Raw genomic sequence first — 230,686 nt, forward strand, 5'->3', positions numbered from 1 at the left:
GGACTGCTCACCGACGAAGAGAGGGAAGCCAGCGCATGAGTTCCCTGATCGATGCGGACGAGATCAGCCACGAAGTCGACCTCGTATGGCTGGAAGACGTCGACCAGCTCGACTACGTGCGCCAGAGCCTGGACCGGCTGCCCACCCGCAAGGGCAAGCCCGCCTACCACCGAGACGGCCGCATGATCGGCTACGCCATCCTCGGCCCCGACGCCAAAGCCTCCCGCGCCTCTGGCACATTCCGCCGCCGCGTCTTCTGGGTCCTGCCCCACGACCGCGACACCGAGCCCGACGGCCTCTACGCAAAGAGCGCCCCCGCCGAAGCCGTCGACCCGCGCACCCTCAAACCCCGCGTCAAGGGCTACAAGACCGAACGCTCCGAAGGCGGCCCGCCATCACTCGCCATGCAGGAACTCGGCATACAGCTCCCGCTGTAGCGCCCGGCCGGGACCGCTACGCCCTGCCCCAAGTCCTGACGCGGATCTCGCGCGGCAGCAGTTCGCGGGCCAGGCTGCTGCGGGTCATCGAGCGCAGGGCCGCCGTGCTCACTGCGTATGCGATGGGCTTCGGTGACGAGGTCCTCGCCACCGCCATCCTCGACCGACTCCTGCACCACTGCGACGTCATCTCAATGAGCGGTGTGCATCGTGAAGTCGCAGGTCACGGGTCTGGTGTGAATGGCGAGTTGGGTACTCGTGCCGGTCGGCGGCCGATGACCATGGCGTAGATCATCGGGCGGGTCCGGCTCCGGCAGGATGCCGGGTTCGGCTGCGCCCACGACCGGCCCCCGCCTACGATCCGTCAGCAGGTCGACACGCTGTGAGAGCGCGGGAGGGTGCGGGGATGCAGGAGCGGCAGTGGATCACGGCCCGCCGGAGCGAACTGGACGCTCTCGCCGAGGAGTTGGCCAAGCAGCTTCAGGAGGTCCAGGTCGAGCGGGATGAACTGGCGATCGCGGAGCGGGTGTTGAACCGCCTGGCCGAGCAGGCCCAGGCCGATGCCGGGGCTGTCGCTCCGGTGTCGGTGAAGGTGGCCGGGCGGGCGGTCCTGCTCATCCCGCACCGCAGCGACGCGGCCGACGAGAGCGCGCTGCCCGGCGACTACCGCAAGATCCTGGCGATCGTGCGGGAGGCCGACGGCCCGGTGCAGGTCAGGGCGGTCGGCGAGCGGCTGGGCCTGGACGCCTCGGTGCGCGGCAAGCTGGAGCCTCTGCGGGCAAAGATGACCAAGCTCGCCGACCGCGGCTGGCTGCACAAACGCCCTGACGGGCAGTTCACCGCACGCCCATAACTGTGCGGGGCGGGGGCGTAACTGACGGCTCTTCGACGGCAGTTGAGTTTGGTGTGAAGAAAAACAACAGTTCCGTCGAGGGCCCTGACGGCCTCGTCTACACTGCCCGCCTGCCGCTGTCGAGTGCCACTCTGAACTGGCTCGCCGACCTGATACGCGGCCACCTCAAGAAGATCGGCTCCAGGTGGCGCGCCCTGCCCGCAGGGAAGATCGCCACCATCGTGCTGGCAGTGCTGCGCTGTGACCAGCGGCCCGGCGACCTGGCCGGCGGCAACGGAGTACACCGCACCACCGTTACCCGGTGGGTCCGCGAGGTCATCGGCTTGCTCGCCGCCCGCGCCCCACGCCTGGACCGGGCCCTGAAGAAGATCGTCCGAATGGGTGGCGGCATGGTACTGCTGGACGGATCGGTGGTCCGCACCCGGCGCAGAACCGGGAAGGAGAACCGGAAGAACTACTCCGGCAAGAACAAGTGCCACGGCCTGCTCGTGATCGCCCTCACCGAGGACCGGGGCCGGCTGCTGTGGATCTCGGCGGCCCGCCCAGGGCGCACCTCGGAGATCACCGCCTGCCGGCACGACCAGCTCACCCGGAAACTGCGGGAAGTCGGGCTCGGCGCCATCGCCGACCTGGGATTCGTCGGCCTCGACGACGGCGGCCCCGACGCCGAACCGGCGGTGATCACCGGCTACAAGGCCGCCCGGAACCGGCCCCTGACGCGAGGCCAGAAGCTGTCCAACACGGCACTGGCGGCCGTCCGGGCACCCGTCGAGCACGGCTTTGCCCACCTCAAGAACTGGCGCGTCCTCGGCAAGGTGCGCACCGACCCCTCCTGGGCGACCTCCCTGGTCAGGGCCTTGCTGGTCCTCACGAACCGCGAAGTCGCCCGATGACCGACGATCTTCACCAAAGTCACCTGCCAGCGACCAGCACGAGCATCCCGATGCCCCCGCACACCAGCCCTGTGACCAGCAACTTCAGCTTGCGCACCTCCCAATCAAGGGCAACAGCTACCGCCTCAAGAACCGCCTCCAGGCTATCGACCGGAAAACCGACGTAGCTCGAGCGGTTGACCGTCTCGCCGAAGTTTGGCTGCTGCCTGAGCCGTCAAGCGGCTTCAGGCTGTCACTGGAGCACGGAGGCCGCATCGTCGCTCTGGGCCTGGTAGACGGTCACAATCGAGGCGACAGCGTCGACTTCGATCGGTCCGGTGATCCTCAACCAGACCAGTTCGGGCAGGTCATCGGAGCGGTCGAGTCGGTCGACGGCCTCGGCAGGCCAGGGCGACGGCAGCTTCGGCAGGTGGATCAGGGAGATCCCGTCGATGAAGATGGGGGCCAGTTCGGGTTCCCATGGGCGGACCGAGTAGAGATTGGACAGCGAGATCACTACGTCGGGTTTCCGCGGCCCCTCGCGCAGCCACACGTCCAGCGTGTTCTCCTTGCGGTCCTCGTTGGACTCGTTCAACGAGATGCGCTCGATGAAGTAGCTAATGCAGGATTCCAGCCGCCGTGCCGCATTCAGGCATCGGTTCTTGAAGGCGTCGGGTGCCCCGTGTTCGTCGACCACGGCACGAGACTACGGTGAGTGGAATGGTCCGCAGGAGCACTCTTCAGACACCTGACCGATGAACTCACCACCTGCGGGCAGCCCAGGCCGAACTGTGCGATGCCAACGCCGGTCACACTTCGTTGAGACGCGTCAGTGGTGCACACAAGTCCGTACGCACTGGAGCACACAGATCAGTACGCGGACACGATGACCATGCGATCAAGCAGGATGGGCAATATTGGCGCGAACGGAAGCCAGCCCCTTGAAGACCTCGTGCAGTGGAACGGTGAGCTCTCCAAACTCATCAGAGAAGCCCGGCACGGCGAACCGACATCGGCTGTCACCTTTCGTCGTGGCCACGCAGTGGCTGCCGCGGAAAAAGCCACCCCTTGGTCTCGTCTCGACCTCCGAGCTGTTCGAACCCGTCACTCGTGAACTCTGCCAACGACGGCTACGCATCCTGGCTTCGTTCACTTCAAGCAGCAGCGTTTGTCCATCCGTTTGGGTGGCGGTGGGCAGTCGGCAGGGCCGTGGATGCTCCACGAGAAATGACGTCAGTTCCCGTGCTTGAGCCCGCAGAGCGAAGTAGCGAGGGTTGTGGCTCGTTGGAGGGGATGTGAGAGAAGAGAGGACGTGCCTGGGCAGGTGGGGTGATCGGTCCGCGAGTCTTGATCGCTACCGAGCCTGCTGATTAGCTGGCCTGCATGACTGAGTTAGGACCCGTCGCCTGGCCACCTGCCCCGATCAAGAGTGAGAGGCTCGTGCTTCGTGAGCCCGAGGCCCGCGACCGTGCGGCGGTCATCGAGTTGTTCACCTCGCCCGAGGTGGGCACCTATATCGGCGGCCCCAGACAACGCGACGAGTTCGAGCGTGCGGTGCCCGAGACACCCAAGCGACGCCCTGGCCTCTTCGTGGTCGATCTCGACGGGGCGATGATCGGGATCGTCACGCTTGAGCGGCGCGACCCGGAGCATCCGGTTCACGTCCGTCTCGGGGCCTCGGAGGTCGAACTCGGCTACATGTTTCTGCCGCAGGCGTGGGGACACGGGTATGCCGCGGAGGCGTGCGCGGCGGCACTCGACTGGTGCGCCGGAGCGCTGCCCGGCGAGGCGGTGGTGCTCACCACCCAGACCGCCAACGAACGCTCGATGCGCCTCGCGGCGAAGCTGGGGTTCACCGAGGTGCAACGGTATGAGGATTGGGGCGCCGAGCAGTGGTTCGGCATGTGGTCCCCGGTCGCGTTGTCCGGCTGAGGTCGTGTTCGGCAGTGTCCGCACTCATCGCGATGAAGCCGGGTCGGCGCGAGGAGGTCAAGCGGGGTTCAAAGATGGGGTGGGACGGCGCGCCGCCCAGCTTCTCGTCGGCGGCCTCGACCAGCTTGTTCACTAGCCCTTCATGGCGGCCTCGGTGCCCAGGGCGATCAGCATGTGCGACTTGCCGGTGCCGGAGTCTCCGATCAGGCAGAGCGGCTGCCCCTTCTTGATCCACTCGCAGCTGGCAAGTGTGTTGATGGTGGCCGCGTCGATGTTGGGGTTGGCGTCGAAGTCGAAGGTCCGCAGCGACTTCTCCCGCGGGAAGCCCGCTGCCTTGATCCGCCGTTCTGAAAGGCGGCGGGCCCGGTCGTCGCACTCGGCCATCAGCAGCTCGGCGAGGAAGCCGCGATAGGTCAGCTGGTCCTTCGCCGCCCGGGCGGCGATGTCGGCGAGCTCCTTGCGGATCGACGGCAGCCGCAGCAGACGGCAGGCGGTGTCGATGGCGGTGGTGGCGGCCTGCTCGGTCAAGCCTCGCTGGCGTGGCAGGGTCACTGGGCTTCGTCCTCTCGGTGGGCGCCGCCGTCGGCGCGACGGCGGCGGAGCAGCTGGTCATAGGGGGTCACCGAGGGCAGCGGCCTGGTGACCGGCGGAAGGTGGGCCGGCTTCCACTCGTGCAGAGCCGAGATCCTTGCCCACGCCTCCGACATCGGCCGGAGCCAAGCCGCCAAAGCTGTTGGCTGAGCGGCGCGGTCGGCGCTGGCAGTGGGACCGGGCACCTGCATGACCGACGCAGTGTGGGACTGAAACACCCCGGACCTTGCCCACAGAAGAGCGGGACTGCCTACACATCGCTGGGACCGGACACGAGTGTGTCGGCGGGATGCGGTAGAAGCCAGATGTCGGCAGCTTGCTGGCTTGGGTTAAGGAAGTAGGGTAAATAATCGGGTTAAGTCCTGCTAGTGTTCAGGTGGAGGAGGTGTGTATGGCAACCAGTGAGGAAGAGTTGTTCGCGTCGGTGGACGCGCTGCTTGAGGAGGAGCCGCAGCTTCCGCCCCCTGCGGAGCGTGCGCGGCTGCGTGAGGCCGCGGGCATCACTCAGGCCCGCCTGGCGGTCGCGATGAAGACGTCGACGCAGAGCATCAAGAACTGGGAGAACGGCCGGAGCGAGCCGAAGGAGCCGCGTCTGTCGGCGTACCGGCGGCTGCTGGACGGCTGGGCGGCGAAGCATTCCGCGCCGGGCGCCGCTCCCGCCCCCGCACCCGCCCCGGCTGCCGATCCCCACTCAGAGACGGTTCCCAAGACGTCCACCAGCCCGACCGCACCGGCGGCGCCCGCGACGCAGTCCGTCGCGCAGGTGGATGTGTCCGCTATGCCGGTCGCGCCGGAGAGTCCGGCCGCCCGCCCTGCAACATCGTCGCGTCGCCCGGCGAAGAAGACCGCCGGACCCGGCCTGGACCCGCGGTTCCCGCACGGTCCGCTCGCAGTGCTGGACGGTGACGGCTCCGCCTACGGAGTCGACGGGATCGTGCTGGACTGTCCCGTGCGCACGGTCCCGGAGTTGGTGGAGTGGACGCTGAAAGAGTCCGGCCTCGGTGCCGCGAAACTGCACCGCAACGGCAAGGACTCCGACCCGCTGATCGTCCTCACCGCCGCGGCCGCCGTGAAGCTCGGACTGCCCGAGCGCCTGGAGGGCCACGAGCAGCGCCGCTCCCTGCGCCTGCCCGCCGACCACCCCATCATCAAGCAGGTGGCGAAGGCGAAGTGGCAGCTCACCCAGCGCGGGTTCGGCCCCTGGGCGCGGATCTACCGCAAGGCCCAGGGCCGCGAGCGGCAGTGCGTGCAGCTGGCGGTGCTGTCCTGGGATGCCCTCGATGAGCGGTCCTGGCCCGGCGTTGCGGACATGGAGCCAGCCGACATCGCCCGCGTCCTGGGCGTCTACGCGACCCGGGTGATCACCCCGCGCGGCTCCACGGCTGTCTCCGGGCTCGAGCTGATGACGGCGCTGCGCCCGCCCACGAGGGCGGTGCAGGACCGTGCGACAGGGAACTGGGTGTCCGGCCACAATCCCGGCAGTCTCGGGACGGAGCCCATGGACCCGGCCCCGCCGGAGGCCACCGCCGAGCACCCGGTCGTTGTGAACTCCGGCTGGACGGGGGGCTTCCTGAACGAGGAGGCCTACCAGTGGGTGCGCGACGTCGACCTGCTCAGCGATGAGGAGTGCACGCTGCCGTACGCGGTCGGCCTGGACCTCAACACCGCGTTCCTCGCCGCCGCGGCCCGCCTGGTCGTCGGCCTGTCCGCCCCCGACCACTTCCACGCCCCCGCCTTCAACCCGAAGATCCCCGGCTCCTGGCTGGTCGACCTCTCCCACATCGAGCTCGACCCGCGCCTGCCCTCACCGTTCACCCCAGACGGCACCCGGCCGACAGGGCCGGCCTGGTACCAGACGCACACCGTCGCCTACGCCCAGGAGCTCGGCTGCAACGTCCACCCCCTCGAGGCGTACTTGCGTCGGGAGAGCGGCGCGTACCTGGACCCGTGGCACGACCGCCTGAAGACCGCGTACGTCGACACCCTCGCCGACCTCGGCGTCACCAAAGACTTGGACGACCATCAGTTCCTCGCGGCGATGGAGCGGCACAAGCAGACCGACCCGGCCATGGCCGCCGTCCTGGCCGCCATCAAGGCGACGGTGAAGGGCGGCGTCGGCAAGCTGCGCGAGCGTCCGCAGGGCAAGTCCTACAAGCAGGGGGAGCGGTGGCCGGCGCTGGAACGCCCGACCTGGCGCCCCGACATCCGCGCCGCCGTCATCTCCAAGGCGCGGGTCAACATGCACCGCAAGCTCACCAACATGGCCAGGATGACGGGCCTGTTCCCGCTCGCGGTGCTGTCCGACTGCGTCGTCTACCCCAGCCCGGGGGAGAGCCCGCTCGACTTCCTGCCCTATGCGGCCTCGGGCAAGCCGCAGCCCGGCGGGTTCCGCCTCGGGCCCACGCCGGGCCTGGCGAAGCTGGAGGGCGTCCAGACGATGCTGTGGGCGGTCGACCTGATGGAGCAGGGCCTCAACCCGGCCCGTCACATCAAGGGCGGCGACGCCGTCCTGGACGAAGGAGAGTAGCGCCGTGGCGGGAGAGATCGGAGACGCCATCGAGCGCGCCGACCGCGAGGCGTTCACCCAGGAGCCGCCCAGGACGCTGAAGGGCCGGATCGGCTTCCTGATCCGGCAGTTGGGCAGTGCGAAGGCCGTGGCGGCGGAGATCGGTGTCACCGCCGACTCCGTCAACCGCTACCGACGCGGCGCCCGCAAGCACCCACCACCCGAGATCGCGGCGAAGGTCGACGAGGCGGTGCGCCAGCGCTGGCAGCCCCGGGTCCGCAAGCGCCGCCGCCGGCAGGCCGCCACCGCCACCGGCGTCACGGTCGAGACGAGGGCCCGCTTCGGCTACACCGCACCCGTCGGCACGACCGACGACGGCCGCTTCCGCCGCCTCACCGTCCACCTCCCCCCGCCCTACGCACAGCGCCTCTTCGACGCCCGCGACCAAGGCGCCGGCGACCAGGAAATGCGCGCGATCATCGCCGAAGGCTTCAAGGACATCTACTTCCAGGACGGCGGAGTGCGCGCCAGTAGCCTCAGCGACGTCGAGATCAACGACATCGACTACCTCGACCTGGACTACTGAGGCCGCCGACGGAAAGCGATCTGACCATCCCCGCTTGAGCCAAAGCGCGATAGTTGCCACATAGGCAGGCCTGTCGTCACCTTCGAGGTTGGGGGCCGGGCTCGGGGGTGTCGGGCGACTCCATGGTGGTGGGTCGGCTTCCGCCGCAGCAGGCCACCACTACTGTCGCCGTGGAGTTCAGGAAGATCGTGAACCAGGATGACCTGTCTACCGCGTCGATGGATCCGGTACGAAGCGGCTCTTCCCCGGCTCGAAGAAGGATGTCGACACTTTCGGCCAGGCCATCGATCGTGTGGCCACGCTTCAAGGAGTGGCGCATTCGGCCCCGGAAGACGCCCGCGTGCCGGTTGGCCGGGACCAGGCCGTCCCAGACGACGAAGTCAGCCCGGGCAATCAAGGCGTTACGTGCAGGCCCGCATGCCGGAGTCTGTTCGCGGAGCATGGCGATGAGGTCGTCGCGCGTCACAATGCGACCCGGTGACAGGAAGACCGGCGATCGGCTGTGTGTGACAACTCCAGTGCCTCTCTGGTGACAATCCGGCTGCTCCGGCCTGGTTCCTTCGCACCCTATTCGGTGCGGTCGGTGACAGCTGCCGAGCCTCGGCACACCGCTTCCGCGGCTTCTCGTCGCGCGTACCGTGGCGGGAGGACCTGCCAGGAGGTGCCGATGAGCGCGCAGCCCGAACAAGCCCCCGCCCCGCCGGCCCCGGCCGCCGCCGCCCAGCTGCTCGCACAGCTGCGCGCCGACCGCCGCGCCGAAATGTGGGTGCCGGCCTTCGAGCGGGACTGGGCCAAGGCCCTGGAGGACTCCCGCCACAGCTACAGCCTCACCCCGCTGCACGACGTCGTGCGCACCTGGCAACTGCGCGTCGCTGCGGCCCCGGCCGTCGATGCCTACATGGACTCCGGCCGGGACGAGTCAGGCTTCGTGGACCTGGACGACGTCCTCGGCGCCCGCCGGTGACCGATCGCCGTGGACGGTGCGCCTGTCCCCGCAGACCGCGAAGGTGCTCACCGAGCTTCCCGCGCCCGCCAAGGAGATGGTCCGCGACGTCCTGGACATCGCCGTGCGTTCCCCGTGGGGCTGGCCCCAGTGGAATGCTGGCGACCCGGAAGGCGAGGACGTCAGCGCCGCCTCCATCGGACAGCTGTCCGTCGTCTACGTGATCAACCGGCTGACCCGGAGCCTGTCCGTCCTGGATGTCGTCTGGATCGGGTAGCCGCCCGTGAGCACGCCCCGACCGACCCCGGCGATGCTGCGGGCGGTCGGCCTGACGGAACAGGGCCTCAACCCCACCCGCCGCATGCCGGTGCGCCGGACGTGGACCGAGCATCCTTGACTGCGGGCTACTCAGGACGATCTAGGTACTCGCGCCCAAGCGGAGCGCGGGACCCGCTGCCTAGCATCCGGCCATGAGTTCCGTTGAGCAGACAGCCGGGTCGAGCGAACAGCTGACGGTGCGGCAGCAGGAGCGGGGTGCGACATCGTTTGTGCTGGGCGCTGCCGCTGTCGCGATGATGATGTGCCCGTTTCTGCCTGCCTGGGTCCCGAACGGGGTCCGCTTCTTTCCCGTGTACTTCATCGTGCCCGCGGGGATCGGCGCGGTCGTCTGCGGCCTTGTCGCGCTGCGCAGGGCGCGGGGCCAGGAGGAGGCGGCGCCCTCCTGGGCGCGGGTGGGAGTCGCACTCGGCGGGACGGCGGTTGTGCTGTCGCTGGCCGTGATCGTCTGGGCGATCTGGGCGCTGAACCAGGCCTACCAGTAGAGGCCGAGTACGCAGCCCGGGAATGGGTGGGCTGTACCTACGGCAGGCCGGGGCCGCAGGCATTGTCCTGCCGTGTCCTGCCAACGGTCTGTGACGTTGCCCTGATTATGGACGGCTACGAACACCTTGACCTCGATGAGATCGACTTCGCGCCCATGGAGCACGGCACCGAACGGCTGCGCCTGCTGACCCTGGACGAGGCGTACGAGCTGATCAGGGTGCTGCGCACAGCCGCCGAGGAAGGCGGGGCGGCCGCGCAGGACGCGGACCGCCTGGCGCGCGAGATCGGCGCACGCATCCCGTCGAAGAGCTGACGGGATGCCGGTCGCGGCCGGCACAGATTTTGACCCCTGGGCGCGGTAGCCGTCCCACTTTGGCTCCGCGGCCCAGCCGGGCGGCAGGGCGGGGTCGACGGTCAGGGCGATCAGCATGGGCTGGGCCAGCATCGTCGCGGTGACGGGCGCGGTCGTGCCCGTCAGTGCGTAGTACGCCCGCGCGGCCGAGAGGTTCTCGTCCCACCCGGTCTCCGCGGCATTCACACCATGCCCAGCTCGTCCAGGTGCGCCGCCCGCTTCGTCGCCATTCCCTGGCCTGCAGGGCCCGTCGCTGGCTCTGGGGCGGTGCTGGTGGGCGGCTGTTCGGAGACTGGGAACAGACGGTGGGGCGTGGGCGGTATTAGGCGTCCGTTTCAGCACCGATCTCGTGCCGTTGTTGAGCTGGCATGCGGGATGCAGGAGGGGATGGGAGCGGCAGGCGCAGTGCGCAGGCAACGCTGAGGAGGGCTACTGCGGCCACGCCGAGGGTGATGATTGCGGGACTGGTGTGGCTGAGGAGGGCGCCGGCTCCTGCCGCGCCGCCGACTGAGCCGAAGTTGTAGCCGGAGTTGATCCACGAGTTGGCTTCGGTCTGGCGGTGGGAGAGGAGCTGGTCCACGAGCAGGTAGGCGATGACGAACAGGGGGGTCATGGCCAGGCCTGCTGCGGGGACGGCAATCCATCGCAGAGGTGTGTGGATGGATGCGCCGACGACGGCGGCGGTGGCCGTCAGGACGATTCCTGCGATGACGTAGTGGTGGCGCAGGGGGGAGGTCCAGGTGCGTTTGCCGTAGAGGTAGCCGCCGATGACCCCGCCCAGGGAGAAACCGGCCAGTAGGTAGCCGGCGGAGGAGATGTGGCCCGCGTCGGCTTCAGCGGCGGGCAGGAGCACTCCGAGGCTGCCGCCTACCAGACCGAGTGCTGCGATAGGGGCCACGATTCCCAGGCCTGCTGTTGTGCGGATGAGGGAGGTGGTTCGCTGCGAACGCCCGGTTGCCGGATGGGCGTCGGCGGTGGTGGTGGGCGAGGACGCGGGGTCGGGGCGTCCCAGGTGCAGCAGCACGAGGGACAGCAGGGGGATGACGCCGCCGAGCATGATGCACGCGCGGGCAGGCACGACGGAGAGGGCAGCCGTGATCAGGATGGGGGAGAAGAGGAAGGTGATCTCCTCCACGATGGAGTCCAGGGCGTGGACCTGCTGAAGATCCTGCTTGTCGGGCAGTAGGCGTGACCACCGGGTGCGCAGGGTCGCGTTGATGGGTGGCATCACGGGGCCGGCCGCGGTGAGAAGGGCGATGGGCAGCCAGGGTGTTGCCTGGCCGACGCTGAGTGCGGCGGCGGTGATGAGGAGTGCGTAGGCCAGCGCGCCTGCGGTGAGGGTACGCGGGCCGTACCGGTCGAACATGCGGCCGCGCCAGGGGCCCAGCAAGGACATGGACAGCATGAAGCCGGCTGTGGCGAGGCCGGAGTAGGTGAATCCGTAGGGGTCGGCGAACGCTACGACCGTGCTGAACGGAATGATCCCGCAGCCCAGCCGGACGGACACACCGGCCAGGAGGTTGGCAGGGATCCGCGGGGTGCGGACGATCGCGATATAGCCGCGGGAAGAGGACGTCACGCCGTCACCACCTCTTCGTCATGCCGCGTTTCCCAGCCTTGGGCGAGGACGGCACGGGTGGTCTCGGCGTCCACGTCTGCACCGCCCCAGATCGCAGCTGTTCTCAAAGCGTGCGCGAGCGTAGCTGGCTCAGAGACGGCAGCGATCTGGACGCCTTCGATGGTCAACCGCCGCTGCTTGTCGACGCGCACGGCGATCCGTCCGGCGATGCGCCCCGCCGCCAGGACCGGCATGCCGAAATATCCGCACTGGCGCTTGACGGCGGGCTTGTACGCCTCCAGCAGGTAGTCGACGTCGAAGAGCTGCCGCATCCGGGGCCGGTGCCACAACAGGGAGTCGAAAGGCGAGAGAGGGAGGGGCGTGTTCTCCATCTCGGCGCTGGGCGCATCCAGGGCCGGTGCCCAGGCCCAGGCCTGCTCGCGCCAGCCGTCCACCTCCACGGGTACACAGGACGGGGACGCGGTCAGCGCGGTGTGCACCGACTTCGCCGCAAGGCGGAAGTAGTCGGCGACGTCGCTGGTGGTGGCGACGCCTTGCGCCTTGAGGGCACGTTCGCTCAAGTACTGCAGGCTGTTGTGTTCATCTGGTTCGTCCTCGAGCAAGGTGGCGGGCAGTGCCGCGGAGGCTGGCTCGTAGACACGCTTCCAGCCTCGTCGACGCACGCACACGATTTCGCCCGTTGCCAAGAGCCATTCCGCAGCCCACTTGTGTGGGGAGCTGCGGTCCCACCCAGTGCCTTGGGCGCCACCCAGGTCGCTGATGGTCGCAGCGCCCAGGTCCTCGACGCGCTTTCGTACATCTGCGCATGCGGCGGGGTCGACGGCGGGTCCGTTCCAGCCGTGTTCGGCCAGTCGCCGGCGCCGGAAGGCGAAGTGGGGCCAGAGGCTGAGCGGTACGAGACTGGCCGCATGGGCCCAGTATTCGAAGTAGTCCGGTGGCCGATGGTGGTCGACGAAGGCAGCGGCGTCGTTGAATTCGGCACCCCGCGCCAGGAGGACGAGTTCGTGGGAGCGGCGCACGACATTGATGGAATCGATCTGGATGCAGCCAAGACGATCGAGGATCTGCTGCGCGGTGGTGGCGCGAGCATGAGCGCCGCGGTCCAGGCCCTGGGCTGTGATGCCCAGTTCGCGGACGCGGGCGGGGGAGAGTCGGACGGTCACATGCCACCTTCGGTCGAAACCGCATCTTGGGCCGCATCCGGAGCCGGGGTGCTCTCGCCGGGCGACATCCACCGGCAACGGCCACACTCTCGCCCACCGGAACAGCATGGTGAAAGCGGAGGCCTCTCGATTCCACTTCGTTCCGCTGATCTGGTACGGGTTCTCGCGTGCCTCGCACCGCCAGTCCCGGAAGTCATCCAGGTCCTGTCGGGTAGCCGCCCGCCACTCGACACCCCGTGACGACAGGAACTCCAAGAGGATTCGCAAATCCGTCGCGTAGTTCCGCTTGGTCTCACGCTCCAGACGCCGAAAGGGGCTTGACCGGACAAAGTCCAGCAGACCGGCGTCGACCCTTCCTTCCGGCCGTACAAACACTGGATCTCCGGGCCGCAGCCCGATCGTTGCCACCGCTTTCGGTAGGTCTCCGGCGCCGAGGATTCCGTCCGCCGGCAGGGGCCCCCACCGGTCCGGATCAGGTACCGAACTACGTGCCACGTGCTCAACCTCAACCTCCCCTGATGCTTGAACACGCTCAAGCATCAGGGAAGCTGTGAAGTCGAGGCGACCCTCGCGGAAGACGACGAGCTCGGCATCGAGCACCAGGTCCTCGGTCACCTCGGCGGCCGCCGAGGCGATCTCTGGAAATGAGGGTGTTCTGTATCGGGTGACTTGTTGTTGCTTGAGCCATTGACGGGCCGCGGCACGATCCTTGGTTGACCTTCACCTTGGGGGAGGCCACAGCATCAGTGGGGCCGGGTGATGCGCTCGGCATGAGGAGGAGCGAGCATGGGGTTGCTGACCATCGGGGCGTTTGCGAAGGCGTCCCGGCTGTCGCCGAAGGCGCTGCGTCTTTACGACGAGCTCGGCCTGCTGACCCCTGCACGCGTCGACCCGGTGACCGGATACCGCCTCTACGCACCGGACCAGTTGGACCAAGCCCGCCTGGTCGCCTGGCTCCGGCGCTTGGGCATGCCGCTGGCCCGCATTCAGCATGTCTGCGGGCTGGATGCGGGCCCGGCGGGCCAAGAGGTCCGCGCGTTCTGGGCCCAGGTCGAGGCTGACACTGCCGCACGGCGGGACCTGGCCACCTTCCTCATCGACCACCTGTCACGGAAGGACCCCGCCATGTCCCCGACCGCCAAGTCCCTCGGAATCCGTTACGCCGCTCTGTCCGACAAGGGTCTCGTCCGCGAGAGCAACCAGGACACCGCGTACGCGGGATCCCGGCTCCTCGCTGTCGCCGACGGCTGCGGAAGCCAAGGAGCCCCTGCCAGCGCAGCCGCCATTGACGCGCGAAACCGACAGCATCCCAGCCGGCAACCTCCTCAACGTCCTCGAAGACGTCATCGAACAGGCTAAGCAGGCCGTGCACGACGTCGCCGGGACGGGGTCTGCATCCGAAGGCACCGGCACGACTCTCACCGCGATGCTCTGGACCGGATCACAGCTGGCCCTCGTCCACATCGGCGACTCCCGCGTCTACCTACTGCGCGGCGGAGAGCTGTTCCAGATCACCCACGACCACACCATGGTCCAGTCGATGGTCGACGAAGGACGCCTCAGCCCGGAAGAAGCCGCCTCCCACCCCCAACGGTCGCTCTTGGTGCGGGCCCTGGGCCCAGGAGCCGACGCCAACCCCGACATGCGCCTCCACGACGCCCAGGGGGAAGACCGATATCTGCTGTGCTCCGACGGCCTGTCGACTGTCGTGCCGACCCAAGAGATCCACCGAGTACTCTCCGAGATCAGTGAGCCCGAGCAGGCCGTCCGCGAACTCATCGCCCTCGCCAACGCCTCCGGCGGCCCCGATAACGTCAGCTGCGTAGTCGCCGACCTCATGGAGCTCCAGCAGTAGGAGCGAGCGGCATGCACTTCGACTTGCACCAGATCCGCTCTCAGGAACTCATCCGCGAAGCTGACGAGTACCGACTCGCCCGACAAGCGAGGTCAAGCTGGCTCCCCAGACCAGGGCAACCAGAACATTGCGACCTGCCCCCCCGGCGCCTGCTGTCTTGGCTCCGCGGCTGAACATCACGCTGTCTGTGGTGAGCGGGACGCCGCCCACCACCTGTCCCACTCAATCTCAGCAGCGCAGGTCATCTCTTTGGCCTGTTGCCATCTCTACCACTTCCACCTCCCTGGTGGCCTGCACGTCTTCACAGCGGGTGACAGCTGCAGCAACAGAAGAAAGTTGAGAGAGAAACGGCGTCATGTCGGCGCCGCGCGGCGGGAGCGCAGCAGGACGCGGCCGTCTGCGTAGCGGGCGAGCTGGGCGCGGTAGCCGTCCCACTTCGGCTCTGCGGCCCAGCCGGGCGGCAGGGCGGGGTCGGAGGTCGGGGCGGTCAGCATCGGCTGGGGCAGGTGCCACGTCACCGGAGATCTCTTCCACCAGGGGCTGCGGCGTTCGGGTGTACTCCGGGACGGTCCGGCACGCGGTGCCGGGCGTGCTGAGCAGTCAGGCGCGGGTGCTGGTGAATCGGGCGGTCGGTCCCCAGCCTTTCTGCACGGTGCCATGCACCACTGGCAGAGAGGGCTGCCGCCGTGGCCGTACTTGTGTGTCTTGCGCTGGCATGCGGCGCAGGGGCCGACCTGGCTGCCCAGGCAGACGAACGGCCTACGTGTGGAACAACGACCACGACAGGGCCACCCCTGCGCAACGACCACGGCCGCTTCATCGACGACCAGTCCTGGGGCCACCGCCGCGGCGGCCACCCGACCCCTTGCGGGTGAATCACCCCGATTGTCGGCCGCGGAACATAAGGGGGCTTCGCTTCGCCCTTCAGCGGGTGGTGGCTGATCCCGTCGCAGATGACGGCGCTGGGCCTGTTCGTGGCGCTCGCCGACCGGCTGCGGAGGCCGGGTGACGGCCCAACTGGCCCGGAGCGGGCGAAGTGTTCCTCGAGGGCGGTCTGGCGTCGCAGTAGGACCAGGGAATTGTTCCGGCCAGGGACGCAGGCGTCCATGGACCCACGTCGAGCGACGCTTGTGCAGGGCGAAAGAGCGACGCCCCCTGCCGCGGTGGCCCTGTCCGATGAACGCTGCTCTTCCGGTTTGCGGGCGGTCCCCAGCTGCACCGTGTCCATTTTGAGCAAGATCATCCGGCGTATTGTTCAGCCTTGATCGCATTTACCCCGCCGCACAGTCGATCTGCGCGATTCCCCCGACCGATGGCCCCTCGAAGCGGCCTATCTGAGCCTGGAGGCGGCTACCCCCGGGCACCCGGCCCCGGACACCCCGACCGCTGTCCTCGACCGTCTGCCCGCGGACGAGGCACTGAACAGCCACGACCGCATCCTGCTCCGCGGCGACGCCGGCTCCGGCAAGACGACGCTGGTGCAGTGGCTGGCTGTCGCTACCGCCCGCGACGGGGACCGCGTCCCTTACGTCCTCCCCCTGCGCACCCTGGTCCGTACCGGCTCCCTGCCGTCCCCCGCTGAGTTCCTGACCGCGCTGGGCTGCCCCCTGAGCCCCCCCGGACGGCTGGGCGGAGCGAGTCCTGGCCGACGGCCGGGGACTGCTCCTCGTCGACGGCCTCGACGAGATCCAGACCGCAGACCGTCACCGCACCCGCGACTGGCTCCTTGCCCTCATCCACTCCTACCCCGGCAACCGCTGGCTGCTGACCTCCCGCCCTACCGCCGTACGCCCCGACTGGCTGAGCAGCGAAGACTTCCGCGAGCTGGTTCTCGCCCCGATGCAGCGCCTTGAGGTCACCACCTTCGTCCGGCGCTGGCACCGAGCGGCCCAGGCGCGCGAGTACGAGGGGCAGCTCCTGGACGCTCTGCGCAGCAAACGCGACCTCGCGCGCATCGCGACCAACCCTCTCATGTGCGGTCTGATCTGCGCGCTTCACCGCGAGCGCCGCGGTTACCTCCCCACCGGCCGCAAGGAGGTGTACGACGCAGCCCTCTCGATGCTGCTCGCCCGCCGTGACCGGGAGCGGGGCATGGCCGCAGTGGACGGCGGGGAACTCGGCGAGGAAGCCCAGCTGGAGATCCTTCAGCGGTTGGCCTACGCCATGGTCCTCAGCGGCCGCGCCGAGATGAGCGTCGGCACGGCTGAAGGGATCGTCGAGCGGTGCCTTCCCGTACTCGCCACCACGTCGGGCCGGCTCGACGCATCGACGCTGCTCCGCACCCTGCTCCTGCGCAGCGGCCTACTGCGCCAGCCCGCCGAAGGCGTGGTCGACTTCGTGCACCGCACTTTTCAGGACTATCTGGGCGCCCGCTACGCGATCGAGGAGGGACATCTCGATGTCCTCGTCGGCCATGCGGACGACGCCCAGTGGGAGGACGTCGTTCGCATGGCCGTGGGGCACGCCCGGCCCCGCGAACGAGGCCTGCTGCTACGGCAGTTGCTGGCACGCGACGTACCACGGCTGACCCTGCTGGCGCTGGCCTGCCTGGAGCACGCGGCAGCGCTGGATCCGACGGTACGCCTGGAAGTGGAGGAGCGTGCGGCCGCACTGATCCCGCCGCGAACGACGCGGGAGGCACTCGCCCTGGCCGGAGCCGGACCGTTGGTTCTGGAATTGCTGCCAGGACCCGAGGGACTGACCGCACTCGAAGCCCGCTGCGTCACGGTCACCGCCTCCGTCCTGGGCACAGCCGAACCCGTCGGCGCCATCGGTGTACTGCGCCGCTACCGTGACCATCCGGCGCTGGCCGTACGGCGTCAGCTCGCCGGCTCCTGGAGCCGCTTCGACGCGGGGGAGTATGCCACCGAGGTGCTCGACCACTTGACCCGGGACCGACTGTTCGTGGTCTGCGAGTCGGCCGAGCAGCGGGCCGCGCTCCGGCTGATGCGTCCGTGGCGGAGCGTGGCGTTCCGTGGCTCCCTCGCCCTGCACGAGATGGCCGACGCCGTCGTCGAGCCTGCGGCGGTCAACACCCTTTCTCTGGAGCGAAATGCGGCTCTGACAAGTCTGGAGAAGCTGTCGGCGTTCCCATCCCTGGTCGGACTGTGGATCGTGGAGTGCCCCGCGGTGCACGGCCTGGAGCCGCTGTCGGAACTGACAGTCACCGACCTCGCAGTGTTCACCCCGATCGCCGACCTCACCGGACTGGACGGACTGCACTCGCTCGATCATCTGTCGATCGGCCAGCGGCTCAACGGCGCCGCCCTTCCGGACGCACTGCCCACCGAGGCCCGGCTGGAGTACCTCTACCTGGGGCACAACAGCACGTCCGCCACGGGACTGCGCGGACTGTCGCAGTGGCCTGGGCTCGAAGCGCTCTGCCTCAGCTCCTTGAGTACGGCGCTGACCGCGGCCGACTGGCGTGAGATCGCCGAACATCCGGCGCTCACCAGCCTCTCCTTGTATGGACCGCTCCCCTTTCCTGAGTATCTGGTGCCGGAATTGCCCGGTATCGAGGACCTTCGAGTCCCGGCGAGCTACGGCGACCACGTTCTCCAGACGCTCGCCGCCCGGATGCCCCGGCTGCGTAGGGTCCTGATCAGATCGGACGGAATGCATCTGGACCCTGACGACCTCGCACGCCATGCCGAGCTGTTTCCAGGCGCGCAGATTAAGTACGACCGCGGCTGAACCCCGGCCATGCGGAAGGGCTCCCGCGTGCGCGTTCATTACAGTCCCCCATCATCGGCAGGTACGGCCGATGGCGGGCGGTGCAGGAGCGGTGCGCGATCGGGAATCGCCGTGCGCCGCGCGGGGACGGGCCGGTGGGTGACGCCGGTGTCGCGCGCGAAGCGGTTGGCTTCGAGTGCGGAGCCGGTCGTCTTGTGCAGCCAGAACACGTACGCCACGGAGGCGATCTGGTCGTCGGTCAGGTGCAGGACCCACCGCTTCACCCGGTGGTCGCAGCACGCGGTGCGGACCTCGTCGGTGAGACCGTCGGCGAGCGGCCGCCGCAGGCGCGCGCCGAGGCTGACGGCCTGCCACAGAGCGGCCATCTGGGACAGACACAGCTCGACCCGCCGGCGCTCCGGTCCGGGACCGCCGGCGGGTGCAGTGTGCCGGGGGCGGGAGGCGGCGTAGAGGAGGAGGTCGTGACCGTCGGGTGCCAGGCGGGCCGCCCACCTCACAGGGCGGCCCTCCCATGCCGAGAGCGCTGCGCGTTCCTCCCGGTCGGCGAGTTCGATGAGGCCGCGGTCGGCGAGGTTGAGCACACGCTGCTTCACGGGCACCAGCACCGCATCCACCGCCCAGCCGTGCTCCGCCCCGCAGCGGCGAGCCTCCACGGTCCTCAGCAGGTCGAGGGTCTTGTCGTCGGCGGCCATCGTTTCCTCCCGCGCATGCCCGTCCTGGTATGGCTCAACCGGCGCCGGAGCGCCGGCGTCACGGCCGGCCGGCGGCTGGGCTGTTACTCACTTTCGGGTGACGCCCGGCCCGGGGGCGGGGCGGCGCACCCGGGTGAGCGGTGAACTCCCGCAAGGGCCCGCAACCTGCCGGGGCGTCAACATTGTGCATGCGAGGCATAAATGGACGATGCATTTAAGAGTCACAGGAATGCGGGTAATAGGTAACACAGGTCGTGTTTCCTCCCCAACTGCCGCGCGGGTTGGACAGAGTGTGGGTGCGCGGCCGGTCCGGCCGCCACCCGCACACCGCACCTACTTTCCGAAGCGACCGAGACGGCCGCTTCTGGGAAGGTGCCCGCACCATCAGGGGGACTCCTTGACCGCTTCTGTCACCGCCCGCCGTCTGGCCGCCGCCGCACTCTCCGCCGGCGCCCTCGTCTCCGTGGCGGCGCTGCCCGCGACCGCAGCCGACCACGCCCGCCCGCACCACCCGCAGGTGGAGATCTCGGACGTGCAGTACGACTCCCCGGGCCGCGACGACCGCACCAACCGCTCGCTGAACAAGGAGTGGGTGGAGCTGACGAACACCACCCGCTACGCGGTCAACCTGGACGGCTGGACCCTGAGGGACGAGTCCGGCCACACATACACCTTCGACCACTACCGTCTGGCGGGCCGTGCCACGGTCCGGATCCACACCGGCGAGGGGCGTGACACCCGCGCCGACCTCTACCAGGACCGCCGCGCGTATGTGTGGAACAACGACCACGACACTGCGACCCTGCGCAACGACCACGGCCGCTTCGTCGACGACGAGTCCTGGGGCCACCGTCGCGGCGGCCGCCACTGACCCGCACACCGGCCCGCAGGAGCCGCGCGGCGGCTCGGCAGACCTGACCCGGGCGGCGTGCCCACCCTCTCCAAGGGCGGGCACGCCGCCCGGCGTCATGCGCCGGCCACGGTCACTGCGGTACCTGCTCGTAGCTGACCGTGGTGTCAGGGCAGGCCTCCGCCAGGCGGGTCAGTGCGTCGCGCTCGGCAGGGTCGGCGGGCAACTGCCAGCGCAGCTTGGTCGCCACCCACGCCCCGCCGTACTCACACCGGTAGCCCTCGACGGGCAGCCAGTCCGCGGGGTCCTTGTCGCTCTTGGAGCGGTTGGAGCTGCCCGAGACCGCGATCAGCGACGCCGGGGCCCCCTGATCGTTCGCGTACGCCTCGCGCCGGGCGGCCGTCCAGGCGGATGCCCCGGAGTCCCAGGCTTCGGCGAGGGGGACCATGTGGTCGACGTCGAGTGAGGATGCCGCGGTCACCCACACGTGGTCGTATTCGGAGAACCAGCGTCCGCCTGACAGCGCGCACCTTGCTCCGGTCTCAGGGGCGAGTTTGGCCTCGGACAGGATGACCTCTTTGCGGGTGTCGCATCCGTCGGTGGGGTTGAGGCCCTTGTTCCAGTGTTTGAACAGGTCCCGGCTGTAGCCGTCCCGGCTCTCGGGAGCCTCGCCGATCCACTCCAGGGCCTGGAACAGCGGCACATCCTGCGCGGCCGCAGGCGCCGAGGCCACGAAAGCCGGACCTACGGCAGCAAGTGATGGCTGGGCAGTCGTTGCAGCGGAGGCCGGGGCGGTCAGGGGCAGCACCGAGAGGGCGAGCACGGCGGCGACGCGGGGCAGTTTCTTGATCACACCCCGGGTTGTAGCGGCCAGCCCCTTAGGAGCAGCAGGGCGGGGAAGAGCGCTTCACCCGGGCGGGTGCAGGAGTTCACCTGGAGAAACGCCACAGCAGGCGTGCAAGGCGGTCCCCAACCAGGCGCCCTGCAGGGTGGGACCAGCGAAGAAGCCGGCCACGATGAAGACCGCGGCGCGCGGGCCACGCAGCGCCTGACGCACCCGTATTTCCGGACGGCGGGGAAGCTGGCACCAGGGCTCCCGCCCCGTGTTTCCCCCGAGCCGGGACGGGAGCCCGCCCAGTGCACGGCGCGGGGCCGCCGGGGCCGGCTGTGTTGTGAAGGGCGTGGTTGTGGAGGGGACAGTGTCCCCGTGCCTCACCTATTGCCTGCGGGGGCGATCGCGGTGTCGGTGTACGAAGCGCCCAGGGCGGTGCTCGGTACAAGGCAACGCCCCCAGAAAGGGGGCTGCTGCCGTGGCCGTACTTGTGCGTCTTGCTCTGTCAGACGGCGCAGGAGCCGGTCTGGGTTGTCCAGCAGGTGAGGGCGGGGCGAGGGCGGCGGGCTGTTTGGTGGTGTCAGCGCTGTTGGGCGATGGGGTTGGCTTGGGCCCTGCTGTTGGTGTCCGTGAGGGTGGTGACGTGTTCGGGGGTGGCGTGGAGGTAGGTGATGGCTGCCTCGCTGGCGGGTGTGGTCCATCGGTGGGTGCCGTTGGTGCGGTTGATGGCGTGGAGCCGTCCGTCTCTTCCGCCGGCGTACACGGTGTTTCCTACGACTTGGGGGTCTGCGGTGATGTAGTCGCCTGTGGGGGCGGCCCAGACGCGGGCGCCGGTTGTGGCGTCGAAGGCGTAAAGGTGCTTGTCGAGGCCCGTCGCGTAGACGTGATCGCGGTCGATGGCGGGTGTCTTCCGGGTGAGATCGGTGGGTGCCGACCAGCGGGGGGTGCCGGTGGCGGCGTCCAGCGCGTAGAGGCGTCCGTTGTAGTCGGTGAAGTAGATCAACCCGTTCGCTGCCTGCAGGCTCGTCAGCGGGTTGGGGTACGGGCCGGCGGTCTGCCACAACTGGCGGCCGGTGACGGCGTTGAAACTGCGGATGCGGCCTTCGGTGTCGCAGGCGGCCATGATTGCGGTGCCAGTTGATACTGCTGTCTCAGCTGTTTGGTCTGCCTTCCACTGTGAGATGCCGCTGAGGCAGTCGACACCTTGTGTTTCTATGTCGCTGCTCATCAGGCAGGTGGCACCGATTTCCGTAAGGAATTCACTTCCGGTGTGCCAGAGCACGGTGCCGGTACGCGTGCTGAGCGCGGCTGTCACCCGCTCCGTCGACCCCGCCCAGATGACGACGTACAGGACATCGGATGTCCTGCTCAGCGTGGCGCTGACTACGCCGAAAAGATCGGGGTCGGCGCTTGTGGGCCGCAGGTTCGACAGATTTCGTTCCCACTTGAAGGATCCGGTGCTGCTGTCGCGGGCCTGGACGACGGCGTCTTGAGTGGGGTAGACGGCGTGATCGTCTGCGGCCATTGGCCCCGCAATGTCGACGACGGGGGACGGTTCCCGCCATCGCGTGGTGCCGGTGGCGATGTCCACCGCTTGGATCGTGTCGGAGTCCTGGAGGAAGAAGGTGTCACTGGTGACCGCGTCGAGGTCGATGCCGTAGGGGAAGGACGCTGTCCACCGGACGGGCGGGACGTGCTCGGCAGCTGTGACGGGATGTCTTGCCGCATGCCTCTCTTGTGAGGCAGGCGGTGTGCGGGGCGGGGGTGCTGCGGTCGTGGCGGTCAGGGCGAGCAGCAGGACAGTGGCAGCGGCATGCAGCCGGCGGTCTCGCAGAGCGCGGACGCTCCGCTGCGTCCAGGGCATGCGTCCGCGCTCCACACCGTCCGTTGAGGCGCCATCCCCGCTGCCCGGCAACGTCTCAGGAGCGCTGGCCGGCCTGCCGGGGGTGGGTCGGGCTCGTCTGCCGGTCAGCCGCCTCGTTGGCGAAGCCGCCACGGGAGAAGGGGGCGCGGCGGTCGCCGTCGCGGATTCGGCTACTGCCCGCCCATGCGCGGGAGCATCGTCTCCTGGCGACTCCAGCTTGGACTGATGGCTGGTCGGGGCATTGTCTGGGTTGTCCAGACCTGGGGCTTGGACAACCCAGACCGCGCCTTCGATCACGGTCGCGGACTCGTCGTCCGGAGCCTCCGGCGCTTGAATCCCCAGACGTCGGCGTACGCCCGCGAGCTGCTTGTGGCGTGCCGTCCGCCGGTTGTCGACCGTTTCCAGGAGCGCTTCGTACTCCCACTGCTGAGGCTGCTGATGAACCGCGGTGGTGCGCGGATCACCGCCCGACGCGTCATCGCGGGCGGTGTCGTGCTGGTCGGCGCCGGAAGGGGCGTTCTGGTTGAGGGCGTGAAGAGCGCGCCGGTAGCTCTGCGCCTGACGGCGGACGTCGGCGAGGAGTACCTCGGCGGACGCACGGTCGTGGAACGCCAGTTCCAGCCGTACCTCGGCCTGCGCGAGCGTCCTGGTGAACGCCTCCAAGTCTCGCTGCACCGCCGCAACCGACCGGGCCTGCCCCAGCGCCTTGTCCCGCTCCGCCTCCAGCTGCGCGCAGCGCTCCTCGAGCGAGGTGATCGTCGCTTCGAGTACGCGAACGGTGCTCTGGTTGTCCAGCAGCGCTTGCTGGACCTCGATGTGGCCGCGCCGTGCATCGTCCAGGCGGATCTGCAGCTCACGCACCGACAGACCCGCCCCGCCAGAGGCGACGGCACGGTCCTTCGCCGCGGCCGCGGATGCAGCCGCACGAAACAGCTCACGGCCGCGTTCCAACTCCCCGGCCTGCCGGCTCGGTTCGGTGATCAGGCAGGTGACCACCTTGCGCAGCAGGGGCAGGGGGATCGGCTTGCGGCCGTTGCGGAATTCTCCCCATGTGGCGCGCTGGTAGGTGTTGAACTCAGCGACCAGCTGATCCAGGGTCCTGCCCGCGGTGATCTGTCGCAGCCAGGCTGCCAGGGCATCTCCCTGCGGACTGACTCCGGCGAGCGGCCCCTCTCGCCGCCCGACCCGCGGCTTCGGCTGCTGACCGTCGGGCATCCCCCACGTCCTCCCGCTTCTCGTCCAGGCGCGTCCACCTCCTAAACGCCCGCCCACCTGCCCAGGCGCCCCAACCCCGTCGTGGACAACGATCCTTGCCCCCAGGCTGGTGCTCCACCCTCACACACCCCGCACCAAGGCAGTCCCCCATGCACACATCGCAACAGAACCGCCTGATCCCGACCACTTGCCGCCCGCTATCGACCAACCTGACCGGGATCACGCAGTCCGGCGTTGGGCCACCACTGCACCCTCAGATACCCCACCGTCAGCTGAAGAACGTCGAACGGCAGATTGCGCTATCCGCCGCCCGAGGCCGTCCGGTCAGCCGTTCGCCGGCCGGCGGCCCGTCAGCTCGTAGCACCTGTGGCCTGACAGGCCATCTTTCGCTCTCACCGACCAACACAGGGGGATCCACTTCCGTGTCCACGCTGGCGCTGCTCGTCGTCCTGCTGCTCGGCCTTGTCGGCCTCCTCGTCATGGGCGCCCTTGTCTATGTCGCCCGTCGACACCCGGCCTGGGTGCAGCCGCTACTTGTCGGGCTCGCGGGAGTGACGGCCCTGGCCGCGCTGATCACCCCGGTGGTCGCCCGCTGAGGCCTTGTCTCCAGGCGTGTGCGCAATGTCTGAGCAACGCGCTGACCTGCGGTGGTCGGGCTTGTGGTCGGGGTCCCGGCCCACCGTGGTCGGGCCTGTGGTCGGGGCCATTGCGCAGGCCTCGGGAGCAATTGCGCAGACCACCAAGCGCTGCGCAATCGCCTGCTGCGCACCGCCTATTGCTCCCTCCCGGTGCGAGCAGCTCGATCGCCGCCCCGGGGCGGCCCGCCGCGAGCTGCGCCCGCGCGGCCCTCACCGCGCACGCCGGCTCTGACAGGGTCACGGGCCGCTTTGACCGCCCAGCGAACAAGACGGCATGGCGCACGATCCACACCCCATGCTCCGTGGCAGTCTGCGGGCCAGCAGCATGACTTGGAGCCGGAGGTACACCGCTCGTGGCGGCGAACATCAACCCCACCGTCAGGAGACGCCGTCTGGGAGCCGAGCTCCGTCGGCTCCGCCAGGCCAGTGGGCTGAAGGGCACGGAAGTGGCCGAGCTCCTCATGGTCTCCCAGCCCAAGATCAGCCACCTGGAGAACGGCCGCCGCACCATCAGCCCCCGCGACGTACGCGACCTGTGCGCGATCTACGGAGTGACGGACCCGCAGGTCATCGACTCACTGATGGAGATGGCCAGGGAATCCGGACAGCAGGGCTGGTGGCACGCCTACGGCGACATCCCGCAGAGCGTCTACATCGCCCTGGAGACGGACGCCACCTCCCTCCGCACCTACGAGCCCATGGCGATCCCCGGACTGCTGCAGACACCCGCCTACGCCCACGCGGTCATCTGGGAAACGATCCCCCTGCTCACCGTCGAAGGGGCTCGCACGCGTCTCAAGGTGCGGCTGCGCCGCCAGCACCGGATCTACGACCTGGCCCGCCCGCTGCACCTGCGGGTCGTCCTGGACGAAACGGCACTGCGGCGCGCCGTCGGCAGCCCCGACATCATGCGCGAACAACTGGAACACCTGAACGCCCTCGGCGCCGAGCCGCACATCACCGTGCAGATCCTCCCCTACACCGCAGGCGCTCACCCGGGCCTGTCGGGGCAGTTCTCCGTCCTGCATTCTGCCGGCAGCTCCGCAGCGGTGGTCTATCTGGAACGGTTCACCAGCGACCTCTACCTGGACAATCCATCCGACGTGGAGCACTACAGCGTGCTGCACGACTACCTCCGGGCCCAGGCCCTCGATCCTGACCGCAGCCGCGACTTCATCACCGACGTCACCAAGACATTCATCGACGCGGCGGGGCACCCCTACCCGCAGGAGAGCGATTCACCCGGCTCAGGATCCAAACGCTGTGGCCTCGGCGTCGACTGAACGTCCCTGCTCCCCAGTGCCGTGCCGAGGCCCTCAGGGCTACCGCAGGACGGGAGCCCGAGCCGCGGCGCTGCACTGCACCCTGCGACAGGTCCGCGCCGGTGGGCTTGGAGTGAGTCCGACCTCGACTGTGCGCGGTGTGACCGCCGCGCCGCGCACGGCACCCGTTGGCGCCCCGGCCCGCCTACACCACGCGACTGCGTTCGCCCTTTCGGACAGCCACGTCGCAGGCCCGGGGCCCGCCGTCCTTCAGCACCGTCATAATGGGGTCATGGCTGCCAGCGCTCAACCATCAGCGTCGCGGACACCGGATCCGACCGGTATGTACGCCGAGGACCTTGCGCTGTACCGGGAGAAGTTCCGGCGGCGATTGCCGGCCTCGCTCGAGGAATTGCGGGGTCCCAAGCATGGGGACGTGGCACTGCCGTTGCATGTGGCGTGGTCCGGCATGACCGTCTACAACCTGGACAAGCCGCGCCAGCGCATGGGCCTGTACCGCACGGTGCTGCACGAGGGCCTTGGCGAAGACGTCTCGCGCTACCTCAACAAGGACCTACTCGTACAGATGTGGCCGATCCTGCGCACCCTCGTCGGCCGCACTGTGCGCGCCGTGTGGGAGGACGCTTTCCCCCAGCTGGCTGCCAGGGCTCGAGCAACCGCGTGACAGACATGCCGGAGCTGCACGCAAGGCTCCTGGCGGATGTGATCGCCCTCGGCGCCCCGTACCCCCTGGTCCTAACCGGCGGGTACGCCGTACGGGCACACCGGCTCGTCGACCGCCCCAGCCAGGACCTCGACGTCGCCACCGAGAACCCCGCTCCGATGACTGACATCGCCATTGCCCTTCGCGATGGGCTGCAAGCACGAGGCTGGCACGTGCAGTCGCTGGAGACCGCTCCGCTGTCGGCCCGCTTCACCGTCACCGACCCCGCCACAGGCGAAGAGTGCGAGGTCGACGTCCTCAAGGAGATCTTCTGGCGTCCCGTCGCACAGAGCCGCTACGGCCCCGTCCTTGCGGAGGAGGACGTGATCGGCACCAAAGTCCGTGCGCTCGGCGACCGCGGTGCCCCTCGTGACCTGATCGACGTATTCGCGGCCTCCCGGCGCTGGAACACCGCAGAGCTCGAAGAATTCGGCCGACGCCACGCCCGGGGGCGCTTCGACCGCGAGGACCTCCAGGCCAACCTTGCGGGTGCCGACTGGACCGACGACGAGGCATTCGCCGCGTATGGCCTCGACCCGACCACCATCACCGCCCTGCGCCGCTGGGCAGTGGCATGGGCCGACGACCTCGCAGCCCGCATCCTCGAGGAAGTCGACGATCCGGACCTCGACTAGAGCCTGCCCGGGCGATCTTGTTGGGTGATTTCTAATGGCCGAGAGAGCCGATGAAGCGGTCCAGCCGTGAGACGACTTGCCGCAATACGTCAACGGATCCCGTGGCGTCGCGGCAGACGAGGCAGCCCGGATGAAGGCGGTACGCCGCTACGGCATCCTCGACACCCGGCCCGGCGGGGCATTCGACCGCATCGCCGCGATGGCCGCACGACTGTTCCAGCTGCCGTGGCAAGCGTGATGGTCGTGGAGGAGGGCCGGATCTGGTTCGAGGCTGCCTACGGACTGGACGGCGTCAGCGAGATCAGCCGCGAACAGAGTGGTGCGGTACGGGTCAGGCTGCTTGCGTGACCGTGGGCCACACGCTCGCGGTGCCCTCAGGCCGGGGTGGTCCGGCACCCTCCTGACAATGGCAGGCGACGCGCCGCACGGCCCTGCCAGGAGCAGGCTGGGAGGCGGGACCAGCGCTCCGATTGTCGTACACCAGCCCTCGCGCACCGGTGGTCGGAGTGTCACCGTGCACTCGCACGGTCGGGACGAGATCCTCGGCACCGCCTACAGCGATCACGACCTGGTGGTGTTCCTCGAAGCCGCGGGCATCGACGGTCCCGAGGGCGTGCTGGACGATCCACGCTGGGTGGAATGGCGTGGAGGCGGACCACACGAGTGGAGGGCGCCCTGAAAAGCTGCGTCAGAACTGGTGATTTGTGGCGTTTTATGGCTGGTGCTGGGCGGCGGGTCCGGGCAGCTCGCACTGCGGCAGGTGGACCGCTTCTACACTGGACCGAGCCGCTTGGCACCCTCACCCAGGCCCGGGCAAATCCGTCGACTGACCTCTTCCCGGACGATGGGAGGCGATGCCGGCTTGCCAGGACGGCCTTCCGCTATTGCGGTGCGATGGCTTTGAGCCAGTCCTCGGCGGTGAGGACGTCTGCCCACTGCGGGAACAGCTTTTCGGTGAGCATCGTGTGTACCTCGGGGTCGGTGTCGAGGCAGGCGTCCGCCAGGACGGTGAGGTCGAAGTCCAGGTCGATGGCGTGCCACAGGGTGGACAGCACTACAGCGCTGGTGGCGATGCCGGTGAGAACAAGGCTGTCGATATCGCGAGCCCTGAGTACCAAGTCGAGGTCGCTGCCCGAGAACGCGCTCCCTCGTCTCTTGGTCACCACGACGTCGCCCTGCTGGGGGGCGACGTCGTCATGGATCTCGGTGCCAGGGGCGCCCTCGGTGAACAGGCCGGCCCGCACGACGTTTGTCATCACCCTGTTGCGAGGGCTGACTCCTGGATCGCCCGGCCGTAACCCCATCACCACGTAGATCACGGGGATGCCTGCAGCCCGGGCACCGTCGATCGCGCTGCGCAAGCGGGGCAGATATCCGGAACCGTCGTCGGCGATGGCCACAACGTCCCGTTGGACGTCCATCACCAGAAGCGCACTGTTTGCCATGCTCGCCGTCCCTTCTCTGTGGAAGAACAGGAGCAAGTCGGGCATGCCGAGCACGGAAAGGAATCGAAGCCGCCCTGTGGGAAGGTGATCCGCTCCGTCGGCCCACGCCTGGAAGCCCGCTATGGCGAAGGCGAGGTGAAGCTGCCCGGTCGCGCGACGGCATACCGGCGGCTCGAGGAGCTGGAGCGGCGGCGGCTCAAGCGGCGCAGCCTCCCGTGTGGGCACATCCTCGGCGGAGGCCACGTACAACCGCCGCCGCGGCAGCAAGGCTGGTTGGCCTGCCCGCTCTGCTGCGGCCGGCGGCAGGAACAGATCCGCAAGCTGGAACAGGACCTGGACGGCGAGCTCCTGGTCCGCGGCGGAGTCAAACACCCCATGCAGCTCACCAGCCTCGGCAAGAAGGTCGTGGCCGCCGCGGCTCCTACCGACCAGAGCGGTGACCTCCACGGACCACGCCACAAGCCGAAGGCCCTCGCCTCGCCCGAGCCGCGACAGCCCGCGGGCATGAGCAACGGTGAATCTGGGCGCCTCCTGCGCGCGCCGCGAGGAATCTGGATCATGGGAGGGGGTGTTCTTCGCCCGCGTCGAGGAGCTCGGTCACCAGCCGACGGGCGTACGCGGCGTCGAGTCCGGCCGGGCGGAAGAGGATGCGGTACATCATGGGGGCGACCACGCGGTCCATCGCCGTCTCGACGTCGGGAGTGTTCTCCTCGCGGCCGATCGCGCGGGCGAGCATGACGTCGACCTGTTCGGCCGCGTAGGCCGAGCACTGACCGGCGTAGCTGCCGTCCGGGTCTCCGAGCAGAGCGTCACGGATGTAGGCGCGGCCGGAGGGGGACGACATCTCGTCAAGGAACTGTTCGGCCCAGGCCGTCAGGTCGGACAGCAGGTCACCGTGGTCCTCCGGCGCAGTGTCGGGCCGCAGGCGCTCCACCGCGACGTCCGACAGCAGCTCCTGAAGGTCGCCCCAGCGGCGGTAGATCGTCGAGGGGGTGACTCCGGCGCGCTGGGCGACCAGCGGGACGGTCACCGCATCGCGGCCCCGCTCCGACAGGATGTCGCGGACAGCGGTGTGCACCGAAGCCTGGACCCGTGCACTGCGCCCGCCGGGGCGCACCATCGGCTTACGACTCATGACTCCACCTTAAAGCACAGTTCTTGCGTTTAGGAGGAGCGTGCCGGCTCGACGGCCGCGCCAGGGCCCCCTCGCTGCGGGCATCCGGTCCTGATCCCGACCGGAGCCGAACGGCATAGGGGCCGGTCCGGAACCGTCCGGCCCGCAGGCCGCTCTCAGGCGGCCGGCGCGAGCGATCGGGCGGGCTGCGTCCGCTCGTAGGCGTGGCCCACCCGCAGCAGCTGCCGCTCGCCGAAGGGTCGCCCGAGCAGCTGCATGCCGATCGGCATGCCTGCCGTGTCGTGGCCCACCGGGACGGACAGGGCGGGCACTCCGGTGATGTTGGCCGGGGAGGACAGACGCACGTAGGCGTCGGAGACGGCCTCGGTCGAGCTGTCGGACCAGGTGACGCTCTCCTGGCCGGTCTTCACCGCGGTCATCGGGACCGCCGGGGCGGCGATCACGTCGACCTTCTCCAGAATGCGGGCCCATTCTTCCTGCATGAGCGTCCGGGAGCGCTGGGCACGCAGATAGTCGCCCGCGCCCATCAGCTCACCGGCCTCCAGGAGGATGCGGACGTCCGCCCCGTACAGCTCGGGGACGGTACGCAGCGTGCCCTCGTGGTAGGCGGTGGCCTCCGGCACCATCAGCCCCCACTGGGTGGCCTGGATGTACCGGGTCATCGGGATGTCGATCTCGACGAGATGGGCGCCGAGCGTCTCCAGCTGCGCGATGCCCCGGCGGACGGCGGTCTCCACCTCCGCGTCGACATGGTCGAAGTAGTAGTTGCGCGGTACCCCGACGCGCACGCCCGCCAGGTCCGGCTCCCGTTCCGGCCGGTGGTCGACGGCGGGGGCGTCCAGCGAGGCGGGGTCACACGGGTCGTGTCCGGCGAGGACGTTCAGGACCAGGGCCGCGTCCTCGACGGTGCGGGTGACCGGGCCGACGTGGTCCAGCGACCAGGACAGCGATGTGACGCCGTGGCGCGGCACCAGCCCGTAGGTCGGCTTGAGGCCGACGACCCCGTTCAGCGCGGCGGGAACCCGGATCGACCCGCCGGTGTCGGTGCCGAGGGCGAAGGTCGCCGCCCCGGCCGCCACTGCGACGGCGGACCCGCCGCTGGAGCCTCCCGCGACCCGGCCGCGGTCCCAGGCGTTGGCGGTCTGCGGGGTGGTCAGGCCGTAGGCGAACTCGTGGGTGTGGGTCTTGCCGACCAGGACGGAGCCTGCGGTCCGCAGCCGGGCGGCGACCGTGCTGTCGGCGGCGGCGCGGTGGCCGGCCCGGACCCGGGAACTGGCGCTGGTGGGCGAACCGGCGACGTCGATCAGGTCCTTGAGCCCGGCCGGGACGCCGTGCAGCGATCCCCGGAACATGCCGCGGGCCGCTTCCTGCTCGGCCTCCCGCGCCGCGCCGCGGGCCTGCTCAGCGGTGACCGCGACGTACGCCTCGACGTGCGGGTCCACCTGGTCGATGCGTTCGAGGACCGAGTCCACCAGCTCGACGGGGGACAGCCGGCGGGCCCGGATCTGCTGCGCGGCGTCGGCGAGGGTCAGCTCATACGGCTGCATCGTGCTTCTCCTTTCCGGCGCGGTAGGCGCCGGCGGGCGGGGTGTCCCCGAAGTCCAGCTCACGCAGGACCGAGACGACGGAGTGGATGTGGTTGGCGGTGGCGGCGACTGCGGCGTGGCGGTCATCGGGCAGCGGAAGTCCGGCACGGGCGGCCCAGCGGGCGGCCTCGGGCGGCGTGAGTTCAACGGAGGGCACGGGTTTCTCCTGATCAGGGGGCGTGGCAACGAAGCACCCCGCACTAAAAGCCAACAATTTGCGTTAACCCGACCATAGGTCCTACGGTCGGGTTAACGCAAATTCATTGCATTTACGGAAGGAGTCCCATGCCCGGCGTCATGTCCGACGCACCCGCGCACGTCGCCCATCGGGCCGCCCGCGCCCGTACGAAGAGGCGCACGGCTTCTTTCGCCCTCGACGTGTCGATACTCGCGGCCCTCCTGGCCGCGTCCAGCGCTCCGACCCCGCTCTACCCTCTCTACCAGGACCAGTGGGGCCTCTCCGCGCTCGCCCTCACCGTGGTCTTCAGCGCGTACGCCCTGGCCCTGTTGCTGGCCCTGCTCACCACCGGAGCGCTCTCCGACCACCTGGGGCGACGCCCCGTCCTGGCAGGCGCCCTGCTCATGGCGGCCGCCTCCATGGTCCTCCTGGCCTCAGCGGACGGCGCGGGCTCCCTGACCATCGCCCGGGTCCTGCAAGGAGCGGCCACCGGCGCGGCCACCAGCGCCGCGGGCGCGGCGCTCCTCGACCTGGAGAACCCCCGGCGCCCGGGCCGGTCCGCCCTGGCCAACAGCGTCACCCCTGTCGCCGGTATGGCCACCGGCGTGCTCGTTTCCACCCTGCTCGTCCGTTTCGCCCCCGCCCCCACCGTCACCGTCTACGTACTGCTGGCGGCGTTGTTCCTCACCCAGGCGATCGCGGCCACCTTCACCACGGAGACGGCCCACCGCCGCGTGGGAGCGCTGCGGTCGCTGCGCCCGCGGGCTGGCGTCCCGCCCCCGGTCCGCCGCACCCTGCTGGCCGCGGGCGCAGCTGTCGGCACCGTCTGGGCGCTGGGCGGCTTCTACTCCTCCCTCGGCCCGGCCCTCGTAGGCCTGGTGGCCCCCGACGCCCCGCAAGCAGCCCGTGGCATGGTCTTCTTCACCCTCAGTGCCACCGCCGCGCTCACCGTATGGGCGCTGCGGCGCAGGCCGCCCCGCGCCACGGCGATCGGCGGCTGCCTGTCCGTCCTGCCCGCCGCGGCCCTGACCCTGAGCGGTCTGCACGGCGCCGGGCTGCCCGCGGTCTACGGCGGCGCGGTACTGGCCGGCATCGCCTTCGGCGCTGTTTCCCAGGGGGCGCTGCGTATGCTCCTCGCCTCGCTCGACGAGCGGGACCGCGCCGCGACACTGGCCGCCTACTACATCCTCAGCTACCTCTCCATGAGCCTGCCCGCCGTCGCCGCGGGCGCCGCCACCCAGCACTACGGACTGGGGGCCACCTCACACGCCTACGCCATCACCGCCGCTCTCCTCGCTCTGGCGGCCCTGGCGGCACTCACCGCGTCACGACACGGGGCGGCCCGCCCCGAAGCCGACCGCTCCCACTGAAGAGAACAACCGACCGCTCCCACTGAAGAGAACCAAAGGAAACGACACACCATGCACACCTCCCCCGCCGCCACCCCCGTCCCCTCCTGGACCGTGGGCGGCGTCACCGTCCACCGCATCGACGAAGTCGCCCTGCCGCCCGCGACCGGACCCTGGCTGCTGCCCGACGCCACCCCTGAGATGGTGACCGCCCAGGACTGGCTGCACCCCCACTTCGCCGGCCAGGACGGGATTCTGCACATCGACAGCCACAGCTTCGCGTTCGTCGTGAACGGGCTGCGCGTTGTCGTCGACACCGGCATCGGCAACGGCAAGGAGCGGGCCAACCCGGCCTGGCACGACCTGCGGACCGACTTCCTGGAGCACCTCACCGGCGCCGGTTTCCCCCCGGACTCCGTCGACCTGGTGATCCTCACTCACCTGCACGCCGATCACGTCGGCTGGAACACACGGCAGGTGAACGGCGAATGGGTCCCCACCTTCCCCAACGCCCGCTACCTCACCTCCCGCGCCGAGCGGGAGTTCTGGGCCACGTACGACATGGAGGAGCCTCGCGAACAGATGTTCCGCGACTCCGTGATCCCGGTCGAACAGGCGGGTCTGCTGAGCACGGTCGACGTCCCGCACGAGGGGGCCGAGATCTCCCCCGGCCTGCGCTTGATCCCGACACCCGGCCACACCCCCGGCCACGTCGCCGTGGAACTGACCAGCCAGGGTGAGACGGCGCTGATCTCCGGCGACTGCGTCCACCACCCCGTCCAGCTCGCCCACCCCGTCATCGGCGCCTGCGTCGACATCGACCCGCGGCAGTCCGAGGCCACCCGCCGCGAACTGCTCGGCTCCCTCGCCGGCACGGACACCCTCCTCCTCGGCACCCACTTCGCACCGCCCACCGCCGGCCGCGTGGTCGCCCATGGGGACGCCTACCGGTTGGATCCCGTCCCCGCTTCCTGATGCCGTTGCCACGCCGTCTCGGTCACCGCAGGTATGGCCCAGCCCCTCGGACCCCACCAGGGCCGCTCCTCTCGAATTCGCCGCCGAGGTCGAACACGCCAGGGACAAGTACGCGAAGGGCGTCTACGTACGGGGGATAGCCGGCTCGAGTCGATGGGTTTCCCGCGCTGCAGTCGTATCTGGCGGGGATCGAATCGGCCGACGCTGACCTGCAGCCTCAAAGGGACAAGATCGTGAGACAGCGAGAAGTGTCCCCTGAATGAGACATACAGAAAACCTGCAGACCACTACAGCGGAACGGGACATCCCGATTGCGGGCCTACAACGCGCTGGACACGGTCCAGCTCTACAAGCACATCGTGGTGGCCGACGCGCTGTACACCTTGGAGATGACCACCGAGGTGTGCGAGAAGCTCGGGCTGGCGACCGTGCCCCGGGAGGTGACGCCGGGCCTGCGCCCGGTGATGGAGATAGCCGGGGTCGACCAGGAACTCATCGACTGGTCCTCCACCCGCCGCCGGCGGATCGAGGACGTCCTCGAGGGCATCACCGGTCATCTGCCCGGCGTGCGAGCCCGCCACGGTATGACGTGGTGGGCGGCGCAGGAGACCCGCCCGGAGAAGAAGACCCCGCGCCCGCTAAACCAGCTGCTCGCGTGGTGGCGTGTCTCCGCGCTCCTGCAGTTCGGGCAGCGGATGGTCGACGGGCTGCTTCAGCGGTGCCAGGCGGCCGGTGCGGCGATCCGGGCCCGGGTGGGGCCATTGGTGGACACCGCGCTCGCCACCGACGTCGCCGCGGTCGTCTTCACCGTGCGCGGGGTCTTCTCCCGCCGCCACGTCCTGGCCGAAGCGCGACGGCATCTGTTGGAGACCCTGCGCGGCCGTGCCTACGTGCACGGGTTCACCGCGGCCGCGAGGTGGCGGTGTCAGTGGGTGGTGAGCATGCCCTTTCGGAGCTGGGCGAGGGTGCGTGACAGCAGCCGGGAGACGTGCATCTGGGAGACGCCGAGCCGTTCGCCGATCTGCGCCTGGGTGAGTTCCTCCACGAACCGCCAGTGCAGGATCATGCGCGCGCGCTCGTCGAGGTCGGCGATCATCGGGGCGAGTGCGTGGAAGTCCTCGACCAGTTCCAGCGCGCCGTCGTCGTTGCCGATGAAGTCGGCCAGGGCCGTCTCGCCGTCCTCGCCGTTGCCGATGGCGGCGTCCAGGGAGGAGGAGCGGTAGCCGTTGGAGGCCAGACGCGCCTCGATGACTTCCTTTTCCTCGAGGTTCATCAGCTGGGCCAGCTCTGCCACGGTCGGTGTGCGGCCCAGGCGGCTGCTGAGTTCCTCGGTGGCGCGCGCCAGTTGGACGCGGGCCTCCTGCAGGCGGCGCGGAACGTGCACGGCCCAGGTGGTGTCACGGAAGAACCGCTTGATCTCTCCCACGATGTAGGGGATCGAGAAGGAGGTGAACTCCACCTCGCGGGACAGCTCGAAACGGTCGATGGCCTTGATCAGACCGATCACGCCGACCTGGACGATGTCCTCCATCTCCTCCGGGTTCCGGCTGCGGAAACGGGAGGCCGCGTAGCGGACCAGGGAGATGTTCATCTCGATCAACGTGTTGCGCGCGTACTGGTACTCCGGCGTGCCCTCCTCCAGCCGGTCCAGCTGCTGGAAGAACAGGCGGGTGAGCTCACGCGCGTCCTTCGGAGCGACCTTCGACGGGTCGGCCACCTCCGGCAGTTCAGCGCACTTCACATCCGCCGTCGCCACTGCCGTATCCGTAACCATGCGTCCCTCCCCTGCCGGCCCTGCCGACACCGGCCCACCTCGACTCGCCATTGCCGCGCCTACCCCGTCCCCCCATCTTCATGCCTACTCCTTCCGTGATACCGACGGCCCCGGGCCCGCGAGGTGCCGAAGCGGGACTCGATCGACTGCGGCGAGCGGATCCAGCCGAGCCGCGTTATCCAATCGAACTCAACTCTGCGCACATCGAGTCGCGCGGCGTCCTGCCCCGGACCGAGCGGGGCGCCGCGCGACCAGGTCCGCAGGTCCTCGCGGCGGCAGACCTGGTTGACCTGGCCAGGGGCAACGTCCCGTCGGAGTTCGTGCTCAGGCCGTGAGCAGCTTGTGGTCCGGACCACGAAGGCCGTCACGTTCGCCTTTTTCGCCGATCACTGCGTCCGGTTGCGGTCGGTGGTTTGGCGGGCGTTCCACGATGCCGGTGCGCACTACGAAGCTCGCTGTCGGATCGGGTGCCCCGGCGCGTTCGGTAGGGTTCCGGCGTGCTGGCTGTCTGGTCGGTGCCTTCCTGGGGGGATGAGCGAGACGAGGGACATGCCGGAACAAGCGATCCTGCCTGTGATAGCACCCAGCGGGCCTTTGGCCGTGTCGGTCGAGGCGGCGCGGATGGCGGCGGTGCGCCGTTACGACATTCTCGACACTCCGCCGGACGGCGCCTACGACAGAGTCGCGGCGCTGGCGGCACGGTTGTTCGAGGTGCCGGTGGCGACGGTGACGATCGTGGACGAGGACCGGATCTGGTTCAAGGCCGCGCACGGCCTGGAAGGCGTCAGCGAGATCGGCCGCGATCCGGGCCTGTGCGCCTCCGCGGTGCTCACCGATGACACCACCGTCATCCCCGACACTCTGCTGGACCCGGTCGCCTGCTCCAACCCGCTGGTCGCCGGCCCGATGGGCGTGCGGTTCTACGCCGCCGCTCCGATCATCACCGCCGACGGGTACCGGCTGGGCACGGTCAACGTCCTTGACACCCGTCCTCGCGAGATCAGCGAGGCCGATGCCTCCACCCTCGGGGACCTGGCCGCAGTGGTGCGTGACCAGCTGGAACTGCGACTATCGGCGTTGCACGTGATACGCGCCGAGCAGGAGAAGCGTCAGGCCGAGGAAGAGGCCCGGCAGCGTGCGGAGCGGGACAAGGCGGCCATCGCCGCGTTTGCCTCCACCCTGCAGCGCACCCTGGTCCCTCCCGCGCTGCCCGCGGTACCCGGGCTTGAACTGGCCTGCCACTACAAAACCGCCTCCCCGCAGGAAGTGGGCGGCGACTTCTACGACGTCTTCCCCATCGCCGGAGGCCGGTGGGCGTTCTTCCTGGGCGATGTGTGCGGCAAGGGCGCCGAAGCCGCCTCGGTCACCTCACTGACCCGCTACACGCTACGGGCCGCAGCCCTCGTCGACGCGGACCCCACGGCCGCGCTCAAAGCCCTGAACACCGCGCTGCTGCTCGACGCGGCGGTCGGCACCCGCTTCTGCACCGCCGTCTTCGGCCTGCTCGATCCGGCCCGGGACGGCGGTTTCACGGTCACGCTGGCCACCGGCGGTCACCCACCCGCCTACCACCTCAGCCCCGACGAGGGCGGCGGTGTACGGGTCGAGGCGGCCCGCGCCAAGGGCGGCATGCTGGTCGGCGCGTTCGCCGAAGCCGCCTTCGCCTCACGCACCCTGCACCTGGCACCCGGCGAGGGACTGCTGCTGTACACCGACGGGCTGACCGAGGCCCGCACCGCCGATGGCCACATGCTCGCCGACACGGGCCTTACCGACTTCCTTGCCCAGCGATCGGCACCGGTCAGGGCCGGCGCCCTGATCGACGACACCGTCGCGCTGCTGGACACACTCCCCGACACCGAACGCGACGACGTGGCGCTGCTGGCCCTGTCCGTCCCCACCGCGGACGCCGCTCCCGCCGGCATCACCACCACCGCTCACAGCGCCGCCGCCCCGACCGCACCCGCCGACGCCTCCGTCGGGCAGGAGATCCGACGCCCATGACCGACGCATTCCACATCGACGTCCCGCACACCGACGGTGCCCTGGCCGTGATCGCCCTGTCCGGCGAGTTCGACATCGCCGCCGCACCCGCCGTGCGGGCCCGCGCCCTGGAACTCATCGCCACCGGACACACAGACCTGGTCGCCGACCTCTCGGGTGTCACGTTCTGCGACTCCTCAGGGCTGGGATCCCTCGTCGGCATCTGGCGCTGCGCCAAGGACGCCGACGGCTCCCTGACCCTGGCGGCCATCCCCGACCGGCTGGGCCGCCTGCTCAGCGTCACCGGGATGGACACCTTCCTGCCCGCCTACTCCAGCGCCGACGCCGCGCTCGCCGCCCGCCAAGGCAATCGCACCACCGCCTGAACACCCTCGCTCGCAGGAGTGGCATCAGCGGGCTTGCCTGGCACAGCCCAGCCCTACAGCTAGGTTCTGTCTCCTTGGTCATCGTCGTGCCCAAATGAGAATGGCGGCGAGGTGGAGTGCGGCCTGGTAGGCGATGGCGAGTGGCTTCGTTCACGTGAAGTAGCAGCGTTTGGTCAGCGGTTTGGGCAGCAGTTGACGATCTTGCACGGACGATTCTCCCCCCACTGCCCCGGCCGCATACTCTCGGGCAGGCGTGCGAACAAGATGCCTCTGCCATGTATGCCGGGATCGGGGGTAGGTGCGCGCGTGAAACGGGGAATGAGAGTGAGGCCAGTTGCGATCCCACGCCGACAACGACGGCTGTACCGGCGCGGAGGAGTACCTGCTGCGGGCCGGCTACGCCCTGGACGGAGAAGACGGCTGCATCGCCGACGCCCGCCACCACGCCGTCGCCTTCCTCGACCAGGCCCACATCGCCTACCGCCTGTCCGTGCCCGCCCGCGCGAGGGACCTCACCCAGCTGGTCGTCAGCGAGCTGGTCACCAACGCCCTCAAGTACGCTCCCGGCCCCGTTCTGATGGAACTGCGCATCAACGCCCGCGCCGTGGACGTCGTCGTGTGGGACAGCGATCCCGCCGTGCCCGCAGCCCGGGCCGCCGATCCCGACCGGATCGGCCAGCACGGCCTGGAGATCGTCAAGGCCGTCACCGAGGCCCTCTTCGTCGAGCAGCAGCCGGTCGGCAAACGCATCACGGCCCGCATCGCCCTGACCGACACCTAGCAAAGGCACCGCCCGCCGCTGATAAGCAGTCCCCCCGGCGGATCCAGCCGGGCGTGGATCTGCACGGAGTGGCCCACGTCGTCGATGTCTCGCAGCACGATCCAGTGGCTGCAGCCACTGACCCGACAGCTCTGGCCGAAGCAGCTGCTCATGCGTCGTCGGCCAGGCCAATACAGCGTGCTGTAGCTATTAGACGCCCGGTTGCCTCAGGAGGGGAGGGCGGCCTGGAGGGTGGCATACATCGGCACGATGTCGTCCAGGCCGACGAGGTGCAGGAGCCGCTGCACGGACGCGGAAACGTTGGCCAGGCGGAGCCAGCCGTCGCTGTCCCGCGCGGCACGGTGGGCGTAGACGAGGAAAGAGATGCCGCTGCAGTCCATGAACGTGACCTGTTCGAAGTCGATGACCGTGCAGGGTGCGCATTTCTCGCCTGCGCCGCTGTCGAACGCCCAGCCCACGAAGGCCACGCTGCTGTAGTCGATGTCCCCGCTCAGCGTCAGGACGTGCACACCGGCAGGAGTGGTGTGCTGGGCGACGGCCAGGGGGGATACATCCATGGGACCACCTCGTTCGTCCTCCGCAGATCCATGCAACGGAGTCGGTGTCCTCCCCCACGCAACCGCATGAGCGGTTGCAGCGTCAACAAAATCCGGGTTCGTATACCGCGCCGCTCCATGAAGGCGCGGGGCCGGTGACGAGGGAAGTGAGGCCCGCACCGTGCGGGGGCTCGTTCCCCGTTGATCAAGGATGAGAAGCCGGTAAGAGCTGACGGTGCAGCACCTGCTGGGTGGCCGGGCGGGCAGCACGGTGGCCGACAGCGCCCGCGGCCGAAAGCACCCGTGCAATCCGGCTGGTGGTCGAAGCGGCCGTCGACCGCGTCCCCCCGACGCGTCCGGCCCCGCCGTCATCGGCCCACGAACATCACCTGCCGGAGATCACTACAAGGCGGGATTATGCCGCCGACGCGGGGGTGCTTCGGCAGGGCTGCGGGTCGGCGTCGGCTTGTCCTCCCCGCCGACGCGGGGGTGCTTCGGCCTTCTCCGTGGTGCCAGACGTTCCTTCACGTCCGTGGAGGCCCTGGTGAGCGAAAGCCGGCCCCCGCCGACCACGCCCGGCAGCAGCTGGAGCCCGCGGCCGCCGACGCGGTCCGCGCGTACGCGGCCAGGACCCGTGAGAACGCCGACCAGTTCGCCGCCGTCCTCGAGGACATCGCGGCCAACGGGCTGCCCTCGGTGGAGGACTGCACGCCGTGGGAGGAGCTCCGCGAGGCCCACCTCGCCCGGCTCGCTGCCCAGCGCCCTGCCGTCGCCTGATGGCCCCGCAGCACGGCCCCCGCCGCGCCCGTATCGCCTTCTCCGACTCCGCCGCGAAGCAGCTGGAGAACATCACCAGCGAGGCGGAGATCCACGCCCTGGACCGCGCCCTGGTCGTCATCTCCGTCGACCCGGACGCCGGCGAGCCGCTCCCCGGCGACACCGCCGGCCCCCAGCTGCGCCAGTACGCCGACGAAGTCGAGTCCGTCCGGGTTCTGTACTTCGTCACGGCGCTGCGCACCGTCGTGGTCGTCGCGTACATCGAGGTCTAGCCGCCGAAGGAGCCCAAGGCGACATCAACCAGCTCACCGTCGGCCGACAGCTCACCGGGCTCCGCCAGGTGCTGGACTGCCCCGAGCTCGCCAAGCTCATCGAGGGCTGGCGACCGCTGCGACCCAGCACGGTCACCGAATCCGGGACCACGTTCATGTTGAGCCCTTGAGCGAGTCACCCGCCTGGGCGGTGTGGCGGGCCGGTTTCACCGCAGAGATCAGCAGGATGAGCGCTGGGGCAGGGAATCGCGGCGGCCTTCCCGATCCCCGCGATCACCCCGGCCACCGGCACCTCACGCACCCGGCCCGAGCTCGGTGCATTCTTCCACCCGCTGCTTGAGGCCGGTGTTGAACGCGGCGTACCCGTCCCTTTTGGGTGTTCTGAGGAAGGGTCGGATCAGGGTGACCAGGGCGCCGGAGAATTCCTCGTGGTTGGTCAGGCGGGTGGTGCCGTCGTGGTTGGGGGAAAGGACGAAGGAGTGCTGGCCGTGGAACAGCTGCTTGATGCCGAGCGTGCCGACCCACCGCAGTTCCTGGCCAGGCGTCGCGACGGTGACCGTGGGCCTGAAGGTCATGCCCGGCATGCGCATCGTGAGCCGGTTTCCCACTTGAGCGGTTCCCTCGGCTGCGGAGAAGGTGCTCCACTCGCCGTAGGCGGCGAAGTCGGTGAGGACGTCCCACACCGCTTGCGGGGTGGCGTCGATGTCAGTAACGGCGGTGAGGACCGGCTTCATGGTGGTTTCCACTTCTGACTGGTGCGGGCGGGAGGGGCGGGGTTCGGCGAGCGGGTGGTCCACCGGTGCTCGGTGGGGCCGGGGACTGGCGTGGAGCGCAGTCCACGTCGGTCAGAGCGTCACGCCCGGCGCGGCCCTGCGGGAGGGGGCGCTGTTGGTGCTGGTGGCCGTGGTCTCCTGCAGGCCGTGGTCGATGAAGTCGATCATCCAGGTGAAGCTGTCGTCGATGTCGGTGGCGAACTGGAACCCGCCGGCTGCTTCCAGGGATGCGTATCCGTGCAGGACGGTGCGCAGCATCCGCAGCGCGTGGATCTGCTGGTCGGGGTCGATCCGGTAGCCGTGGAGCATGGCGGCCCAGGAGTCGACCACCCGGTTGAGGGCGTCGATGAGGGGGTCGTCGGGTCCGGTCGGGCGGGCGGCGTTGGCTGCGGCGTATCGGCCGTGGTGGTCCTTGACGAACGTTCGCATCGCCTGTGCGCCGCGGGCCAGGGCTTCGGTTCCGGACCGGCCCTGGATGGCGTCGCGGATGGCGTCGGCGCACTGGTTCATGGCCAGGATGGCGATCCGGTGGGCGAGGTCGGTCTGGCCGGTGACGTGCTTGTACAGCGAGGGGGTCTTGACCCCGAGCCGTTCGGCGACCAGGCCCATGCCGAGCTGGTCGAACCCGACCTCGTCGACCAGGGCGGCGGCGGCTTCGGTGACCGTCGCGGCGGTGAGTCCGGCCCTAGGCACGGGAGGCCGTCTTGGTCAGGAACGGCAGGGCCAGCGCGAGGACCTGGTCGGGGGTCTGGGCGTGCGGGTAGTGGCCGGCGCCGTCGATTACGGCCAGCTCGCCGAGGCCGGCGGGCAGGTCGGCGATGATCTTCTCCCCTTCGGCGCGGGGGTCGGCCCAGTCGGGGTCGAGGCTGCCTTCGACGATCAGGACCGGGCAGGTGACGTGGGCGAGCTGGGTGCCGGCGTCGGTGGGCTTGGACTTGCACATGTCCTGCAGGGCCTTCATCCGGCCGGGCTCACTCAGCGTGGTCTCAATGCGGGCCAGTTCGCTGTTCCAGTCGGCGGGCTTGGCCGGGTAGGCCACGTCGAGGTACTTCTTCCAGTCCGCCAGGCGTCCCCGGACGATGACCTGCGCCATCCGCGTGTACCCGGTCCGGAAGCGCTTGACCCGGATCAGCCCGCCCAGGTCGACCGGCTGCGCACGGGTGAACGGAGCCAGCTCGATCACTCCGCTGATCACGTCGGGCGCAGTGGCGGCCGCGATGGTCGCGGCGCCGCCGCTGATCGACTGCCCGATGATCACGGCCGGGCCGCCGAGGTGACGCACGACGGCGACCAGATCTCCGGCGATGTCGGTGCGGCTGTAACCGTCCCAGCCGAGGCTGGACTCACCGCACCCGCGGATGTCGACGTTCGCGACCCGGTAACCGGCGGCCACCAGGCCGGGAACGAGGAAGCGGTAGGAGTGCCGGCTGTCGCCGATACCGTGCGCCAGCACGACCAGGGGACCCTCCCCGGTCACGTCGAAGGCGATGGTGTTCTTGCCGATTCTCATGTGCTCGGTCATGCCGTCCTCCAAATGGCTAATGTGATTAGCTATAGACTAGTCACGTTAGCTACGAGGGTCAACACCACACCCAGCCGCGCTCGATGGGGGCTGGGCGTTACCTCGTCGTTGGACCGTCCCGTTCCCAGATCGTCGGGGAGGCGGACACCGCCGAGGAAGCCGTTGCTCTGGTCGTCGGTGGTCTGCCATCAGGCTGCGGCCCTGCGAGCCGGATCGGCTTCCTGATCCGCCAGTTGGGCAGTGCGAAGGCCGTGGCGGCGGAGATCGGTGTCACCGCCGACTCCGTCAACCGCTACCGGCGCGGCGCCCGCAAGCACCCACCACCCGAGATCGCGGCGAAGGTCGACGAGGCGGTGCGCCAGCGCTGGCAGCCCCGGGTCCGCAAGCGCCGCCGCCGGCAGGCCGCCACCGCCACCGGCGTCACGGTCGAGACGAGGGCCCGCTTCGGCTACACCGCACCCGTCGGAACGACCGATGACGGCCGCTTCCGCCGCCTCACCGTCCACCTCCCCCCGGCCTACGCACAGCGCCTCTTCGACGCCCGCGACGCCGGCGCGGGCGATCAGGAGATGCGCGCGATCATCGCCGAAGGCTTCAAGGACATCTACTTCCAGGACGGAGGGGTGCGTGCCCGGGGTCTCAGCGACGTCGAGATCAACGACATCGACTACCTCGACCTGGACTACTGATCACGCCGGACAGAAGGTGATCTGCCCATCTGTGTGGGCCGAAGCGCGACAGTTGTCACATGGGCAGACTTGTTGTCATCGCGATCACTGGTTCAGCCCAGGGTGATCCGAGCCATGACCGGCAGGTGGTCGCTACGAGTAGCGGGCAGGGTGCGGATGTGGTCGACGGTCGCTGAGCGGGCCATGACCTGGTCGATGCGGGCCATGGGGAAGGCGGCGGGAAAGCTGAACGCGAAGCCCTGCTCCGCTGTGTTCATCCGTGAGGTCAGGGGGGCCAACCCACGGTCGTCGACGGTGCCGTTCAGATCGCCGAGCAGGAGGGCCGTTTTCAGCTTCTCGGCGGCGATGGCCTTGCCCAGCAGGCCGGCGCTCTCGTCGCGCCGGGAGGAGGCAAGGCCGCTCGCCCGGATGCGGACCGAGGGCAGGTGCGCGACGAACGCCGCGATATCGCCGTGCGGCGTGTGGACCACAGTCCGCAGCCCACGACTCCAGGTCTCTGCGATTCCTTGCGGTTTGATGTCCACCACCCGGGCACCGGTCAGCGGGTGCTTCGACCAGAGTCCGACGGTGCCCCGGACGGCGTGGTACGGGTAGTTCGGGGCGAAGGTCTTCTCATACACCGCCAGCGCCGGGGGCACCAGTTCCTCCAACGCGATGAGGTCGGGCTCGGCGTCAGCCAGGGCGCGGGCCGTGCCCGCCGGGTCGGTGTTCTCGTCGCTGACGTTGTGCTGCACGACGACCAGGTCGTGCGGGCCAGGCTCCGCCCCGGGCAGGAGCAGCCCGCCGAAGAGGTGCGTCCAGGCCGCCACCGGCAGCAACAGCGCCATCAGCGCGGTCGCTGAACGGCGCAACAAGGCCAGGACGAGCAGCACCGCGACCGCCAGGCCGAGCCATGCAAGGAACGATTCCAGCAGACTGCCCAGGCGGCCGGCGCAGTTGGGCACCGCCCGGTGGAAGGCCGTAAGCCCGGCCGTCAGCACCGCGAGCACGGCGGGCACCCGCCCCTCTCGCCAGGCCGGCCGGCACCGTGGGTCGCGTTTCGTGCTCCCGCCGGCAGCCCACGGCCCAGATCGACGCCGTGTCCACCGGGCCACTGCTGCCTTCCCCTCCACCATGGCTTCCCGTCTGCTTGACCTTGCTGCCCAAGACGGGTCACCAGGTAAATCAGTTCCGGCAGTTCCGCTCCCGCCGCACCGGCACCGCTTGGGCGGCGGCGAGCGCCGGCCGATGCGACTGTGCAGCCAATCGGATCGGAACGGCGCCCGGCCGGCGACAACGCCTCTGCTCCCTGCGCTGATGGTGACAAACAGCCTGCTGATCCGGTGACAGCCACTGTGCCTCGTCGCCGCAGCACGCCAGGTCAGCCGCGCTCGTTGGTGACAACCAGCGTGCTTTGGCGCACTGTGACTGAGTGCTTCAGTTGGCGAGTGGATCGTTGGCTGGCGGACTGAGCGCTGCCTGTCGATGACAGCGGTGAGGCGGAAGCTCCCTGGACCGAGGCCGAGAGGCCGGAATTGATGTTCCGTATGCCTGAGCTACCCCGACCTGCTGATGAGGACGACCTGCTCCGGCGGCTTGTCGCATGGGCGGAGCACACTGCGCATGGTCGGCTTGCGCTGGCGGCCACGGACAGGGCGATGGAGCGTGCCGTCGAGACTTTCGGGCTGCCTCTGCCTGCGCTGCTCCGCCGCCTGTACGGAGAGATCGCGGACGGAGGATTCGGGCCGGGGCACGGGTTGCTGCCGCTCTTCAATGTCGGGTTCGGAGCCGTCGACGGCTATCCGGCACGCATCAGCTCTCGGTCTGGTGGGCGGCCATGGTGGCCGCGCGGCGTGCTGCCGGTTCTTCACTGGGGATCCGGGCAGTACGCCGCTGTGGACTGCACCAGCCCGCAGGTCCTGGTCTTGCACTATTCCCCCGGCTCAGCCGGGGCGGATGACACCTGGCTGGTGGAGTCCGAGAGTCTGGCCGAGTGGCTGGAGTCGTGGATGGACGGCACACCATGGCAGCGGAGCGGTGCACCCTCCAGCTGCACCGTCGCCGGCCCGATCTTGTGGGAGGCCCTCGCGGCCCGCCTCGGTACAGCCGATTGAGCAGTGTCACATCCCTCTGAGCCGAGCATCCGGTCACTCAACTTCGCACTCCACTTGAACCGGGATATCGACGCCGTGACCGCCGGACTCACCCTGCACTGGAGCTCCGGCGGCACCGAAGGCGCCGTAAACCGCATCAAGAAGATCAAGAGGCAGCTCTACGGACGGGCCGGATTCGAACTGCTCCGCAAGATGATCCTGCTGCAATAGCCTCCGAGGCCGTCAGGCAGCATGAGCCTGGCTCCCCGTCGCGCCACATGCGTGGCCGGGAACACGGCGGCCCGGAAGGGCCGGCGAGCGGTACCGAAGTGAACGACGGAGGCAAAACATGAAGACAGACGCGGACATGGATTCGCTCCGCTGGGCGGTGGCCTGGATGTGCGTCACCTTTACCCGCGGCCTGAGCCCCGAGGAGGTCTTCACCCGGTACGGGGCCGACCCGGGCCAGGCCCGCCTGCTCGACTGGGACACAGCCTCGGACCTGGTGTCGGGCGACTCCGGTGACGGAATGGTCTCGCTGCTGCGGTCCGGGAGGATCGATGAATGGGCCTTCTGCGTCGAGGAGGAAGGTGGCATCGGCTTCGGGGAAAAATCGCTCACGGAGCTGTCTCGCGGCACTGAGACATACAGCCTGGCGACGACCGACGGAATCGATGTCTTCCAGTACTGGCGTGACGGCGAATGCGTCGAGTACTTCGAGCCAGGCATGGAGCACACCCGGTCCGAACCGTTCGGCCCCTGGTGGGATCGGGTGGAAGCAGCGCTCACCGCGCACGAAGGAAAGGATGCCGGGATGGCACCTGTGGTGGCCCTCGTGCTGGACCACCTCGGCATCACCCTGGACGACGCCACCCTCGCCGGACCCTGGCCCAGCCTGACGCTCACCGAGGACGACGCGCCGTCGGGGCCACTGGGCGACACCTACGCGGGCGAGGGACCGGTTCCACCCGGGACTGTCGAGATCTTGTAAGACCCCACAACATCGATGGTCTTGAAACTCAAGCGTCAGTGGTCACCGTCCGCGTTCGCTCCCCAAGATCTGTGCCAGAACCCCAAACTCGTGAACAAAGCCACCGTGTACTTCATCGTGCCCGCGGGGATCGGTGCGGTCGTCTCGGGCCTTGTCGCGCTGCGCAGGGCGCGGGGCCAGGAGGAGGCGACTCCCTCACGGGCGCGGGCGGGAGTCGCACTCGGTGGAACTGCGCATCAGCACCCGTGCCGTGGACGTGATCGTGTGGGACAGCGACCCCACCGTCCCCGCGGCCCGGGCCGCCGACCCCGACCGGATCGGCCAACACGGCCTGGAGATCGTCAAAGCTGTCGCCCAGGACCTCGTCGTCGAACAGCAGCCGGTCGGCAAACGCATTACCGCCCGCATCCCCCTGCCCGACAACCCGGCAGCGACCCCGCCGCCCTCAGCCTGACGGGCGGCCGGCCCCCGGCAGGCGCTGTGCGATGGTGCCGAGCTCCTTTGAGCCGGAGGGCGAGTAGCGCCCAGCCGTACTTCGTCAGCCGGATGATTTGCTCAGCAGGGCCCGCGCCTTGCGCTCGACGAGTACAGGGACGAAGTCGCGTACGCGCCGGCCGGTGAACGACGCGTGAGCCTTGGCTACGGCAGCCTGGACCTCGGCCTGGCTGTGTGTCGCGCTGAAGAGGTTGGTCAGGCGCTCCACCACTGCGGAGATGGCGTCGTCCTCGCGTGCTTTGTCTGCCACTGTGCCACCTGCCTGGAGGAGTGCTCCTCAGCCCCCGCTGAGGTTCTCGCGGATACGCACCGCGCTTTGGTGATCATTGCATTCTGTTCGCGGAGCGTCGCCGGGAACCGGCCATGCCTGGTGGGCCTGGAGGGCGAGGCTGACGAGGGTCATGAGCAGGTGCATGTCCGCTTCGCCGTCAAGGCGCAGTGTCAGCCATTGCGAGCCGGGCACCAGCCGGATCGCGGCGGACCGGGTGAACTGTTCTTCGAAGCGCCGTATAGAGCGGGCTGTGAGGTACAGGTCGACGTCGCTGCCGGAATGGAAATGAGCGATCTCGCCCTGGGGTGAACGCAGTGCCCGGCCGGTGCCGCAGCTTGGCTCGGTCTCGGTGAGGTCGTCCCAGGCAGAGAGTTGCGTGAGGGCGCGCGCAGCCAACGTCATGCATCCATCATGGCCAGCTCACTGAGCCTTCACCAGAAGATGAGGAATCCGTAACCGGGCCGCATCGCACGAATGTCCGGATATCGACTCGGTGCCTGCCCGGAGCATGGGGCCGGCCGACCGGGATGCACCGTGCTGCGGAATGCGCCGCCCGCCCGCCGGGCGGGTCAAGGCGGCGTGGCACACGGGGCTGTCCTGCGGCCACGCGAGTGCTGGGGTGTATGCAGGAGGTGTGGACTCCAGCCGACAATCGGGGCATGTGATCCCGTCGTGGACCGCGTCGAGCCGTCGGCTTGTCCTGCCTCTTGCCTTGATCGCAGTCGTCACCGTTGTGGACATTCTTGCCCCTCCCGAGGTCCACCTCGGCCCCTTCCTGGTGGCGGCGCCCGCGATCACGGCGTCGTTCGCCGGCCCGCGTGTGACGGCCCTGGTCGGCGCGATCGCCGTCCTCGCGCAGGTCACGGTCGCTGTCACCCGCACCAGCCTCACGGACCTCAACCACACCCTCCAGATCCTCGCCCTGACCTTGATCTCCGTACTGGCGACTCTTTTCGCCTTCCGGCGCGAGCGCCACGTGAAACAGCTGATCCAACTTCGCTCGGTGGCGCAGGCGGCGCAGGAGGTCGTGCTGCGGCCCCTTCCGCGCCGGATCGGTCCTCTGCGTCTGGCTTCCGTCTACTTGGCCGCGGAAGCCGAGGCGCAGATCGGCGGAGACCTGTATGCCACGGCCCGCACCGCGCACGGCACCCGTGTCCTCATCGGCGACGTACGCGGCAAGGGGCTGGAGGCGATCGGTGATGCCGCCCGGCTCCTGGGTGCCTTCCGGGCCGCAGCGCACCGGCAGCCCGAACTGCCCGCTCTGATGGCCTTCCTCGAGGACGCCGTCTCCTCGGACCTCGACACGCCGGGTGACTGGACCGACGGTATGGAGGAGCTGGAGGCGTTCACCACCGCGGCCGTCCTGGACATTCCCGACCACGCCACAGCCGTCTCCATGATCAACTGCGGGCACCCGCCGCCACTGCTGTGGACCCGCGGCAACGTCCACGAGATGCAAGTTTGCCAGCCTGCCCCACCACTGGGGCTGACCGGACACATGGAGAGCCCCTTCACCGTCCAGGACTTCACCGTTGCCGACGCAGACATCATCCTGCTCTACACGGACGGGGTCATCGAAGCCCGCAACGGCAAGGGCGACTTCTATCCGCTGGCCGAACGGCTTGCCGCATGGTCAGGGCAGGGACCGGATGACCTTCTCCGCTACCTGTGCAGCGATCTGCTGGCCCACGCGGGCCAAAACCTCGGCGACGACGCAGCCCTCGTCGCCATCGAACGCGCAGGCCCCACGCCCGCCGTACCGCACACACCCCCGAGCTCGACCGGCTCGGCACGCTCAAAGGCAAGCCAGCGGAGATCCTCTACCTCCACCTCATGATCGACAACCACACGGCGGCATCGACATGGGCCGTGCCTGCGCCCAGAGGTGCGAGGTGGGGCCGGAGAAGAAGCTTGCGCAGGGCATGGTCGAGGCCCAGGAGTCGGAGGTACAGCTGAATGACCGACCTGCTGAAGGAACGCAGCGCGGTTATCCGGCGATGACCGCCGGACGGTCGGACGTCGCCCGCCACCGGCGTCCGACCGCTTGCACAGCACCACGTGTGATGACGGTGTGCCTGCAGGTATCAGGTGCTCTTGGGCTCCCAGTGCAGGTCAGCGCAGGTCTGCGATGTTCAGGCATGTCTGGCACGTGGTTGAGCGCGGTCGGGTAGGTGGCCTGCCGTCGCAGTACATCAGGTCAGGAGGGTGGTGAAGACGCTGGCTACGGTGGCGGCGAGTGTGATGACCGCTGCGAAGGTGACGGCGGCGCGGGTGAGGGCGGCGGGGTAGGTGGCGCCGTCCATGCGGGCGAGTTTGCCCGCGCTGGCGGCGGCCAGCAGCGCGACGACGATCACGAGTGCGGTGGCGAGGAGGACGACGGCGACGGTCACGACAGACTCCTGTTACACGATGGAGTGTTGACGTGGTCGACGGTCGTAGAAGTGGTGTGCGCCGGGGTTCGCCGGGACGAAGATGAACACCGGCGAACACATCACGGCCCGGGGACGAGCACGTGCGCGACGAGCAGAACGGCCACAATCCGGCACTCACCGAATTGCGCAGGAGACTGGATGACGGACTGGCCCGCATGCGGCTGAACAAGACGCTGCTGGCCGGCCGGGCGGGGCTGGGGCGAACGACCGTGTCGGAGGCCTTCCAGGCCGACCGGCCGGTGCCCTCGGCGCAGACCGTGGCGGCGCTGGCCCGCGCGCTCGATCTGCCGGTCCAGGAGTTACTGGCGCTGCACCGGGACGCGGCCCGGGGAGGGGGCGGTGAACGGCCGGGGCCCGGCAGGTTGATCGAGGAGTGGGAGCCGCACGATCTGGAGGTCCATCCGGCCGGGCACAGCAAGGTCGTTGACGGCTCGGATGCGCCCGGGGTACGGGTGCTGTCGGGGTATGTGCGGCGCGACCATGACCGGGTGATGGCCGAGGCGGTGCGGGATGTGGTGGCCGGCCGCAGCCGGATGGTGGTCCTGGTGGGCACCTCGTCGACCGGGAAGACCCGGGCGTGCTGGGAGGCGGTCCAGCCGCTCGCGGACCGGGGTTGGCGGCTTTGGCATCCCTTCGACCCGACCCGGGCCGAGGCCGCCCTGGAGGACCTACACCAAGTCCAACCGCGCACCGTCGTCTGGCTGAACGAGGCCCAGCACTACGTCGGGAACCGGGCGGTCGGTGAGCAGATCGCAGCGTCCGTGCACCACCTGCTGGTCACCCCGGAGCGCGGGCCGGTCCTCGTGCTGGGCACGCTCTGGCCCGAATACGCCCACCAATACACGACCCTGCCCGCGCCGGGCGGGGACGATCCGCACAGCCGGGTAAGGGAACTGCTCGCTGGCCGCACCCTGACCATCCCGGATTCCTTCGACGCCCCAGCCCTGGCCGCGGCAGCCGCCCTCGCCGAGGGCGGCGACCGGCTGCTGGCCGACACCCTCACCCGCGCCCACACCGACGGGCGCATCACCCAGGACCTGGCTGGTGCCCCCGAACTCCTCACCCCCAGCACGCAAGCCCGGCCGCCAAAGCTCTGCTGGAAACAGCGATGGACGCACGCCGCCTCGGCGTCGGCCTGCACCTCCCGCAGGCCTTCCTCACCGACGCCGCGATCGACTACCTCAGCCAGACCGACTACGACCAGCTCACCGAGGACTGGGCCGAAACCGCCTTCTCCGAACTCGCCAGACAGGTCCACGGCAAACAAGCCCCACTGCGCCGCACCACCCCCCGACCCCCACGACGCCCACCCACCCCCTCCACAACCTCAGCCCCGCCCTCCCCACAGCAGGCGGGACCGGTGTTCCGGCTCGCCGACTACCTCGAACAACACGGCCGCACCACCCGTAGGCGGCTGTGCCCGCCCGCCTCCTTCTGGCATGCCGCCCACGCCTGCCTCACCCATCCGGACGACCTGGCCAACCTCACCCGCGCAGCCCAGGTCCGGCAACGCCTGCAGTGGGCCCACCACCTCCGCCACCGAGCTGCCGAGACCGGCGACACCTTCGCCCTGCTCCACCTGGCCGTGATGCGGGAGGAGGCCGGGGACCGGGAGGGCGCCGAAATCCTGGACGCTCCCAGACCAATCAGACGAAACAAGAAATCACCCAGGCCGGCGCCTTCCTCGCTCAGCTCGCCGACAGAGGCCGCACCATCGAACACTGCCAGCAGGCTGACCTCGACGCCTGGCACTCGGAGAAGCCGGCCACCCGTCGCCCGGCCCAGACGTTCCTGCGCTGGTGCATAAAGACGGGCCGGATGCCCCGCCTCGCCCTGCCACCCCAGGTCGTCAACCAGGACCAAACACCCCTGCACCAGCACCACCGACTCGCCGTTCTCCGGCGGGTCCTCAACGACGACTCCGTGCCCCTACGGGCCCGGATCGCCGCCGCACTCGTTCTCCTCTACGCGCAACCCGTCACCCGCATCGTCCGCCTCACTGCCAACGACGTCATCGACGACGGGACCACCGTCACCGTCCGGCTGGGAGACCCACCCTCCCCACTTCCAGAGCCCGTCGCTGACCTCATGCGGGCATACGTCCAGTCCTGCCAGCATCTGCCCTATGCCAGCAGCAGGAGCTCACAGTGGCTCTTCCCCGGACGCCAGCCCGGCCAGCCGATGAACCCGGTCAGCCTTCAAGTGCACTTGCGCGAGATCGGCGTCCAGCCGCAGCGCGGCAGGACCTCCGCAATCCGACAGCTGGTCCTCCAAGCCCCGGCTCCCGTCATCGCGAAGGCCCTCGGTTACCACGACAAGACAGCCACTCGCCTGGTCACCGAAGCTGGAGGAACCTGGAGCCGATATGCTCCCGGCGACCACACACGGTGATTTGCGCCTGAGCTCGGTTCGCCGCTCCACACGGTTGCGAGATCAGTCGTCTGGCGGAAACTCCTGGTCCAGAAGCTGTAGTACCTCCTGCTGCCGCCTATGAAATCCGGGCAGCAGGGGCTGCACGAGGGCGAGATGCTCCGTAATCGACAAGCCCCGGTGAGCGGGCGGCTGCGCCGGGTGATTCCGATCAAGGGCCTTGTTCATCGAAGCACAGAACAGGTACGCCGTTCCCATGGCCTTCGAGTCGAAAACGATCTGTCCGACCGCCACTGAATCGACCGGACCACATACGCCTTCGACCAAGGCGCCCAGCACATCAACGGCGACCGCCGGATCACCGTCCGGGTCCCACCGAGCATGCATGAGCGCAGCGCGCATGCCCTCAGCCAACTCCGAAGCTGACGGCTCCGCCAGATCGCTCGCCATCCCCGCATCGTCCCAGCCTGGCTCGCGGAAAACCACCCTGAATCAGCTACTCGCCGTGACCGAAGTCGTGGATGCCCAGCGAATACACGACACCTCAACATGCGAGCCCACCAGTCCCAAGGCCGAGGGCGGGGCGGCGCATCCCGGCTTTCGCGTTTGGGTAGTGATTGCTCATGGTCTCTGTGTCGTCTGGAGGTGTTCTGGAAGGGACAGAAAATCCATTCCGGCTCCTCAGGCAGTGATTTCGATGAACACGACCACGATCTCGCGCCGGCAGCAGTGTCCCGAGCGGCAAGCGGCCCGCACCGGTGAGCACGTGTTCGGTCTGCTTCTGGAGCACGGGCCTCTCGCTCCCGCCTCAGCCCGTCATGAGGCCCGCCCTGTTCTGGCCGCGTGGGGACTGGACGACGACCAGATCTACGAAACCCTCCTGGTCATCTCCGAGCTTGTTACCAACGCTGTCTCCCACGCACTGCCTCCCGTTGTGCTGCACCTGCGCGCCTCCACCGAAGGCTCCGGACCCGTTGAAGTCCATGTCAGCGACGGCGGCCCCGAGACCGCCCCGGACAACTGGGCCGCCGCCCGGCCCGCCGACGAACACGGCCGCGGCGACATGATCGTCTCTGCCCTCACAAGCCAGGCCGGATCCGGACTCGAAAGCGAAGGTCTCATCGACCACTGGGCGAGCTTCGGCGCGGCCTGACTACGCGCGCCTGCCGACGATCTTCCAGAGCGCGTCCGCGATATCGCACAGCTCCAGCAGCGGGCCGGCGTCCCGTAGAACCAGAACGCATCTGCGCTGCCATTTCTCCCTACCAACCACGGATCAGCGCATGACTTCAGCCCGTCTGCCCAGCAACCTGGAGCCCGGCTTGCGCCGATGCCCCGGAGGCATCTCGTGAGCGGGTCGATGTCGCAGCGAACCGTCTGGCAGCTGTCTTCGTGCGCTTCGTCATATGCGGAGGCGGGTGGGTAGCACCCAGCGGTGCGCTGATCCTGATGGACGGCAGCCTCCCCCTGGTGGTGGCCAGACGTTGCGTGCAGAAGGCGTGCGCGACGGAGACGAGGGTGACGTGGTGGTGCCATCCGTTCCAGGTGCGGCCCTCGAAGTGGGCAAGTCCCAGGGCCTGTTTCGTTGCGCGCGAACGGCTCGAACACCTCCGCCGCGAACGCCTCCAACTCACCACGCACCACAGCAATCTCGTCCGGAGTCACACACCCTCAACGCCACACCACACCCCAAGGACACGCACCACAACAACCGACCTGACCAGGCACTACTAGGCCCGCCGCAGGAATGACAGCCTTGCACAGGGGAGGGCGCGAACCCATGGGTGTTCGCCTTTCTGATCGTGCGCTTCAGGCGCGGGTCAGGGCGGTGTCCGCGGGGGGTTGCCCAGGAAGAAGGCCCTGGGCAACCGCTGCTGCTGATGGTGCCGGTGTTCGCTCGTGCAGCGGGAGCACCGGGGGGATCGCGACCTTCTCGGTGAGGAAGAGGTGTGTGACGATGCGCTCCGCCGCGTTTCCGTCGTCGTACTGGACGAACCGGCGGCGGAAGACCGCGCGGAGCTCAGCTGCCGCCGGGCCGTTCCAGGCGCCCGAGCGGAAGGTCTCGATCAGCTCGTCCTCGGTGGTCGCCGTCGCTCCCGGGGTCTCGCCCGGGTTGTCCGAGAGAACGTCGAAGTACACGCCGCGCGCCTTGCGGTAGACCTCCCAGTCGTCCGCGTAGGTGATGATCGGGCGGTCGAGGCACGCGTAGTCGAACATGATGGAGAAGTAGTCGGTGATCAACGCGTCGGCCGCCAGGCAGGATCCTCCACGACCGGATACCTCGACACGTCCTTGATCAGGCCGCGCTCCTGGAGCGCGGCCAGGCGGGGGTCGTTCCGTAGAAGTAGTGGGTGCGTACGAGCGGGACATAGTCGGGGCCGAGTTCACGGCAGAACCGCTCCAGGACGACGCGGGGGACGTATCCCTTCTGGTGTCAGCTATGCACGGTTGGGGTCGTTCACATGTGTGCCGCCATGGGCTCCGGTGCTGTCTCCTGGTGGGGCTGTGCTGGCGTGCTGCTCCGGCTGCGGTAGAGGAAGGCCGTGATGACGGCGCCGAGAGCGAAGATGCAGGCGGACCACCAGAAGGCGGTGGTGAAGCTGTGCAGTTGGGCTTGGGCGAGCGCGTCGGCGCTGGGGGTGTGGTCTGCCAGGTAGGCAGTCGCGGCGCTGGCGGCGAGAGTGTTGAGCAGGGCCGTACCGATGGAGCCGCCGACCTGCTGCATGGTGTTGACGGTGGCGGAGGCCGCGCCGATGTCAGTGGGGGCGACACCGGCGGTGGCGATGCCGAGGGCGGGCGGCACGACGTGGCCGAGGCCGAGGCCGATGATCAGCAAGGGCGGCAGGACGTGGCTGGCGTAGGGGGTGTCGAGGCCGATTCCGGTGAGCCAGGCCAGGCCGGCGGCTGCGAGCAGCATGCCGGCTGGGACGGCGATGCGGGGTCCGAGCCGCCGGACGGTGAGGTTGGTGGAGATCTGTGCGGACACGATGAGTGAGCCGATCATCGGGAGGAAGGCGACGCCGGTGCTCACCGGGCTGTAGCCGAGCGTGATCTGAAGGTAGTAGGTGAGGAACAGGAAGATCCCGAACATGCCGCTCGCGGCGACCAGAACGGCGGTGAAGGAGGCGGCGCGGTCGCGGTCGCGCAGGATGCGCAGGGGAAGGAGCGGGTTGGCCGACCGGGTCTGCCAGAAGGCGAATGCGGCGATCAGTGCCGCTCCGGCGGGCAGGAGGCCCCAGGTCGCCGCGGAGTCCCAGCCGTTGGACTCGGCCTTGGACAAGCCGTAGACCAGGCAGAACAGTCCTGCGGAGACCAGGGCCGTGCCGGGCAGGTCGAGAATGGGCTTGGCCCCGCGCTCAGTGCGGTGGAGGTTCAGGGCGCCTCCGACCAGGGCGAGTGCTGCGAAGGCCAGGTTTACGTACAGGGTCCAGCGCCAGCTCAGGTGCTCGGTGAGCAGACCGCCGAGCAGAAGCCCGATCGCGCCGCCGGTGCCCGCGATGGCGCCGAAGACGCCCAGCGCCTTGGCACGTTCCTTGCCCTCGGTGAAGGTGACGTTCAGCAGGGTGAGGGCCGAGGGGGACAGGATCGCCCCGAAGACGCCCTGCAGGGCGCGCCCTACGATCAGCAGCTCGAAGTTCCCGGCGGCGCCCGCCAAGGCGGAAGCAACCGCGAAGCCGGTGACTCCGACGAGGAAGACGCGCTTGTGTCCGAACAGGTCCGCCAGGCGTCCGCCGACGAGGAGCAGGCTGCCGAAGGCCAGGGAGTAGGCGGTCACCACCCACTGCCGGTCGGAGTCAGAGAAGCCGAGATCGTGCTGGGCGGAGGGCAGGGCGATGTTCACGATCGTGGCGTCGAGGACGACCATCAGCTGGGCGACGCCAATGACGGCCAGCACCCACCAGCGGCGGCGGTCCAAGGGGAGTGCCTCGGCGGAGCGGGGCGGTCGGACAGACATATGGAGGAACTCCTGCTCAGGAGGCGGAGGGAAGTGGCGCACGGTGCTGGCCGGCACGCAGAATCGGCGTCGTCGGCGGCAGCCCTCTAGAATGAATTCACCAGGTGCTGATATTTAATTCTGCACGTGGTGAATTGCTGTGTCAAACCCATGCCAGGAGGCTCGCCATGACCCCACCCACCCGGCTCGGACGCCGCCCGGGAGAAACCGGCACCCGCGAGACAATCCTGGAAGTGGCGCGCCGCAAGTTCGCCGAACTCGGCTACGACCGGACGACGATGCGGAGCGTGGCGGTCGAGGCCGAGGTCGACGCAGCCCTGGTCTCCCACTTCTTCGGCTCCAAGCAGCAGTTGTTCGCCGCAGCAGCGCCCCTGCCGTTCGACCCGGAGACCGTGCTGGCCGAGCTGCTCGGCGGCCCAAGAGAGACCATCGGCCGGCGGCTGGCAGTCCACGTTCTGGGAACCGTCGACACCACGGACGGACGGCTGAAGATCACGGGGCTGATCCGTGCGGCGGCCTCCGAGGAGGCGGCCGCCAGGGTGCTGCGCGAGCGGGTCACCCAGGCCATGCTCGTTCCCCTTACCGAGGGGCTGAACGTGCCCCAGGCCCGGTTGCGCGCCGCCCTGGCCGCATCACAGGCGGTCGGACTGATCATGGCTCGCGATGTGATCGGCCTGGAGGTACTGGCCGAGACCGAGACCGAGATCCTGGCCGGAGCGGTCGGCCATGTACTCCAGCACTACCTCACCGGGCCCCTGGTCCTCTGACCCGTCACGACAACTGCGCCGGAGCTGTCATGTACACGGACCACGTAGCCCACCCAGTACACCAGCCGGGCCTTCGCCGACGCCTGCCGCAAGGCCGGCGTCCGTCAGTCGATGAACGCGATCGGAGCCGCTGATCGAACCCGATCGGCACGAACGGTACGGACGGCAGATCGAGATCAGCGCGTTACCTTCCGTAGCCCACGTGGTGGGTGGGTCGTACACCTGCAGTCCTCGCTGACAGTGGACCCCGGTGGCGGGGGAGGATGATCGGATGCCTTCGGAGGGGAAGGCACTGGTGAGCGCCGCGGGTGGGGTGAGGGCCAGGAAACGTGGCTGGTCCCCGCGTGGTCGGTGCGCTGCTCTCGGGGACCGTTCGGTGGTACCGCTTGGGTAGCCTGCTGTCTCCTGGACCTCGGAACATGCACAAAGACGATGAGGTGGTGTGGCATGGGCTCGTCGTCATGGGGTGCCGAGCTACTGAGTGGGCTTAAGCCGTTGTCCCGGGTGGTGCTGTTCGTGTGCCTGTGCGCTCTCGCGCTGCCGTTGTGGTTCGCCGCGCAGAACACTTATCGGTTCATCGACGGGCACCGCACGAACACGGAAGGATACGTGCACTGCGAGTCGGGCGGCCCATGTCGCGGCGCGTGGCGTCTGCCTGCAGGGCAGCGTGGGACCGGTGAGATCCGCGGTCTCTCCTTCGCTGCCGATGAAGAGTTTCTGACGGACATACCGCTGTTCGCGGGCCAGGACTGGGCTGTCGCCGACCGCTCTGACCTGCTTGTACGCGCAGCTTGGGAATTCGTCAGCACGGGGATCGGCACGGCTCTCGTCTTGTGGATCGCCTGGAACAGGTCCTACAGCAGCGGTTGGCGCGATGAGGTGAAATAGTCCTGACTTTCGGGACCGAGCGGTGAGTTGAACATTCGGTCAGGCGGAGGCACATCGCTGTGAGTCGTGTTCCGCGAGGCTTCGCCTGGCCGGCCAGGTACAGCTCCCTACCAGGGTAAATGGGGCGGCGGGACGATCTGCTGGCCCGCAGCCGTTTCCGCGTCGTCGCCGTCAGAAGTGGATGTCAAAGGCTCCGGACCATGATCGGGCCGGGGCCGCTCCCGTGTGCTCTCGGCAGGATTCGAACGCCGCTGGCGGAGATCTTCGGCAGTGACTGGCGGGGTGGGCCTGGGGCGTGGGCCGCCGTCGCCCTCGTCGCCTTACCCCCGTGGCTGGCCCTCGCCCGCCGTCCCGCCGAGCGCATCGCGGATATCGGCACCGGCACCGGCACCGGCACACCGAGCTCGCCACCCGGTCCCGGCATTCGCATGCCCGCAGTCCGATCGCCTGGTCACTCGCCGTCTACTTCGGACTCCAGGCCACAGGCAGGGAGGGTGTGCGATGCCGACGCTGATAGCTCCGCTGTTCACGGCATCGGCAGCACTCATGCTGACAATCCTGCCGACCACGGCGCAGGCAGCCGGAACAGAGGACGGCGCTGCGCTGGTGGCGGCCGAGAACGAGATCATCGACGAGCTCGCCCCCCTGGGCTGGCCGGACCAGGACTCGGAGAACTTCTACCCCGGAGCGGCTGGCCATGCCGATGCCGACGCCGCATCCGTGATCTGGGGTACACGCGGGAACGCGCGTTCCTACCAAGGCGAGGCCAAATGCGCCCAGTTCCTCACTGCCTCCACCAAGCACGCCTACACGTGGGCCACGGACACCTGGTTCACCAACGGCACCGGCTTCCGCAGCCCCTCCTCCGAGCAGTACTACGAAGCCTTCACGGACACTGCCGCCGGTGGTGCGCTGGAGGACATGAGTGACCACATCACCCGTCCTTCCGCTCAGCGGGTCCAGGATCTCCATGCGGGCTCCATCATCGCTGTGAAGTACCTGGACGGATCGGAGGGCGGAGCGACCGGCCACATGATGATGGTGGAGTCGATCGCGCCGTTCGAGCGCGATGGCAACCGCGCCACTCAGGAGTACGCCGTCACCGTGGCCGACAGCACGTCCAATCCACACGGCGTGGCGTTCTCTTCCAAGACATCGCCGCACTGGGCGTTCCGTGACACCCGCGTCGAGGGCTCTCCGGGACTCACCACGAAGGAGCGGAGCGGCGCCGGCCGCGGCACCATCTTCATCCAGGCCGACGCGACGACCAGCAGGCCGACCGGCTACTGGTGGGGCAGGAACGAGACCGCATTCAACACGGTCGCCAACCGGCCGATGGTCTTCGTGGACGTCACCCGCTGATACAGCCTCTGCCGAACGGCAGCCCTGTAGGTGCACGCTGACATGACTCAAACGGTCCCGTGAGCTGGAAGGGGCTCTTCGAGCATCGCGGATTTGCTGGCCACGTGCGTGCGCTGGAACGGGTCGACGACACCGATGAGATCGATCTGGTCGTGAGGGTCCTCGCCGATCCGGAGCAGACGATCCGCCGTCTTCCAGCACGTTGGAGCGCTGAGCCTTCGACTTTCACCTCGGACCGGCCTACGAGCCGTGGGCAGCGTCGATGACCCAGACGACGAGTCGTTACCCGTTCCTGACCCAGCCGTACAAGAAGGGGCGCTGTTCCGAGCCATCAACCTCGGCTTGCTCTGGCACCCGGACGCCCGGCTCGAGTCATCCGACTGGCTCCGACGCAAGACCGCTTGCGCGTCGAACACGCTGGCCCTCGCGATTCTGGCCGAGCACGGTCGCGCCAAGAAGGTCCGTAACACCGCCCGGACAAGCGCAAAGCACCCCGGTTCCCGCTGGACCGAGATAGAAGGCGCGCCGTCGGGCGCGTGGGATATCTTCTTCCCCGGCCGGGGCTGTCCGATCAGTCGTCGCCCGCCGGTGCCTTCGCCAGAGTGACGGCGGCACGGATGGCATGGCCGAGGTCGATCCTCGAGCGCTCCCGGTCATGATGGACCTCGTACTGGATGACGAGGCCGTCCATCATCGCCACGGTCAGGCGTGCCAGTTCCGTCAGATCGATCCCGAGGGGCCGGCGTTTGGGCTCCTGGTCGAGGGCGCTCTGGAAGGCTTCCTGAGCGGTCCTCGAGTAGCGCGTGTACTGCCATTCTGCGAGCCGTTCGAGACCCGGGGTCCGGCGGCAATAGATGGTGAGTTCGTACTGCATGAGCTGCAGTCCGTCGTCGCCCACGGCATAGGCCCAGAAGGCGTGCAGCCCGTCGTGGATCGCCGCGTCGAGTCCTTTTGCGGGGTCGACGGCGTCGCGCAGCACCTGCTCGATCTGATTGGTGATCTCGCCCACGACGGCGGTGAGCAGTTCGTTCTTGTCGCGGAAGGCGTAGTGCACTGCCCCTTGAGGTGCCCCTGCGTACTCGGCGATGCGCCTTGTGGTGGCCCGGTCGAGCCCCTCCCGGGACATGACCTCGATCGCCGCTTTCACGAACTGCTCACGACGTGCTTCGACACTCATGCGGGCCAGCGGAATCGCACCTCCTCAGTAAAGGGCGGGGAAAGTCGCTCCGCGCCCCTTGACGTGTTCCTACTACCCTATTTCACTTGGGCAACTGACTTGGTCAACTAACCAACAAGGGGTTTTCATGATCGAGAACGAAGCTGACGTCGTAGTCGTCGGGGCGGGTCTTGCAGGGCTCTCGGCAGCCCGGGTGCTGGCAGAGGCAGGCCAGGACATCGTGGTGCTGGAGGCTCGTGACCGTGTCGGCGGGCGTACCTGTTCGGTCATCGAGGAGGACGGCAGGCTCGTCGAGTACGGCGGACAGTGGGTAGGCCCCACCCAGGACCGGATGCTGGAGCTGATCGAGCAGTTCGGGCTCGATACGTTCACCCAGTACGCCGACGGCGACAACCTGCAGCTCGTCGACGGCAAGCTGCTGCGCTACCACGGAGCCGTTCCGACCGGTGATCCGCTCATCGCCGCCGACCTGATGGACGCCATGGTGGACCTCACATCCGCCGCCCTGGAGGTGGACACGGCAGAACCGTGGAGGCACCCGCGAGCTACCGAACTGGACGGCCTCACCGTCGAATCATGGATTCGGCAGCAGCCGTACTGCGAAGGCGCCAAGGTGTGGCTGCGTGCCATGACACGTGCGCTGTTCCCGGCCGAGCCCGGGGAGATCTCCCTCCTGCACGCGCTCTTCTACATCAGCTCGGGCGGTGGCCTGGAGAAGATGATCGGCACCATCAACAGTGCCCAGGAGACCCGGATAACCCACGGGTCCATGCAGGTTTCCGAGCGACTGGCCGAACTGCTCGGCGACAGCATCCGGCTCGGCTGCCCCGTCAGTCGCATCGAGTACACGGACAGCGGCGTCACCGTCCACCACGACGGCGGCATCACACGCGCCCGCCGTGCGGTCGTGGCACTGGCCCCGACCCTCGCCGGACGCATCCGCTACAGCCCACCCATGCCTGGCCTGCGCGACCAGCTCACCCAGCGCATATTCATGGGCTCCTCCGTCAAGATAAGCGTCGCCTACGCGACGCCGTTCTGGCGTGAGGACGGCCTCAGCGGTCACATGATGGGCGACAACACCCTGGTCCAGGTCACCTTCGACCAGACACATCCTGACCGCCCCGAGGGTGTACTCGTCTGCTTCGTTGACTCCAACTCGGCCCGTCGAGCCCTTGCGATGACCGCTGAAGAACGTCGCGCCCACGTCATCGAGGACCTTGTGACCTACTTCGGCGAGAAGGCCCGCCACCCCGTCAACGTCCACGAGAAGCTGTGGATGGAGGAGGAGTGGTCGCGCGGCTGCTACACCGGGATCCTGTCCCCAGGCACCTGGTCCACCCTTGGCCAGGTCCTGCGCACTCCCGTCGGACCCATCCACTGGGCCGGTACGGAGTACGCCACCGTCTGGAGCGGGTACATGGACGGGGCGGTGCGCTCGGGCGAGACGACAGCAGCGGCGATCCTGGCCGAGGCCGGCCGATGAGCGCGGCGCAGAGCGTTGACGCAGCGGAGCTCCACGAAGCCCTCGTCGACTACGCGAAGAAGGCCAACCAGAGCCCGAGGGTGGCGAAGACACTGGCCGCCTGGTCGTGCCGTATCCACATCGAGGCGACCGACCAGCCGGACGCCCTTTTCACCTTCGTCATCGACAAAGGGCACACCTCGCCCGCGGTCCGCGGCGCTGAGGGCGTGCCGGACCTGGTCGTGCGCGGCAACAGCATGGACCTCGCCGAGATCTTTTGGGGAGACGCCAACCCCGTCTCCAACTACATGCAGGGAGCCATCCGGACACAGGGCAGGGCGGACGACGTCATGCGCCTGGACGCGATGGCCATGTTCATCTTCCTCGGCCAGTGACCCCGGAGTCATCATGAGCGAACCACCCGTCCTCAGCCGCGCGTTGGGGCTCGGAGGGGCATCGGCCATCTCCACAGGTTTGGCCTTCGCCGCCATCAACTTCCTGGGTATCGCACAGCTCCTCACGTACATCAGCGGTCCGCTCTCATGGATCGCGATCCTGGGCGCCGCTGTCCTCATGCTCGGAGTCAGGGCACTGTTCTCCGAACTCAACGGGATGCATCCCAGTGCCGCGGGTATCCGGCTCTGGATGGCACGGGCCATGAACGACCGCCTCGCCCTCATCATCACGCTGACGTACATGACCGCGATCGTGCTGGTCATCGCTGCGGACGCCTACATCATCGGCGAGGCCATGGCGTACGCCTTCCACAGCGGCCCTCTGGTCACGATCGGTTATGTGGCCCTGCTGCTCGCCGTCGCCACTTGGCTCAACCTGCGTGGCATCAAACTCGCGGGCGCCGCCGAAAAAATCGTCACCACCGTCGTGGTGCTGGTCACCGTCGGCGTGGGCGTCATCGCGATCGCCAGCCCCGGCCATGTGTCACACCCGGGGGCGGGCACCCACAGTTCCCCGCTGCAGGCCCTGGTCCTCGGGATCTTCGTCTACACCGGCTTCGAATGGGTCACCACCAACGCCGAGGAGGTCACCAAGCCGAAGGCCGTACCGCGCGCGATGTTGGTCTCCGTACTGGTGCTGGCCGCCAGTCAGGCCGTATTCGCCGTGGCCATGGGCGCCACCCTCGACAACGCGTCGCTGGGTAGCGCCTACCCCCAACTCCTCGCCGCGCAGCAGGCGATGGGCCACGCCGGCATGCTGGTAATGCTCGCCGTCACCGCACTGACCGCCGTCAACACCTTCAACGGCGGCTTCGTAACCCTCTCCCGATTCATCTACGCAGTCGCCCGCGAAGGCAAGCTGCCCCGCCCTCTCACCCGGCTCAACGACCGGGCGGTGCCCGCCCTGCCAGTCTGTCTCCTCGGGGGCAGTTCGCTGGTCCTGGCGGTCGTGGTCGCTCTCACCGGGTCCTTCACCGTCATGGTCTCGGTCTGCGCGGCCCTGGAAATGATGATCTACGCGGTGGCGGGCTTCGTGGTCTGGCGACTGCGCCGCAGCGAACCTGACACCGACCGGCCCTTCCGCGTGCGGGGCGGCGCCCCTCTCGCGCTCGTCTTCACCGTCCTGTTCGGACTGCTCGGCTTGCTTGCCTCTGTGAGTGTCGGCGAGCGCATCCTCCCGATCCCCCTCGCTGTCGTGCTCGGCTGCGCCGCACTGGTCACGGTCTACGTCTTCACCGTCGTGCCGCGCCTCGAACGCCGGGAGGCCGAGGAACTCGCCGCCCGGCGTGCCGCCCGGGCCGTCGCACGCGCTCAGCGCAACACGTCGTCCGCCTCTGAAGGAGCCGCCTCGTGAGCACATCCCACACGCGGGTCTTCGTACCCGACGCCGACGCGACGAGGGTGTCGCTCGGCCAGCACGAGCGAGCAGCGAATAGTTCCGAAGAGCTCAGACGAGTTGCTTGTGCATGACGATGCAGGGTCGCCCGCGCTGGATGTCGGCGCGGCGGTCGCACTCCTCCCAGCCCAGGGAATTCCAGAAGGCCAGAGAGGTCGGGGTGGCCTCCAGGACGGCTAGCCGGATTCCGTCCCGGCCGTCGTCACGAAATCGGTCCTCGATGAGGCAGGCCAGCCGTCGGCCGACACCTTGGCGGTGAAGGCTGCCGTGCACGAGCAGCAGCCCAATCCAGGGATAGCCGTCCGCAGGATGCTGTTCAAGCACGCACACCAGGCCAACAAGCTGGCCTTGCCCGTCTCGGGCGACCAGGACCTCGCAGCTGTCGCTGCTGGCCTCTTCATACAGGTCTGCTTGAACCCGGTCGGGCTCTATGCACTCGGGATCGTATTCGCCGGCGGCGCGGCAGTATGTCGGGTTGCTCTCATAGAGGTCGACGACCTCGCGCATCTCGTCCGGGGAGAATCCGAGCGGGGAAAGAGACAACGTCACCTCAGCGGAGGCGCCGCCGAGCTGGCGTACCTCGGCGAGCGTGGCGACCTCGGTCCCTAGCGGTGCGTCGATCTGCGATGACGTACAACGCTTGGTGGTGTGTTCAGGGAGGTGGTCCATGCGTACCTTCCGTACGGGACAAGGAGAACCCTTGCCGGGCGGCTGACAAGGTGAGGTGATCGGAGGTGACGAGCGGGGTGGGTGCCGATGGTGGGCTCCGCGGGTGTGAGTCAGGTCGCCCAGTTGGGCAGAGGGGGGGCGATGGTGCCGTGGTCAGTGAGCAGTCCACGGGCTGCTGCGGGGCATACAGGTGGCCGTGTCAACCAGCTTCCTCGCGGGGTCGACACGACCACCTGTTCGTTCGTGACGGTCCCGTCCCCACGGAGGCCGTCACGTAACCGGGGGCCCAGCCACCGCTCATGGCGGGGCCCTCGGAACCCAGGGCGTCAGACCGGAGAAAGACGACGCTCCTCGTCCGGATCTCCTGGCGCGATGCTTTCTGAGGCGGAACCCAGCTTCTCGCGGAGCCTCTCGCCTTCCACATCCATGTTGGGGAGCAGTCGATCCAGCCAGCGGGGCAGCCACCAGGCTTTGTGCCCGAGCAGGGCAAGGACTGCCGGAACAATCGCCATCCGGACCACGAATGCGTCCACGAACACCGCGATCGCCAGCCCGAAGCCGATCATCTTGATCATCGGCTCACTCGAGCCGATGAATCCGGAGAAGACCGCGATCATGATCACTGCGGCTGCGGTAACAACCCGAGCTCCGTGCTGGAAGCCAGTGACGACCGCTGCCCCCGGCTGTTCTCCGCCGACATACGACTCACGCATGCGTGATACCAGGAAGACCTCGTAGTCCATGGCAAGCCCGAAGACCACGCCGATCATGAAGATCGGCATCATCGACATGATCGGGCCTGTCTGCTCAACGCCGAACAGGGAGCCCAGCCAGCCCCATTGGAAGACCGCAACGACTGCACCGAGCGCTGCCACTACAGAAAGCAGGAAACCGAGAGCGGCCTTCAGGGGGACGAGTACCGACCGGAAGACCAGCATCAGGAGCAGGAACGCAAGGCCCACGACCAGCGTCAGGTACGGCAGCAGTGCGTCGTTCATGCGCTGCGAGAAGTCAACGTTCATCGCTGTCGCGCCGGTGACGAAGACATTGCCGGCGGTGGTGTCCCGGATGGAGTGCACCAGTCTTTCGGTGGCGACCGAGGAAGGCCGGTACTTGGGGATGACGGTGATCATCGCGGTGTCGCCGGCCTCGTTGACCGTCACCGGGGTGACCGAGGCAACGCCGTCCAGGCCCTGGAGCGTTTCGCGGGTGTGAGACGCGGCGTCTGTGTCCCCGTCGACGACCACCAGCAGGGGGCCGTTGTATCCCGGACCGAAGCTCTCGGACATTAGATCGTAGGCTTTGCGCTGAGTGGTGCTGACCGGCTGGGAGCCGTCATCCGGAAGGCCCACCTTCAGGGACGCGGCGGGGATGGCGATGATGCCGAGGCTGATCAGGCCCACGACCAACACAGTGGCCGGGCGACGCAGCACGAAGCGCGCCCACCGAACGCCGCCGTTGGGCTTTCCTGCGGGCCTGCTTGCCTTGCGGGGCGAGACCCGCCTGCCGGCGAAGCCGAGCAGGGCAGGAATCGCCGTCAGGGCAATGAGGACGGCGATGACCACCGTGCCGGCGGCGGCGAAGCCCATCTTCGTCAGCATAGGAACGTTGACGACTGCCAGTCCCACCAGGGCAATCACCACAGTCAGGCCCGCGAAGACGACGGCGGAGCCGGCCGTGCCGACGGCCCGGCCAACTGCCTCCTCGCGGTCGTGGCCCTCTGTGAGCTCGGCCCGGTAACGCGAGACGATGAAGAGTGCGTAGTCGATGCCGACCGCGAGCCCGATCATCATCGCCAACGTAGAGGTGGTGGAGCCGAGGTCAAAGGTGCTCGCCAGTGCGGTGATGGTGGAGATGCCGATGCCGACCCCGAAGATCGCGGTCAGCAGGGGCAGTCCAGCGGCGACCAGTGACCCAAGAGTGATGATCAGGACCACGGCAGCGATGACTACGCCGATCACTTCGCCGATGCCGGGCTCCGGCGCAGCCTGCAGAGCCGTTCCGCCTACTTCGACCGTCAGACCGCTCTTGCGAGCGTCAGAGGCAACGTCATCAAGTGACTTGAGTGTCGCGTCTGTCAGAGACCCCGGCGGTTTGTTGTAGGTGACGGAGACGAAGGCGGTTGACCCGTTCGGCGATACGCTCTTTCCCTCATACGGATCAGTGATGGCCGCCACCTGGTCCGACTTCGACCTCAGCTCTTTCACGAGGTTCCTGACCGTCGCCTTGGGGGCAGCGTCAGACACTTTCTCCGACGCAGGAGCTTTCAGGACGATCTGCGCCACGGCACCATCGGGGCTGCTCCCGGGAAACCGCGTTTCGACAAGCCCGACAGCCTTTTGGGCTTCTGTTCCTGGAAGAGAGAAGGAGGACGTGACGTTGCTGGAAGCCACGCTTGCGCCCACCGCGGCACAGGCGAGCAGCGCCACCCAGATTGCGGCGACGAGACGGCGGCGCCGGAAGGCGGCCCTGGACAGCAGGTAGAGGAACGTAGCCACGGAGGCTCCCGGTCGGATTGTGGGGACTGTCGAAGACGCGCCGTGGTGATGGCGTCCGCAGACGTGGTGCGAGCGGAACGCGGAGACCATCCATGTACACGTCCTCTTGCTACTTACGGTGGGCTGGTAGCGATGTGAGCACCTGAGTAAACGGTGCTCACTCTTCCGCGAAAGTCGTGCCGGCAGCCTCACCGCTACCCGTCTTGGGGGTGCCTTCGCAGGAGTCGGCAGGGGAGCGGGATGATTTCGCGCCGCGGCCTGACATCGCCGAATCCCCGCGGTCCCGAGTCGGTGACCTGGGCTGTGGTGCAGGCGATGCTCGGCTTCACCTCCGAGACGAGGCGGTTGCGTTTCGCACACAGCCCCTGGCGAGGGACAGCCTGCCGATCGCCGTCGCGTCGATGGCGAAGTCCGACGAGTGCGAGACCCTACCCGCATCCTCGCCGCCACGGAGCCGGCGCCCCTGGCTGACCGTCCCGGTGGTCGCCGACCGGCGACCAGAGCCTGGACGCCGGTGTGGTGGGCAATCACCGGCCTGGATGACTGATCGTCGGCTCGACAGTGGCGGAGGGCGCACGGCGGGGACGGGTGACGAGTTCTCCGCCGCAGTGAGGACATGTGTCCTGCATCGCGTCGCTGCAGGACACGCAGAATGTGCACTCGTACGAGCAGATGCGGGCGGACGTGGTCTGTATCAGAAGCGGACCTCCACATCGTTCGCAGCGGTCGCGCATTTCCAAGGGCATGGCTCTCCTGGTTGGTTGGGGAAAGACCGCTGCCGGGCGGGCAACGGACAGCATGCGGCACACCTGGCGGACCAAGACCGCTCCCAGCGAGGTGGCCTCTCAGACTCGGCCAGATCACTGGACGAACTTGGATCGACAGAGCGGCCGGCGGCTTACGCACATGCCCTTCTGGGCTCATCCGCCTCAGCGGCACCGGCGATCTACGCGCCCAGTCGCCGTACACCTGTGCTCGTCGGTTCCCACGGCTTGGTCTGTGGCCTGGGTGAATGAACGTTAGGGTTTGTTCAGTCCGATTTCGGCTTGGTGTAGTGATGTCATGGGTGATGCATGGAGGGCAAGGCGCGTCCCGAAGCGACCGCTGAGCAGGCGTTGTACGAGATGGACCGCCTGATCGCGCTGGCGCAGTTCGGACAGCAGGACATCGCCGGACGGCTCGGACTCAACGTCACCGACCTGACCTGTCTCGGGTTCGTGATCGAGGCGTCCTTGGCCGGTGAGCCCCTGGGCGCGAGCGACCTCGCCGCGCGAGCCCGGTTGAGCACAGGTGCCGTCACCGGGGTGCTCAACCGGTTGGAAAAGTCTCGCTTCATCCGCAGGGAGAGCGACCTGACGGACCGTCGACGAGTCTGGGTCGTGATGGACGAGTCGGCCCAGGCACGTATCCTCGAGGTCTACGGCCCCTTCTACGAGCGCCTGCGCCTTCTGGTCTCCGACTTCACCCGCGACGAGGTCGCCGTACTGGCGGACTGGTTTGCCAAGGCCAGGACGGCGATGCAAAAGAGTCTGGACGACATGCGCGACGCCGCCCGGGCCGAGGGCCCGTCACCCGCACAGGACTGAGTGTCCGGGCGGGCTCAGTGCTCGCCCCCACTCTCGTTCCGTACCGCTGAAGCCCCTGCCGGCACAGCTGACCGGATGGGGAAGCTCCCTTGAGAGGTGCGAGCGGACGGAAGCGGCGTGCTCCAGGACGCGGCGGCGCCGCGGCGGGTGCCCGTTCGTCCGGCGATGCGGCAGCCGAGGCAGTTGGGATGCCCCTGGGCGGCTTCGTGGTCTCTGGCGCGCCAGTTCTGTTCACGGACTGGCCGGGGCCCGCTCGGTTTACCCCAGCCGCTCAGATGTAGCACCCAGGTCACCAGCCCGGCGACGGTGATGACCCCCGTGCCGAGCGCAAGACCCGGCGCCGAGCCCCTCGTCATGGCGACTCCCGCGACACAGCAGCCGATCACCGTGATGGCGGTGCCGGTCCATCCGGCGACGGTGTGGCCCAGGTCGTGCGTTCCGTGCAGACCGCTCATGAGTCTCCTCGAAGCGAGCGAGAAGATTTATCTCGCGAGCTAAAATATTTGGCGCCATCTTAAGACCGCTGAAGGGGGAGGGCAAACCAGGGGCAGGGGCGCGGGCGGCTTCTCGTGGCGAGGCGGCATACGCGGGCCCGACGCGCTCACGTCCTCAGATCCCTCCGGCGCAGGGACACCAGTCCCGCCGCGGTCAGTCCCGTCGCGATCCCGGTGAGAAGGAGGACCGGTGCCCAGGCCATGGTGCCGCCCGGCAGCTTCGACACGTGGCCGAAGGGGGAGAGGCCCAGGACGACCTGGGGCAGGTCCAGGGCAGGGCCGATCCAGCCGAGGAGGAGGGCGAGGCCGGCCGCGGCCCAGGCGCCGGGCGCGAGCCGAGAGGAGAGGCCGTACAGGAGGACCGCGAGGCCGCCGAGTGTCCAGACCGCCGGGACCTGGACGAGGCAGGCACCGAGGATGGGGCCGAGGTCCGATCCGTGGCCGAGGCCCAGGCCGAGCCCGCCGAGCAGCATGATGAGGACCGCGCCGCCGAAGGCGATGACAAGGTGTCCGCCGGCCCAGCGCAGCCGGCCGACGGCGGCGAGCAGGGGTTCGGCGCGCTGCGAGGTCTCCTCTGCGTGCAGCCGGAGTACGGAGGAGACGATGTAGAGGGCGGCGACCAGGCCCAGCATGTTCACCATGGCGGCGAGGAACGCGTCGGTGATCCCGCTCTGGCCACCCATCCGCTCGATGATCTCGCGGGTCCTGGCGTTGTCGCCGACCAGGTCGGCCGCCCCCTTGGTGATGCCGCCGAACGCGCCGCCCGCGGCGAGGAAGCCGAGGCTCCAGCCGAGCACCGCGCCGCGTTGCAGCCGCCACGCCAGTGCTCCGGCCGCGCCGAGGCGGCCGGTCGCGGGCCCCGGCCGGCTGGGCAGGAAGCTCATGCCGACGTCCCTGCGTCCGGCGAGTGCATAGGCGGCGGCGCCCTGTGCGGCGATGGCCGCGACGAACAGCGCGAGGACCCACCAGCGTTCGTTCGCGAAGGCACGGATGTTCTCCAGCCAGCCGATCGGGGAGATCCAGGTCAGCACCGACGAGCCGTCGTCGCTCGCCGCGTCGCCCGCCGCCCTGAGGACGAACGCTGCGCCGAGCAGTGCGCCGGTCAGCCCCTTGGCGAGCCGCGCGCTCTCCGTGAACTGGGCGACGAGGGCCGCCATGGTCGCGAAGACCATTCCGACCCCGCCGACGGTCAGTCCGAGCGCCAGGGCACCGGCGCCGCCCTGACCGGCGAGGCCAGCCGCGACGAGCAGAGCCAGGGCGCCGTTCGCGACGAGTGCCGCGAGCAGGGCCGCGGTCAGCGGGGCGCGCCGCCCGACCATCGCGGCGGAGACGAGTTCCTGCCGTCCGCTCTCCTCCTCGTCGCGGGTGTGCCGGACCACGATGATCAGGCTCATCACAGCGGCGAGCACGCCGGCGAAACCGCCGATGCGCCAGGCGGTGAGCCCGCCGAGCGAGTCGCTGAACACCGGCCCGTAGGTGGCGCGCAGGGAGCTGTTGGTGAGCATCTGCCGTGCCACGTCAGCGCGTTCAGCGGGGGTGGCGTAGACGCTCTTGAGCGAGCCCGGCAGGGAGAGCACCAGCAGTCCGGTCACGCCGATCCACAGCGGCATGGTCATGCGGCCGCGACGCAGGGCGAACCGCAGCAAGGTGCCGGTGCCGGCCAGTGGGCGCGTACCGCCGCCGCGGACGGTGAAGGTGCCGGCGGTCGTGGTGGTCATCGGGCCGCCGCCTCTTCGGACATGGCCCGGAGGGCGGCGTCCTGGTCCTCGCCTTCGTCCTCGTCCCGGTAGTGCTGCAGGAACAGCTCCTCCAGGGTAGGCGGAGCCGAGGTCAGAGACCGTACGCCGGAGTCGGCCAGCGAGCGCAGTACGGCGTTCAGGTGTTCGGTGTCGACCTGGAGCCTGACCCGGCTCCGAACGCCGTCGGGCAGGGCGCCGGCGTCCTGTACGTCGAGGCCGTGGACTCCGGGCAGGGTCGCCAACGCGCCCGGTCCACCGCTGAGTTCGGCGGTGACGCTGGTACGGGTCAGGTGGCGCAGGTCGGCGAGGGAGCCGCTCTCGACGGTCCGGCCCTTGCGGATGATGCTGACGCGGTCGCAGAGTTCCTCGACCTCGCTCAGGATGTGCGAGGACAGCAGAACGGTGCGGCCCCGGTCGCGCTCCTCCCGGACGCACCGCCGGAAGACCTCTTCCATCAGCGGGTCCAGGCCCGAGGTCGGCTCGTCGAGGATCAGCACGTCGACGTCCGAGGCGAAGGCGGCGATGAGGGCGACCTTCTGGCGGTTGCCCTTCGAGTAGGTGCGCCCCTTCTTGGTGGGGTCGAGTTCGAAGTGCTCGATGAGGTCGGCGCGCCGGGCAGGGTTGAGCCCGCCGGTTCGCCGCCTCTCGGCTCGCCCGCCGCGGGTGCGGCCTGCGGCGTGCAGCCGCCCGTAGAGGTCGATGACCTCACCGCCGGTGAGGTTGCGCCACAGGGTGACGTCGCCGGGGACGTAGGCGATCCGGCCGTGCAGTTCGACCGCGTCGGCCCATGGGTCCATGCCGAGCATCCGTGCCGCGCCTGAGTCGGCGCGTAGCAGGCCGAGCAGGACCCGGATGGTGGTGGACTTCCCGGATCCGTTCGGGCCGAGGAAGCCGTGCACCTCACCGGCCTCAACCTCCAGGTCGAGGCCGTTCAACGCGTGCGTCCTGCCGAACCTCTTCTGTAGTCCGGAGACGCTGATTACCTTCGTCATGTTTCAGACACTACGCTTACTTCAGAAATTTGTGAAGTTAAGGAAGGGTATGAACCGCGTTACACTCGACGATGAGGCATGAGCAGGGGAGATGATCGACAGATGGCGGAAGCGACCACGGTGGAGCGGGATCCGGAGCCGGTCTCGCAGTTCGTGGAGGGATTCGCGGCGCAGCTCGTCGAGGCGGGGATGCAGCGGATGCCCGCGCGGGTGTTCGCGGCGCTACTGGCCTCCGACTCTGCCGCGATGACCTCGGCGGAACTCGGTGAACAGCTCCGGGTCAGCCCGGCCGCCGTCTCCGGTGCGGTGCGCTATCTCGCGCAGCAGCACATGGTCTCGCGCGAGCGGGAACCCGGCTCGCGGCGCGAGCGGTATCGCGTGCACAGCGACCAGTGGTACGAGGCCCTGACCAGCCGCGACGCGGTGCTCAAGCGCTGGGAGACCGCCCTGCGCGCCGGCGTCGACAGCCTTGGTCCCGCTACCCCGGCCGGGCGCCGGCTCTCTGAGACCCTGGCGTTCTTCGAGTTCATCGACGGCGAGATCGCCGCGATGATGGAACGCTGGCGCACCCACCGCGAAACACTCCACGGCGACGACTGACAGCGCCCGGCGCCTCTGCGACGCCCTCGACGCGGCAACGGTCCAACACCGCATGCAGGTGGGGGGGCTTGGGCTGCGAGGGATGTCGATGCCCTCGTGCAGGTAGCGGCAGCCGGTCGCCTGGGACACCCCGGCGCCCCGGGCGAGGCAGGCACACAGCCTCGCTCACCGAACCAGCGCAGCACCAGCACCGCCTGACGGAACGGGCCCAGCGCCCGCGCCCCCTTCGGGGTTCATCCGTCGACGGTGCACGGCCAACAACCGGGCCAGGTACTCCACGACGTGACGCGGGACGTCGAGTGTGGCGATGTAGGTGTCCAACGTGAAGCCTCTGGTGGTTACGGCAATGATCTTGTGGTGAGGTCTGCCCTACCAGGGGCTCTACGTGCGTCTGCGGTCGGGTGCAGTCCGTCCGACTCACCTTCGCCAGACGGTGGTTCACACCGTTCGCACAGGTCGCTTCGCTGAGAGAACGTCACTGGCCGGCCCGTTCTTCCCAGGGCGCGGCGGACCAGCCGGCTAACGCGCCACGCGGTAACGGAGGTAGACGACTCTCGAGCGGAAGGTGCGGAACTCGACGAGTTCGACATCCACCCGGCGCTCATGCCGGGGGAAGATACGGAATGCCGCCGCCGACCAGCACCGGGTAGACCCTGGCCCGGTACTCCTCGATCAGACCCGACGCGGCCGCCTCGGCGGCGAGAGCCGCGCTGGCGATCGCGATGTCGCCCTCACCCGGCTCGGCTCGCAACCGCTCGATCTCCTCCGCCAGGCCGCCGGAAGCCAGGCGGGCATTGCCCTGTACCGCCGACAGCATGGTGAAAGAACACCACCTTCGGGAGCGCCTTCCAGATCGCGGTCCACTTCAGCATCGAGTCGTCGAGGGATGGATTCTGGTCGACGGTCCCCCAGTACAGCATCGTCTCGTAGAGCCGTCGTCCCAGCAGGTGGACGACGACCTCTCGCACCTCGTCGGTGGCGAAGCGGAAGACCTCCTCGTTGGGCGTCGTCCAGTCGAAGCCGTCGTCCGGCCCGACGATGTAGCCGTCCAATGAGACGCCCATCGAATAGGTCACGCCGCGCATCAGAAGCCCTCCTCGGTGACGGGTTCGACAGTTACGACCGCCGGACGTCGCAGGACTGATCGCGGCTCGCGAGATCCCCTGGGTCGAGTCACCTCACGAGATCGTTTGAGGAAACCTTCACGGCAGTCGCAGATATGCGCCGGCCCGTCCCTCACCTGTTTCCGGGGCCGTCAGTCAGCGGCAAGTCGACGATCAGAGGCCGTTGTTCCGGGCAAAGGCGACCTGGTGACCAGGGCGAAGACTCATCCGGCGATGGTCGGGGCGTCGACATGACCTCTATGATGACGACCTTCCAGGACGCCCGGCAACGTGGGCTCGGGCGGTGAACACCGCAGCCCGGCACCAGGTAGGTACCCGTTACTCATTTAAACTGCTGAGTCCCTTGCGACCCTAACGGTAAGCCTGGTTAGTACTCCAGCTGTACATCGTGATCTTGCTGGTGGGGCATGACTGAGTGCGCTTGTTGGCCACCGAGGGCCTCAGTTGGCCGATGTGCGTGTTGTGCCGAGAGGCCTGGGGCGTCGGACCATTCCTGAGTCCGTCGGGACCGCGGCAGTGGGCCCCGCAGCCCAGGTGTCGGTGGCTGCACGTACGGTCTGCGCATGACTGATCAGTGGTGGGTGGGCGTGCGGCAGCGGGTCGAGGCGGCGGGTGCAGGGCCTTCCGGCAGCAAGGTGTTCGGGGCATTGGGGCACAGGTGGATCGTGGAGGACCCGCTTACCCAAGGCGAGCTTGCCGAACTCGAGGCTCAGACGGGCGTGCGGCTGCCAGAGGAGTACCGGAGCTTCCTGCTCGACGTCGGTGCGGGCGGCGCCGGCCCCGCGTACGGCCTGTTCCCGGTTCGGCGCGTGCAAGGCCGCTGGCGTTGGGAAGGCGACGGCGCGGACCTGGCGGACCTGGCGGACCTGTCGAGGCTTGCCGAGCCGTTTCCCGACCAGGGCCCGGACCCGAAGCTGCTCGAGGACCTTCTTGCCCAACGCCCCGAGGAAGAGGACTTCGACGACATCGAGGACTTCGATGACGCCATCGAGGCGTGGGACGAGCGGTGGGAGGTCATCATGTTCGCCCCGGAACGCACGGTGGGCAGCGCCCAGACCGTCCTCAGACACCTGCGCACAAGGTGACGGCGATACACCGCCTGGCCGACGACGAGGTCGCTGCGAAGGTCGCGACAGACGTGCTGCGCCGTCCGGAGGTCGCGGCCAGAGTGGTCGCGGACGACACCGCCCGGCACATGGTCAACAAAGCGCAGACCACGCAACACAGGACCGAAGTTGTCCACGACCTCATCGACGACGACACGGTGGCGGCCCAAGTCGCCTCCGACATGCTGCGCCGTCTCGAAGTCGCGGCCAGGGTGATCGCCGCCGACACCGCCCGGCACGCGGTCAATCGGGCCCAGACCGACCGCTCCCGGCAGCAGGCGGACGCCTTCCGCAGGAAAACCCCCGCCGGACAGGCGGTGAAGAAGATCGAGCGGACACAGGAGTAGGCCAGAGCAGGTGCATGCGTGAGGCCGCGTCATCCGCCCGTCCTCCTGACAGGTGAACCGCACGGTCTCGATCTTCCGTCCCCCGAACGAATCGGTCGCCGTGGCCGCGTCCTGGTTCTTCTGGGTGACCGTCATACACAAGTGTGTGCTGGTCACCGGCGCTCCGTCCCAGACGGTTTGCAGGACTTGTTCGTCAGACGCCGCGCACGGGAGGTCAGTGCGGGATCCGGCCCAGTGGCTCTTCCCCGGCCAGGAACTCGTTCCCCGGAGCGGGCTGCGGAGCCCAAGCGCACGGCGATGCTCACCCTGGTGATGCGCCATCTTGAGGCGAAGGCGATCGACGAGGCGCTGGACCTGTCCTCGGTGCTGATGGCGACGAGGCTGATCAGCAGTGCGAAGCGGCGAGGAACAAGGAACGGCTCTCGGTGCTGCCGCAGCTGGAGAAGGCGTCCCGGGCCCGGGTACGGACGACGAAGGTGCTGTTCGAGGAGCTGGAGCTGGTCGAGCAGCACGGCGCCGACCTGGACGCCGCCGCATTGTGGCGTGCGGTGGAGGAAGTCGCCCCGCGGGCGGTCGTGATGAGCGCGGCAACGTTCGTGGTCTCGCTGGTGCCGGAGGATGAGGACTCGGCGGCGGTCGCGCCGGCCTGTACTCCATGGCCCTCAACCTGGACACCTCGAGTACCGTCGCCGTCCGGCCAGCGTGGGCCTTCGGCGGTGACTGGTGGGTCGGCCTGGGGACGTGGGCCGCCATCGCCCTCGTCGCCGTACCACCGTGGCTGACCCTCGCCCGCCGTCCCGCCGAGCGCATCGCGGATATCGGCACCGGCACCGGCACACCGAGCTCGCCACCCGGTCCCGGCATTCGCATGCCCGCAGTCCGATCGCCTGGGCACTCGCCGTCTACTTCGGACTCCAGGCCACAGGCGGGGCAAGAGAGCGAGAGGGTGCGCGATGCCGACGTACTCCGACGGGAGCGCCCGCGAGAAGCGATCACTGGACCTGGCGAGTTCGCGGCCCGTGATCGTTTCATGGTCACGGGCCGCAGGCCGTCTGGCCGGCCAAGGTCACAGGGGCAGGACATCCAGGTAGACGATGCGGCCGAAGTTTCCCAGGTGGCGTTCAGTCTCAGTGAGGCATACCCTTCGCGGCGCGTTGCCGTAGGGGCCGCCTGTGGTCGACACGGTGCCTGTCCAGGTCGTCTGCTCGCTGCTTCCGGTTCCAGAAAGGATCACAGCCGAGCCCGCGATCTCTTCCCAACGCAGGTGAGGGTCGGGGATGGCCGGGTTCGCCTGCTCAACCACAGCGCGGATCGAGGGACGGCTCGTCGGCTGTGCCGAGGTCCCCGTGTACGCCGGCCCCGTCACCGAGACCGTCGCTGTGCCGGAACCGCGAACAAGGCTGGCCTTGCGCTCCGCGCTGAGCTGGACTATCGGGGCCTGGACGACCTTGGACACCGAGTAGCCGTCGAGCGAGTTCGGCTGGTAGCGCACCAGCGCCAGACGCACGAACGGAAGCCACGCCCGAGCCGGCATCCCGTTCGGCGCGACCAGCTCGACGTCGGCATACCAAAGGTCGCGGGCTGCATCGAAGGATACGTCATGACCGGCGATCGTGACCGTCGTGCCGGATACCTCTGTCAAGGTCACGCCGGTGGCCGACTTGGTCGTACGGGGCAGTGACGCCAGCCGCGGGTAGGCAGGCAGGACGAAGTCCGTCACCGTGGGGTCCACACCCTGCATGGTGAGGTACGGGTGCAGGGCCTGGGGCGGTTCGGTGCTGCTGCTCACCAGCACCACACCGAGTTTCTCGCCGGCGCCCGAAGACCACCAGGGACGCTCCAGATAGATGCGGATGGCGTTGCCGCGGCGCCTGCTCTGGTCGGTTGCCGGGGCGTCCCAACGGAACAGTGGCACGACCTGTCGCACCACCGGGGGCGCGGGCTGCGCGGTGCTCAGGATGATGCGCTCTTCCTCGTCCGAGGAGGCGTGGATACCCGGTGCCACGTAGCTGACCACGAGTTCGGCGGTATCTGCGAGTGTGCCGCCGGCGGTGCGCGTCAGCACCCGGGTTGCCGGGTCGAAAAGGTAGTCGCCCTCGGCCGTGGCGGGATCGGTGCTGCCCGCCGGCGCCGGCGCAAGGGGAAGGGCGCTCACGGCGTCCCTGACCTTCAGCGTGGCAGGCTCCAGCGCGTTGAGTGTCACCCGCCCACCGGCCAGGACAACGGTCGTCTCCTCCCGGAAGTGCTCGGCGTAGCGGCTTGTCGCCAGCCCGGTGTACGTGACCACGCGATGACGGGTGTCGCCGAAGTCGTGCCCGCCGTTGATGTCCATGCCGTCTGCTCCGGGGCTGGGCTCCGGAGCGCGGTCGATGCGCAGCGACAGCGGTGTTTCCTGGAAGGTGCGCGGTGTGAGCGGGTCCGCAGTACCGGGCCCGCTGTCTACGGGCTCCTTCCAGGAGGCCAGCACGTCCAGCGTTCCGGTGGAACGCCGATCGAACAGGACCTCCCCCTTCAGCGCGAGGCGGGTGGCCGCCGGCGCTCGGTCAGGGGTTTCCATGTGCTTGACGGACGGCTTGGTCAAAGGAGTACGGACCGCGTGCACCAGTGTGACGGCCTGGCCGGGTGTGATCATCGGGTGGCGTCCCTCGGCAGCCGATGTGCGCAGCGCAGCGAGATTGATCGGCGTGCTGCCAGGGTGCGCGGCGTTCCACGCGGCGCCCCAGCGCTCGATCCAGCGCCACACTCCCATCACGTCGAGATCGGCGTCGGCGAGCCTGGAGGACAGCAGCAGGCGGTACTCGTGGCCTGGCGCCACTGCCACCTTCAGGACCCGGTCGGACCAGGACCAGCCGTCGGACGTGCCGCTGATCAGCCGAAGGCGCAGCGAGGATGCTTCCGGCCAGCTTCCCAGGGCCGGCGCGACCAACTCCCTGGTGCTTCCGGGCAGCCCCTTGATGAGCAGCTGTTTGGCCAGAGGGTCCGGCAGGTAGGTGACGGGCAGCGCATCGGTGTCGAAGAACCAGGTGTCCGCGTTCGCCCCGGTACCCTGCTGGGCGCCCGGCAGGTCTTCCAGCCGGGCACTGTCCCGGGTGGCAAGGACCTGGTAGAGGTCGGGCCGCATGGGGTGACCGTTCGTGCCGGCGTCGAGCATGCCGTGCTGCTCGGCGATCGCCTGCGAGGTGCGCGGCGGCAGGACATGCCGGTGGGACTCGGCTGTGGAGCCGGCCGCGTTCTCGCTGCGGATCACCATCCTGTTCACCGATTCGCCGACTGTCTGCGGCTTGCGCAGCAGCACATGGGGCGGCGGTACCGGGTCGAAGCGACGGTGGGTGACTTCTGGCGTCTGCAAGTCTGCTTCGTTGGGGAAAAGGTCCTGCTGGGTGAACGGCACACTGTCGCCGGCGAGGTCCACTGCACGGGCGCGGAAGGAGTATTGATGGCCGAAGCGGAGCCGAGGCAGGCTGCCGGGCGGCACGGTGAACCGCGTGGTGACAGGGAAGTCCGCGTCCTGGACCGGCTCAGGGTCGGCGAGCGTCCCGTCGGGCTGAAGGGCGCGGCCGATCCGGTCGACGGCCAGGCTCCAGCCGGCCCAGCGCATCAGCGACTCGCCCAGATACAGGTCGGTGTCGTCGTCCTCTCCCGACGTGCTGGGCGCCAGGGAGACCTGCCCTTCTTCGGCCGCGTTCACCGACTGCCCGTCGCGCTCGAAGACGTAGGACCCCTCGCGCGCCATCAGTGACCGCCATGCGGGGTCTGCGAGGTCGCGGACGTCCCAGCGATGGCCTCGCACGAGATCGTCGGCATACAGGTCCAAGGTGCCGGGCCGCGGGCTTCCGTTCTGGTCGTAGGCTGCCGAGTTGGCCTCGGCGGCCCGGTCGAACGCCTTGATGAACTCGGTCGCCCGGCCCATTCGTGCGACCGACAGTCCGGCCGACCGCAGCGCGGGCAGAGAGAACTGGTCCGCACCTGCCGAACTGCGCTTCTTCAGCCGGCTGCCGTCCACCACGCGTGAGCGGCTGACGTTGTCGGCGAACTGACGCGACAGAAGCGCTCCGCCGTCCGGGTCGACGGGCACGACCGTGAATCGGTCACCCAGGCCGACGCGCAGCATTCCCCGGGCGACGTCACTGGCGGCGGCATCGCGCGGCGCGGCCTCGAAGCGGCTGCCACCGATCAGGCAGCGGGTGCGGGGCAGCACATCGGCGCGGCCGGTTGCCGGCGGAGGACTGCTCGACCAGGTGATCTGCAGGGTTGCCCAGGTCTGCGTCGCGGCCCCGGTCAGCAGTGCGGTCACGGCGGGGTCGTCGACCTCGAACTCCAGGGCAAGTCCCAGGGATCGCTGTAGCCCGCGGTACTCGCGGGTTGCGGCGATCACCTGGTGTACGTCCAGGTGCTCCCGCGGCTGTGCGGGCAGGGGACCGGAGCCGGGCCTGCGTCCGCGCTGGTGGAAGCGTTCGGCCTGGAGGAAGGCACGGCCGAGACCGTCTGCGGTGTCTGCGTCTGCGGGGTTGAACGGGACAGCCCCGTTCACCTGCAGTTTGTTCTCCAGTGTCTCGGTCAGCTCGGCTCGCCGGGTGTAGCCGCTCTTGCCGTGGCTGCCGACGGTCACCTCCTCGAATCCGATCGGGCCGAATGCCCCGTCCTGAGTGAGGTCGTCGTATGACGGCGGGGCGTCGACGGCCGTGGCGCCGAAGTGTCCCCAGCGATCGGAGAGGAACGACAGGACATGGCTGACGGGGTAGGACCGGACCACACGGTTTTCGCGTCCGGCGAAGGAGTGGCCCCGCACCAGGGTTTCCTGGTCGAACAGGGCACGCCAGCGGGCACTGTCCGGAGTCGAGACCAGCCGGGCGGGCTTGGCGCCGGTTTCGGGAAGGTGGAGTTTGAACTGTGCGTCCGTGAGCGTGCCGGGCCAGTTCAGCCAGTCCGGAAAATCACTGAGCCGGCCGTTGCCGGTGTCGATGACGAGCCGCGGGGTGACGTGCACGGTGAAGCGAAGCTTGCCGGATCCGCCGCCTCGGGGCAGGACGGTCCACATGATGTTCTGTCGGGGCATGGTCAGGCTCCCACGGGGGCGAAGGCGGTGCAGTAGGAATTCCAGTGCTGCTGGGTGTAGGCGCCGGAGAAGCCCTGCGCGGCGGCCCCGGCGACGGCGGCGCGTCCCGTGCCGCTCATCACCTTCCCGGCCGCACCGGCGCGGGCCGTCGCGGAGCTACCGCCGGCCAGTTCACGGCGCACACTGAAGCTCACCGAGGTGTCGAAGAAGCACAGGTCGATCGAGATGGTCACCTTTGCCTCACCGACCAGACGGTCGGGGCCCGAGTAGTAGGTGAGCGCGAGGTAGCAGTCCAGCGAGGCGGAGACCAGCCCCAGTACGCGCACACGGCCGCTGAAGCGAACGTAGGCGGAGAGCTCTACCTGCTGCGCGGTGGAGTCGCCGGCCTCGACGGTGCGCACACCGAAGTAGATGCCGATCTTCGCTTCGACGTGGCCGGAGACCGCCCCGGCTACGTTGAAGGACGTGCCCGCCCCCACTTCCAGGGCCGTCTCCAGGCTTTCCACCCCGTCGGCGCCGGCTTCCAGGGCGAAGAAGCCGCCACCGCCGAGGAACGAGATGGTGAGGGAGAACGGCGCCTCCCGGGAATTGACAGCGAACCTCAACCGCACGGGCGATCCGTCAAAGGGCAGATACAGGCCTGCGAACAGGTTGAGCGTGCCGAGGGAGAAGACACCGAAAGCAAGCGACGGCAGAGCCATCGACAGTTCGGCCTGGACCTGCTGCCCGACCACGCGGACATCCAGCGGCGACTCGCTGGAGCCGGCGGGTGCCGCGGCGGCCCGACCCGTCAGGGCGCCGGTGCGAGCGGCTGAAGGCATGCCGGGAACCGACAGTCTGCAGAGCTTGGCGATCTCTTCCAGGTACTTCAGCGGCCCGTGGAAAGAGACCTGACCCAGCTCGCAGTCGATGTCGGTGGGACGCCCCTTGGCCGCGGTGAACTGCAGGGACTTGATTGCCACAGTGACGAAGTGGCTCGCACCGCTGTCGCCCCAAATGTTGATGGCGACATCGCTCAGCCGCCCGCGGACCGTGTAGTCCGCGTCCAGCGGCGGCAGGAGCCGCATGAGGGAGACGGCTTCGACGTCCAGCCGTCCACGAGGGCCCGGAACGAACATGTTGAGGCTTCCGGGGCCGGCCTTGAGCTCGGGACTCCAGGAAAGCCGCGCCTCAACCCGCTCCAGCTTGCGGACAGCACCCTCCAGACGGTCGAACTCCCGGGTCACCACCTTGATGGCCTGCTGCGGGTTGGGCACATCGCCCGCCAGGTTCTTCACCACATCCGACAGCCGCACGCCGCCCAGCAGATTGACGTCCAGGTCGGCCAGCATCCGGGACACGTCGAACCGCTCACGCGCCACCTGAACAAGGTCGCCGGCCACCGGTCCGAACTTCCGGGACAGACCGTCCATGACCAGACCCGGGGTGACGATGCCTCCGCTGCGCTCCGCAGCGAATTCCAGGGCAGCGCCAACGCTGCCCTGCGCCTTGGCCAGGTACACACCTGCCGCGTTGTGCGCGTCGTCGAAACCATGGGCGATGTAGCCGTCGAAATACTTCAGCACGGCCGCGGGCGCGTCAGGCGCGAACGCACGGACACTGGCCGGGAGTTCGGCGACCACCTGACTCACCGACGGGAAGGCCGGCACACCCTTTACCGCAGGGTCCGCCATCGCCATACCGAACGACAGCGCCCGGACCGGCAGACTGGTGTCGCCAGGCTTCGACGGGGCGGCGAGAGCGACGGACTTGCCTCCGACCCATCCGAGACGTGCGGCATGGTCAACGGGAGTCTGACTGTTGTACTTCGTCGCCACGGCGCCACGCAGCGAACTGTTGCGGGAACCCTGTTCACTGATGAAGACCACAGGGGCCGCGAACGAAACGCGCCGCCCCTGCCAGTCCACACCCGTGAAATGCAGCGGCAGCGGGGCAGAACCGGACTCTGCAAGGAACGCATAGGCGGTATCGGCTCCTGCGACCGGGGTGGCGGAGGCCGAAACGTAGGGACGCGCCTGGTCGAGTGTCGGGGTAGTACGCGTCACGGCATGGATCCGGCGGAACGGCATCGTTCTGCCGCCGCCGGGCATGTTCTGATCGCCTTCATAGCGACGCTCACGCTCGAGGACGGCCAAAAACGTGCGGGTACGCAGGATGCCGCTGACGCTACCGCCTCCGTCCGCCTCCATCTGGCGCTCCGTGACCTGCACGTACGCCGCGCGGTGGCCGAACGGCAGCAGATAACCGTGCTGGGCGACACGCACCTTCTGGTCGCGTCCCAAGCCCATGCTGTGCGACCACTCCGACAGCCCCGACGAGAAGGAACTGCCCGTGGTGTCCCAGGAGCCGTGTGCCTCCAGCCCCGCGCCCAAGGCGGACAGCGACAGCAGATCAGCCTCGATGGGAGCGGGCAGTGACGTGGTCCGCACCGAGAAGTCGGACGACAAGCGAACCAGGTCGTATCGGTTGCGAGGAGTCAGCGACGTCGGATAAGGACCCGCGGCGGGTACGGAGGGGGAGTTGCCGAGCCACGACGGAAAGCGCGAGTCGCGGAGCCAGACCGCTCTGAGGGGCCGGGCTGAATCGTCCTCCCGGACGGTCCACTCGCCGTCCTCGCCGCCGTCCACCCGGGAGCCGAGCCGGGTGTTCCACAGTTCGGTCCAGCCGCTGAGCGAAGCCGGAACAGCGGCGGTCTCCACATGGCACCACCCGCTGCTGCTGTCAGGAGAGACAACAACACCGAACGGCACTTCCAGCGACGTCTCGTGGCTGGTGGGCACACGCAGCTCGCCCTGGAACGTCCCGGGCACGTCGCGGCCCTGCGCGTTCGGCACCAGCCTGGCGGGGAAACCGGCCCAGTGCAGCAAGCCCGACGTGGTGTAGGGCAGAGGGAGGTGATCGGTCACGTCAAAGGCCAGACGGCTTGCCGCACCCCACTCCAGCGATACAGGCGCCTGGCCAACGGCGCCCGGATCAGGGAAGGAGCGTTCCTGCGCCGACTGCGGGCCGAAGTCCACCACCAGGAAGGCGGGCTGACTCGAGTCCTGCTTGACCAACGTCGGCGCCCCTGTCTTGCCGCCGACCTGAAGGTTCACGAGCAGAATCTGCAGGTTCATCATGTCGTCGCGGCGACGGAGCAGCACAGTCCGCACCGGCACCGCAGTGGCTCGCGCAGCAGAACCGCTTCCTCCGGTGAGGCCAACGGCATTCAGTGTGCTCACCGCGGCAGCGGCGGCGATCCCTGCCGCCCCGGAGTAGCGCAAGAACAACCGGCGGGAGACGTTCTTCTTCGGCGGGGGCGTAGGTGCCACGGCCACCTTCCTCGGTCAGTGATGCGGGGAATGTCCAGACAGCGAGGCGCCGTCGAGACCTGGCGCCCGAACGCGCGCAAGAAGCGGGGTCGCTGCAGCCTGGGCAAGTTGGCCTCAAGAGCTGAGGCGGATGACGTTGCACAGGGCCCGCACGACGCCAGGGCCGTTCCGCAGGAGCGCAGGCGCTCATGGACACGACCGAGCTGAGACCGCAGCCGGTGCATGAGGAGCGGGCAGGGCCCGGACCATGCAATCGGGCAGGGCGCAGGCGACCATCGCTCACCGGATCACCACGCTCCTGCATCTACCGTCCTCGCGGTACACCGCGTATGTCAGCGGCCCGGCGAGGTTGAAGTCCGGCCTTCCGTCCGCACAGGCAGCAGACCGGTCGGAACAAGACAACCGGCATGCGGCCTGCAACCGCCTGAGCAATCACTACTCAGCCCCGGCGGGTCCGGCTCGCCGGCCGACTGCAGCGTCACCTCCACTCCATCGTCGCCCTCGACACGGGCCCGCAGTTCACCGTTGTGCCGAGCACGTCGCCGAGCTTCACCGACCGGATGCCACGCATCGCCACCACCGGCAACTCCGTGGCGCGCGGCGCCCGCGACATCGTCCTTCCCCTGCTCGGCCGCACCGGCTCTGGCCAAGAAGCTCGCCGCCGAATTCGCTGAGCTCAACTACCGGTAGAGACAACCGTGAGCCTGACTTCGTGCGATCCGCTACAGTCCCTGACTCGCACGACCGCCCCGCCGACCTCGCCGCGCCGCCGAAGGTCATCTCGCTGCCGGCGGGCATCCGCTTCGAGACGGTGACCGACGCTGTGGGTGTCGGCCTCCTCGCCGAGGTCGACGAACGTGCCGTCGGCACCGTCGACACCCGCCTCCGCGAACGCCTGCCGGCCCCAACTGGGCGGCAATGACATCCACATGGCCGTGGCGATGGCCGCCGACCAGGCGGTCGGCAGGGCCGGCCGGAATTCCGCCCGGGCACGCAGTTCACGAGTCTGTGGGGCGGCGCAACCGTGAAGGAGTGGCGCGGCCACGGCATCCGCCGCGCGCTCGTCACCTACCGTGCCCGTATCGCCGCCGACCGCGGCTGTCGCCACCTCCAGGTGGATGCCTCGGAGTCATGATCGGCGTCTCTGTGCCGACCTTGTGTCGGCTTGCGGCGCGGCACGTCCTTGGCGCGGGCATCCGTCTATGGAGTCAGAATGATCTTCCCCGTGGTTCGGCCTTCCTCGCCCAGATGGTGGGCGTCGATCACCTGGCCAAGAGGAAATACTCTGTCGATGTGGACCGTAAGCCGACCTTCACCGGCGAGAGAAGCCAGGACTTCCAGGTCGGCGCGATCAGGCTCCACGAGCATGAAATCAGCGCGGAGACCGTTGTCTGCGGCCCACTGAACTGTCTCCGCATCGGCGCCGTTGAGTGCGACGACCCGGCCGCCGGGCGCCAAGACCTCCACCAGCCCTCGAATCTGCCCAGCGACGGTAGCCAGAAGGACATCGACGTCTCTCACCCGGGAGCTCACTTCGGAGGTCCTGTAGTCGATGACCTCGTCGGCGCCGAGACCTCTGACGAAATCGTGCTTTGCCCCGCTGGCGGTTGCGATGACGTAGGCGCCGTGAGCCTTGGCGATCTGAACGGCGAGGTGGCCCACGCCTCCGGCCGCGGCCGGAATGAGTACCCGCTCTCCGGCAGCTACCCTGGCCACCGTCACCAGTGCCTGCCAAGCGGTGAGACCCGCCAGGGGCAGGCCCGCCGCCTGGAGATGGCTCATGCCCGGCGGCTTGAGAGCAAGGTGTCTCGATGGAGCGGTCACGAACTCCGCGTAGGCTCCTGCCTCGGCGGGAAACCGTGGCATTCCGAAGACCTCGTCTCCCGGCCTGAAGCGCGTCACACCGGCTCCTACGGCAGCCACCGTTCCTGAGACGTCCCAGCCGACCGAGAAGGGCAGGTCGCCCAGGCCTCCGCCGGTGCGCATCTTCCAGTCGACGGGATTCACGCCGGCGGCCTTCACCTCGACCAGGACCTCTGTTGGTCCTGGTTGCGGCACCTCAGCCTCGACAACCTCGAGAACGTCCGGGCCACCCAACTTGCTCTGCATAACTCGTCGCATGTGTTCATCGATATCAGACTGGTGGCGAGAAGATGTGAGTAGTGCATGCTCAACATCCGTCATCCGGCATCCGGCAGTTCTTCAGTTCCATGCCACGCCCAGGGAAGAACACGTCCCTGTGTCCGCAGTGTCCAAGGTCGCCTGACGCGGTGCATCTCCGGCGAGAGGCACGTGCTGTCCTTCAGGCTTGGTTCGGAAATGGGCGGTGACTGCACGCCAGGAGGGGAGTGTGCAGGGCGACGTTGTCCAGGCGTCGACCGGTAGCGCGGATCTCATCAAGGCCAAGGAATGTCATGACAGCTCCCTCGTGAGGTCGATTCCGACGTCATGCCTTCATCGGCAGCGTCTGGAATCCGCCCGAGATGAGCAATCGTTGCTCGGTCCTCGATGCCCCAGTCTTCACCGCCTACCGGTGAACCTCCCGTGCGTGTGCCGGAATGGCCGCGAGATCGCGCGGCGCCCCGAGCATGTTGAGAGCAACCTCTGCAGCGGCCAGATCCTGGACGCCGAGGCCGATGAGTTTGCAGATGGTGATCTCCTCGTCGTTCTCCCGGCCGGATGCCGAGCCGGCGAGGACCTCACCGAGTTCCGCGTTGACCCGGCGGTCCTCTTCCGCAAGCCGTGACAGATCGCCGTGGATGGCGGTGAGTTCACGGCTGTCGACCACGATCCGGTCCGCCCGCCTCAGGCTGTCGGATGTCAGCTCCGCCTTCGTCGGATCGTCGGCGCCCACTGCGTTGATGTGCACTCCGGGTGTCAGCCATGACGCGCGCACCAGCGGCTGGGTGCTGGAGGTCGCCGTCACCACTACGTCGGCGCCGTCGAACGCGGCCTGGGCGTTGTCCACGCCGATGACGCGCAGATCCGGCCGCCTGGCATGCAACGCGGCCGCGAGCGACTGGACATGGGACGCGCGCCGTCCCCACACGCGTACCTCGCGCAGCGGGAGTTCGTCGGCCACGGCGAGCGTCTGGAGGTAGGCCTGAGTGCCGGTGCCGATGACCCCCAGGACGCGGGAGTCGCGCCGCGCCATCATCCGCACCGCAAGAGCTCCCGCGGCGGCCGTCCGCACGTCCGAGAGGTGGTGTTCGTCGTCCAGGAGTGCCCGCAGGTCACCGGTCGCCGCGTCGAAGACGGCGATGACGCCGCTCGTGGGCGTTCCTGCGCGGCGTGCACGCTCGAGGAACCATGAGGCGACCTTGACGGTGAAGACCTGCCGGCCTGGCAGCCAGGCCGACTTCACGTGGACGTCGCCGTCGGGGCCGGCGGGAGCGAACACGGCGGCCGGTGCGTCTCCGAGCCCTCGGCTGTAGTCGCGCAGGGCGGCAGCGACGGGCTCCAGGACGTCCGGGTAGCCGACCGTGCTGCGGATCTCCTGCGGCCCGAAGTAGGCGGGTCCGCCGATCACTGCGGCAGCCCTTCGAGGCGCCCTCGGGCGACGACGGCGACTTCTCCGCCGACGCGCACAGAGGCGATGTCCTGTGGCCCGCCGTGGGCGCTGATGGTCATTTCGCTGGGGCGGCCGCAGAACTGGCCCTGGCGCAGCACCTGTTGGTCGCCGTCCCCGAGCCGTTCGTGCCGGCGGAGGTAGGCGGCCACACACCCTGCTGCGCTGCCGGTGGCCACGTCCTCGACGACGCCGTCGTTGTTCCAGTGCCGTCCTTCCAGGGCGTCGGCGTCCAGAAGGTAGGCGAACTGCGCTCCGACCTGGGCCAGCGGTCCTGCGATGTCGGACGTGATCCTGGCCCGCTTCAGCGCTCCCGTCCGTACGGGAACGATCAGATAGCGCAGCCCGGTCGAGACGATCTCGGGGCGCAGTTCGGCGTGGAGGTCCTCCTCGTCCAGGCAGAACCAGGAGGCCAGGTCGTTCAGCACGGGCCGTCCGAGGAATTGCGGAGGGCCCTGGTCGAGAACGCTCGCGTACCTCCCGTGGCCTCGGCGCTCCGTGACGACCTCCACCGTGCGTGCCTTCAGCTCGAGCGACCACGTACGGCTGGTGTCGCCGCCCGCCACGGCATGCAGAACGCTTGCCGCCCCGATGACCGGATGTCCGGCGAAATCCAGCTCCTCACTCAGATCGAACACCCGTGCTCGCCATGCGTCGCCCGCCTCATCCTTCTGATCGAGGAAGATGGATTCGAAGTGACGCATTTCCTCGGTGATCCGCTGCATTTGGGATCCGGTCAGGCCTGCTGCACCGGGAAAAACAGCAAGACTGTTCCCGCTGAAAGGCGTTCCGCTGAAGACATCGACATGAAAGTAGTGCATAAGACCGACGCTACCGATGGGCCGAAACGAGCGGAACCCTCCCTCTGAACAGAGGGGGCATAGCATGTCGTTATGGCCCCCGATCTCGAAACGGCACTGCTGCGCGCATTCGTCAGCTCCGTGCGGTCCGGAAGCATCAGCCGGGCCGCCGCGGCCCTCGGTCACAGCCAGCCCGCTCTCAGCAACCAGCTGCGCAGACTCGAACGCACCGTGGGCCAGCGGCTGCTGCACCGCGGGACGACCGGTGTGTCCCTGACCAAGTCCGGAGAGATCTTCCTGCCCTACGCCGAGCGGATCCTCGCTCTGTCCGCGCAGGGGCTCGCGGCGGCCGGCCCGGTCGTCACCGGACGCTGTGGTGTGGGGTTGATGGAGGACTTCGTGACGCCGTCGCTGGTCGAGGCGCTGAGTGATTTCAGTGGTCTTCACCCGGGCGCCAAGCTGGAACTGGTGACAGGCCCCGGCCCCTTGATGAAGCAGTCCCTCGCCGGGGGGCGGATCCAGCTGGCCCTGTGTGATCCCTTCTACCTGGCCGAGGCGCCTCGCTGGACGGCCCGCCTCCCGCTGGCCTGGTCGGCTGCGCGGACCTTGGACATGCGCCGGGACCCACTGCCGCTCGTGCTCTTCTCGCAGCCGTGCCGCTGGCGGATTCCCGTGTTCGACGCCCTGGAAGCCGCGGGGATCCGATGGGACGTCGTCTTCGAGAGCACGGCTCTGGGCGCAGTGCAAGCCGCCGTGCGCGCCGGCCTCGGCGCCACCGCGCTGCTCCCGGCGAACGTGGAACCGGGGACGGCAACCGATGGGCTACCTGCCCTCCCAGAGGTCGAGATCGCCCTGACCCGTCACACCGGGACAGACGGCGACCCGCTCCTCGATGCCGTGGAGAACCTCCTGAGGCGACTGACCGACATCACGGCGTCGACAGGCTGAAGGACGAAACCGACGCCAGGTCTGGCAGTGAGAAGACAAAACGGTCCCGTCGCGTGGCCACCCGCGAGCGGAACGTACGCGGGCTGGAGTCGGAGTCACCGACCGCCGCGCCGCCTGGACAGCAGTAATTACTCACGCTCGCTCGCTGGCCTCGCGCTTGAAGTCATTCCCTCGCCATGCGACGGCAGGGTCGTCAGTCCCATGCGAGAAACAACAAGTTCATTCAGAGTGAAAGACGGTACGAGCCCTATGGCCCGGCCGGCTCAGGCTGTTCACAGGAACGGCATCGCCGAGACGGTGTCTGGTGTGCGCGCTGTGTGCACGGTGTGGCACGGGGTCGGTCGGGTGTTCTTGCGCGGGTGGCAGTCCTAAAGCCGGCGCGCGCATCCAGGACCTGGCGGGTGCACCGCGCCACCAGGCGGGTCTGTGGATCGGCAGGGTCCACCGGAGGTGATGTTCGAAGATGATGCTCCCGCCGGGCAGGCGGCGTTGATGGTAGCGCCAGGCTACGGCCGTGCGATGCCCGTCTGACCGTGCTCCTCCTCGGCAGGACTCCTGGCCCGGGCACTGAGCGCTGCGGCATTTCCCCAGCCAGTGGGTGATGGCCGTGCTGTCTGCAGCGACAGCACGGCCATCCTTTCAAGCGGCGGTCTCGTCCCCACGGGCCGCCGCTTTCCGGGGCGCGCCGCGAGCAGATGGTGCTCGGGTGTGTGCGGCGTCGCCGACCGCTCCGCACAAGGCCCCGAATCTTTTCGGATCGTCCCTGGTTCAGACGGGGATCAGTTTGCGGTCCTCGTCCGAGCCAGCCGGGCTCTGGGGAAGTTCCTTGTCGAGCTGCTCGCCCTCCACGTCGACGTTGGGCAGAGTCCGCTCCAGCCGGCGCGGCAGCCACCAGGCCCGCCGGCCGAGCAGAGCCAGCACGGCCGGAACGATCGCCATGCGGACCACGAAGGCGTCGAAGAACACCGCGATCGCCAGTCCGAAACCGATCATCTTGATCATCTGCTCGCTGGATCCGATGAACCCCGCGAAGACCGCGATCATGATGACTGCCGCCGCGATCACCACGCGGGCACTGTGACGGAAGCCGGTGACGATGGCGTCCCCGGGCTGCTGACCGTGGACGAACGCTTCTCGCATCCGTGTGACCAGGAAGACCTCGTAGTCCATGGCGAGGCCGAAGACCACGCCGATCATGAAGATCGGCATCATCGACATGACCGGGCCGGTCTGCTCGACGCCGAACAGCGAGCCGAGCCAGCCCCACTGGAAGACGGCTACGACGGCGCCGAGCGCGGCGACGACCGAGAGCAGGAAGCCGAGCGCTGCCTTGAGCGGCACGAGCAGTGAGCGGAACACCACCATCAGCAGGAGGAAGGCCAGGCCGACGACCAGCGCGAGGTAGGGCAGCAGGGCGTCGCTCATCTTCTGCGAGAAGTCGGTGTTCAGCGCGGTCGCACCGGTGACGTAGACGTGGTCGCTGCTCTTGCCCCGGATCTCGTGGACCAGGTCCTCGGTGGCCAGTGAGGACGGCCGGTCCTTCGGGATGACCGTGATCACGGCTGTGTCGCCCGCCTTGTTGAGGGTCGGCTCGGTGACGGCGGCCGCGCCGTGGAGGTTCCGGATGAGCTTGATCGCCCGGTCGGCCTCGGCTTTGTCGCCGTCGACGACGACCGTCAGCGGGCCGTTGAAGCCGGGGCCGAAGCCGTCGGAGAGCAGGTCGTACGCCTTGCGCTGGGTGGTGCTGACGGGCTGCGAGCCGTCGTCGGGCAGACCGACCTCCAGCGAGGCGGCCGGCACGGCGATCGCGCCGAGGCCGACGACGCCGACGAGCAGGACGGCGACCGGGTGGCGGAGCACCAGACGCGCCCAGCGGGCGCCCATGTTCGGCTTGTCCGCGACGGCCCTGCCCTTGCGGACCTTGCGGCCGAGGACACGGTCCCCGGCGAAGCCCAGCAGAGCCGGAATCAGGGTGAGAGCGATGAGCACCGCGATGACGACGGTGCCAGCCGCGGCGACGCCCATCTTGGTGAGCAGGGGGATGTTGACGACGGCCAGGCCCACGAGGGCGATGACCACGGTCAGGCCGGCGAAGACCACCGCCGAGCCCGCAGTGCCGGCGGCCCGTCCGGCGGCCTCCTCCTTCTCGCGTCCCTCGGTGAGTTCTGAGCGGTAGCGGGAGACGATGAACAGCGCGTAGTCGATGCCGACCGCGAGGCCGATCATCATGGCGAGCGTCGAGGTGGTCGTGCCCAGGTCGAGGGCGGCGGCCAGTCCCGTGATCGTGGAGATGCCGATGCCCACGCCGACGAGCGCGGTGAGCAGCGGCAGACCCGCGGCGATCAGCGACCCGAAGGTGACGACCAGGACCACCCCGGCGATCACCACACCGATGATCTCCCCGGCACCCGTCTCCGGCGTGGCCTGCAGCGCGTCGCCGCCGATCTCGACGGTGAGCCCGTCATGCCGGGCCTGTGCGCCGGCCTTCTTCAGTGCGTGGAGGGTGTCGTCGGTGAGTTCCATGGAACCGACCCGGTAGGTGACGGACACGTACGCCGTCGAGCCGTCCTTCGACACAGCCTGCGCCGTGTACGGGTCGGTGACGGAGGCGACCTGCCCGGAGCCGGACTTCAGCGCGGCGACCACGCCGGCGACCTCGGCCTTGGGACCGGCGTCCGTCATCTTCTTGCCGGCGGGCGCCTTGAAGACGACGCGGGCGGTGGCACCGTCGGCACTGCCGCCGGGGAAACGCTCCTCCAGCAGGTCGAAGGCCTTCTGGGCCTCCGTGCCGGGAACGGAGAAGGACGACGAGGTGGCAGCCGGCGCGGATGCCGCGCCGAAACCGGCGAGCGCCAGCAGGGCCACCCAGATGAGGGCTACAAGCCTGCGGCGACGGAAGGCCAGCCGCCCGAGTCTGTAGAGAAACGAGGCCACGAGGGCTCCCTGTTCATTGAGGGGGACGAGAGGAACAGGGTCGGCCTGCCTCCTTGACCACTCAGGTCAGGGAACTGCGCCGCACCTCAGGTGCGGGTCCTCTCAGGTACTCATCGTCCTTGCGGCTCCAAGCCCCTCACATGAGTAAACGATGCCTATAAGTCCCCGCCGTGTACGGCAGGTTCGCCAGGGGGCGTGACGGCGGATCATGATGCCCTGTCCCCTGCGGCCGATGTGGTCGGTGCGGCGAGAGCAGGGCGGTGAGTGGGCCTCATGGCTGGCCGAAGAGAAAGAACCCGGGACAGTGGATCCGCCGATGGCAGGAGCAGAGCAGGCGGGAGCAAGTCGTCTGCCGGGACGCCGGCGAGGTCGGGGGGGTATAGGTCGACGTCGAGGGCGGCGTCGAAGAGGTGGGACTTGTTTCCGTAGTAGCGCATGACCATTGAGGGGTCGATGCCGGCGTCGGCGGCGATGGCGCGGATCGCAGTGCGCTCGTACCCGTGGGCGGCGAAGCGTCGGCGGGCGGCTTCCAGAATGGCGACCCGGTGCGCTCAGAGCGCCGGGGGGCAGTGGTTTTTTGGTCTCCTGCATCATGCCAACAGGCGTAGGCCAACCGGCGTTGACTTCCCGGCCGTGGGTGGGCATCCTTCAGCAAGTGGCTGCCAACGCTTGTTGGCAATCTGCTCCGCACCCGGCCCGGAGACCGAGGTGCCCCCGGCCCGGAAGGACAACCGCGATGGAGTCGCTGCTCCCCTCGAAGCCCGGTACGGCGTACGAGGCGCAGCACACCGGCCGGACAGAAGCCGCCATGGACGAGGCGCGCCGGACCGCGGCCGCTCCCGGCCCGCTCACCTCCTTCTCCCGGTTCGTCCTGTGCGGCGGCGGTGTCGGACTTGCTTCCGGCCCGGCCGTGGCACTGCTGGCCACGCTGATGCCCTGGGCGTCGGCGAACGCACCGGTCACCGCAGGTTCCACCATCCTCTGCACAGAACTCCACGCGCGCTTCACCTTCAAGGCGGGGCGGCGTGCCGGATGGCGCCGGCACCGGCAGTCCGCCGGGCCGGCCCTGGCCGCCTACACAGTGACTTGCGCGGCGATGTTCATCCTGCACCTCATGCAGCCGTCGGCTGGGACGCTGAGCGAGCAGGCCGTCTACCTCAGTGCTTCAGGGCTCGCCGGAATCGGGCGATTCCTCGTTCTGCGCCTGGTCGTCTTTGCCGGCAGTTCGACCACGCTGCAGGAGAGCAGCCCGGCGGGGGTTCAGGAAGCGAGCGAGGTCGCGTCCTGGTCCATCGCGACTCCGCCATGGCCGAAGACCCCGCAGTCGGTGAGCGAGCGAGTCATCTTGCGCGGGGGAGGGCGGCGGCAACGATGCCGACCGCTCGGGCCTGCCCTGCGGCTTGACGGTCAGGCCGGTCTGCGTCCGCGCCCCGACCGCTTCACAGCCCTGTTCGCCCGTGCCGTGCCCCTGCCGGCGCGGGGCTGCCTCGCCTCGCCGCAAAGCTCAAGCAGGGGCCCTCTGAGGTCGGGGCGGGGCGGTGAGGCGCATCGGTGCTGTCCTCCTGGCGGCGTATGCGTGAAAGCGGGGTGCTGCCGCCGGACAGGCCGATGACGGGCAGGCGGGTACCGGGCCGGCGGTGTGGTGCAGCCCCGCAGGCCCGCAGGCCGTCGCTCTGGACCCGCGGCGACAGCGAGGTCGTGCTGCACGTGAACCGGGTGACAGCCGGACGCCGAGGTCATCACGCATGTCGGTGGACGTCTCAGGTCCTTGTCTCCTCGAAGGCCAGCACGTCGTGGCCGGTGTCCCAGAGCAGGATCAGCAGGGCGCGCACCGATGCCTGGTCGATGTTTTCGACGATCAGCACGGTGCCGTCCTCGCCAGGTGTGGACACGTGGTCGAACCTGGTCCGGATCAGGTCCAGCAGGGTGCGGGCGATCGGTGCGCGCAGGGTCAGCTCGTAGCGGGTGGGGGCCATGCCGTACAGGAAACCCGTCGCCCGTGTGCGCGCGCACCACCCGCTCGGGAAAGACACCCGGGGTGGGCTCAGATCAGGCCGAGTTCGCGCGCCACTTTGACGGCGTCCTGCCGGGAGGCCACGCCGAGCTTGCGATAGAGGCTCTTGTTGTATGCCTTGACCGTGTTGATCGACAGGAACAGCGCTGCCCCGATCTCCCGCTGGGTCGCCGATCCCTGCAGGGCCCGCAGGATCGACAGCTCACGGTCGGTCAGTTCCTCCGCCAGGGCACCGGAGCGTACGGCGGTGCGGGTGCCGGCCTGGCCCAGCCGCGTTTCGGCCTGCTCGAGCCGCCGAGCCGCGAAGGCACTCACCGGCTCCTCCTCCACGACCTCGCGGGCCTGCATCAGCGCGGTGCGGGCGGCGGACCGGTTACCGCAGGCGAGTTCGGCGTCGGCGAGGTACAGCAGGCCGAGGAACAGCGTCGTCGGCCGCGGGTGGAGTTCGGCGAGCCCGACGGCGTGGCGCAGTAGGACCGCGGCCCCCTCCACATCGGCGTGCAGGTAGCCGCGCCGGCCGGCGGCGATACGCAGCGCGGCGAGCCCTGGCGTGCTGGCCTCCCGCCCGCCGCGCTCGACGGCGTCGGCTGTCGGACCGGCCTCGCGCAGCACCCGGTCGCACTCTTCGCCGCGGCCGGCCTCGACAAGGCTGACCGCCAGCATGCCCGCTACGGCCATCACGGTCCACAGGGGCCACGAGCCGCGGTGGCGCTGCTGCCACACGTCGAGCAGCAGGGCCGCGGCCTCGTCGAAACGGCCGTCGCGAGCCAGCACTCCACCGAGTGTCGCGGGTACGTGAGGGTGCGCGGTGACATCGCCGACGGTTTCCAGTTCGAGAGCCTGCAGGGCCAGGGCGACGGATTGCGCGGCTTCGGCATCGGACATGCCGAAGCCTGCACGCACGGTGAGCACGGCGCTGCGGAAGCTGTGCCAGCCGGTCATGACGGTCTCTGCGGTGCCCCGGACTTCACAGGCGTCCAGCCAGTGGTTCACCCGGGCCTGATCGCCGCAGAGGGCCGCCGCGAAGGCCAGCGAGTAAGCCAGCAGCGGGCCGACCGCCCGTCCGGGCAGCCGCTCGCCGAACCGCAGGTAGCTCGCGGCGTCTCCGTGCGCGAAGAACCAGGTCTCCGCGTTGCGCAGCATCAGCTCCCCGGCGTCGTCGTCGCGGCCGGCGCGCAGCAGGTGGTGTACCGCGTCGTCGAGCCGGTTCTCTTTGGTGAACCAGGCCGCGGCGTGGCCGAGGACCTCCCGCGGGTCTGTGGTGGCCTCGTGTGCCAGGACGTCCCGGAGCAGGTGATGGCACCGGTACCACTGCTGTTCGTCGTCCAGGGCGGCCACGAACAGACCCGCCCTGACGAGATCGGACAGCACCTGGGCGGATCCGGTCACCTGCAGTGCGGCGTCGCACAGCGGACCGGAGAGCCGTTCGAGCGGCGCGGCCCGCACGAGGAGGTCGCGGTGGCTCGGCGCGAGGCCCGGGAGCACCTCGGCCGCGAAGTAGTCCAGCAGGTGCCGGTCATCGACCTGGGCCTTCGCCGGGTCCGCGCGCAGTGCGAGGGCGGCCAGCTGCAGCCCCGCCGCCCACCCTTCGGTCCGTTCCCATACGGCTGCTGCCGCGGTCTCGTCGAGGTCGCGCCCTGACACCGCCGACACCAGGGCCGTCGCCTCGTCGGGCGAGAACCGCAGCTGCGCCGCCCGCAGTTCGGTCAGGTCGCCGCGAGCCCGCAGCCGCGCGATCGGCAGCGGCGGGTCTGTGCGCGCGGCGATCACGATCCGCAGCGAGGCGGGCAGGTAGGCGACCAGGTATTCGACCGCCTCGTGGATCCGCGGGTCGGTGAGCAGGTGGTAGTCGTCGAGGACCAGTACATGCGCTACCTCGGATGCGGCCAGCTCGTTCAGCAGCATCGGCAGCGCGAGGTCGATCGGAGCGACAGCGGCCGCGTCCAACGCCTGCAGCGGGCCCGCGCTGATCGCGTCGCCGGCGTTGTGCAGCGCGGTGAGTACGTAGCTCCAGAACCGGACGGGTTCGTCGTCGCTCTCGTCGAGCGAGACCCACGCGATACGACGCTTCTCGTCGGGGCCCGACGCCCAGCCGCTGAGCAGGCTCGTCTTGCCCCAGCCGGCGGGCGCCACCACCACGGTCAGCCGGGTCTCGGCGAGGCGCAACTGCTGCTGCAGGCGTTCGCGGGGGATCGCGCCGGCACGGGCCGGCGGAACCACCTGTTTCACGGTGAGCAGTGGCCGTGTAGGCCTGTCCGATGTCACGACGCTCCCGACCTGCGGCCCGGCACCGCAACCGGCGCCGATTCTGCCAGTTCGGGCACCCCGGATACACCTTGGGGCGGGGTGGTGCGCGAGCACCCTGTCCGACGCGATTCTCCTGCCACAACCCGGGGCCGCGCGACAGGAGAGACGCAATGGCCACGAACACCGTCCCAGGACGAACCTCCGGAGACCCGCAGGGACGCGCTGAAGCCGGCCGGCCTGGGCATCGGCTCGACAGCCACCCTCATGGCCGCCGTGAGTGTGCTGCCGATGTCCGCGGCGATGATCCCCAGCATCCGCCTCAGCCCTCGCCCGGTGGCCCGGCGAGGTGCCCACGGCCCTTGGACCGGCGGCCTCCTCCTGATCAACAGCGGCCTGCTCGTGCTGGCCCAGCTCGACGCCGACAGCTCGTACTGGCTGAGATTCAGGCCGGCAGACGCGCCCGTGACATCAGACCCGCCTGAGCAATCCTGAGCGCAGATCGATTTCACACCTTTGCTTTGAGGCCGGCCGCTCTCGGGTGAAACAGACGGTCGGTGAAGGTCGAGAGAAATGCCAGCCCTGCAGCGCCACGCGTTCTACAGCAAAGAAGGCAAAGTAATGCCGTGGAGTGAGATGGAGTGGTTGCGCGCCGCCGCCTGCGTGGGCGAGGACCCCGAGCTGTTCTTCCCGTGAGCACGACCGGGCCGGCGCTGCGGGAGGCCGCCGCAGCCAAACGCGTCTGCGCCCGCTGCCCGGTGAACTTCGAGTGCCTGTCCTACGCCTTCGCCACCGCACAGACGTCGGGTGTGTGGGGCGGAACCGGCGAGGAGGAACGCACGGAGCTGCTCCGAACCGCCGGGTATGACGCGACGAGGAGGAGTCTCGGCCGAACCGAACCGGGACGCACCGGGTCCCTTCCAACCTCCGGGGTGGGCTGGGCAGTAGACGGATGAAGCCCCTGGTAGATCGAGTGCTTCGGGGTCCCGCGGCTGGTGAGGCGGCCGTCGGACTCTGTCTCGGTGTGCTCGAGCGGCCGTTGCACGTGGCAGTCCGCCCGCAGCCCGTGCACCTCGGCACCGCCCACCAACCGTCCCTCGATCCCGGTGCCGCTCCGCTCCCGGGGTCCGTCCCCTTTCGCGCCAACGACTGTGGGCCAACGCGTGTTGACTCTCGCTGAGAATTCGAGCATCCTGTCAACGAGCGTCGGCCAACGCTTGTTGACCTGCTTCCCGGATCAGAAACGGAAGGCTCCGCCATGAACGCCACCGCACTTCCCGCCCGCACCGAAGTCGCCGTCGTCGGCGCCGGACCGGCCGGTCTCGCACTCGCCGTCACGCTCGCTGCCGCAGGCATCGACTTCGTTGTCCTGGACAAGCTGACGGAGGGTGCCAACACTTCGCGCGCCGCCGTGGTGCACGCCCGCACGCTGGAGGTCCTGGACGAGCTGGGCGCCTCCGAGGAGCTGATCGCGCGAGGCGTCAAGGTCACCCGGTTCGCCGTCCGCGACGGCGCGCGCCGGCTGCTGACGGTGCCGTTCGACAAGCTGCCCACGCCCCATCCGTACACGCTGATGGTTCCGCAGTACGAGACCGAGAGCGTGCTGCTGGACCGGCTGCGGGCGCTCGGCGGCGACGTGCACCGCCCCTACGAGGTCGCCTCCGTCGTTCAGGACGAGGAGGGCGTGACGCTCACCATGGCCACCGGCGAGACTCTGCGCGCCGCCCATGCCGTCGGCGCCGACGGCATGCACAGCACCGTGCGTGAGGCGTCGGGCATCGGTTTCACCGGCAACGCCTACGCCGAGTCCTTCGTGCTCGCCGACGTGGTGATGGACTGGGTCCCGGGGCCGGACGAAGTCTCGCTGACCTTCGGCACCCTGGGACTCGCCGTCGTCGCCCCGCTTCCCGGCGGCCACTACCGGGTCGTCGCCACCGTGGACGACGCACCCGCCTCCCCGGACCTCGCCTTCGTCCAGAAGCTGCTCGACGAGCGCGCCCCCGGCCAGGCCGAGGTCACCTCTCTGGCATGGTCGTCACGGTTCCGGGTGCACCACCGGGTAGCCGACCACTACCGCGCCGGCCGGCTGCTGCTGGCCGGAGACGCCGCCCATGTGCACAGCCCCGCAGGCGGCCAGGGGATGAACACCGGCATCCAGGACGGCTACACCCTGGGCCGGGCGTTCGCCACCAGCCGGCTCGACGGCTACGAGGCGCAACGCCGCCCCGTAGCCCAGCGCGTGGTCGCCTTCACCCACCGCATGACCCGCGTGGCCACCACGCGCAGCTCCGTGGCCCGCGGTGTCCGCAACATCGCACTGCCTCTACTGGGACATACCCCGATGCCCAAGAAGCTCGCCACCGAGCTCGCCGAGCTCAACTACCGCTAGACATCGCCCTCCTCGCCGCCGTGCAGGGTGAACTGGCCTGCCCGGCACGCCGACACAAGAAGAAGGAAGTGCGCCGGGCCGAACGGCCATCGCGCTTGCGCGCAAGCCCGTGGCGGCATCGACGGACACCGGGAAGCGAGTTGTGCCCCCGCTGCAGTTCGGGTCGGCAAAGACCACCTCACCCGGATGCCGCCTGCCGGTATGTCGTGGGACTCCCGCCGCGGCAGGTTCGCCGCGGGACGTCTCGGCCCTCAGTTCGCGAAGCTGCCGCGAAGTGCGGGCGGACGGCGCCGCATCAGTGTGGAAGGGGGGTGCGAGGCCGCGGACGAGGTGGACGACGTCGAAGCGCTGGTGGATCCCCATCTCGGATCCCGGCGGAGCGCGACTGTCACCCTCGGCGAAGGTGAGATTCATCTGTCGGCGGTGAGGCCATTACCGCCTGCCGGATTTCGTGCAACGCTTCGTCGAACAGGGCGCGCGCACGGGTGAACCAGTCTGTCAGCACGGCGATCTCGTCGTCTTCGTAGTCACCGAAGAGGGCGGCCAGACGCTGGTAGAGGGGACCGTACACCTCGAGGATGCGTTCCTGAGCCGTCTCCTCCATGACCACGTACACGCGTCGGCGGTCGTCTGGGTCGGCGGTGCGCCGAATGTAGCCGGCCTTTTCCAGGCGGTTCAGTACTCCCGTGACCGCTCCCGTGGTCAGTCTGGCCCGTTCTGCGAGATCGCCGGCGACCAGTGACTCGCCTGCCGTAGACGCCTCGATGAGGAAGCCCAGGCAGGTGACGTCCGTGACATTGAGACCGAGCCGTCGCGCGATGTCCTGTTGCCCGAACTGGGCGGTGGCGATCATCCGATCCATGGCGTAGAGCGCCTGGTCCGCCGTCGCGGCCGGACGCGCCTTGCGTTCACTCACAATATTCCCTTAGGATCTAAGTCAATTAGCTCGCGAGATAAGATACATCTGAGCGGTCACCCGCTTCATTCTCACAGCTCTCAAGGGACGCGATCATGTTCATCCACGGTGACGACGACTACGACATGGGCCATACCGTTGCAGGATGGACCGGCATGGGCATCACATCACTGGGCTTCGGGCTGTGCGGCCTCGGGGTGATAGCAGCATCAGGACGCCTCCTGCTTGCGGGTGCGGCAGTGCTCATCCTGGCGCTGCTGGCCACCTGGATGCTTCACCTGGCAGGCTGGGGCAAGCCGAGCGGCCCCCGCCCTGCCGCCCAGTGGGACTGGCGCGTCAGGGACCTCAGTGCCCGCAACGGCCACACTGACTGCCTCGGCTGCCGCCTCGCAGGGCGGCGGGCAACTCACCGGCAAGCCGGAGCCCGCCCGGTGGAGCCCGCCCTTGCCGACGCCTGAGCGAGGACCAACGGGGTGTCGCTGAGGCAAGCCCAGAAGCCGCCAACAGTTAATCCTGAGCCGTCCGTGCTTCCGTCGACGTGGTTCGGAGTCGCGCTCGGCAACGTGCCTGGCGACCACGTCGACGCCGGCGCGTACGTACCGTTCCAGAGAGCGGACAGAGACGTGGCGGGAGCAGGCCAGCAGCATCGGGGTGCAGGTCCCGTCTTCGGCGTCGTGCGTGAGCGCGCTGTGGCGTAGCCGGTGGAGGGTCCAGCCGTCCAGGTTCTCGATGTCCTCGGGGGAGGCAAGCGAGTCAGCCAGCAGCCGGGTGTTCTCCTTGAAGATCTCCTCGGCGCGGCGGTAAGAGAGCCGGGCGCAGCCGGTCTCCGGGCATACATCGAGCGTCGGCGTCCCGGCCGGGGCCTTGCGGTCAGTGAGGAACAGCGGGCCGCGGGTGCGGCGGGCGATGAGGACGGTGCGTGCCGTGTCCGGGTCCGGCCCCCGGACCAACGCCGCTGTCCCCAGCCAGGTGACGCCGTTGTCGGACAGCCGCGGCCCGTAGGCGACCAGCTCGTTCTCGGGCGGCACCGCGGTCGGCGGCCTGCCCGTGCCGAGGCCGAGCACCTGGCACTGGTTGCCGCCGGTCCGGCCGCCGGGGAAGTCCCACATGGTGCGCCCCAGCGTGTTGCGCCACCGTCGCAGCAGCACGTCCCGGTTTACGCCCGGCTTGAGTTCGGCTCAAGCCTGATCCGCGGTGCGCAGGGCCCGCGCCAGCCATTCCAGCTCCTCGGTCGCGTCGGGTGACGAATCCTGCCCGCGCACACGGGCGACGAGCCTGCGGTAGTGCTCCGCTCCTGCCTCGATCCCGGCCTCCAGACTGCGCAGCACGGCGGCCCGATCGGCGTCACCGAACAGCTCGGACAGCGCCTTGGCCGCTGCCGGCCCCTCGGGAGCGACTCCGCCTTTTCTGACCTCCGCGACGGTCTGCACGATCTGCCTGGCCCACCAGATGGACGCCCCGGGGGGACCGCCCTGCCCCGGTACGGGCGTGTTGAGCTCCATCCATGTTCGCAACCGGGCGCGGAAACCGGGGTCCCGCACCAACTCGGCCAGTTCGATCCAGGCGTCGACCTGCTCAGGTGTGGGCTCGTCGGGCAATTCGATGCTGAAGGTGCGCAGGCGGTCGCGCAGGCGCAGGTCGTCGATGCCGCCGAACACCTCCTCCTTGAACTCGTCGATGATCTGCTTGCGCTCGGCGGCGGAAAGCCGCGCCAACCGGTTCATCAGTGCTGTCTCCTCAACGGTCGAACCCCGTTTCGCCACGGTGGACAGGACGGCCCGGCTCACCTTGAGTGAGCGGATCTGCGCGTCGAGCGCGGTCACATGCGCGTCAGCGACCTCGGCGACCGTGGTGCGGCCGCTCAGAACGCGGCACACGTCGCCGAGCCCGAGGCCCAGCTCCCGCAGGGTGCGGACCAGCTCGACGCGGGCCACGGACTCGGCGTCGTACAACCGGTAGCCGCCCGCGGAGCGGGCCACAGGCGGCACCGCCCCCTTGTCCGACCAGAAGCGCAGGGTACGCACCGAAAGTCCGGTGCGGTGCGCGAGCTGGCCGATGGTGAGCACGTCGGGGCGTTCGTCGTCCATGAGCAAGATCCTGAACCCTCCGGCGGCTGGAGACTCAAGCGCCTCAGCGTGACATCCCGTGAGTTCTCCGGAGCTCTGCCGAGTTCCCTCACCACCGCCAGCGCCGACAGCATGCGCCTCCGCGCCTTCGACCAGACTGCAGACTGATCAGATTGGACGAGAAAGCTTCAGGAATCCCGAAGTCACGTCACTGACCGGCCGATCACGCGAACGAGAGAGAAGCCCCAGGCCAGGTGCTCAGGACCCCAGCAAGAACCACGGGAACCCACGGGATGTCGCACACTCAGACCGTCACCTCCTCGAAAGTCAGCACCTCGTGGCCGGCATCCCAGAGCAGGTTCAGCAGAGCGCGGACCGATGCCTGGTCCATGGCTTCGGCGACCAGCACGGTGCCGTCCGTGCCGGGCGTCGACACGTGGTCGAACCGTGTCAGGATCACGTCCAGCAGGGAGCGGGCGATCGGTCCGCGCAGCGTCAGCTCGAAACGGGTACGGGTCATACCGTCCAGAAAACCCGTGGCCCGGGTGCCAGCGCACCACCCGCTCGGGAAGAGCACCCCGGGTGGCCTCAGATCAGGCCAAGATCGCGCGCAGCTGCGACGGCGTCGTGCCGGGAAGCGACGCCGAGCTTGCGGTAGAGGCTCTTGTTGTACGCCTTGACCGTGTTGATCGACAAGAACAGCTCTGCGCCGATCTCACGCTGGGTCGCCGTCCCCTGCAAAGCCCGCAGGATCGACAGCTCCCTGTCGGTGAGCTCCTCCACAAGAGCACCCGAGCGTACGGCGGTGCGGGCGCCGGTCCGGCCCAGCCGCGCTTCGCTCTCCTCCAGCCGCCGTCTCGCGTAGGCGCTCACCGGCTCCTCCTCCACCACCTCACGGGCCCGCGACAGCGCCGCACGGGCCGCCGACCGCTCACCGCAGGCGAGTTCGGCGTCGGCCAGGTACACCAGCCCGAGGAACAGCACCGTTGGCCGCGGGTGCAGTTCTGCGAGGGGGACGACCCGCCGCAGCAGGACGGCGGCCGCCTCCACGTGGGCGTTCTGGTAGCTGCGCCTGGCCTGGGCGATGCGCAACGGGGCCAGTCCTGGCGTGCTCGCCTCGCGTCCGTCGCGTTCGACGGCGTCGGCGAGCGGGCCGGCCTCACGCAGGACCCGATCGCACTCCTCGCCGCGGCCGGCTTCGACAAGGCTGATCATCAGCGTTCCGGCGCCCTGAACCACCAGCGACGGCGGCCACGCCTTGCGGTCGTGCGGCGACGTCCACAGGCCGAGCACCAGGGTTGCCGCCTCGTCGAAGCGGCCGTCGCGGGCCAGCATGGCCCCGAGCGCCGCGCGCACGGTCGGATGCCCAGCCCCGCCGCCCTCGGTCTCCAGTCCGAGCGCATGGCGCACCATGACGACGGACCGCGCGGACTCGGCGTCCGACATGCCGAAACCCGCACGCACACAGAGCACGGCACTGCGGAAGTCGTGCCAGCCGGGAACGACGGTGGCGGAGGTGCCACTCGCCTCGCAGACGTCCAGCCAGCGGTTCACACCCGTCTGATCGCCGCACAGCGCCGCCGAGTACGCCAGCGAAAACGCCAGTGCCGGGCCCACCACCCGGCCGGACAACTCCTCGCCGAACTTCAGGTACGTGGCAGCCTCCCCACGGGGGAAGAACCACGTCTCGGCGTTGCGCAACATCAGCTCGGCGGCGGCATCATCGCGGCCGGCCCGCAGCAGGTGACGTACCGCGTCGTCGATCCGGTCCTGTGCCGCGAACCAGTCCGCAGCATGGCCGAGAACCTCCTTCGGGTCCGTCATCGTCTCGCCTGCCAGAACATCCCGCAGCAGACGATGGCACCGGTACCACCGCTGTTCGTCGTCCAGCGCGGCCACGAAAAGATCCGCCCTGACCAGATCGGCCAGCACTGCGGCCGAACCCGTTACCTGCAGCGCAGCGTCACACAGCGAACCCGAGAGCCGTTCGAGTGGCGCAGCCCGCACGAGCAGGTCACGCTGCCTGGGCTCGAGACCGGGCAGCACCTCGGCCGCAAAGTAGTCCAGCAGATGCCGATCACTGGCAGGCGCCTTCGCCGGGTCCGCGCGCAGCGCGAGAGCAGCCAACTGCAGCCCCGCCGCCCACCCTTCCGTCCGCTCCCATACGCCTGCCGCGGCCGCGCCGTCGACGTCGTGCCCCGACACCGCCGACAACAGGGCCGCCGCCTCGTCCCGCGAGAACCGCAGCTGTGCCGCCCGCAACTCCGTCAGGTCACCACGGGCCCGAAGCCGCGCGATCGGCAGCGGCGGATCCGTACGCGCGGCGATCACCACCCGCAACGAGGCGGGCAGGTACGCCACGAGGTACTCGACCGCCTCATGGATCCGCGGATCGGCGAGCAGGTGATAGTCGTCGAGCACCAGGACATGCGCTACCTCGGACACGGCCAGCTCATTCAGCAGCATCGGCAGCGCAAGGTCGATCGGAGAGACCCCGGCCGCGTCCAACGCCTGAAGCGGACCTGCGCTGATCACCCCGCCGGCGTCGCGCAGCGCGGTGAGGACATAACTCCAGAACCGCACGGGCTCGTCGTCGCTCTCGTCGAGCGAGACCCACGCGAGGCGACGCTTCTCTTCGGGATCCGCCGCCCAGCCGCTCAGCAGACTCGTCTTGCCCCAGCCGGCGGGCGCCACCACCAAGGTCAGCCGGGTCTCGGCCAGACGCAACTGCCGCTGCAGGCGCTCGCGCGGGACCGCGCCGGCCCGGGCCGGCGGAATCACCTGTTTCACCGTGAGCAGTGGCCGCATAGGTTTCTTCGACGTCACGACGCTCCCGACCGGGCGGCGCCCAGCACCGCAACCCGACAGCGATTCTGCCAGCTCCACCACCCCGGGTACATCTCGCAGCGGGGTGGTGCGCGAGCACCCTGTCCCGCGCGAATCTCCTGCCACGACCGCGGCCGCGCGACAGGAGAGACGCAATGGCCACGAACACCGTCACAGACGAATACCCGGAAATAGCCCTGACCCGCAGAGACGGGCTGAAGCTGGCCGGCCTCGGCCTCGGCTCGGTGGCCGCGCTGGGCGTGGGCGTCGGCGGAGTCCGGGCCGTCACCAACGGCGCCTTCGGGGCCGGATCCGGAGATCCGTACGACCTCTGGCACGACTGGAGCTCGATGACCGGCATCGAGCGGGTGGTCGCCGCCGGCGTCCTCGCGTGCAACCCGCACAACACGCAGCCCTGGCGAATGATCGTCGACGGCGACACCATCGACGTCCACTCCGACCCCAGCAGGAGGATGCCGCTTAACGACGCGCGTGGCCGCGAACACTTCGCCGGCCTCGGCTGCGCCGTCGAGAACATGGTGATCGCCGCCGGATCGGCCGGCGCGACGTCGCAGGTCACCCTGTTCCCGCACGGCCCGGCCTCGGACCATGTCGCGCGCATCGCACTCAGGAAGGGGCGCACGGGACAGGACCGTGACCTCGCCGCCGCGATCCCGCACCGGCACACCAACCGCGGCCCGTACACGTCCGTGCCAGTCGACTTGAGCGGCTTCACCGAACAGAGTTCCCGCATCGAGGGAGCGAACGTGCTGTGGATCGCCGAACCGAGGACGCGCGAGCAGCTGGGCCGGCTCTACGTCGAGGCCACCGAGGCGATCACCGCGGACACCGCGCAGTCGACGGAGGCCTTCAGCTGGTTCCGCAGCGCGCGCAGCAGCATCGACAAGCACCGCGACGGGCTCACCCTCGACGCTCAGGGCCTCGGCGACCTGGCCCTGTTCGCCGCGAAACTCCTCCCCGCGCAGTCCCGCACGGACGGCGACGCCTACTGGGTCAAGGCCACCCGCGAGGTGCACACCGCGACCGCCGCCGCCTACGGCGTGATCACCGTCGACGACGTCACCGACCGAAGCGCCCAGGTCAACGGCGGACGGCTGCTGGCCCGGATGCACCTCACCGCGACCGCTCTCGGCCTCGGTCTGCACCACATGAACCAGATCACCGAACGCATCGACCGCGACACCGCGGCCGGCAACCGCGACGTCTTCTCCGCACGCTGGGCCGCCCTGCTCGGCCGTCCCGCCTCGAGCGGCCTGCTGTCCTTCCGTATCGGCCACCCCGAGCGCACGCCGGGCCTCAGCCCGCGCCGCAGCCTCGACGACGTCGTGACCGGCTGACCACTGCCAAGGCGGTGAGTCCAAGCGCACCGCCCGCTCACCAGGTTTCACCCAAAGGAGGTTCCCCCATGACCGGCGCCATCATTTCGGACCGGACAGGCGGACCGGTGCGCACCTTGCGCCCCGGTGCCGTCCTGGCCGTGACGTGCCTGGCACTGGCGACCGTCGTATCGGCGATGGCTTCGCTGAGCGTGGCGTTGCCCGACGTCGCCCGTGAGACGCACGCCAACCAGACCCAGTTGTCGTGGATCATCGATTCCTACAGCCTGATCTTCGCTTCGTTCCTGCTGTTCGCCGCGACCCTCGGCGACCGCTTCGGCCGTCGCAAGGCACTGCTCGGCGGCGTCGCAGTGTTCGGCGCGGTATCGCTCGCCGCGACCTTCACGACCGAGCCGGGCGTCCTGATCGCCCTTCGTGCGGTGCTGGGCGTGGCAGCCGCGTTCGTCATGCCCGCCACGCTGTCCACGATCACCAGCACGTTTCCCCGAGCCCAGCAGGCGCGTGCCATCAGCATCTGGGCGGGGGTCGCGGGCGCCAGCGCCGCGCTGGGCCTGCTCGCCTCCGGAATACTGCTCGAGGCGTGGTCGTGGCGATCGGTGTTCTGGCTGAACACCGTCATGGCCGCGGTGGCGTTCATCGGCACCTACCTCTTCGTGCCGGAGTCCGCGCAGCCGGGCAGGCAGCGCATCGATGTGACCGGAGCGGCTCTCACCGTGGCGGGACTGGGGGTGCTGGTCTACTCGGTCATCGAGGCGCCCGAGCACGGCTGGGGCAGCACGCGCACCCTGGCAGGCATAGCCATCGGGCTCGCCGTCCTGGTCGCCTTCGTCGCCTGGGAGCTGAAGCACCCGCACCCCCTGCTCGATCCGCGGCTGTTCCGCAACAAGCTGTTCGCGGCCGGGTCGATCTCGACCACACTGCAGTTCTTCGCGTTCTTCGGGTTCATCTTCGTCACCATGCAGTACCTCCAGCTGGTGCGCGGCGACAGCGCACTGATGGCCGCGGTGAGCGTGCTGCCGATGTCCGCGGCGATGATCCCCAGCGCCCGCCTCAGCCCGCTCCTGGTCGCCCGGCGAGGCATGCGAGCCCCCTGGACCGTCGGCCTCGTCCTGGTCACCACCGGCCTGGTCGTGCTGGCCCAGCTCGACGCCGGCAGTTCGTACTGGCTGGTCGTCGGCGGGCTCCTGCCGCTCGGCGCGGGCATGGGCCTGGCCACGACGCCGGCCACCGCGGCCATCACCGACGCCCTGCCGCCCCGTCTGCAGAACGTGGGATCCGCCGTGAACGACCTCTCACGCGAACTCGGCGGCGCCCTGGGCATCGCCGTCCTCGGCAGCCTCATGAGCGCCCAGTACCGTGACTCCCTCGACACCGGCGGCCTCCCCGCCCCGGTCGCGGAAGCAGCCCGCTCCTCCCTCGCCGCCGCCAACCACATCGGCCACGCCACGGGCAACCCGGCACTGATCGACGAGGCCCGCGACGCCTTCGCCTCCGGCATGCAGCTCTCCCTCATCGGCGGAGCCGCGACCACCGTCCTGGCAGCCGTCGTCGTCACCCTCCTGCTGCGCCGTCCCGGCAAGCCCGGCACGGACCAGGCAGAGACGCCGAACAGCGGCACACACCGCGACACGGCGAAGTCGACTGCGTAGCCACGGCCACCTGCCCGACAGCCACCACGACCTACGGCGCGAGGGCCGCACCCCGCCGCCCCGCGCCGTACCAGGAAGGAACCGGCCATGACGCTGCCGCACCCTCAGCCGCCGCACCAGCCCCACCCTCCGCACCTGCCCGAACCCCTGGTGGCCCTCACCCGGGCCTTCTCCCTGCTGGGCAGACGCGGGACCGGGCTGATCATCACGGCCCTCGCCAGGGGTCCGGCCGACGTCGCCCAGGTGTGCGAGCGCCTCCCCGGCCTCAGCGAAGGCGTGCTCACCCGGCGCCTGCGCGAACTCACCACCCTCGGCCTCGTGACCCGAACCGCCGCGCCGGACACGCCATCACGTTCCCGCTACGCGCTCTCCGCCCACGGCAAGGCCCTCCTCATCCCCCTGGCGTCCCTGACCGTCTGGGCGGAGGACCACCTCTCCGCCAACGCCCCGGAGGCCAAGACCGGTAGCAGAAGGCAACCGGGGCGCCCGGCTCAGGTTCCTGGCCTCAACCAGCGCCATACGCACGCAGCTGGCCGAGGGCACGTCCGTGAAGGACGTGAAGGTGAGCAGACGGCGAGGCCGGCGCCGCGAGGGCTTCGTGACAGCAGGCGCGCCCGAGCCTCGCTGCGCGCCTCACGCCTGGGGAACCGGTAAAGCGCCTCGACGACCTTCGCCCCTCTACACCCGATCCCGCCTCACTTGGAGGAGTCAGATGCCCACGCTCGATCGTCACGACGACGTTTTCGTTCTCGACCTCGGAGACGGCGAGAATCGCTTCCACCCCGACTGGCTCGTCTCCGTCGCCACCGCACTGGACAAGGTCGAGAAGGAGAGCGGCCCGCGCGCTCTGGTGACCGCCGCACAGGGAAAGTTCTACTCCAACGGCCTGGACCTGGACTGGCTGCTGGCCCACCTGGACGAGCACCCCGACTACGTCGTCCGCGTCCAGGAGCTCTTCGCGCGCATGCTGTCCCTGCCGATGATCACTGTTGCGGCTCTGCAGGGACATGCCTTCGCGGCCGGAGCGATGTTCTCCCTCGCTCACGACTTCCGCATCATGCGCGCAGACCGCGGGTACTGGTGCCTGCCTGAGGCGGACATCGACATCCCCTTCACCCCTGGCATGTCCGCACTCATCCAGGCCCGGCTGGGCCCGCACACCGCGCACCGGGCCATGCTCACCGCGCACCGCTACGGCGGACCCGACGCGGTGGCCGCCGGCATCGTCGACCGGGCAGTCGCCGAGGACGACGTACGCACCGCTGCCATCGCACTGGCCCAGTCACACGCGAGCAGAGCGGGGGCCACCCTCGGCACCATCAAGGCCCGCATGTACGCCCCGGTCCTGGCCACGCTGCGCGACACCACCCTTCCTCTCAGCTGAAGCGCCGTACACGCCATCGCGCCGGCCGGTGCGGGCCGTCGCGAAGGAGCAGGCGCGGCACGTCCGCGGCGCGTCCTGCGCAGGCCGCAGGCCGCGGACGAGCTTGGCGGGCGTGCGGGCCGGAGCCGGGTGGACGCGGCGATGATCAGGTACAGGTTCCAGCGGCCCGCCGCTTCCCGCTCCCGTAAGCCGGGCCTGGTTCGATAAGTCGTTGCCGCCCCCGAGGTCCACCTCACTCCTATAGGGGCCACGGGCACCGGAGCGTGTGAAGGTGTCCTTCGGCGCCTGGCATGTGCGAGCTGCGGTGGCGGACCCCCGGAGAGGTAAAGGGCCCACTCCCGACAGCCTCTCCACCAAAACCATGGTGCTCGGAACCGGCAGGCACTCGGAAGCACTGGCCAAGGACATCCAGGGGGTCTACCTTCGGCGGCGACGAATTCAGGGGAGTGGTCGGCAGGTCCAAGGGGAAGCCGATCACCCTGTGGAAGACCGAGGTATCGAACGTCTTGCGCGACAACGGAAAGGTCGAATTCAGCTTGAAGGATTTCGGCGGGGATACACCGGCTGAGCACTGTGCGCTCGCCTGTAAAGCCTGACGACGGGCGACTGGGCGGGCACTCAGCGAGAAATGGGTAAGGCCGGCCTCCAGATGTGGCTGGGGAACTTCGGATGACGAAAAATCACGTTCTACAGCAAAGAAGGCAAAGCGGTGCCGTGGAATGAGATGGAGTGGTTGCGCGCTGCCGCCTGCGTGGGCGAGGACCCCGAGCTGTTCTTCCCCGTGGGCACCACCGGGCCGGCGCTGCGGGAGGCCACCGCCGCCAAACGCGTCTGCGCCCGCTGCCCGGTGAGGGCCGAGTGTCTGTCCTACGCCCTCGGCACCGCACAGACGTCGGGTGTGTGGGGCGGAACCGGCGAGGAGGAACGCACGGAGCTGCTCCGAACCGCCAGGTATGACGCGACGAGGAGGAGTCCCGCCCGAACCGAGCTGGGACGCATTGAGCCCTTTCCAATGGCGTCGGCTGGGCAGTTGGCCTGACAGACGGATGAAGCCCCTGGTAGTTGGGTCTTCCGCCAAGAGAACCGTCTCTACTGGAGGCTTCGCATGCTTGTCTACCCGTCCGGCGTCGACGTGGCCAGCTCTGCCCTCCGCTAGTGCTCTGGACCGGGAAGGTTCACCGGGTCGTTGGTGCGTTGAATGGCCGGGCCTGGCGAAGAAAACTGGTTGCGGGGCTGGGGCATGCCTGACACGGTGCGGGTTTCCGTAACACCCGTGAGGTTCCCATGACGATTTACTTCTATGGTGCCGACGAAGTCCCTTATGGATGCTTCTCGAACTTCTCCGATCACGGCTTCGACCTCCACGGGGTCTGGTGGCCAACCTCGGAGCACTACTTCCAGGCGCAGAAATTCAAGGGCACTCGTCACGCGGATCTCATCCGGCGTGCTCGCACGCCGCTGCGCGCAGCGGAGCTGGGCCGTGACTCGTCTAAACCTCTGCGGAGGGACTGGGAGCGGGTCAAGGACGACGTGATGCGCCGTGCGGTGGCAACCAAGTTCCGCGCGCATGCCGATATCCGTGACATTCTGCTGTCCACCGGTGACGAAGAGATCGTCGAGGACACCACCACCGATCACTACTGGGGTCGCGGCAGGACCGGGAACGGCAAGAACATGCTCGGGCGGATTCTGGTGCGCACCCGTAGCCAGCTGTACGCCGAACTCACCGAAGCTCTCGACAGCGATGGCCGCCGCCCGAGGCGGTGATCCGGGAGATGTGTGCGGTGTGTCGCATGTGTAGGACGGGTCAGGCCGCGGTCTCGAGTACAGGGCGTCCTCCCCAGCGGATGCCTTTCTTCCCCTGAGCCGGGACGGTAGTTCGCAGGGCCTGTCCGGCCGGGATACGTGGCGGATGCCTGCGACTCGTGCTGTTGGCGGCTTCGGTCGGCCTCTTCAGGGGGAGGGGAGGGCAACCTGGAGCGTGGCATACATCGGCAAGAGGTCGCCCAGACCGACGATGTACAGGAGCCGCTGCACGGGCTGGGGAACGCGGGCCAGGCGAAGCCAGCCGTCGGTCTCCTGCGCGGCACGGTGAGCGTAGACGAGGAAGGAGATGCCACTGCAGTCCATGAACGTGACGTGTTCGAAGTCGATGACCGTGCACGGCGCGCATCGGTCGCCTGCGCCGCTGTCGAACGCCCAGCCCACGAAGGACACGCTGCTGCAGTCGATCTCCCCGCTCAAGGTCAGGACGTGCACACCGGCAGGAGTGGTGTGCTGGAAGACGGCCAGGGGAGATACCTCCATGGGACCACCTCGTTCTTCCTCCGGAGATCCACGCAACGGAGTCGGCGTCCTCCCCCACGCAAGCGCATGGACGGTTGCAACGTCAACAAAATCCGGGTTCGTATACCGCACCGCTCCATGGAAGGGCGCGAGGCAAGTGACAGGGACCGCGAGGCGCTCTCGCCGGACCGGGACACGCTGACCGGGGAGAGTATGGCCTCCGAACGCTGGTGCGCCAGTCAACTGGCTTCAGCGGTAGGTCGGCGACTTCGGGGCCAGACTCGCTGGGCTCCTGAACAGGAGCGGGTGCCTGTCCGCGCAGTCGCGCCAGTTCTGCGAGGTTGTGCAGGTCGTCGACCCCGAGGGCGAGGACGTACGCATCGCGTCAGCGCGTCCCACAGCTGCCGGCCTCACGGCCTTGGCCAAGCACGACGCTGCCCGTGCCGGCACGAGGCGGGGCACAGGCAGCGCGGGGGAGGAGGGCGGGAGCCGGTCATCCCTCCGTGGCGATGCCGTCGAGAGCGTCGGCGCTGTCACTGGTGTCGGGGGAGCGCCGCAGAAGGATAGCGACCGATGCCGCACCCAGGACGGCTGCTCCCGCTCCGGTGACGAGAGCGAGGTGCAGACCGGAGGCGAAGGCGTCGCGGGCCTGATTGACCAGGCCGGTGTCGCCCGTCTTGGCGCCGACGATGTTGGCTGCGGCGAGGGATGAGCGAGCTGCCTCGGCCACGTGAGCCGGGAGCCCCTCGGTGTCGAGAGTGTTGCGGTAGCCGGCGTTCAGCGCACTGCCGAGTACGGCGATTCCCAGGGCGCCGCCCAGTTCACGGGACAGGTCGTTCACCGCAGAGCCCACGTTCTGCAGGCGGGAGGGCAACGCGTCGGTGATGGCCGCGGTGGCGGGCGTCATGGCCAGGCCCATGCCGGCGCCCAGGGGAATGAGCCCCGTGACGATGAGCCAGTAGGAGCTCGTCTTGTCGAGCTCGGCGAGCACGCTCAGACCGACGGCGACGGCGATCAGCCCGGCGATCCAGGGACGGCGGGCGCCGACACGTGCCGCCAGCTTCGGGGACAGCCGTGCGCTCGGGATCATGGCGGCGGGCATGGGCAGCACACTCAGGGCGGCGATCAGCGCACTGTCGCCTCGCACGAGCTGCAGGTACTGCATGACGACGAAGATGAACCCGAAGAACGCGAAGAACTGCAAGGTGATCGACAAAGTCCCGGCGGCGAACGGCTTGTTGCGGAAGAGCCGGGGATCCAGCAGAGGGTAGGGGTGGCGCAGCTCCCAGACGACGAAACCGGCGAGCACGAGGAATCCCACGGTGATGCCGGTCAGGGTGCGGGTGCTTCCCCAGCCGTGCTCGGGCGCCTGGATGACCGAGTAGACCAGGATTCCCAGGCCGACGACCGTAAGCGTGGCGCCGACGGTGTCGACGCGCTGCTTCTTCGCTTCGGCCGACTCCGGCACGAAGACGTAAGTGCCGATGAACGCCGTGACCGCCAGAACGACGTTCACCCAGAAGACAGATCGCCAGGACCATGCTTCGAGCACGGCACCGGAAGTCACCAGGCCCAGGATGGCGCTCGCTCCCGCGACGGCCGCCCAGATGCTGACAGCACGCGTCCTTTGTTCGCGGGGAAAGGTGCTGGTAATGGTCGAGAGCGTGGCGGGCATGACAAAGGCGGCAGCCACCCCCAGCAGAGCTCGCAGGGCTATGAGAACCCCGGGTTCCGAGGAGAACGCGGCCGCGACCGATCCGGCCGCGAACAGAGCGAGGCCGCCCAGCAGGGCCCGGCGCCGGCCGAACCGGTCGCCCAGAGTCGCCGCCAGCAGCAGAAGGGCGGCAAAGACCAGGCTGTAGGCGTCGATGATCCACGACAGCTGCGTCTGGCTTGCGTGGGTCTCCCGGGCGATGTCTGGCAGGGCCACATTCAGCGATGCCATGGCCGAGACGACGGCTGCCAGAGCCAGGCATGTGACGGCCAGTACCGCGCCGTGACGCACCACTTTGTGACCTTGTTCTGTGAGGCCTCGGTTCATGAGAGGCGTCCTTTCCCGCTGGACAGAGGTGCGCTGGTGCGATGGACGGATCCGATGGCGGATGCAGCCGCCATGGAGGTGCGGCGTCCAGCAGGCAGCGCAGAGTTATAGCGCGCGAGCGCAAAGTGATGGGAGGCCGGTGTCGACCGCTGCCGTCCGTGCTGTCCGCCCCGGGCGGAACGGGCTGCACAACGAAAGCCACCGGATGCCAACGAGTGTTGGCCAACCTGCGTTGACATTAACGCACTCATGGGGATGGAAAGTCAACGAGCGATGGCCTACATTTGTTGGCATGACAGCAGACAACACAGAAGCCCCCCCGGGCCCCCGACGCTCCGACCGCACCCGGACAGCGATCCTCGACGCCGCCCGCCAGCGCTTTGCCGCTCAGGGCTTCGAACGCACGACTATCCGGGCCGTCGCGGCCGACGCGGGCATCGACCCCTCCATGGTCATGCGCTACTACGGCAGCAAAGCCCAGCTCTTCGACGCCGCCCTCGACATCGACCTGTGCCTTCCCGACCTGTCCGCCACCCCGGCAGAGGAACGGGCCGAAGCCCTCGTGCGGCACTTCCTGCACCGCTGGGAGCACGAGGGCGCCGACGACGCGCTCCTGCTGCTTCTGCGCTCCGCCGTCACCAACGACCAGGCGGCACGCCGCATGCGGGAGATTTTCGCAGCCCAGGTCTCCCCAGCCCTCGGCCCCGCCACCAAAGACAACGTCGGGCTGGTCTCCGCCCAGCTGCTCGGCCTCGCCCTCACCCGCTATCTGCTGCGCATTCCAGCCGTAGTACGCATGACGCCTGAAGAGATCGTCGCCGCCTACACGCCCGCCATCCGGAGCATGCTCGAACCGCAGGCGTCCGCCCATTGAACAGGCAGATCAGACGACGGAACCGGTCGGGGCTCCAGGCGGTGCCGTCGGCCACCTCGTGTCCACCGCCGCGGGGCTGAGGCCGCGAGCGGTCAGGTCGCCTATCTGTGCGGCGGCCTTCATGGTGGGACGGCGCTTCCTGCGCAGTCCAGTCCGGTCAGGTCGGCCCAGTGCATGACCGGCCGTCCGTTCGTCGTTGACACGCTTGCCCATCTCCCGTACCTCGGCGGCGATCTGGGCGCCACCGGGTGCCGTCCGCGGCGTGGTGCACCTTGCATATCCGGGTGGCGGGTCCGGCATCGGTTGCACGGCGGGGCCACATTTTCTGTGCCCACAGCACGAAACCGAGCGGGGGCGGCGATGGTGCACGGCCGCTTCACGCCGGAGCGGTGCGGCCGCCGAACAGGAAGCGTTCCTCCTGCAGCCTCGCGGGCCTTTCCTGCGTGCATAGCCGCGTGATGCGTCTACAAGAGCGCGGGCTGCTCGGCGGTCCGCTCCGCCTCCGGAGCGTCTTCGAGAGGGTCCCAGATCAGCGGCGAGCTCCCTGATACGTCGCTCCCGGACGCGATCGGCACAGCGCGGCCGCGGCCACCTCGGACCCGGCGCAACCACGCTGCAGGACCATGAGATCTACGTTTCAGATCGACCCGGTGCCTCGTATGTCTGAGATCAGGGCCAGCGCCTCCTGTGAGGCCTATGGCCTGCACCCGGCCGCCCGGATGGGCAGAGATTACTCATCTCCGCTTCCCCGGCTCACGGTTGACTGACCCTGCTTGCCCGAGCAGCCGGAGCGGTGCCAAAGGCGGGCAAGTTCGCGGTGAGGGAGGGCGGCCGACCTGGAACACCCCTCAGTGCGGGGCCCGGACTCCGCCCGCTCCCGGTGATGCCGGCGGGCCGCTGAGACGGCAGGGCGGCCGGTTCCCGTTGCACGGCGCCGCGCGACGGCTGATCCGGCCTGCGGCACTGCACGACATCCGGCTGTGCCGCTCGATCACCCCCGCCCTGCAGGCAGTAACCAACTCCGCCGCGACAGAACAGCATCACAGAAAGAAGAAGATCAGCACGATGAACAAGCTCATAGGCCCCCTGTGCGCAGTGTCGACAGCCGTTGTCCTGGCGGTCATGCCGACGACGGCGCAGGCAGCCGGAACTGAAGACGGCGCCCCCCTGGTGGCTGCCGAGAACGAGATCATCGACCAACTCGCGACACTCGGCTGGCCAGGACAGGACCCGGAGAACTTCTACCCCGGTGCTCTCGACCACGCGGACTCCGCCACAGCCACGGTCGTCTGGGGCACGCCCGGGAATCCCAGCTCCTATCAGGTCGAGGCCAAGTGCGCGCAGTTCCTCACCGCCTCGATGAAACATGCCTACTCCTGGGCGACCGACGCGTGGTTCACCTCCGGTATCGGCTACCGCAGCCCCACCTCGGAGCAGTACTACGACGCCTTCACCGACACCTCCACCGGCGGTGCGCTCGATGACATGAGCGATCACATCAGCCGCCCCTCCGCACAGCGGGTCAGCGACCTGCATGCGGGTTCCGTCATCGCGGTGAAGTACCTGGACGGCTCGGACGGGGGCGCTACCGGGCACATGATGGTCGTGCAGTCCGTGACACCGTTCGAGCGCGACGGCAACAGCGCCACCCAGGAGTACGCAGTCAGGGTCTCCGACAGCACTTCCGCCCCGCACGGCGTCGCCTTCTCCTCCAGGACGTCGCCACACTGGGCGTTCCGGGACAGCCGGGTCGAGGGCTCTCCGGGGCTTGCCACGAAGGAATGGAGCGGCGCCGGCCAGGGAACGATCTTCATCCAGGCCGACGCGGTCACCGGCAAACCGACCGGTCACTGGTGGGGCCGCAACGAAGCCGCGTTCCACACCGTCGCCGACCGGCCCATGGCCTTTGTCGACATCACCCGCTGAGCCCGCAGGGCGGCGGCAGCGGCGCTCACCGCCGCGGCCGTCGCCCCGGTCGCCCGCTGGGCACCAGTGAGGCATGACCTGGGTTGTGTGAGCACCTGCGCGCCGCACGACGGTTTCCGGCCCGTGATATTCAATGGTGATGAATAAATCTCGTGGACGTCCGCGTGGAGGCTCCGACGCCAAGGAGAGGATTCTGGCGGCGGCGAAGACGGCGTTTCTGCAGCACGGCTACAACGCGACGACGATGCGAGCCGTTGCGTCGGCAGCCGACGTGGACCCGGCCCTGATCAGCTATCACTTCGGCTCCAAGCAAGGGCTGTTCGGTGGAGCGATGGCGCTCGGAATCAGCCCGGGCCAGGTGATGGCCCGCGTGCTCGAGGGTGATCCCGAGCAGATGCCTCAGCAGATCATCCGGGCTGTCCTGGCCGTATGGGACGATCCGGCACTCGGTGGTTCGCTGACGCTGCTGGTCACCCAGGCCCAGCGGGACCCGGCGCTCCTGCGTGCGTTCCGCGAGTACGTCGAGCGGGAACTGACCGCCCGGCTGGCGGAACGCATCGGCGGAACCGACGCCGCAGAACGAGCGGGGGCCGTGCTGACGACAACTCTCGGACTGATCTTCAGCCGTTACGTTCTCAGGCTGAACCCGCTGGCCGTCATGGATTCCGAGCGGATCGTCGACCTCCTGGCTCCAGGACTTGGTGCACTTCTTGCCGCATGAGCGCGGCGTGACGCCTTGCCCGGACGGTCCGTTGCATCCCAGAAGTGGGGGACTGCCGTAAGGCTCCAGCTCTGCAGCGACCGGGCGACGACGGCGTTTGCGCGTTCCCGGCAGGATGGAACTCCGCGGGCCCCCACCCCCGGGCGCTCCCGCAGACGTGGCACGGGCACGTCTTGATTCCGGTTGCCGGTGACGACCTTGTCGGGATCCGGGCGCGCCTTTTCCTCTTCCGGGCAGTCATCCACCTACGGCGAAGTCGCGTCGCTGGCCGGCGGGCCGGCGTTTGCCCGTCACAGCAGTGAGGCCGATGAGGGTGCCGGCCGGCATCGGCGGCGCCAGCGCGGATGCCGGTGCGCTCGCAGCCGGGCTGGGAAGTCCCCGCGGTCGGCTTCAAGGCGGTGATCCGGCGCGGTAGAAGCGCGTGCGGGCGGTGGCGCCTCCGGCCTTCGACATAATGCCAACAGATGTAGGCCAACCGATGTTGACTTCTACGCCCAGGAGCTGGCATTCTGTCAACGAATGTTGGCCAACGCTTGTAGGCACCCTGTCCCGCGCCTCATCGCGCCGAGGCCGACGACCCCTGGACCAGAAGGCGACCGCTATGAAACCGCTGTTCCCCTCGAAGTCCGGTGCAGCGTCCAAGGCGCAGCGCACGGGCTGGGCGGAGGCCGGCGCGGGCGGGGAGTGCCGGCCCGGCCCGCTCGCCACCTTCGCCCGGTTCGTCCTGTGCGGCGGGGGTGTCGGTCTCGCTTCCGGCCCGGCCGTGGCACTGACGGCCGCACTGATGCCATGGGCGATGGCGAACGCGCTGGTCACCGCAGCTTCAACCCTCCTGTGTACAGAACTCCACGCACGCTTCACCTTCCAGGCCGGTAGGCATGCCGGATGGCGCCAGCACTGGCAGTCCGCCGGGTCTGCCTCGGCCTCCTACGTGATGACCTGTGCGGCGACGTTCCTCCTGCACCTGCTGCAGCCGTCGGCCGGCACGCTGAGTGAGCAGGTCGTCTACCTCGGTGCTTCCGGCCTCGCCGGAATCGGGCGATTCCTCGTTCTGCGCATGGTCGTCTTCGCCGGCAGTTCGGCCGCGGTGCAGGACGACGGCCCCGCTGGGGTGCGGCAAGCGGGTGGGGTCACGTCTCGACGCGTCGTGACGTCGTGGCCCAGGGCCGCACAGACGACGCGCGAGCCGTCATTTGCGGGGGCGAGGACGGCCGTAGCGGTGTCGACCGTGCGGGCAGGCATGCCGCCCGGACGGTCAGGTCGGTCTGCGTCTGCGCCTTGGCCGCTTCTCCGACTTGTTCGCCCTCGCTGTGTCCCTGCCGCCACAGGGGCTGAAGGCTTGCCGCGCGCCGCAAAGCCTGCAGAGGGGCTCCTTGAGGTAGACAGAGCACGTGGACCTCGCCTGCGCGTTTCGCGGAGCCGTGAGGCTGCAGGCCGAGGCCGGCGCGTTCACCCTCGACGAGCAGTTGGCCAAGCTGTCTTCGGGGGAGTGAGCCGGTGGCACGTCGCCGAGTCCAGCCGCTGGGCGAGTACTGCGCGGAACTGGTTCCCGCCTCTCTGATGGAGGCCAGCCCGGGCGGCCCGGACCGCGAAGCAACTGGTTGCTGCGGCGGGGTTGTCCCGCTCGCGAGTTGTCCGCCTTGCCGCGGTCGCCTCGGGTCGCGCTGATGCCGTTACCGACACGCCTCCCAAGGTCGGCGGCGGCCAGAGGAGTGGCCCAGGCGTGGGATCGTCGTCAACGGCGCGCAACGGCGGTTCCTGCACTGTGGCTTCCTTTCCTGAGAGGCCCCTTCGCGGCTTTGAGGCCACCGCCCGCCCCCGTACTACGGACCCCGTGATCTGCCCGAGCGCGACCAGTCAGGTACAACGGCGAGCACGCCCACCTGCGCGCACTCGGGGAAAGGCGCCCTCGCCCAACTCGAGTCCTGGTGCTCCTGCGATGGAGGGCACGCTGCTTGACCAGCCGCCTCAGCTCCATCGTCTTCCGCGCCTCTCCGACCTGTGCAAAGACGGGAGGAAAGAGGCTCAGTAGCGGCGGATGAGTACCGTTTGCTCATTTGTTGACCTCGTGAGCGGCCCATGCTCGTGCACGTGAACTATCGGCTCATTGCCATGAGACCTGGGAGAACCTGATGAGCGCACACGGCCATGTGGACATGGGTCACACGGTGGCGGGATGGACCGGCACCTTCATCGCCGTGGTCGGCTTCACAATCGCCGGCATTGGCGTGACAGCCGTCTCAGCCCTCGTGATCGCGGCAGGGACAGCAACTGTCGTACTCGCTGCGGGGGTCACGTGGGTGCTCCACCTGGCCGGGTGGGGAAAGCCGAGCGGCCCCCGTCCCGATGACCAGTGGGACTGGCGCGTGCGCGATGTGGGTGCGCGCGGTGGCCACCCCGACTGTCTCGGATGCCGCATGGCCGGCCGACGACCGGACGCGGTGGGGGGCGAGGGTCCTCGTCAGCCGGTGGCGGAAACCGCTGGCGCGGCGTTTGCCCTGCCGGCCGACGCTCGTAGCCGTTGATCTCAGCAGCGGTGATCGGCCTGCTCGCCGATTCGCGCGGCGTCTGATGCGTGCCTTGCGCCAAGCCGCCCCCCGGGCACGTCCTGCTACCTGCCGGACGGCGCACTCGCGCAGTGCGACCGCGGCGGTTACGGTCAGGGCCGACCGTCCCACGGCACCGTCTGCGCGGAGTGAACGTGCAGGCGGTGACCGGCTCAGCGGGGCGCTGGTGGATGTCGCCCACGCTGGGCGGGAAGGCGATCGAAAGGTTTGAGCGTTGCTCCCTTTCAGTCCCGTGCACGCAACGCCCCGTCAGGGCCCCTGGGTGAGGCCCAGCATGTCGCTCAGCTCGCTCAGGCACTGCTCGAAGAGCGGTTGCATGTCGGTCAGGACGAAGTCCATCTGGTGAAGGACTTCCAGGCACAGCAGCCCGTAGAGCCGGCTCCAGCAGGTCACGTACACGTGCACGGCTTCGGGGGGCAGGCGTCGGTCGATCAGGCGGGAGTACGCGTGCAGTTGCTCGGGCAGGCCCTCGGGCAACTCGTTCAGTTCCGGCACCGGGAACGGACGGGTGTTCCACACCTCGACGATCATGTCGATGAAGACGCTCTCGAAGCGCAGGCCAGCCTGGTGCCGGGCGGAGTCGGGCTGGTGCTGCGTGCCGCTGACGGGGCTGGCGAAGATCCACTCGAACTCGGCGGGATGGGATACCGCCCAGGCGCGCATCGCGCGGCACGCGCCCAGGAACCGGTCCGCGGGCGAGGCGCCCGTGCGCTTGTCCCGGTCGCGTTCCATGGCTTCGGCCAACTCCTGGAAGAACCCCGCGGTCACCGCGTCCACCAGCGCGTCCCGGCTGGCGTAGTAGTGGTAGAGCGAGGGCCCGCTCATGCCCATCTCGCGGGCGACGGCGTTGATCGTGACTGCGGCCGGCCCCTTGGTGACCAGCAGTGTCCGAGCGCTCTGGTGAATCTCCCGCACGGTGGCCTCGCGCACTCGGTCGCGTCGGCCGTCGCCCGTCGGTCGCCGGTCCATGAACACCTGCCTTCATCGCATTGATCTAGAGGGTCTAGAATTACCTAGAGCCTCTAGAGAGGTTGGGAAACGGGCCGCAAGGGCGGACGAGCCATGCACAGACAAGACATTCCACGAGAGATCGTTCGGGTGAGGAGGGAAAAGGAGACATATGTACACGCATTCGTGACGGTGCCGGTCTGGCGCAACCCGCGCGCCGATCAGGGGCGCCCGCGCCGTGATCCTCTCACCCCCCTCTGCGACGCACAGGCCACCAGGCGTTCCGAGCGCATGGTCGCAGCGCTGTTCACCGCAGCGGTGCTGGCAGGCGCCGGCTTCGTCGTCTCGTACGCGACGATCCCGAACGATGCATCGATCCTCGTCATGCCCATGGGGAGCATCAGGGCGCTGAACTTCGCGCTGGGCTTGACGCTGAGCGTCGCCCTGAGCTGCCTCGGTGCGGGTTTCCGCCGCTGGGCGCGCATGCAGATCTCCCGTACCGCTGCGATGCCCCCCTTCCCACAACGAACAGATGAAGGCTGCCTCGAAGCGCCCGGCGACTTCGAAGAGCCCGTCGTCCCTGTATTCCGGGAGCGCGCTTGAGCACCGAATCCACCACCGAACCGCCCGCGCGCAGCGAGGCTCCGGCAGGCGAGCGCCTCGCCGACTGGGCCGACGGCCGGCTGGGGATCTACACCCTGGCCAAGGCCAACATGCGCAAGATCTTCCCCGACCACTGGTCGTTCATGCTGGGCGAGGTCTGCCTCTACAGCTTCCTGATCCTCATCCTGACCGGTGTCTATCTGACGTTGTTCTTCCACCCGTCGATGACCGAGGTCGCGTACCACGGCAGCTACGTCCCGCTGCAGGGACAGAGGATGAGCGAGGCGTACAAGTCCACGCTCGACATCAGCTTCGACGTACGCGGCGGGCTGCTGATCCGGCAACTGCACCACTGGTCGGCGCTGATCTTCCTCGCCGGGATGATCGTGCACATGATGCGCGTCTTCTTCACCGGCGCGTTCCGCAAGCCACGCGAGGTCAACTGGGTCTTCGGCGTCCTGCTGTTGTTCCTGGGCATGTTCACCGGGTTCACCGGCTACTCACTCCCTGACGATCTGCTCTCCGGCACCGGCCTGCACTTCATGGAGGGCGCGATCCTGTCGATCCCGATCGTCGGGACCTACCTCTCCTTCTTCCTCTTCGGCGGCGAATACCCCGGGCACGACCTCATCCCGCGGTTCTACTCCATCCACGTCCTGTTGCTGCCCGGGATCATGCTCGGCCTCGTGGTGGCGCACCTGATCCTGGTCTTCTACCACAAGCACACCCAGTTCGCCGGGCCCGGACGGTCCAATAAGAACGTGGTCGGCATGCCGCTGCTGCCGGTGTACGCGGCCAAGGCAGGCGGCTTCTTCTTCCTGGTCTTCGGCGTCCTCGCGGTCATCGCGGGCATCGCCCAGATCAACCCGATCTGGGCCTTCGGCCCCTACCGGGCCGACCAGGTCGCGGCAGGCTCCCAGCCCGACTGGTACATGGGCTTCGCCGAGGGGCTGCTGCGCATCATGCCGGGCTGGGAGATCAACTTTTGGGGCCACACCCTGGCCTTGGGGGTGTTCATCCCGCTCGCCGGCTTCGCCGTGGTCCTGGCGCTCATCGGGGTCTACCCGTTCGTCGAGTCGTGGGTCACCGGCGACGAGCGCGAGCACCACATCCTGGACCGGCCGCGCAACGCGCCCACCCGTACGGCCTTCGGAGTCGCCTGGCTGACGGCGTACTTCGTGACGATGATCGCAGGTGGCAATGACATCTGGGCCACCCAGTTCCATCTGTCGCTCAACGCGATCACGTGGTTCGTGCGGATCTTCTTCTTCGCCGGACCGGTCATCGCCTTCGTCGTCACCAAACGGATCTGCCTGGGCCTGCAGCGCCGGGACAAGGACAAGGTGCTGCACGGCCGGGAGACCGGCACCATCAGGCGCCTTCCGCACGGTGAGTTCGTCGAGGTCCACGCCCCCCTCAGCCAGGAGCAGCTGCACACCCTCACCGCGCATGAGCAGTACGAGCCGGCCGCGCTGACGAGCCATCGGGTCGACGACAACGGCGTCGAGCGTCCGGTCACGCGAGCGCAGAAGCTGCGCGCGAGACTCAGCAAGGCGTACTACGGTGCGGACGGCCAGATCAGCAAGCCGACCGCCGAGGAGTACGAGGAGATCACCAGCGGACGCGGCCACCACTGACCGCTTACGTATGACGGCCCACCCGTGGCCGGCCTGCGGCTGGGCGCGCCGCCACCAGCCGCAGGCCGGCCCGCCAGGCAGTCAGCCGTCGCACGAGATGCCATGAAACAGGGGCAGCCGGCCGCCGACAGGCCTGGTCAGCAGGGCCGCCGACCACCCGGCGACCTCGGCCCGTTGTGTCCCGCCGGCCGGATCCTGTCCCAGCGGCGCCCTCCGTTACGTCCGGGAAGGAAACCGGCAGGCCGGCGTCGCCGGATTCCCGCAGGCCGATGCACACGAACGGCATCGCCTCGAGGTGCGCCCGGCGAGGACGGCGACGAGGCGGCCTGCGGTCCTATTCCCGCGCAAGCCGGAACTCGGCCATGAGCAGGCCGGGCGCCCGCTCGACGGTGCCGACACGGATGAAGCCGAGACGCTCATAGAGAGCGATCGCCGGACGATTGTCCGCGCCCGTGCTGACCAGCGCCTGCCCGGTGGGGGCCAGCTCGGTCAACAGGTGATCGAGCAGTCTCAGAGCCAGACCACAGCGAAACCATGCCGGATCGACGCATACCCGGTCGATATCGATGCCGTTTTCCCCCGCCAGGCGCTGCCAGGCGACGAAGGCGGCAAGGTGACCGTCACGCGTCGTCATCCCGAGCCAACGCAACGGCTGGGCCTGCATCTCTTCCAGGCTCTCCGTGAGAGCGGGTATTCCGTCAAAACCGATCAGCGCGGCCTCGACTGCATACGACCGGCGACCGGTCAGGTGCACAGCCGTCGCCGTCGCCACGTCCGTCAGGTCCAGCTCGCCGACGAACACGGCCGGACCGCATTCACTGCCCCCGCGCCGCTCGAGATGAGACGCAACTCTGCTGTATGAACGCATGACATGCCTTGCCGTAGTTGGGCGGCTGGACTCAACAACCGCTGATCTGCCAGGAGTCTGGCTGCATCATCCGGAGAACGGGATAAAAGGGACAGCAGGTCATTCGGCCGATAGCCGTTCGTACAGGTCCTCTGCAAAACGCGTTCGATAGACGCCGTAGACAAGAGCGTTCGGGGACTGATACCCCCGGTGCTCTGAGGCCGAGACCTCTGGATCCCACTGAGTCACTTCTCCGCTGAGCGGCGACGGGCTCCCGTGATATGCCTGCGCGGCTTCTGCCAATTCCCACTCACCTGTGACCACCGAGCACCAGAACCCACGGCCCTGGCCGACCACCCACATGCACAGATCCTCGGTGCTGTCCTCGGACCAGACCTCTCCATCGACATTCACGCCTTCCGAGAAGTCGATCAGTGAGTCCGCCGCATCCAGGTATGCCAGCGCGAACCCCTCAAGAATCTCTCTCGGCTGTGACTCCAGCCATGACTCCAGGGCAGACAGGGATGGTCTTGTCGCATCCAAGACCTCCCAGAACCAATCTGGAACTGGCCCCAATCCCGCTCACCCGCCCTGGCCGACCCTGAACAACTTCTGCCGGAATCGTAAGAGAGAACCCGAAGCCGACCACGACCTCACTGCCCGCACCTCAACTCTGGGCCACAACCCTGAGCGGTTACTGGTTCTCAGTCAGGCACTGACTGCAGCCCGGTACCCCCGGGTTGGTGACGACCGGGGCAACGCCGCACCGAAACGCGGGGCGGCCGTTGGCTTTTGCGTACGGGCCACCTGAACGTCAGAGGGAGGACGCGATCAGCTGCCGCTCGTCGGCGTGCGTGGCGCGACAGCCCGCAGCGAGTACATGATCGGCAGGTAGGTGTCGCTGAAGGGGAACCGGTAGAGACCGTCGGCGCCTCGAGGCAGGATGTGGCGGCCGTCGGATTCCGTCTCCGTATGCTCTGCCAGCCGTTCCACAACCAGGCCCGCCGAAGCGGCGGCAGTCACGATCTCACCGAGCGAGTAGGGGAACTGCACCGTCTGCCGTGGCGCCGTCACGACGCTCGGATCTGCATAAGTGCCGGTCAGAGCGACGTACTGAGCCTCGCCGCCGCCGTAGGGCCAGTCGGCCACGAAGGGCTCGTAGCTGAGGACGGTCTGGAAGGCCGGATGAATGTCCACCAGGACCAGCCGGCCTCCCGGCCTGAGCGCCCGCGCGGCCCCCCGCATCCACGCGTCGACATCCGCGATCCAGGACAACACGCCGTACGTGGCGACGACGACGTCGAACCCGGCCGCAAGGCTGTCGGGCAGGCGCTGGGTGTCCGCCACGACGAAGTCCGCGACCAGTCCCGCCTTTTCGGCGAGGTCCCGGGCACGGGCGATGGCTACGGGGGAGAAGTCGACTCCGGTGACCCTCGCGCCCAGGTGGGCCCAGTTCAAGGTGTCCATGCCGAAGTGGCAGTGCAGGTGGAGCAGATCCTTGCCCGCTACGTCACCGGCCAGTTCACGCTCGATGCTGCGCAGCGTCTGCTGACCGCCGAGAAACGCCTCCACGTCGTAGGACTGATCGGTGGCCGTCGTGCCGTGGGTTTCGGCCAGGGAATCCCACAGCGCCCGGTTGGCGGCAAGCCCGGCAGCGTGCCCGTCCCTGTGCGCGTCGGCTTCCTCCACGCCGAAGTCGTCCTCTGCAGCCATCGCGAACCTCCTGTTCCTGACCGCACTCGCGTGCGGTCCCACGCGTCGGGATTCTCCAGGACGCAGGAGCACCCCCACATGAGTAGGAGATACTCGGCTGGAGCAGAAGCTGCTCGCCCAAGCGTGCTGAGCCCTCCGGCGCGGACGGCCGGCCCCGACACGCGTCTCGCCCTCGAAGACCGGCCTTGTGACCGGCCTTGTTCCGGGTTTGAGTACCGCTTGCTCAGTCGCCCCAGGGCTACGCGACGTCTCCTGGAAGAGTCACACAGCAGCTCTCCGAGGCCGTGATCACCATGACTTGCACCGCACCTCCCACCGCCGCCAGGACGACGGAAGACTCCTTCACCCTCGCCGCGACCGGACCGTCCACGCCGGCTCGGACCGCCGGCGCGTGGGGGCTGTCGCTGCAGTGCGGTCCGCCGGCACCCGCGACCGCACGCCGCGAGGCCCGCAGGGTGATGCACGCCTGGGGAGCCGACGAGGAAACCGTGGACGACGCCCTGCTGGTCGTCTCGGAGCTCGTGACCAACGCGGTGCAGTACGCCGAGCCGCCCGTCGCCGTCTCCCTGTGCTTCTTCGACGACCGGGCGATCCTGGTCGCGGTCACCGACGGCGGCCCCCGCACCGAGGACCAGTACGACGACGACCGCCCCGCCGACGAGCACGGACGCGGCACCTTCATCGTGGACGCTGTGGCCGTAGGCGCCGGCGATGTCACCGGGCGGGACGGGCGGGTCAGCCACTGGGCAGTCGTCGGGCCCTCAGCGCTGTGACGGTGTACGGCCGGAACGAGAGGTCCGGCCCAGCCGGGACAACGGCGATCGTGACGTTGAGCGCCCACTGCTCCTGCCCCGCCAAGCCGCTTGCCGGCGCGGGTAGCCGCCCGTCCATCCGTAAGGCCACACCCCCCTCGGAGATCCGCGCACCGAGCAACCAGGAGGACAGCGATGCACGAGCCCCTGAAAGCAGTAGCCCTCACTGCAGCCGTGGCCGGCGTGCTGCTCGCCGCTCCCATCATCTCGATCGTCGCGGCGAGGGCGGCAGCCCCGGTCCACATAGGCCACAGTGCCGCACTCCACGATGCAGGCTGCCCGTGTGAGAACGCGGACGAATTCCATCCCTGCGCGGTCGACCGCCCGGACGGCACTACGGGAACGGTCGCCTGGAGAACGGCCGGGGAACACACGGTCGTCATCCGCCCGCGCAACGCGACCGGTCTGCCCGACGGCTGCTGGTGGGGCCCCGACGCGCCCGCTCTGCGTACGGCCGGCGATCGTCCCATGATGTTCGTCGACATCACCCGGACCGAGTGATCCGTCCCCCCGGCGCATGACGGCCGCGCAGAGGCTCCAGCCGGCGCTGAGTGCCGAGGTGCTCCACCCGCTGTGAGCGGCTCGCCAGATGACCGTTATTACCCGACAAGGATGACCGACCCATGACTCTCGTCACGCTCAACGACCTGCACACAGCCCGTCAACGCCTGGAGCCAGTGGTCTCCCGTACGTCACTGCTCAGGGCTCCATGGGCCTCCTGCAGACATCGGTCTCTCTTTCTGAAACCAGAAAACCTGCAGATCACCGGCTCGTTCAAAATACGTGGCGCATACAATCGACTGTCGCGGATGTCCGAGTCGCAGAAGACCCGCGGCGTCATTGCACGATCGAGCGGGAACCACGGCAAAGCACTTGCCTACGCGGCCCGGCAGGCCGGCGTGAAAGTATCGATCGTCATGCCCTCCACGGCCGCCAAGGTGAAAATCGACGGGGTCCGGGAGTACGGGGCCGATGTGCGCTTCGCTTCCCCCGAAGAATGCCCAGCCCTCACTGAGCAGTTGGCCGCGGAACACGGCTATGTGATCGTGCCGCCCTTCGACGACCTGGACATCATCGCGGGCCAGGGAACGGTCGGCCTCGACATATCCGACGAAGCGGTGGCTGCGGGACTCGACATCGGCACGGTGCTGGTGCCCGTCAGCGGAGGCGGACTGATCTCAGGTGTCGCCGCTGCACTGAAGCTCACACGCCCCGGTATACGGGTGGTGGGCGTCGAGCCGGAGCTGGCGGCGGACGCCGGAGAAAGCCTGCGCGCCGGACGGCGCGTGACCTGGCCGACTGAGCGTGTCAGCCGGACCATGGCCGACGGCTTGCGCATGACGACCGTGGGGGAGCACACCTTCGAGCACATGCGCGTTTTCGTCGACGACATCATCACCGTCACCGAAGAGGAGATCTGCTCGAGCGTGGCCCTTCTGGCGCGGCGTGCGGGCATGATCGTCGAGCCGTCCGGGGCGGTCACCACCGCGGCGTACCTCTACCACGAGCGCGACCTCCCCGCTGCCGGGGGCCACGTGGCGGTGATCAGTGGAGGGAACGTCGATCCCGACCTGTTCGAACTGCTGCGTAAAGAAGCCCCGTTGCCCTTCCAGACCTGCCGCAAGCGAAGCAAGGCCGAGGACGAAGCGGAGCACTGAGACCATCTTCCACGCAGTGAGGCGGACGAGCCCTTGCCACCACACCCCTGCCGCGCGCGTGACCCAGGATGAGCACCCATTACTCAAGCACCCTCGCACTCTCGTACACAGGATGAGCGCACGAGGTGAATAGGCGTGCCTCATCGCTCAATGCGAAACCCTCCAGATATCACCTAGGAGCAGGAGAAATGAGCAAAATAAGAAGGGTCATAATCGTAGCGGGGGCGGCCGTCGCCGTCGTGGCTGTGCCCTCGCTGGCACATGCCGCCCCCGGCGGCGGCCCGTCGGATGGACACCGCACGTCCACCGCGGCGAGCCGGACCATGGACCCGGGCGGCGGCGGAGGCAGACTCGCAACCGATTCCTCGAGTCTCGGCCGGACCATGGACCCGGGCGGCGGCGGAGGGTGACCCCGTTGCCGGGCCAGGCGTTGGGAGACACCGGGGCGAGCGCGGCGTGGACGAGGATATGACGGGACGACATCGGTGATCGTCCGTGTGATGGTTACGCGCAGGACAACGCCGACCGCATAAGACATCCACGTCATCGTGGCAACCGCCTTTGACGTGTCGGCGACCGGCCCGCTGGCTCCTGGTTTACGGCCGATGGGCGGCTGGGCTGAGACGAGGGCGTCACCCTCGTTCTTCTCGGCCCGCCCTCGCCTGTATCCCGCCGCCCACATGTCCGGCAGACTTCGTCATGCCGGACTCAAATGACACTGTCCCGCAACCCGTGCCGCTCCCGTCTGCTTCGGCGTCAAACTGGTTGTTCCGAGTCGGCACGACGGAGTCCTGGGCCGTCAGCCATTCTGCGGGTCTGGAGAAGTTGACGCCCACACAAGCCCAGTCAGGCCTGGCAAAACGGCAAGGGCGGGACCTGCTCAGCTTATAGACATCGTGTTCCATGTGATGCTTTGGAACAGCCGCTGGCAGTAGCACACCAGGCGAAGCTCCGCTGCCGGTGTGAAGGCGATGTCGAGGCTTACGATGTCGAATCTCCCGCCCCTCGATCACCATGCTGCTCATGCGGTCCGGTAGCATTTGTCTGACCGGTCGCCCCTTGAGGGAGCAGTCGAATGCAGGGCTGGGCAGACAGATGGCCGCTCATCGGGCGACAGCCATTCATGGATTCCTTCGCCCGGGACCTGTCCGACGGACACACCCGGGGCTGGATGATCTGCGGGCCGGCGGGAGTGGGTAAGACCCGCCTGGCTGATGAGTTTCTGGAACTGGCAACCGCCCAGAGCGGACGACGCACTGCGAGGGCCGTAGCAGGCAAGGCTGCCGGGCAGGTACCCCTCAGCGCGATCGCCCACCTGCTGCCCCCGGACGTCGACCTGGCAGACCCGGTCAGCGGCTTCCGAGCCGTCGCCCGGACCATGGCCGCAGAGCCAGGCAAGCCCACCGTGGTCTTCGTCGACGACATGCACCATCTGGACAGCTCATCAGCCGTTCTGCTCGGCCAGCTCCTGGACTCCCAGGTCATCGTCCTGGTCGGCACCGCCCGCACCGGTGAACCAGTCAATGACGCTGTCGAGACCCTGCTTCGACGCGGGGACCGCGTCCGCCGCATCGACCTGTCCCACATGGACCGCACCCAGGTCGAGACACTCGTCCAGCGCGTCCTCGGCGGCCTCGTCGGCCACCGCACCCTGCACGCCCTGTACACCGCAAGCGGTGGAAACGTCCTTTTCCTGAAGGAACTCGTCCTGGGAGCCGTCGAAGCAGGCACCCTCAGCCTCAACGGCGAAGTCTGGGAGATCCCCGATCACTGGCTCGCCGTCACCCCTCACCTCAACGACCTGATCACCGCCAAGATCGCGGCGGCGCCGCCCGCGGCGCTCCCGCTCCTGCAAGCCCTTGCCCTCTGCGGCCCCCTGTCCGTGACCGACGCCGCATCTCTCATCGACCGCGCTCACCTGGCCGAAGTCGAGAGCTCGGGCATCATCCGGGTCACCCCGAACGGCCGAAGAATCACCGTCGCGCTGTCCCACCCCCTGTACAGCGAGGTCATAGCCGCCGGTATCTCACCCCTCCAGCGCTACGACCTTGGTCTTCGTCTGGCCGAGCGTCTCGAAACCCACGGACTCAGACGCCGCGACGACGCCCTGCAGGTCGCCTCCTGGCGACTGGCGGCCATCGGCACCGCCGACCCCGCCCTCCTGGCCCAGGCCGCCGCCATCGCCATGAACGCCAACGACAGCGAACAGGTCATCCAGCTGCTCACCGCGATCAAACCGGACCAGCACACCCTGGAGACCCGGATCCTGCTGGGCAGAGTGCTGACGTACACCGGCCGCCTGGAACGCGCCGAAGCGGTCCTCGCCGACGCCGACGCCCACGCCCGCGACGATCAGGAGAAGATCACCGCAGTAACCGCCCGGAGCATGAACCTGTTCTGGTCCAGCCCGCGACTCGACCAAGCACTCTCCGTGTGCGCCGAGGCCCGCACAGTGCTGCGAAGCCGGATGGCGAAGCAACAGCTGCATTACTTGGAAGGAGCCTTCCAGGCTGTCTCCGGGCTGCCCAAGGCCGGGCTCCAACTGCTCGACAGCCTCCCCGGAGCCCCACATCAGGAGAGCCCTGACATCTGGCTGCTGGCGGCGACCAGCAAATCTCTGGGCCTGGCCGCTGTCGGCCGCGTGGCACAGGCCAGGGCGCTGGCCGAGCACGGGCACACCATGCACCAGGCAATCGGTGGAGGAACGCTTCTGCCGCATCCCGCGATCCAACTGGCGCCGCTCGTGCTGGCGCTCTCGGAGGCCGGTCTGATCGGTGAGGCCCGCGAGACCTGCCTGAGCGCTTTCGACACGCTTCATGATTCGCCCTCCCCCCTCGGCCGCCAGTGGCTCGCCTACTTCATCGCGCGAACGGAGTGGCTGGCCGGGCGCCCCTCCAGTGCCCGCCGCTGGTATGCGGAAGCCGCCGCCATCGCGCGTACGCACCAGCACACCAGGACCACCAGGCTCTACGTATCGGGTTTGATCGCCTGCGCGGCACTGGCCGGCGACATCGACACGGCCGAGTCCCTGCTCCCGCAACTCGAACAACACGCACCGAGCGGGTTCATGGCCGGCGAGGAGACTCTCGGCACTGCCTGGCTGCACGCCGCCCAGGGCAAGCTCAGCCGCGCCCGCGACGTCCTGCGCACCGCGGCCGACGACGCTCGTCGCACCGGCCACACCCTGTCCGAGGTCCTTCTGCTCACCGACATCGCACGCCTCGGTGACGCCGTGAGCGTCCAGCACCGCCTCACCGAACTCGCGACCCAGTGCGACGGAGCCCTCACCCACACCCGCGCACGGTTTGCCACCGCACTCGCCGACAACGACCCAGGCCGCCTCATGGAGTGCTCACACGCTTTCCAGCAGATGGGCTCGCCCATCCTCGCCGCTGAAGCATCAGCCGCATCAGCCGGCGCCTGGACCCACCAGGGCGACCCCCGCAAAGCCACCGCCGACGCCACTCGGGCCGCAGCCCTCGCGGCCCAGTGCGAAGACGCCCGGACCCCGCTCCTGTCCACGCTCGGCGCCCCCTCCGTCCGCCTGACCAAACGCGAACAAGAGATCGCCCTGATGGCCGCCGCCGGGAATTCCAGCAAAACGATTTCCGAACACCTCACGCTTTCCGTCCGAACCGTCGACAACCACCTCCAGCACATTTATCTCAAACTCGGCGTACGCACCCGGGCCGACCTCGCAAAAGCCCTTGAATACGAAGCGGGCCGCCAACAAAAATCACCTGGAGTGTGACCTACTGCAACTATTCCGCCAGTCAAACGGGAACGTCTTGTTCTTCAGGTGGAACGGCGGCCCCATGTCGGACCTATGGCTTCTCCGGAACTGAGACGGCCGAGAATCTGCACCGGAAGACCGTCCAGCAGTTGGGTGACGCCTGCTGTGTCGCAACCGGCACCCAGCAGCTCCCGATCTGCGATGAGTGCAACGCTTTGGCGCTGCGTTCATCCCAATTGCGCCGCCAGGCTTCCCGAGCGGGGCCGCCTGGCCCACGCCACCGCCTACAGTGCCCGTGGTTGTTCCACGCTGCCGAGAGGGCCTCACGTCTCGCACTCAGCTACTTTTTCGCCCGGGTGACCGCCGCGTGGAGTTCGTCGAGGAGTGCATGGCCTGCCGAGTCGTCGCTGACTCCTATGTAGAACGAAGCCGCCTCTGGTGCACCCGACCACAGTGCGGTGACGCTCATCCCGAAGTCGTCGGGAAGCAGCCTGCTCAATCGCCCGGCCGATGTGGAGTTCCCGCGGGCCAACCGCTGAAGTTCGGACGACTCGCTGAGACTGATGCCGTCCAGCCGCGCAGAGTGGACATGGACGCCGCGTTTCTTCCCTTCCACAGCCACGAGGACGTACCGGGGCGTGATGACAACGACCGTGCGGTGCTCGGTGTCCGGATCTGCAGGGCCGGTGAGCCGTGACAGCAGTCCCGGCTTGTGCAGTCGCACGCTCCAGGTCTCGTGCAAGTTCACTGCTGCGCCGAGGACGTCGCCGAGTTGGTGAGCCTCGGCGTGCGCGGTCACCTCGGTCCGCAGCGCTGCGTCGAGCTGAGATGCCGTACGCCGCTTGGTCGTACGTTCATACAGGCGGTTCATGCATACGAACCTTCCGTACCGGACAAAGAAAGCCCTCGCCGGGCAGCTGACAGGGTGGGGTGATCGGGGGTGACGTGGGGAGTGAGGATGGCGATGGCTCGGGCGTAGTGCGGGGCCGCCTGATCGTGGTCGCCGCGCTGACGGTGTGCGGTGGCCAGGTTGACCAGGGTGGTGGCGAGGTCGGGGTGGGAGCCGCCGAGGAGGCGTGCCTTGATGGCGAGAGCTCGGGTGTAGCCGTTGATAGCGGCGGTGTGGTGGCCTCGGCGGTGCTGGATGGCGGCGAGGTTGTGTGTGGTGACGGCGATCTCGTAGTGCTCGGCGCCGTGGACGCGCTGGAAGACGGTGAGAGCGGCGCGCAGTTGGATTTCCGCATCACCGGGGCGGCCGCAGCCGTCCAGGAGAGCGGCCCAGGCGGCCCGGTCGGCCGCGACGAGCAGGTGGTCGGGACCGTGCAGACGGGTGCGGATGCTCACCGAACGGGCGGCCCACGGCTCGCCCTCGTGGTGGGCGCCGCGGGCGTGGGCCAGGCCGCCCAGGTTGTGGCACAGGGTCGCGACAGTGTCGTGGTCACTGTCGTAGGTGTTCTCGCAGATGGCCAGAGCCCGCAGATAGAGGGCCTGCGACCGGTCGAAGTGCCCGGCGTACTTACCCAGTACGCCCCACTCGTTGCACACCTCGGCGACATCCGGGGAGTCGGGGCCGTAGGTGTGTTCGGCGGCGTTGAGCGTCAGCGCCAGCAAGACACCGGCGCGTCGGTAGTCCCCGCGCTCACGCCAGAGGCGGGCCAGGGCGAGCTGGGCACCCAGACGCCCGGCGGGATCGTGGCGATGGTGGGCGACGGCTGCCCGCAGGGAGGCTTCGGCGGGCTCGGTCTGTCGGAGCGGGGTCATGATGCTGAGTCCTTCGGCAGGGGCTGCTGCGGCGTAGCGACCGGGATGCGCATGAGCGGTACGGGCAGGTAGCGACGTCTGCGATGCCACAGGAAACCCGCGGTCAGTGCCAGGGCGGCGGCGCAGACGGGGAAGAGAGCGCGGAGAGCGCCGGCGGCGAGCAGGGTGCTGGTGGCGGCGGCGCCGACGGTGAAGCCGCCGGTCCAGGCGAGCATGTGGGCGCCGTTGTAGCGGCCGAGCAACGCGGATGGAGCGATGTCGTTGACCAGAGTGGGCGGCACGGGGCTGAACAGCGTGCCGCCCACGGCAAAAATGGCCGCCGCGACGGCGAGGATCACCGGCGAGGGGTGGTGGGAGACGGCGATGACGGTCCAGGCGAGGGCCATGCACGTGAGCGCCGCAGCCAGGACACTGGCCCGGCTCCTTCCTGGCAGTCGTCGCTCGACGGGGATCTGCAGGACCGCGCTGGTGACCATGAACGCGGCGAACATCCAGCCCAGTGCGGCCTGCGTGCCGTCGGCAGTAGCCAGGGCGGGGAGGCCGATCTGAAGCTGGGCGAACCCGGCGGCGACAGTGAAGCCCACCAAAAGGCATATCCGACGCAGGACCGGGTCTGCCACCGCCGTGGCGTACCCGCCGCCCGGCCCCACAGCCCGGGGCCCAGCCGGCTCCTTCCCCTGCGGGGCCGCGGGTCGGGCAAAGGAGGCGACCCGCAGGGCGAGAAGCAGGGCGAATCCGGCGAAGGAGAGAGCGTCCAGGACGTAGAGCATCGTCAGTCCGCTGCCGGTGCCCAGCACGACGAGCGTGACCGAGGCGGCTGCGGCGCCCAGAGCACCCCCGAGGTTGACGGCCGTGTTGCGCCAGGCGAATGCCGCCTGGCGGACGGGGCCCGGTGCCGCCTGGGCCAGCATCGCGTCCAGGGCCGGGGCCAGGACGGTGAAGGCGACAGTGTGGGCGAGCATCGCCGCGCCGCCCGGCAGCGGACTGGCGGAGGTGGCCATCCCCACCGAGCACACCGCAGTCACGGCCAGGGCCGCGACGACGACCGCTTTCGGCCCGATCCGGTCACACAGGACGCCCCCGAGGGTGGCACCGGCCAGCGCCACGAGGGCCCGTGCGACGAGCAGCAGGCCGACGACGCCGTCCGGGGTGCGACACACCTCGTCCAGATAGACGAGCAGAAACGGGACGGTGGTCCCCGTCCCGATGCTGGACAGCAGTTCCCCGCCCACCACGATCCGCGCCGCCGAGGGAAGACGGCGAGTCCTTTCCGCGTGGGGGGCGGACCGGAGCCGGGCACGGGCACGATCGCGGATCGTTTCGGATGTCGGCACGGCCGGGGCTCCCTATCGGTCCCACGTGCCGTCGCCGGCAGCCGCTGTCTGCGCGACCAGCGGACCGGTGTCGGGGTGGATCTTGTCGTACAGGTAGACGGAGTGGGCACTTGAGGGGAAACACTGGACAGTGGTGAAGCCACGTTCCAACACCGCGTCCTCCAGGTCGTCGCGGCTCCGACGCCGGGCGAAGCGCACGTCGAGGCGGGCACAGCCACGGGCCTTTCGGTGTGCTGGGCCGAGCGCACAGCTGCGTGCTGGGCGGCCGAATGCCGCGACGATGTCCGCCCGTTCGGCCGGGACGCCTGGAACTCCGGGATTCCCACCACGCCCAGACCGGTCAGCTGCGCGACCCGCGTGATTGCCATGGGAGGAACCACACGTAGCGGCCGTCACCAGCTGGCCGGTTCCACCCCTACCGCCCAAACCCGTCGATCCGCATCAGTGGACATGGAGGGTGCCCCGGCCGGATCCGCCATTGCGAAAGCGGACCGAGGACGCCCCCCATGCGCGCTGACAGGGTCAGTCGGAAATGAGGATCTCGTTGTGGTTCGACCAGCCGACCCCGCTGACGGCGAACGTGGTGTCCGCGGGGACGAAGCCCAGCTCGACGCTCGCGTTCACCCTGGCGTCAAGGTCGACGGGCACGACGATCTCGTTGTGGTTGTAGCTGCCCGTCCTGGTGGCCCAGATGATCCCGACCTCGGCAACGTCCTTCATGGCGTCTCCTGTTTCATGTCCAGTGGTCCCCGCGGGCGCGCGGCGACTCAGGTGCCTGAAACGTATGCGGGCGCACAACGACCTCGGGTGAGTAATCGGTACTTCCTTGCAAGGCTCAGGGCACCCCGGCGATGGTCTTTTGCCTGCCGCCTGCCGCCTGCCGCCTGCCGCCTGCCGCCTGCCGCCTGCCGCCTGCCGCCTGCCGCCTGCCGCCTGCCGCCTGCCGCCTGCCGCCTGCCGCCTGCCGCCTGCCGCGCCCAGCGTGGCCAGTGGTCGCCGGTGGAGCAGTAGCAGGGGACGGCAGGCAAAATTCGCTACTCAGTGAGTGAATCTCTTTCTACCCTCGATCATGTGGACACTGTCGAGCAGCTGCTGAACGTCGTCGATGTCGAAGCGACATGCTGGGACGGCGCACCGCCGTGCGGGGCAGTCAGCGAGATCATCGAGATAGGGCTGACCGTCGTCGACCTGCGCGCGGGTGAACGGGTCGCCCGGCATCGGGTTCTTGTACGGCCGGCGCGGTCCTTCGTCAGCGACTTCTGCACCGAGTTGACCGGACTGACCCAAGCGGAGGTGGACACAGGCGTCGGATTCGCTGAAGCGTGTCGGCTCTTGGCGGCTGAGCACCAGGCAGGGGCTCGCCCGTGGGCCAGCTGGGGCGACTACGACCGTCACCAGTTCAGCCGCCAATGCCAGGCCACTGGCACCATCTACCCTTTCGGGAAGCGACACACCAACGTCAAGACGGCCTTCACCGAAGCTCACAAGCTGCGCAAGCGTCCAGGGATGGCCCAAGCCCTGCGCCTGACCGGGCTGCCTCTGGAAGGCCGTCATCACCGAGGTGACGACGACGCCTGGAACATCGCCTCACTGGTGCTTGCCCTCGTCAACCAGGACGCGTGGCCCGGGATCTGAGCGCTGCACCGTCGGGGAAGACCGACAGACTGCCGCTGTAGGGCTCTTGCTGAAGACAGTGACAGTGCCTGCTTTGGGCGGAACGGGCTGCCGCAGGCGGAAGGATCCGGCGGCCTTTGAGGGGCGGATATAGGCTGCGGTTATGGGCTTGGATCTGGGGGCAATTGTCAAATCCTGTGGATCAGTCGCGATCTGCGGAGACCCGAGGCTGATCCGGTTCACAGGCGGCAGCGGGGCTCGGTGTGAACCCCGACCGCGGCTATGGTCCATGGCCGCGTCGCATATGGCGACTATCCGTGATGTACATGTCGATCGCGCGCGTGACGCATCTGTATTCTGGCGCCATGCGGATGCGGTCGATCGAATTTCAACTCGTTCCCCACCCCGCTGCCCGGCTTGCGGGATGCGCCACGCCGGTTATGGACATCTTGGTAGACGATATCCGGTTTGTGGAACTGGTGCGGATGGCCGAGCTGCCGTATGCGGAGGCTGAGCAGACGGAGAGGGCCGGAGAATTTTCTCCGGGCTCCGCTCCACTGCTCGCCGGCGACTACATGTCTTTGTCGTCGGCCTTCGGCTGGCCCAGCCAACACTTCCTCGGCTCGCCGAGGACCCTGCCGTGGGGCGGGGAAGAAGGCGAGACCATGCTGCTGGGGTGCACGTGCGGCATCGACGAATGCTGGGCGCTGATGGCCAGAATCACCGTGACGCCTCAGACGGTGACCTGGTCGGCATTTCGAAACAATTGCCGCGACTGGGATCTGAGCGCCATGGGCGACTTCGTCTTCTCGCGTCCGCAGTACGAGCGCTCCCTGCGCAAAGCAACGCTGCAGTCCTGATGGCATCGGCCCCCGCCTTGAAGATCACCACGACTCACGGCGACGACGGGAGCCAGCCGGGCCGTGTGAGGTGCGGTCAGGCGACAGCGGTCTGCTGGCGCTCGACGAGGATGCCGTTTTCGAACTTCGCGCCCGCGCGGACGAGCGAGAACAGGTGGGCGCCGGTGATCGCGCGCCAGCGGGCCTGGGCCGATTCGACGAGCTTGAACACCATGGCGAGCGCCGCCACAGGGCTGCCGGCGCCGCGGGTGACCCTGGTGCGGAGCTTGACGGTGGAGAACGTGGACTCGATGGGGTTCGTGGTGCGCAGGTGGATCCAGTGCTCGGCCGGGAAGTCGTAGAACGCCAGCAGCTCGTCCGCGTCGTCGGTGATCTTCGCGACGGCCTTGGGGAACTTGGCGCCGTAGGTGCGCGCGAACGCCTCGATCGCCTTCTCGGCGTGGGCGCGGTCCTCGGCGTTGTAGATCTCCTGCATCGCCTTCGTCGCCCCGGGCTGTGCCGACTTCGGCAGGGCGTTCGAGCCGGAGTCGGCGCGTAGAGGGTTACGTCCATGGTTCCGGTGATGCTGCGGAATCCCGCACGCTCCAGGTGTCCAACATCAAGGGGAAGCAGCGATCACCGCATCCCTTTGGGCCACTCCGCCCATTCATGCGGCATCTGGGCAGCCCCGCCTATATTTGTTCCATGGTCGGGGCGCATCCTCGGCGCGGGCATCGCGGATCGGCAGGTGATCCAATGGCTGTGGATCGAAAGGGACCACATGCCGAAGAGAGCCTGCAGGCGTCCGGCTCGGCGGCCTCAGCTTCTTCCTGCCTCGGTCCACACAGCGCTCCGGACCGGCCGGAAGCGCTCAGATTGGGCCTCCTCGACGCCATGAGTGAAGGTCTGAGTGATGCAGAGCTGCTGCGGCTCGCCCTTCAGCACGCAGTGGCTAGCCTCGGAGGACTGGGCGGCTTGGCGCATCTGCGTGGCCCGAGCGGCCGGGGGCTGCATCTGGTGTCCGTCAACGGCCTGGTCACAGCCTTTGCCCAGCAGTGGGAGAACCTGACACAGGACGCTCCGGCGGCGGCGGCCCTGTCCGCCCATGGCAATCGCTTTGTGTGGCAGCCCCTGGGAGAAGGCGAAGCTGCGCACTCGCCCATCCCGTCCATCACGGGGATGGCATCCGTTCCCCTACCCGGCCCCGACGCACCACTGGGCGTGCTGTCCGTACTGACGATGTCGTCCGGCCCGCCCGGACCGGAGCAGTGCGCCTTCCTCACCGCAGTGGCCCGGTGGACCGCGGAGCACCTCGAGCTGTCCTCGGCCCCGCGCCCACTGGACCTCACCTGGGGGGAGCAGGAGCCCTCCGAATCCCGCGTCCAGCAGGCGCTCAAGGCAACCAAGGCGGGTTCCTGGGAGTGGGAGATCAGAACAGGGGAGGTGAACTGGGACGAGGCGGGGCTGACAGTTGTGGGCATCGGCCCGGACCGCCCCCCGAGGCGGATCGAGTCCTGGATGTCGGTCGTCCACCCGGAAGACCTGCCCCGGGTCCTGGCGGAGACGGAGGAGGTGATCCGCAGTCACAGTCTGTACGACGTCGAATACCGGGTCTGCCGTCCGGATGGAACGTACGGCTGGGTACAGGCCCGCGGGCGGGTGGTGCTGGACCGGGGCGGGGAGCCGGTCCGCATGGTGGGCACGGTGCGGGACACCACGCAGACCCGTGCCACCCAGGACTCGGTCGGTCGGGCGCTGCGGTATATGAGCGACGGGTTCTTCGCTCTGGACGCCGACTGGCGGATCACCTTCGTCAACGTCGAAGCGGAGCGTCTCCTCGGTGTCTCTCGCAAGGCACTCGGCCGGGTGCTCTGGGACGTGGTGCCCGGCAGCGTCCTTCCCCGTCTGGAAACCCGGTTTCGCAGGGCCGCGGGCGAGGGCACTCCGACCGGCTTCGACTTGCGCTGGCCTACCGATGAACGCTGGTACCACATGCGGCTGGTGCCGATGCCCGACGGGTTGATGGTCTACGGCGCCGATATCACCGAACAGCGGATGCGGCGCGAAGAGCGGGTCACCGCAGAGCGGGCAGCCGCTGAGCAGGCCGCCCGGATCACGGAGTTGACCAGCGCTCTGGCGAAGGCGGTCACCTCGCAGGAGGTCGTGAGCGCCACCGCTGACCGAGTGCTGCCGCTGTTCGGCGCTTACGCCCTGAATGTTCTGGTTCCCGAAGGCCGGCGGCTCCGGGTGGCCGGGACCGTGGGCTATCCGCAGGAAGCTCTGGACCTCATCGACAATGTGCCGCTGACCGGACGTTACCCGGTTCCGGAAGTGATCAGCACCCAAAACCCGCTCTTCATCGGCTCCGTGGACGAGTTCCTCGCGCGCTATCCCTCGCTGGCCGAACTCCTGTCCCTGATACAAGACCAGGCATGGGCCTTTCTGCCACTGATCGCCTCTGGGCGATTGGTCGGTGTCTGCGTCATCGCATTCGACCGTCCGCACCGCTTCACCGACGAGGAAAAGGTCCTGCTGACCGCCGTCAGCGGGCTGCTCTCCCAGGCAATTGAGCGCGCGCGCCTGTACGACACGGAGCACACCCGCGCCCAGGAGCTGCAGCGCGGCCTCCTGCCCCGCGTACTGCCCCGCGTCCCCGGGGTCGCCACCGCCGCCCGCTACCTGCCGGCGACCGAAGGCCTCGAGGTCGGCGGCGACTGGTACGACGTCATCCCGCTGTCCTCAGACCGAGTGGCCCTGGTGATCGGCGACGTGATGGGCCACGGCCTGGCCGAGGCTGCCACCATGGGACGGCTGCGCACTGCCGTGCACACCCTGGCAGACCTCGACCTGGATCCCGCCGAGCTCCTGACCCACCTCAATGACCTGGTCAGCGGCCTCGGAGACGACTTCTACGTCACCTGCCTGTACGCGGTCTACGATCCCACCAGCGGTATCTGCGCCTTCGCCCGCGCAGGCCACCCACCACCTGCCATGGTTCATCCCGACGGCTCGGTCCGGTTCCTCGACAGTGCTCCCGATCCGCCCCTGGGGGCCGCCACCCCGCCCTTCGAGACCGTCGAGACCTGCCTGCCGGACGGCAGTCTGCTCGTCCTCTACACCGACGGACTGATCGAATCCGCCGGCCGCGACATCGACCGGGGCGCAGTCCGTCTCGCCGATGCCCTCGCCACGGCCTGCAACAGCCCCCGCAGGGGCACCGATGAGCTCGACCGGCTGTGCGACACCCTCACCGAGACTCTCGTTCCCGAGCAGCAGCACACCGATGACGACACCGCCCTGCTGATCGCCCGGACCCGCACGCTGGCATCCGAAAACATCGCTTCGTGGCCACTGTCCGAGGACCCCACAGCCGCACGCCAGGCACGCGGCCTGGCCAGGGAGCAACTCGCCACGTGGGGTCTTGAGGATCTGTCCATGACGACAGAACTACTGGTCAGCGAGCTCATGGGCAATGTCGTCCGACACGCCAAAGGCCCTGTCCAACTGCGAATGCTGCGCAGCCGAACCCTCATCCTCGAGGTGTCCGACGGCAGTCTCACCACCCCCCGGATCCGCCGGGCCTCCTTCACCGACGAGGGCGGGCGAGGACTCCAACTGGTCGCGGCCCTCTCCCAGCGCTGGGGCGCCCGTTACACATCCACCGGCAAGTGCATCTGGACAGAGCAGGCCCTGCCGACCGACTGCCAGCAGTGAAATGCGCTGCCGGGGTCACCGTGGCGGACGGACTCGCTGGCCGCGATGACGTGTGAGCCGTTGGGGTGTGCCGGTCAGTGCGGGATCCGACAGCAGGGCTTGGTCCCACCAGGAAACTGCCCTGAGCGATCACTCGGTCCTCTCGTGTGCTGCCCCGTGGTCCATGTGGTCAGGACGCCAGGGCGGTCGAAGAGGGTCTCGTCCAACTGCTCAGGTTGCGGACCGCCGGCAGGTGGGGATGTTCCCATGCCCGGTCACTGTCGGTGTGACGGCTGGCGGCTTCGGGAGGCCGACCGCATCCAGGCCGAGCCGGCAGGCCTCACCGAGAGCCGCACCTGATCTCAAGCACCGCTCGGGTCCCCCGCAACCATGACGACGTCATGGCAACAGTGTGTACGGGGTGCCGGCCGTTTGAATTCGACGCCCGTTCCCCGCGGTCCTGTCTGCGGGAACGGGTATGCCACGTTCAGGCATGCGGCAGGAGCCGTTCCACGCCGACCTCCAGCGCCGCTTCGTCCAGCCAGGGCGGGTTCGCGCCGGAGACTGAGCAGGTCAGGGCGGCGACGCGGGCGGCGAAGGTGCAGGCGTCGGTGAGGTCTTCGAGGTTCAGCCGGTCGAGACGGCCGCCGAGGTGTCCGAGGGCGGCGAGGCGGTGGAGCAGGCCCGCGGTGAAGGAGTCCCCAGCGCCGACGGTGTCGACGACGTCCACGGCCGGGGCCGGGACGGTGACGCGGTGGCCGTCGAGGGAGGCGAGGGCTCCACGCCCGCCGAGAGTGATCACGACCAGGCGCGCGCCGGCGGCGTGCCAGGTGTCACACGCCTCCTCGGGGTCGGCACCGGGAAGCAGCAACGCGAGATCGTCCTCGCTGAGGCGAAGGATGTCGGCGAGGGCGCACCAGCGGGGAAGCCGTTCGCGGTAGACGGAGGGCGGTACGAGCAGGGGCCGGACGTTGGGGTCGATGGACACGGTGACGTGCTCGCGCGCCCTGGCGAGATTGTCCTCGATGCGGCTGCCGCCGGGCTGCTGTATCAGCGCCAGGGAGCCGGTGTGCAGGCAGGCTGCATCGTCCAGCCGGGCGCCGGCGAGTTCGTCGTCGGTCCACTGCCAGTCGGCGGCGCTGGCGGCATAGAACGTGTAGGTGGCCTGGCCGGAGTCGTCGAGGTCGGCGACGGCGAGGGTGCTTGGCTCGGTGGCGGCGGTCACGCTGCCGGTCAGGTCGACGCCGGAGGCACTGAGGCGGGCACGGAAGAGGGCGCCGAAGACGTCGTGGGAGAACCGCCCGAGGAAACGAGTCCGGGTACCGAGCCGGGCGAGGGCGACGGCGGTGTTGGCGGGGCCGCCACCGGGTAGGGCGCGCAGCGCGAGTTCACCGGAGCTGGACCGGGCGGGGTCGGTGAAGGCGTCGGCGACACACTCGCCGAGGACGGTGACGCTGACGGGGGCCTGGGGTCGGGCCATGGTGACTGTCTGCCTCTCTCAGGAAGAGCGCGGGTCGCGAAGGACACCGGGGCGGTGGCCTGATGCAGCCCTTGCACAGGTATTGACATGCCGCTCAAGACGGACGTAACTTCCCTGCCACAAGGAAGTAACGCGCGTTATTAAAGCGCGAAACCGGAGGCGTGTCTCGCCTCCGGCTGGCCGAAAGGGACTGGAAGTGGCCACGAACAAGACGCATCGCGTGACCATGAGCGATGTGGCGCTCCACGCGGGTGTCTCGCGGACCACCGTCTCCTTCGTCCTCAACGACAAGCCCGGCGCCGCCATCCCCGAGGAAACCCGGCGGCGGATCCTGGAGGCGATCGACGAGCTCGGCTACCGGCCCAACGCCGGGGCGCGGGCGCTGGCCGCGAACCGCAGCGGGTGGTTCGGGCTGATCACCGAGATCGTGACCGGCCCGTTCGCGGGGGAGGTGATCACGGGCGCGCAGAGCCGCGCCTGGGGTGACCGGAGGCTCCTGCTGATCGCCGCGAGCGAGGGCGATCCCGCCCAGGAGGCCGCCGCGCTCGACCAGATGCTGGAGCACCGCGTGGAGGGGCTCCTGTACGCCACGACCTGGCACCGCGCCGTCACACTCCCCAAGGCCGCCCGGGAGGTGCCGACGGTGCTCGTCAACTGTTACGACGAGGAAGGGGAGTTGCCGTGCATCCTGCCCGACGAGGTGTCGGGCGGTTACAAGGCGACCCGACGGCTCCTGGACGCCGGTCACACCCGCATCGGGTTCATCAACCTCGATCCGGCGATCCCGGCCGCCATCGGCAGGCGCGAGGGATACGAACGTGCCCTGCGCGAGGCCGCGATCACCCCCGACCCCTCCCTCGTTCTCCCCGGCTGGGCGACCGCCGACAGCGCCTATACCGCCGCCTGCGAACTGCTTGACCGTCCGGCCGGCGACCGGCCGACCGCGCTGTTCTGCGGAAACGACCGGATGGCGATGGGCGCGTACGACGCGATCAAGGAACGTGGGCTGCGCATCCCGCACGACGTGGCCGTGGTGGGGTTCGACAACCAGGAACTCATCGCCGCCTATCTGCGGCCGAAGCTGACGACGCTCGCCCTGCCCTTCGAGGCCATGGGCACCAAGGGCATCGACATGCTCGCCGCTCTCGCAGCGGGGCAGCCGCTCGACACCCATCAGGTGACGATCGACTGCCCGCTGCTCGAACGCTCGTCGGTCTGACCGCTAATCAGTCCGCCGAGGAATCCCATCCCGTCTTCGCCCTGTGTGTTGAAGAGAGGAAAAGAGTCTCCATTATGGCACCCTCCCGCATACCTTCACGGCGGCCCCGAGCCGTCCTGAGAGCGGTCACCGCGACCGCCGCCGCAGCCCTGGTCCTGTCCGCCTGTACGGGTGGCTCGGGCACCTCCGGCGCCGGTGACACCTCCGGCAACCAGCTGCTCACCATTCCGCGCGAGGATCTGGCGACGTTCACGCGCAACTTCAACCCGCTGTCCCCGCAGGCCGCCCCCATGACCCTCCAGGCGGTCTACGAGCCGCTGGCGGTGCACAGCATGGCGGACTCCAAGGACACACCGTGGCTGGCCACCAAGTGGGAGCAGGCCAAGGACGGCAAGTCCCTCACCTTCACACTGCGTGACGGCGTCAAGTGGTCGGACGGCAAGCCGCTCACCGCCGACGACGTCGTCTACACCTTCGAGCTCCAGAAGAAGGTGCTCGGCGGCTTCGACTACCTCGACAAGGTCGCCGCGGTCGACGCCCACACGGTGAAGTTCTCCTTCGACAAGGCGTTCTCGACCGCCTTCTACGAGATCAGCGGCCACTACATCCTGCCGAAGCACATCTGGTCCAAGGTGAAGGACCCGGCGAAGTTCACCAACCCGGACCCGGTCGGCACCGGCCCGTACACCAAGATCGAGAAGTTCCAGAGCCAGTCGTACGAGCTGCGTAAGAACCCCGACTACTGGCAGCCCGCGAAGCAGCAGATCGCCGGCATCCAGATGCTTGCCTTCTCCGGCAACGACAGCGCCAACATCGCCTTCACCAACGGCGAGGTGGACTGGACGCAGTCGTTCATCCCGGACATCGAGAAGTCCTTCGTCGCCAAGGACAAGAAGCACAACCACTACTGGTTCCCGGCCACCGGTGCCATGATCAACTGGCAGTTGAACACCACCAAGGCGCCGTTCAACGATCCGGCCGTGCGCAAGGCGCTCAGCATGGCCGTCGACCGTGACCAGATCACCAAGGTCGCGATGAACGGCTACGCCGAACCCGCCGACTGCACAGGCCTGGCCCACACCTACGACAAGTGGCGTGACACGTCGCTGGCCGCCTCCTGCACCTGGACGAAGTACGACACCGACGCGGCGGCCAAGGCCCTCGACGCGGCCGGCTACAAGGAGAACGGCGGCAAGCGGAAGCTGAAGAACGGCAAGAACTTCACGCTCGACATCTCCGTCGGCTCGGCCTCCTCCGACTGGATCTCGGTCGCCAACATCATCAAGCAGGACCTGGCGAAGGTCGGCATCACCGCCACCGTGAAGACGCCCGACTGGTCGGCGGTCTCGTCCTCGTACAACACCGGCACGTTCGACACCGGCATCGTGTGGAGCAACAACGGCGCCACCCCGTACGAGTACTTCCGCGGCGTGATGTCGGCCAAGATGGTGCAGCCGGTCGGCAAGCAGGCCACGGAGAACTACCACCGCTTCGGCGACAAGAAGGCCGACGAACTCATCGACGCCTTCGCCGCCGCCACGGACGTAAAGACGCAGCGCGAGCAGATGAACGGTCTGCAGGAGTTGTACAACAAGGACGCGCCCGTCGTCCCGCTGTTCACCGGCCCCGAGTGGGGCGCGTACACGGACGCCCGCTTCACCGGCTGGCCCACCGAAGAAAACCCGTACGCCACCCTCGGCAACCGCAACGGCAGCACGGTCCTCGTGCTCACGTCGCTGAAGCCCGTCAAGAGCTGACGCCGCCCGCGGACCGGCGGCCGCCCTCCTCCCCGGACGGCCGCCCCCGCGCACCGCCACACACGTTCACCCCCCACCGACAGGGAGCACGACCCGTGCGTCTGATCCTGCGCAACCTGGGGTTCTATCTGCTCGCCTTCTGGGCCTCCATCACCCTGAACTTCGTTCTCCCGCGCTTCATGCCGGGCGACCCGGTCTCCCGGATGTTCGCGCAGGCCCAGGGCACCATGCAGCCCGACCAGATAGCCCAGTTGCGGAAACTCTTCGGCCTCGACAACCGCCCCCTCTGGGAGCAGTACGTCTCCTACGTCAAGAGCGTCTTCACCGGCGACCTCGGCATCTCCATCTCCCGCTTCCCGACCCCGGTCTCCGACGTGATCGGCTCGCAGATCGGCTGGACCCTGCTCCTCGGTGGCGTCGCGCTCGTCATCGCGGCCGTGCTCGGCAACCTGCTCGGCATCGTCGCCGCCTGGCGGCGCGGCGGCGTCCTCGACTCCGCCTTCCCGCCTCTGCTGATCTTCGTCGGCTCGTTCCCGTACTTCTGGCTGGCCATGGGCGCGCTGTACCTGTTCGGGGTGAGCCTGGGCTGGTTCCCCATGCGGCACGCCTACGACGTCGGACTGACCCCCGGCTTCAACGGCGAATTCCTCTCCAACGTCGCCACCCACCTGGTGCTGCCCGCGCTGACCATCGTGCTGGTCTCCATCGGCGGCTGGATGCTCGGCATGCGCAACACCATGATCGCCACGACGGCCGAGGACTACATCACCATGGCCGAGGCCAAGGGGCTCAGCCCCTCACGGATCATGTTCCGCTACGCCGCTCGCAACGCGCTGCTGCCCTCCGTCACCAACTTCGGCATGGCCCTCGGCTTCGTCGTCGGCGGCGCCCTGCTCACCGAGGTCGTGTTCGCCTACCCCGGCATCGGCTATCAGCTGCTGATGGCCGTCCAGGGCCTGGACTACCCACTGATGCAGGGCATCTTCCTGACGATCACGGCGGCGGTACTGATCGCGAACTTCCTCGTCGACCTCGTCTACGTCCGCCTCGACCCGCGCGTCCGCGTCCGCTGAGGAGGCTGCCGACATGACCGCCATCGAAATCGCCACGGCCACCACGCCGACGGCCCCCGCGCGTGCTTCCCGTAGGCGCGGACTGCTGCGCCAGCTCATCGACAGCAAGAAGGCACTGACCGGGCTGATCCTGCTCGCTCTCTTCGCCCTGCTCGCCCTGCTCGCACCCGTCCTGGCACCCGGCGACCCGTCGCTCATCAACTCCACGGGCAGCCAGGCACCCTCGGCCGCACACTGGCTCGGTACGACCGCCAAGGGACAGGACGTGCTCGCCCTTACCCTGTGGGGCGCGCGAAGCTCCCTCTTCGTCGGGTTCACCGTGGGGCTCGTGGCAACCGCGGTCGCCATCGTCGTCGGCCTCGCATCCGCGTACTTCGACCGCGTCGTCGACGACGCGCTGACCCTGGTCACCAACGTCTTCCTGCTGCTGCCCGGCCTTCCGCTGCTCATCATCCTGGCCGCGTTCCTGCCGCCTGGGACCTCCACCGTGATCCTGGTCCTCGTCGTCACCGGCTGGGCGGGCTCGGCCCGGGTCCTGCGCGCGCAGGCCAAGTCGATCCGCGGCAAGGACTTCGTGGCCGCCGCCGTCGTCACCGGAGAACGCCCCCTGCGGATCATGTTCCGCGAGATCCTGCCCAACATGGCGTCCGTGGTGATGACCACGCTGCTCGGCTGCGTGATTTTCGGCATCGGCGCCCAGGCCGGCCTGGAGTTCCTCGGCCTCGGCGACAGCAGCGTCGTCAGCTGGGGCACCAACCTGTACTGGGCCAGCAACGACGGCGCGCTGATGACCGGCGCATGGTGGGCCTTCGTCCCCTCCGGACTGTGCATCGCCCTCGTCGCCTTCGCCATCGCGCTGGTCAACTACGCGGTCGACGAGATCACCAACCCCAGGCTGCGCAACCGCCGTGCCCGCCGTGAGAGGAGGGGCTGAGCCATGGAACCCGTACTTGAGGTGAACGGCCTGCGTGTCGAATACCGCGGCGACGGGCGCACCGTCGTGGGCGCCGACGACGTCTCCTTCTCCATCGGTGCCGGAGAGGTCTTCGGCCTCGCCGGAGAATCCGGCTGCGGCAAGTCGACCATCGCCAACGCGGTGATGCGGCTGCTGAAGCCCCCGGCGGAGATCACCGCGGGCAGCATCCGCTTCCAGGGCAGGGACGTCCTCGCCCTGGACGCACGCGAGCTGCGCGCCTTCCGGTGGCGGGAGATCGCCATGGTCTTCCAGTCGGCGATGAACTCGCTCAACCCCGTCCTGACCATCGGCGAGCAGATCGTCGACATCTTCACCACCCACGAGCGGATGAAGAAGCGGGCCGCGCGGGAGCGGGCCGGCGAGCTGCTTCAGCTGGTCGGCATCGACCCGGGAAGGCTGAAGGCGTACCCGCACCAGCTCTCCGGCGGCATGCGCCAGCGCGTGGTCATCGCCATGGCCGTCGCACTCCACCCCCGGCTGCTGATCATGGACGAGCCGACCACCGCGCTCGACGTGGTCGTACAGCAGGAGATCATGGCGCAGATCCGCGACCTCCAGCGGGAGCTGGGCTTCTCCATCCTCTTCATCACCCACGACATGTCCCTGATGGTCGAGCTGTCGGACCGCATGGGCGTGATGTACGGCGGACGGATCGTCGAACTCGCCGACGCCAAGGACTTGTTCGCCCATCCGCTCCACCCCTACACCGAGGCGCTGATGAACGCCTTCCCGCCGCTGACCGGCCCGCGCCAAGAACTCACCGGCCTCTTCGACGCCCCGCGCACCGCCGACAGCTGCGGCTTCCACGTCCGCTGTCCCGAGGACCGCTCGGACTGTTCCATGAACATCCCCGACCTACGCGAGATCGCCCCCGGCCGGTGGGCGGCCCAGAGTGCCCAGGGAGCCCCGCGATGACCCAGCCCCTGCTGTCCGTACGCGGTCTGACCAAGGACTTCCAGGTCGGCACCGTCTTCTCCCGGCGCCGCGTCCGAGCCGTCAACGACGTCTCCTTCGATCTCCCGGCCGGCCGGATCACCGCCCTGGTCGGCGAGTCCGGCAGCGGCAAGTCCACCATCGCCCGCTGTCTCGCCCGCCTCGAACAGCCCTCCGCCGGACAGGTGCTGCTCGACGGCGAGGACGTCCTGCGCACCGAGCGGCGCCGGGCATCACGGGCGTACCGCCGCAAGGTCCAGATGGTGTTCCAGGACCCCTTCGGCTCACTCAACCCCGTCCACCGCATCGAGCACTTCCTCACCCGGGCCCTCGTCCTGCACGGCCACTCCGCCACACCAGAGGCGCTGCGCGAGCTGATGGCGACGGTCGGCCTGACCGAGGACATGCTCCAGTCCTACCCGCACGAACTCTCCGGCGGCCAGCGTCAGCGCGTCTCCATCGCTCGCGCGTTGGCGGTGGAACCGCGCCTCATCCTGGCCGACGAACCGACGTCGATGCTGGACGTCTCCGTGCGTGTCGGCGTGCTCAACCTGATGCGGCGCCTGCGCGACGAGCGGAACATCGCCATGCTCTACATCACCCATGACCTGGGCTCCGCCCGCTACCTCGCCGACACCACGATGGTCATGTTCGCCGGCGAACTCGTCGAGGGCGGCGACGCACTGGCCGTCATGGACGCCCCCGCCCACCCCTACACCCGCCTGCTGCTGTCCGCCGTACCCGACCCCGAACGGGTCGGCAGCTACGATCCCGTCGAGCGCGCCCGCCTGCGCGAGGCGATCCTCAACCCCACTTCCTGCCCCTACGGCGACGACGGCACGTGCAGCCGCATCGACCCCGTCCGCCACATCGTCGGCGAAGACGACGGACAACCCCACTGGGTGCGCTGCCATCTGCGCGCACCCGCCTCCGACATCGCCCGCCGCGTCCTCAAGGCCACCGACCGGCCGGACGGCGAGGCCCCAGACGACACCGAGAAAGCGGAGACCACCGCCGCATGACCCACGACCTCACCCTCCCCTCCGGCAGCCCCACCGCCGACGGGCTGGCCGAGCGCGCCCTGCGCGACCCCCACCGCCCCCGCTTCCACTTCACCTCGCCCGGCGGCTGGCTCAACGACCCCAACGGGCTGAGTCACTGGAACGGCGTCTACCACCTCTTCTACCAGTACAACCCGCTCGCCGCCGCCCACCACCGCATCCACTGGGGCCACGCCACAAGCACCGATCTCGTCCACTGGACCGACGAACCGGTCGCCCTCGTCCCCGGCACCACTGGCCCAGACCGCGACGGCTGCTGGTCCGGAGTCCTCGTCGATGACGGGGGAGTGCCCACGCTCGTCTACTCGGGCAGGCACGGCGAGCGTGAACTCCCTTGCGTGGCCAGGGGATCAGCGGATCTTAGGTACTGGACCAAAGACTTGGCCAACCCGGTCATCACCGCCCCGCCGGAGGGCGTCGACATCACGGCCTTCCGCGACCACTGCGTCTGGCGGGAGGGCCAGGTGTGGCGCCAGCTGGTGGGCTCGGGCATCCGGGGCGTCGGCGGAACGGCCTTCCTGTACGAATCCGACGACCTGCGCAGCTGGCGCTACGTCGGCCCCCTGCTGACGGGTGAGGCCTCGCAGAACCAGGGCGAGCTCGACTGGACCGGCACGATGTGGGAGTGCGTCGACCTCTTCCGGCTCGGCGAGGACGAGGAGGCCAGCACCACCGACGCGCTGGTCTTCTCCGCCTGGGACGAGGGCACCACCCACCACCCCCTGTACTGGACCGGCCGCTACCAGGGCGACACCTTCACCCCGGCCGCCCTCCACCGCCTCGACTACGGCGGACGCTACTTCTACGCCCCCCAGTCCACTCGCGACGAGCACGGCCGCCGCATCATGCTCGGCTGGCTCCAGGAGGGACGGACGGACGAGGCGAACGCGCAGGCCGGCTGGTGCGGCGTGATGTCCCTGCCGAGGGTCGTCACGCTCGCCACGGACGGCGGCCTGCACCAGGCCCCGGTACCGGAGCTGACCGAGCTGCGGCGGGAGCACGTAGAGGTGGCTCCGGGCCGGCAGGCCGACCCGTACACCCGTCTGCCCGCCGTGCGCGGGGACCAGCTGGACATCGAGACAACCCTGCGTCTCGCTCCCGGAGCGACCGCCCGGCTCGTGCTCCGCGAGACACCGGACGGCGCGGAACGCACGGTCGTGGAGGTGAGCAGGGCGCAGGACGGAACGGGCGGCACCCTCCGCCTGCGCCGCGAGACCAGCAGCCTCGACCCGACGGTCGACACCGAACCCCGGTACGGCGAGCTGCCGTTGGACCCCGACGGGCGGGTCGACCTGCGGGTCCTCGTCGACCACTCCGCACTGGAGGTCTTCGCCAACGGGCGTGCCCTGACCGCCCGCATCTACCCCACCCGCCCGGACGAGGCCGTGAGCGTCGGTATCGGTGCCGACGGCGACGTGACCCTGGAGCGGTTCGACGCCTGGCAGATGGCGTCGGCCTTCACCGACGGACCCCGGCCGCTGTGGCCGTGACGGTCTTACACACGACCACGGCCCGCGGGGTGGACGTCCCCCCGGGCCGTGGCCCACCCTCCCCTGCTCTCCTCAGGAGCTGCCATGAGCGTGTCCCGCCGCACCCTCCTGCTCGCCGGAGGAACCGCCGCCACCCTGCTGCCTCTCGGAGGCATCCTCCCCGCAGCACAGGCCGCCACCCCGAGCGCCGCCGGAGCGCCCCCCGCCGCCACCCCGATTCCCGACCCCATCCCCGTCACCGGCACCTGGACCCGCACCTCCGACGGCGGCCAGAAGGCGACCGCCGACCGTCGCGGGCCCGCCCTCGCCCTGTCCGAGCAGCAACTCGCGACCAAGGGCACGTACGCGGCCCGCGTCACGCCCCAATCCTCTTCCGCCGTAGGCGCGTTGGTGTTCCGGGCAGCCCTGGACGGCTCGACCGGATACGCGGTCGCCCTCGACCCCGGCCGCGCCCGCATACGGCTCTACGACCTGACCGGCGGCGACACACTCGCCACCGCTCCACTTCCAGGCACGCGGACCGCAAGACCCTATGACCTCGAAGTGGCAGTCGACGGACCCGAGCTGACGGTGCATGTCGACGGCAAGCGGCTCCTCCACACCGAGGACCACCGCCACGACACCGGCTCGGTGGGCCTGCTCGCCCAGGACGGCACGGTCACCTTCGGCCCGCCCTCCCTCTCCTCAGTCACCACCAACCTCACCGGCTGGACCACGAGCGGCGGCACCTGGACGGCGAGTCCGCTGGGCTGGCGCGCGGCCCCAACCCAGGGAGCCACCGCCCGCGCCATCACCACGACCAAGACCTACGACACCGCGCTCCAGGCCGACCTGCTCCTGCACGACGCCTCCGCCATCGCCTCACTGCTGGTGCGCACCGACGCCACGGCCACGCACGGCTACGGCGTCCAAGTCGACGCGGACCAGGGCAGGCTGAGGCTCTACCGCATCGACGGCAACGTCACCCTCGGCACCTACACGACCACCATCAAGGCCGACACGGTCTACCGCCTGCGCGTCGAAGCCGAACGCGACGAACTGCGCGTGCACTGGCAGACCAACTTCCTCTCTCCCGACGGCTACAGCCCCGTCATCACCGCCCAGGACTCCACCCACACCAAAGGCCGACTCGCCGTCACGGCATCGGCCGGCGAGGTGTCCTTCGAGAACATCGCCGGGGCCGATCTCGCCACCGGCCTCCAGGGCTGGACGGCCCGCTCCGGCACCTGGACCCCCGACCTGCGCGGCATCCGCGGCGAGAACGGCCTGCGCACGGCCCCCTTCACCGACGGCGACCTGGTGGCGAGGGCCGACATCACACCCGGCGGCCCCTCCTCCTCTGCCAGTCTGGTCCTGCGCGCGTCCGCGAACGGCTCCGGCGGCTACGAAGCCCGCCTGGAAGCCGGCCGCAACGCCGTCGTCCTGCTGGACCGCTCCTCCGGCACCCGCCTCGCCTCCGCTTCCGGCCCGGTCCGGCCCATCGCGTCCGGCGGCACCTATCGCGTCGAGGCCCGCGCGACGAACAGGAGAATCGAGGTGTACGTGGACGGCGTACGGGCGCTCAAGACCCGCGTGTCCCGAACCACGGGCGCCACCGTCGGCACCGCGGCCGCGCACGGGGCGTCGTACTTTCAGAACGTCGAGGTCCGCAGCACCGCCGAATACTTCACCGAGCCGTACCGCCCCACGTACCACTACTCCCAGCTCAGCGGCTCCACCAGCGACCCCAACGGCCTGGTCTACTACGACGGCGAATACCACCTCTTCCACCAGGACGAGGGCCGCTGGGCGCACGCGGTCAGCACCGACCTCGTCCACTGGCAGGCCCTGCCGATCGCCCTGCCCTGGAACGCCTACGGCAACTGCTGGTCGGGCTCGGCGGTTGTGGACGCCGACGACACCTCCGGTCTCTTCGACGGCGGCTCGGGCCTGATCGCCTACTACACGAGCTATCACCCGGACAAGCCGGGCGGAAACGCCAGCGTGCGCATCGCCTACAGCAAGAACAAGGGCCGATCATGGCAGCTGCACGGCGGCTCGACTCCGGCCGTGCAGAACCCGGGAGGACCCGACGCCGGCTGGACCTTCCGCGACCCGAAGGTCATCCGCGACGAGGCCCACGACCAGTGGCTGATGGTCGTCTCCGGCGGCGACCACATCCGCTTCTTCACCTCCACCGACCTCCTCACCTGGACCCAGGTCAGCTCCTTCGGCTACGGCGACTGGGCCACACCCGGCGTCTGGGAATGCCCAGACTTCTTCCCACTGCCGGTCGACGGCGACAAGGACAAGGTGAAGTGGGTCCTCACCCTGAGCACTGGCGCCGTACGCACCACGAACGGCTCGGCCGCCCAGTACTTCACGGGTGAGTGGAACGGCACCGGTTTCACTCCCGACCAGAAGGCCGGCACCGTCCTGCGCGCCGACTCCGGCCGCGACTACTACGCCGCCATGTCCTTCTACGGCCTGCCCGACCACCGCCGCGTCTGGCTCGGCTGGATGAGCAACTGGGACTACCCCTTCAGCGCCCCGACCGGCGGCTGGAACGGCCAGCTGAGCACCCCCCGCGAACTGACCCTCACGGACACAGCCGACGGCGTACGCCTGGCGCAGCGCCCGGTCCCGGAGCTGGTCACTCTGCGCACATCCACCACAATCCGCAAGGACCTCGCCGTCGGCTCCACCTCCGCGAACCCGCTCGCGGGAGTCCGGGGCATCGCCTACGAGATCGAGGCCGAGATCACCCTCGGCACCGCCAAGGAGATCGGCTTCCGGCTCCGGACCGACGACGACCAGCACACGACAGTCGGATACGACGCCGAGGCCCAGGAACTGTTCGTGGACCGCTCGGCATCGGGCCTGAGCGACTTCACGCAGTACTTCACGGGCCGCACCACCGCGCCGATGAAGACGACCGACGGCCGCGTGACCCTACGCGTGTACGTCGACTCGTCCTCGGTCGAGGCATTCGGCGCGGACGGACAGACCGCCGTGACCAGCCTGATCTTCCCCGGCCCGGACGCCGACGGCATGGCCTTCTACGCCAAGGGCGGCACCGCACACATCGACTCGCTCAAGGTGCACATGCTGGACAGCACCTGCCGCCTGGTGGATCGGGTGAAGCCGCTGGTGGCCGCCCCGACCGGCGGTGAATTCCGCTCGGACCTCGGCAACTTGACGATCACCCCTGTCGGCCGCTGGTCGACGGACAGCGCGGGCCGCGCCGGAAGCTTCGACAAGGACTCCAACGCGATCTCGTCCCGCACGACGGCGGACTTCGACCTCACCACCCTGGTCCGGCTCGGCGGCCCCGACCCGGACACGGGCGGTGCCCTCTCCCTCCTCTGGCGCGCCTCCTCCGACGGCGCCGACGCCTACTGCCTCAACATCGACCCCGACCTGCGCGTGATCCGTCTGGTCGCCAAGGCCAACGGCTTCTTCGACGACGGCGCCGCCCTCGCCCGCGTCCCGGCCCTGGTCCGCCGCGGCACGACCTACCCCGTCCGCATCCTCACCGAGCGCGACCGCATCCAGGTGTTCCTCAACGGCACACGGATCATCGACGTGACGGACACGACATACGCCGATGGCCACATCGCCCTGAATGTGTTCGGCGGGAGGGCGGCGTACCAGGACACCTACGGGCAGGAGCTGTGACCGCTGGTCAAGCCGACCTGTTCCGCGCCAATCGCAGGTGTTGGGTGCTCGGTGAGCGGGCCGACCGGGAGCAGTACGCGCTGTTGTCGGCGCAGGGCATCGTGCGCCAGGCCATAGAGATCGGCGGCCGTCGCGCCATCGTCGGCAGCATCGCCTCCAGCGGCGTCAAGGGCTGACCCCACCTGTCCTTCCCCTTTTTCTGCACCAGGGCAGCGTGTCCGCCCATACGGAGAGGTCCGGCTCGACCTGGGCACCCGCCTGGACATCGGCGCGCTCGGGGCCCGCTCACAGCGCCAGCCCGGCCCTCCAATGCCTGCCGGCCGCGTCCGGTCCTGGCCCAACTGCCGCGCTCACGCCACCCTGGCCGATCCATCCTCCGCGCACTCCCCTTTTGAGTAGTGGCTACCCATCCCGGACGGTCGTCCACCACAGAGACTCAGGCGACCAGCCAATTGGCACCAGGAGGAAGCTCATGACCCAGAACAACCAGGCCGTGGTGCGCCGCGCGGGCAGCATGAACCACAACCAGGCCGTGGTGCGCCGCGCGGGCAGCATGAACCACAACCAGGCCGTGGTTGCCCGCTGACCGGATGAGGCGGCAGCAGGAGGCGCCGCGTGCGTCTCCTGCTGGGGCGGATTGGGCGGGCCGGGTCGGCGCTAAGTGCCGGCCCGGCCCGTGCCATGTGAAGGGCATGACAGTCGCGCTCGCGCGTGGGTGGTGTGGGCGGGATGGACGGGTGGTCTGAGCTGGTGGTCAAGATGTTGCGTCGGTGGACGACGGAGGGGCCGGTGTGGCCGGTTCAGGTGTGGGCGGTGCTGGGGGCCGACGCGTTGTCGGCGGTGGGTTCCGGGCTGACGCTTCCGTTCCTGCTGGTCTACCTGCACACGGTGCGCGGGCTGAGCCTGGGCACCGCGGGGGCAGTATGTACGACGTTGGCGTTGGCGGGCCTGGTGGGCAATCCGCTGGGCGGGGTGTGGGCGGACCGGTTCGGCCCGCGCCCGGTGCTGGCACTGGGATGGGCGACCGCCAGCATGGGGGCGGTCATGCTGGCGACGGTGTCAAATGTGTGGCAGGCGTTCACCGGAGCCGCGGTGGCGGGGCTCGGTGCGGCGCTGGCCTGGCCGGCGCTGGACACGTTGCTGGCCGCAGTGGTGCCGGAGCGGCGGCGCTCGTCGGTGTTCGCGCTGCGGCACGCGACAATGAACGCGGGCCTGGCCGCGGGCAGCCTGCTGGCATCGGTGATCGCGCAGGTCGGGCGCCCGTCGTCGTTCGTGCTGCTGTACGCCCTGGACGCCGCCAGTTTCCTGCTGGCGATCCCCCTCCTGTGGGCCGCCCGCAACCGTCCCGCGGGCCCGGCACCGGTGGCGGTGGACGTCGAGGGCGCGGCCGAAGCCCCGGCCGGCGGCTATTGGGCGGTAGCCCGGGACGGGCTTTTCGTCCGGCTGTGGCTGCTGATCGCGGTGCTGGTCGCGGTCGGCTTCGCGCAGTTCAACACCGCGTTCCCGCTCCTGGCTGTCTCCGCCCAGATGAGCGCCGCGGTGGTGGGCTGGGCATTCGCCGCGAACACGGCCACAGTGACCGCCTGCCAACTGCTGGTGCTGCGCGCGGCGCGGGGCCGGCGGCGCACCGGCGCCATTGTGGTGTTGTGCGCGTTGTGGGCGTGCTCCTGGATGCTGGTCCTCGCCGGCAGCCACCTGGGTATGGGTGTGGGCGCGATGTTGTTCGTCTCGGCCGCGGTGGTCTTCGGCTTCGGGGAGACTCTGTTCGCACCTGCCCTCCCGGCCCTGGTGAACGACATCGCACCCCAGGCGCTACGCGGCCGGTACAACGGCGCTTCCGCGTTCGCTTACACCACCGGGTTCGCCCTCGGCCCGGCCGCTGCGGGCCTGCTGCTCCAGCACGGTCTCGACACCGTGCTGCTCGTCGGCCTGACACTGGCGTGCACTGCGGCGGCAGCCCTGGCCGTCACACTCAGACGCCGGCTCCTGCCCGGCGTTGACATCATCGACCCGCCCGCACCGGACGGCGCGACCGAGCCCGCTACTCCGGCGGCGACCCACCAGCAGGAGGCACCGGCATGACCCCGCAGGACGACGCAACACTGCTGCGGAAGGCACTCACGGCCTGCCTACAGGCGCTGGACGACAGCGACCACCAGGCTGCGCGGCACCTGGCCGACCGCGCCGGAACGCTGGCGGCCACCCTCGGGACACTGGCGCGAGCCAACGCCGTCCTGCTGACCGGCATGGTCGAGCAGGCCGTCGGTGACACCGAAACGGCCGCAGGCCGATACGCCGAAGCCGCCGACCTGGCCGGAAGGCACCTGGCCGAGCCCGACGGCATCCAGCTGTTCCTGCACGCCAGACTCGAACTCGCGGCCCTGCACCGCTCCCGGGGCCGCTACCGCCAGGCCGAGCAGATCCTGCACGACGCCCTGGCCACCTCTGGGGCCTCCGAGCCTGACCCCATGGATCTCGCCATGCTCCACAACGAGCTCGGCATGGTCTCCAAGTACAGCGGCAGCTTCGACCAGGCCGCCGCCTGCTACCGCACCGCTCTGACCCTCCTGGAAAGCGTCCTGCCCGAAGGCGACCCCGGGCTGGCGACCATCTATCACAACATCGGCGGCCTCGCCCACGCCCGCGGCGACTACGCGGCCGCCGAGGAACCGGCCCGCCGAGCGGTCACCATCCGCGAACACGCCCTGGGACCCAACCATCCGGCGGTCGCCGACGACCGCGCCGCACTCGCCCCCATCCTCCTCGGACTCGGCCGCATCGAGGAAGCCGGACACCTTCTCCACGACGCCCTGGCCGTCTTCGAACGCACCCACGGCACCGCCCACCCCGACTACGCGATCGCACTGGGCAACCTCGCCGCCGTCACCCACCAGCTCGGCCGCCACCAAACCGCCGAAACCCTCTACCAGCGGGCCCTGCACACCCTGGAACAGGCCCTCGGCCCGGACCATCCCGACCTCGCCCCCATCCTGGCCAACCTCGCCGAACTCCACCGCACCCTCGGCAACCCCGACCACGCCCACACCCTCGACGCCCGTGCCCGGGCCATCCTCACCGCCACAGTCCGGCCCGACCACCCCACCCTCACCACCCTGACCAGACGCTGAACCCCAGCCCACACCCCGCAGCCACCCGACGGCAGCACGCAACCCGAAGGAAGCATCGGGCAGCCCGCTCCATGTTCCTCGTTTCGGACGGCAGGAAAGCCGAGGTCGACGGTGGCGCCGTCGAGGGAACGCCGGTCGATTTGGGCGATCTTGTCGTTTGCCCCGGCCAGGCTGGCTTGCAGGCCCTCGACCTCGCCGAGCCAGCCTTCGCGTTCGGCTTCGGAGATGCGCGCGATGAGGTTGTCGCGGATCTCCTTGATGCGAAAGCGCTGGTCAGGGTCTGGCCAGTGCATCGAACATCGCAGACAAGCGTGCTCATGAATACAAGGGGTCGAGAAAGCACGGCCGCAGAGCCCGGTGGCGACCTTTCGCCGCTCGAAGTGGCCGAGGAACTTCTGCCACTCTGAGTCGGTGGGGGTGCGGTATTCCTCGCTGGGACGCAAGGATCTGCGGCGGGCGAGGAAGGCCAGGTGGGCTCTGATGGTCTCCTCCGGATAGACCGCCTTGTATCCGATCGTCACGGATATGTCCTGGTGCCCGGCGATTACCTGGGCGATGTGCGGGGGCAGGCCGTTGAGGATGGCGTCGGTGATGAAGATTCGACGGAAGTCGTGCGGGGTGTAGTGCAGCGGGGTGCCGTCGGCCTGGTCGACCAGGCCGGTGCGGGACAGGGCATCGTCCAGCAATGCGCTGACACGCTCGCGGGCGATGCGTTGCGGTTCGGCGGCGACGCAGCGCTGGAACAGCAGCGGGGCTGGCGGCATCCAGACGTGTTCGTGGTAGTCCCTGGCGCGGACCAGCGGGACAGCGCCGCCAACGTCGCGGATCCGGCAGATGATCGCGCTGAGCACGTCGGCCAGTTCGGGGCTGACCACCATCAGCCGTTCGGCGTCGGTTTTGGACGGGGCGATCTGCAGCAGGGGGACGATCTCCCCGGCGGTCGGCAGCCGGTATTGGACCAGACTGTGGTGGCTCAGCTCCAGCATCTCCTCGGCGCGGACACCGGTGTGCCGCAGAACCTCGATGATGGCCCAGGCCCAGAAGGCGTTGTCTTCCTCGCGGTTGAGCAGTCGCCGCTGTCCGGTGGCCAGGTCCTTGGCCCAGACGTTGTCCGGGTTCGCGTGCGGGCGGTGGAGCCGAATCAGGGTCTGGTCGGCGGCGCTGAACTGCTGACCAGGGCTGGCCAGCCGCCCGGCGGCGAGCAGGGCTGCTGAGTCCCGGCGCTGCTGGTCGGCGGAGCGGACGAGGATCGGCAGCACAGGGAGCCGTTCGCGGGTGCGGGCGTCCATCCGGGCTTTGCGCCGCCGGGTGGTCTTGCGCCGGCTCAGGTCCTGCTGGCTGACGGGGCAGGGCGCGACCCACTGTCCCCACCGGCCGGGGTCCTCCAGGGCCCACTGGGCCGACCGTGAAGCCTACAAGCAGCGGAACACAGTTGAGCGGTGTATCAACCGCCTCAAGCAGTGGCGCGGCCTGGCCACCCGAACCGACAAACTCGCGATCGCCTACCAGGCCGCACTCCACCTCGCCGGCATCCTCATCTGGGCCCGACGCTGACCAAAGAGACAGAACCTAAAGCATGTTGCAGAAGGTCGTGTTCGGGCAGGCCAAGCCGGGGCTTCTGCTGCCCTGATCATGCTGCCAAGGCGAGGTTGTGCATGTGGGCGACGGCCTGGACCGCATGGTGCAGGCCGTCGCCGCGCTGCCGGCAGTCGCGGAGGATCTTGTAGTTCTTCATCCGGGCGAAGGCGTGCTCGACGCGGGCACGGACCCGACGATGCTCGGCGTTGTCTTCCTCCTCACCCGCGAGGAGTGGCCGGCCAGGCCGTTTTCGGTGCGGGACGACGAGTCCGGTGTTGATGTAGGCGCCGTCGCCCAGCACCGTGACGCCGTCGCAGTGCTGGGCAAGACCGGAGTTCCGCCAGACCTGGGCATCGGCCCGGTTGCCCGGGGCGGGGCGAGCGGTGGCCACGACCAGCCTGGTGTCGGCATCGATGATGACCTGCACATTTGCCGAGAACCGGTAGTTGCGGCTCGAGGCACCGATCTTCCGGTCGCGGACCGGGACAAGCGTGCCGTCCACGATCCACAGCCGGTCCGTAGTGTCGGCGGGCCGGGGAAAGGGCTCAAGGGCGAGGAGGGGCCGCAGCCGCTGGATGACCCGGCACACCGTCGCCGGCGAGACGGCGAACAGCGGCGCGAGCTGTCGCATGGTCAGGTTGGTGCGGTAGTAGACCGCCACCAGCAGCACCCGATCTGCCAACGGCAGGCACCACGGCCGGCCGCCGCCAGGACCGTTGCCGCCCCGCTCCCGCACCACCCGTAACAAGCCTTCGAACTGCCGCATCCGCAGGCCCGTGAACGTCTCGACCCACAACGGATCGGCCCTCAACACCCCAGCCATACAAGGGGAATGCCCTGATCACGGCCTTTTGGAACACGCTTTAGCAAAGGCGGGGAGGGCGGCCTGGAGCGTGGCATACATCGGCATGAGGTCGTCCAGGCCGACGAGGTGCAGTGGCCGCTGCACGGGTGGGGAAACGTTGGCAAGGCGGAGCCAGTCGTCGCTGTCCTGCGCGGCATGGTCGGCGTAGACGAGGAAGGAGATGCCGCTGCAGTCCATGAACGTGACGTGTTCGAAGTCGATGACCGTGCAGGGTGCGCATTTCTCGCCTGCGCCGCTGTCGAACGCCCAGCCCACGAAGGGCACGCTGCTGTAGTCGATGTCCCCGCTCAGCGTCAGGACGTGCACGCCGGCAGGGGTGGTGTGCTGAGAGACGGCCAGGGGGGGATACGTGCATGTGACCACCTCGTTCTCCCTCCGGCGATCCACGCGACAGAGTCGGCGTCCTGACCCCACGCAAGCCCATGAGCGGTCGCATGGTTAACAAAATCCGGGTTCGTATACCGCGCCGCTCCATGAAGGCGCGGGGCCGGTGACGAGGGAAGTGAGGCCCGCACCGTGCGGAGCTCGTTCCCCGTTGATCACGGATGAGAAGCCGGTAAGAGCTGACGATGCAGCACCTGCTGGGTGGCCGGGCCGGCAGCACGGTGGCCGACCGCGCCCGGTAGCACCCGTGTCATCCGGCTGGTGGCCGAAGCGACCATCGACCGCGTCCCCGACGCGTCCCGCCCCGCCGTCATCGGCCGCGCCTCGTGCTTCCACGCGCTCGAGTGCAGCCGGCCGGCGTGAAAAGCGGGAGTGGTGTGGCTGGGGTCCGGTGGTTGGAGGTGCAGATTCCGCTGCTTCACCGGGCCCCAGCTATGGGGTCTGGTGCCCGAGAAGATGGTCGTTACACGATTTGTCGGAAGGGATGTGACGTGGCGGGACATGGCTGTGGGCCCCCGGACTGCCTCCGGGGGCCCACAGGAAGGCTGCTGTTGGCCGGGTCACCAGCGATACCAGCGGCCTTTGCGTCCGCCGGTGCCCGCACTGCGCATGACGAAGCCCAGCAGCCAGACGACCAGCACGATGACGGCGATCCACCACAGTGCCTTCAGCGCGAAGCCCGCACCGAAGAGGATCAGAGCCAGAAGCAGAACGAGAAGCAGGGGAACCATAGTTATCAACCTCCGCTGCTCCTGGTGCCCGGCGAATCGAAGAGCACACGGCTCATTTACCTGGTTTTTTCGCTGCTCTTGCGGGCAGTGGGACCGGACCCTCCACTGGCGGGGCACGCAGATGACGGTGACGTTCACACCCCGTCAGGCTGCTGCTGGCGGTTCCACAGCCTGTTCAGTGCGCGGTGATCCCCGTGCCGGCAGATCAACGTGGCCACCGGCTACGGAGGGGGTCGAATCCCCCGCATCTCTGGAGGACCGGAGTCCGACGACTGCGAGCGGGCCTCGGCGGCAGCTGGCACCGGACCCGCCTGGGGCGCCCCGTAGACGAGCTCGTGCGGCGTGGGCGCGGCTCAGCCTGGCGCGTCGGCAGCACCACGTATGCAGCTGCGGAGCGGCGCGCGGCGTTCACTAAGGATCGGCCGCAGCCTCTATTTGCATCGCCCGCTGCGGGCCTCGACGGGACTGCCCCGCCACCGTTTCCGCACCGCAGACGCCTTGTCCGGCCGGCGACTCAGCGACGCCGTTCCTCGGGCCACGGCCGGAACCTCCGACGCCCCCAGTCCTGCGCCTGCTCCGTCATACGGCGGCGCAACCACACCATCCACAACCCCAGCGGCGTAGCCACAAGGGCAGCCAGCAGGGCGGGGCCCCAGCCAATTCCACCGTTCGCGAATCGGATCAGGACCGCCAGCAGTCCGTAGAACGCCAACGCGAGGCCTGCATTCTTCATCCACTTCGGCATCCCGCCCAGGTACCTCGATATCGTCGAACACCTTCACACGTGGTGACCGAGCTGGCCCATCCCGCAGATCCGTGGCGAGAGTGGTAGTTCACCTACGAGCCGGTCATCCGGCGTCTTACTGATCGTTTCACAATGACGTGCGGAGTCGTCGGAGGCAGATGATGCTGCAGGCCAGTTCCAAGAGGCCTTGGTGGAGGTCGGCACGGCGTTCGTAGCGGGTGCGCAGTCGTTTGAGCGCAGTCGTTTGAACTGGTGGAGCCAGGCGAAGGTGCGCTCGACGACCCAGCGGGTCTTGCCCAGGCCGGATCCGTGGGCGACGCCGCGTCGGGCGATGAAGGGCTTGATGCCGCGCTGCCACAGCCTCCGGCGGTACTTGTCGTAGTCGTAGCCGCGGTCGGCAAACAGCCGCTTGGGCTTGCTGCGCGGACGTCCTCGAAGCCCCGTATTCGGGGGATCGCGTCCAGCAGCGGGATCAGTTGCGTCACGTCATGCCGGTTTCCGCCCGTCACGGACACGGCCAGCGGGGTTCCGCGGCGGTCGACGATCAGGTGGTGCTTGGAGCCGGGACGGGCTCGGTCGACCGGCGACGGCCCGACGTGATCCCCCCTAATCCAGTGCGTAAGCAGACGGGACCATGCAACGACCCGGGGTAACTGCTCGCCCAGGACAGCGAATGCCTGGATCCCCCCTGGCCGTCAAGGCCTCCTCAACCCGCGACACTCACAACTCCGTTTGCGCACAAGTTTCCTGATGCCTCATCGGGTCACTCGCGGGTAGCGGCCGGAACAGTTCCGGCCGGGACGGGAGATCTGATCATGAACCGGATACTGCGGCGGTCGGCCGCAATCCTGACCAGCGCCACGGCGATGGCGGCACTGCCCTGTGTGACCGCAGCCGCCGCCCCCGCGCAGGCCCAGCCCTGCGTGCAAAAAGTCGCCGTCGTCAACAACGCGGGCTTCGTCCTGTCCTGGACCGCCTCGGCCCGCACCGGCGAACAGTCGGCCTCCACCGGCGACTATCCGATCAACCAGACCAGGATCATCGACCTGTCCACCACCGCCTTACCCGAGGGAACCGACATCCGCCCCTACGTCGAGGCGGTCGGCGGGACCAACGAGTACGGCAGCTCCTACGTGTCCTACTGCGACAACGGCCAGACGGCCACCTACACCGTCACGGGGACCACCTTCGACTACTCGGTCGCCCTGCTGACCTGACAAGCCGTATCTTGCCCCGATCGACGGGTGAGTGTCCGGCCGCTTCGCCTCCGCCGGGCGCCTTGGTGATCGCACCGTCCGCGGTGATCTGCACTAGCACGAGGCCGACGATCCGGTCGTAGGCCTCAAGTGCGAGCTGTTTGAACTGGGCGAATACGCCGAGGCGTATCCACTCGTCACGGCGGTTGCGGATCGTCGTGGCCGAGCAGGTGGTATCGACAATCGCCTCGTAAGAGCAACCGAACCGCAGGAGCTGGAGGAGCTTGTCGAACACGATCCGGTCGCCGATCCGTCGGCGGTGACAGCCCAGCGGATGGTCCGGATGGAAGACCGACCGCTCGGGCAGCAGCGCCGAGAATTGGTCCCAGAGCGCGTCGGTGAGCCATGCTGGCAGTACAGGCACAGGTCTCCTCAGTGATCACAGAGCGTCGCAACTCCATGATCATTCGAGACCTGTGCCTGTCCTGCTGCCGGGATCTACTCGTCGCCTATCTGCATGAGTTCTAAGACCGTGTCCTACATGGCCAGTTGACAGTTGTCCTGGGCATGGGGAGTGGACGGTGGGGATGGATCGTTCCGGACGGACTGTGGGAAATATGGCCGTCCGGTGGAAGAGATCTCCGGTGACGTGGCACCTGCCCCAGCCCATACTGACCACCCCGACCGCCGACCCCGCCCGGCTGGGCCGCGGAACCGAAATGGGACGGCTACCGCGCCCAGCTCGCCCGCTACGCCCATGGCCGCATCCTGCTGTGCTCCCGCCGCGGCACCGATATGACACCGTCGTTCCCCGAGATCCGGGCGGCGGCCGCGCAGCTGCCCGGCGACACCGGCCTGGACGGGGAACTGGTGGTGTGGGAGGAAGGCCGACTCGCTTTCGAGCGGCTCCAGCAGCGACTGCCCCGACGGGGAAGTGCCGGGGCAGCGGCCGCGACGCGATGGCCCGCCCACCTCGGCTTTCGATGTGCTCCACCTGGCCGGTACCGACACAACGATGTGGCCGTACCACCGGCGCCGGGCCGCCCTCGAGGAACTCTTCACCAGCCAGCAACTGAACACCCCGTGGACACTGACCCCGTCGACCACACAGGCGCACACGATAGGCGGGCACGCCGTATCGCGTTGTGCATTGCAGTGCAATGCACAACACGCGGCCCGGCCCGGCAGGATGACCCGCATGACCGAAGCCTGGGCAGCCATCATCGCCGCCGTAGCCGCCGGCCTCCTCGCCTTCGCAGGCTCCTACTGGGGATCTCGGCGACAGACCACGGACCAGGCAGAAGCGCAGCACGACCAATGGCTACGCGAACAACGCCAACAGGCCTACGTCGGCCTCCTGGACGCCTGGGACCAGCTGTCATCGCCCTCAACCAGGTCGTTGTGGGCTGGGACGACTTGGAGCACGCCATGGACAGCCGTGGGGAAATCCACGAGTTCCACCAGGAGATCGTTGAGCAGGCGGACCGGGCGTGGGCTCCGGTGGCGCGGCCCCTGGAACGGGTTCAGCTATTGGGGCCGGAGCCGGTAGACAGTGTGGTGCAGACTATGGAGTCCGGCTTCGCGGATGCGCGGAAATGGCTGGATGATCAGGCTTCCCCACAACGTCTGACGGCGCCGTGGGGTAGGCGCTGGTCGGATACCATGACGGGTTTGAACGAGGCCCGGAAGGCGTTCGCGGATGCGGCAAGAGAGGAGCTGCGGCGGGTACCGAAGCCGGGCCGTCAGCCGTGACCGGCTGGTGGACTAACCATCGCCCCGTGCCTTCTGGCATCAGGTCAGTCCAGAATGCCGCCATGGCCGAAGAAGAGCACAACGAGGCAGCTGAACCCTCATTCCTGTCCTGCGCCGCCGAGGTGGCGCGGCTGCTGGGTCTCGGAAGCCCGGCTGACGTGCCGGAAGCCCGCCGCGCACGGCACCTGGCCCATGCGGTACGCAAGCCACTACTCGAACGCGCCTGCTTGCCCGAGGGGCTCTTCGCCCCGTTGATGGCCGCAGCCGTCTATGACCCGGACCCCAGCTTCTGCCGCTGGTTCGTCGAACCAGCGGTCTACGCATTCGGATGCCGCCGTGCCGCTTGGCTCCGGTATCGGCGGGAGGTCTGCGCTGCTGAAAGTGGGCGGGAAGCCGGTTTTCGTGAAGCGGGTGCCGCTCACGGATATGGAGCGGCTGCTGGAGCATGCACGGTCCACGGCCAACCTGTTTGGGATTCCCACCTTCTGCCAGTACGGCGTCGGCGGGGGGCCTGGTTTCGGGGCGTGGCGGGAGCTTGCCGTTCACACCATGACGACGAACTGGGTGCTCGGAGGGCAGTACCAAGGGTTCCCGATGATGTACCACTGGCGCGTGCTGCCGGACACGGCCGTGCTTCCCGAGGAACTCGCGGACGTGGAGCGGGTCGTGGCCTATTGGGGAGGCAGACCGGAGGTACGCCGTCGTATCGAGGCCCTTGAGCAGTCCTCTGCGAGTCTCGCGCTGTTCCTGGAGTACATCCCTCAGACGCTCGACGAGTGGCTTGCCGAGCAGGTGCAGGCTGGTGAAGAGTCTGCCGACCGGGCTTGTTCCCTGGTGGAGGGCGAGTTGGAGGCCGGCACGTCCTTCATGAACGCTCGCGGGCTTCTGCACTTCGACGCCCATTTTCAGAACATCCTGGTCGACGGCAGACGCCTCTACTTCGCCGACTACGGCCTCGCCGTCTCCTCCCGATTCGATCTGTCACCGTCCGAGACCAGCTTCTTCGAACTGCACAGGACCTACGATCGCTGCTACACGCGCAGCTGGCTGGTGAACAGGCTGATTACAGCTCTATACGGCTGCGAGCGGAAAGACCGCGAGGCACTTATCCGCGCATGCGCGGAAGGGGAGGATCCGCCGGACGGACCGCGAAAGGCCAGGGCCATCCTCTCCCGCCATGCACCGCTCGCCGCAGTGATGACGGACTTCTACGGCAAGATCCAGGACGAGAACAGGGAGACCCCGTACCCGTTGGAGGCGCTCCGCCGGGCCCTTCATGAGGACAGGTCACGACGCAGCTGAGCAGGTCTCCGGGCTCTTTGCGGCTGGAGATGTAGTCGGCCAGCTGCTCCTGGCCCGGCACGGGCTCAATCTGTCGCAGCGGGGCCCGCCAGGTGGAGTCATTTCTCGGCTCTGGCACAGATCTTGGGGACTGGTCGCGGAGCGTCACCCCAGTGTTCGATTGCGAGGGGTTGGATTCGCGTGAGACCGCGTACGCCTTATCGTCTGGCAGGCGAGAGTGATGCTCCGTCAGGTCTCTTCTCGTATCCGCCGTGGTCGGCTGTGGTCGGTGACGGTGCTGGTCATGCTGGCCGATGCATCGTTTTGGGACTCTCTCGTGTTCGACGGGATCGACGACGTGGACGTCGAGGCGGTGACCGCTGCCTTCGGCACGGTCGATGTGGTGGCGAGAGGCCGGGCGGCCGGTGCAGTGTGTCCCGACTGCAGTCGTTTCTCGGGCCGGGTGCACGACTTCTACCAGCGCAGATTGAAGGATCTCCCGCTCGGTGGGCAGAGCGTCGTGATCCGGCTGACGGTCCGGCGTTTCATCTGCGGAGCGGGGGACTGCCCGCGCCGCACGTTCGCCGAGCCGTTCACCCAGTTGGCCCCGTACGCGCGGTTCACGACTCGGCTCAACCACACCCTGGAGCGCATCGGGCTCGCGCTGGCTGGACGGGCCGGCGCCCGGCTGGCCGCCCAACTGGGTCTCGGTGCAGGGCGGATGACCTTGTTGCGCAGGGTCATGGCGCTGCCGGATCCGCAGTTCAGCACGCCGCGGGTGCTGGGTGTGGACGGCTTCGCGATCCGCCGAGGGCAGACCTACTCCACCGTCTTGACCTGCGGAGAAACCCATCGCGTGGTCGATGTGCTACCGACACGCGAATCAGGACCGCTGGCCGCATGGCTGACTGCCCACCCCGGCGTGGAGATCATCTGCCGGGACCGGGCGGGCGCCTACGCCGAGGGCGCCCGGCTCGGCGCCCCCGATGCCCTCCAGGTCGCCGACCGGTTCCACCTGTGGCAGGGCATCGGCCGGGCCGTGGAGACCTGCGTCGCCGCTCACCGGGAGTGCTTACGAGCACCGGCGCCGCTCAAGCTGGCGAGCACCGACACTCCGCCGGACGGCTCGGAGCCTGCCGACCGAGAGCCGGTCGGCAGACGGGCTCAGCGCAAGAAGGCTGCGCATGCCCTGGTCCACGAGCTGCTCGCGCAGGGTCACTCGCGCCGGGCGATCGCCCGGCACCTGGGCTGGGGCCTCAACACCGTGCTGCGCTACGCGCGCGCCGCGCACTGGCAGGACACCATCCGCGAAAGCCGCCCCCGGCCCAGCAGACTGGACCCCTACAAGCCCTACCTGGACAGGCGGTTCGCCGCGGGCCGCTCGAACGTCACCCTCCTGCACCGCGAGCTCCTCGCCGAAAACGCCCCCGTCACCTATCAGATGGTCCGCGCCTACATCGCTACCCTGCGTGCCACCCCGCCGCAGGCGCCGCCTCCACCGCCGACGGTGCGCAAGGTGACCGGCTGGCTCACCCGCCATCCCGCAGCCCTGAGTGAGGAAGACCGCGCTGCGCTCAAGGGCGTCCTGGCCCGCTGCCCCGAGTTGGACGCCGCCGCAGGGCACGTCCGCGACTTCGGCGAGATGATGGCCCATCGCCGCGGTGCCACGCTCCCTGCCTGGACCGACGCCGTTGACGGCAGTCAGCTGCCGGGCCTCACCAACTTCGCACTCCACCTGCTCCGGGACCTCGACGCCGTGACGGCCGGACTCACCCTGCACTGGAGCTCCGGCGGCACCGAAGGTGCCGTGAACCGCATCAAAAAGATCAAAAGGCAGCTCTACGGACGAGCGGGATTCCACCTGCTCCGCAAGATGATCCTGCTGCAGTGACCCACCCTCGATATTCGAGTGAACGTACGGAAGGGGCTGCGTAGGGTGACCGGCGTGGACCCAGCTGACTTCTACACCGGCATCGTCGCGGAGATCTACGGACCGCTGAAGTCCTTCTCCCAGGACCCCGAACCCTGCGCAGCCTTCATTCAGCAAACCGGCATGCCGGCACTGGAGCTGGGGTGCGGAGACGGTGATCCCCTGCTCGAACTGCGCCGACGCGGCCTGGACGTCGACGGCGTCGACTCCTCCGCCGACATGCTGGAGCGGCTCCGACGCCGGGCAGACGAACAAGACATCCGTGCCACCGTGTTCCACCAACGCATGGAGGCCTTGAACCTGCCCCGCCGCTACCGGGCGATCTTCCTCGCCGGGCCGACCTTCACCCTGCTCCCCGACGACGCCACAGCCCTCGCCGCCCTGCGCGGCATCCGCGCTCAACTGGCTGAAGGCGGCACCGCCCTGGTGCCCCTGTTCACCCCCGCACCGACCCCCGCGGAACAGATCGGCCGAGTGCGCACAGCCGCCACACCCGACGGCGTCGAACTCCGGGTATCCGTCGTCGCCGAGCAACGCGACGAGACAGCGCGGACACAGACGACGCTTCTACGCTACGAACGGCACCGCGGCTCAGACAGCACCATCGAAGAGCGCCCGTGGATTATGCATTGGTACACCCCGGAGCAGTTCGAGAAGCTGGCCACGACCGCCGGCCTGACCGTGACCGCGGTCACCGATGCGGACGGCAAACCAGCTCCTGCTGACGGCACCGACTTGCTGCACTTCCGGCTCCAAACAACCTGACTGCGGCCTCGATCACCCTCCGCAACCGCTCCCCAAGATCTGTGCCAGAACCCATTTCTCACCTACAAAATCGGGCCCCCAGGCACCGGGTGGAGTCAGAACTGACCTACAAGTGGCGTCCACCGTCACCTACGAAGCCAGCGAGGCCACGTCGGCCGCGTGCAGGGCACGCACACACGGGTGTCGAAGGCGGCCGGTCTCCCCAAGCTCGAGGTTTCGCCGCGGGCTGACCTGTTCAGCATCGTCACGACAGCGACCATCCATGGTCACTGAGCCCGGCGCTTCACCTCGCCGCTGGTCCCGCGTCTGAGTCCGAACTCTCTTCGCCGACTTGATCTTCCGCGGCCTGCGGTGAGGATGCTGTTCCGTCAGGCGTTTCGGCAGCAGCGCGCAGTGTACGTACCCGTGGTGAGAGCAGGGCTGCCGTCGTGGCCAGGACAACCAAGGCCGCGCAGCCGGCCAGCGCCTTGTCGGTGCCCACGGAAGCAGCGACGGGTCCGGCGGCGAGCAGGCCGAGCGGGGCGAGGGCCAGGGAGCCGAACCAGTCGTAGGAACTGACGCGTGACAGGACCTCCTGCGGGATCTCCCGCTGGATCGTGGTCGCCCACAGCACGCCGAAGACATCTGACGCGATACCGGCTCCGAACATGGCCGTGGCGATCAGCCATAGCGGGGCTTCGGCGCAGAGCAGGGCGATCGGTACAGCGGCTGGAAACGTACAGAGCACCGCGACGAGAAGGGGGCGGTTCACCCGCACCCGGGTGGCGAGTCCCGCACCCGCGATGGTGCCCACCGCCTGCGCGCAGACGATGACCGACCAGGCCCGCGCTCCGCCGAAGTGCTGCTCGGCGGTCAGCGGGCCGAGCACTCCGACGTTGGCGTTGAGGGCCGCGACCACCACCGAGTACTGCGCGACCACGACCCACAGCCATTGCCGGGAGGCGAACTCCTGCCACCCCTTTCGCAGATCGGCCCACCCCGACGACCGGCCGCGCGGCCGCACCTCCACCCGCAGCCGGGCCGTCAGCGCCGCGCTGAGGACGAACGATGCCGCGTTGAGCGCGAGCGCCCAGCCGGCGCCCACCAGCGCCACCGTCACCCCGGACAGCGCCAGGCCGAGCAGCAGTGAACTGTTGGTGCCCACTCGCAGCAGTGCGTTGGCCTGCTGGAGCCGGGCCGCGGGCACGACCGACGGCACGAGGCCGTCCATCGCCGGTGCGAACAGCGCCGTCGCCGTTCCGGCCGCCACGGCCAGCATGCACATCGCCACCAGCGGCGCGTGTCCGGTCAGCACCATCGCGGCCAGTCCCGTATAAGCGGCTGCCCCCAGCACGTCGGCCGACACCATCAGCCTCGGCCGCGACATACGATCCGCGATCACCCCGCCCACCAGAATGAACACCAGCTGCGGCAACGCCTGACAGGCCACCACCAGAGACAGCCGACCCGCACTCGCCCCGGGCAGCGCGAGCACAGCGAACGCCAGTGCCACCCGCGCGAAGCCGTTGCCCAACACCGAGACCACCCGCGCGGAGGCGAGCAAGACGAACTGCCGGTCGCGCCACAACGACGACCCGTTTAAGGAAGCTGTCACGGCCAGGCACCCTAGAGGACCCAGATCAACACCCGCCCCGAACCGGCCACTCCAACGAGAGCCACACAGGTGTCGTCGCTCATCGACATGGCCGAGCCATTTGATTGCCGAGCGCGCGTCGAGGCCTCACAGCGGCTGGGCCGTTACGGCTGGGTTGTCGAGCGGACGGTGTTCTGGCTCGCCGGGTGCCGACGACGGCACCGTCGCTTCGTCGGCATCGCCACAGTCCTCATCTGCCACCGCCGAATCACCAAGCTAGCTTTCAGACAGGCTTCACCTGTCCTCCTCGACCAAGCGGAAGCCGCACGAGGCGCAGACCGTATGCCCGTCGGGTGCCGTCCGCTTGCATTGCGGGCAATGAAACGACGGCGGTCCGGCAGGGGGAACAGTGGGAGAAGGACTGGTCGGCCAAGCCCAACGACCCCCCTGAAGCACCTCGAGAATCCGCATCCCTCCATGATGCTTCGCGGTTCGCCACAACGAGCACCATCGTTCCCTTTCAACCATCTGGCAGCCGCGCTAGGAGCTCGTAACACGATCTTGTTGAACAGTCCTGGTCGACCGTGACCGGTGTGACGATTCCGCCGTTCGAGATGCTGTGAGCACTCGGCCGTGGACCGTGGACGACGACCTGTGGGCGCTGATCGAGCCGCTCCTGCCGCCCTGGCCGCAGAAGTCGCCGGGGCCGCGGCCGGTGCCGGACCGGCTGTGCCTGCAGGGCATCCTGTACGTGCTCCACAACGACATAGCCTGGCAACTCCTACCGCTGGAGCTGGGGTTCGGCTCCGGACAGACCTGCTGGCGGCGCCTCGAACGCTGGCAGAAGGACGGAGTCTTCGACCAACTGCACCGCATTCTGCTCGCCGAACTGCACGCGGCCGGCGAACTCGACTGGTCCAGAGCCTGCGTCGACGGCTCCCACATCCGCGCCAAAAAGGGGGAGCCGACACCGGTCCGTCGCCGGTCAACCGGCGGAAGACGGGCAGCAAACACCACCTGATCTGCGACGGACGCGGCACCCCGCTCAAGGTCATCACCACCGCGGCCAACGTCAACGACGTCACCCAGACCCTCGCCCTCGTCGACGGCATCCCGCCCGTCGCCGGGAGGCCCGGCCGTCCGCGCAGACGCCCCGACTCGCTCCTCGGCGACAAGGCCTACGACTCGAAGGCCGTGCGCCATGAGCTGCGACGCCGCCGGATCCTGCCGGTCATCTCCCGCAAAGGCGCCCCGAACATCAAGGGCCTGGGCAAGCTCCGCTACGTCGTGGAGCAGACGTTCGCCCTGCTCCACCAGTTCAAGCGCCTCGCCGTCCGCTGGGAACGCCGAACCGAACTCCACGACGGCTTCGTCTCATTGGCCTGTGGCCTCATCTGCTGGAGGCGGCTGAAGAAGCGCCGATCATGATCGTGTCACGAGCTTTTGGCTACAACTCACACCACTCGCCCAGAGGGCCGGCCGCCCGCGTCTGGGTGAAGTCGTGCACCAGGTCCCACGCCCGATCGATGTCCAGGACAAAGCCGCCCGTGAACGCGGCGAGGTCGTCCATGATCGGGACTTCGACCTCGGCACCCGAGGGTACGGTGCCGTCTCCTACGAGCAGAGACATCCGCTCGGTGTCACTCACCAGATGGACAACCGCGTGATCATCTCGGAAGGCCAGGATCAGCACCGGGAACTCCCTGTCCGGCGACCGAAGCTCGACGTATCCCTGACCACGGGAACGCAACTCGTTGAAGCGGTCTGACAGATCCTTCACCTCTGAACGCCTCTCAACCGGATGGAACAGTCCCGATTCCGGCGACGTCGCCGCCCACACCACGCTCATCCAGCCCCCCTTCCCCACACAGGCCATCGCCCACGATCCAGGGCCACGCTCCCACGCTCCACCACGACACGACTACTGGAACTGGGGCGCATGATCGTGTTACGAGCTCTAGGGGGTGGGGTCCAGACTTTGAATTCAGGCGGCTGGTTGCCATGGCGCGGGGGGTCGTCACAGAGCGGTCCATGGGCGAGGCTCGCCCCCAGCCAGCGGCACCCACACTGGCCCACTGGGACCGTGGTGCTCGAGGTCTTCCAGGATGGCGGCTCCCAGCTGAACCTCGCGGGAGAGGGCCGCTACGAGCGGGTGCTGGGCGACCATCGCCTGGAGGTCTCTGGTCCTGTCTCCCAGTCTGGCCCGGGAGGCGCCGGTGAGGACGAAGAGGACGCGGGGGAAGACCGGATACCAGCGCAGCCAGGCCGGCCCCGTGGAGGCTGGCCTGCGGCGGCCGACGGGCTGGGCCTCGTACTGGAACAGCCGGGCGTACTCGATCAGCTTCACGGCGAGGCGCTCGCTGCTCATGGTGGTGCGATCGACTTCCACGAACGCGCGCAGCTTCCGCCGGTGCTCGCCGTCGACGACGGTGTAGTGCATGACGGCGTCGGCCACGAGTCGGTCGCCCTCGCCGATCGAGTGAGATACTTCGGGGGTCCAGTCCCAGGGGCCGTGTTCGTGGCCGAGCCTTCGGGCGTCGGCGGCAAACGTCAGGTGGGCACGCACGGTGGCGAGTGTGTGGTGCGTCTTCAAGGACGCCGCCGTGGCTGAGGTGATGGGGTAGGGCGGGCGCCCTCGCAGAACGGGCAGGTCCCGGGTGAGGCGGGATCCTTCCGGTGTGAGGTACCAGACGCGGGTGCGGTCACGGCTCGCGTTCGGCAAGGCCGTGAAGTCGACGAAGCCCGCGGCGCGCAGTTTGGCCAGCACACGGAAGACCACCTGACGTGAGCTGCCCGGGCGAAGCATGAGGCGCAGCTGTTCGGTCGTGGCGATGCGATGCTGAGCGAGAGCGGCCAACGCCTGGTGCTTCAGAGGTTCGGCGGGCCCGGTGTCTGCCGGAGAGATCCGAGCGGTCGGTGTACCGGCGGTCATTAAAGATCCTTTCGAGACGCACCACAGGCACGGCCGCCTCCGCGCGAACCTGCTCGTGGGTGGCTTGCTACCAGTAGCGGCGGGTGAGGCGCCGAGCCGGCACCTCGGAGGAAGGGCCCTCTAGGGTGGGGCGGCGCAGTCACCGCACAGGGCCCGCCCGCGTTTGCGGGCCAGGTCGGGTTCCTTGTGGGGCTCGAGTTTCAGTGCCGCGCGGACCTGCGCCTGGAGTTCGGCGAACTCGGATCCGGCGTCGGCACATACGACACCCGGGTCGGCCGCCCCGCAGGTCCTCGCGTCCCGGATGAGGTCGGTGATGCGCCAGTCGGCGCGGAAACTGTCGCCTCGAACCTGCTCGACCTCGGCGTACAGGTCTGCCAGCCGCGGCCGTCGTCCGGTGGAGAGCAGCGTGTCGCGGCGTGATGCGTAGACACACAGGGAGCAGGAGCAGCGGGATGTGCCTGCCCAGTCGCCGGCGCCGGGCATGGAGTCGTATGTCCAGCAGTAGGGCACGGGCGCGGTGAGGTGCCATGCCTTGACGTCGGCGGTGGACCAGTCCGTGACGGGCAGCCATTCGTCGACGAGGCAAGCACTGTTGGTCTGGACGTTGGGGAAGGCGGGCCGCTTCTTGCGGTCGGGCCCTTCGTCGCTGCGCAGGTCCATGACCTTCAAGATCCGCACCGGGCGGCCGAGCTCGAGATTCAGCCGGGTGACCACCGGTGTCCCCAGGCGGCGGAGACGACGCTCTCCTTGGCGGCCTTGCGGCAGTAGGGGCTGCCCATGCGGGGGAAGCGGCCGTAAGCGGCTCTCTCGGTGAGCAGGCTGTGTGGCACCCGCGTGCCGTCAGGGGCGGGAAGCGTGCGGGTGCCCTCGACGTGTCGGTCGGCTGGGATCCCGAACGCTGCGCTCTGCAGCGCGGCGAGTTCGGACTCCCGGGTAGCGGACGCCGTCGAAGACCACGGCTGGCCACTCCAACACTCCGAGACTTGAGTGGTAGGAGATCACCCGGTCGGCGACGCCGGCATTGCGTGCGGCTTATGAACCGCAGTTCATGACCGCGGAGTCCTTCCCGCCGGACAGCTGCGGGGGGAGCAGGTCGTACGAAGCCAGGTCCGGTGCGTGGGAATGGCGGTGGGCGAAGCGCGTGGGCATGACGGCTCCAAGGCTCTGTGGTGGTGGGGGAGAGAGATGGGCGTGCGGTGTGCCGGCGCGGGGGAGGAGCTTCGGCACAGCGGGTTCAGGAGGGGGCGGGCTCGGGACCGGGCTGCTTGGGGTGGGTCTGTTGAGCGGGCAGACCCAGGCGGATCTCCTCGCGCTCGTGGCGGGTCCGCCCGAGCAGATGCAGCCAGCGGTGGGGGCCGCGGCTACGGATGTTGCGGGCGTCTACCGCGACCAGGGCCTCGCGCAGCCAGACAGCCGGATCGACGCCGGGCCGCGGCCGCCGAGCGCGACGAGCTGCTCCTGGGCGTGCCAGCAGCCCTGCTCCTGGCGCCGGACCTTCTGCGCCGTACGGGAGGAAGCAAAACGAGTTCGCGATTTCCTGTACCTGTTCGCGCTGCAACCCGCGCGTCGCTTGAGGCTCTACGGAGCCCTACGCGCGGGTTCGCCTTCAGACAGCCGGACGGCCTTGCCTTCTTGTTCCTCAGGTTCACAACTCACGGTTGAGGATGTGGGCGGAGGGCCGCCGCTGGGTGAGGAGGCAGCGCTGGCCTCGGTGATGGTCCTGGTCGTGAACCCGACGCGGTCGACGAACGGCCGGAAGAAGCCGGGGGCTGCCGCGACGATCGCGTGGGCGCGGTGCGCGGTGATCGTCTGCGCCCGGCGTTCGATGCCCGACACGATGCTGCGCACGGCCTTGTCGACGGTGCACATCCGCCAAAGCCCTCGTTCGTTTCCGCTCCACAGGCGCCGACCTGCTGGATCCGCGTGGATCGCGTCCATCATCGGCGTCTTGAGGAAGGTCGGGTGCAATGTGCCGACGTCGACGCCGAGATGCCTCACCTCCAGGCGGATGCTGTTGCACATTGCCCAGACGCCGGCCTTGCTGGCGGTGTAAGGGCCTTGGAGCGGGGAGTGTACGAAGGCCGCCATCGAGGAGATGGCCAGCAAGTAGCCGCGTTGACGTTCGATGTGCGGGAGGGCGGCCTTGAAGGTCCGCCATACTCCGGTCAGGTTGACGTCGACGACGCGCTCGAAGGCGTCGGGATCGAGGGTGGCCGTCGGCGCGACTACGTTCACCCCCGCGTTGGCGACGACGATGTCGATGCGACCGAAGTGGTCGGCGGCTCGGTCGATCGCCGACCGGAGGCTGAGGAGGTCGGTCACGTCCGCGTGGGCCGCCCATGCGGTGCGGGGCCCGCCGAGCATGTCGGCTTGAGCGGCGAGGGCGCTCTCATCGCGGCCGAGGAGGGCGAGGTGCGCGCCTCGACGCTGCAGTGCGTCGGCGACGGCGGAGCCGAGTCCGCCGGTGGAGCCGGTGATGACGACGGTGCGTCCGGCGAGGTCGTAGCGGCTCATAGGGTTCTTTCGGGACGGCTGGATTTGTCGGAATGTCCGGGACGGTTGGTCCACGTCTTGTCAGGTGGAGAGGGGAACATCGTCTGCGGGCCGAGGAATGGCGGTTGCGTACGGCGTGGTGTCGGGGGGCTCAGGGCCCGGCCGGAGGGGAAGATGGCGGCGCAAGGGGTCTGGTAGCCACCAGTTGGCGTTACCCGCCAGCTTCATGACGGCCGGTACGAGCAGGGGGCGGATCACCGCAGCGTCCAGGAGGACGGACAGCGCGACGGTGACAGCGATGCTCTTCAAGATGGCGACGTCCGTCACTGCGAGCGCCAAGAGAACAACGAGGACCACGGCGGCCGAGGCGGTGAACAACGGCGCGGCGGCTTGCAGGCCTTCGGCGGTCGCACGGACGGTGTCGCGGGTACGGCCGTGCGCCTCGGTGATGCGGGCCAGCAGCAGGATCTCGTAGTCCATCGACAGGCCGAAGGCGAGGAAGAACGCGATGAACGGCAGTGAGAGGTCGGTGTTACCGGTCATGGCGAAGTCGCCGACCCATTGGCGTAGATGGCCTTGCTGGAAGACGTAGACCATCGCGCCGAAGGTCGCCGTGAGGCTGAGGATGTTGATCAGCAGGGCCTTGAGCGGCAGGAACAGGCTACGGGTGAAGGCGAGCAGCAGGCCCAGGGTCGCGACAGTCACGACCACAAGGGCACCAGGTAGGTGGTGAAACGCCGAGGTGCGGGTGTCCAGGAAGTCAGCGGTGGCCCCACCGGTGAGGGCTGGCACGGGGGCCGGTTGAGTGCGGACGGTGTGCAGCAGGTCGACAGCGGCAGTGCTGTAGGGCCAAGGTGTGGAGTTGATCGCCAGCCAGGTGCCGCTGGGCAGGGTGAATCGTCGTAGTCCCGCGCAGGGGTGATGCGCAGGTGGTTCTTCGGTGGGTTCGCACAGGGGGCTGGCGGGCTTGCCGTTGAGGTAGGTGCCGGTCGCGGTGCGTAGTCCTTGGACGCCGGGGAGGCGGGAGAGACTGCGGGCGTAGGCATCGAGGCGGTCGGCGTTGTAGGGGTTGTTGGGATGCCAGTCGGGCAGGACGACATCGATCTCGGTCCCGAGGTGGGGGAAGTCGGTATGCAAATCGCTCATGGTCCGGGCGACGGGGGAATCGGCGGGCAGGGCGCGTTCGGCGCTGAAACCGAAAGTCACATCGCGGAAAGGCAGGGCGAGCAGGAGCAGCAGGGCGCTGGTCAGGGTGAGGACTACCAGGGGGCGGCGCATGACGGCGGTCGCCAGGGTGTCCCAGCGTGCGGCGGCCCGGGCGGCCTGGCGTCGGCGGGCGAGGATGTCCCGCCCGGCCAGGCGTTCGCCGAAGCAGGCGAGGGCGGCTGGGACGATCAGGAGGGAGGCCGCCGCGGCCAGAGCGATGACGCTGATGCCCGCCGTGGCCAGAGAGCGCATCAGAGGTACCGGGAATAGCAGGAGTCCCAGCAGTGAGACGGCGACGACGCCGGCGGAGGCGATCACGGTGGGTCCGGCGGTGCGGGTGGCGAGGACCACTGCTTGGGCGTGCGGACGGCCGAGGGCGGTCTCCTCGCGGTAGCGGGCGATGAGGAACAGGCTGTAGTCCACGGCCAGGGCAAGCCCAACGGCCGTGGTGAGGCTGAGGGCGAACGCGGAGATTGGGGTGACGGCGGCGACGGTGCGCAGGATGGCGGCGGTGCCCGTGATGGCGACAGTGCCGACGGCCAGAGGCAGAAGAGCCGCTGGAATGCTGCCGAACATCAGAAACAACAGGACGAAGGTGAGGGGCAGGGCCATGAGTTCCATGCGCACCAGGTCCCGCTCGCTGTACATCTGGATGGCGCGAGTGACAGCTGCCTCTCCTGCCGCTCGGGTCTCCAGAGGGCCGTGCCGGCCGTCGGCATGGGCGAGGACGTCCGCGGTGGCGGCATGTAGAGCGGGCGCGGAGGTGTCGAGCCACACGGCGATGAGGGCCGTACGGCCATCGGCGGCGCGTAGCAGTGGGTCCGGCGGGGGCGGGAGTGCCGGAGTGGAGGCAGTCGGGTCGAGAGGGCCTGTCCAGTACGAGTCGACGGCGGTGACGCCAGGTACCCGGCGCAGGTCCTCCGCGAGGCGAGTACCGGCGGTGCGCGCAGCCGGCTCGTCGACGGACCCCGTGGTGCGGGCGAGGAGCAGGAGGGGCGGCATGCCCCCGTGCGGGGACTGCGCCAACCGGTCGCGTACTTGCGCCGCGGTGGTGTTCTCGGCGAGCCAGCCGCCGCTGCTCAGGTGTGCGGAGACTCCGGCGGACAGCAGGCCCGTAGTGACGACGAAGAGCGCGGCGGCGGCCAGGACGAGCCGGTTGTGGCCTGCGGCCCATCGGGCGAGCGTGGCGAGGGAGCCCGGGATGTGCGAGCGGTCGGGGTGCGGTGGTGGCTCGCACATCACAAGCGGCCTCTCATGTATGGGTGGGTGGGGTCAGGGGGTGTGAGCGCTCAGTGCGGGCCCGGCGGGGTGCGGCACGGTCAGAGCCGGCGCGGTTGAACTGGGCGCGGCCGGCGCCGGCACGGTGGGGGTCTGGTGGCCGAGGCGGATCAGGGCGCGGCGGGCGAGGTCGGTGATGCCTTGGGCGTTGAGGAATTCCAGGGTCGGCAGTTCGCAGCCCAGGCGGCGGCGCGCGGCGACGACGGCTTCGACAGCCATCAGGGAGTCCAGGCCGAGCTGGTCCAGGCGGCGATCGCGGTCGAGGCGGGCGGGGTCGATCTGCAGGATCTCGGCCAAAACCTGGGTGATGGCGTCGGCTGCCAGGGCGAGTGCTTCGTCGGGGGTGGCGGTGGCGAGGCGGTGGCGTAGCTGGTCGGGTCCGTCGTCCTGGGGGGTGTGGAGGGGGATGAGACCGGCGAGGCGGGGGGTCTGCACGGCCGGCATCATGCTGCGGATGCGGGCCCAGTCGATCCTGGCGGCGGCGGTGACGTCGGTGTTCTGGGCGACGGCGTCCGTGAGGGCGGTGCAGGCCTCGGCGGGGGTGAGGTTGTCCAGGCCGAGGCGGGCGAGCATGTCGGTGATGCCGTGGCGGGCGGCGTAGCCGGTGTCGCCGACGGCGCCCCAGGCCATGGTCGTGCCGGGCAGGCCGGTGGCGCGGCGGGTGCGGGTGAGTGCTTCGAGGTAGGCGTTGGCGGCGGTGTAGTTGGCCTGGTAGGCGTTGCCGAACCAGGCGGTGACCGACGAACAGGTCGCGAACAACTGGAGGTCGCCCTCGCGGGTGAGCGCGTCCAGGGTGGCCGCGCCGAGCAGCTTGGGCTCCAGAGCGGTGCGCAGACGTTCGTCGGTGAGTTCGGCCAGCGGTGCGTCGTCCAGGACCATCGCGGCGTGGATCACCCCGCCCAGGGGGAGGGCGTCGGTGTCGATGGTGGCGAGTGTCCGGCGCAGGTCCTCTTCGCGGGTGACGTCGACCGCGTGGGCAGTGGCAGTGGCGCCGCGCTGGGCGAGCGTCTGAATCAGCTGGGGGGCGTCGGGTGTGTCGGCGCCTCGGCGGCCCAGGAGGGCGAGGTGTCGTGCGCCGTGGTCGACGAGACGGTGGGCGAGGGCTGCTCCGAGGCCGCTGAGTCCGCCGGTGACCAGGTAGGTGGCGTGCGGGGAGAGCTGCAGGGGCGGGTCGATGCGCTCCAGGGGAGGTGGCTCCTCGAAGGTGATGACGACCTTGCCGAGGTGGCGGGAGCGTTGCAGGACGCGCAGTGCCTCGCTGATCCGGGTGGCCGGGTAGGCCAGGTGCAGCAAGGGGCGGTAGGTTCCGTCCGCGATGAGCTGGGCTGTTTCGTCGAAGCAGGTCCCGGCCTGGGGCAGGCGGCCGGAGATGAGCTGGTAGGCGTCCACGCCGAAGAAGGCGATGTTGTTGCTGAAGGGCCGCAGCGCCAGGGGGGTGGAGGTGTAGATGTCGCGCTTGCCGAGTTCCAGGAAGCGTCCGCCCGGGCGCAGGAGTTCCAGGGTGCGGCTGATGGCCTCTCCCGCCAGGGAGTTGAGGACGACGTCGACGCCCTGCCCGCCGGTGAGGTCGCGGACGTGCTCGGCGAAGTCCAGGTTGCGGGAGTCCAGGACGTGGCGGACGCCGAGCATGCGCAGCAGGTCGCGTTTGGCAGGGGTGCCGGCGGTGGCGATGACGTGGGCGCCGCGGGCCCGGGCGAGCTGGAGGGCGGCGAGGCCGATGCCGCCGGCGGCACCGTGGACAAGGACGGTCTCGCCGGCCTGGAGACGCGCGAGGCGCTCGAGAGCGTGGTGGACGGTGAAGTAGACCACCGGCAGGGTGGCGGCTTCGGTGAACGTCATGCCGTCGGGGATGGTTCCCACGAGGCGGGCGTTGACGGTCACGTGGGAGCTGAGGCTACGGGGCGCGAGCGCGTAGACGCGGTCGCCTGGTGCCAGGTGGGTGACATTGGTGCCGACTGCGGTGACCGTGCCGGCGCATTCAAGGCCCAGGGCCGGCCCATCTGGCAGCGGGGTCTCCGCGCCCGGGGGCAGGAGGCCAACGGCGAGCATGACGTCGCGGTAATTGAGTGCGGCCGCTGCGACGGCGATGGTGATCTCGTCGGCTGCGGGCTGCTGCGGCCGGTCCGGGGTCCAGGTGAGCCGGGGACGCAGGCCGGCGTCGTGCAGGCGCAGTGTGAAGGGCGTTGAGCTGGGGGCCTCGGGTGCGGTGGTGGAGGCGGGCCGGGGGACGGTGCGCGGGACGAAGCGGCCGCTGCGGGTCAGGACGACCTCGTCCTCGTCGGTGGGTTGGAGCAGTTCGGCCGCCAGGCGCCGCGCGTCGTCGGCGGGCCGGGCCCCGGAGTCCAGGGAGATGCGCCGGATGGTCAGTTGGGGGATCTCGTTCGCCAGGGAGCGGGTAGCGCCCCACAGTGCTGCGTCCTGAGGAGCGCCTGGCCGTTCGGGGGCGGGGTGGATGCCGCTGGGCCGGGTGACGATCCATAGGTTGGCTGCGGCCCCGGCCGGCAGGTGTGAGCCGGTTTCGGCGAGGTCTCGCAGCACACCGAGTCGGGCGACGGCTTGGTCGCACATGTCGGCGGGGCTGTCGCCGGGATGGGCGTCGAAGACCAGGACCGTGTGCGGGGGCTGCTGTTCCCCTGCGACCTGTTCCCAGTGCCGAGGGGTCTGGTCCAGTCCGGTGACGCGGACGTCGGCGCCCGCCTCGAGAAGAACGTCGACGAGGTCACGCAGCAGGTCGCCGTCGGGGTTCTCCCCGGCCAGCAGCCAGCGCGCGTCCGGGGCGGCGGGCGGCGCGAGGGGGATGGGGAGGGCGGGGGAGCGGGGTGCGCGGCGGGCGCAGAGCACGGAGTACTCGAGTTCCGGCAAGGCTTGGTCATGTCCGAGTTGGGCGACCTCGTCGAAGCCGCACTCGCGCAGAAGGGGTGCCCATGCCTGCCCCGGCAGCAGAGGGGAGTCCTGGCGCAACGGGGCGTCGGTGAAGTCCCAGAAGCCCTCGAGGGTGCCGAAACAGGGGGCCAGCAGGCCGGGTTCGTGGGTCTCGTGGGCGAGGAGTTGTCCGCCGTCGGCAAGGAGGTGGGTGATGCGGGCGAGCGTCGCGCGCAGGTCTCGGGTGGCGTGCAGGACGTTGGTGGCGATCACCACGTCGAAGGAGCCCGCGGTGAAGCCCTGCTCGGCCGGGTCCTGGTTCAGGTCCAGGCAGCGGTAGTCGACGAAGTCGAAGTCGGCGAAGCGCGCCTTGGCGGAGGGGAAGAAGCCGGCGGACAGGTCGGTGAAGGTGTAGGCGGTGCGCTCGGGCGGCAGGTGAGGCAGGAGCAGGGCTGTGCTGCTGCCGGTACCGGCACCGACCTCCAGGATGCGCAGCGGCCGGTCCTCGGGCCAGGTGCGGACCTGTTCGCGTACCAGGGCGAGCAGCAGCTGATTGTGGAAGCGGGGCTGGACTGCGTCGCTGTAGAAGTACTCGATCAGATGCCGGTCGGGTTCGTCGAAGAGCAGTGTCAGCGGATCGCGCTTGCCGCGCAGGACGTCGGCCAGGTGCAGGCAGCACCGGCCGAACAGGGACGTCTCGACCGCATGCCGGGGGAAGTCGCGGACCAGTTGCTGGAACAGCTCCAGCGCCGGAGGGCCGTCGGTGTCGGGAAGGCGCCAACGGGCAGGGCGACCTTCTCCAGGCGGCTGGGTCGGGTGCAGCAGACCGCGGGTGGCATGGGCGAGAAGCTCGGCCAGACGGGTGTGGCGGGGCTGCATGCCGCCTGCCACCAGATCACCGGTGTCGAACTCGCTCTGCCCTTCCGGCAGTAGCTGGGCGAACGCGTCGGCGATCAGGCGCGAGCAGCACTCGCGTAGACGCTGCAGCCCGGCTTCGTGCCCCTCCTCGCGCCAGGTCTCCTCCAGACGATCGCGGTAGGGCAGACACGCTTGCGCCAAGGCGCTGGGCGAGGGCAGGAGGCCGGACAGTGCCGGGTCGGCGGTCCCTGGAGCCGCGCGCAGCACGTTGACGAGGTGCTGCACGGGTTCGGTGGGGGTGTTGCCCATGCGGCGCAGCCGGCAGCCGGTGAGCTGGAGGCAGACATGGCCGTCGGCGTCGCACAGGGTGATGTCCCAGCACGTTTCCTGGGGGTTGTTCTCCCGCAGGCGTACGTGGATCATTCCGCTCTGCGGCGGAGTGCGCCACAGGCGCAGGGCTTCGACGGCGACCGGCAGGAACGGCAGGTACTCGCCGTTGACGCCGGTCAGGCATCCGCCTGCCTGGAGTGCGCCGTCCAGGAGCGCTGGGTGGACGTGGTAGCCGTCGGCGGGCTCGTCCAGGGTGTAGGAGGCGAGGGCTTCGCCCTCGTGCAGCTGCAGGTCGGTGAGGACCTGGAAGGCGGGGCCGTACACGAGGCCGGCGCGCCGGGCACGGGCGTAGTGCTCGGTGACGTCCATGGGGGTGTGCAGGCGCGAGCGCAGGGCGGCGAGGTCGACGGAGGGCGGCGCGGCGGCCAGCAGCCGTCGCACGCGGGCCCGGGCGTACGGCTGCCAGGGCAGGTCGTCGCCGGTACGTGCGGCGATCGTCAGGGCCTGGTCGCCGTCGCTGAGCGAGACCTGTACGCGCACGTCGGCGGCCTCGTCGTCCCAGGGCAGATCGAGGGCACGGGTGATGAGGAGATGGTTGACCTCGACGGGGGCATCGTGGACGAGCCCGCCTGCGGCGAGGGCCATCTCCAGATAGGCGGCGGCGGGCATGACGGCGGAGCCTGCGACCTGGTGGTCGGCCAGCCACGGCAACCGGGTGGGCTCTACCAGGTTGGACCAGCAGGGCTGCTGTACGGGGACGCGTGCCCCCAGCAAGGGGTGCTGGACGGGGGTGGTCTCACCGGCGACGCGCAGCCACCACTGGGGGTCACCGTGCCATTGCCGCTCGCGCTGCCAGGGATAGGCAGGCAAGTCGGTCGTGCGTCCGGGCTGCGGGAAGAAGACGTCCCAATGGATGTGAGCGCCGGCGGCCAGCACCTGGGCCGCTGCGGTGTCGACAGCGGCGGGCCCGGGCACGGCCCGGGCACGGCCCGGGCACAGGTAGCCGTGACCAGCACAGGCTGTTCCGATCCCTTGACCGCCTTGCGCAGGTACGGCCGCAGGACGGGGTGAGGACCGATATCGACGAAAGTGTCGTAACCGTCATTGAGTAGCGTATGCAGGGCCGGTCCGAACAGCACGGGCTCGCGGACGTTGCGCCACCAGTAGTGGGCTCCGAGCTCCTCGCCCGGGCAGGCGGTGCCGGTGACCGTCGAGACGAACGGAACGGCGGTGGCGGCAGGGCGCAGCCCCTCCAGGGACGCGAGCAGGCCGTTCCGTACGGGGTCCATGGCTTGGCTGTGGAAGGCGTAGTCCAGCTCCAGCATGCGGAAGAAGACCGCGCGCAGCTCCAGGTCGGCGCCCAGGGCTTGGAGGTGTTCTTCGGGACCGCAGATGGTGACGTCCTGGTCGCCGTTGACGGCGGCGATCTCCAGAGCGCCTGCGTAAGGGGCGAGTTCCTTGGTCGCCTCCTCCACGGACAGGCCGACTGCGGCCATGCGGCCTCGGCCGCGCGTGGCTGCCTGAGCACGGCTGCGTTCAGCTACCACCCGGGCGGCGGCAGGCAGGTCGAGAGCGCCGGCGATGTGGGCGGCAGCGATCTCGCCGACACTGTGGCCCAGAACCGCGGCCGGACGCACACCGCGGGCCTTGAACAGTTCCACCAGAGCGATCTGGAAGGCGAACAGCAGCGGCTGGGCGATCTCGGTGGCCTCGATGCGCGCGGGGTCGGCCGCGGCCATCTCCTCACGCACCGACCAGCCCAGGTGGGGCCGGAGGGCGTCATCGGCCCGGTCGAGCGCTGCCCTGAACACGGGTTCCTCGCGCAGCAGGTCCGCTCCCATGCCGGCCCACTGGGAGCCGTTGCCGCTGAAGGCGAACACCACGCGGCCGTCTGTCACCGCCTGTCCTGTGGCGGTGGCGGCGGGCAGGGGCAGTGCCCCCTGGCCGACGGCCTCCAGTGCTTCGGCGGCCTGCCGGGCGCAGGGAGCCAGGACTACGGCCCGGTGGGGGTGCAGGGTACGACGACGTGCGGCCGTCCATGCGACGTCGTAGAACCCCTCGGAGGTCTCCTCCTGCAGCCGCTGGGCCATGCGTGCGGCCGCGGCCTCCAGCGCCTCGGGGGTGCGGGCCGAGACCACTACCGGCAGCGCACCCTTAGGGGGCTCGCTCGGTTCGTTGAGGGGAACTGCGGGCGCGGCGGCCAGGACGACGTGCGCGTTGGAGCCCCCGAAACCGAAGGAGTTGACGCCGACCACGGGCCGCTGCCCGGCCAGGGACCTGGTTTCGGTGCACGGATCGAGCTGCCAGCCCTCGAAGTCGATGTGAGGGCTGAGCGGCTGCGCGTGCAGGGTCGGCGGGATGCGGCGGTGACGCAGGACGAGCAGGGCTTTCACCAGTCCGGCCATGCCGGAAGCGGCTTCCAGGTGACCGGTGTTGCTCTTGACCGATCCGATCGGCAGTGGCCCGATCGTGCGGCAGGTGCCCAGGGCCCGGCCGATGGCGTCGCACTCGATCGGGTCGCCCACCGGTGTTCCCGTACCGTGGGCCTCCAGATAGGACAGGTCATCGGCGCTCACGCCGGCCTGGGTGTAGACCTGCTCCAGCAATGCTGCTTGCGCCTGGGCGCTGGGGAGTGCCAGCCCCGTGGTGCTGCCGTCACTGTTGACGCCGCTCGCCAGGATCACCCCGTGAATGCGGTCACCGTCGGCGAGCGCATCGGACAGGAGTTTGAGGGCCACGACGCCGCCTCCCTCCGCACGCACGTAGCCGTCGGCTTCGGCCGAGAAGACGCGGCAGCGACCGGTCGGCGACAGCATGGAGGCGGCCGAGAAGCCGGTGAAACCGAACGGACTGAGGAGGACGCTCACTCCACCCGCCAGAGCCATACGCGCTCGGCCCGCGCGCAGCGTCTCGTACGCCTGGTGCAGGGCGGTCAGGGCTGAGGAGCAGGCGGTATCCACCGCCATGCTCGGCCCGTGCCAGTCAAGCAGGTGGGAGATGCGATTGGCGGCGTTTGTCGCCGCCAGCCCAGCCATCGAGTACGCGTTAGGCGCATCACCGCCGGTGGACTGCAAGTCGGCGTAGTCGTGGCTCGACATGCCGACGAACACCGCCGTGTCAGAGCCGGCGGTGGAGGCCTGGTCGATGCCGGCGTCGTCCAGGGCCTCGACCGCCAACTCCAGCAGCAGTCGGTGCTGCGGATCCATGCGCGCCGCCTCGCGCGGTGAGACCCGCTGGAAGTAGCCGTTGTCAAAACCGGTCACGTCCTGGAGGAATCCGCCCGCCGCCGTGTAGCTCTTGTTGCTCCTGCGCCGCTCGGTGTCGACGAACCGCTTGGGGTCGAACCGGTCCGGCGGGACCTCACCCACCAGGTCACGTCCCCCCTGCAGCGCCTCCCACAGGTCCTGCGGTCCATCGATGCCGCCCGGCAACCGGCACGAGAGGCCCACGATCGCCACGGCGTGCCTGTCAGGGTTCGTGGGGGCCACAGTCACAGAGTTCTCCCAGTGCACAAGAAAAAGAGGGGGGCAGCAGCAGAGACGCCTTGCAGGTGATGGCACGCGAAAAGTGCTTCCGCCGCCGGTGACGACGTGATCTTAGGGAGAGCGACGAACAGTCCTTGCATGCGTTGCGGCGTGCGGGTGAACGCGAGAGACAAATCTGCAGCACGTATGGGGTGAATTCGGCAGATCCGGCAACTCAGGGCAGGTTCTTCCATTCACCCATGTGCGTGAAGTACGTGGCGCTCCCAGGGCGCTGACGTGCAAAAATATCGCGCGGACGTCAACGGATCACCCGTCGATCCCCGGAAAGGGTGGCGGTAGAGGGGTGTTCCTTCAGGCCGCCGGTATGGTCGCCGACGTCCTGAGCCCGTCCCCACACGCGGCTTCTTGCACGTCCACGGCAACAAACGTGTCACCGCCGCGCTTTCGCGCGCCGCGACCCAGCCGACGAAGGCCCCTTTCAAGGCGGCCACAACGTTCCCGGAAGGTAGGCCATGAGCAGTTCACCGGTCGCCGTACCCGACGTCCAAACCGATGTCACCGCTTGCGGCTGGTGGCGTCCGTGCACGGTCCAGGTCATCGGCGAGGTGCCGGCAGGACAGCAGGCGCTGCGGTCCTTCCTGAACCATCTGGTCGCCTCCTTCGAGGTACAGGGCCACACCGTCCTGGACCGCTCCCATGGCGACGTCGACCTGATGCTCATGTGCGGGCAAATCCCCGAGGGACCGCAACCCCTGCGGGAGAGGATCCCGGACACCTACCCGCCGCTGAGTGCCATGCTGCGCCACCAGCACGGCCTGCGCCGCAACCCCCGCCATGTCGTCGCCGTGGTCGAGGTACCCGAACGGCTCAGTGTGCTGCCCCACGCAGAGGTCGTCGCCACCGCCCGCACAGCCATGGGCCGGCTCGGCGCTGCCAAGGTCCTGTTCGTATCCCGCGGCGATGCTCCCGGTCAGGTGGCAGAGGTGACGTTCTGCAACATGGAGGGCGGTCATCCCACCGAGACCACGGACATCGCCGACCGCATGCGTGATCGGCTGGTCACCGCGGCGTGCGCCCGGCAGGTCGCTGAGGACTACGACACCGTCCGGGACGCGATCACCCCCGAGGCATGGCAGGCCAGCAACGCCCCTGAGCAACTGGCGTATGCCGGCCGTCGGATGGGCGAAATGGGACTGCTGCCGGCGCCGGTGAAGGTGTCCGACTTCGTCTCCGACCAGCTGGCCGACATGTACGAGGTCTACATGGGAATGCGGGGCTTCAGCGAAGGCATGCTGTTCGCCTTCGACCCCGATCTCGACTGCCTGGTGGTCAGCGCCTCAGGGTCCTGGGACGTCGACAAGCGCAACCTGACACGAGAGCAGACCGTGGCCGTCGAGCCGCGCCTTGCCGACGGTCAGCGCCTGCGTGTCCTGGCCCCCAGCGGCATGCTGCCGATGCAACCATCAGTAGAGACCTGGGAGATCTGCGCCCTGATGGAGGCATGCCCCACCGTCCGCGTCACAAAGGACCCGTCAGGTACGTGGGTTCTGGACCCGGACGGAGAACGCGAGGTACCTCTCATCCGGGCCGGCATCCACGCCCACGTCGGGGTCGTTTCCAGCGACGAAACGGTGATCGAAACCGTCGAGGCGGACCGCGAGCAGTTCCCCTACGGCTTTGGCTGCGGCACCGACCTGACTGTCGAGATCGCCCGTGACACCGTTCGCCGGTCGAATGCCGTCAACGATCCGACCGATCCGCGGACCTATGTGCGCTGGCCCTTGCTGTACCACGGGGAGATGGCCGTCGAACTGTGGAAGCCCGGCCTGGCCGCCCAGCCCTTCCAAGGCTTGCTCGACCTGTACGGCACGGCAGTACACTTCACACCCGACGACGTCCCCCAGCCGGTATGAGTGGGCAGTCCGCCTCCGGCCTGTGGACAGAACCCAGCAGAGAGCGGCCTGCCAGCGTCGGCTGTAGCCGTGCCGCCGGCCCCTCGATCGGTAATCGCCGCCGCCCGTGACGGGCCCGGAACCCGCCAGTACGCCACTCTTTCGCGACGCGATGAGCAGAGCTGCGGCCGACCGGCTCCTCCCTCGCCAGGTCTTCATAAACGAGGCACCGCGACATGACCTTTTCGTTCGTCCGCCCCCAACCGTCGGCACGGCCGCTGACCCCCGACTGCCGAGTGGTGCCGGGACTGCGCATCGGCCAGGACCTCCTGCGCGGCGACCGGCTGCTGCTCGCCCTGGCAGCCGTCCTGTCCCTCGCTTCGGCCGCAGCCAGTCTGGTGGTGCCGTGGCTGGTGATGGGCGTGATGCATGCTCTCTCCCGGCACCAGTCGGTCACCCAGGCCGCCGTGGGCATAAGCGTCGCTGTCCTGAGCGCGGCCGGACTGCAGGCCCTGAGCGGGTGGATACTGGCGGGAGTTGGCGAGCGCGCTGTGCTGCGTCTGCGCCGCCTGGCCATGGGGCATCTGCTGCGGCTGCCGCTACGCGCGGTACGCGACGAGGGCACCGGCAGCCTCACGGCCAGGGTCACCTCGGACGCTGCCCTCCTGCGTCTGCTCATCGAAACCGGTCTCGTCCACCTCCCGGTGGCGCTCATCGCCACGGCGGCCACGCTCACTGCCATGGTCGTTATCGACTTACGCCTCACCATGGTCGCCGTCGGAGCCTTCGGGCTCACCGGAGCCTGCATCGCCCTCATGACGACCCGGATGAAACGCCTCGCAGTCGCCCAGCAGCGCGCGCTCGGACAGCTTGCCCAGAGCCTCACCGCCCACCTCGCCGCGCTCGTCACCGTCAAGGCCTGCCGCTACGAGAGTGAGGCCGTACACAAACTCGGACACGCCGCAGATGCCGTCCGTTCGGCGTGTCTGCCCGCCTCCCGTCTGCAGTGCCTCATCGGCCCGGTCGTGAGTTTGGGCCAGCAGATTGCCGTCCTAGCCGTCGCATTGGCAGCAGGGCAGCAGATCATGCACGGAGAGCTGTCCCTGGCCGCCTTCAGCGGCTTCTTTTTCTACCTGCTGCACCTCACCTCACCCCTGACTGTCGCCGCCCTCGGTATCGGCCATCTACAGGTGGGACGAACCGCGCGAGGCCGCTTCCACCACCTCCTCACTCGCCCAACAGAAGCGGAACAGGACACAATCGCAGCTCCCGTCCTGCCCCTACCCCATCCCGACGCACAGGCAGTGACCTTCCGCCGTGTCACCTTCCGCCTTCCGCACGGCAACCCCGTCTTGGACCATGCGAGTTTCCACGTCCCCGCGACCGGGCTCACTGCCCTCGTCGGTTCCTCAGGCGCGGGAAAGTCCACGGTGCTCACTCTGATCAACCGCCTCGCACAAGCCGAGCACGGAGAGATCCGCGTCCTGGGAAGGTCCGTCAGCAACTGGCCCCTCGGCGACCTGCGCCGACGCGTCACCTACGTCGACCAACGGTCCACCCTCATCGAAGGCACCATTCGCGAGAACCTCCAGCTTGGCCTCGCCGAACCGCCCAGCGACGCGGAGCTGATGGAAGCGTTGGAGAGGGTCGGGCTGCGCCACGCAGTGGTGTGCCTCCCTCAAGGCCTCGACACGCCCCTGGGTCGCGTCCAGGACCTGTCCGGCGGCCAGCGCCAGGGCCTCGCCGTGGCCCGTGCCCTCCTTACCGACAGCGACATCCTCCTCTTCGATGAGCCGAACTCCCACCTGGACGGCATCAGCGACCGACTCGTCACCCGAGCCCTCGACGACTTGGCGACCACACGCTGCGTCATCGTCGCCAGCCACCGGCTGTCCACCGTTCGCAGAGCACGGCACATCATCCTGCTCACAGAGCACGGGACAGCGGTCTCCGGCAGCCACGAAAGCCTCCTCACCCGCAGCCCCCACTACAGAGAACTCACCTCGGTGATCTCCGAAGGTGGCACATCCCCTTTCGTTCCGGCATCGACCCTCCAGTGCTCCCCGAGAGCCGCACAAGCCGGGACATGCCCACCCCGCCGGGAGACTCCATCCCCGCCCCCCTCACGAGGACACGGTCCATGGCCAAGTACTCCCTGTTGAAGAAAGCCGTCTTCATCACCGGAGCCGCAGGCGGCATCGGTGCAGCCACCGCTCGAGTCCTGCACGCCCGAGGCGCCAACCTCGTTCTCACCGGTCGCAACGCCTCCTCGCTCACCGATCTCGCCCGCGAGCTGGGCGAGGAACGAGCGCTTCCCTTGTCGGTGGATGTGACCGACCGGGCATCCCTGCACAGCGCGATGGCCCACACCATCGACCGGTTCGGCGCGCTTGACGTCGTCTTCGCCAACGCAGCGATCGGTCCGGACGTGCCCGCCACCATCGCCACGGTCGACCCGGAGCTGTTCGAGCGCATCATCGAGGTGAATCTCCTGGGGGTGTGGTGCACGGTGCGCGAGGCCCTCCCGCACATCATCGCCAGCCACGGCCACGTCTTGGTGACCTCGTCCACATACGCGTACATCAACGGAGTCGTAAACGCCCCCTACGCAGCGTCCAAAGCAGGGATTGAGCAGTTCGCCCGGGCCCTTCGCGTCGAGTTGGCCATGCACGGAGCGACGGCCGGCGTTCTCTATCCAGGGTGGGTACGAACACCGATGACCCGATCGGCGCTCGGAGGACACGAACTCACGACCCGGATGCGCGAGGTCGCCTTCCCTCGCCTACTGGCAGCCGCTATCTCCCCGGAGGTAGTCGCGCGCCAGGCGGTTCAAGGGATCGAGCGACGCACGACACGCATCACTGTGCCGCGCCGCTGGCAACCTGTCGGGATCTTGCGTGGCATCGTCAATCCGCTCTCCGACCACTTGTTGTCCCGCCACACCAAACTCCAACCGCTTTTGAGGACTCTCGAAGACACAGCCCGCAGCGGAGCTATGCCCCCCGCCTACTCCTCTGTACAGCCGATTGCCTCAGCGACCCTGTCCCCCTAGGGCTATCCCAGTACGGCTCCAGTTCGGCTACCAGCCGATCCGGACCCATCGTGATGGGTAAGCCGCAAAGGGCCACCCCGCGCAGCCTGCCTCGCCAGCGCTGACGTCGTATAGGCCGAGACGGAACCGGGCGAACGGAAACGACCTGGTGTAGTGCCACCACGAAGCTCTTCACCGCCCTCGGACAGCAGTTCAACGACTTTGCCGGGCGTCGAACCCGCCCTCGCTGAGGTGCTGCCAAGAATGCCGTCGGGTCGTCAGAGCTGGCACCACGCCGAGGCCGTGGGGACCTCGGCAAATCCAGCGCAAGACAGGGCGCCTTGGTGGCAGTCATCGGCCGCAGCCCTCTCGTCCTGGTACCGTCATCGGCCAGGCGGCAACACACGGGAACCGTCTGCAGAAGCGGTGCGCTCCGCGGTGCCGTACCTTGCGGGCGCCGACCGCGACCAGGGCCTCCCGAAGCCAGACGGCCGGGTTGCATCCGGCCCGCGGCACCGGAACTCCGAGCGCGATGAGCTGGGCTTCGGCGTACTGGTGGCCCTGCTCCTGGCGGCGGATCTTCTGCGCCGTGCGCTCGTGGAAGACGGTGCCGTCCGGCAGGAGCTTCACCGTCCGGGCGGTGGCCCGGCTGGCGTAGACCGCGTTCGTCGCGGCGTTATGGGAGTCATTCATTCTGTCCGTTGTCCGCTCTGAGTGACCCCTGACTCACCCGGCAGCCCGGCGACCGGCACGGACTCTCACGCTTCTGCTCTCATCACTTACGAGTTGGTGCGTGATAGCGGGTGGGCATGCTCTGCTGGTGAGGGGTATGGCTGACTGTTCGGTACTGACGCATCCGTTGTTCACGGGGATCCAGCGTCGGTGACCGTGCCGCGGTATGCACCGGGCAGAGGCTTTGATTGACTGCCCGTCAGTCGGGTAGGGAGGGGCGGCACATGGACTGGTTCCGGCGCGGGAAACGGTACGAACGGGCCCAAGCTGCCGCATCGGCCGCCCGGGCGGCGGAGTGGGGCGGCGGCCCGGAGGGGGAGGCGCTGGCCGACCTCCACATCTTCCGGGACGAGGTCCTGGCGCTCACCGCCCTCCCCCCGGACGTCGAAATCCTGCTGTCGGACCTGGCCGTCGGCTGGGAGGACGTCACGCCGGAGCGCCCCGCCCTGACCGTCCTGCCGATGATGGAAAGCCGGGGACTCGTCGCCCTGCCCCGGGGCGGCGACGGACTGCGGCGGATCACGTTCCCCGGACGGCTGCACGCCCTCATCTCCTCCCACCGCACCCCGGAGGAGATCCGCGCCGGGCACCGCCGCGTCCTCGCCCGGGCCGTCACCCTGCCGCCGGAGGGCGGCCACTGGTGGCAGCTGCCGGTCGCCGAGACCTACCTCTGGCACCACCTGCCCTGGCACATCGCCGCCCACGACCACGCCGCCGCCGGACGACTGGTCCAAAACCCCCGCTGGCAGGCCGCGAAGGTCAGGGTCTGCGGCGTGGCCGCACTCCGCGCGGACCTGGCCATGTTCGACACCCCCGAGATCGACGCGGCCCGCCGGGCCGTGGACCGCGTCGCCCACCGCCTGGAGCGCCGCGCCTGCCCGGACCCGGTTCTCCGGGCCGGGCTGCTGCTCGACGCCCTGGCCGGCGAGGCCGTCCTGCGGGCGGAGGCCGACCACCTCCGGCAGGAGCTGCGGGAGGAGGCCCCGGGTCGCGTCGCCACCGACCTGACGTCAGCCCTGGTGGGCGTGCTGCCGTCCCCGTCGTACGTCAAGGACGTCGCCCTGGCGGCGGACGGCAGCTGGCTGGTGACGGCCTCGGGCCACAAGGCCAGCCGGATCCACGACGTCGCCGACCGGAGCGTGCGGCACGTCCTGGGCCCGACCGAGGGGATCCACGAGGTGTGCGCGATCACGCCGGACGGCAGCCGGGTCATCACCGGGGACTACGACGCCGCCCGCTGGTGGGACGCCGCCACCGGCCGGCACCTGCGGTCGGTCGACGGCTGGACCACCCAACTCGCCCTCGACCCAGGCGGTACCTGGGTCGCCACCGACACCTCGCCCCGCCCCGCGGTCATCGACAGCACGACCTACGCGATCAGACGGCTCGGGAAGAAGTCGGACCCCCGCGCCCCCATCAGCGCCATGGCCTGCTCCCCGGACGGCCGGACCGTCGCCATCGGCGACCTGAACGGGCGGATCCGGCTGTGGGACCCCGTCTCCGGCAAACTGCAGGCCGAACTCCCCACGTCACCGGGGGCCGTCTACCGCCTGGCCTTCGCCCCCGACGGCAGCTGGCTGGCCACCGTCACCCTGGACGGGGTCCGGATCCTGGGTCTGCCCGGCGGCCGGGAGCGCCTGCACATCCCGGGCTCGCACCGGTTCGCCGTCGGCGACAGCGGCCGCTGGCTCGCCGTCCCGGGGGACACCGTCCGCATCCACCGGACCGACACCGGCGAACTGCTCGGCGAGTTCACCCCGGACCGCCGCGGCAGGGCCCACCACGTGCGGACCTCGCCCGACGGCCGGTACCTGGCCACCTGGCACCTGAGCAGCGCCTCCATCCTTGTCTGGGACGCCCGACGGCTCGTCCGCTGACACACAGCGACAGCGCAGGAGAGCCGCCCGGTGCCGGCCCCTCACGCCCGCCATCGAGACCCTCCGCAGCCCGATCCCGCGTCTGCGCGGCTCCGGAGAGGTGATCGATGAGTTCCTGAAGACTCTGGTCGCCGACATGGACGTCCCGCTGGTGCAGCGCACAGCGCAGGAGCTGCGCGCCCGCCTGCGGCGGGAAACGCACCCGCGACACCTCTAGGCGCTGTTTCTCGGATCTCCTGACGAGTGTGGGGTGTTGGGTCCAGGCTGGTTGCATGGGCCGCGGAGACCTGACGAATGCGGAGTGGGATCAGCTGGAGTCGTTCTTACCTCCGGGTGGTGCGCGTGGAGGTCGGTGGAGTGATCACCGCCGGGTGATCAACGGGGTGCTGTACCGGGTGCGGACGGGGGTGCAGTGGCGGGATCTGCCTGAGCGGTTCGGTCCGTGGGAGACGGTCTACAAGCGTCATCGCCGCTGGTCAGCGGATGGACTCCTTCTCCCTGTTCGACGACAAACTCGCCCTAGTAGAGACCTACTCCGCAGAACTGTCAGTCTCCCAGCCCCGCGAAATCGAGCTCTACGCCAAGGCCTTCAACCTGCTACAGCAGGCGGCCGTCTACGGCACGGCCGTCCGGGACCTCATTTTCACCGCAATCCAGCACTTCGACCGCATTCCACCCCAGTAGGAGAGCACCCTTGTCCGAACGGCCCAACTGGCGCACCAGCACCTACACTACGCAGGACTCCTGCGTAGAAGTCGCGGACAACGGTCCGCACACAGTCATGGTCCGAGATACGAAAGACCGCAACCGCGCGAGACTCTCCCTCACACCTGCCGCCTGGCGCGTCTTTGTGCAGCACGCAAAGGGCCAATAGAATCCCCGCCCTTATCCTGTGCATTCAGGGGGCGGCAGCGAGCGCATGTTCAGCACTGAGGACCGCCACGTCCTCCTCCGATCGACACTGCAGTCCGAGGGACGCGAGAAGAAGATCCGCGCCTTTGACGCTGCATACGCCCCTCTGCTCATGCGTTTTGGACTCAACTCTGCAGGCCAGCCCCCGACCGGCCCTCAGTTCGTCTCGCGCGCCACCCCCGCGGGTACGGCCCTCTGTGGCTACACCGGGACCACTGCGACAGCGGCCGTCTGGTGCAACACGCTGTTTGGGCTGACCGGCCGGACGGCACCCACCGAGATACCGGTGGAGGACGGGTGGCTGACCATGACATTGCACATGCGCTGGCAGAACGAGAAGTGGCGCATGACCACCTCGGAACAGACCGAAGGCCCAGAGCCCGGCACCAAAGCTGCCCGAGACTTCGCCCCCGCCCGCCCCCACGCCTTGAGCACCGCGGGGGCCAGACGCGTCACCCCCCCCGGGTTGGGGGCCCGGTAAGCAATCTGTCACCGGCTGCAGCAGCTACATCTACGACGCCGACGGCAACGTCCTGCTCCAGACCGACCCCACCAGCACCACCCTCTACCTGCCAGGTGAACAGCTCACCCTCACCGGAACCACCACCACCGGCGTCCGCTACCTCCCCCTGCCCGGCGGCGGCACCGCAGTACGCACCGGCACCGGCACCAACTACAGCAGCAGGGCCAGCCCGAAGAGCTGATCCTGCGGAAAGTCCCGAACAGGAATGGTGACGGCGAGGTGTGGCCATCCCGGAGGAGCTAGCTGCCGTAACAGGGCGGACGTCCGGGTCGGTTCGTCTACTGCTGGGCAGTCTTGAAGCGGTATCACCCTCAGCCACACCACTCGAGACCGCCCGGCCCGGACACCACGCCCTGCCGGTCACCGCGGAGCAAGAACACGGCCAACTCGCCACCTTCGTCCGGGCCGCCGGTCCGTAGCAGCTCACGACCGGCGCCAACCCGGGTATGCCCCTGCGCCCCATACCGGTCGGCGTTGTCAGTGCCGCGCCATAGGGTGCCGGGCATGGCCAGTTCCTGGACACGACTGCATGAGCACCTTGGTGTGCCGCCCTGCCCCCTGGACTTCGACATGGTCGCCAAGGCTGCTGCCGACCGTCTGGCGGAGTCCGACGACCTGGACTGGAAGGAGCACCTTCCCCAGCCCCCGCGCGAGGGACGGTGGAACGAACTGGCCAAGGACGTCGCTGCGATGGCCAACACCCGCGGCGGCCTGATCATCTTCGGGGTCCAGGACACCAGGTGCGAGCTGACCGGCATCGACCCGGCCGAGGTGAAGCCCGAGCAGTACGCCCAGTGGATCCGCAACCACGTCCACCCCTACCTGTCCGGCCTCACCTTCACGACGCTCACCTCTCCCGACGGCACCCGCAGCGTGCTGGTAGCCGACGTCCCGGCCAGCCCCATGGCCCCGCACCTGGTCTACGGCACCGCCGCCCGCGACAAGGACCAGCAGGCCGCCGTCGCTCCCTACCGCGACCGCGACCACACCGCGTGGATGGCCGAGCACCAGCTCGAACGCGCCTACCGCGACCGCTTCACCCGCGCCGCGCAGACCGACGACACACTCCGGCAGCTCGTCGACCACACCCGGCAGACAGTGACCCTGCAGCAGCGGGAGGCCTCCGCCTGGTTCATCGCCGTCGCCCGGCCCGAGCGTCCGCTGCCCCGTTCCGCCACCCGTACGACCCGCGACAGCGCCCGCTTTGTAACCGCTCAGGCCTACGACCGCGCAGCCCAGCAACCCGACAGCCGCCTAAACCCCGGAGCCCTGGCCAGCCTCGTCATTGTCAGCAACCCGCGCCCCGGCCTGCGCAGCTGGGTGCTCAGCACCCTGGGACTGCGCGCCGGACGCGAGACCTACGCCGAACTCCACGACGACGGGACCGTCGTTCTGGCCGCCAACCTCACCTTCAGAACCACACGAGACCACTTCCGCGACGACGACCACCTGCCCGCCGGGCTCTTCGTGCACCAGGACACCCTCGACGCCTGCTGTCGCGACCTGTGCATCCTCACCTCACAGCTCGCCCGCCACTTCCGCCTCGACAGCAGCCTGCTGCTCCAGGCCACAGTCGCCACCGGCTTCCACAAGGCCGTGCCGCTGATCCCCGTCATCATGGACCACCCCGGCTTCACCTCCGTGCCCGACGGCGCCCGGTACCCGCACACGATCCAGCCCGTCACCGCCAGCCTGCTCCCCGCTGACACTGACGAAGGCCTCCAGGACAGCGCGCAGGAGCTGTTCACCGACCTGACCAACCAGTTCGGCCTCGATTGAAGGCTGTGAGCCGTCCGCCCACCGAGGTCTCCACCGTCAGGAAGCCTGCCGCAGTGCCGTACTGGATGAACTCGATGAGCGCGGCGGCCTGCTGGGCCGTGAGGTCGTGGTCGATGGCGAAAGTCCGGTTGTTTCCCGGTACCGCGCCGGGCGGCCCTTCCCTGGCTCCAGCGGCGGGCTCCGGTGGCTCGGAGCACGGCTGTGGCCGTCTCGAAGTCCTCGATGCGTAGCGATCGTCGCCCCAGCTCGCACTGTCGAACATCGCTCTACGCCGTCGGAGGGTCCACCCGAGCCGGAGGATGCTCGCCGGCGGTGACATGCCACCACTGCCCGCCGTGGTCCCGGAAGCGGACCAGCGCCTCGCACGCTGCGGCTTCCCGTGCGACGGGATCCGACCGGCGGCCGCCAGGCGCGCGGCGAGGGCCTCGGCCTCTTCCTCCGTCAGGGAGGTGAGGTAGATCCGGTGCGGTGGCGTGCGAAAGAACACCGCGCGGATCCCGCCGTCCGTCTCCAGCGTGCCGAAGAGGGGATCCTCCTCCCCGTACACGCGCGGGCCCCTGCGGCGCAGGCCGTCGGTCACGGTCAGCGGGACCGTATGCAGGGCGGGGCGGGTACGCAGGAATCGCTCACGGCGGCGTCACCTTCTGGGAGACGGCCGACGGCACCCCCGTCTCCATGGCCGGCGTCATCCCGGAGGTGGCCGGCCAGATCAGGGTCGCCCCCGTCTACACCCCTGCAGGGCTGCGCGGCCGGGGCTACGCGGGCGCGGCGACGGCCGAGGTGAGCCGCGTCGCGCTGGCTTCCGGAGCGCAGGTGCTCCTCTTCACCGACCTGGCCAACCCGACGAGCAACGCGCTCTACCAGCGCATCGGGTACCACCCGGTCGCGGACTTCGCGGTGTACGACTTCACGGCGCAGCCGGGGTTCTCGCCGTGATTCCGGGCGGGAGCACCCACCGGCATGGCTTTGGGCGGGAGCCCCCGCACTCCCGGGCGGAGTCCGGCTGGCCATGTGCAGCGAGAGCCCAAGGTCCGGGCGTCTGGACCGGATGGCGAGTGGCACACCTCTAAAGCGTGTTGCACAAGGCTGTGTTCGGGCAGGTCAGGCCCAGGTTTCTGCTGTTCCGATCACGCAGCCAGGGCGAGGTTGTGCATGTGGGCGACGGCCTGGACCGCATGGTGGAGGCCGTCGCCGCGCTGGCGGCAGTCACGCAGGATCTTGTAGTGCTTCATCAACCGCGAGCACGGTCGTTCCTGACTCGATCACCTCACCAGCGCAATTTCAAAGGCGGCGTCATCGTCGCTGGTTGCGGGGCGGACCCGGCACAGGACGACCGGCCCTGGCCGACCTGACTCAGGTCTGGGGCTGAGGCGCGACGGGAACGGCGGCACCGAACGCCACGCTCTGCAGCACCGTGATGCGCTCGATGACCAGCCCTATCAGCACGGCCGCAGCGATCATGAGTGCCTCCGCCACTACGAGGAAGGCCATGGACCCCTGGGCTACCCGGCCCGCCACCACGAGCACCAGCGCGTGCGCGACCCAGGCGACCCACCACAGATTCACCAGTGCCGTGTCTCGCTCCTCCTCCCACGACAGGGAACTCGCGCGCCCGATGTCGAGGACGAGCCGACGGGGGACAAAGAGATTGACCACCGGTATGAACCACGCACCGATCGTCCAGCCCCGACTCGGGACTGAGGCCCGGGGGGTCAGTTCCTGCGCCTTGCGCCGGGAACGGGCAAGCCACACGAGGAACAGCACGATCGCGAGAGTCATCAGATTGAGGAAGACCGTGGACATGAAGCCTGACCTGTGCAGGGAATCGCCCGTGTGGTGCAGGTAGTGATCCCGGACCGCGACCGCGCGGAACACGTCCGCCAGGGCAGCCGCAGCTACCGCCGCCTGCGCAGAGCGGGCAAGGAACCGTTGAGTTTTGAGCGCGGTACTCGTCATCGTCTTTGGCCTGTCTTGGAGGCGGATGTGGCCGCAGCAGAGGCCGAGACGCAGTGATCATAGGGTTGAATTGCCGCACACGCGTACGGCTTTTGGATCCTCGCCGCGCTGGAGGACGGCTTCCGTGGCACGCTTCTTCGCTTTCCCCGTGGTTGTGGCGCAGGCGGCGCCGTCGATATTGAGCAGGGTGCGGATCATGTGCTGGTCGGCGCGGACAGCTCCAGCGCCCGCTGCTGGCCCTGGTGACTGTCGTGGAAGCATCCCGGCGCTGGAACCAGGCCCAGGAGTACTGCCTCCAGGCGGCGGCAGTACGTGGTCAAAGGGCCTGGATGGCCGTGGTGGCAAGCCGGTAAGCCCGTCAATGCTGCGCCGGTGCCTTCCCTTGTCTCGGTGCCATCCGGACCGCAGCCGCGGAACGCGATCTCGGCGCGGAGATCGAAGCGTTCGCAGCCTGTCAGCGCTGCCCCGCAGGTAGAGTCCGGGCATGCATCCCGTCATGCGTTCCAGCGCACGTCTTTATCTGCGGGAACTCGCTATCACGGATGTGGATCCGCTGCTCGCCATATACGGCAGCCCCGCAGCGACCGAACACCTCTCGTTCGTATCGCGAAACCGCGAGCAAGTCCAACAGGTCGTGGCCTGGTCTGTCGCGGAGGCCACGGTGAGGCCTCGTACGGAATACGCGCTCGCGGTCGTCGAGTCGGAGACGGCTGAGCTGATCGGGTCTGGCCGCTTGGCGCTTGATCCGCACCAGCCGCGTGGAGCCACCATGGGCTTCGCGCTGCGCCCGGACGCGTGGGGGCGGGGCTACGGTGTGGAGACGGTGCGGTTGCTGCTGAGTCTCGGCTTCAACGACTTGCAACTGCACCGCATTTGGGGTGCCCGTTCTCCCCTCAACGAGGCTTCCGCCAAGACCATGAGCGCCGCCGGAATGGTGGAAGAGGGCACGATTCGCGAGCACGTGCTGAGGGCGGGGGAGTGGAGGGACTCCGTCGTGCACGCGATCCTCGACCGGGAGTTCTTCCTCTGCCCCTGAACCCGCAGGCTCGCCGTCCTCCTCACGGCCGTGGCCCTCGTGGTCGGCTTCCCCGCCTCGCCTGCATCCACGCCCCCGCGTCCACTCCGAAGATTGCCGGTCGGACCAGCTCGGCGCGTGGGCTGCGGGGCGGGTGAGGGTCTACGCCTCGATCGTCACATCGATCACCTGGTCTTCCGCATCGAAACGGACCGCGGGCCAGTAGCCGTCCATGACGTGCTCGCCGCACGAATCGGTGAGATGCAGGACGACGTCCCGACCGTCATCGACTTCGATGGTGTCCAGCAGGAAATCGGCCTGGGCCTGGCTCAGTTCCTCCTCGGTCACAGGGGACGCGCTGAACTCGAGGACGACCGCTTCCACCGCGCGCCGACGCAGCGCCGTGCCGCCCTCGACGGCACGGCGGAGCCGGGGAAGCAGTCGCTGCGCTTCTGCGGTGTCCTCGGTGTCCAGGAGCAGGACGACGGTGCGGCCCTCGAGCTGTCGGTGCTGGCTGAAGAAGGAGTTGTCCAAGCAGCCGCCGCCGGGCAACGACTGGGATTCCCGGACGAACCTGCCCAGGACGTCGTCCACCACCATCGCCCCCGGTGAGTTGCCCGGGGAGGGGTGGGATCGGGTGTGCTCAGAGCTGACGGAGACTGCGGTCACGAAGGCCACCCTAGAGCTGCCCGCGGCGCGCCCAGCTGATCCCAAGCTCGTCGATGCCGCCTTCGGGATGGACCCGCAGGTACACCCTGATCTACCTTGTTGATCTATCGCTCTCGGGCGTCTGCCCGACCAGTACGAGCAGGGGAACTGAGTTGCGGCACCTCACCCCTGCCTTTGCCCTCGGCGCCCTTCGCCGCGGCCGGCAGATCGAGCAGTTCCTCGGCGCCACCGAACGTGACAGCCGCCCGGGGCTTCGATGGATCGCCCTGGGCCCTGGCCGCAAGGGCGTTACCGTCTACCTCAGCGAGGTCGAAGACGTCAGCACCGACAGCTTCCTCGACGTCACGGAGTTCCCGCCCCTGGACCCCGACGATGAGACCTGGGGCCGGGTGCTTGCTGTCCTGCCCACCCCTGAGGAGGCCCTGGAACTGGCCCGGTGCGAGTTCGCCGCAGACCCCCAGCGTTGGGTCAACCACGGCTTCGTCAGCGATGAGTATTACGACTTCTGGGCCGAACGAAGGGCGAACCCGTGAAGTGTCGACGCCGCCTGGATGGCTAGGTCGTGTCCGCAAAGTCAGGGGAGCCAGAGTCGTAGGCAGGCGAGGGTGACCAGGGCCTGGTAGTGGCGGGCGCGTTTGTCGTAGCGGGTGGCCAGGGCTTTGTTGTGCTTGAGCCTGTTGAAGCAGCGTTCGACGACGTTGCGCCGGCGGTAGGCCGCGCGGTTGAGCCGGCACCGGCTCTCGCCTCGCCGGATACGGCCGTTGATCTGGTCGATCCGCTCGGGGATGGCGGCCTTGATGCCTCGTCGGCGGAGATAGGTGCGGATCTTCGTGGACGAGTAGCCCTTGTCGGCGGCCACCAGTTCCGGCCGGGTGCGAGGACGGCCCGGCCCGCACCGCTCGATGCGGATGCGGGCCATGACCTGCTCGAACTGAGTGCAGTCGTTGACGTTGCCAGCGGTGAGGGTGAAGGCCAGGGGTCGCCCCCGGCCGTCGCAGGCGAGGTGGATCTTCGTGGTCAGTCCGCCGCGGGACCGGCCGATCGCCTCGCCCGGCCAGGGCCCCCTTTTCGGGCCCCGGCGGCATGCTGGTGGGCCCGCACGGTCGTGGAGTCGATGCATACGATCGACCAGTCGACGGCTCCCACGGCGTCGGAGTGCTGTTGGACGTGGGCGAGCAGGCGGTCCCAGGTGCCGTCCGCCGACCAGCGGCGAAAGCGTTCGTAGACGGTCTTCCACGGCCCATAGCGCTCGGGCAGATCCCGCCAGGCCGCGCCGGTGGACAGCTTCCACCAGATCCCGTTCACCACTTGGCGGCGGTCCCGCACCGGCCGGCCCATCCGGGGAGGGGCCAGCAACGGTTCGATCACCGCCCACGACTCATCGCTCAGCTCATGACGACGCACCACGAACCGACCAACGAGCAAGCGACTTTGCGGACACGCCCTAGGGCGGTCGCCAGCGGCTGCACCGGGGCGAGCCGGATCGACCCCACTTCTAGGGAACCGCCCGGCGTAAGTGGATACGTTCCCATGGAAATCCTGCCGCCGCTCCTCGCCCTACTGATGATCTCCTTCCTGGCAACGCGTCCGGGAACCCAGAACACGATCAAAGCGCTGGTGAAGCTCGTCTTCGGCGGCAGCCAAGGCATCCCGCCCGTCTGAGCGCCCCATTCTCGCCCCGAGGCCTAGGAGGTCCGACCTTGCAGTACCGGGCCGGCCTCGCTGACACCCGATCCGTGCGCGAGGGCGGAGGCGAAGGTGCGTAAGGCCGCCCGGCATCTCAAGTTGACTTCAGGCGAGGGGCGGACCGTCTGCTGTCCGGGTCGACAGCTGGTACTCGTCGGCGGTGGGATCTTCGACGCTTGCGACAACTTCTTCGTAAGTGTCGTCCTCAATGCGGTCCGGGCTGCTGTCATCGATCATGGGGCCAGAATGACAGACGATCATGGCCCGTCCGGCCAGCTCGTCAACACCTCGCCAATCACCTCGTCGGTGAGGGTGACACGCGCGCCGGTATGGCTTCCGTGCTCGCCGGTCCAGGCGAGGGGTGCGCGGCGAGAACGGGGGCGACGGCCTCGTCGAGGGCGGTGGCCAGGCAGACCAGGACCTACGTTCGCGCTTGAAGCCCACCACGACGACCAGCGTGAAGACCCCCTGCTGATCGCCCTCGGCAACGCCCGCGCCGCCCGCGAGGCTGCCGACCGCGAGATCCGTCATCTCCTCGCCTACGGACGAGAACTCCACGGAGACCGCCCCTACAAGCTCGAACCGCTCGCCCAGGCCAGCGGCATGACACCCTCCGGTATCCGCACCGCCTACACGAGCAGCGAGATCCAGACCGTCGCCCACCAGATCGGCCGCGCGCCCGACGGCCGCCGCTCCCGCCCCCCGGCCGCCCCTGAGCCCGCATGACCGGCCACTTCGAGACCGCTCCGCCTACCTGCACCTGTCTGCCTCCGTGGCCCGCCCTGGCCACAGTCATCGAGGGCACCACCCACACGGTCGTGCCCTCGCCCGCCCACATCCCCACTTCCGCCCTCTACCTCGCCAAGTGCACCCGGTGCGGCACTGCCTACACCGGTCCGTGGAAGCGGCTGGCCCCCTCCTCCCGAGCCGCCTGAGGACACCGCACTCTGCGCAGTGCCTCTCACGGCTTTCCAGCTCCGGCCGAGGTTCTCTCGTCACCCGGCCCCTTCGGACCGCATCTACTGCGCAGGGCGCAGACAGAAGTCGCAGGTTCGTCTGCTGTCACACGTCGCGTTCCAGCGCGGGCCGCGGGCGGCGGCCCGGCGGAGGAGTGCGGGAGCCGGCGGGCGAGGCGAGGTGCTCGCAGACCCCGCCGAACTCGGGCAGCGCAACCCCCCAGTCCTCCTCTAGGGCGGGGAAGAACTTCTTGGCCTGGGGGACTGGTGGGTGGTCTGCCAGGTGTAACCGGGGCCATCGGCCAGGGCCCGGTGGATCAGGCGCCGCCCGAGGCCCTGGCGGTGGCGGTCGGGGTCGATGGAGATCTTGTTGATGCTGCCGATCCGGCATGCGTCGCACACCACCCACACCAATCGGCCGATGTTGTATCCGTCCCGGTCGAACATCCGCAGGTTCCGGTATCCGGTCGGGCGCCATGGCGGCCAGTACACGAACCGCACTTCCCGGTGCCGGGTGCTCAGCAGGATCCAGCGCCACCGCAGCGCTGAGAGGGATTCGGGAATGGGCGGTGTCACCGGCTGCTCCTTCAAAGGCGACTCGGGAGACAGACGCCGGGCTGCGGTGTGTGCGGCCGTGTCCGAGTCCTGCCTGGTGTTTGTCCGCGACATGGCCCTGGCATGCGCCCTCTACGTGAGAATTTGCGCGCGGCCCGGGCGGTGCAACCAGCGCGCTGCGCTGGTTGCACCGCGACACCGCATCCTGCGGGAAGGGACGTTCAGTTCCGATCGACATCATCGCCCTCCGCGAAACTGGCGGCTGGGGACCGCGGAGCGCAGGTAGTCGCCGGTATCGCGTCAGGGTGGCCAACGCAGGAACGGACGCTCGGGCCGAGAGCTGTGGTTGTGATGGTTGGGGTCTCGCGGGCGCCGAGGGTGCGCTAGTTGCGTGCCGCATGGAAGACACCTCGCACCTGCGTCAGGCCGTTCTCACCTGGCTTGAGCAGGCACGCGCCCTGCCCTCCATGCCCCAGGCCATCACCGATGTAGCACTGGCGACGCAGCCGGAGTTTGGCACCGTGATCAACGCGGTGGTGGAAGCCGCGCCGAAATCCGAGCACCGCGACCTGTACGGCAAGACCGACGGTGACTGGCTGCCTCGATCGTCTCTGCTCCTGGGCGGATCGGGACTGGGTGACGCAACCCGTCTCGTCGCCCAGGGGGCGACGGTGCCGGTGGAAGAGGTGGCGGACAGCTTCGTCGCCTTCTGCACGGCGCCCGCGCCGGCAGTGGAGGACTGGCTGTTGCTGACCGGCGACCTCCCCGAGGGGACACGGATCTTGCTGGGCCGGTACACGTTGCAGACCTTCACCGCCGACGAGCTGAGGCAGTTGGGCCCCATACCTGCCCTCTACGACCTCCAGCCGGGCGGGCTCGACCTCCGTCTCCTGGCTGGCGCACCGTTCCTCCACGTCCCCGATCCGGACCGTGCGTCGGACCGCAGCGGCGCACCCTGGTTCGACTTCACCGGCCCGCGGCCGGAAGCCCGGCACTGGAGGGCGCTGCTGCCGCTGATCCTGTGGAGCCCCGAACTCCTCCACGTCGACGCGGTGTTCGATGTCGAGCGCGGCCGCGAGTTCGGCCTGCACCAAAACCACGTGCCCACCACCCTGCAGATCTACGAAGACCACGACAACAGGCACGAGGAAGTCGAAGTCCGCGAGATCGGCAGCTTCCACACCACCCGGGAGAACTCCCGCGCCTGCGAGCCTTCTGCACCGCCGTGACAGCGAAGGTCGACGCCGTCATAGATGGCACCACCAGTGGCCGAAGTCTGCCCAGGAGGCGCGCCCTGCGCCTGGAGCGCGCCGCCCGGCACCTGCTGCAGGCCTACCAGCGCACCTACAACGACGACGGTGTGTGGGAACAGGAGATCGACGAGCTGCATCTGGACTACGTCATCGCGCTGGAAGCCCTGATGGCCAGTCCCAACGACAAGCATGAGGGCATCAGCGAAAGGATCCGGACCCGCGCAGCCGCCCTGTTCCTCACCCCGCCTCTGCGCCAGCACGTCGAGACAATCGTGCAGGAGGCCTACAGCGCCCGCTCCAAGTACGTGCATGGGGACGTCCTCAAAGACCAGGACGAGAGCAAGAAGCGGGCTGCCCTGCGTGAACTCCGGCTGATCGTGCGGCAGATCGTTCTGCGCTGGCTCGTCCTCACCCCTTATGACACTGAAGACCTCGCACCCCTCCTCGACGCCGCTGCCGACGGCACCGGCCGCGAAGACACCATCGATGAACCCCTGCGCGCCTTCTTCCGTGCAACGCCGCCGCAGGACAGGACAGTATCCCCGGCTCTGAGCCCGACTATGGTGACGGCCGTCAGTGATGCGACGCAGCCGGCCGACGACGGTCGCGAGTCAGTGTGAAGCCGGTCGATGAGGCGCTGACGGCCTCGCTGATGGAGCAGGGCGAAGGAGACGTGCGGGACCTGGGGCCGCTGAGCGACGCGTAGCGGACGCTGACTCCGCCCGCGCACGGCCCGGGAGCTGCGCCGACGAGCGTCGTACGGCCCCGTCCCGGGACGTCCCATTGTCAGTGCTACCTGGCATGGTGCTGATCATGTTCGACGGACTTCATGACATCGACTGGGCTTCGATGGAGCACGCGTACGGCCCGGCCGAGGAGGTACCGGCGCTGCTGTGGGCGCTGCGCTCCCCGGACACCGAGGAACGCCACAAGGCCCTCAACCGCTTCTACGGCGCGGTCCACCACCAGGGCAGCGTGTACCCGTCGACGGCAGCCAGCCTGCCCTTCCTGTTCGAGCTGGCCGCCGACGATGCCACGCCTGAGCGGGCCGCCGTCGTCGCGCTGCTGGTCAGCATCGGCCGGGAGTCCCTCGACCTGGGCTTCGAGGACGACGGCACCGAGATCGAGTACTACCCGCCGATGGGCTGCGGGCAGGCTGTCGCCTTGCTACGCGAGCGGGGTGAGCAGTTCGCCGAACTCTCCTGCGACCTCGACCCGGACGTACGCCTGGCCGCGATTCCCGGGCTCGGGCTCTTCCTTGACGACGCCGACCGGGCCGCCGCTGTGCTGCGCGAGCGCATGGACGTTGAGCGCGGCCTCGAAGTGCGGCTACGGATCGTGGAGGCGGCGGCCACCCTGACACTGCGCCTGCCGGCGGCCACGCAACAGGTGACGGGCTGGCTCTCCGGGCTTGCCGCCGACCCGGCCCGGGGCCCGGTGACCCGGCTCGCGGCCGTGGTCCAGCGGGCCCGCTGCGCCCCGGATGAGATCGGTGAGGATGCCGTGCCGGTCGCCGTCGGCCTGCTGCGCGAGACTGCCCACGCCATACCCGTGCGGCCAATCGCACAGGCCCCCAGCCGCCCGGCGGCACCCACGGACACAGTTGCGCCCCAGATCGTCGCCGCCTTCGAAGATCTCGACCGGCACACGCGTGTGTACGCACCGACCACGGCCCTGCTGCGTACGTTCCACGAAGTCCTGGGTGCCCGGGTGCCGGAGCGCACCGCGGTGCTGGCCGAGCAGCTGAGCAGCGCCGACCCCGGCTCGCGCCTGGATGCGGTCCGTATGAGCGGGGAGCTGATACGTACCTGGCGGGGGGATCACACCCGGCTCCTCCTGCTGGTCGCCGACCAGCTCACCACGGCCGACCAGGAGGTTGCCGCCGAGGCCGCAGCCGTGCTGGAGTCCTGTCATCCGATCGCCGTCCCGGCCCGGGAGGCACTCGCCGCGCGCGTCGACGCCCAACGTGCGGCGCACGGCCCTCACGTATGGGCCGCCCCCGACGCTCTGCTGCGCAGAAGCCACCAGGAGGCCGTGCGAGCCTTGGCCCGCCTCGGCGACGCACGCGCGCTGCCGAGTCTGCTGGCCGCGCTGGACAGCGACGTCGACGCCTGGCGTGCGATCCAGGTCACGGGGTATCTGCCGCAGGCGGCCGACCAGTTGACGCCCCGGCTCTGCGACCACCTGCGCCGCATCGACCTCTCCCAGCAGTGGAACGAGATGAGCGCCAACGCGATCCTTGCCGCCCTGACTGCGCTCGGCGACCCGGCCGCGGTTCCCGTGGTGGTGGACACGCTCGGCGCCGCGGTGCGCCATGAGCAGCACGGCGTCACGCGATCAGCCCTGAAGGCCCTGGGTGCGTTCGGCCCGGCGGCAACCGGCGCAAAGGGCACGATCCGGGCGCTTACCACCGCCACCGACGCGCACGTCCGTCCTGCCGCCGTCGCCGCGCTGTGGGCCCTCGACGGCGACCTGGCCGAGGTCCTACTTCTTTTGCTCCTCCTCCTCGACGACCGCATCACCTTCCGGATCAGTGATGCGGCTGATCTGCTCGGCGAGATCGGCCCGTCCGCCTCCATCGCACTGCCGCGCCTGCGTAACCTCCTGACGCACGAATACGAATGGGTCCGGGTGCATTGCGCGGCCGCGCTCTGGGAGGTCGGCGGCGAGGCCGAGGCACCGGCCGTCCTGGACACCCTGCTGTTGGCCATGGCCCAGAACTCGGCGACGGCCAATCACGTCGTGGTCTGTCTGGACCGCATGGGCCCACTTGCGGCACCTGCCCTGCCCCTGCTCCGCGAGCAACTGGCCCAGCCCCGACGCGGTGGCAGGTTCCAGAGCATCGACCACGACGAGGAACTCCAGCGGGTCTGCCGTACCCTCATCGCACGGCTCGACCCTCCAGCCCCGGGAGCCCCCGCCCCGCGAACGGCCTGAGGCTGAGCGAGCCCTCCGGCATCGACCGGTATCCCGCCCGCGAGGGATGCAGCACCACACCCCCGGACTCCCGGCAGCCGCCAACTGCTCTGGAACTTGCCGCGCCAGGCGAGGCCCGCCGCCCCTCGGTACGCGCACTGACTGCCCGGATCGCCGCGCGCTCATGAGGCCCGTCGTCGGCGTCGGCTCCGCAGCCGTAGGCGGCGCCGCGCAGGGCGCTGGGGATAAGGGTCCTGCGCCGCTCGCGCGGTCTCGAAGAGGTCGGCTGACCTGCGCCCAACCGCCTGCCAGAGGCCGGCGCCCTGGCGCGCATGGACCCCGATCAACGAGGCCCCGCGGTGAGCGAGCCAGGCTTCCTCGTTGCACCGTGGGCTCTTCGCGGCGTAACCGGTGGGATGGACCGGGGCGTGAGGTGGCAGGCTTCCCTGTCGCGTTCAGACCGATCACCGGTGCCCGAAGTCCGTGCACCGTCAGGGAAGGAACACTCTTGGGATTCATTGCCAAGCTGTTAGGCAAGCCGCCCTACAGCAACTGGCCCGCGAGCTACGACAGTTTCCGCGGTGACATGGCCAAGGCCGCAGGCCTTGGGGTAGCACGCGTCCGCTGCCACCGCAACACCTGGGCCTACCTGCTGGAGAACGTCCCCAAGGACAGCGAGACGACCATCACCGGCCACGAACGAGGGCAGGGCAGCGCGTTCCGGCCCCCGGCACAGGACGAGGTCACCGCCGAGGAGGGCGCGATGGTCACGGTGCCGCTGTCCGGTACCACCCTCGCCGCCGTGCTCAGCTGGTGCCGCAACATCCAGCCGGACACTCTGCGCGGCCCCTGGACCGAACTGGACCGCTCCATCGGACGCCGTGTCGGCGCCGCGATCTCCCAGGCTCTGGACAACGTCGTTCCCTCCAACGGCGCGGACGGACCGACGGCCGTCATCTACCTCGACGACCGCATCACCGCCAAGGACACCACCCCATAGCCCCTCCTTCGCTTGCTCTGCCCCGGGCAACGCAGGCCCGGGCAGAGCGGCCCGCGGCGGAGCGGCCCGCGGCGGAGAGGGCCAGGCCAGAGGCGGCGAGGACGGGCTTGAGCCAGTGCCCAGGGCGGCCGCGCCTAGTGACCGGTGTGGACCGGCCCGGCCCACCGGGGAGACGCACGGGGAGCCGGCACCAGACACAGGTGCCGACCCTCCCCGACCTGGGCAGCACCCAAATCCGCTACCTCTTCTGCTTCTTGGCTTCTACCGTGGCCGGTCATGAGCACGCAGGCCTTCAACGGCGCCTATCTCCTGCCCCTCTTCCGCGAGAGCGAGCAGGCTCGTACAGACGGCGCCTACCGGCAGCTGCCCGCCCCCGCCCCGGCCAGCAGCCTGGCCACCGACGACGCACCACTTGGCGCCTACGCGGCCGCTCACCTGATCCGCGCCTCCTACACCGCAGGCCTGGCCCACGCCGACGCGCTGCGCCGCCTGACGGCGGCCGGCGAGATCGACCCCACCAGCCCCTGGACCCTGCTGCGCGGCGCCCTGGAGAACTTCGCCACCGGCCTGTGGCTCCTGGACGGCGCAGGCCGGGCCGAACGGCGGCGCCGCGCGCTGTCGCTGTGGGACGAGGACATGCGCAACCGTCACCAGCACGAACAGGACACGGGCCACCTCCCCACCGGCGGCGGCCTGAGCGGAGCGCAGCGCCGGGCAGAGATCCGCGCCATCGCCGACCACCTCGCCCTGGCTCCGCTCACCGCACCCAGGACCCACCAGATCCTGCTCGCCGCCGCCCCCACGGCAGGTCTCACCGCGGTCAAGGTGGGCGCCGCCTGGCGGGCGGCATCCGGGTTCGCGCACGGCCGCTACTGGCCCAACCTGCGCGCCTCCCAGCCCCGCGCCGCGATACCGGATGCCGACGGAGTTCACACCGTTGCTCTGGTCATCGACGAGGACCAGCACCGGCCACTGGCCGAGTACTGCCGCATCATGCTGGGCCGGCTGTAGGAGCGCTACCACGTCCGGGCCCAGGCCCGATGAGCGTGGGCCGGGCAGCCGCCCGCGCCCCCTCGGCCTGTGCGAGGGCGGCTGCGGGCCGCTCCTGCAAGCCGACTCTGCAGAGCTGTTGTGCCCCGACCGCGCCACCCTTGCTTTCGACAGGATCTGACCATGCCTGAGACCGACCCGCAGCCTGTCACCCGCGGCCAGGAGCCTGTCGAGCCGTGTGCACGGCTCGGGCCGCACATGCCGCGCCGCATTCTCCTCCCCGCACTGGGCCGGACTTCCCGCGTGCGCCGCCGACGCATTCGCATCGTGCGGAATCTGCGGGTCCTGGTGGCCGCGCCCGCCCGGTCTCCGCGTTGCCAGTCGGACGCGCGCCGGGTCGCCGTCCGTCTGACCTATCTGCGCGGCGTGAACTCCGCGCCGTCCCCGACCCAGCCGGTCCTGATCGTGCCTCCCGGTGCTGCGGACCGCGCGCTCGGCGCCGACGTGGACGTCCTCTACATCTGCGCGCACTCCTACCCCGGACCCGACCCCGAGGGCCTCCTCGACACCGACCTCGCGTCCCTGAACAGCCCGCTGACGGCCAAGGCCCTCATCCTGGACACTTGCTGGGGCGCCGCCCCCACCGTACGACGTGCACTGGCCGCGCTGCGCCCTGCCCACCTGCCGCCACTGGCGCTGCTCGCCTGCGCCGGCCCTGCCCTCTTCGACCACCACGTCCTCGCCGGCCCACTGCTGGAAGCCCTCCTCACCGGCCCCCGTACCGACCCGTGGCATCAGCGTCTCGCCGCCGCGAAGGCCACCGCCCTGACCACCGCAGAAATGGCCGCGCACACCCGACGCGACTGGGCACGCTGGCAGATCCACTCCGTCCCTGGGACCCGCATCACCCCGTAGCAGCAGACGCTGTTCCTAGTGTGACCCGTCTCCAGGGTTCTGGAGGAGCCTGGTGTGACCTGGCGACACAGCCCGCTGCGACGCTCATAGGATGCCTGAATGCCCAAGCCGTTACGGATGAGCCGCCGCACGTGGGTTGCCGCGTGGGCGGTGCTGTGCGTGGCCGGTGTCGCTGCCACCGCCGCACTGGACGCCGTTCCGGCGCCTGACCCGCGGCCCGAGAAGCCCGTCAGCGCCGAGTGCGCCGAGTACATTGCGGACATCGAGGCGCAGTTGGCCAAGGCCAAGGTGGAAGGCAACGACGACGGTGTGCTGGCCTTCTCGCGAACCCGGGTCGGCGCGCACGACTGCCATGATGCACTTCTCGACCACTTCAGCGGCGACCGGTGAGCCGCCGTACAGGGCTCGCCGCGATAGCGGGGCTGATCTGTGCCGGTTCCGTTGCGATTATCGCCGTGAGCGCCGCGACGGAACCGGAGCCGCAGCCCACTTCGCCGCGGGTGTACTCCTCCTGCCTGGCGGCCGACACCAAGCCGGTGCCCGTGGACAACGACCCGTGCGACGGCCGTTGAAGAACCACTGAGTGACTGTCCGCTGCAGGGAGATCCCGCCTTCCGCTCTGCGGGGGCAGTAGGCCCGCAGAGCGGAATTTCTACAGAGAAACTATGAGGCAACCCGCTCCCGGGCCCTTGTGGTCTGCTTGCGCAGGACGCTGGTCCACGTTTCCATGAAGCCGGCTGCGCCGCTGTCGTCTCCGGGGATCTGGAAGAGGGCCGGGTCTGCCTTCGCCCAGACCGCCCAGCTCCTGGAACTCTTCCTGCACAGCGAAGGCCGCGCCCCGCCGCCCGCGAGACGATCCGCGTCGACGGCGACACCGTCAAGATCGGCGCCTGGCTCGCCAAGGCCCGCACCAAACACCGCACCGGCCAACTGCCCGACGCCGACGTACGCCTGGTCGCCGCCCTCTTCGACAGGGACTGGACGACCGAGGACGCTGTCCCGGCCGCCGTGGCGTAGGCAGCCCGGCCCGTTTCACACGCTGCGGGTGCACACCGCTGCTCACCGACGCGATCGCAGGGGGTCTTCGCGCTGGCCGCCGTGCTGGGCCTCAAGCGCGCACACGCCGCGTTCCAGCGCGGGTCGCCGGCGGCGGCCCGGCGGGGGAGCGCGGGAGCCGGCAAACGAGGCGAGTTGCTCGCGGACCTCGCCGGGCCGAGGTCCGCGCCCTCGCCGATCACCTCGCCCTGGCCACCCTCCGCGCCTCCCAGCCCCGCGCGGCCCTCCCGGGAGCCGACATCATCCACGCCGTCGCCCTGGTCACCGACGAGGACCAGCACCGGACCGCCGGCCGAATGAAAGGCAGCGACAGCGCCCGCCTGCTTGTCACGGTGCTCCCACGATCGGCCGATCCCCACAGGGCAGCCCGGCTCGTTGACGCATGAAGCAGCGCAGCGCATGCCCGGCCGTACCCGATCGGCGAGGAGACCTGGTGCACCACTCAGCCCAGCGCACACTGTGGCGGCGGTTCGAGGACGAACACGACGACGTGCAGTTCATCGGCGATACGTGCAAGGGAGTGCGCGCCATCACCGAGGGGGACGGGGTCGGCGAACCCGGCGACGTCATCGCCCTGGCCATCGCCGGGGCCGAAGCGGCCGACGGCGTGCTCGCAGGCCTGGACAGCGAGTGGGCCCTCTACATCCCTCAGCAGGTCGCTTACACCGCCTCCGCCCTGTGCGCGCAGATCACCGCCGCAGGACAGGCGCTTGAGAAGCTCGATGCGCACCTGGACGTGATGGCCGAACGCGGCGACATCGCGATGCCAGACCCGGACCGAGCCGCCCGGGAAGCAGATGAGGCCGGCAGGCTCGGCCTGGCACAGACGGCTCTGGGATCCGCGGGATACGCCGCCTCCACCGCCGTGGCGCCCGACATCGAAGAACCCCTGCGCCGTCTGGCCGCGGCACAGCGCCTGGCACCGCTGCCCGCCGACGCGCACGAGACCATCACCGAGGTCGGCCGCCTGCTGGGCGACGCGGCGAAGCTGTTCACCGCAGACCACGTCTGCCGGACTCCGCGGCCCGCGCTCCCTGATCGTGAGCAGTGCCGTTGCCGGATGGAACTGACCATCAGCGACGGCGCCTTGTGGGATTTCCGCCGTGAGGACGGTGAATGGTGCCTGGTGCGCAGGGCCGACGGTCACTGGATCGAACTCGCCGCAGCCGACGCATGCGCCGACCCGCGTCACGTGACAGCCCTGATCCGCCAAGCCGTCCGAACGGCACCCTGACCTTGCCGCTGCGTCCTTCCTCAGCGTGAGCGGACCGGCTGTGCCGAGTGCCCCGGTCTTGGACGACAGGTTCCTGCGCAGCTCAGGAGCATGGGCTGTGTTGCAGGCAAGTAGAGGGACGTATCTGGAGACGGTTCGGCCGACCGGCTGCGGGGCTCCTGAGGCTTCGGGGGCGTATCGGCGCTGGGGGTAGCGGTTGGGTGTTTCAGTTCGCCGGACAGCCAGGTCGAGGGGTGTGTCAGCGTTTGATGCGGCCGCGGATGGCGAGGAGACCGAGGGCGAGGAGGGTGGGTTCGAGGAGGCGGGAAGCCATCTCTATGTAGGTGCCGGCGTTGGTGAGGTTCTGGCCGCTGGAGCGGAAGACGACTGAGTTGACGCCGACGCGGGTGGCCTTCTCGGCTCTGGCCCAGGTCATGCGCTGTGACCATCCGCCGTGCAGGGCGGGGTCGGGGGTGCTGGTGTTGAGGCTGATCTTGCTGCCGCGAAGGGTGCCGGTGGTGGCGGGGTCGGGATCGTGAGTGGGCAGGCCGACGCTCATGAGGAGCAGGACGGTCAGGCACATGGCGGCGAGGAGCCAGGTGAAGGCGCGGGAGGCGCGCAAACCGTAGCCGGACAGCAGCCAGTAGCCCCACAGCAGGCGGCGTTCGCCCTTCGTGGTGCCGGTGTGGTCGTGGCGGCGCATCTCGCATTCGCCGTAGTAGAAATCGGCGGCGCCGGGTTCGTTCTTGCCGTCCTCGAACGCTTTGCGCAGCTGCCGGTACAGCGCGGCGACGTCCTCCGGGTCCGGGGTGCGGGCGGGGTCGGTGTGGTGCGGTCCGGGACGCCACAGATGGGGCTCGGGGTCTTCGCCCGCGGCCAAGGCAGGCTGGCCCGCGCTGTGGGCGCGCCAGTGGTGTTCCTCGGCGAGGACACGCCGGCGGGTGAAGCGCACCGGCCGGATGCCGCGGCGGTGCCAGCCAGCGGGTGCGTCGGCGAAGGTGGTGCGGCCTTCAAGGCGGATCTGGTCGAGGTGGAAGGCCCCGGAGAAGAGGCAGTCGCTCAGGTCGGTGTCGGTCAGCACCAGGTGCGCGGCATCCACGCCCTGCACCGAGACGACCCGCACCCGTGAGCTGCGCAGCCCAGGGCCAGGTCCTGCCAGCAAGTCCTCACGTACGGCGCTGCCGGCATAGGGGAAGGGGGAGCTGTGGGCGATGACGGCGGCGGGAGCGTTCAGGACCGCGTGACTGAGGTCCACGGCCGCGTACCGCACCCTCACGGTGACTGTCGACTCCCACTGCGTCCGCTCACACACCACCGCCCTTGCGGCTATTTCCAGCGTCACCGGCAGCACAAACACCGCTCCGGACAACGCCATTTGTTCCGCGCACACCAACGGCCCCAGCACCGGCACACCCTCAAACCGCGCTCTGTCGAACCAGGCGTAGCCGGAGAACTGCGTCCCGCCGAACCGGGCGTCGCTGGAGAAGTGCGCCCAGACGAACCAAGCTTCGCCGGAGAAGTGCGCCTGGCCGAACCCGGCGTCGCCGGAGAAGTGCGCCTTAGAGGCCCTAACAGAAGTTGTTGATCAAGTAACCATCGTCCTGTCCGCTCGTTGGTCGGGTCGTGGGGAAACGTCAGTCGCGGCCGTGGATCGTGTCGGACGAACTGTGGTCGCTCATCGAGCCGTTGCTGCCCAAGCCGGGGCCGAAGCTGGTGGCGGGCCGGCCGCGGATACCGGACCGGCAGGCCCTGTGCGGGATCCTGTTCGTGCTGCACACCGGCATCCAGTGGGAGTACCTGCCCCAGGAGCTGGGCTTCGGCTCGGGCATGACCTGCTGGCGGCGCCTGGCCGCCTGGAACGAGGCCGGCGTTTGGGAAGAGCTGCACCTGGTGCTGCTGAAGAAGCTGCGGGCCGCGAACAAGCTGGACTGGTCGCGGGCGGTGATCGACTCCTCCCACGTGCGGGCGGCCCGCAGGGGCCCAAAAGCGGTCCCAGCCCGGTCGACCGCGCACGGCCGGGCAGCAAGCACCACGTCATCACCGACGGCCAGGGCATCCCGCTCGCGGTGTCGCTGACCGGCGGCAACCGCAACGACGTCACCCAGCTGATGCCCCTGCTCGACAAGATCCCACCGGTCGCCGGCGTCGTAGGCAGGCCACGTCGACGGCCGGACATGCTCTTCGCGGACCGCGGCTACGACCACGACAAGTACCGGCGGCTGCTGTGGCAGCGAGGTATCCGTCCAGTGATCGCGGAACGCGGCCAGCCGCACGGCTCCGGCCTGGGCATCTTCCGCTGGGTCGTCGAACGCACCATCTCCTGGCTGCACGGCTTCCGCCGCCTGCGCATCCGCTGGGAACGGCGCGACGACATTCACGAGGCCTTCCTCGGCCTCGCCACCTGCCTCATCACCCACCGGCACGTCCAACGGCTTTGTTAGGACCTCTTAGCGAACCAGGCGTTGCCGGAGAAGTGCGCCCGGTCGAACCGGGCGTCGCCGGAGAAGTGCGCCCGGTCGAACCGGGCGTCGCCGGAGAAGTGCGCCCCGACGAACGCAACGTGGCCGGAGAAGTGCGCCCGGTTGAACCCGGCGTCGCCGGAGAACTGCGTCCCGATGAACCCGGCGCGGTCGGAGAACTGCGCCCTTTCGAACCGGGCGTTGCCGGAGAACTGCGCCCTTTCGAACCGGGCGTTGCCGGAGAAGTGCGCCCCGTCGAACTGGGCGTTGCCGGAGAAGTGCGCCCCGTCGAACTGGGCGTTGCCGGAGAACTGCGCCCCGTTGAACCAGGTAGGGCCGGAGAAGTGCGCCCGGTCGAACCCGGCGTCGCCGGAGAAGTGCGCCCCGACGAACTGGGCGTTGCCGGAGAACTGCGCCCCGTCGAACCGGGCGGGGCCGAGGCGGGGTCTGTCGGTGGAGGGGTCGTTGAGAGCGTTGAGGAGAGCCTGCAGCAGACCTGGGGTGAAGGGAGTGCCGCGGTGGTCAATGTCGGTGCTGGGGACCAGGCCAGTCAGGTAGGCGGTGCGGTCGGTGTCGGTGAGGTGGGCCAGGCATGCGGTGTGGCCAGGGACGTGAATGCCGCGGCAGCCGACCGGGTCGGTGGCCGGGTCCGCGCCGTGCCCGCAGTGCGGATAGGAGGGCGGTAAGGGCGTGCTCATGGTGCGGCGGCTCCAAGGGCGTCTGTCGGGTGCTGGTAGGGACGTTCTGCGGGCCGGGCCGGTTCGGGCCCGGCCTCGGCCCGCGCCGACTCCCGCATGGTCAACTCCCTGACCCCGAAACGGTATTGCGTTTGCCGTAGTTCTTTGCGATAGTCGTAATCATGGATTTGATCGGTGACCTTGCAGCCATCCACGTTCCTGTGCCGCAGCCCGGTGACGTCACGCCGGAAGAGCTCTACCCCGACGCTCTCGCCGAGGCCGAACAGGCCCGCGCCGACTACGCGTTCGCCCTGGAAGCGCAGCACGACGACCAGCACGAAGACCCCCTACTGATCGCCCTCGGCAACGCCCGCGCCGCCCGCGAGGCCGCCGACCGCGAGATCCGCCACCTCCTCGCCTACGGACGGGAGTTCCACGGAGACCGCCCCTACAAGCTCGAACCCCTCGCCCGGGCCAGCGGCATGACCCCCTCCGGCATCCGCACCGCCTACACCAGCAGCGAGATCCACACCGTCGCCGGCCGGATCGGCCGCACACCCGACAGCCGCCGCGCCCGCCCCCCGGCCCCGCCTGAGCCCTCATGAGCAGCCACCCCGGACCCCCTCCGCCTGCCTGCGTCTGTCTGCCCGCCTGGCCCGCCCTGACCACCGTCATCGAGGGCACCGCCCACCCGGTCGTGCCCTCACCCGCCCACACCCCCGCCTCCGCCCTCTACCTCGCCCGCTGTACCGGATGCGGCGCCGCCTACACCGGCCCCTGGAAACGGCTCAACACCTCCTCCCGCGCCGCCTGAGGACGCCGCACTGCGGGGCGCACAACGGGCCGACGGCTGCGCACTGTCGCAGCCGTGCCGAACCGCCCTACCTGCCTGCCTGCCTGCCAGCCGTCTACCGGCTGGGCGGGTGGAGGTAGCCGGTGAGGCGAGGGCAGCGCTGAGCACGGGGTGCGGGGCGTGAAGACCCGCCACCGACACCGCGCCGCCCGTCCCCGCGCACCCTGGCCGCCGAACTCGCCGCCCGCCGCCCGGACCTGGCGACCGAACGACGCCTCCCGGCCGCTCCCGTCAGGGGAGGTGATCGGCAGGTACGGCCGATGGCGGGCGGTGCAGGAGCGGTGTGGAGGCGGGAATCGCCGTGCGCTGCGCGGGGGCGGGCTGGTGGGTGACGCCGGTGTCGCGCGCGAAGCGGTTGGCTTCGAGTGCGGAGCCGGTTGTCTTGTGCAGCCAGAGCACGTATGCCACGGAGGCGATCTGGTCGTCGGTCAGGTGCAGGACCCACCGCTTCACACGGTGGTCGCAGCACGCGGTGCGGACCTCGTCGGTGAGGCCGTCGGCGAGCGGCCGCCGCAGGCGCGCGCCGAGGCTGACGGCCTGCCACAGAGCGGCCATCTGGGACAGGCACAGCTCGACCCGCCGGCGTCCCGGTCCGGGACCGCCGGTGGGTGCGGTGTGCCGGGGGCGGGAGGCGGCGTAGAGGAGGAGGTCGTGACCGTCGGGTGCCAGGCGGGCCGCCCACCTCACGGGGCGGCCTTCCCATGCGCAGAGCGCTGCGCGTTCCTCCCGGTCGGCGAGTTCGATGAGGCCGCGGTCGGCGAGGTTGAGCACACGCTGCTTCACGGGTGCCAGCACCGCATCCACCGCCCAGCCGTGCTCCGCCCCACGGCGGCGCGCCTCCACGGTCCTCAGCAGGTCGAGGGTCTTGTCGTCGGCGGCCATTGTTTCCCTCCCGCGCATGCCCGTCCTGGTATGGCTCAACCGGCGCCGGAGCGCCGGCGTCACGGCCGGCCGGCGGCTGGGCTGTTACTCACTTTCGGGTGACGCCCGGCCCGGGGCGGGGCGGCGCACCCGGGTGAGCGGTCAATTCCCGCAGGGGCCCGCAACCTGGCGGGGCGTCAACATTGTGCATGCGAGGCATAAATGGATGATGCATTTAAGAGTCACAGGAATGCGGGCAACAGGTAACACAGGCCGTGATTCCTCCCCAACTGCCGCACGGGTTGGACAGAGTGTGGGTGCGCGGCCGGACCGGCCGCCACCCGCACACCGCACCTACTTTCCGAAGCGGCCGAGACGGCCGCTTCTGGGAAGGTGCTCGCACCATCAGGGGGACTCCTTGACCGCTTCTGTCACCGCCCGCCGTCTGGCCGCCGCCGCACTCTCCGCCGGCGCCCTCGTCTCCGTGGCGGCGCTGCCCGCGACCGCAGCCGACCACGCCCGCCCGCACCACCCGCAGGTGGAGATCTCGGACGTGCAGTACGACTCCCCGGGACGCGACGACCGCACCAACCGCTCGCTGAACAAGGAGTGGGTGGAGCTGACGAACACCACCCGCTACGCGGTCAACCTGGACGGCTGGACCCTGAGGGACGAGTCCGGCCACACATACACCTTCGACCACTACCGTCTGGCGGGCCGTGCCACGGTCCGGATCCACACCGGCGAGGGGCGTGACACCCGCACCGACCTCTACCAGGACCGCCGCGCCTACGTGTGGAACAACGACCACGACACCGCGACCCTGCGCAACGACCACGGCCGCTTCGTCGACGACGAGTCCTGGGGCCACCGCCGCGGCGGCCGCCACTGACCCGCACACCGGCCCGCAGGAGCCGCGCGGCGGCTCGGCAGACCTGACACCCCGGGCGGCGTGCCCACCCTCTCCAAGGGCGGGCACGCCGCCCGGCGTCATGCGCCGGCCACGGTCACTGCGGTACCTGCTCGTAGCTGACCGTGGTGTCAGGGCAGGCCTCCGCCAGGCGGGTCAGTGCGTCGCGCTCGGCAGGGTCGGCGGGCAACTGCCAGCGCAGCTTGGTCGCCACCCACGCCCCGCCGTACTCACACCGGTAGCCCTCGACGGGCAGCCAGTCCGCGGGGTCCTTGTCGCTCTTGGAGCGGTTGGAGCTGCCCGAGACCGCGATCAGCGACGCCGGGGCCCCCTGATCGTTCGCGTACGCCTCGCGCCGGGCGGCCGTCCACGCCGACGCCCCGGAGTCCCAGGCCTCGGCCAGCGGCACCATGTGGTCGACATCGAGTGAGGACGCCGCGGTCACCCACACGTGGTCGTATTCGGAGAACCAGCGTCCGCCTGACAGCGCGCACCTTGCTCCGGTCTCAGGGGCGAGTTTGGCCTCGGACAGGATGACCTCTTTGCGGGTGTCGCATCCGTCGGTGGGGTTGAGGCCCTTGTTCCAGTGTTTGAACAGGTCCCGGCTGTAGCCGTCCCGGCTCTCGGGAGCCTCGCCGATCCACTCCAGGGCCTGGAACAGCGGCACATCCTGCGCGGCCGCAGGCGCCGAGGCCACGAAAGCCGGACCTACGGCAGCAAGTGATGGCTGGGCAGTCGTTGCAGCGGAGGCCGGGGCGGTCAGGGGCAGCACCGAGAGGGCGAGCACGGCGGCGACGCGGGGCAGTTTCTTGATCACACCCCGAGTTGTAGCGGCCAGACCCTCCGGAGCAGCAGGGCGGAGAAGACGGCTTCACCCGGGCGGGTGCAGGATTTCACCTGGAGAAACGCCACAGCAGAGGGACTCGGAGCCATCCCGCGCCGCCGCCTGCCAGGGCGGGGCCGGGGGGCGGCGGCCCGGCGGAGGATAGAGCGCGGCGGGCAGGCGCAGGAGACACACTTCCTGCCGTACGGGTCAGTGTGGTTCACGGTAGCCGGGCAGTCCCAGCGGCACGGGAGTCATCCCGGAGCCGCTCGGGGAGTTTTGCAGTACCAGCCGGAACCGCCCGCCGCCGACGGGCCGCACACCGACCTCGACGCCGTCACTGCGTCCGGCGGTGAGCGCGGCCAGAGCTGGCCCGCGGCTGTCCGCTGCGACGGCGGCCTCCGGGTGGGAGACGAACACCGGGCCGAGCTCCAGGCGCCGCCCGGCGATCTGCACGGCGAACGCCCCGCACGGCAGGTGCAGGGGCTGCACCTCGCCAGCGAGCAGGGCGCGCGTGGCGGGGGTGTCCCGGCCGTTGAGGGTGAGACGCACTTCCGGCAGGAAGGGGCAGATCACGCAGTGCCCGTCGGCGAGGAGACGCGCGACGCGCAGGGCGATCCGCTCTTCGTGGGTGAGTTCGTCGGGGACGGGGAAGTACTGCTCGCTGTGGCGCTGCACCACCTCCAGATCCTCGAGGAACAGCTGCAGCTGTGGGAAGTCGCGGTACTCGGCCTCGGGCGAGGGCGGGATCTCACCGCCGCCGACGGCGCCCGCGCCCGTACGCACCTCGAAGGTCCCGCCGGCCGCGATGCGCCGGTGCAGGCGCAGCGCCCGCAGGGCGGCCGCCGGCTCCAGCCCCTCCAGCGAGAACGAGAACGTCAACGACGGCGCGGCCTGCGGATTCTCAGGTATCAGCAGCTGAAGCCGGCCGCCCGCCAGCTCCATCCGCACCGACCGGCCGACGCTGCCGAGCCCCAGGTGCTTCAGCGTGCCGGGGTAGGAGGCGGTGATCTGATCGCCGTCCAGGAACACCATGTCGGCCTCCACCCCGGCGAGCGGGCCCGCTTCCGCCGGACCCCACCGCACCTCGGCGTTCTCCAGCTCCCGGCCCAGGAACTCCGGCCCGGTGACCGTCACCTTCTCCACCGCCCCGCGCGGCAGCACCACCTTCTCGTCCAGCCCGTACCCCAGGCTGCGCCGCACCGCCTCGGACTGCTCCGGCGCCAGGGGCCCGATCCCGGTCAGCGTGAACACGACGGGCGAGACCTCATGGGCCCGCGGATGCTTGCCCCGCAGCGTGTGCACCACCGTGTCGCCCTGCCGCGCGGAATCGATGGTCCAGTGGTCGTCCAGACCGTCGGCCTGACCGCCCAGCGCCCGCACCCGGGCGCTCACATCGTCCACACCGCCCATGAGCAGCGCCCGCTCCTGCCCGTACACCTTCGCCGCCTCGAACAGCTGGTCCCGGGTGAACGACGCCTCCAGGTCCGCGTGCACCGCCAGCAGATCATCCAGCTTCGCCCGGTCCCACACCTCCACCTCGACCGCCAGCCCGTCCGCCAGCGACAGCACGAACGCCCGCTCCGCTGGCGTCAGCACACACGGCACCACCAGCACCCACTCCTGCGGCGCACCCCTCATGGCCCGCGCGAACGACTCCCTGATCGACCCCCGCCGCCCCTTGTGCGACGTGGTCGGGAAACCGTCCGGGTAGTACTTCAGCTGGAACACCCGTACCCGGGAACCCCGGGTGACCTTGATGTCGATCCCGTTGTCCCCGCCGCGTCCGTTGACCGCCTCCACCCGCGCGGCCGCGTCGTACACGCGGTGCACCACGGCCTCGACGATCCGGTCGAATCCCGGTTGTCCGATCCGCTCCCACTCAACCGCCACGACTGCTCCCGCCCGCGATGCCCACGCAGACGATGGTCCCACCCGGCACCGACAACCACCCGAGACGCCGTGTACCGCGCAGGTAGCGGACCGCTCCCCTCCTCTCCCGTCAACAGGCAAATCACTTGCAGGAGTTGTCCGGTCGCGCGATGTCTCCCCTCCTGTGCGCGTGGCGTACGGTCGGCGCATCCCCCATGTGCGCGGGAGGGGGAGCGACACAGGGGAGGGGCCCACCGGCATGAACTGGAGCGAGGACGACTGGGATACGCGGGCGAAGTGCCGCACGGCCGACCCCGACGAGCTCTTCGTCGAGGGCGCTGCCCAGAACAGGGCGAAAGCTGTCTGCGGCGGCTGTCCCGTGCGCACGGAATGCCTGGCTCACGCCCTCGACAACCGGATCGAGCACGGCATCTGGGGAGGCATGACAGAACGGGAGAGGCGCAGCCTTCTGCGGCGGCGGCCGACCGTGACCTCCTGGCGCGACCTGCTGGAGACCGCCCGTGATGCGCACCAGCGGCCAGCGGGACCCGACCGTACCGCTGACTGGCCCCGGACCGGCTGAACAGACACGCAGCAGGCCCGCCGGGAAGCGCCCGCATCCCACCCGGCCGTGCTGTCCTGCCCCGCACTGACGGCCCTGCGCACGGAGCGGGTCGCTGAGCCTCGGGCGTACGGGCCCGGGGCCGTCTGGCCCGGCAGCCGGTCTTTACCCATGAGTCCGCTCACCGGCTCGCCTGGTGGCGCGACTACCGCCACCAGGCGAACGGCCCCGGTGCTCATTCACCTGTCGGCGAGCGGGCGGCGAGGCGTGCCGTACACCTGCAGGGCACCGCGCTCTCGACCGACAAGGTCGTCCAGGAGAACGCCGGCACCCGCCTGGTGTGCGGGAGGACTCGGGTGTCGTTGGTCGGTGATGTCCCGCTGGGCGCAGCCGTCGGCCACTGTGCCGGAGAGACCTTTCGTGTTCCGTCACCGCCGTGCGGTGTGCTGGTTCACAGTGCGCAGCCGGGCCTGCTGTTATCTAGGGTCAGAGGGCGCTGCGCGCAGGTCAGACCGGATGCCTCGACGTCAGGCAAGTGAGGCAGGTGCGACTTCGGAAACGGTTCGGTCGAACCGTTCTCGGGACGGACTTCAACACCTTGGCACCGCGTCCAGGAAGTGGTTCGGTCGAAACACTTTCGGGACATCCGTTCGGCGCTGAGACCGATCATGCTCGGTGCTCGGTGCTCGGTGCTCGGTGCTCGGGGCCGTTGCCGGGCTCGGCGGTAGCGGCGTCCTGGGCTCGCGGCCGGGCGAACGGGATTGCGGACCAGCCCTGCTCCAGGACGGCGTTGTGCTCCAGGAACTCGTACTCGGGGAACAGCTGGCGCAGGTCCGCCACACCGGCGTCATCGGCCGCGCAGAGGAGCTTGGCCAGGCTGGTGCTGGTGATGGTGACCGCGTCCTCCAGCTCGGCGATGGAGGTGACCATCACGGGGATGTCGGTGTCGGGCATGGCCACGCGGTGCGCGGGGGTGTTGATCTGGTGAAACGGCTCTGCGGTCACCACCATCCCGATCATCCGGCGGTCGGCCGGGATGTCGGCAAGCTCCGGGTGCTTGCCGGAGCGCAGAAGGTTCACCGACCGGTTGATCTGCTCGAACGCCTTCGTGAACTGTTTGGCGAGGAGGGTGGTGAAGTCCGGCCCGCCGAGCCGCAGTTGCTCGCCCGGGCGGGTCGACTTCACCTCGACCAGCAGGACCAGGTCGGGGAAGACGACGAAGAAGTCGATCGTCTTCTTCTTGTCCTTCTTGGAGAGCTTGACCAGGATCTCGGGGTGGACCTCGGCGTCGGGCAGCAGGTCGAGCTGGCGGCCGACGTAACGCTCGAAGAGTCTGCCGACGTCGTTGGTGAACGCCTTGCCCCACTCCGATTTGTTGTCGCCCCCGGTGTAGTAGAGGCCGAGAGGGGTCGCCTTGCCCAGTACAGCGGCCGGCACCGGGACAAGGTAGCCGCCCGGGACACCGCCGACCAGCGGGCGGGACCGGAGCGGGTTGTGGGTGTAGCGGCGCAGGAGCGGGTCGTTGTCGGCGGGGAAGGCTGCGCGGAGCTTGTTCTTGGTGGTGACGAAGTGCCGGTTCAGCACCGCCCTGACCTGAGCGGGGGAGCGGAGCCCGTCGAACTGGTCGTACTCCGCGGCGGGGTACCAGTCCAGGGCGAACCGGCCGCGGCGGCGCGGATTGGGGTGGGTGGTGGCGCAGGCCCAGACGAGGTGGACGATGCCGAGATAGTCCGCCAGGGAGCAGCCGAGCAGGTCGTGGTCCCAACCCGGGAGGATCGCCTCCAGCGGGTCGTCCGCATCGTCTGGGTAGGGGGTCTGATCCAGCAGAGCCATGGAGCGGCTCAGCTGTGCGTAGGCGTCCTCCTGCCACGGGCCCTGGTGGTGGATGGTCCGCTGCAGATACCCCTCCCAGCGCTTCATGCCTGCCGGTTCCTGGGTGACCGGGTCGTCTAGAGCCAGGTACAGGTCGAGGACCTGACGGAGGTCCGAGCTGGTCGCGCCGGGGCGGCCGTCCCGGCCCCGAGCCAGAGAGACCCAGGCCGCGTCGAGCAGGGCCCACGGCACGTACAGGCTGAGGCCCTGGGCGGTCAGGTCGCGGACGGGCGGGAGGCTGGCGCTGGTGGCCGCGATCAACTGCGTCAGCGAGTTCGGGTCGTGACGTAGGACCCGCTCGAAGTATTCGGTCTCCGGAACGGGGTAAGGAGAGAGGGCTGTCCGCATACCTGAGGATATTCCGCCTCTACCGAGCGGGTGCGCGACGGGTTTTCCCGCACCGGGCGCCTGGGTCCCTGCGCCGCTCGCTGGATGATCGTGCGCCGGGTGGCGATGGTGGGCGCGGACCGCGAGGAGCGGGTGCTCGGCTACCGGCCTCGGTACTGGAAGGGACTCATATTTAACCGTCGCCGGTTCACCGTGGACCGCAGCCTGCTGGGACCGTATGTGATCCCCAACGGCCTATCGGCTCCAGGTCCCTCCGCCCTCGGGAGCAAGGTGGGTTGTAGTGACGGGTCTTGTTTTGCCCGGTGCTCCTCGCGCCGCTGGTGGGTGAAGGGCGGCGGGCGTGTGCGCAGCGGCCCGGCACGGTAGGGAGCGCCCGGGGTCAGGGCCAGGCAGCGGCCGCAGGGGTGCCGTCCGGCACGGGGACCTCGGCCAGCGAACGTGCCAGCGGCGTGCCGTCGGGGCCGGTGACCTCAAAACGCCAGTCGCCGTCGGGGGTTTGATGCCGGGGCAATGAGCGGACTGCGTCCACAAGGGCTGCTACCCGCGGGTGCGGAATGTCCCGGGAGCGTCCAGAAGGTAGGTGGTCGGCGAGCAGGGACACGGTGAGGGCGGCCACGTTGCCGCCCCGGCGCCGGTGGCCGGCCGCCTCGTGCGTCATCACCGGGTGGTCGAGTACCGTGCTGCTCGCCGCGAGCGGCGCGAGCGTGTAGTGCAGGTCTGCGGAGGCGACTTCGATGGTCACAGTGAAGGCGTCGTGTCCGTACCCGTCCCTCCGGTCGTCCGCGGGGTCGCAGGCGAGCCGGGTGACGACCGGGCCCGGGTGCAGGGCAGCGACGGGAGGGTACTGCCCGGCGGTGGTGTCGACCAGGTGGCCCGCGTCCGGCAGCCAGAGCACGGTGTGTCCGTCCAGCAGGCCGTTGCGCCAGCACGGCTGTCGGGTGCCGAAGACCTGGCCCAGCCCGGTGGCACGATCGGCCACGGTCAGTTCCGCAGCCCTCACCTGGGAGGCGAGACCCAGCTGGGCGTAGGCGTGCGCGAGGATCACACAGTCGTCCGCGCACCGCTCGGCAGGGACCTGCCCGGCGGTCAGCAGGGCCAGGAACCAGGCGGGCACAGCCGTCACCAACAGGGGATCGGACGGGTCCCCGGCCTTGATGAGCTCGCCGACAAAGGCCTGCGCACGCGCGACCGGCGAGAGGTCGGCTCGGCGCGGATCCCCCGGCCGGCCGGACGGACGGGGACGCCGGGAAGCGGGCTTGCGGCGGCGTGACTTCGGCACCCGCCCCACGGTAGAGGCTCCCGCCCGGGCCCCGGGTCACATAGGCGGGGGAGGAACCCGAAGGGGGGAGGACGTGGGCGGTTACTGGCCGGGGTGGACGGCCTGCACGCCGGTGCCCGCGTACGCCTTGGGCGTCAGCGTGAGCAGAAACCGCCCGGCCGGATGGGCGGCCGAGGGCCGGGAAGCGTGGATGGCGTGGACGGCGGCCCAGGAGTGCCCGAACCGCAGCAGTCCGGTGGCGGTGACCGCGGCGTCGGTGTCGAACGCCTCGATCCGGATGAACCGCAGCCCCTTGATATAGCTGAGCAGCCCGGGCCGCTCCGCGTCACCGGCCGTCAGCGACAGCACCGGCGCGGACAGATCCCCGAGCCCGCCGGACGCCTGCACGTAGAACGCGGCGACCGCCTCGTTGAACGGATCCTTCGGGTCATACAGCGCCGTGGCGGTCGTGTGGTCCAGAACGACCGAGATCGCCGCCACTACGCGGCCGTCTGCGAGCCGTGCTGCGCCCCGGCCAGGCGCTCCAGCAGCGCGCGGGCCTTCGCCTCGGCCTCCGCGCTGGGCGCCTGCCCCAGCGCGGAGGAGAGCTCCGCGCGGGCCAGCTCGGCACGCTCGGCGTACTCGGCCCTGGTCGGCGTGTCCTGCGCCAGCTCCTCCACCAGGTTCCGGATCGTCGTGCCGTGCTCGGCGGCCAGCTGCGCCAGCCGGTCCCGCGCCGCCGCGCTCACCTTGATGCTCGTCTCGTCCGCCATAACCCGACTCTACCGCGTTCCTCTACCACCGGTAGAGGAACGGTGGATGCCGGTGTACCCCATCGGCCCCCATGCGTGCCCGAGAAAGGACAACATCCCTCCCCGCCTTCGTACGATGCCGCGCCTTCCCCTAGGCCCTGTCGTCAAAATGTGATCAGCTTTCGGTCCCGCTCTGAAAGGCCACGATCATCATGGGTTGATGAGTAGATACACAGAGGTCATCGTCCTGGCGCGAAGGGCTGAAGAGGTCATGGAACCCCTGACTCGCCCCGACGAGGGCCGGGCCTGGCATCAGTGCTTCACATGTGTGGACGACGGCATGTTCGACGGGTCACGTATGCCGTCCGAAGAGTGTTACGCGTGGGTCATCCAGTTCATCCGCCACAATTGGGGTGGGTTGCTGAGCCACCTGGAGTCTCTGGCATGGCCGGATCCGCACTCCGTTCAAGTCCTCGTTCGCGACGAGGACGACGACTGCTTCGGCCTGTGGATGATCTATGACGGCAAACTGGTTGAGGTATCGCTGCCGCGCACCGAACGAGAACCGTTCTCAGCGTCCGTGACCGGAGTCCTTTCTCGAACGGACCGTTGCACCGGAGAGCTCTCACGCCCACATCAGAAGTGACGCGAGGGTGACGGCTGCTCGGTAGGACTCAGCGGTCTTGTCATAGCGGGTGGCGATCCCTCGCCACTGCTTCAAGCGATTGAAGCACCGTTCCACCACGTTGCGCCGCTTGTAGAGCTGCTTGTCGAAAGCCGGCGGCCGTCCACCGCGGCTGCCGCGCCGTAGCCGGTTGCGCACCTGGTCGGCCCGCTCCGGGATGGTGTGGCAGACGCCCCGCAGCCTAAGCCAAGTCCGGATGGCCTTCGAGCTGTAGCCCTTGTCGCCCAAGACGTGATCGGGCCGGCTCCGTGGCCGTCCCGGGCCCATCCGAGGTACTCGGATCGCCTCCATGACGGCGGTGAACTGGGTGCAGTCGTTGGTGTTCCCACCCGTCAGGCCGAAGGCGAGCGGGCGGCCGACCGCGTCGCAGGCAAGGTGAATCTTGCTGGTCAGGCCGCCCCGGGACCGGCCGAGTGCCGTGCTGCGGAGCCCCTTTTTCGCGCCCCGGCGGCGTGCTGGTGAGCCCGAACGATCGTGGAGTCAACCGACACGAGCCACTCGATGTCTCCGGCCGCGTCCACCGTCGCCTGTGCGGCACGAAGCATTCGATCGAACGTGCCGTCCGCCGCCCACCGGCGGAAACGGGTGTGGAGCGTGGCCCATGGTCCGTACCGCTCGGGCACGTCCCGCCAGGCGACCCCGGACCGGAACTTCCATACGATCCCGTTCAGGACCATACGGTCGTCCAATCGTGGCCGTCCCCGCGCGGGGCGGGGCAGCAGCGGGTGTATCAGATCCCATTCGGCATCGGACAGTTCATGGCGATGTGTCACCTCACCATGATCCACAATCCAAGATCACTTTGACGACAGGCCCTAGGCCGGACCTCACCCACCGACTGGGGGACCGGCACCGGGCCACCGGTCCCGGCTTTGCAGCCTCGGCACCACCGCGCAGCCGTCCGTGCGCCCGACGGCCCGGCCGCCGGCAGGCGGCAGGCGGGCTGCTGCTGTGATCGCCACAGCGCCCCCCGGACAGCCCCGTGGCTTCCCGGGGTCACCACAGCCGCGAGCGGCCGGCGCCGAGCCCGAGGATGCGACCGCCACCCTGCAGCGCTGTCGACGGGCAGTCCCGGCATCCGGTGCAGATACACGAAGCCGCGCGCCACGTTGTACCTCACCCCAGGTCGTACCGGCAGGAACTGTGGCACGTCAGCCGGATGCCTCCCAAGCAGCGTTGAACAATGCGCATTCGAGCAGGTCAGGTGATGCGCCGGATGGCCAACCCTCATCTGCAGCCAGCTGGTTGGCGGCGGCGTGCATGAAGGAGAGGTAGACCTGGTAGCGGTGGGGCGACCAGTTCCCGTCCGACCAGACCCAGGCGGCGACCGAGCCGTCCACATCGTGGCCGCTCTCGCGGCCGACCGCGGCGGCCATCCACCTCAGGCGTCTGGACAGCACCCGATCGAGGATGAGCGGCCGCACGCCGTGGACGGGCGGCAGCGCGATGCCGGTGAAGTAGAGGAACTTGGTGAAGCAGGCTGGCCCGAGCCCGGGAACCTGCCCCTGGAGCGCGGCGTACGCCTGTCGTGCACCGTGCTCGCGCAGTGCGGTGACCGCGGTGGCCAGTGCCGAGTCCAGGCCGTCGAAGGCCAGGATCTTGTGCAGGGTGGCCGGGCCGCTGCCGCCGCATCCCTGACCCCGGCGCCGACCCCGCCCACCAAGAGGAACACCACCGCTACCTCGCCCTCCGCAAGGTCCGCCACACCATCCTGCGCCTTATCGGCGACCACTACCGACGCCCTCAGGAAACCCAGCACTCATGGCAGGGCTGCGACCTCGACCTCACGGGCGTCACCGTCGACGGCGACTTGAACTTCAATGGCGCGACGCTCGCGGGCGGCACGGTGTCCTTCGACGGAGCGGTGTTCAGCGGCGGCGCGGTGTCCTTCGACGGAGCGGTGTTCAACGACGGCGCGGTGTCCTTCGACGGAGCGGTGTTCAAGGGCGGCGCGGTGTCCTTCGACAGGGCGGCGTTCTGCGGCAGCGCGGTGTCCTTCAACAGGGCGGAGTTCTCCGCTGGCGCGGTGTCCTTCAGGGGCGCGAAGTGCTGGGACGGCGAGATGTCCTTCAGCGACGCGGTGTTCTCCGCTGGCACGGTGTCCTTCGCCGACGCAGTCTTCTCTTGCGACAAAAGGCCCTTCGGCGGCATCAAGGTGTCCTTCGGCGGCGCGGTGTTCTCTGGCGGCGAGGTGTCCTTCCACAGCGCGGAGTTTTCCCACGGCAGGGAGTCTTTCGGCGGTGCGGTGTTCTCCGGCGGCGCGGTGTCCTTCAGCCACGCGGTGTTTCACGGCGGAAGGGAGTTGTTCCGTCACGCGGTGTTCTCTGGCGGCGAGGTGTCCTTCCACAGCGCGGAGTTTTCCCGCGGCAGGGAGCCTTTCGGCGGCGCCGTGTTCTCCGGCGGCACGGTGTCCTTCAATGAGGCGAGGGGCCCAGCTCCCGATGGGCTTCTCGTTGCTGTTGGCACACCAGTTCCTGCGACCGTCACCCTGCCCTTGATCTGGTTGTCCCCAAATCCGTAACACGGGGGAGGTGGGGCGACGCCTCCGACTCGTGACGTGGTGGATGTCGGCCGCAGCGACGAAAGGCATGCTGAGCAGCTTTGGGGCAGCCAGCAACCCCCCGGGGTGGTCAAGTGAAACGCGCGTAATCAGTCAGAGCCCTTGGGACCGCCGCCGACGGCGCGGAAACCGGCGGCTGACGGGCGACGCCGGCCGCATCCGATGGCCGGCCGGTACGGCGCGGGTCGTCCCGCGTCCCGGAACGGCATCCCAGGCCTCCTTGTTCGCGCAGGTCAATGCAGGTGGGACGGTCCCGCTGTCCCGGGTACGGGGGCAGCTGTTGCCGGGGGTCCGCGGCGTCCTGGAATCTGTGGATGTCGCACCGGCCGAGGCGGCACGACCGCCCGGCACGACGACCACCGCCCTGCGCTTGTGCACCGGGACACCCCTGTGCCCGGGCGGCGTGCGGCGCCTTGCACCACCCGCCGCCCCACGACGCAGGAAACACCTTCGCTCTGAACCTGAGAAGGAAGCCACCACATGAACAGGAACACTCCCGCACGCCGTCGTCCGGCCCGCCGCGTGGCCGTCGCCGCCGGCCTCGTCCTGGCCCTCGGGCTCGGTGCGGCGGCGCAGGCCTCCGCCGCTCCGCACACCGCCGGCGCCCCGGTCAGTGCTTCTGCCCCGTCCACCGCGCTGTCCGACTCGGGCGCGCCGCTGTCCGGCCGCCAGATGGTCCGGGTGCTGAAGTCCCTGCTGCCCAAGGGCGCGAAGATCTCCGACGAGCAGAGCCAGGAAGGCTACGCCGCCCTGGTCTGGGACGACGGCCGCGGAAAGAGCATGATCGGGGTGAATGCCCAGCACGACATGGGCGACGTCATGGACGGGCTCATGGGCTGCGAGGGCGAGTACATCGCGTGCCAGGCCCTGACCCTGGCCGACGGCACCCAGGTGAAGCGGGCCAAGCGGGCATCGGAGAAGGGCGGCTCCGCCGTGGTGTGGCTGGTCGACACCCTCCACCCCGACGGCCGCCGGGTCATCGTCCAGGAAGTGAACTCCTACGCCGAGGGCGGCCCGGTGACGCGGCCGAAGCCCCCGCTCACGCTCGACCGCCTGCAGACCATCGCGCTCGACTCCCGCTGGGCGGGCTGACCGGATCGCTGCTCGCACGCGGTGTGCTCCCACGCCATCGCAGAAGGGGCGCTCGACCGTTGCTTCGCCGCAGGTGCCTGTGGCGAGAGCGACGGCATCACCAAGTGCGGGAAGCGGTGCGTGAGCTGACGTGTCCCGGCGCAGGTGCACCGAAGCGTTGCTCCGCCGTGTGAGCGCAGCCTGCAGGGCCGCCGTCCGTCCCACGTGGGACGGACGGCGGCCCTGCAGGCATGTGTCGCAGCGGACATCGCCCCGACCCCGTCGGCTTCCCGATTCCCGTCAGCCACATCACAGCCCCAGCTCCGACACCGCCTACGAACTGCGCTCCGCCGCCGTCCCCTACGGCGGCTGCACCGAACCCAGCAACGTCAAAGCCGCAGGCAGCTCCTGCCCCCGAACAGCACATCAACGAACTGCGCGCCGACCGCGAAACAGCCGAACCTCAGTCGAACAGGCCGAGATCTGCCAACTGCTGGCGCTGCGCATCCGGCAACGACGCCCGCCGACTGCGCATATTGCTGACCCCCAGGCGCACTTCGGTGCCGTCCTCCAGCCGCTCTCTGTGGGCCCGTGGGACGCACATACCCCGTATGCGCCTTTACCCGGCCGAACACTTCGCCACCGACCTGCGCGTCCTCGCCTCCAGTCACCGTTCGTCTGGTCCGTCGGGATCGTCTTCTTCCTGCTGATGATGCAACTGACGTTGACCAACGACGCAGCTGTCGAACTGATGTCGGAAGCCGGGACGATCGCCCCTATGGTTGGTGCTGCCATGGTGGCGGCAGGCATCGTGTGGGATCGCAAGAGGGGAACCGCAGCTGTGCTGGGAAGCGGGCGCCGTCACAGGCCGTCGGTGGTGACGTTGTTGTGCCAGACCCAGTAGCCGGTGAGTGTGCCGGCGCTGATGCGGAGCATGTTGCGGCCGTTGATGACGGCGCGCTGGTCGAAGGGGGCGTTGGAGGTGTGGTCCCACTGGACTGTCTTGGTGGTGCCGACGGCGCCGTCGGTGCCGTATTTGTAGACGTCGACGGGGGTGTTGGCGGGGAAGGTGAGGGTGCGGGCGGGGAGGTAGGTCTTGGTCCACCACTGGCCGCGCAGGAAGGCGGTGGTGTAGTTCTCGCCGACCCACCAGCCGGCATAGGCGCCGGCGCTGATGCGGTAGTAGACGCCGCGGCCGTGGATGCGGCGCCGCATGGTGGCGGGGGCGGAGGTGTCGCGGGTGAAGGTGACCTGCTGGGTGGCGGTCTGGGCGTCGTCCTTGGCGGGGTCGTAGGCGCCGGTGGCGGTGGTGGCGTACTGGTAGAGGGTGTAGGTGCCGGCGGCGAAGGCGACGGTGCCGCCGCTGGGCAGGTCGGTGGAGACCAGGCCGGGGTAGGGGTAGTCGTCCAGTAGCTGGTCCATGTCGCGGGCGAAGGAGTAGTGGCCGGAGAACCACTGCAGCTGCATGAACAGGTCGAGGTGATGGTGGTGGTAGGAGAGCGGGGCGATGCGGTGGGTGTTGCAGTAGAAGGAGAGCCAGCGGGTGTTGCGCAGCCGCGGGTAGTAGTTGGCGATCGTGGTCAGGCCGCCGTCCCACAGCTTGAGCGCGAGCTCGTTGTGGGTGTGCTGGTAGTAGTCCCACACACCGAACAGGGCGAAGATCATGCCGTTGAAGGTGTAGTCCGACGTGCCCGGCGCGTCGATGGGGTATTCCTGGATCCAGAAATAGCCCGCGCTGTCCTTGTTGACCACCCACGGTTTGGCGTCGTCGGCGCGCAGCAGTGAGGCGAACGCGCCGTCG

General features: G+C 69.0%; 195 protein-coding genes and 29 pseudogenes (2 of these 224 running past the window's edge). 126 read left to right on the top strand and 98 right to left on the bottom strand.

Going from position 1 to position 230,686, the window contains the following annotated elements; translation table 11 throughout:
• Together OG736_RS45565 and OG736_RS45570 are read left to right on the top strand one after the other, a co-directional pair.
• Nucleotides 1-39, top strand: the final stretch of a protein-coding gene (locus OG736_RS45565) for a DNA primase family protein (RefSeq protein WP_327188070.1). It extends 1,482 nt beyond the left edge of the window; the window shows 39 of its 1,521 coding nt (coding positions 1,483-1,521); its start codon lies off the left edge, out of view; it ends in the stop codon at nt 37-39.
• Nucleotides 36-437: a DUF6009 family protein gene (locus OG736_RS45570; RefSeq protein ID WP_327188071.1), complete on the top strand. Its 402-nt coding sequence runs from the start codon at nt 36-38 to the stop codon at nt 435-437. Before OG736_RS45565 ends, OG736_RS45570 begins: the two co-directional genes overlap by 4 nt.
• A 37-nt stretch (nt 438-474) precedes the next feature.
• Here the strand turns inward: OG736_RS45570 and OG736_RS45575 are convergent.
• Nucleotides 475-558: pseudogene (locus OG736_RS45575) on the bottom strand (short-chain dehydrogenase); the annotation flags it as partial.
• A gap of 7 nt (nt 559-565) precedes the next feature.
• Between OG736_RS45575 and OG736_RS45580 the strand changes: the two are divergent.
• From OG736_RS45580 to OG736_RS45590, 3 genes and pseudogenes are all read left to right on the top strand, one after another.
• Nucleotides 566-727 (top strand): annotated as a pseudogene (locus OG736_RS45580) (ATP-binding protein); the annotation flags it as partial.
• A 116-nt stretch (nt 728-843) separates the two neighbouring features.
• Nucleotides 844-1,290 carry a hypothetical protein gene (locus tag OG736_RS45585; RefSeq protein WP_327188072.1) on the top strand — a complete coding sequence of 149 codons (447 nt, stop codon included), beginning with the start codon at nt 844-846 and terminating at the stop codon, nt 1,288-1,290.
• Nucleotides 1,291-1,343: 53 nt separating this feature from the next.
• Entirely contained in the window at nt 1,344-2,183 is an 840-nt protein-coding gene (locus tag OG736_RS45590) for a transposase family protein (protein ID WP_327188073.1), read from the top strand.
• Nucleotides 2,184-2,415: 232 nt separating this feature from the next.
• Here the strand turns inward: OG736_RS45590 and OG736_RS45595 are convergent, their stop codons facing one another.
• Entirely contained in the window at nt 2,416-2,859 is a 444-nt protein-coding gene (locus OG736_RS45595; protein ID WP_327188074.1) for a hypothetical protein, read from the bottom strand.
• A 686-nt stretch (nt 2,860-3,545) separates the two neighbouring features.
• Here OG736_RS45595 and OG736_RS45600 point away from each other — a divergent pair.
• Nucleotides 3,546-4,094: a GNAT family N-acetyltransferase gene (locus tag OG736_RS45600; RefSeq protein ID WP_327188075.1), complete on the top strand. Its 549-nt coding sequence runs from the start codon at nt 3,546-3,548 to the stop codon at nt 4,092-4,094.
• A 100-nt stretch (nt 4,095-4,194) separates the two neighbouring features.
• Here the strand turns inward: OG736_RS45600 and OG736_RS45605 are convergent.
• Both OG736_RS45605 and OG736_RS45610 read right to left on the bottom strand, forming a co-directional pair.
• Nucleotides 4,195-4,646: pseudogene (locus OG736_RS45605) on the bottom strand (ATP-binding protein); the annotation flags it as partial.
• Nucleotides 4,643-4,801: a hypothetical protein gene (locus OG736_RS45610; RefSeq protein ID WP_327188076.1), complete on the bottom strand. Its 159-nt coding sequence runs from the start codon at nt 4,799-4,801 to the stop codon at nt 4,643-4,645. The pseudogene OG736_RS45605 and the gene OG736_RS45610, both read right to left, overlap by 4 nt.
• A gap of 275 nt (nt 4,802-5,076) precedes the next feature.
• On the opposite strand from OG736_RS45610, the gene tap reads away from it, so the two are divergent.
• The 6 genes from tap (at nt 5,077) to OG736_RS45640 (ending at nt 9,855) form a co-directional block, all read left to right on the top strand.
• Entirely contained in the window at nt 5,077-7,212 is a 2,136-nt protein-coding gene (gene tap, locus OG736_RS45615; protein ID WP_327188077.1) for a telomere-associated protein Tap, read from the top strand.
• A gap of 4 nt (nt 7,213-7,216) precedes the next feature.
• A complete protein-coding gene (tpg, locus tag OG736_RS45620; protein WP_327188078.1) occupies nt 7,217-7,777 on the top strand; it encodes a telomere-protecting terminal protein Tpg in 561 nt (186 codons plus the stop codon).
• 667 nt (nt 7,778-8,444) lie between these two features.
• The gene (locus tag OG736_RS45625) at nt 8,445-8,741 is read left to right on the top strand and encodes a DUF6247 family protein (protein ID WP_327188079.1); all 297 of its coding nucleotides are present in this window, start codon (nt 8,445-8,447) and stop codon (nt 8,739-8,741) included.
• Between the two features lie 16 nt (nt 8,742-8,757).
• Nucleotides 8,758-8,997: a hypothetical protein gene (locus OG736_RS45630; RefSeq protein ID WP_327188080.1), complete on the top strand. Its 240-nt coding sequence runs from the start codon at nt 8,758-8,760 to the stop codon at nt 8,995-8,997.
• A gap of 193 nt (nt 8,998-9,190) precedes the next feature.
• A complete protein-coding gene (locus OG736_RS45635) occupies nt 9,191-9,541 on the top strand; it encodes a hypothetical protein (protein ID WP_327188081.1) in 351 nt (116 codons plus the stop codon).
• A gap of 107 nt (nt 9,542-9,648) precedes the next feature.
• On the top strand, nt 9,649-9,855 hold the full coding sequence (locus tag OG736_RS45640) for a DUF6417 family protein (protein ID WP_327188082.1): 207 nt from the start codon (nt 9,649-9,651) through the stop codon (nt 9,853-9,855).
• 361 nt (nt 9,856-10,216) lie between these two features.
• Here OG736_RS45640 and OG736_RS45645 read toward each other — a convergent pair whose 3' ends face one another.
• From OG736_RS45645 to OG736_RS47455, 3 genes and pseudogenes are all read right to left on the bottom strand, one after another.
• Entirely contained in the window at nt 10,217-11,473 is a 1,257-nt protein-coding gene (locus OG736_RS45645) for an MFS transporter (protein WP_327188083.1), read from the bottom strand.
• Nucleotides 11,470-12,636: a DNA glycosylase AlkZ-like family protein gene (locus OG736_RS45650; RefSeq protein WP_327188084.1), complete on the bottom strand. Its 1,167-nt coding sequence runs from the start codon at nt 12,634-12,636 to the stop codon at nt 11,470-11,472. Before OG736_RS45650 ends, OG736_RS45645 begins: the two co-directional genes overlap by 4 nt.
• Before the next feature lie 102 nt (nt 12,637-12,738).
• Nucleotides 12,739-13,176 (bottom strand): annotated as a pseudogene (locus OG736_RS47455) (site-specific integrase); the annotation flags it as partial.
• Between OG736_RS47455 and OG736_RS45655 the strand changes: the two are divergent.
• Together OG736_RS45655 and OG736_RS45660 are read left to right on the top strand one after the other, a co-directional pair.
• Nucleotides 13,159-13,284, top strand: a complete 126-nt coding sequence (locus tag OG736_RS45655; RefSeq protein WP_327188085.1) for a hypothetical protein — start codon at nt 13,159-13,161, stop codon at nt 13,282-13,284. The pseudogene OG736_RS47455 and the gene OG736_RS45655 overlap by 18 nt on opposite strands.
• Before the next feature lie 138 nt (nt 13,285-13,422).
• Nucleotides 13,423-14,491 (top strand): annotated as a pseudogene (locus tag OG736_RS45660) (MerR family transcriptional regulator).
• 353 nt (nt 14,492-14,844) lie between these two features.
• Here OG736_RS45660 and OG736_RS45665 read toward each other — a convergent pair.
• A complete protein-coding gene (locus tag OG736_RS45665; RefSeq protein WP_327188086.1) occupies nt 14,845-15,009 on the bottom strand; it encodes a DNA ligase-like domain-containing protein in 165 nt (54 codons plus the stop codon).
• A gap of 960 nt (nt 15,010-15,969) precedes the next feature.
• Here OG736_RS45665 and OG736_RS45670 point away from each other — a divergent pair.
• The 3 genes and pseudogenes from OG736_RS45670 to OG736_RS45680 form a co-directional block, all read left to right on the top strand.
• Nucleotides 15,970-16,047 (top strand): annotated as a pseudogene (locus OG736_RS45670) (hypothetical protein); the annotation flags it as partial.
• A gap of 103 nt (nt 16,048-16,150) precedes the next feature.
• Nucleotides 16,151-16,318 (top strand): annotated as a pseudogene (locus OG736_RS45675) (NACHT domain-containing protein); the annotation flags it as partial.
• Between the two features lie 12 nt (nt 16,319-16,330).
• Entirely contained in the window at nt 16,331-18,184 is a 1,854-nt protein-coding gene (locus tag OG736_RS45680; protein ID WP_327188087.1) for an NACHT domain-containing protein, read from the top strand.
• A gap of 38 nt (nt 18,185-18,222) precedes the next feature.
• Here OG736_RS45680 and OG736_RS45685 read toward each other — a convergent pair whose 3' ends face one another.
• A complete protein-coding gene (locus OG736_RS45685) occupies nt 18,223-18,876 on the bottom strand; it encodes a DUF6417 family protein (RefSeq protein ID WP_327188088.1) in 654 nt (217 codons plus the stop codon).
• Between the two features lie 397 nt (nt 18,877-19,273).
• On the opposite strand from OG736_RS45685, the gene OG736_RS45690 reads away from it, so the two are divergent.
• Nucleotides 19,274-19,747: a lamin tail domain-containing protein gene (locus OG736_RS45690; protein ID WP_327188089.1), complete on the top strand. Its 474-nt coding sequence runs from the start codon at nt 19,274-19,276 to the stop codon at nt 19,745-19,747.
• A gap of 112 nt (nt 19,748-19,859) precedes the next feature.
• Here the strand turns inward: OG736_RS45690 and OG736_RS45695 are convergent, their stop codons facing one another.
• Both OG736_RS45695 and OG736_RS45700 read right to left on the bottom strand, forming a co-directional pair.
• On the bottom strand, nt 19,860-20,579 hold the full coding sequence (locus OG736_RS45695; RefSeq protein WP_327188090.1) for an HNH endonuclease family protein: 720 nt from the start codon (nt 20,577-20,579) through the stop codon (nt 19,860-19,862).
• A 559-nt stretch (nt 20,580-21,138) separates the two neighbouring features.
• A complete protein-coding gene (locus OG736_RS45700; protein ID WP_327188091.1) occupies nt 21,139-23,637 on the bottom strand; it encodes an outer membrane protein assembly factor BamB family protein in 2,499 nt (832 codons plus the stop codon).
• Between the two features lie 422 nt (nt 23,638-24,059).
• Here OG736_RS45700 and OG736_RS45705 point away from each other — a divergent pair, with 422 nt between their 5' ends.
• The 6 genes from OG736_RS45705 to OG736_RS45730 all read left to right on the top strand — a co-directional run bounded on the left by OG736_RS45705 (nt 24,060) and on the right by OG736_RS45730 (nt 27,575).
• The gene (locus OG736_RS45705; protein ID WP_327188092.1) at nt 24,060-24,233 is read left to right on the top strand and encodes a hypothetical protein; all 174 of its coding nucleotides are present in this window, start codon (nt 24,060-24,062) and stop codon (nt 24,231-24,233) included.
• Between the two features lie 395 nt (nt 24,234-24,628).
• Nucleotides 24,629-25,558 carry a helix-turn-helix domain-containing protein gene (locus OG736_RS45710; RefSeq protein WP_327188093.1) on the top strand — a complete coding sequence of 310 codons (930 nt, stop codon included), beginning with the start codon at nt 24,629-24,631 and terminating at the stop codon, nt 25,556-25,558.
• Nucleotides 25,559-25,880: 322 nt separating this feature from the next.
• Nucleotides 25,881-26,222, top strand: a complete 342-nt coding sequence (locus OG736_RS45715; RefSeq protein WP_442817232.1) for a hypothetical protein — start codon at nt 25,881-25,883, stop codon at nt 26,220-26,222.
• Between the two features lie 5 nt (nt 26,223-26,227).
• Nucleotides 26,228-26,896, top strand: coding sequence for a nucleotidyl transferase AbiEii/AbiGii toxin family protein (locus OG736_RS45720; RefSeq protein ID WP_327188324.1), 669 nt, complete (start codon nt 26,228-26,230; stop codon nt 26,894-26,896).
• Between the two features lie 225 nt (nt 26,897-27,121).
• On the top strand, nt 27,122-27,244 hold the full coding sequence (locus OG736_RS45725) for a hypothetical protein (protein WP_327188095.1): 123 nt from the start codon (nt 27,122-27,124) through the stop codon (nt 27,242-27,244).
• A gap of 58 nt (nt 27,245-27,302) precedes the next feature.
• On the top strand, nt 27,303-27,575 hold the full coding sequence (locus tag OG736_RS45730) for a hypothetical protein (protein WP_327188096.1): 273 nt from the start codon (nt 27,303-27,305) through the stop codon (nt 27,573-27,575).
• Between the two features lie 202 nt (nt 27,576-27,777).
• Here OG736_RS45730 and OG736_RS45735 read toward each other — a convergent pair whose 3' ends face one another.
• The 4 genes from OG736_RS45735 to OG736_RS45750 form a co-directional block, all read right to left on the bottom strand.
• Nucleotides 27,778-28,341 (bottom strand): cysteine hydrolase family protein, encoded by a 564-nt coding sequence (locus tag OG736_RS45735; protein ID WP_327188325.1) that lies wholly within the window; start codon nt 28,339-28,341, stop codon nt 27,778-27,780.
• 556 nt (nt 28,342-28,897) lie between these two features.
• On the bottom strand, nt 28,898-29,476 hold the full coding sequence (locus tag OG736_RS45740; RefSeq protein WP_327188097.1) for a TetR/AcrR family transcriptional regulator: 579 nt from the start codon (nt 29,474-29,476) through the stop codon (nt 28,898-28,900).
• A gap of 155 nt (nt 29,477-29,631) precedes the next feature.
• Complete coding sequence (locus OG736_RS45745; RefSeq protein WP_327188098.1) at nt 29,632-31,023, bottom strand: amidase; 1,392 nt, start codon at nt 31,021-31,023, stop codon at nt 29,632-29,634.
• Nucleotides 31,010-31,219, bottom strand: a complete 210-nt coding sequence (locus OG736_RS45750) for a hypothetical protein (RefSeq protein WP_327188099.1) — start codon at nt 31,217-31,219, stop codon at nt 31,010-31,012. Before OG736_RS45750 ends, OG736_RS45745 begins: the two co-directional genes overlap by 14 nt.
• Nucleotides 31,220-31,347: 128 nt before the next feature.
• Between OG736_RS45750 and OG736_RS45755 the strand changes: the two genes are divergently transcribed.
• The 3 genes and pseudogenes from OG736_RS45755 to OG736_RS45765 all read left to right on the top strand — a co-directional run.
• The gene (locus OG736_RS45755) at nt 31,348-32,610 is read left to right on the top strand and encodes an MFS transporter (protein WP_327188100.1); all 1,263 of its coding nucleotides are present in this window, start codon (nt 31,348-31,350) and stop codon (nt 32,608-32,610) included.
• Between the two features lie 51 nt (nt 32,611-32,661).
• Complete coding sequence (locus OG736_RS45760; protein WP_327188101.1) at nt 32,662-33,564, top strand: MBL fold metallo-hydrolase; 903 nt, start codon at nt 32,662-32,664, stop codon at nt 33,562-33,564.
• Nucleotides 33,565-33,926: 362 nt separating this feature from the next.
• Nucleotides 33,927-34,175: pseudogene (locus tag OG736_RS45765) on the top strand (relaxase domain-containing protein); the annotation flags it as partial.
• 27 nt (nt 34,176-34,202) lie between these two features.
• Here the strand turns inward: OG736_RS45765 and OG736_RS45770 are convergent.
• Both OG736_RS45770 and OG736_RS45775 read right to left on the bottom strand, forming a co-directional pair.
• Nucleotides 34,203-34,460, bottom strand: a complete 258-nt coding sequence (locus OG736_RS45770) for a hypothetical protein (protein WP_327188333.1) — start codon at nt 34,458-34,460, stop codon at nt 34,203-34,205.
• 29 nt (nt 34,461-34,489) lie between these two features.
• The gene (locus OG736_RS45775) at nt 34,490-35,338 is read right to left on the bottom strand and encodes an RNA polymerase sigma factor SigF (protein ID WP_327188102.1); all 849 of its coding nucleotides are present in this window, start codon (nt 35,336-35,338) and stop codon (nt 34,490-34,492) included.
• A 600-nt stretch (nt 35,339-35,938) separates the two neighbouring features.
• Between OG736_RS45775 and OG736_RS45780 the strand changes: the two genes are divergently transcribed.
• The 3 genes from OG736_RS45780 (at nt 35,939) to OG736_RS45790 (ending at nt 38,488) form a co-directional block, all read left to right on the top strand.
• The gene (locus OG736_RS45780; RefSeq protein WP_327188103.1) at nt 35,939-37,342 is read left to right on the top strand and encodes a PP2C family protein-serine/threonine phosphatase; all 1,404 of its coding nucleotides are present in this window, start codon (nt 35,939-35,941) and stop codon (nt 37,340-37,342) included.
• Nucleotides 37,339-37,707, top strand: coding sequence for an STAS domain-containing protein (locus tag OG736_RS45785; protein ID WP_327188104.1), 369 nt, complete (start codon nt 37,339-37,341; stop codon nt 37,705-37,707). The genes OG736_RS45780 and OG736_RS45785 overlap by 4 nt, the downstream gene beginning before the upstream one ends.
• 334 nt (nt 37,708-38,041) lie before the next feature.
• On the top strand, nt 38,042-38,488 hold the full coding sequence (locus OG736_RS45790; RefSeq protein WP_327188105.1) for an ATP-binding protein: 447 nt from the start codon (nt 38,042-38,044) through the stop codon (nt 38,486-38,488).
• A gap of 206 nt (nt 38,489-38,694) precedes the next feature.
• Here OG736_RS45790 and OG736_RS45795 read toward each other — a convergent pair whose 3' ends face one another.
• Nucleotides 38,695-39,045: an STAS domain-containing protein gene (locus OG736_RS45795; RefSeq protein ID WP_327188106.1), complete on the bottom strand. Its 351-nt coding sequence runs from the start codon at nt 39,043-39,045 to the stop codon at nt 38,695-38,697.
• A 468-nt stretch (nt 39,046-39,513) separates the two neighbouring features.
• On the opposite strand from OG736_RS45795, the gene OG736_RS45800 reads away from it, so the two are divergent.
• Entirely contained in the window at nt 39,514-39,801 is a 288-nt protein-coding gene (locus OG736_RS45800) for a hypothetical protein (RefSeq protein WP_327188107.1), read from the top strand.
• On the top strand, nt 39,801-40,073 hold the full coding sequence (locus tag OG736_RS45805) for a hypothetical protein (protein WP_327188108.1): 273 nt from the start codon (nt 39,801-39,803) through the stop codon (nt 40,071-40,073). Before OG736_RS45800 ends, OG736_RS45805 begins: the two co-directional genes overlap by 1 nt.
• A 293-nt stretch (nt 40,074-40,366) precedes the next feature.
• Here OG736_RS45805 and OG736_RS45810 read toward each other — a convergent pair whose 3' ends face one another.
• From OG736_RS45810 to OG736_RS45820, 3 genes are all read right to left on the bottom strand, one after another.
• A complete protein-coding gene (locus tag OG736_RS45810; protein WP_327188109.1) occupies nt 40,367-40,819 on the bottom strand; it encodes an SRPBCC family protein in 453 nt (150 codons plus the stop codon).
• A 99-nt stretch (nt 40,820-40,918) separates the two neighbouring features.
• The gene (locus OG736_RS45815) at nt 40,919-41,539 is read right to left on the bottom strand and encodes a TetR-like C-terminal domain-containing protein (protein WP_327188110.1); all 621 of its coding nucleotides are present in this window, start codon (nt 41,537-41,539) and stop codon (nt 40,919-40,921) included.
• Complete coding sequence (locus tag OG736_RS45820) at nt 41,532-42,368, bottom strand: alpha/beta fold hydrolase (protein WP_327188111.1); 837 nt, start codon at nt 42,366-42,368, stop codon at nt 41,532-41,534. Before OG736_RS45820 ends, OG736_RS45815 begins: the two co-directional genes overlap by 8 nt.
• A gap of 83 nt (nt 42,369-42,451) precedes the next feature.
• On the opposite strand from OG736_RS45820, the gene tpg (OG736_RS45825) reads away from it, so the two are divergent.
• On the top strand, nt 42,452-43,057 hold the full coding sequence (gene tpg, locus OG736_RS45825; RefSeq protein ID WP_327188112.1) for a telomere-protecting terminal protein Tpg: 606 nt from the start codon (nt 42,452-42,454) through the stop codon (nt 43,055-43,057).
• A 92-nt stretch (nt 43,058-43,149) separates the two neighbouring features.
• On the opposite strand, the gene OG736_RS45830 is transcribed toward tpg (OG736_RS45825), so the two are convergent.
• A complete protein-coding gene (locus OG736_RS45830; RefSeq protein ID WP_327188113.1) occupies nt 43,150-44,055 on the bottom strand; it encodes an endonuclease/exonuclease/phosphatase family protein in 906 nt (301 codons plus the stop codon).
• 528 nt (nt 44,056-44,583) lie between these two features.
• On the opposite strand from OG736_RS45830, the gene OG736_RS45835 reads away from it, so the two are divergent.
• From OG736_RS45835 to OG736_RS45850, 4 genes and pseudogenes are all read left to right on the top strand, one after another.
• Complete coding sequence (locus OG736_RS45835) at nt 44,584-45,150, top strand: SMI1/KNR4 family protein (protein ID WP_327188114.1); 567 nt, start codon at nt 44,584-44,586, stop codon at nt 45,148-45,150.
• 42 nt (nt 45,151-45,192) lie between these two features.
• Nucleotides 45,193-45,360 (top strand): annotated as a pseudogene (locus OG736_RS45840) (ISL3 family transposase); the annotation flags it as partial.
• A gap of 118 nt (nt 45,361-45,478) precedes the next feature.
• Nucleotides 45,479-46,120: a DUF6461 domain-containing protein gene (locus tag OG736_RS45845; RefSeq protein ID WP_327188115.1), complete on the top strand. Its 642-nt coding sequence runs from the start codon at nt 45,479-45,481 to the stop codon at nt 46,118-46,120.
• 223 nt (nt 46,121-46,343) lie between these two features.
• Nucleotides 46,344-46,574, top strand: a pseudogene (locus OG736_RS45850) (ATP-binding protein); the annotation flags it as partial.
• Nucleotides 46,575-46,658: 84 nt separating this feature from the next.
• On the opposite strand, the gene OG736_RS45855 reads toward OG736_RS45850, so the two are convergent.
• Nucleotides 46,659-46,865 carry a three-helix bundle dimerization domain-containing protein gene (locus OG736_RS45855; RefSeq protein ID WP_327188116.1) on the bottom strand — a complete coding sequence of 69 codons (207 nt, stop codon included), beginning with the start codon at nt 46,863-46,865 and terminating at the stop codon, nt 46,659-46,661.
• Nucleotides 46,866-46,892: 27 nt separating this feature from the next.
• On the bottom strand, nt 46,893-47,288 hold the full coding sequence (locus OG736_RS45860; RefSeq protein WP_327188117.1) for a luciferase domain-containing protein: 396 nt from the start codon (nt 47,286-47,288) through the stop codon (nt 46,893-46,895).
• A 310-nt stretch (nt 47,289-47,598) separates the two neighbouring features.
• Here OG736_RS45860 and OG736_RS45865 point away from each other — a divergent pair, with 310 nt between their 5' ends.
• Nucleotides 47,599-48,723 carry a PP2C family protein-serine/threonine phosphatase gene (locus OG736_RS45865; RefSeq protein WP_327188118.1) on the top strand — a complete coding sequence of 375 codons (1,125 nt, stop codon included), beginning with the start codon at nt 47,599-47,601 and terminating at the stop codon, nt 48,721-48,723.
• A 355-nt stretch (nt 48,724-49,078) separates the two neighbouring features.
• Here the strand turns inward: OG736_RS45865 and OG736_RS45870 are convergent, their stop codons facing one another.
• On the bottom strand, nt 49,079-49,276 hold the full coding sequence (locus OG736_RS45870; protein WP_327188119.1) for a hypothetical protein: 198 nt from the start codon (nt 49,274-49,276) through the stop codon (nt 49,079-49,081).
• A 122-nt stretch (nt 49,277-49,398) separates the two neighbouring features.
• On the opposite strand from OG736_RS45870, the gene OG736_RS45875 reads away from it, so the two are divergent.
• Both OG736_RS45875 and OG736_RS45880 read left to right on the top strand, forming a co-directional pair.
• The gene (locus tag OG736_RS45875) at nt 49,399-50,907 is read left to right on the top strand and encodes a helix-turn-helix domain-containing protein (RefSeq protein WP_327188120.1); all 1,509 of its coding nucleotides are present in this window, start codon (nt 49,399-49,401) and stop codon (nt 50,905-50,907) included.
• A gap of 229 nt (nt 50,908-51,136) precedes the next feature.
• Nucleotides 51,137-51,709, top strand: coding sequence for a site-specific integrase (locus tag OG736_RS45880; protein ID WP_327188121.1), 573 nt, complete (start codon nt 51,137-51,139; stop codon nt 51,707-51,709).
• A gap of 42 nt (nt 51,710-51,751) precedes the next feature.
• Here the strand turns inward: OG736_RS45880 and OG736_RS45885 are convergent, their stop codons facing one another.
• Nucleotides 51,752-52,138 carry a hypothetical protein gene (locus OG736_RS45885; RefSeq protein ID WP_327187889.1) on the bottom strand — a complete coding sequence of 129 codons (387 nt, stop codon included), beginning with the start codon at nt 52,136-52,138 and terminating at the stop codon, nt 51,752-51,754.
• Between the two features lie 55 nt (nt 52,139-52,193).
• Here OG736_RS45885 and OG736_RS45890 point away from each other — a divergent pair, with 55 nt between their 5' ends.
• Nucleotides 52,194-52,841 carry an ATP-binding protein gene (locus OG736_RS45890; RefSeq protein ID WP_327188122.1) on the top strand — a complete coding sequence of 216 codons (648 nt, stop codon included), beginning with the start codon at nt 52,194-52,196 and terminating at the stop codon, nt 52,839-52,841.
• 280 nt (nt 52,842-53,121) lie between these two features.
• Here the strand turns inward: OG736_RS45890 and OG736_RS47460 are convergent.
• From OG736_RS47460 to OG736_RS45905, 3 genes and pseudogenes are all read right to left on the bottom strand, one after another.
• Nucleotides 53,122-53,271 (bottom strand): annotated as a pseudogene (locus OG736_RS47460) (IS701 family transposase); the annotation flags it as partial.
• A gap of 226 nt (nt 53,272-53,497) precedes the next feature.
• A pseudogene (locus OG736_RS45900) lies at nt 53,498-54,122 on the bottom strand (CDP-glycerol glycerophosphotransferase family protein); the annotation flags it as partial.
• Between the two features lie 24 nt (nt 54,123-54,146).
• Nucleotides 54,147-55,643, bottom strand: coding sequence for an MFS transporter (locus OG736_RS45905; RefSeq protein ID WP_327188123.1), 1,497 nt, complete (start codon nt 55,641-55,643; stop codon nt 54,147-54,149).
• A gap of 167 nt (nt 55,644-55,810) precedes the next feature.
• On the opposite strand from OG736_RS45905, the gene OG736_RS45910 reads away from it, so the two are divergent.
• The 3 genes from OG736_RS45910 to OG736_RS45920 all read left to right on the top strand — a co-directional run bounded on the left by OG736_RS45910 (nt 55,811) and on the right by OG736_RS45920 (nt 58,660).
• Entirely contained in the window at nt 55,811-56,410 is a 600-nt protein-coding gene (locus OG736_RS45910; protein WP_327188124.1) for a TetR/AcrR family transcriptional regulator, read from the top strand.
• A 447-nt stretch (nt 56,411-56,857) separates the two neighbouring features.
• On the top strand, nt 56,858-57,298 hold the full coding sequence (locus OG736_RS45915; RefSeq protein ID WP_327188125.1) for a hypothetical protein: 441 nt from the start codon (nt 56,858-56,860) through the stop codon (nt 57,296-57,298).
• Nucleotides 57,299-57,799: 501 nt separating this feature from the next.
• Nucleotides 57,800-58,660 (top strand): hypothetical protein, encoded by an 861-nt coding sequence (locus OG736_RS45920; RefSeq protein ID WP_327188126.1) that lies wholly within the window; start codon nt 57,800-57,802, stop codon nt 58,658-58,660.
• A gap of 571 nt (nt 58,661-59,231) precedes the next feature.
• Here OG736_RS45920 and OG736_RS45925 read toward each other — a convergent pair.
• Complete coding sequence (locus OG736_RS45925) at nt 59,232-59,837, bottom strand: TetR/AcrR family transcriptional regulator (RefSeq protein ID WP_327188127.1); 606 nt, start codon at nt 59,835-59,837, stop codon at nt 59,232-59,234.
• 127 nt (nt 59,838-59,964) lie between these two features.
• On the opposite strand from OG736_RS45925, the gene OG736_RS45930 reads away from it, so the two are divergent.
• Genes OG736_RS45930 through OG736_RS45940 form a run of 3 tightly spaced genes read left to right on the top strand, consistent with a single transcriptional unit; the run spans nt 59,965 to nt 63,111 of the window.
• Nucleotides 59,965-61,323: a flavin monoamine oxidase family protein gene (locus OG736_RS45930; RefSeq protein WP_327188128.1), complete on the top strand. Its 1,359-nt coding sequence runs from the start codon at nt 59,965-59,967 to the stop codon at nt 61,321-61,323.
• Nucleotides 61,320-61,697 (top strand): SCP2 sterol-binding domain-containing protein, encoded by a 378-nt coding sequence (locus tag OG736_RS45935; protein ID WP_327188129.1) that lies wholly within the window; start codon nt 61,320-61,322, stop codon nt 61,695-61,697. Before OG736_RS45930 ends, OG736_RS45935 begins: the two co-directional genes overlap by 4 nt.
• Nucleotides 61,698-61,710: 13 nt before the next feature.
• Nucleotides 61,711-63,111, top strand: a complete 1,401-nt coding sequence (locus tag OG736_RS45940) for an APC family permease (protein WP_327188130.1) — start codon at nt 61,711-61,713, stop codon at nt 63,109-63,111.
• A 93-nt stretch (nt 63,112-63,204) separates the two neighbouring features.
• Here OG736_RS45940 and OG736_RS45945 read toward each other — a convergent pair whose 3' ends face one another.
• The 3 genes from OG736_RS45945 to OG736_RS45955 form a co-directional block, all read right to left on the bottom strand.
• Nucleotides 63,205-63,822, bottom strand: a complete 618-nt coding sequence (locus OG736_RS45945) for a GNAT family N-acetyltransferase (protein WP_327188131.1) — start codon at nt 63,820-63,822, stop codon at nt 63,205-63,207.
• A gap of 326 nt (nt 63,823-64,148) precedes the next feature.
• A complete protein-coding gene (locus tag OG736_RS45950; RefSeq protein ID WP_327188132.1) occupies nt 64,149-66,320 on the bottom strand; it encodes an MMPL family transporter in 2,172 nt (723 codons plus the stop codon).
• Nucleotides 66,321-66,847: 527 nt separating this feature from the next.
• Nucleotides 66,848-67,120, bottom strand: a complete 273-nt coding sequence (locus OG736_RS45955; RefSeq protein WP_327188133.1) for a DUF1272 domain-containing protein — start codon at nt 67,118-67,120, stop codon at nt 66,848-66,850.
• Nucleotides 67,121-67,393: 273 nt separating this feature from the next.
• Between OG736_RS45955 and OG736_RS45960 the strand changes: the two genes are divergently transcribed.
• On the top strand, nt 67,394-67,906 hold the full coding sequence (locus tag OG736_RS45960; protein ID WP_327188134.1) for a MarR family transcriptional regulator: 513 nt from the start codon (nt 67,394-67,396) through the stop codon (nt 67,904-67,906).
• Nucleotides 67,907-67,920: 14 nt separating this feature from the next.
• Here OG736_RS45960 and OG736_RS45965 read toward each other — a convergent pair whose 3' ends face one another.
• From OG736_RS45965 to OG736_RS45975, 3 genes are all read right to left on the bottom strand, one after another.
• Entirely contained in the window at nt 67,921-68,361 is a 441-nt protein-coding gene (locus OG736_RS45965; protein ID WP_327188135.1) for an HGxxPAAW family protein, read from the bottom strand.
• Between the two features lie 146 nt (nt 68,362-68,507).
• Nucleotides 68,508-70,118, bottom strand: coding sequence for an ABC transporter permease (locus OG736_RS45970; protein ID WP_327188136.1), 1,611 nt, complete (start codon nt 70,116-70,118; stop codon nt 68,508-68,510).
• Nucleotides 70,115-71,131 carry an ABC transporter ATP-binding protein gene (locus OG736_RS45975; protein ID WP_327188137.1) on the bottom strand — a complete coding sequence of 339 codons (1,017 nt, stop codon included), beginning with the start codon at nt 71,129-71,131 and terminating at the stop codon, nt 70,115-70,117. The genes OG736_RS45970 and OG736_RS45975 overlap by 4 nt, the downstream gene beginning before the upstream one ends.
• Before the next feature lie 102 nt (nt 71,132-71,233).
• On the opposite strand from OG736_RS45975, the gene OG736_RS45980 reads away from it, so the two are divergent.
• Nucleotides 71,234-71,731 carry a GbsR/MarR family transcriptional regulator gene (locus OG736_RS45980; RefSeq protein ID WP_327188138.1) on the top strand — a complete coding sequence of 166 codons (498 nt, stop codon included), beginning with the start codon at nt 71,234-71,236 and terminating at the stop codon, nt 71,729-71,731.
• A 519-nt stretch (nt 71,732-72,250) separates the two neighbouring features.
• On the opposite strand, the pseudogene OG736_RS45990 reads toward OG736_RS45980, so the two are convergent.
• Nucleotides 72,251-72,816 (bottom strand): annotated as a pseudogene (locus OG736_RS45990) (dihydrofolate reductase family protein).
• Between the two features lie 602 nt (nt 72,817-73,418).
• Here OG736_RS45990 and OG736_RS45995 point away from each other — a divergent pair.
• The 3 genes and pseudogenes from OG736_RS45995 to OG736_RS47465 all read left to right on the top strand — a co-directional run.
• Nucleotides 73,419-73,928 (top strand): annotated as a pseudogene (locus OG736_RS45995) (SMI1/KNR4 family protein); the annotation flags it as partial.
• An 8-nt stretch (nt 73,929-73,936) separates the two neighbouring features.
• On the top strand, nt 73,937-74,308 hold the full coding sequence (locus tag OG736_RS46000; protein WP_327188139.1) for a DUF6192 family protein: 372 nt from the start codon (nt 73,937-73,939) through the stop codon (nt 74,306-74,308).
• Between the two features lie 267 nt (nt 74,309-74,575).
• Nucleotides 74,576-74,949, top strand: a pseudogene (locus OG736_RS47465) (Tn3 family transposase); the annotation flags it as partial.
• Nucleotides 74,950-75,374: 425 nt separating this feature from the next.
• On the opposite strand, the gene OG736_RS46010 reads toward OG736_RS47465, so the two are convergent.
• Nucleotides 75,375-78,602 carry a hypothetical protein gene (locus OG736_RS46010; RefSeq protein WP_327188141.1) on the bottom strand — a complete coding sequence of 1,076 codons (3,228 nt, stop codon included), beginning with the start codon at nt 78,600-78,602 and terminating at the stop codon, nt 75,375-75,377.
• Nucleotides 78,603-79,366: 764 nt separating this feature from the next.
• Entirely contained in the window at nt 79,367-82,675 is a 3,309-nt protein-coding gene (locus OG736_RS46015; protein WP_327188142.1) for a hypothetical protein, read from the bottom strand.
• 712 nt (nt 82,676-83,387) lie between these two features.
• Here OG736_RS46015 and OG736_RS46020 point away from each other — a divergent pair.
• Nucleotides 83,388-83,597 (top strand): hypothetical protein, encoded by a 210-nt coding sequence (locus OG736_RS46020; RefSeq protein WP_327188143.1) that lies wholly within the window; start codon nt 83,388-83,390, stop codon nt 83,595-83,597.
• 278 nt (nt 83,598-83,875) lie between these two features.
• Here the strand turns inward: OG736_RS46020 and OG736_RS46025 are convergent, their stop codons facing one another.
• The 3 genes from OG736_RS46025 to OG736_RS46035 form a co-directional block, all read right to left on the bottom strand.
• Complete coding sequence (locus tag OG736_RS46025) at nt 83,876-84,796, bottom strand: NADP-dependent oxidoreductase (protein WP_327188326.1); 921 nt, start codon at nt 84,794-84,796, stop codon at nt 83,876-83,878.
• 406 nt (nt 84,797-85,202) lie between these two features.
• Nucleotides 85,203-86,204, bottom strand: a complete 1,002-nt coding sequence (locus tag OG736_RS46030) for an ornithine cyclodeaminase family protein (protein ID WP_327188144.1) — start codon at nt 86,202-86,204, stop codon at nt 85,203-85,205.
• Nucleotides 86,201-87,130, bottom strand: a complete 930-nt coding sequence (locus tag OG736_RS46035; RefSeq protein ID WP_327188145.1) for a PhzF family phenazine biosynthesis protein — start codon at nt 87,128-87,130, stop codon at nt 86,201-86,203. The genes OG736_RS46030 and OG736_RS46035 overlap by 4 nt, the downstream gene beginning before the upstream one ends.
• Nucleotides 87,131-87,136: 6 nt before the next feature.
• Here OG736_RS46035 and OG736_RS46040 point away from each other — a divergent pair, with 6 nt between their 5' ends.
• The gene (locus tag OG736_RS46040; RefSeq protein ID WP_327188146.1) at nt 87,137-87,991 is read left to right on the top strand and encodes a LysR family transcriptional regulator; all 855 of its coding nucleotides are present in this window, start codon (nt 87,137-87,139) and stop codon (nt 87,989-87,991) included.
• Between the two features lie 768 nt (nt 87,992-88,759).
• Here the strand turns inward: OG736_RS46040 and OG736_RS46045 are convergent.
• The 4 genes from OG736_RS46045 to OG736_RS46065 all read right to left on the bottom strand — a co-directional run bounded on the left by OG736_RS46045 (nt 88,760) and on the right by OG736_RS46065 (nt 95,168).
• Nucleotides 88,760-90,925: an MMPL family transporter gene (locus OG736_RS46045; protein ID WP_327188147.1), complete on the bottom strand. Its 2,166-nt coding sequence runs from the start codon at nt 90,923-90,925 to the stop codon at nt 88,760-88,762.
• A gap of 206 nt (nt 90,926-91,131) precedes the next feature.
• Nucleotides 91,132-91,461 (bottom strand): helix-turn-helix domain-containing protein, encoded by a 330-nt coding sequence (locus OG736_RS47470; RefSeq protein WP_442817233.1) that lies wholly within the window; start codon nt 91,459-91,461, stop codon nt 91,132-91,134.
• Between the two features lie 1,224 nt (nt 91,462-92,685).
• Entirely contained in the window at nt 92,686-92,901 is a 216-nt protein-coding gene (locus OG736_RS46060; protein ID WP_327188148.1) for a hypothetical protein, read from the bottom strand.
• A gap of 68 nt (nt 92,902-92,969) precedes the next feature.
• Complete coding sequence (locus OG736_RS46065) at nt 92,970-95,168, bottom strand: helix-turn-helix transcriptional regulator (protein ID WP_327188149.1); 2,199 nt, start codon at nt 95,166-95,168, stop codon at nt 92,970-92,972.
• 651 nt (nt 95,169-95,819) lie between these two features.
• Between OG736_RS46065 and OG736_RS46070 the strand changes: the two are divergent.
• Both OG736_RS46070 and OG736_RS46075 read left to right on the top strand, forming a co-directional pair.
• Nucleotides 95,820-96,139, top strand: a pseudogene (locus tag OG736_RS46070) (WhiB family transcriptional regulator).
• Nucleotides 96,140-96,441: 302 nt separating this feature from the next.
• On the top strand, nt 96,442-97,572 hold the full coding sequence (locus OG736_RS46075; protein WP_327188150.1) for an FAD-dependent oxidoreductase: 1,131 nt from the start codon (nt 96,442-96,444) through the stop codon (nt 97,570-97,572).
• Nucleotides 97,573-97,960: 388 nt separating this feature from the next.
• Here the strand turns inward: OG736_RS46075 and OG736_RS46080 are convergent, their stop codons facing one another.
• Complete coding sequence (locus OG736_RS46080; protein ID WP_327188327.1) at nt 97,961-98,434, bottom strand: MarR family transcriptional regulator; 474 nt, start codon at nt 98,432-98,434, stop codon at nt 97,961-97,963.
• Nucleotides 98,435-98,583: 149 nt separating this feature from the next.
• On the opposite strand from OG736_RS46080, the gene OG736_RS46085 reads away from it, so the two are divergent.
• Nucleotides 98,584-98,946 (top strand): HGxxPAAW family protein, encoded by a 363-nt coding sequence (locus OG736_RS46085; RefSeq protein WP_327188151.1) that lies wholly within the window; start codon nt 98,584-98,586, stop codon nt 98,944-98,946.
• Between the two features lie 438 nt (nt 98,947-99,384).
• On the opposite strand, the pseudogene OG736_RS46090 reads toward OG736_RS46085, so the two are convergent.
• The 4 genes and pseudogenes from OG736_RS46090 to OG736_RS46105 form a co-directional block, all read right to left on the bottom strand.
• Nucleotides 99,385-99,651: pseudogene (locus OG736_RS46090) on the bottom strand (YciI family protein); the annotation flags it as partial.
• Between the two features lie 15 nt (nt 99,652-99,666).
• Nucleotides 99,667-100,575 (bottom strand): helix-turn-helix domain-containing protein, encoded by a 909-nt coding sequence (locus tag OG736_RS46095; RefSeq protein WP_327188152.1) that lies wholly within the window; start codon nt 100,573-100,575, stop codon nt 99,667-99,669.
• Between the two features lie 283 nt (nt 100,576-100,858).
• Nucleotides 100,859-101,074, bottom strand: a complete 216-nt coding sequence (locus tag OG736_RS46100; protein ID WP_266408846.1) for a hypothetical protein — start codon at nt 101,072-101,074, stop codon at nt 100,859-100,861.
• Nucleotides 101,075-101,142: 68 nt separating this feature from the next.
• Complete coding sequence (locus tag OG736_RS46105) at nt 101,143-103,380, bottom strand: helix-turn-helix transcriptional regulator (RefSeq protein WP_327188153.1); 2,238 nt, start codon at nt 103,378-103,380, stop codon at nt 101,143-101,145.
• A 155-nt stretch (nt 103,381-103,535) separates the two neighbouring features.
• Between OG736_RS46105 and OG736_RS46110 the strand changes: the two genes are divergently transcribed.
• From OG736_RS46110 to OG736_RS46135, 6 genes and pseudogenes are all read left to right on the top strand, one after another.
• A complete protein-coding gene (locus OG736_RS46110) occupies nt 103,536-104,738 on the top strand; it encodes an Acg family FMN-binding oxidoreductase (RefSeq protein ID WP_327188154.1) in 1,203 nt (400 codons plus the stop codon).
• Between the two features lie 68 nt (nt 104,739-104,806).
• Nucleotides 104,807-106,387 carry an MFS transporter gene (locus OG736_RS46115; RefSeq protein ID WP_327188155.1) on the top strand — a complete coding sequence of 527 codons (1,581 nt, stop codon included), beginning with the start codon at nt 104,807-104,809 and terminating at the stop codon, nt 106,385-106,387.
• Between the two features lie 87 nt (nt 106,388-106,474).
• Nucleotides 106,475-107,041 carry a winged helix-turn-helix transcriptional regulator gene (locus tag OG736_RS46120; RefSeq protein ID WP_327188156.1) on the top strand — a complete coding sequence of 189 codons (567 nt, stop codon included), beginning with the start codon at nt 106,475-106,477 and terminating at the stop codon, nt 107,039-107,041.
• 58 nt (nt 107,042-107,099) lie between these two features.
• Nucleotides 107,100-107,771, top strand: a complete 672-nt coding sequence (locus OG736_RS46125) for an enoyl-CoA hydratase-related protein (RefSeq protein WP_327188157.1) — start codon at nt 107,100-107,102, stop codon at nt 107,769-107,771.
• Nucleotides 107,772-108,495: 724 nt separating this feature from the next.
• Nucleotides 108,496-108,744 (top strand): annotated as a pseudogene (locus OG736_RS46130) (WhiB family transcriptional regulator); the annotation flags it as partial.
• 311 nt (nt 108,745-109,055) lie between these two features.
• Nucleotides 109,056-109,538: a riboflavin biosynthesis intermediates N-glycosidase gene (locus OG736_RS46135; RefSeq protein WP_327188158.1), complete on the top strand. Its 483-nt coding sequence runs from the start codon at nt 109,056-109,058 to the stop codon at nt 109,536-109,538.
• Between the two features lie 186 nt (nt 109,539-109,724).
• Here the strand turns inward: OG736_RS46135 and OG736_RS46140 are convergent, their stop codons facing one another.
• A complete protein-coding gene (locus tag OG736_RS46140) occupies nt 109,725-110,078 on the bottom strand; it encodes an STAS domain-containing protein (RefSeq protein ID WP_327188159.1) in 354 nt (117 codons plus the stop codon).
• Between the two features lie 472 nt (nt 110,079-110,550).
• Nucleotides 110,551-112,002: an MFS transporter gene (locus OG736_RS46145; protein ID WP_442817224.1), complete on the bottom strand. Its 1,452-nt coding sequence runs from the start codon at nt 112,000-112,002 to the stop codon at nt 110,551-110,553.
• A gap of 388 nt (nt 112,003-112,390) precedes the next feature.
• Here OG736_RS46145 and OG736_RS46150 point away from each other — a divergent pair, with 388 nt between their 5' ends.
• The 4 genes from OG736_RS46150 to OG736_RS46170 all read left to right on the top strand — a co-directional run bounded on the left by OG736_RS46150 (nt 112,391) and on the right by OG736_RS46170 (nt 118,144).
• Nucleotides 112,391-112,972 carry a TetR/AcrR family transcriptional regulator gene (locus tag OG736_RS46150; protein WP_327188161.1) on the top strand — a complete coding sequence of 194 codons (582 nt, stop codon included), beginning with the start codon at nt 112,391-112,393 and terminating at the stop codon, nt 112,970-112,972.
• Between the two features lie 1,065 nt (nt 112,973-114,037).
• A complete protein-coding gene (locus OG736_RS46155) occupies nt 114,038-114,898 on the top strand; it encodes a hypothetical protein (protein WP_327188162.1) in 861 nt (286 codons plus the stop codon).
• Nucleotides 114,899-115,031: 133 nt separating this feature from the next.
• Nucleotides 115,032-115,619 (top strand): TetR/AcrR family transcriptional regulator, encoded by a 588-nt coding sequence (locus OG736_RS46160; protein WP_327188163.1) that lies wholly within the window; start codon nt 115,032-115,034, stop codon nt 115,617-115,619.
• Between the two features lie 2,132 nt (nt 115,620-117,751).
• On the top strand, nt 117,752-118,144 hold the full coding sequence (locus OG736_RS46170) for an HGxxPAAW family protein (RefSeq protein ID WP_327188164.1): 393 nt from the start codon (nt 117,752-117,754) through the stop codon (nt 118,142-118,144).
• Between the two features lie 291 nt (nt 118,145-118,435).
• On the opposite strand, the gene OG736_RS46175 is transcribed toward OG736_RS46170, so the two are convergent.
• Nucleotides 118,436-119,155 carry a TetR/AcrR family transcriptional regulator gene (locus tag OG736_RS46175; RefSeq protein ID WP_327188165.1) on the bottom strand — a complete coding sequence of 240 codons (720 nt, stop codon included), beginning with the start codon at nt 119,153-119,155 and terminating at the stop codon, nt 118,436-118,438.
• Between the two features lie 270 nt (nt 119,156-119,425).
• On the opposite strand from OG736_RS46175, the gene OG736_RS46180 reads away from it, so the two are divergent.
• Nucleotides 119,426-119,737: a hypothetical protein gene (locus OG736_RS46180; protein ID WP_327188166.1), complete on the top strand. Its 312-nt coding sequence runs from the start codon at nt 119,426-119,428 to the stop codon at nt 119,735-119,737.
• Complete coding sequence (gene qcrB, locus OG736_RS46185; RefSeq protein ID WP_327188167.1) at nt 119,734-121,374, top strand: cytochrome bc1 complex cytochrome b subunit; 1,641 nt, start codon at nt 119,734-119,736, stop codon at nt 121,372-121,374. The genes OG736_RS46180 and qcrB overlap by 4 nt, the downstream gene beginning before the upstream one ends.
• Nucleotides 121,375-121,708: 334 nt before the next feature.
• On the opposite strand, the gene OG736_RS46190 is transcribed toward qcrB, so the two are convergent.
• The 3 genes from OG736_RS46190 to OG736_RS46200 all read right to left on the bottom strand — a co-directional run bounded on the left by OG736_RS46190 (nt 121,709) and on the right by OG736_RS46200 (nt 123,934).
• On the bottom strand, nt 121,709-122,176 hold the full coding sequence (locus OG736_RS46190; protein ID WP_327188168.1) for a GNAT family N-acetyltransferase: 468 nt from the start codon (nt 122,174-122,176) through the stop codon (nt 121,709-121,711).
• A gap of 165 nt (nt 122,177-122,341) precedes the next feature.
• Complete coding sequence (locus tag OG736_RS46195) at nt 122,342-122,764, bottom strand: hypothetical protein (RefSeq protein WP_327188169.1); 423 nt, start codon at nt 122,762-122,764, stop codon at nt 122,342-122,344.
• A gap of 288 nt (nt 122,765-123,052) precedes the next feature.
• Nucleotides 123,053-123,934, bottom strand: coding sequence for a class I SAM-dependent methyltransferase (locus OG736_RS46200; RefSeq protein WP_327188170.1), 882 nt, complete (start codon nt 123,932-123,934; stop codon nt 123,053-123,055).
• A gap of 293 nt (nt 123,935-124,227) precedes the next feature.
• Here OG736_RS46200 and OG736_RS46205 point away from each other — a divergent pair, with 293 nt between their 5' ends.
• From OG736_RS46205 to OG736_RS46220, 4 genes are all read left to right on the top strand, one after another.
• A complete protein-coding gene (locus tag OG736_RS46205; RefSeq protein ID WP_327188171.1) occupies nt 124,228-124,707 on the top strand; it encodes an ATP-binding protein in 480 nt (159 codons plus the stop codon).
• 174 nt (nt 124,708-124,881) lie between these two features.
• Nucleotides 124,882-125,247 (top strand): hypothetical protein, encoded by a 366-nt coding sequence (locus tag OG736_RS46210; protein WP_327188172.1) that lies wholly within the window; start codon nt 124,882-124,884, stop codon nt 125,245-125,247.
• A 122-nt stretch (nt 125,248-125,369) separates the two neighbouring features.
• Complete coding sequence (locus OG736_RS46215) at nt 125,370-126,404, top strand: threonine ammonia-lyase (RefSeq protein WP_327188173.1); 1,035 nt, start codon at nt 125,370-125,372, stop codon at nt 126,402-126,404.
• A gap of 1,123 nt (nt 126,405-127,527) precedes the next feature.
• Nucleotides 127,528-130,155 carry a LuxR C-terminal-related transcriptional regulator gene (locus OG736_RS46220; protein WP_442817225.1) on the top strand — a complete coding sequence of 876 codons (2,628 nt, stop codon included), beginning with the start codon at nt 127,528-127,530 and terminating at the stop codon, nt 130,153-130,155.
• Nucleotides 130,156-130,477: 322 nt separating this feature from the next.
• Here the strand turns inward: OG736_RS46220 and OG736_RS46225 are convergent, their stop codons facing one another.
• From OG736_RS46225 to OG736_RS46240, 4 genes are all read right to left on the bottom strand, one after another.
• Nucleotides 130,478-131,008 carry a hypothetical protein gene (locus OG736_RS46225; RefSeq protein WP_327188175.1) on the bottom strand — a complete coding sequence of 177 codons (531 nt, stop codon included), beginning with the start codon at nt 131,006-131,008 and terminating at the stop codon, nt 130,478-130,480.
• Complete coding sequence (locus OG736_RS46230) at nt 131,005-131,898, bottom strand: tetratricopeptide repeat protein (protein ID WP_327188176.1); 894 nt, start codon at nt 131,896-131,898, stop codon at nt 131,005-131,007. Before OG736_RS46230 ends, OG736_RS46225 begins: the two co-directional genes overlap by 4 nt.
• Entirely contained in the window at nt 131,895-133,232 is a 1,338-nt protein-coding gene (locus tag OG736_RS46235; protein WP_327188177.1) for an MFS transporter, read from the bottom strand. The genes OG736_RS46230 and OG736_RS46235 overlap by 4 nt, the downstream gene beginning before the upstream one ends.
• Nucleotides 133,233-133,754: 522 nt before the next feature.
• Nucleotides 133,755-133,952 (bottom strand): hypothetical protein, encoded by a 198-nt coding sequence (locus OG736_RS46240; protein ID WP_121413644.1) that lies wholly within the window; start codon nt 133,950-133,952, stop codon nt 133,755-133,757.
• A 351-nt stretch (nt 133,953-134,303) separates the two neighbouring features.
• Here OG736_RS46240 and OG736_RS46245 point away from each other — a divergent pair, with 351 nt between their 5' ends.
• Both OG736_RS46245 and OG736_RS46250 read left to right on the top strand, forming a co-directional pair.
• Nucleotides 134,304-134,867, top strand: coding sequence for a 3'-5' exonuclease (locus tag OG736_RS46245; protein ID WP_327188178.1), 564 nt, complete (start codon nt 134,304-134,306; stop codon nt 134,865-134,867).
• Nucleotides 134,868-135,172: 305 nt separating this feature from the next.
• Nucleotides 135,173-135,706 (top strand): hypothetical protein, encoded by a 534-nt coding sequence (locus OG736_RS46250; protein WP_327188179.1) that lies wholly within the window; start codon nt 135,173-135,175, stop codon nt 135,704-135,706.
• 76 nt (nt 135,707-135,782) lie between these two features.
• Here OG736_RS46250 and OG736_RS46255 read toward each other — a convergent pair.
• A pseudogene (locus tag OG736_RS46255) lies at nt 135,783-136,220 on the bottom strand (transposase); the annotation flags it as partial.
• A gap of 170 nt (nt 136,221-136,390) precedes the next feature.
• Between OG736_RS46255 and OG736_RS46260 the strand changes: the two are divergent.
• Entirely contained in the window at nt 136,391-139,399 is a 3,009-nt protein-coding gene (locus tag OG736_RS46260) for a SpoIIE family protein phosphatase (RefSeq protein WP_327188180.1), read from the top strand.
• Nucleotides 139,400-139,865: 466 nt separating this feature from the next.
• On the opposite strand, the gene OG736_RS46265 is transcribed toward OG736_RS46260, so the two are convergent.
• Nucleotides 139,866-140,858 (bottom strand): carbohydrate kinase family protein, encoded by a 993-nt coding sequence (locus OG736_RS46265; protein WP_327188181.1) that lies wholly within the window; start codon nt 140,856-140,858, stop codon nt 139,866-139,868.
• Between the two features lie 226 nt (nt 140,859-141,084).
• On the opposite strand from OG736_RS46265, the gene OG736_RS46270 reads away from it, so the two are divergent.
• The 11 genes from OG736_RS46270 to OG736_RS46320 all read left to right on the top strand — a co-directional run bounded on the left by OG736_RS46270 (nt 141,085) and on the right by OG736_RS46320 (nt 156,152).
• On the top strand, nt 141,085-142,077 hold the full coding sequence (locus tag OG736_RS46270; protein ID WP_327188329.1) for a LacI family DNA-binding transcriptional regulator: 993 nt from the start codon (nt 141,085-141,087) through the stop codon (nt 142,075-142,077).
• Between the two features lie 74 nt (nt 142,078-142,151).
• Nucleotides 142,152-143,834: an ABC transporter substrate-binding protein gene (locus tag OG736_RS46275; protein WP_327188182.1), complete on the top strand. Its 1,683-nt coding sequence runs from the start codon at nt 142,152-142,154 to the stop codon at nt 143,832-143,834.
• 95 nt (nt 143,835-143,929) lie between these two features.
• Nucleotides 143,930-144,907 carry an ABC transporter permease gene (locus OG736_RS46280; protein ID WP_046916609.1) on the top strand — a complete coding sequence of 326 codons (978 nt, stop codon included), beginning with the start codon at nt 143,930-143,932 and terminating at the stop codon, nt 144,905-144,907.
• 13 nt (nt 144,908-144,920) lie between these two features.
• A complete protein-coding gene (locus OG736_RS46285; protein ID WP_327188183.1) occupies nt 144,921-145,841 on the top strand; it encodes an ABC transporter permease in 921 nt (306 codons plus the stop codon).
• Nucleotides 145,842-145,844: 3 nt separating this feature from the next.
• Nucleotides 145,845-146,798 (top strand): ABC transporter ATP-binding protein, encoded by a 954-nt coding sequence (locus OG736_RS46290; protein WP_327188184.1) that lies wholly within the window; start codon nt 145,845-145,847, stop codon nt 146,796-146,798.
• A complete protein-coding gene (locus tag OG736_RS46295; RefSeq protein WP_327188185.1) occupies nt 146,795-147,838 on the top strand; it encodes an ATP-binding cassette domain-containing protein in 1,044 nt (347 codons plus the stop codon). Before OG736_RS46290 ends, OG736_RS46295 begins: the two co-directional genes overlap by 4 nt.
• Nucleotides 147,835-149,367, top strand: a complete 1,533-nt coding sequence (locus OG736_RS46300; protein WP_327188186.1) for a glycoside hydrolase family 32 protein — start codon at nt 147,835-147,837, stop codon at nt 149,365-149,367. The genes OG736_RS46295 and OG736_RS46300 overlap by 4 nt, the downstream gene beginning before the upstream one ends.
• An 84-nt stretch (nt 149,368-149,451) precedes the next feature.
• Complete coding sequence (locus OG736_RS46305) at nt 149,452-153,024, top strand: glycoside hydrolase family 32 protein (RefSeq protein ID WP_327188187.1); 3,573 nt, start codon at nt 149,452-149,454, stop codon at nt 153,022-153,024.
• Entirely contained in the window at nt 153,021-153,200 is a 180-nt protein-coding gene (locus OG736_RS46310) for a hypothetical protein (protein WP_327188188.1), read from the top strand. Before OG736_RS46305 ends, OG736_RS46310 begins: the two co-directional genes overlap by 4 nt.
• 553 nt (nt 153,201-153,753) lie before the next feature.
• Nucleotides 153,754-155,106: an MFS transporter gene (locus OG736_RS46315; RefSeq protein ID WP_327188189.1), complete on the top strand. Its 1,353-nt coding sequence runs from the start codon at nt 153,754-153,756 to the stop codon at nt 155,104-155,106.
• Nucleotides 155,103-156,152, top strand: coding sequence for a tetratricopeptide repeat protein (locus OG736_RS46320; protein WP_327188190.1), 1,050 nt, complete (start codon nt 155,103-155,105; stop codon nt 156,150-156,152). The genes OG736_RS46315 and OG736_RS46320 overlap by 4 nt, the downstream gene beginning before the upstream one ends.
• A gap of 503 nt (nt 156,153-156,655) precedes the next feature.
• Here the strand turns inward: OG736_RS46320 and OG736_RS46325 are convergent.
• A pseudogene (locus tag OG736_RS46325) lies at nt 156,656-157,441 on the bottom strand (tyrosine-type recombinase/integrase); the annotation flags it as partial.
• A 112-nt stretch (nt 157,442-157,553) separates the two neighbouring features.
• On the opposite strand from OG736_RS46325, the pseudogene OG736_RS47475 reads away from it, so the two are divergent.
• Nucleotides 157,554-157,706: pseudogene (locus OG736_RS47475) on the top strand (IS5/IS1182 family transposase); the annotation flags it as partial.
• A 76-nt stretch (nt 157,707-157,782) separates the two neighbouring features.
• On the opposite strand, the gene OG736_RS46335 reads toward OG736_RS47475, so the two are convergent.
• The 4 genes and pseudogenes from OG736_RS46335 to OG736_RS46350 form a co-directional block, all read right to left on the bottom strand.
• Complete coding sequence (locus OG736_RS46335; protein ID WP_327188192.1) at nt 157,783-158,553, bottom strand: transposase family protein; 771 nt, start codon at nt 158,551-158,553, stop codon at nt 157,783-157,785.
• A gap of 18 nt (nt 158,554-158,571) precedes the next feature.
• Nucleotides 158,572-158,901 carry an STAS domain-containing protein gene (locus OG736_RS46340; protein WP_327188193.1) on the bottom strand — a complete coding sequence of 110 codons (330 nt, stop codon included), beginning with the start codon at nt 158,899-158,901 and terminating at the stop codon, nt 158,572-158,574.
• A 638-nt stretch (nt 158,902-159,539) separates the two neighbouring features.
• The gene (locus OG736_RS46345) at nt 159,540-159,710 is read right to left on the bottom strand and encodes a DUF5670 family protein (protein ID WP_020131495.1); all 171 of its coding nucleotides are present in this window, start codon (nt 159,708-159,710) and stop codon (nt 159,540-159,542) included.
• Between the two features lie 872 nt (nt 159,711-160,582).
• A pseudogene (locus OG736_RS46350) lies at nt 160,583-161,060 on the bottom strand (IS5 family transposase); the annotation flags it as partial.
• A gap of 210 nt (nt 161,061-161,270) precedes the next feature.
• Here OG736_RS46350 and OG736_RS46355 point away from each other — a divergent pair.
• On the top strand, nt 161,271-161,672 hold the full coding sequence (locus OG736_RS46355; RefSeq protein ID WP_057603766.1) for a hypothetical protein: 402 nt from the start codon (nt 161,271-161,273) through the stop codon (nt 161,670-161,672).
• Here OG736_RS46355 and OG736_RS46360 read toward each other — a convergent pair.
• Nucleotides 161,665-162,075 (bottom strand): annotated as a pseudogene (locus OG736_RS46360) (transposase); the annotation flags it as partial. The gene OG736_RS46355 and the pseudogene OG736_RS46360 sit on opposite strands and share 8 nt — an antisense overlap.
• A gap of 335 nt (nt 162,076-162,410) precedes the next feature.
• Here OG736_RS46360 and OG736_RS46365 point away from each other — a divergent pair.
• From OG736_RS46365 to OG736_RS46385, 5 genes and pseudogenes are all read left to right on the top strand, one after another.
• Nucleotides 162,411-162,527 (top strand): annotated as a pseudogene (locus OG736_RS46365) (ATP-dependent DNA ligase); the annotation flags it as partial.
• Nucleotides 162,528-163,079: 552 nt separating this feature from the next.
• The gene (locus OG736_RS46370; RefSeq protein WP_327188194.1) at nt 163,080-163,403 is read left to right on the top strand and encodes a hypothetical protein; all 324 of its coding nucleotides are present in this window, start codon (nt 163,080-163,082) and stop codon (nt 163,401-163,403) included.
• A 270-nt stretch (nt 163,404-163,673) separates the two neighbouring features.
• Nucleotides 163,674-164,705: a protein kinase family protein gene (locus tag OG736_RS46375; RefSeq protein ID WP_327188195.1), complete on the top strand. Its 1,032-nt coding sequence runs from the start codon at nt 163,674-163,676 to the stop codon at nt 164,703-164,705.
• A 316-nt stretch (nt 164,706-165,021) separates the two neighbouring features.
• A complete protein-coding gene (locus tag OG736_RS46380; RefSeq protein ID WP_327188196.1) occupies nt 165,022-166,575 on the top strand; it encodes an ISL3 family transposase in 1,554 nt (517 codons plus the stop codon).
• A 54-nt stretch (nt 166,576-166,629) separates the two neighbouring features.
• Complete coding sequence (locus OG736_RS46385) at nt 166,630-167,379, top strand: class I SAM-dependent methyltransferase (protein ID WP_327188197.1); 750 nt, start codon at nt 166,630-166,632, stop codon at nt 167,377-167,379.
• Nucleotides 167,380-167,662: 283 nt separating this feature from the next.
• Here OG736_RS46385 and OG736_RS46390 read toward each other — a convergent pair whose 3' ends face one another.
• The gene (locus tag OG736_RS46390; protein WP_327188198.1) at nt 167,663-168,973 is read right to left on the bottom strand and encodes an MFS transporter; all 1,311 of its coding nucleotides are present in this window, start codon (nt 168,971-168,973) and stop codon (nt 167,663-167,665) included.
• A 108-nt stretch (nt 168,974-169,081) separates the two neighbouring features.
• Here OG736_RS46390 and OG736_RS47480 point away from each other — a divergent pair.
• Nucleotides 169,082-169,228: pseudogene (locus tag OG736_RS47480) on the top strand (IS5/IS1182 family transposase); the annotation flags it as partial.
• A gap of 343 nt (nt 169,229-169,571) precedes the next feature.
• Nucleotides 169,572-170,380 (top strand): IS5 family transposase gene (locus tag OG736_RS46400; protein ID WP_327188199.1). Its coding sequence is split into 2 segments (ribosomal slippage): nt 169,572-169,889 and nt 169,892-170,380, totalling 807 coding nucleotides; the frame shifts between segments, so codons are not numbered across the junction.
• Between the two features lie 19 nt (nt 170,381-170,399).
• Here the strand turns inward: OG736_RS46400 and OG736_RS46405 are convergent.
• The 8 genes from OG736_RS46405 to OG736_RS46440 all read right to left on the bottom strand — a co-directional run bounded on the left by OG736_RS46405 (nt 170,400) and on the right by OG736_RS46440 (nt 184,405).
• Nucleotides 170,400-170,801 carry a hypothetical protein gene (locus OG736_RS46405; protein WP_327188013.1) on the bottom strand — a complete coding sequence of 134 codons (402 nt, stop codon included), beginning with the start codon at nt 170,799-170,801 and terminating at the stop codon, nt 170,400-170,402.
• Nucleotides 170,802-170,969: 168 nt separating this feature from the next.
• On the bottom strand, nt 170,970-171,884 hold the full coding sequence (locus OG736_RS46410) for a replication-relaxation family protein (RefSeq protein WP_327188200.1): 915 nt from the start codon (nt 171,882-171,884) through the stop codon (nt 170,970-170,972).
• A 120-nt stretch (nt 171,885-172,004) separates the two neighbouring features.
• Nucleotides 172,005-172,544 carry a hypothetical protein gene (locus tag OG736_RS46415; protein WP_327188201.1) on the bottom strand — a complete coding sequence of 180 codons (540 nt, stop codon included), beginning with the start codon at nt 172,542-172,544 and terminating at the stop codon, nt 172,005-172,007.
• A gap of 38 nt (nt 172,545-172,582) precedes the next feature.
• Nucleotides 172,583-172,714, bottom strand: coding sequence for a hypothetical protein (locus tag OG736_RS46420; RefSeq protein ID WP_327188202.1), 132 nt, complete (start codon nt 172,712-172,714; stop codon nt 172,583-172,585).
• A gap of 748 nt (nt 172,715-173,462) precedes the next feature.
• The gene (locus tag OG736_RS46425; protein WP_327188203.1) at nt 173,463-174,398 is read right to left on the bottom strand and encodes an SDR family NAD(P)-dependent oxidoreductase; all 936 of its coding nucleotides are present in this window, start codon (nt 174,396-174,398) and stop codon (nt 173,463-173,465) included.
• Nucleotides 174,399-174,458: 60 nt separating this feature from the next.
• Nucleotides 174,459-176,822, bottom strand: a complete 2,364-nt coding sequence (locus OG736_RS46430) for an MMPL family transporter (protein ID WP_327188204.1) — start codon at nt 176,820-176,822, stop codon at nt 174,459-174,461.
• 33 nt (nt 176,823-176,855) lie between these two features.
• The gene (locus OG736_RS46435; RefSeq protein ID WP_327188330.1) at nt 176,856-181,685 is read right to left on the bottom strand and encodes an SDR family NAD(P)-dependent oxidoreductase; all 4,830 of its coding nucleotides are present in this window, start codon (nt 181,683-181,685) and stop codon (nt 176,856-176,858) included.
• A complete protein-coding gene (locus OG736_RS46440) occupies nt 181,634-184,405 on the bottom strand; it encodes a type I polyketide synthase (protein ID WP_327188205.1) in 2,772 nt (923 codons plus the stop codon). The genes OG736_RS46435 and OG736_RS46440 overlap by 52 nt, the downstream gene beginning before the upstream one ends.
• Nucleotides 184,406-184,908: 503 nt before the next feature.
• On the opposite strand from OG736_RS46440, the gene OG736_RS46445 reads away from it, so the two are divergent.
• The 3 genes from OG736_RS46445 (at nt 184,909) to OG736_RS46455 (ending at nt 189,340) form a co-directional block, all read left to right on the top strand.
• The gene (locus OG736_RS46445) at nt 184,909-186,309 is read left to right on the top strand and encodes a hypothetical protein (RefSeq protein WP_327188206.1); all 1,401 of its coding nucleotides are present in this window, start codon (nt 184,909-184,911) and stop codon (nt 186,307-186,309) included.
• A gap of 215 nt (nt 186,310-186,524) precedes the next feature.
• Entirely contained in the window at nt 186,525-188,450 is a 1,926-nt protein-coding gene (locus OG736_RS46450) for an ABC transporter ATP-binding protein (RefSeq protein WP_327188207.1), read from the top strand.
• Complete coding sequence (locus OG736_RS46455) at nt 188,429-189,340, top strand: short-chain dehydrogenase/reductase (protein WP_327188208.1); 912 nt, start codon at nt 188,429-188,431, stop codon at nt 189,338-189,340. Before OG736_RS46450 ends, OG736_RS46455 begins: the two co-directional genes overlap by 22 nt.
• A gap of 330 nt (nt 189,341-189,670) precedes the next feature.
• Here OG736_RS46455 and OG736_RS46460 read toward each other — a convergent pair whose 3' ends face one another.
• Nucleotides 189,671-190,012 (bottom strand): hypothetical protein, encoded by a 342-nt coding sequence (locus OG736_RS46460; protein WP_327188209.1) that lies wholly within the window; start codon nt 190,010-190,012, stop codon nt 189,671-189,673.
• Nucleotides 190,013-190,275: 263 nt separating this feature from the next.
• Here OG736_RS46460 and OG736_RS46465 point away from each other — a divergent pair, with 263 nt between their 5' ends.
• The 6 genes and pseudogenes from OG736_RS46465 to OG736_RS46495 form a co-directional block, all read left to right on the top strand.
• Nucleotides 190,276-191,928 carry a WD40 repeat domain-containing protein gene (locus OG736_RS46465; protein WP_327188210.1) on the top strand — a complete coding sequence of 551 codons (1,653 nt, stop codon included), beginning with the start codon at nt 190,276-190,278 and terminating at the stop codon, nt 191,926-191,928.
• A 272-nt stretch (nt 191,929-192,200) separates the two neighbouring features.
• Nucleotides 192,201-192,416 (top strand): annotated as a pseudogene (locus tag OG736_RS46470) (transposase); the annotation flags it as partial.
• On the top strand, nt 192,412-192,612 hold the full coding sequence (locus tag OG736_RS46475; protein ID WP_327188334.1) for a hypothetical protein: 201 nt from the start codon (nt 192,412-192,414) through the stop codon (nt 192,610-192,612). The pseudogene OG736_RS46470 and the gene OG736_RS46475, both read left to right, overlap by 5 nt.
• 10 nt (nt 192,613-192,622) lie before the next feature.
• Nucleotides 192,623-192,802, top strand: coding sequence for a DUF397 domain-containing protein (locus OG736_RS46480; protein ID WP_327188211.1), 180 nt, complete (start codon nt 192,623-192,625; stop codon nt 192,800-192,802).
• Between the two features lie 1,065 nt (nt 192,803-193,867).
• Complete coding sequence (locus OG736_RS46485; RefSeq protein WP_327188212.1) at nt 193,868-195,142, top strand: AlbA family DNA-binding domain-containing protein; 1,275 nt, start codon at nt 193,868-193,870, stop codon at nt 195,140-195,142.
• Between the two features lie 618 nt (nt 195,143-195,760).
• Nucleotides 195,761-196,078 (top strand): annotated as a pseudogene (locus OG736_RS46495) (GNAT family N-acetyltransferase); the annotation flags it as partial.
• A 191-nt stretch (nt 196,079-196,269) separates the two neighbouring features.
• Here the strand turns inward: OG736_RS46495 and OG736_RS46500 are convergent.
• The 3 genes and pseudogenes from OG736_RS46500 to OG736_RS46510 all read right to left on the bottom strand — a co-directional run.
• Nucleotides 196,270-196,374: pseudogene (locus tag OG736_RS46500) on the bottom strand (IS5/IS1182 family transposase); the annotation flags it as partial.
• A gap of 121 nt (nt 196,375-196,495) precedes the next feature.
• Nucleotides 196,496-197,098 carry a DUF4328 domain-containing protein gene (locus OG736_RS46505; RefSeq protein WP_327188213.1) on the bottom strand — a complete coding sequence of 201 codons (603 nt, stop codon included), beginning with the start codon at nt 197,096-197,098 and terminating at the stop codon, nt 196,496-196,498.
• Nucleotides 197,099-197,155: 57 nt separating this feature from the next.
• On the bottom strand, nt 197,156-197,296 hold the full coding sequence (locus OG736_RS46510) for a hypothetical protein (protein WP_327188214.1): 141 nt from the start codon (nt 197,294-197,296) through the stop codon (nt 197,156-197,158).
• A 286-nt stretch (nt 197,297-197,582) separates the two neighbouring features.
• Between OG736_RS46510 and OG736_RS46515 the strand changes: the two genes are divergently transcribed.
• Nucleotides 197,583-198,134, top strand: a complete 552-nt coding sequence (locus OG736_RS46515; RefSeq protein ID WP_327188215.1) for a GNAT family N-acetyltransferase — start codon at nt 197,583-197,585, stop codon at nt 198,132-198,134.
• A 141-nt stretch (nt 198,135-198,275) separates the two neighbouring features.
• Here the strand turns inward: OG736_RS46515 and OG736_RS46520 are convergent, their stop codons facing one another.
• On the bottom strand, nt 198,276-198,782 hold the full coding sequence (locus OG736_RS46520; protein WP_327188216.1) for a hypothetical protein: 507 nt from the start codon (nt 198,780-198,782) through the stop codon (nt 198,276-198,278).
• Nucleotides 198,783-198,934: 152 nt separating this feature from the next.
• Here OG736_RS46520 and OG736_RS46525 point away from each other — a divergent pair, with 152 nt between their 5' ends.
• Nucleotides 198,935-199,315 (top strand): hypothetical protein, encoded by a 381-nt coding sequence (locus OG736_RS46525; protein WP_327188217.1) that lies wholly within the window; start codon nt 198,935-198,937, stop codon nt 199,313-199,315.
• A gap of 41 nt (nt 199,316-199,356) precedes the next feature.
• Here the strand turns inward: OG736_RS46525 and OG736_RS46530 are convergent.
• Nucleotides 199,357-200,186, bottom strand: a pseudogene (locus OG736_RS46530) (IS5 family transposase).
• 126 nt (nt 200,187-200,312) lie between these two features.
• On the opposite strand from OG736_RS46530, the gene OG736_RS46535 reads away from it, so the two are divergent.
• Nucleotides 200,313-200,444, top strand: a complete 132-nt coding sequence (locus tag OG736_RS46535; protein ID WP_327188218.1) for a hypothetical protein — start codon at nt 200,313-200,315, stop codon at nt 200,442-200,444.
• 129 nt (nt 200,445-200,573) lie between these two features.
• On the opposite strand, the gene OG736_RS46540 is transcribed toward OG736_RS46535, so the two are convergent.
• Complete coding sequence (locus OG736_RS46540; protein WP_327188219.1) at nt 200,574-200,705, bottom strand: hypothetical protein; 132 nt, start codon at nt 200,703-200,705, stop codon at nt 200,574-200,576.
• Between the two features lie 9 nt (nt 200,706-200,714).
• Between OG736_RS46540 and OG736_RS46545 the strand changes: the two genes are divergently transcribed.
• Both OG736_RS46545 and OG736_RS46550 read left to right on the top strand, forming a co-directional pair.
• Nucleotides 200,715-201,194: a hypothetical protein gene (locus OG736_RS46545; protein ID WP_327188220.1), complete on the top strand. Its 480-nt coding sequence runs from the start codon at nt 200,715-200,717 to the stop codon at nt 201,192-201,194.
• Entirely contained in the window at nt 201,191-201,403 is a 213-nt protein-coding gene (locus tag OG736_RS46550) for a hypothetical protein (RefSeq protein WP_327188221.1), read from the top strand. Before OG736_RS46545 ends, OG736_RS46550 begins: the two co-directional genes overlap by 4 nt.
• A gap of 252 nt (nt 201,404-201,655) precedes the next feature.
• Here the strand turns inward: OG736_RS46550 and OG736_RS46555 are convergent, their stop codons facing one another.
• Nucleotides 201,656-202,000 (bottom strand): GNAT family N-acetyltransferase, encoded by a 345-nt coding sequence (locus OG736_RS46555; protein WP_327188222.1) that lies wholly within the window; start codon nt 201,998-202,000, stop codon nt 201,656-201,658.
• Nucleotides 202,001-202,377: 377 nt separating this feature from the next.
• Here OG736_RS46555 and OG736_RS46560 point away from each other — a divergent pair, with 377 nt between their 5' ends.
• From OG736_RS46560 to OG736_RS46595, 8 genes are all read left to right on the top strand, one after another.
• Nucleotides 202,378-203,208, top strand: coding sequence for a hypothetical protein (locus OG736_RS46560; RefSeq protein ID WP_327188223.1), 831 nt, complete (start codon nt 202,378-202,380; stop codon nt 203,206-203,208).
• Nucleotides 203,205-203,852: a hypothetical protein gene (locus OG736_RS46565; RefSeq protein WP_327188224.1), complete on the top strand. Its 648-nt coding sequence runs from the start codon at nt 203,205-203,207 to the stop codon at nt 203,850-203,852. Before OG736_RS46560 ends, OG736_RS46565 begins: the two co-directional genes overlap by 4 nt.
• Before the next feature lie 193 nt (nt 203,853-204,045).
• A complete protein-coding gene (locus tag OG736_RS46570) occupies nt 204,046-206,169 on the top strand; it encodes a HEAT repeat domain-containing protein (protein WP_327188225.1) in 2,124 nt (707 codons plus the stop codon).
• A gap of 487 nt (nt 206,170-206,656) precedes the next feature.
• Nucleotides 206,657-207,148, top strand: a complete 492-nt coding sequence (locus OG736_RS46575; RefSeq protein WP_327188226.1) for a hypothetical protein — start codon at nt 206,657-206,659, stop codon at nt 207,146-207,148.
• Between the two features lie 276 nt (nt 207,149-207,424).
• Complete coding sequence (locus tag OG736_RS46580; RefSeq protein ID WP_327188227.1) at nt 207,425-208,159, top strand: hypothetical protein; 735 nt, start codon at nt 207,425-207,427, stop codon at nt 208,157-208,159.
• A gap of 162 nt (nt 208,160-208,321) precedes the next feature.
• Nucleotides 208,322-209,053, top strand: a complete 732-nt coding sequence (locus OG736_RS46585; protein ID WP_327188228.1) for a hypothetical protein — start codon at nt 208,322-208,324, stop codon at nt 209,051-209,053.
• A 99-nt stretch (nt 209,054-209,152) separates the two neighbouring features.
• Nucleotides 209,153-209,443 carry a hypothetical protein gene (locus OG736_RS46590; RefSeq protein ID WP_327188229.1) on the top strand — a complete coding sequence of 97 codons (291 nt, stop codon included), beginning with the start codon at nt 209,153-209,155 and terminating at the stop codon, nt 209,441-209,443.
• 1,099 nt (nt 209,444-210,542) lie between these two features.
• Nucleotides 210,543-211,343 carry a hypothetical protein gene (locus OG736_RS46595; protein WP_327188230.1) on the top strand — a complete coding sequence of 267 codons (801 nt, stop codon included), beginning with the start codon at nt 210,543-210,545 and terminating at the stop codon, nt 211,341-211,343.
• A 238-nt stretch (nt 211,344-211,581) separates the two neighbouring features.
• Here the strand turns inward: OG736_RS46595 and OG736_RS46600 are convergent, their stop codons facing one another.
• On the bottom strand, nt 211,582-212,697 hold the full coding sequence (locus tag OG736_RS46600) for a hypothetical protein (RefSeq protein WP_327188231.1): 1,116 nt from the start codon (nt 212,695-212,697) through the stop codon (nt 211,582-211,584).
• A 248-nt stretch (nt 212,698-212,945) separates the two neighbouring features.
• Here OG736_RS46600 and OG736_RS46610 point away from each other — a divergent pair.
• Nucleotides 212,946-213,763 (top strand): IS5 family transposase gene (locus tag OG736_RS46610; protein WP_327188232.1). Its coding sequence is split into 2 segments (ribosomal slippage): nt 212,946-213,297 and nt 213,297-213,763, totalling 819 coding nucleotides; the frame shifts between segments, so codons are not numbered across the junction.
• On the opposite strand, the gene OG736_RS46615 is transcribed toward OG736_RS46610, so the two are convergent.
• Entirely contained in the window at nt 213,760-214,479 is a 720-nt protein-coding gene (locus tag OG736_RS46615) for a pentapeptide repeat-containing protein (protein WP_327188233.1), read from the bottom strand. The two genes, OG736_RS46610 and OG736_RS46615, sit on opposite strands and share 4 nt — an antisense overlap.
• Before the next feature lie 161 nt (nt 214,480-214,640).
• Here OG736_RS46615 and OG736_RS46620 point away from each other — a divergent pair, with 161 nt between their 5' ends.
• On the top strand, nt 214,641-215,063 hold the full coding sequence (locus OG736_RS46620; protein ID WP_327188234.1) for a hypothetical protein: 423 nt from the start codon (nt 214,641-214,643) through the stop codon (nt 215,061-215,063).
• Entirely contained in the window at nt 215,060-215,272 is a 213-nt protein-coding gene (locus tag OG736_RS46625) for a hypothetical protein (RefSeq protein ID WP_327188235.1), read from the top strand. The genes OG736_RS46620 and OG736_RS46625 overlap by 4 nt, the downstream gene beginning before the upstream one ends.
• A 270-nt stretch (nt 215,273-215,542) precedes the next feature.
• On the opposite strand, the gene OG736_RS46630 is transcribed toward OG736_RS46625, so the two are convergent.
• Complete coding sequence (locus OG736_RS46630) at nt 215,543-216,193, bottom strand: DUF6417 family protein (RefSeq protein WP_327188236.1); 651 nt, start codon at nt 216,191-216,193, stop codon at nt 215,543-215,545.
• Nucleotides 216,194-216,590: 397 nt separating this feature from the next.
• On the opposite strand from OG736_RS46630, the gene OG736_RS46635 reads away from it, so the two are divergent.
• Nucleotides 216,591-217,064, top strand: a complete 474-nt coding sequence (locus tag OG736_RS46635) for a lamin tail domain-containing protein (RefSeq protein WP_327188237.1) — start codon at nt 216,591-216,593, stop codon at nt 217,062-217,064.
• Nucleotides 217,065-217,179: 115 nt separating this feature from the next.
• Here OG736_RS46635 and OG736_RS46640 read toward each other — a convergent pair whose 3' ends face one another.
• Together OG736_RS46640 and OG736_RS46645 are read right to left on the bottom strand one after the other, a co-directional pair.
• Complete coding sequence (locus tag OG736_RS46640; RefSeq protein ID WP_327188090.1) at nt 217,180-217,899, bottom strand: HNH endonuclease family protein; 720 nt, start codon at nt 217,897-217,899, stop codon at nt 217,180-217,182.
• A 216-nt stretch (nt 217,900-218,115) separates the two neighbouring features.
• Nucleotides 218,116-219,798, bottom strand: a complete 1,683-nt coding sequence (locus OG736_RS46645) for a hypothetical protein (protein WP_327188238.1) — start codon at nt 219,796-219,798, stop codon at nt 218,116-218,118.
• 238 nt (nt 219,799-220,036) lie between these two features.
• Here OG736_RS46645 and OG736_RS46650 point away from each other — a divergent pair, with 238 nt between their 5' ends.
• Entirely contained in the window at nt 220,037-220,360 is a 324-nt protein-coding gene (locus tag OG736_RS46650; RefSeq protein ID WP_327188239.1) for a WhiB family transcriptional regulator, read from the top strand.
• Nucleotides 220,361-221,005: 645 nt separating this feature from the next.
• Here the strand turns inward: OG736_RS46650 and OG736_RS46655 are convergent.
• The 4 genes from OG736_RS46655 to OG736_RS46670 all read right to left on the bottom strand — a co-directional run bounded on the left by OG736_RS46655 (nt 221,006) and on the right by OG736_RS46670 (nt 224,590).
• The gene (locus OG736_RS46655; RefSeq protein ID WP_327188240.1) at nt 221,006-222,559 is read right to left on the bottom strand and encodes a nuclease-related domain-containing protein; all 1,554 of its coding nucleotides are present in this window, start codon (nt 222,557-222,559) and stop codon (nt 221,006-221,008) included.
• A 379-nt stretch (nt 222,560-222,938) separates the two neighbouring features.
• Nucleotides 222,939-223,838, bottom strand: a complete 900-nt coding sequence (locus tag OG736_RS46660) for a hypothetical protein (RefSeq protein WP_327188241.1) — start codon at nt 223,836-223,838, stop codon at nt 222,939-222,941.
• Nucleotides 223,839-223,919: 81 nt separating this feature from the next.
• Nucleotides 223,920-224,318: a PIN domain-containing protein gene (locus OG736_RS46665; RefSeq protein ID WP_327188242.1), complete on the bottom strand. Its 399-nt coding sequence runs from the start codon at nt 224,316-224,318 to the stop codon at nt 223,920-223,922.
• On the bottom strand, nt 224,318-224,590 hold the full coding sequence (locus OG736_RS46670) for a hypothetical protein (protein ID WP_327188243.1): 273 nt from the start codon (nt 224,588-224,590) through the stop codon (nt 224,318-224,320). Before OG736_RS46670 ends, OG736_RS46665 begins: the two co-directional genes overlap by 1 nt.
• Nucleotides 224,591-224,789: 199 nt before the next feature.
• Between OG736_RS46670 and OG736_RS46675 the strand changes: the two genes are divergently transcribed.
• Nucleotides 224,790-225,215 carry a hypothetical protein gene (locus OG736_RS46675; RefSeq protein ID WP_327188244.1) on the top strand — a complete coding sequence of 142 codons (426 nt, stop codon included), beginning with the start codon at nt 224,790-224,792 and terminating at the stop codon, nt 225,213-225,215.
• Here the strand turns inward: OG736_RS46675 and OG736_RS46680 are convergent.
• A protein-coding gene (locus OG736_RS46680) for an IS5 family transposase (RefSeq protein WP_442817234.1) occupies nt 225,195-226,027 on the bottom strand; the annotation gives its coding sequence in 2 pieces (ribosomal slippage) (nt 225,195-225,691 and nt 225,691-226,027; 834 coding nt in all). The genes OG736_RS46675 and OG736_RS46680 overlap by 21 nt on opposite strands.
• 378 nt (nt 226,028-226,405) lie before the next feature.
• Nucleotides 226,406-226,861, bottom strand: a complete 456-nt coding sequence (locus tag OG736_RS46685; RefSeq protein ID WP_327188331.1) for an 8-oxoguanine DNA glycosylase OGG fold protein — start codon at nt 226,859-226,861, stop codon at nt 226,406-226,408.
• A 203-nt stretch (nt 226,862-227,064) separates the two neighbouring features.
• On the opposite strand from OG736_RS46685, the gene OG736_RS46690 reads away from it, so the two are divergent.
• Together OG736_RS46690 and OG736_RS46695 are read left to right on the top strand one after the other, a co-directional pair.
• The gene (locus tag OG736_RS46690; RefSeq protein ID WP_327188245.1) at nt 227,065-227,775 is read left to right on the top strand and encodes a hypothetical protein; all 711 of its coding nucleotides are present in this window, start codon (nt 227,065-227,067) and stop codon (nt 227,773-227,775) included.
• Nucleotides 227,776-228,294: 519 nt separating this feature from the next.
• Nucleotides 228,295-228,906, top strand: a complete 612-nt coding sequence (locus tag OG736_RS46695; protein ID WP_327188246.1) for a hypothetical protein — start codon at nt 228,295-228,297, stop codon at nt 228,904-228,906.
• 840 nt (nt 228,907-229,746) lie between these two features.
• On the opposite strand, the gene OG736_RS46700 is transcribed toward OG736_RS46695, so the two are convergent.
• Nucleotides 229,747-230,686, bottom strand: the 3' portion of a protein-coding gene (locus tag OG736_RS46700) for a D-glucuronyl C5-epimerase family protein (RefSeq protein WP_327188247.1). 812 nt of this gene lie beyond the right edge of the window; 940 of the gene's 1,752 nt are visible here — the last part of the coding sequence; the start codon falls outside the window, past its right edge; the stop codon is at nt 229,747-229,749.

This window comes from Streptomyces sp. NBC_01334 (genome assembly GCF_035983595.1).
In the GTDB taxonomy this organism is placed as follows: Bacteria; Actinomycetota; Actinomycetes; order Streptomycetales; family Streptomycetaceae; genus Streptomyces; species Streptomyces coriariae.

Coding starts and splice junctions, on each gene's coding strand:
- OG736_RS46505 (WP_327188213.1), bottom strand. CDS start 197,098: ATGACGAGTACCGCGCTCAAAACTCAACGGTTCCTTGCCCGCTCTGCG.
- OG736_RS46475 (WP_327188334.1), top strand. CDS start 192,412: ATGGACTCCTTCTCCCTGTTCGACGACAAACTCGCCCTAGTAGAGACC.
- OG736_RS45945 (WP_327188131.1), bottom strand. CDS start 63,822: ATGGACCACCTCCCTGAACACACCACCAAGCGTTGTACGTCATCGCAG.
- OG736_RS46315 (WP_327188189.1), top strand. CDS start 153,754: ATGGACGGGTGGTCTGAGCTGGTGGTCAAGATGTTGCGTCGGTGGACG.
- OG736_RS46150 (WP_327188161.1), top strand. CDS start 112,391: ATGACAGCAGACAACACAGAAGCCCCCCCGGGCCCCCGACGCTCCGAC.
- OG736_RS46060 (WP_327188148.1), bottom strand. CDS start 92,901: ATGGCCCCCACCCGCTACGAGCTGACCCTGCGCGCACCGATCGCCCGC.
- OG736_RS45570 (WP_327188071.1), top strand. CDS start 36: ATGAGTTCCCTGATCGATGCGGACGAGATCAGCCACGAAGTCGACCTC.
- OG736_RS46300 (WP_327188186.1), top strand. CDS start 147,835: ATGACCCACGACCTCACCCTCCCCTCCGGCAGCCCCACCGCCGACGGG.
- OG736_RS46215 (WP_327188173.1), top strand. CDS start 125,370: ATGACTCTCGTCACGCTCAACGACCTGCACACAGCCCGTCAACGCCTG.
- OG736_RS46370 (WP_327188194.1), top strand. CDS start 163,080: ATGGACAGCCGTGGGGAAATCCACGAGTTCCACCAGGAGATCGTTGAG.
- tpg (WP_327188112.1), top strand. CDS start 42,452: ATGGGGGCTGGGCGTTACCTCGTCGTTGGACCGTCCCGTTCCCAGATC.
- OG736_RS45925 (WP_327188127.1), bottom strand. CDS start 59,837: ATGAGTGTCGAAGCACGTCGTGAGCAGTTCGTGAAAGCGGCGATCGAG.
- OG736_RS45640 (WP_327188082.1), top strand. CDS start 9,649: ATGGACGGCTACGAACACCTTGACCTCGATGAGATCGACTTCGCGCCC.
- OG736_RS46295 (WP_327188185.1), top strand. CDS start 146,795: ATGACCCAGCCCCTGCTGTCCGTACGCGGTCTGACCAAGGACTTCCAG.
- OG736_RS46445 (WP_327188206.1), top strand. CDS start 184,909: ATGAGCAGTTCACCGGTCGCCGTACCCGACGTCCAAACCGATGTCACC.
- OG736_RS45680 (WP_327188087.1), top strand. CDS start 16,331: ATGCAGCGCCTTGAGGTCACCACCTTCGTCCGGCGCTGGCACCGAGCG.
- OG736_RS46670 (WP_327188243.1), bottom strand. CDS start 224,590: ATGGCGGACGAGACGAGCATCAAGGTGAGCGCGGCGGCGCGGGACCGG.
- OG736_RS46035 (WP_327188145.1), bottom strand. CDS start 87,130: ATGCTATGCCCCCTCTGTTCAGAGGGAGGGTTCCGCTCGTTTCGGCCC.
- OG736_RS46615 (WP_327188233.1), bottom strand. CDS start 214,479: ATGAGCACGCCCTTACCGCCCTCCTATCCGCACTGCGGGCACGGCGCG.
- OG736_RS46275 (WP_327188182.1), top strand. CDS start 142,152: ATGGCACCCTCCCGCATACCTTCACGGCGGCCCCGAGCCGTCCTGAGA.
- OG736_RS45975 (WP_327188137.1), bottom strand. CDS start 71,131: ATGACGAAGGTAATCAGCGTCTCCGGACTACAGAAGAGGTTCGGCAGG.
- OG736_RS46460 (WP_327188209.1), bottom strand. CDS start 190,012: ATGAATGACTCCCATAACGCCGCGACGAACGCGGTCTACGCCAGCCGG.
- OG736_RS46305 (WP_327188187.1), top strand. CDS start 149,452: ATGAGCGTGTCCCGCCGCACCCTCCTGCTCGCCGGAGGAACCGCCGCC.
- OG736_RS45635 (WP_327188081.1), top strand. CDS start 9,191: ATGAGTTCCGTTGAGCAGACAGCCGGGTCGAGCGAACAGCTGACGGTG.
- OG736_RS45915 (WP_327188125.1), top strand. CDS start 56,858: ATGGGCTCGTCGTCATGGGGTGCCGAGCTACTGAGTGGGCTTAAGCCG.
- OG736_RS46535 (WP_327188218.1), top strand. CDS start 200,313: ATGGAAATCCTGCCGCCGCTCCTCGCCCTACTGATGATCTCCTTCCTG.
- OG736_RS45970 (WP_327188136.1), bottom strand. CDS start 70,118: ATGACCACCACGACCGCCGGCACCTTCACCGTCCGCGGCGGCGGTACG.
- tap (WP_327188077.1), top strand. CDS start 5,077: ATGGCAACCAGTGAGGAAGAGTTGTTCGCGTCGGTGGACGCGCTGCTT.
- OG736_RS46335 (WP_327188192.1), bottom strand. CDS start 158,553: ATGGCTGGGGTGTTGAGGGCCGATCCGTTGTGGGTCGAGACGTTCACG.
- OG736_RS46655 (WP_327188240.1), bottom strand. CDS start 222,559: ATGCGGACAGCCCTCTCTCCTTACCCCGTTCCGGAGACCGAATACTTC.
- OG736_RS46540 (WP_327188219.1), bottom strand. CDS start 200,705: ATGATCGATGACAGCAGCCCGGACCGCATTGAGGACGACACTTACGAA.
- OG736_RS45980 (WP_327188138.1), top strand. CDS start 71,234: ATGGCGGAAGCGACCACGGTGGAGCGGGATCCGGAGCCGGTCTCGCAG.
- OG736_RS45785 (WP_327188104.1), top strand. CDS start 37,339: ATGACCGACGCATTCCACATCGACGTCCCGCACACCGACGGTGCCCTG.
- OG736_RS46225 (WP_327188175.1), bottom strand. CDS start 131,008: ATGAACCGCCTGTATGAACGTACGACCAAGCGGCGTACGGCATCTCAG.
- OG736_RS45755 (WP_327188100.1), top strand. CDS start 31,348: ATGCCCGGCGTCATGTCCGACGCACCCGCGCACGTCGCCCATCGGGCC.
- OG736_RS45820 (WP_327188111.1), bottom strand. CDS start 42,368: ATGACCGAGCACATGAGAATCGGCAAGAACACCATCGCCTTCGACGTG.
- OG736_RS45685 (WP_327188088.1), bottom strand. CDS start 18,876: ATGGCCGCCGACGACAAGACCCTCGACCTGCTGAGGACCGTGGAGGCT.
- OG736_RS45930 (WP_327188128.1), top strand. CDS start 59,965: ATGATCGAGAACGAAGCTGACGTCGTAGTCGTCGGGGCGGGTCTTGCA.
- OG736_RS45745 (WP_327188098.1), bottom strand. CDS start 31,023: ATGCAGCCGTATGAGCTGACCCTCGCCGACGCCGCGCAGCAGATCCGG.
- OG736_RS46320 (WP_327188190.1), top strand. CDS start 155,103: ATGACCCCGCAGGACGACGCAACACTGCTGCGGAAGGCACTCACGGCC.
- OG736_RS45795 (WP_327188106.1), bottom strand. CDS start 39,045: ATGGATGTATCCCCCCTGGCCGTCGCCCAGCACACCACTCCTGCCGGT.
- OG736_RS46175 (WP_327188165.1), bottom strand. CDS start 119,155: ATGGACCGGCGACCGACGGGCGACGGCCGACGCGACCGAGTGCGCGAG.
- OG736_RS45885 (WP_327187889.1), bottom strand. CDS start 52,138: ATGGCGAGCGATCTGGCGGAGCCGTCAGCTTCGGAGTTGGCTGAGGGC.
- OG736_RS46145 (WP_442817224.1), bottom strand. CDS start 112,002: ATGGCATCGCTGAATGTGGCCCTGCCAGACATCGCCCGGGAGACCCAC.
- OG736_RS46120 (WP_327188156.1), top strand. CDS start 106,475: ATGACGCTGCCGCACCCTCAGCCGCCGCACCAGCCCCACCCTCCGCAC.
- OG736_RS46425 (WP_327188203.1), bottom strand. CDS start 174,398: ATGAGCCGCTACGACCTCGCCGGACGCACCGTCGTCATCACCGGCTCC.
- OG736_RS45730 (WP_327188096.1), top strand. CDS start 27,303: ATGGCAGGCGACGCGCCGCACGGCCCTGCCAGGAGCAGGCTGGGAGGC.
- OG736_RS46180 (WP_327188166.1), top strand. CDS start 119,426: ATGGTCGCAGCGCTGTTCACCGCAGCGGTGCTGGCAGGCGCCGGCTTC.
- OG736_RS45760 (WP_327188101.1), top strand. CDS start 32,662: ATGCACACCTCCCCCGCCGCCACCCCCGTCCCCTCCTGGACCGTGGGC.
- OG736_RS46100 (WP_266408846.1), bottom strand. CDS start 101,074: ATGACCCGTACCCGTTTCGAGCTGACGCTGCGCGGACCGATCGCCCGC.
- OG736_RS46250 (WP_327188179.1), top strand. CDS start 135,173: ATGTCGATCGCGCGCGTGACGCATCTGTATTCTGGCGCCATGCGGATG.
- OG736_RS46290 (WP_327188184.1), top strand. CDS start 145,845: ATGGAACCCGTACTTGAGGTGAACGGCCTGCGTGTCGAATACCGCGGC.
- OG736_RS45955 (WP_327188133.1), bottom strand. CDS start 67,120: ATGCTGTCCGTTGCCCGCCCGGCAGCGGTCTTTCCCCAACCAACCAGG.
- OG736_RS46125 (WP_327188157.1), top strand. CDS start 107,100: ATGCCCACGCTCGATCGTCACGACGACGTTTTCGTTCTCGACCTCGGA.
- OG736_RS45720 (WP_327188324.1), top strand. CDS start 26,228: ATGCCGGAGCTGCACGCAAGGCTCCTGGCGGATGTGATCGCCCTCGGC.
- OG736_RS46115 (WP_327188155.1), top strand. CDS start 104,807: ATGACCGGCGCCATCATTTCGGACCGGACAGGCGGACCGGTGCGCACC.
- OG736_RS46135 (WP_327188158.1), top strand. CDS start 109,056: ATGACGATTTACTTCTATGGTGCCGACGAAGTCCCTTATGGATGCTTC.
- OG736_RS46285 (WP_327188183.1), top strand. CDS start 144,921: ATGACCGCCATCGAAATCGCCACGGCCACCACGCCGACGGCCCCCGCG.
- OG736_RS46430 (WP_327188204.1), bottom strand. CDS start 176,822: ATGTGCGAGCCACCACCGCACCCCGACCGCTCGCACATCCCGGGCTCC.
- OG736_RS46625 (WP_327188235.1), top strand. CDS start 215,060: ATGAGCAGCCACCCCGGACCCCCTCCGCCTGCCTGCGTCTGTCTGCCC.
- OG736_RS45585 (WP_327188072.1), top strand. CDS start 844: ATGCAGGAGCGGCAGTGGATCACGGCCCGCCGGAGCGAACTGGACGCT.
- OG736_RS45965 (WP_327188135.1), bottom strand. CDS start 68,361: ATGAGCGGTCTGCACGGAACGCACGACCTGGGCCACACCGTCGCCGGA.
- OG736_RS46545 (WP_327188220.1), top strand. CDS start 200,715: ATGACAGACGATCATGGCCCGTCCGGCCAGCTCGTCAACACCTCGCCA.
- OG736_RS45935 (WP_327188129.1), top strand. CDS start 61,320: ATGAGCGCGGCGCAGAGCGTTGACGCAGCGGAGCTCCACGAAGCCCTC.
- OG736_RS46210 (WP_327188172.1), top strand. CDS start 124,882: ATGCACGAGCCCCTGAAAGCAGTAGCCCTCACTGCAGCCGTGGCCGGC.
- OG736_RS46240 (WP_121413644.1), bottom strand. CDS start 133,952: ATGAAGGACGTTGCCGAGGTCGGGATCATCTGGGCCACCAGGACGGGC.
- OG736_RS46040 (WP_327188146.1), top strand. CDS start 87,137: ATGGCCCCCGATCTCGAAACGGCACTGCTGCGCGCATTCGTCAGCTCC.
- OG736_RS46375 (WP_327188195.1), top strand. CDS start 163,674: ATGACCCGGACCCCAGCTTCTGCCGCTGGTTCGTCGAACCAGCGGTCT.
- OG736_RS46450 (WP_327188207.1), top strand. CDS start 186,525: ATGACCTTTTCGTTCGTCCGCCCCCAACCGTCGGCACGGCCGCTGACC.
- OG736_RS45910 (WP_327188124.1), top strand. CDS start 55,811: ATGACCCCACCCACCCGGCTCGGACGCCGCCCGGGAGAAACCGGCACC.
- OG736_RS45960 (WP_327188134.1), top strand. CDS start 67,394: ATGGAGGGCAAGGCGCGTCCCGAAGCGACCGCTGAGCAGGCGTTGTAC.
- OG736_RS46650 (WP_327188239.1), top strand. CDS start 220,037: ATGAACTGGAGCGAGGACGACTGGGATACGCGGGCGAAGTGCCGCACG.
- OG736_RS46155 (WP_327188162.1), top strand. CDS start 114,038: ATGAACAAGCTCATAGGCCCCCTGTGCGCAGTGTCGACAGCCGTTGTC.
- OG736_RS46580 (WP_327188227.1), top strand. CDS start 207,425: ATGAGCACGCAGGCCTTCAACGGCGCCTATCTCCTGCCCCTCTTCCGC.
- OG736_RS45775 (WP_327188102.1), bottom strand. CDS start 35,338: ATGGTTACGGATACGGCAGTGGCGACGGCGGATGTGAAGTGCGCTGAA.
- OG736_RS46095 (WP_327188152.1), bottom strand. CDS start 100,575: ATGGACGACGAACGCCCCGACGTGCTCACCATCGGCCAGCTCGCGCAC.
- OG736_RS46675 (WP_327188244.1), top strand. CDS start 224,790: ATGAGTAGATACACAGAGGTCATCGTCCTGGCGCGAAGGGCTGAAGAG.
- OG736_RS45600 (WP_327188075.1), top strand. CDS start 3,546: ATGACTGAGTTAGGACCCGTCGCCTGGCCACCTGCCCCGATCAAGAGT.
- OG736_RS46075 (WP_327188150.1), top strand. CDS start 96,442: ATGAACGCCACCGCACTTCCCGCCCGCACCGAAGTCGCCGTCGTCGGC.
- OG736_RS46200 (WP_327188170.1), bottom strand. CDS start 123,934: ATGGCTGCAGAGGACGACTTCGGCGTGGAGGAAGCCGACGCGCACAGG.
- OG736_RS46220 (WP_442817225.1), top strand. CDS start 127,528: ATGGATTCCTTCGCCCGGGACCTGTCCGACGGACACACCCGGGGCTGG.
- OG736_RS46630 (WP_327188236.1), bottom strand. CDS start 216,193: ATGGCCGCCGACGACAAGACCCTCGACCTGCTGAGGACCGTGGAGGCG.
- OG736_RS46455 (WP_327188208.1), top strand. CDS start 188,429: ATGGCCAAGTACTCCCTGTTGAAGAAAGCCGTCTTCATCACCGGAGCC.
- OG736_RS46345 (WP_020131495.1), bottom strand. CDS start 159,710: ATGGTTCCCCTGCTTCTCGTTCTGCTTCTGGCTCTGATCCTCTTCGGT.
- OG736_RS45860 (WP_327188117.1), bottom strand. CDS start 47,288: ATGACGTTGGCTGCGCGCGCCCTCACGCAACTCTCTGCCTGGGACGAC.
- OG736_RS46355 (WP_057603766.1), top strand. CDS start 161,271: ATGAACCGGATACTGCGGCGGTCGGCCGCAATCCTGACCAGCGCCACG.
- OG736_RS46025 (WP_327188326.1), bottom strand. CDS start 84,796: ATGCGACGAGTTATGCAGAGCAAGTTGGGTGGCCCGGACGTTCTCGAG.
- OG736_RS46080 (WP_327188327.1), bottom strand. CDS start 98,434: ATGGATCGGATGATCGCCACCGCCCAGTTCGGGCAACAGGACATCGCG.
- OG736_RS46510 (WP_327188214.1), bottom strand. CDS start 197,296: ATGATCCGCACCCTGCTCAATATCGACGGCGCCGCCTGCGCCACAACC.
- OG736_RS46600 (WP_327188231.1), bottom strand. CDS start 212,697: ATGGCGTTGTCCGGAGCGGTGTTTGTGCTGCCGGTGACGCTGGAAATA.
- OG736_RS46620 (WP_327188234.1), top strand. CDS start 214,641: ATGGATTTGATCGGTGACCTTGCAGCCATCCACGTTCCTGTGCCGCAG.
- OG736_RS45835 (WP_327188114.1), top strand. CDS start 44,584: ATGCCTGAGCTACCCCGACCTGCTGATGAGGACGACCTGCTCCGGCGG.
- OG736_RS45715 (WP_442817232.1), top strand. CDS start 25,881: ATGTACGCCGAGGACCTTGCGCTGTACCGGGAGAAGTTCCGGCGGCGA.
- OG736_RS45880 (WP_327188121.1), top strand. CDS start 51,137: ATGCCCCGCCTCGCCCTGCCACCCCAGGTCGTCAACCAGGACCAAACA.
- OG736_RS46550 (WP_327188221.1), top strand. CDS start 201,191: ATGACCGGCCACTTCGAGACCGCTCCGCCTACCTGCACCTGTCTGCCT.
- OG736_RS45805 (WP_327188108.1), top strand. CDS start 39,801: ATGGCCCCGCAGCACGGCCCCCGCCGCGCCCGTATCGCCTTCTCCGAC.
- OG736_RS46260 (WP_327188180.1), top strand. CDS start 136,391: ATGGTCGGGGCGCATCCTCGGCGCGGGCATCGCGGATCGGCAGGTGAT.
- OG736_RS46560 (WP_327188223.1), top strand. CDS start 202,378: ATGGAAGACACCTCGCACCTGCGTCAGGCCGTTCTCACCTGGCTTGAG.
- OG736_RS46110 (WP_327188154.1), top strand. CDS start 103,536: ATGGCCACGAACACCGTCACAGACGAATACCCGGAAATAGCCCTGACC.
- OG736_RS45940 (WP_327188130.1), top strand. CDS start 61,711: ATGAGCGAACCACCCGTCCTCAGCCGCGCGTTGGGGCTCGGAGGGGCA.
- OG736_RS46265 (WP_327188181.1), bottom strand. CDS start 140,858: ATGGCCCGACCCCAGGCCCCCGTCAGCGTCACCGTCCTCGGCGAGTGT.
- OG736_RS46485 (WP_327188212.1), top strand. CDS start 193,868: ATGGCCAGTTCCTGGACACGACTGCATGAGCACCTTGGTGTGCCGCCC.
- OG736_RS46270 (WP_327188329.1), top strand. CDS start 141,085: ATGAGCGATGTGGCGCTCCACGCGGGTGTCTCGCGGACCACCGTCTCC.
- OG736_RS45700 (WP_327188091.1), bottom strand. CDS start 23,637: ATGCCCGACGGTCAGCAGCCGAAGCCGCGGGTCGGGCGGCGAGAGGGG.
- OG736_RS45740 (WP_327188097.1), bottom strand. CDS start 29,476: ATGAGTCGTAAGCCGATGGTGCGCCCCGGCGGGCGCAGTGCACGGGTC.
- OG736_RS46570 (WP_327188225.1), top strand. CDS start 204,046: ATGTTCGACGGACTTCATGACATCGACTGGGCTTCGATGGAGCACGCG.
- OG736_RS46170 (WP_327188164.1), top strand. CDS start 117,752: ATGAGCGCACACGGCCATGTGGACATGGGTCACACGGTGGCGGGATGG.
- OG736_RS46085 (WP_327188151.1), top strand. CDS start 98,584: ATGTTCATCCACGGTGACGACGACTACGACATGGGCCATACCGTTGCA.
- OG736_RS45920 (WP_327188126.1), top strand. CDS start 57,800: ATGCCGACGCTGATAGCTCCGCTGTTCACGGCATCGGCAGCACTCATG.
- OG736_RS46695 (WP_327188246.1), top strand. CDS start 228,295: ATGAACAGGAACACTCCCGCACGCCGTCGTCCGGCCCGCCGCGTGGCC.
- OG736_RS46230 (WP_327188176.1), bottom strand. CDS start 131,898: ATGACCCCGCTCCGACAGACCGAGCCCGCCGAAGCCTCCCTGCGGGCA.
- OG736_RS46410 (WP_327188200.1), bottom strand. CDS start 171,884: ATGACCGCCGGTACACCGACCGCTCGGATCTCTCCGGCAGACACCGGG.
- OG736_RS46590 (WP_327188229.1), top strand. CDS start 209,153: ATGCCCAAGCCGTTACGGATGAGCCGCCGCACGTGGGTTGCCGCGTGG.
- OG736_RS46160 (WP_327188163.1), top strand. CDS start 115,032: ATGGTGATGAATAAATCTCGTGGACGTCCGCGTGGAGGCTCCGACGCC.
- OG736_RS45905 (WP_327188123.1), bottom strand. CDS start 55,643: ATGTCTGTCCGACCGCCCCGCTCCGCCGAGGCACTCCCCTTGGACCGC.
- OG736_RS45625 (WP_327188079.1), top strand. CDS start 8,445: ATGAGCGCGCAGCCCGAACAAGCCCCCGCCCCGCCGGCCCCGGCCGCC.
- OG736_RS45845 (WP_327188115.1), top strand. CDS start 45,479: ATGAAGACAGACGCGGACATGGATTCGCTCCGCTGGGCGGTGGCCTGG.
- OG736_RS46515 (WP_327188215.1), top strand. CDS start 197,583: ATGCATCCCGTCATGCGTTCCAGCGCACGTCTTTATCTGCGGGAACTC.
- OG736_RS46205 (WP_327188171.1), top strand. CDS start 124,228: ATGACTTGCACCGCACCTCCCACCGCCGCCAGGACGACGGAAGACTCC.
- OG736_RS46415 (WP_327188201.1), bottom strand. CDS start 172,544: ATGGACCTGCGCAGCGACGAAGGGCCCGACCGCAAGAAGCGGCCCGCC.
- OG736_RS45735 (WP_327188325.1), bottom strand. CDS start 28,341: ATGGCAAACAGTGCGCTTCTGGTGATGGACGTCCAACGGGACGTTGTG.
- OG736_RS46140 (WP_327188159.1), bottom strand. CDS start 110,078: ATGGAGGTATCTCCCCTGGCCGTCTTCCAGCACACCACTCCTGCCGGT.
- OG736_RS45610 (WP_327188076.1), bottom strand. CDS start 4,801: ATGTCGGAGGCGTGGGCAAGGATCTCGGCTCTGCACGAGTGGAAGCCG.
- OG736_RS46465 (WP_327188210.1), top strand. CDS start 190,276: ATGGACTGGTTCCGGCGCGGGAAACGGTACGAACGGGCCCAAGCTGCC.
- OG736_RS46585 (WP_327188228.1), top strand. CDS start 208,322: ATGCCTGAGACCGACCCGCAGCCTGTCACCCGCGGCCAGGAGCCTGTC.
- OG736_RS46405 (WP_327188013.1), bottom strand. CDS start 170,801: ATGAGCGTGGTGTGGGCGGCGACGTCGCCGGAATCGGGACTGTTCCAT.